This window comes from Pseudocitrobacter sp. CD920760 (genome assembly GCF_057782505.1).
Map to the genome: position 1 here is coordinate 1 of NZ_CM173490.1, position 230686 is coordinate 230686.

193 protein-coding genes, 13 tRNA genes, 6 rRNA genes, 1 pseudogene, 1 riboswitch and 1 other annotated feature (1 of these 215 cut by a window edge) are annotated in these 230686 nt (G+C 54.3%); of the genes and pseudogenes, 136 read left to right on the forward strand and 77 right to left on the reverse strand.

All coding sequences use genetic code 11. The features are described from left to right. The 4 genes from dnaA to gyrB are packed head-to-tail and all read left to right on the forward strand — an operon-like array spanning window position 1 to window position 6019. A complete protein-coding gene (gene dnaA, locus AC1MKH_RS00005; RefSeq protein ID WP_041686133.1) occupies window positions 1–1398 on the forward strand; it encodes a chromosomal replication initiator protein DnaA in 1398 nt (465 codons plus the stop codon). A 4-nt stretch (window positions 1399–1402) separates the two neighbouring features. After that, window positions 1403–2503 (forward strand): DNA polymerase III subunit beta, encoded by a 1101-nt coding sequence (dnaN, locus tag AC1MKH_RS00010; RefSeq protein ID WP_108476261.1) that lies wholly within the window; start codon window positions 1403–1405, stop codon window positions 2501–2503. Continuing rightward, entirely contained in the window at window positions 2503–3576 is a 1074-nt protein-coding gene (gene recF, locus AC1MKH_RS00015) for a DNA replication/repair protein RecF (protein WP_276222825.1), read from the forward strand. Before dnaN ends, recF begins: the two co-directional genes overlap by 1 nt. Window positions 3577–3604: 28 nt before the next feature. After that, entirely contained in the window at window positions 3605–6019 is a 2415-nt protein-coding gene (gene gyrB, locus AC1MKH_RS00020) for a DNA topoisomerase (ATP-hydrolyzing) subunit B (RefSeq protein ID WP_276222827.1), read from the forward strand. Between the two features lie 141 nt (window positions 6020–6160). Here the strand turns inward: gyrB and AC1MKH_RS00025 are convergent, their stop codons facing one another. Further along, window positions 6161–6784, reverse strand: a complete 624-nt coding sequence (locus AC1MKH_RS00025; RefSeq protein ID WP_276222829.1) for a YidX family protein — start codon at window positions 6782–6784, stop codon at window positions 6161–6163. A 154-nt stretch (window positions 6785–6938) separates the two neighbouring features. Between AC1MKH_RS00025 and AC1MKH_RS00030 the strand changes: the two genes are divergently transcribed. Beyond that, window positions 6939–7340: a YidB family protein gene (locus AC1MKH_RS00030; RefSeq protein ID WP_276222831.1), complete on the forward strand. Its 402-nt coding sequence runs from the start codon at window positions 6939–6941 to the stop codon at window positions 7338–7340. A 121-nt stretch (window positions 7341–7461) separates the two neighbouring features. Continuing rightward, the gene (yidA, locus tag AC1MKH_RS00035; RefSeq protein WP_015343933.1) at window positions 7462–8274 is read left to right on the forward strand and encodes a sugar-phosphatase; all 813 of its coding nucleotides are present in this window, start codon (window positions 7462–7464) and stop codon (window positions 8272–8274) included. Here yidA and AC1MKH_RS00040 read toward each other — a convergent pair. Continuing rightward, window positions 8271–9332, reverse strand: a complete 1062-nt coding sequence (locus AC1MKH_RS00040) for an FAD-binding protein (protein WP_276222833.1) — start codon at window positions 9330–9332, stop codon at window positions 8271–8273. The two genes, yidA and AC1MKH_RS00040, sit on opposite strands and share 4 nt — an antisense overlap. 100 nt (window positions 9333–9432) lie before the next feature. Here AC1MKH_RS00040 and AC1MKH_RS00045 point away from each other — a divergent pair, with 100 nt between their 5' ends. Beyond that, window positions 9433–10659 carry a YidR family protein gene (locus AC1MKH_RS00045; RefSeq protein ID WP_276222835.1) on the forward strand — a complete coding sequence of 409 codons (1227 nt, stop codon included), beginning with the start codon at window positions 9433–9435 and terminating at the stop codon, window positions 10657–10659. Between the two features lies 1 nt (window position 10660). Here AC1MKH_RS00045 and AC1MKH_RS00050 read toward each other — a convergent pair whose 3' ends face one another. Then, entirely contained in the window at window positions 10661–10993 is a 333-nt protein-coding gene (locus tag AC1MKH_RS00050) for a YceK/YidQ family lipoprotein (RefSeq protein ID WP_015343936.1), read from the reverse strand. A gap of 244 nt (window positions 10994–11237) precedes the next feature. Further along, window positions 11238–11312 (forward strand) — a sequence feature (ROSE (Repression Of Heat Shock gene Expression) occurs in the 5'-region of heat shock genes and acts as an RNA thermometer to modulate expression.). Between AC1MKH_RS00050 and ibpA the strand changes: the two genes are divergently transcribed. From ibpA to AC1MKH_RS00065, 3 genes are all read left to right on the forward strand, one after another. Further along, window positions 11306–11719 carry a small heat shock chaperone IbpA gene (gene ibpA, locus AC1MKH_RS00055; protein ID WP_015343937.1) on the forward strand — a complete coding sequence of 138 codons (414 nt, stop codon included), beginning with the start codon at window positions 11306–11308 and terminating at the stop codon, window positions 11717–11719. (Overlaps the previous feature by 7 nt.) Before the next feature lie 111 nt (window positions 11720–11830). Further along, entirely contained in the window at window positions 11831–12259 is a 429-nt protein-coding gene (ibpB, locus tag AC1MKH_RS00060; RefSeq protein ID WP_276222841.1) for a small heat shock chaperone IbpB, read from the forward strand. Window positions 12260–12481: 222 nt separating this feature from the next. After that, entirely contained in the window at window positions 12482–14143 is a 1662-nt protein-coding gene (locus tag AC1MKH_RS00065) for a putative transporter (protein ID WP_276222843.1), read from the forward strand. On the opposite strand, the gene AC1MKH_RS00070 is transcribed toward AC1MKH_RS00065, so the two are convergent. Then, the gene (locus AC1MKH_RS00070) at window positions 14111–14860 is read right to left on the reverse strand and encodes a GntR family transcriptional regulator (protein ID WP_276222845.1); all 750 of its coding nucleotides are present in this window, start codon (window positions 14858–14860) and stop codon (window positions 14111–14113) included. The genes AC1MKH_RS00065 and AC1MKH_RS00070 overlap by 33 nt on opposite strands. Before the next feature lie 298 nt (window positions 14861–15158). Between AC1MKH_RS00070 and AC1MKH_RS00075 the strand changes: the two genes are divergently transcribed. Beyond that, window positions 15159–16781 carry an alpha-glucoside-specific PTS transporter subunit IIBC gene (locus AC1MKH_RS00075; RefSeq protein WP_276222847.1) on the forward strand — a complete coding sequence of 541 codons (1623 nt, stop codon included), beginning with the start codon at window positions 15159–15161 and terminating at the stop codon, window positions 16779–16781. Then, entirely contained in the window at window positions 16778–18100 is a 1323-nt protein-coding gene (locus tag AC1MKH_RS00080) for a 6-phospho-alpha-glucosidase (RefSeq protein WP_015343942.1), read from the forward strand. The genes AC1MKH_RS00075 and AC1MKH_RS00080 overlap by 4 nt, the downstream gene beginning before the upstream one ends. Here the strand turns inward: AC1MKH_RS00080 and AC1MKH_RS00085 are convergent. Continuing rightward, a complete protein-coding gene (locus AC1MKH_RS00085; RefSeq protein ID WP_276222851.1) occupies window positions 18097–18990 on the reverse strand; it encodes a helix-turn-helix transcriptional regulator in 894 nt (297 codons plus the stop codon). The two genes, AC1MKH_RS00080 and AC1MKH_RS00085, sit on opposite strands and share 4 nt — an antisense overlap. A gap of 165 nt (window positions 18991–19155) precedes the next feature. Between AC1MKH_RS00085 and AC1MKH_RS00090 the strand changes: the two genes are divergently transcribed. The 6 genes from AC1MKH_RS00090 (at window position 19156) to AC1MKH_RS00115 (ending at window position 25119) form a co-directional block, all read left to right on the forward strand. Further along, a complete protein-coding gene (locus AC1MKH_RS00090) occupies window positions 19156–20856 on the forward strand; it encodes a solute:sodium symporter family transporter (RefSeq protein ID WP_276222853.1) in 1701 nt (566 codons plus the stop codon). Continuing rightward, a complete protein-coding gene (locus AC1MKH_RS00095; RefSeq protein ID WP_276222855.1) occupies window positions 20853–22346 on the forward strand; it encodes a sulfatase-like hydrolase/transferase in 1494 nt (497 codons plus the stop codon). The genes AC1MKH_RS00090 and AC1MKH_RS00095 overlap by 4 nt, the downstream gene beginning before the upstream one ends. Before the next feature lie 32 nt (window positions 22347–22378). After that, the gene (locus AC1MKH_RS00100; protein WP_276222858.1) at window positions 22379–22726 is read left to right on the forward strand and encodes a YidH family protein; all 348 of its coding nucleotides are present in this window, start codon (window positions 22379–22381) and stop codon (window positions 22724–22726) included. Further along, window positions 22716–23078: a DUF202 domain-containing protein gene (locus AC1MKH_RS00105; RefSeq protein ID WP_276222861.1), complete on the forward strand. Its 363-nt coding sequence runs from the start codon at window positions 22716–22718 to the stop codon at window positions 23076–23078. The genes AC1MKH_RS00100 and AC1MKH_RS00105 overlap by 11 nt, the downstream gene beginning before the upstream one ends. Next, window positions 23075–24193: an anaerobic sulfatase maturase gene (locus tag AC1MKH_RS00110; RefSeq protein WP_276222862.1), complete on the forward strand. Its 1119-nt coding sequence runs from the start codon at window positions 23075–23077 to the stop codon at window positions 24191–24193. The genes AC1MKH_RS00105 and AC1MKH_RS00110 overlap by 4 nt, the downstream gene beginning before the upstream one ends. Window positions 24194–24306: 113 nt before the next feature. After that, window positions 24307–25119, forward strand: a complete 813-nt coding sequence (locus AC1MKH_RS00115; RefSeq protein ID WP_276222864.1) for a helix-turn-helix domain-containing protein — start codon at window positions 24307–24309, stop codon at window positions 25117–25119. Here the strand turns inward: AC1MKH_RS00115 and dsdA are convergent. Together dsdA and dsdX are read right to left on the reverse strand one after the other, a co-directional pair. Next, entirely contained in the window at window positions 25116–26438 is a 1323-nt protein-coding gene (dsdA, locus tag AC1MKH_RS00120) for a D-serine ammonia-lyase (protein WP_276222866.1), read from the reverse strand. The genes AC1MKH_RS00115 and dsdA overlap by 4 nt on opposite strands. Before the next feature lie 17 nt (window positions 26439–26455). Further along, window positions 26456–27793, reverse strand: a complete 1338-nt coding sequence (dsdX, locus tag AC1MKH_RS00125; RefSeq protein ID WP_276222868.1) for a D-serine transporter DsdX — start codon at window positions 27791–27793, stop codon at window positions 26456–26458. A gap of 228 nt (window positions 27794–28021) precedes the next feature. Here dsdX and dsdC point away from each other — a divergent pair, with 228 nt between their 5' ends. Both dsdC and AC1MKH_RS00135 read left to right on the forward strand, forming a co-directional pair. Beyond that, window positions 28022–28960, forward strand: a complete 939-nt coding sequence (gene dsdC / locus AC1MKH_RS00130) for a DNA-binding transcriptional regulator DsdC (protein WP_276222870.1) — start codon at window positions 28022–28024, stop codon at window positions 28958–28960. Between the two features lie 70 nt (window positions 28961–29030). After that, a complete protein-coding gene (locus tag AC1MKH_RS00135; RefSeq protein ID WP_276222873.1) occupies window positions 29031–29765 on the forward strand; it encodes a hypothetical protein in 735 nt (244 codons plus the stop codon). A gap of 80 nt (window positions 29766–29845) precedes the next feature. Here AC1MKH_RS00135 and emrD read toward each other — a convergent pair whose 3' ends face one another. Beyond that, window positions 29846–31030, reverse strand: a complete 1185-nt coding sequence (emrD, locus tag AC1MKH_RS00140; protein WP_327622001.1) for a multidrug efflux MFS transporter EmrD — start codon at window positions 31028–31030, stop codon at window positions 29846–29848. 293 nt (window positions 31031–31323) lie between these two features. On the opposite strand from emrD, the gene ivbL reads away from it, so the two are divergent. The 5 genes from ivbL (at window position 31324) to nepI (ending at window position 35344) form a co-directional block, all read left to right on the forward strand. Next, complete coding sequence (gene ivbL, locus AC1MKH_RS00145; protein WP_276222893.1) at window positions 31324–31422, forward strand: ilvB operon leader peptide IvbL; 99 nt, start codon at window positions 31324–31326, stop codon at window positions 31420–31422. A 108-nt stretch (window positions 31423–31530) separates the two neighbouring features. Beyond that, window positions 31531–33219 carry an acetolactate synthase large subunit gene (gene ilvB / locus AC1MKH_RS00150; protein ID WP_276222877.1) on the forward strand — a complete coding sequence of 563 codons (1689 nt, stop codon included), beginning with the start codon at window positions 31531–31533 and terminating at the stop codon, window positions 33217–33219. A 3-nt stretch (window positions 33220–33222) separates the two neighbouring features. Beyond that, window positions 33223–33513, forward strand: a complete 291-nt coding sequence (gene ilvN / locus AC1MKH_RS00155; RefSeq protein WP_015343952.1) for an acetolactate synthase small subunit — start codon at window positions 33223–33225, stop codon at window positions 33511–33513. 69 nt (window positions 33514–33582) lie between these two features. Then, window positions 33583–34035, forward strand: coding sequence for a DUF1198 family protein (locus tag AC1MKH_RS00160; RefSeq protein ID WP_231825782.1), 453 nt, complete (start codon window positions 33583–33585; stop codon window positions 34033–34035). Window positions 34036–34159: 124 nt separating this feature from the next. Beyond that, window positions 34160–35344: a purine ribonucleoside efflux pump NepI gene (gene nepI / locus AC1MKH_RS00165; protein WP_276222881.1), complete on the forward strand. Its 1185-nt coding sequence runs from the start codon at window positions 34160–34162 to the stop codon at window positions 35342–35344. Window positions 35345–35394: 50 nt separating this feature from the next. Here nepI and AC1MKH_RS00170 read toward each other — a convergent pair whose 3' ends face one another. From AC1MKH_RS00170 to AC1MKH_RS00190, 5 genes are all read right to left on the reverse strand, one after another. Then, complete coding sequence (locus AC1MKH_RS00170) at window positions 35395–35694, reverse strand: YicS family protein (protein ID WP_149463756.1); 300 nt, start codon at window positions 35692–35694, stop codon at window positions 35395–35397. A gap of 64 nt (window positions 35695–35758) precedes the next feature. Further along, entirely contained in the window at window positions 35759–36670 is a 912-nt protein-coding gene (locus AC1MKH_RS00175; protein WP_041686136.1) for a carboxylate/amino acid/amine transporter, read from the reverse strand. 87 nt (window positions 36671–36757) lie between these two features. Beyond that, window positions 36758–38191 (reverse strand): PTS N-acetylmuramic acid transporter subunit IIBC, encoded by a 1434-nt coding sequence (murP, locus tag AC1MKH_RS00180; protein ID WP_276222883.1) that lies wholly within the window; start codon window positions 38189–38191, stop codon window positions 36758–36760. Window positions 38192–38213: 22 nt separating this feature from the next. Continuing rightward, a complete protein-coding gene (gene murQ, locus AC1MKH_RS00185) occupies window positions 38214–39116 on the reverse strand; it encodes an N-acetylmuramic acid 6-phosphate etherase (RefSeq protein ID WP_276222886.1) in 903 nt (300 codons plus the stop codon). Window positions 39117–39275: 159 nt separating this feature from the next. Beyond that, window positions 39276–40430, reverse strand: a complete 1155-nt coding sequence (locus tag AC1MKH_RS00190) for a multidrug effflux MFS transporter (protein ID WP_276222888.1) — start codon at window positions 40428–40430, stop codon at window positions 39276–39278. Window positions 40431–40576: 146 nt separating this feature from the next. Here AC1MKH_RS00190 and AC1MKH_RS00195 point away from each other — a divergent pair, with 146 nt between their 5' ends. Beyond that, window positions 40577–41716, forward strand: a complete 1140-nt coding sequence (locus AC1MKH_RS00195; protein ID WP_442961959.1) for an IS481 family transposase — start codon at window positions 40577–40579, stop codon at window positions 41714–41716. A gap of 107 nt (window positions 41717–41823) precedes the next feature. Here AC1MKH_RS00195 and AC1MKH_RS00200 read toward each other — a convergent pair whose 3' ends face one another. From AC1MKH_RS00200 to AC1MKH_RS00220, 5 genes are all read right to left on the reverse strand, one after another. Beyond that, the gene (locus AC1MKH_RS00200; RefSeq protein ID WP_276223575.1) at window positions 41824–43206 is read right to left on the reverse strand and encodes an efflux transporter outer membrane subunit; all 1383 of its coding nucleotides are present in this window, start codon (window positions 43204–43206) and stop codon (window positions 41824–41826) included. 3 nt (window positions 43207–43209) lie between these two features. After that, complete coding sequence (locus tag AC1MKH_RS00205; RefSeq protein ID WP_276223574.1) at window positions 43210–46314, reverse strand: efflux RND transporter permease subunit; 3105 nt, start codon at window positions 46312–46314, stop codon at window positions 43210–43212. Further along, on the reverse strand, window positions 46314–47435 hold the full coding sequence (locus AC1MKH_RS00210; protein ID WP_276223572.1) for an efflux RND transporter periplasmic adaptor subunit: 1122 nt from the start codon (window positions 47433–47435) through the stop codon (window positions 46314–46316). Before AC1MKH_RS00210 ends, AC1MKH_RS00205 begins: the two co-directional genes overlap by 1 nt. Before the next feature lie 134 nt (window positions 47436–47569). Then, entirely contained in the window at window positions 47570–48139 is a 570-nt protein-coding gene (locus AC1MKH_RS00215) for a TetR/AcrR family transcriptional regulator (RefSeq protein ID WP_276223569.1), read from the reverse strand. Between the two features lie 372 nt (window positions 48140–48511). Further along, on the reverse strand, window positions 48512–50026 hold the full coding sequence (locus tag AC1MKH_RS00220) for an MDR family MFS transporter (protein ID WP_276223567.1): 1515 nt from the start codon (window positions 50024–50026) through the stop codon (window positions 48512–48514). Between the two features lie 79 nt (window positions 50027–50105). On the opposite strand from AC1MKH_RS00220, the gene AC1MKH_RS00225 reads away from it, so the two are divergent. Then, window positions 50106–50762 (forward strand): TetR/AcrR family transcriptional regulator, encoded by a 657-nt coding sequence (locus AC1MKH_RS00225; protein WP_276223566.1) that lies wholly within the window; start codon window positions 50106–50108, stop codon window positions 50760–50762. A 50-nt stretch (window positions 50763–50812) separates the two neighbouring features. Here AC1MKH_RS00225 and AC1MKH_RS00230 read toward each other — a convergent pair whose 3' ends face one another. Continuing rightward, on the reverse strand, window positions 50813–51085 hold the full coding sequence (locus AC1MKH_RS00230) for a hypothetical protein (protein WP_276223564.1): 273 nt from the start codon (window positions 51083–51085) through the stop codon (window positions 50813–50815). A 278-nt stretch (window positions 51086–51363) separates the two neighbouring features. Between AC1MKH_RS00230 and AC1MKH_RS00235 the strand changes: the two genes are divergently transcribed. After that, entirely contained in the window at window positions 51364–51576 is a 213-nt protein-coding gene (locus AC1MKH_RS00235; RefSeq protein ID WP_113859088.1) for a YdgH/BhsA/McbA family protein, read from the forward strand. A 69-nt stretch (window positions 51577–51645) separates the two neighbouring features. Then, on the forward strand, window positions 51646–52746 hold the full coding sequence (locus tag AC1MKH_RS00240) for an alkene reductase (RefSeq protein WP_276223577.1): 1101 nt from the start codon (window positions 51646–51648) through the stop codon (window positions 52744–52746). A gap of 210 nt (window positions 52747–52956) precedes the next feature. Here AC1MKH_RS00240 and cfa read toward each other — a convergent pair whose 3' ends face one another. The 11 genes from cfa to priA form a co-directional block, all read right to left on the reverse strand. Next, window positions 52957–54099: a cyclopropane fatty acyl phospholipid synthase gene (gene cfa, locus AC1MKH_RS00245; protein ID WP_276223562.1), complete on the reverse strand. Its 1143-nt coding sequence runs from the start codon at window positions 54097–54099 to the stop codon at window positions 52957–52959. 184 nt (window positions 54100–54283) lie between these two features. After that, window positions 54284–55600: an OprD family outer membrane porin gene (locus AC1MKH_RS00250; protein WP_276223559.1), complete on the reverse strand. Its 1317-nt coding sequence runs from the start codon at window positions 55598–55600 to the stop codon at window positions 54284–54286. Window positions 55601–55982: 382 nt separating this feature from the next. After that, a complete protein-coding gene (locus AC1MKH_RS00255) occupies window positions 55983–57179 on the reverse strand; it encodes a porin (protein WP_276223556.1) in 1197 nt (398 codons plus the stop codon). Between the two features lie 599 nt (window positions 57180–57778). Then, window positions 57779–58498, reverse strand: coding sequence for a hypothetical protein (locus AC1MKH_RS00260; RefSeq protein WP_276223554.1), 720 nt, complete (start codon window positions 58496–58498; stop codon window positions 57779–57781). A 60-nt stretch (window positions 58499–58558) separates the two neighbouring features. Beyond that, window positions 58559–59044 (reverse strand): ribonuclease E activity regulator RraA, encoded by a 486-nt coding sequence (gene rraA, locus AC1MKH_RS00265; RefSeq protein ID WP_015966507.1) that lies wholly within the window; start codon window positions 59042–59044, stop codon window positions 58559–58561. 92 nt (window positions 59045–59136) lie between these two features. Further along, window positions 59137–60057, reverse strand: a complete 921-nt coding sequence (menA, locus tag AC1MKH_RS00270) for a 1,4-dihydroxy-2-naphthoate polyprenyltransferase (RefSeq protein ID WP_276223552.1) — start codon at window positions 60055–60057, stop codon at window positions 59137–59139. 70 nt (window positions 60058–60127) lie between these two features. Then, window positions 60128–61459 carry an ATP-dependent protease ATPase subunit HslU gene (hslU, locus tag AC1MKH_RS00275; protein ID WP_015966505.1) on the reverse strand — a complete coding sequence of 444 codons (1332 nt, stop codon included), beginning with the start codon at window positions 61457–61459 and terminating at the stop codon, window positions 60128–60130. 9 nt (window positions 61460–61468) lie between these two features. After that, window positions 61469–61999 carry an ATP-dependent protease subunit HslV gene (hslV, locus tag AC1MKH_RS00280; protein WP_015966504.1) on the reverse strand — a complete coding sequence of 177 codons (531 nt, stop codon included), beginning with the start codon at window positions 61997–61999 and terminating at the stop codon, window positions 61469–61471. Window positions 62000–62089: 90 nt separating this feature from the next. Then, window positions 62090–63085 carry a cell division protein FtsN gene (ftsN, locus tag AC1MKH_RS00285; RefSeq protein ID WP_276223548.1) on the reverse strand — a complete coding sequence of 332 codons (996 nt, stop codon included), beginning with the start codon at window positions 63083–63085 and terminating at the stop codon, window positions 62090–62092. A 99-nt stretch (window positions 63086–63184) separates the two neighbouring features. Then, the gene (cytR, locus tag AC1MKH_RS00290; RefSeq protein ID WP_015966502.1) at window positions 63185–64207 is read right to left on the reverse strand and encodes a DNA-binding transcriptional regulator CytR; all 1023 of its coding nucleotides are present in this window, start codon (window positions 64205–64207) and stop codon (window positions 63185–63187) included. A 149-nt stretch (window positions 64208–64356) separates the two neighbouring features. Beyond that, window positions 64357–66552 carry a primosomal protein N' gene (gene priA, locus AC1MKH_RS00295; RefSeq protein ID WP_276223545.1) on the reverse strand — a complete coding sequence of 732 codons (2196 nt, stop codon included), beginning with the start codon at window positions 66550–66552 and terminating at the stop codon, window positions 64357–64359. 212 nt (window positions 66553–66764) lie between these two features. On the opposite strand from priA, the gene rpmE reads away from it, so the two are divergent. Beyond that, window positions 66765–66977, forward strand: a complete 213-nt coding sequence (gene rpmE / locus AC1MKH_RS00300; protein WP_015966500.1) for a 50S ribosomal protein L31 — start codon at window positions 66765–66767, stop codon at window positions 66975–66977. A gap of 305 nt (window positions 66978–67282) precedes the next feature. Beyond that, window positions 67283–68704, forward strand: coding sequence for an MFS transporter (locus AC1MKH_RS00305; protein WP_276223541.1), 1422 nt, complete (start codon window positions 67283–67285; stop codon window positions 68702–68704). Between the two features lie 311 nt (window positions 68705–69015). Here AC1MKH_RS00305 and AC1MKH_RS00310 read toward each other — a convergent pair whose 3' ends face one another. After that, a complete protein-coding gene (locus tag AC1MKH_RS00310) occupies window positions 69016–69624 on the reverse strand; it encodes a YiiX family permuted papain-like enzyme (protein WP_276223539.1) in 609 nt (202 codons plus the stop codon). 65 nt (window positions 69625–69689) lie between these two features. After that, window positions 69690–70007 carry a met regulon transcriptional regulator MetJ gene (gene metJ, locus AC1MKH_RS00315; RefSeq protein WP_015966498.1) on the reverse strand — a complete coding sequence of 106 codons (318 nt, stop codon included), beginning with the start codon at window positions 70005–70007 and terminating at the stop codon, window positions 69690–69692. 264 nt (window positions 70008–70271) lie between these two features. On the opposite strand from metJ, the gene metB reads away from it, so the two are divergent. Both metB and AC1MKH_RS00325 read left to right on the forward strand, forming a co-directional pair. After that, window positions 70272–71432 carry a cystathionine gamma-synthase gene (gene metB / locus AC1MKH_RS00320; protein ID WP_108476311.1) on the forward strand — a complete coding sequence of 387 codons (1161 nt, stop codon included), beginning with the start codon at window positions 70272–70274 and terminating at the stop codon, window positions 71430–71432. A 2-nt stretch (window positions 71433–71434) separates the two neighbouring features. After that, a complete protein-coding gene (locus AC1MKH_RS00325; RefSeq protein WP_276223535.1) occupies window positions 71435–73867 on the forward strand; it encodes a bifunctional aspartate kinase/homoserine dehydrogenase II in 2433 nt (810 codons plus the stop codon). 87 nt (window positions 73868–73954) lie between these two features. On the opposite strand, the gene AC1MKH_RS00330 is transcribed toward AC1MKH_RS00325, so the two are convergent. Continuing rightward, the gene (locus AC1MKH_RS00330) at window positions 73955–74329 is read right to left on the reverse strand and encodes a carboxymuconolactone decarboxylase family protein (protein WP_276223533.1); all 375 of its coding nucleotides are present in this window, start codon (window positions 74327–74329) and stop codon (window positions 73955–73957) included. 89 nt (window positions 74330–74418) lie between these two features. On the opposite strand from AC1MKH_RS00330, the gene AC1MKH_RS00335 reads away from it, so the two are divergent. The 5 genes and pseudogenes from AC1MKH_RS00335 (at window position 74419) to AC1MKH_RS00355 (ending at window position 80010) form a co-directional block, all read left to right on the forward strand. Then, window positions 74419–75327 (forward strand): LysR family transcriptional regulator, encoded by a 909-nt coding sequence (locus AC1MKH_RS00335; RefSeq protein ID WP_276223531.1) that lies wholly within the window; start codon window positions 74419–74421, stop codon window positions 75325–75327. A gap of 157 nt (window positions 75328–75484) precedes the next feature. After that, window positions 75485–76375: a methylenetetrahydrofolate reductase gene (gene metF / locus AC1MKH_RS00340; protein WP_149464213.1), complete on the forward strand. Its 891-nt coding sequence runs from the start codon at window positions 75485–75487 to the stop codon at window positions 76373–76375. A gap of 164 nt (window positions 76376–76539) precedes the next feature. Then, window positions 76540–78719, forward strand: a pseudogene (katG, locus tag AC1MKH_RS00345) (catalase/peroxidase HPI). A 100-nt stretch (window positions 78720–78819) separates the two neighbouring features. Further along, window positions 78820–79725, forward strand: coding sequence for a DMT family transporter (locus AC1MKH_RS00350; RefSeq protein ID WP_276223525.1), 906 nt, complete (start codon window positions 78820–78822; stop codon window positions 79723–79725). A 15-nt stretch (window positions 79726–79740) separates the two neighbouring features. Then, window positions 79741–80010, forward strand: coding sequence for a hypothetical protein (locus tag AC1MKH_RS00355; RefSeq protein WP_276223523.1), 270 nt, complete (start codon window positions 79741–79743; stop codon window positions 80008–80010). A 314-nt stretch (window positions 80011–80324) separates the two neighbouring features. Here AC1MKH_RS00355 and AC1MKH_RS00360 read toward each other — a convergent pair whose 3' ends face one another. From AC1MKH_RS00360 to ptsP, 4 genes are all read right to left on the reverse strand, one after another. Further along, window positions 80325–80939 (reverse strand): DUF1287 domain-containing protein, encoded by a 615-nt coding sequence (locus AC1MKH_RS00360; protein ID WP_276223521.1) that lies wholly within the window; start codon window positions 80937–80939, stop codon window positions 80325–80327. Window positions 80940–81137: 198 nt separating this feature from the next. Further along, on the reverse strand, window positions 81138–82241 hold the full coding sequence (gene gldA / locus AC1MKH_RS00365) for a bifunctional L-1,2-propanediol dehydrogenase/glycerol dehydrogenase (RefSeq protein ID WP_276223518.1): 1104 nt from the start codon (window positions 82239–82241) through the stop codon (window positions 81138–81140). Between the two features lie 12 nt (window positions 82242–82253). Beyond that, window positions 82254–82916 (reverse strand): fructose-6-phosphate aldolase, encoded by a 663-nt coding sequence (gene fsa, locus AC1MKH_RS00370; protein ID WP_276223516.1) that lies wholly within the window; start codon window positions 82914–82916, stop codon window positions 82254–82256. An 11-nt stretch (window positions 82917–82927) separates the two neighbouring features. After that, on the reverse strand, window positions 82928–85429 hold the full coding sequence (gene ptsP / locus AC1MKH_RS00375) for a phosphoenolpyruvate--protein phosphotransferase (protein ID WP_276223514.1): 2502 nt from the start codon (window positions 85427–85429) through the stop codon (window positions 82928–82930). Window positions 85430–85737: 308 nt separating this feature from the next. On the opposite strand from ptsP, the gene AC1MKH_RS00380 reads away from it, so the two are divergent. The 3 genes from AC1MKH_RS00380 to AC1MKH_RS00390 all read left to right on the forward strand — a co-directional run bounded on the left by AC1MKH_RS00380 (window position 85738) and on the right by AC1MKH_RS00390 (window position 87576). Continuing rightward, window positions 85738–86817, forward strand: coding sequence for a PTS fructose transporter subunit EIIC (locus AC1MKH_RS00380; protein WP_276223512.1), 1080 nt, complete (start codon window positions 85738–85740; stop codon window positions 86815–86817). Between the two features lie 17 nt (window positions 86818–86834). Further along, window positions 86835–87155, forward strand: a complete 321-nt coding sequence (locus AC1MKH_RS00385) for a PTS fructose-like transporter subunit IIB (protein WP_276223510.1) — start codon at window positions 86835–86837, stop codon at window positions 87153–87155. Between the two features lie 64 nt (window positions 87156–87219). Further along, window positions 87220–87576: a PTS fructose-like transporter subunit IIB gene (locus AC1MKH_RS00390; RefSeq protein WP_015966486.1), complete on the forward strand. Its 357-nt coding sequence runs from the start codon at window positions 87220–87222 to the stop codon at window positions 87574–87576. Here the strand turns inward: AC1MKH_RS00390 and AC1MKH_RS00395 are convergent. The 4 genes from AC1MKH_RS00395 to argE form a co-directional block, all read right to left on the reverse strand. Then, complete coding sequence (locus AC1MKH_RS00395; protein ID WP_276223507.1) at window positions 87563–88414, reverse strand: helix-turn-helix transcriptional regulator; 852 nt, start codon at window positions 88412–88414, stop codon at window positions 87563–87565. The two genes, AC1MKH_RS00390 and AC1MKH_RS00395, sit on opposite strands and share 14 nt — an antisense overlap. Window positions 88415–88614: 200 nt before the next feature. Further along, complete coding sequence (locus AC1MKH_RS00400) at window positions 88615–90348, reverse strand: phosphoethanolamine transferase CptA (RefSeq protein WP_276223505.1); 1734 nt, start codon at window positions 90346–90348, stop codon at window positions 88615–88617. 224 nt (window positions 90349–90572) lie between these two features. Then, window positions 90573–93224 (reverse strand): phosphoenolpyruvate carboxylase, encoded by a 2652-nt coding sequence (gene ppc / locus AC1MKH_RS00405; protein WP_276223503.1) that lies wholly within the window; start codon window positions 93222–93224, stop codon window positions 90573–90575. Between the two features lie 301 nt (window positions 93225–93525). Further along, window positions 93526–94677 carry an acetylornithine deacetylase gene (gene argE / locus AC1MKH_RS00410; protein ID WP_276223500.1) on the reverse strand — a complete coding sequence of 384 codons (1152 nt, stop codon included), beginning with the start codon at window positions 94675–94677 and terminating at the stop codon, window positions 93526–93528. 181 nt (window positions 94678–94858) lie between these two features. Here argE and argC point away from each other — a divergent pair, with 181 nt between their 5' ends. From argC to argH, 3 genes are all read left to right on the forward strand, one after another. Further along, entirely contained in the window at window positions 94859–95863 is a 1005-nt protein-coding gene (gene argC / locus AC1MKH_RS00415) for an N-acetyl-gamma-glutamyl-phosphate reductase (protein WP_149464200.1), read from the forward strand. A 12-nt stretch (window positions 95864–95875) separates the two neighbouring features. After that, a complete protein-coding gene (gene argB, locus AC1MKH_RS00420; protein WP_015966480.1) occupies window positions 95876–96649 on the forward strand; it encodes an acetylglutamate kinase in 774 nt (257 codons plus the stop codon). A gap of 102 nt (window positions 96650–96751) precedes the next feature. Beyond that, on the forward strand, window positions 96752–98125 hold the full coding sequence (gene argH / locus AC1MKH_RS00425; protein ID WP_276223495.1) for an argininosuccinate lyase: 1374 nt from the start codon (window positions 96752–96754) through the stop codon (window positions 98123–98125). Window positions 98126–98195: 70 nt separating this feature from the next. Here argH and AC1MKH_RS00430 read toward each other — a convergent pair whose 3' ends face one another. Both AC1MKH_RS00430 and AC1MKH_RS00435 read right to left on the reverse strand, forming a co-directional pair. Beyond that, the gene (locus tag AC1MKH_RS00430; RefSeq protein WP_276223492.1) at window positions 98196–99818 is read right to left on the reverse strand and encodes a glycoside hydrolase family 43 protein; all 1623 of its coding nucleotides are present in this window, start codon (window positions 99816–99818) and stop codon (window positions 98196–98198) included. A 153-nt stretch (window positions 99819–99971) separates the two neighbouring features. Beyond that, on the reverse strand, window positions 99972–101318 hold the full coding sequence (locus AC1MKH_RS00435) for a glycoside-pentoside-hexuronide (GPH):cation symporter (RefSeq protein WP_276223490.1): 1347 nt from the start codon (window positions 101316–101318) through the stop codon (window positions 99972–99974). Window positions 101319–101848: 530 nt separating this feature from the next. Between AC1MKH_RS00435 and oxyR the strand changes: the two genes are divergently transcribed. Further along, a complete protein-coding gene (gene oxyR, locus AC1MKH_RS00440) occupies window positions 101849–102769 on the forward strand; it encodes a DNA-binding transcriptional regulator OxyR (protein ID WP_015966478.1) in 921 nt (306 codons plus the stop codon). Here oxyR and sthA read toward each other — a convergent pair. After that, window positions 102752–104152: a Si-specific NAD(P)(+) transhydrogenase gene (gene sthA / locus AC1MKH_RS00445; protein WP_149464197.1), complete on the reverse strand. Its 1401-nt coding sequence runs from the start codon at window positions 104150–104152 to the stop codon at window positions 102752–102754. The genes oxyR and sthA overlap by 18 nt on opposite strands. A gap of 197 nt (window positions 104153–104349) precedes the next feature. On the opposite strand from sthA, the gene fabR reads away from it, so the two are divergent. Both fabR and AC1MKH_RS00455 read left to right on the forward strand, forming a co-directional pair. Beyond that, window positions 104350–104985, forward strand: a complete 636-nt coding sequence (gene fabR / locus AC1MKH_RS00450) for an HTH-type transcriptional repressor FabR (protein ID WP_015966476.1) — start codon at window positions 104350–104352, stop codon at window positions 104983–104985. Window positions 104986–105000: 15 nt separating this feature from the next. Then, complete coding sequence (locus AC1MKH_RS00455; RefSeq protein ID WP_015966475.1) at window positions 105001–105360, forward strand: YijD family membrane protein; 360 nt, start codon at window positions 105001–105003, stop codon at window positions 105358–105360. Between the two features lie 55 nt (window positions 105361–105415). On the opposite strand, the gene trmA is transcribed toward AC1MKH_RS00455, so the two are convergent. Then, entirely contained in the window at window positions 105416–106516 is a 1101-nt protein-coding gene (gene trmA / locus AC1MKH_RS00460; protein ID WP_276223482.1) for a tRNA (uridine(54)-C5)-methyltransferase TrmA, read from the reverse strand. 114 nt (window positions 106517–106630) lie between these two features. Then, window positions 106631–106812: riboswitch (cobalamin riboswitch) on the forward strand. Between the two features lie 66 nt (window positions 106813–106878). Between trmA and btuB the strand changes: the two genes are divergently transcribed. From btuB to AC1MKH_RS00505, 9 genes are all read left to right on the forward strand, one after another. Then, a complete protein-coding gene (btuB, locus tag AC1MKH_RS00465; protein ID WP_276223480.1) occupies window positions 106879–108747 on the forward strand; it encodes a TonB-dependent vitamin B12 receptor BtuB in 1869 nt (622 codons plus the stop codon). Beyond that, window positions 108692–109543, forward strand: coding sequence for a glutamate racemase (gene murI, locus AC1MKH_RS00470; protein WP_015966472.1), 852 nt, complete (start codon window positions 108692–108694; stop codon window positions 109541–109543). Before btuB ends, murI begins: the two co-directional genes overlap by 56 nt. Before the next feature lie 374 nt (window positions 109544–109917). After that, window positions 109918–111459 (forward strand): 16S ribosomal RNA (locus tag AC1MKH_RS00475). Window positions 111460–111529: 70 nt separating this feature from the next. Then, window positions 111530–111606, forward strand: a tRNA-Ile gene (locus tag AC1MKH_RS00480). A 103-nt stretch (window positions 111607–111709) separates the two neighbouring features. After that, window positions 111710–111785, forward strand: a tRNA-Ala gene (locus AC1MKH_RS00485). Between the two features lie 176 nt (window positions 111786–111961). Continuing rightward, window positions 111962–114868, forward strand: a 23S ribosomal RNA gene (locus tag AC1MKH_RS00490). Window positions 114869–114964: 96 nt separating this feature from the next. After that, window positions 114965–115080, forward strand: a 5S ribosomal RNA gene (gene rrf, locus AC1MKH_RS00495). The 16S, 23S and 5S rRNA genes sit together here with 4 tRNA genes alongside, the layout of an rRNA operon. A gap of 54 nt (window positions 115081–115134) precedes the next feature. Next, window positions 115135–115211, forward strand: a tRNA-Asp gene (locus AC1MKH_RS00500). Between the two features lie 54 nt (window positions 115212–115265). Continuing rightward, window positions 115266–115341: transfer RNA gene (locus tag AC1MKH_RS00505), tRNA-Trp, on the forward strand. A gap of 92 nt (window positions 115342–115433) precedes the next feature. On the opposite strand, the gene hdfR is transcribed toward AC1MKH_RS00505, so the two are convergent. Continuing rightward, on the reverse strand, window positions 115434–116267 hold the full coding sequence (gene hdfR, locus AC1MKH_RS00510; RefSeq protein ID WP_276223167.1) for an HTH-type transcriptional regulator HdfR: 834 nt from the start codon (window positions 116265–116267) through the stop codon (window positions 115434–115436). Window positions 116268–116373: 106 nt separating this feature from the next. Between hdfR and AC1MKH_RS00515 the strand changes: the two genes are divergently transcribed. Then, window positions 116374–116712, forward strand: a complete 339-nt coding sequence (locus tag AC1MKH_RS00515; protein ID WP_015966470.1) for a MaoP family protein — start codon at window positions 116374–116376, stop codon at window positions 116710–116712. 25 nt (window positions 116713–116737) lie between these two features. Here the strand turns inward: AC1MKH_RS00515 and AC1MKH_RS00520 are convergent, their stop codons facing one another. Next, entirely contained in the window at window positions 116738–118258 is a 1521-nt protein-coding gene (locus AC1MKH_RS00520) for a YifB family Mg chelatase-like AAA ATPase (protein WP_276223165.1), read from the reverse strand. Between the two features lie 351 nt (window positions 118259–118609). Here AC1MKH_RS00520 and ilvL point away from each other — a divergent pair, with 351 nt between their 5' ends. The 6 genes from ilvL (at window position 118610) to ilvA (ending at window position 125161) form a co-directional block, all read left to right on the forward strand. Continuing rightward, the gene (gene ilvL / locus AC1MKH_RS00525; RefSeq protein WP_015966468.1) at window positions 118610–118708 is read left to right on the forward strand and encodes an ilv operon leader peptide; all 99 of its coding nucleotides are present in this window, start codon (window positions 118610–118612) and stop codon (window positions 118706–118708) included. Between the two features lie 139 nt (window positions 118709–118847). Beyond that, on the forward strand, window positions 118848–120494 hold the full coding sequence (gene ilvG / locus AC1MKH_RS00530; protein WP_276223162.1) for an acetolactate synthase 2 catalytic subunit: 1647 nt from the start codon (window positions 118848–118850) through the stop codon (window positions 120492–120494). Further along, window positions 120491–120754 carry an acetolactate synthase 2 small subunit gene (ilvM, locus tag AC1MKH_RS00535; protein ID WP_015966466.1) on the forward strand — a complete coding sequence of 88 codons (264 nt, stop codon included), beginning with the start codon at window positions 120491–120493 and terminating at the stop codon, window positions 120752–120754. Before ilvG ends, ilvM begins: the two co-directional genes overlap by 4 nt. Window positions 120755–120771: 17 nt before the next feature. Beyond that, window positions 120772–121701 carry a branched-chain amino acid transaminase gene (locus AC1MKH_RS00540; protein WP_015966465.1) on the forward strand — a complete coding sequence of 310 codons (930 nt, stop codon included), beginning with the start codon at window positions 120772–120774 and terminating at the stop codon, window positions 121699–121701. 62 nt (window positions 121702–121763) lie between these two features. Continuing rightward, on the forward strand, window positions 121764–123614 hold the full coding sequence (ilvD, locus tag AC1MKH_RS00545; protein WP_276223160.1) for a dihydroxy-acid dehydratase: 1851 nt from the start codon (window positions 121764–121766) through the stop codon (window positions 123612–123614). Between the two features lie 2 nt (window positions 123615–123616). Then, window positions 123617–125161, forward strand: a complete 1545-nt coding sequence (gene ilvA / locus AC1MKH_RS00550; RefSeq protein WP_044867235.1) for a threonine ammonia-lyase, biosynthetic — start codon at window positions 123617–123619, stop codon at window positions 125159–125161. Here ilvA and ilvY read toward each other — a convergent pair. Continuing rightward, entirely contained in the window at window positions 125158–126048 is an 891-nt protein-coding gene (gene ilvY, locus AC1MKH_RS00555; protein ID WP_276223158.1) for an HTH-type transcriptional activator IlvY, read from the reverse strand. The genes ilvA and ilvY overlap by 4 nt on opposite strands. 151 nt (window positions 126049–126199) lie before the next feature. On the opposite strand from ilvY, the gene ilvC reads away from it, so the two are divergent. Continuing rightward, a complete protein-coding gene (gene ilvC / locus AC1MKH_RS00560; protein WP_276223156.1) occupies window positions 126200–127675 on the forward strand; it encodes a ketol-acid reductoisomerase in 1476 nt (491 codons plus the stop codon). A gap of 120 nt (window positions 127676–127795) precedes the next feature. Here ilvC and ppiC (AC1MKH_RS00565) read toward each other — a convergent pair whose 3' ends face one another. After that, window positions 127796–128077, reverse strand: a complete 282-nt coding sequence (ppiC, locus tag AC1MKH_RS00565) for a peptidylprolyl isomerase PpiC (RefSeq protein ID WP_015966460.1) — start codon at window positions 128075–128077, stop codon at window positions 127796–127798. Between the two features lie 49 nt (window positions 128078–128126). Next, a complete protein-coding gene (gene ppiC, locus AC1MKH_RS00570) occupies window positions 128127–128408 on the reverse strand; it encodes a peptidylprolyl isomerase PpiC (protein ID WP_276223154.1) in 282 nt (93 codons plus the stop codon). 101 nt (window positions 128409–128509) lie between these two features. On the opposite strand from ppiC (AC1MKH_RS00570), the gene AC1MKH_RS00575 reads away from it, so the two are divergent. Together AC1MKH_RS00575 and rep are read left to right on the forward strand one after the other, a co-directional pair. After that, complete coding sequence (locus tag AC1MKH_RS00575) at window positions 128510–129196, forward strand: DUF7822 domain-containing protein (protein ID WP_276223152.1); 687 nt, start codon at window positions 128510–128512, stop codon at window positions 129194–129196. Window positions 129197–129301: 105 nt separating this feature from the next. Next, the gene (gene rep, locus AC1MKH_RS00580; RefSeq protein WP_276223150.1) at window positions 129302–131323 is read left to right on the forward strand and encodes a DNA helicase Rep; all 2022 of its coding nucleotides are present in this window, start codon (window positions 129302–129304) and stop codon (window positions 131321–131323) included. A gap of 95 nt (window positions 131324–131418) precedes the next feature. Here the strand turns inward: rep and gppA are convergent, their stop codons facing one another. Together gppA and rhlB are read right to left on the reverse strand one after the other, a co-directional pair. Further along, window positions 131419–132903 carry a guanosine-5'-triphosphate,3'-diphosphate diphosphatase gene (gppA, locus tag AC1MKH_RS00585; protein ID WP_276223148.1) on the reverse strand — a complete coding sequence of 495 codons (1485 nt, stop codon included), beginning with the start codon at window positions 132901–132903 and terminating at the stop codon, window positions 131419–131421. 6 nt (window positions 132904–132909) lie between these two features. Further along, window positions 132910–134175: an ATP-dependent RNA helicase RhlB gene (gene rhlB, locus AC1MKH_RS00590; protein WP_015966456.1), complete on the reverse strand. Its 1266-nt coding sequence runs from the start codon at window positions 134173–134175 to the stop codon at window positions 132910–132912. A 142-nt stretch (window positions 134176–134317) separates the two neighbouring features. Between rhlB and trxA the strand changes: the two genes are divergently transcribed. From trxA to AC1MKH_RS00685, 19 genes are all read left to right on the forward strand, one after another. Continuing rightward, a complete protein-coding gene (gene trxA, locus AC1MKH_RS00595; protein WP_004386384.1) occupies window positions 134318–134647 on the forward strand; it encodes a thioredoxin TrxA in 330 nt (109 codons plus the stop codon). 331 nt (window positions 134648–134978) lie between these two features. Next, window positions 134979–136238 (forward strand): transcription termination factor Rho, encoded by a 1260-nt coding sequence (gene rho, locus AC1MKH_RS00600; RefSeq protein WP_001054528.1) that lies wholly within the window; start codon window positions 134979–134981, stop codon window positions 136236–136238. Between the two features lie 237 nt (window positions 136239–136475). Further along, window positions 136476–137579: a UDP-N-acetylglucosamine--undecaprenyl-phosphate N-acetylglucosaminephosphotransferase gene (gene wecA, locus AC1MKH_RS00605; RefSeq protein WP_231825733.1), complete on the forward strand. Its 1104-nt coding sequence runs from the start codon at window positions 136476–136478 to the stop codon at window positions 137577–137579. A 13-nt stretch (window positions 137580–137592) separates the two neighbouring features. Then, window positions 137593–138639, forward strand: a complete 1047-nt coding sequence (wzzE, locus tag AC1MKH_RS00610) for an ECA polysaccharide chain length modulation protein (RefSeq protein ID WP_231825732.1) — start codon at window positions 137593–137595, stop codon at window positions 138637–138639. Between the two features lie 57 nt (window positions 138640–138696). Continuing rightward, window positions 138697–139827: a non-hydrolyzing UDP-N-acetylglucosamine 2-epimerase gene (gene wecB / locus AC1MKH_RS00615; RefSeq protein WP_276223143.1), complete on the forward strand. Its 1131-nt coding sequence runs from the start codon at window positions 138697–138699 to the stop codon at window positions 139825–139827. Further along, on the forward strand, window positions 139824–141086 hold the full coding sequence (wecC, locus tag AC1MKH_RS00620; protein WP_276223141.1) for a UDP-N-acetyl-D-mannosamine dehydrogenase: 1263 nt from the start codon (window positions 139824–139826) through the stop codon (window positions 141084–141086). Before wecB ends, wecC begins: the two co-directional genes overlap by 4 nt. Continuing rightward, complete coding sequence (gene rffG, locus AC1MKH_RS00625) at window positions 141083–142150, forward strand: dTDP-glucose 4,6-dehydratase (protein ID WP_276223139.1); 1068 nt, start codon at window positions 141083–141085, stop codon at window positions 142148–142150. The genes wecC and rffG overlap by 4 nt, the downstream gene beginning before the upstream one ends. A 17-nt stretch (window positions 142151–142167) precedes the next feature. After that, a complete protein-coding gene (gene rfbA / locus AC1MKH_RS00630; protein ID WP_276223137.1) occupies window positions 142168–143049 on the forward strand; it encodes a glucose-1-phosphate thymidylyltransferase RfbA in 882 nt (293 codons plus the stop codon). After that, complete coding sequence (gene rffC / locus AC1MKH_RS00635; protein ID WP_276223135.1) at window positions 143027–143701, forward strand: dTDP-4-amino-4,6-dideoxy-D-galactose acyltransferase; 675 nt, start codon at window positions 143027–143029, stop codon at window positions 143699–143701. Before rfbA ends, rffC begins: the two co-directional genes overlap by 23 nt. 4 nt (window positions 143702–143705) lie before the next feature. Next, the gene (gene rffA / locus AC1MKH_RS00640; protein WP_276223133.1) at window positions 143706–144836 is read left to right on the forward strand and encodes a dTDP-4-amino-4,6-dideoxygalactose transaminase; all 1131 of its coding nucleotides are present in this window, start codon (window positions 143706–143708) and stop codon (window positions 144834–144836) included. Window position 144837: 1 nt separating this feature from the next. Then, window positions 144838–146088: a lipid III flippase WzxE gene (gene wzxE, locus AC1MKH_RS00645; protein WP_276223132.1), complete on the forward strand. Its 1251-nt coding sequence runs from the start codon at window positions 144838–144840 to the stop codon at window positions 146086–146088. Then, on the forward strand, window positions 146085–147164 hold the full coding sequence (locus AC1MKH_RS00650) for a TDP-N-acetylfucosamine:lipid II N-acetylfucosaminyltransferase (RefSeq protein WP_276223130.1): 1080 nt from the start codon (window positions 146085–146087) through the stop codon (window positions 147162–147164). Before wzxE ends, AC1MKH_RS00650 begins: the two co-directional genes overlap by 4 nt. Further along, entirely contained in the window at window positions 147161–148501 is a 1341-nt protein-coding gene (gene wzyE / locus AC1MKH_RS00655) for an ECA oligosaccharide polymerase (protein ID WP_276223127.1), read from the forward strand. Before AC1MKH_RS00650 ends, wzyE begins: the two co-directional genes overlap by 4 nt. An 11-nt stretch (window positions 148502–148512) precedes the next feature. Then, entirely contained in the window at window positions 148513–149253 is a 741-nt protein-coding gene (gene wecG / locus AC1MKH_RS00660) for a lipopolysaccharide N-acetylmannosaminouronosyltransferase (RefSeq protein ID WP_276223125.1), read from the forward strand. A gap of 215 nt (window positions 149254–149468) precedes the next feature. After that, a complete protein-coding gene (gene thrP, locus AC1MKH_RS00665; RefSeq protein WP_276223123.1) occupies window positions 149469–150854 on the forward strand; it encodes a bifunctional threonine/serine APC transporter ThrP in 1386 nt (461 codons plus the stop codon). A gap of 102 nt (window positions 150855–150956) precedes the next feature. Further along, a tRNA-Arg gene (locus tag AC1MKH_RS00670) sits at window positions 150957–151033 on the forward strand. Window positions 151034–151089: 56 nt separating this feature from the next. Further along, window positions 151090–151165 (forward strand) — tRNA-His (locus AC1MKH_RS00675). A 21-nt stretch (window positions 151166–151186) separates the two neighbouring features. Then, a tRNA-Leu gene (locus AC1MKH_RS00680) sits at window positions 151187–151273 on the forward strand. 41 nt (window positions 151274–151314) lie between these two features. Then, window positions 151315–151391, forward strand: a tRNA-Pro gene (locus AC1MKH_RS00685). Window positions 151392–151813: 422 nt separating this feature from the next. Here AC1MKH_RS00685 and hemY read toward each other — a convergent pair. The 4 genes from hemY to hemC are packed head-to-tail and all read right to left on the reverse strand — an operon-like array spanning window position 151814 to window position 155893. Further along, on the reverse strand, window positions 151814–153010 hold the full coding sequence (hemY, locus tag AC1MKH_RS00690) for a protoheme IX biogenesis protein HemY (RefSeq protein ID WP_276223121.1): 1197 nt from the start codon (window positions 153008–153010) through the stop codon (window positions 151814–151816). A 2-nt stretch (window positions 153011–153012) separates the two neighbouring features. Continuing rightward, entirely contained in the window at window positions 153013–154194 is a 1182-nt protein-coding gene (gene hemX, locus AC1MKH_RS00695; protein WP_276223119.1) for a uroporphyrinogen-III C-methyltransferase, read from the reverse strand. Window positions 154195–154214: 20 nt separating this feature from the next. After that, entirely contained in the window at window positions 154215–154955 is a 741-nt protein-coding gene (gene hemD, locus AC1MKH_RS00700; RefSeq protein WP_276223117.1) for a uroporphyrinogen-III synthase, read from the reverse strand. Then, the gene (hemC, locus tag AC1MKH_RS00705; protein WP_276223115.1) at window positions 154952–155893 is read right to left on the reverse strand and encodes a hydroxymethylbilane synthase; all 942 of its coding nucleotides are present in this window, start codon (window positions 155891–155893) and stop codon (window positions 154952–154954) included. The genes hemD and hemC overlap by 4 nt, the downstream gene beginning before the upstream one ends. Window positions 155894–156253: 360 nt before the next feature. Here hemC and cyaA point away from each other — a divergent pair, with 360 nt between their 5' ends. Then, the gene (gene cyaA, locus AC1MKH_RS00710) at window positions 156254–158800 is read left to right on the forward strand and encodes a class I adenylate cyclase (protein WP_276223113.1); all 2547 of its coding nucleotides are present in this window, start codon (window positions 156254–156256) and stop codon (window positions 158798–158800) included. Window positions 158801–158861: 61 nt separating this feature from the next. Here cyaA and cyaY read toward each other — a convergent pair whose 3' ends face one another. Together cyaY and AC1MKH_RS00720 are read right to left on the reverse strand one after the other, a co-directional pair. Then, window positions 158862–159182: an iron donor protein CyaY gene (gene cyaY, locus AC1MKH_RS00715; protein ID WP_276223111.1), complete on the reverse strand. Its 321-nt coding sequence runs from the start codon at window positions 159180–159182 to the stop codon at window positions 158862–158864. 82 nt (window positions 159183–159264) lie between these two features. Next, window positions 159265–159690 (reverse strand): hypothetical protein, encoded by a 426-nt coding sequence (locus AC1MKH_RS00720; RefSeq protein WP_327622003.1) that lies wholly within the window; start codon window positions 159688–159690, stop codon window positions 159265–159267. Window positions 159691–159971: 281 nt separating this feature from the next. Between AC1MKH_RS00720 and lptM the strand changes: the two genes are divergently transcribed. The 8 genes from lptM (at window position 159972) to corA (ending at window position 166967) form a co-directional block, all read left to right on the forward strand. Then, window positions 159972–160175 carry an LPS translocon maturation chaperone LptM gene (lptM, locus tag AC1MKH_RS00725; RefSeq protein ID WP_015966433.1) on the forward strand — a complete coding sequence of 68 codons (204 nt, stop codon included), beginning with the start codon at window positions 159972–159974 and terminating at the stop codon, window positions 160173–160175. A gap of 35 nt (window positions 160176–160210) precedes the next feature. Further along, window positions 160211–161035, forward strand: coding sequence for a diaminopimelate epimerase (gene dapF / locus AC1MKH_RS00730; RefSeq protein ID WP_015966432.1), 825 nt, complete (start codon window positions 160211–160213; stop codon window positions 161033–161035). Next, entirely contained in the window at window positions 161032–161739 is a 708-nt protein-coding gene (locus tag AC1MKH_RS00735) for a DUF484 domain-containing protein (protein ID WP_015966431.1), read from the forward strand. The genes dapF and AC1MKH_RS00735 overlap by 4 nt, the downstream gene beginning before the upstream one ends. Further along, window positions 161736–162638, forward strand: a complete 903-nt coding sequence (xerC, locus tag AC1MKH_RS00740) for a tyrosine recombinase XerC (RefSeq protein WP_276223104.1) — start codon at window positions 161736–161738, stop codon at window positions 162636–162638. Before AC1MKH_RS00735 ends, xerC begins: the two co-directional genes overlap by 4 nt. Continuing rightward, the gene (yigB, locus tag AC1MKH_RS00745; RefSeq protein ID WP_276223101.1) at window positions 162638–163354 is read left to right on the forward strand and encodes a 5-amino-6-(5-phospho-D-ribitylamino)uracil phosphatase YigB; all 717 of its coding nucleotides are present in this window, start codon (window positions 162638–162640) and stop codon (window positions 163352–163354) included. Before xerC ends, yigB begins: the two co-directional genes overlap by 1 nt. Before the next feature lie 141 nt (window positions 163355–163495). After that, window positions 163496–165658 carry a DNA helicase II gene (gene uvrD / locus AC1MKH_RS00750; RefSeq protein ID WP_015966428.1) on the forward strand — a complete coding sequence of 721 codons (2163 nt, stop codon included), beginning with the start codon at window positions 163496–163498 and terminating at the stop codon, window positions 165656–165658. 148 nt (window positions 165659–165806) lie between these two features. Beyond that, a complete protein-coding gene (ysgD, locus tag AC1MKH_RS00755; protein WP_350435819.1) occupies window positions 165807–165863 on the forward strand; it encodes a YsgD/CorL family protein in 57 nt (18 codons plus the stop codon). Window positions 165864–166016: 153 nt separating this feature from the next. Next, a complete protein-coding gene (gene corA, locus AC1MKH_RS00760) occupies window positions 166017–166967 on the forward strand; it encodes a magnesium/cobalt transporter CorA (protein WP_015966427.1) in 951 nt (316 codons plus the stop codon). A gap of 102 nt (window positions 166968–167069) precedes the next feature. Here corA and rarD read toward each other — a convergent pair whose 3' ends face one another. Both rarD and yigI read right to left on the reverse strand, forming a co-directional pair. Next, window positions 167070–167963, reverse strand: a complete 894-nt coding sequence (gene rarD, locus AC1MKH_RS00765) for an EamA family transporter RarD (RefSeq protein WP_276223097.1) — start codon at window positions 167961–167963, stop codon at window positions 167070–167072. A gap of 50 nt (window positions 167964–168013) precedes the next feature. After that, complete coding sequence (gene yigI / locus AC1MKH_RS00770) at window positions 168014–168481, reverse strand: acyl-CoA thioesterase YigI (RefSeq protein ID WP_149464887.1); 468 nt, start codon at window positions 168479–168481, stop codon at window positions 168014–168016. A 161-nt stretch (window positions 168482–168642) separates the two neighbouring features. Between yigI and pldA the strand changes: the two genes are divergently transcribed. From pldA to rhtC, 3 genes are all read left to right on the forward strand, one after another. Next, window positions 168643–169509, forward strand: coding sequence for a phospholipase A (gene pldA / locus AC1MKH_RS00775; protein ID WP_015966424.1), 867 nt, complete (start codon window positions 168643–168645; stop codon window positions 169507–169509). A 119-nt stretch (window positions 169510–169628) separates the two neighbouring features. Continuing rightward, entirely contained in the window at window positions 169629–171458 is a 1830-nt protein-coding gene (recQ, locus tag AC1MKH_RS00780) for an ATP-dependent DNA helicase RecQ (protein ID WP_276223094.1), read from the forward strand. A gap of 60 nt (window positions 171459–171518) precedes the next feature. Next, the gene (gene rhtC / locus AC1MKH_RS00785) at window positions 171519–172139 is read left to right on the forward strand and encodes a threonine export protein RhtC (RefSeq protein WP_015966422.1); all 621 of its coding nucleotides are present in this window, start codon (window positions 171519–171521) and stop codon (window positions 172137–172139) included. Window positions 172140–172180: 41 nt separating this feature from the next. Here rhtC and AC1MKH_RS00790 read toward each other — a convergent pair whose 3' ends face one another. After that, complete coding sequence (locus tag AC1MKH_RS00790; protein ID WP_276223092.1) at window positions 172181–173065, reverse strand: Rpn family recombination-promoting nuclease/putative transposase; 885 nt, start codon at window positions 173063–173065, stop codon at window positions 172181–172183. A 157-nt stretch (window positions 173066–173222) separates the two neighbouring features. Further along, complete coding sequence (rhtB, locus tag AC1MKH_RS00795) at window positions 173223–173843, reverse strand: homoserine/homoserine lactone efflux protein (protein WP_276223090.1); 621 nt, start codon at window positions 173841–173843, stop codon at window positions 173223–173225. A 110-nt stretch (window positions 173844–173953) separates the two neighbouring features. Here rhtB and pldB point away from each other — a divergent pair, with 110 nt between their 5' ends. The 3 genes from pldB (at window position 173954) to bioP (ending at window position 176773) form a co-directional block, all read left to right on the forward strand. Then, entirely contained in the window at window positions 173954–174946 is a 993-nt protein-coding gene (pldB, locus tag AC1MKH_RS00800; protein ID WP_276223088.1) for a lysophospholipase L2, read from the forward strand. A gap of 41 nt (window positions 174947–174987) precedes the next feature. Next, complete coding sequence (gene yigL, locus AC1MKH_RS00805) at window positions 174988–175788, forward strand: sugar/pyridoxal phosphate phosphatase YigL (RefSeq protein WP_276223086.1); 801 nt, start codon at window positions 174988–174990, stop codon at window positions 175786–175788. 85 nt (window positions 175789–175873) lie between these two features. After that, window positions 175874–176773, forward strand: coding sequence for a biotin transporter (gene bioP / locus AC1MKH_RS00810; protein WP_276223084.1), 900 nt, complete (start codon window positions 175874–175876; stop codon window positions 176771–176773). Here bioP and metR read toward each other — a convergent pair. Continuing rightward, window positions 176661–177614, reverse strand: a complete 954-nt coding sequence (metR, locus tag AC1MKH_RS00815) for an HTH-type transcriptional regulator MetR (protein ID WP_015966416.1) — start codon at window positions 177612–177614, stop codon at window positions 176661–176663. The genes bioP and metR overlap by 113 nt on opposite strands. Window positions 177615–177731: 117 nt before the next feature. Between metR and metE the strand changes: the two genes are divergently transcribed. After that, a complete protein-coding gene (metE, locus tag AC1MKH_RS00820; protein ID WP_276223081.1) occupies window positions 177732–179993 on the forward strand; it encodes a 5-methyltetrahydropteroyltriglutamate--homocysteine S-methyltransferase in 2262 nt (753 codons plus the stop codon). A gap of 43 nt (window positions 179994–180036) precedes the next feature. On the opposite strand, the gene AC1MKH_RS00825 is transcribed toward metE, so the two are convergent. Continuing rightward, a complete protein-coding gene (locus AC1MKH_RS00825) occupies window positions 180037–180846 on the reverse strand; it encodes a dienelactone hydrolase family protein (protein ID WP_276223079.1) in 810 nt (269 codons plus the stop codon). Between the two features lie 261 nt (window positions 180847–181107). Between AC1MKH_RS00825 and udp the strand changes: the two genes are divergently transcribed. The 9 genes from udp (at window position 181108) to tatD (ending at window position 188997) form a co-directional block, all read left to right on the forward strand. Continuing rightward, window positions 181108–181869: a uridine phosphorylase gene (gene udp / locus AC1MKH_RS00830; RefSeq protein ID WP_276223077.1), complete on the forward strand. Its 762-nt coding sequence runs from the start codon at window positions 181108–181110 to the stop codon at window positions 181867–181869. 137 nt (window positions 181870–182006) lie between these two features. Continuing rightward, window positions 182007–183416: a DNA recombination protein RmuC gene (rmuC, locus tag AC1MKH_RS00835; protein WP_276223076.1), complete on the forward strand. Its 1410-nt coding sequence runs from the start codon at window positions 182007–182009 to the stop codon at window positions 183414–183416. Window positions 183417–183511: 95 nt separating this feature from the next. Continuing rightward, window positions 183512–184267 carry a bifunctional demethylmenaquinone methyltransferase/2-methoxy-6-polyprenyl-1,4-benzoquinol methylase UbiE gene (gene ubiE, locus AC1MKH_RS00840; protein ID WP_015966411.1) on the forward strand — a complete coding sequence of 252 codons (756 nt, stop codon included), beginning with the start codon at window positions 183512–183514 and terminating at the stop codon, window positions 184265–184267. Window positions 184268–184279: 12 nt separating this feature from the next. After that, entirely contained in the window at window positions 184280–184885 is a 606-nt protein-coding gene (gene ubiJ / locus AC1MKH_RS00845) for a ubiquinone biosynthesis protein UbiJ (RefSeq protein ID WP_276223073.1), read from the forward strand. Next, a complete protein-coding gene (gene ubiB / locus AC1MKH_RS00850; protein WP_231825699.1) occupies window positions 184882–186522 on the forward strand; it encodes a ubiquinone biosynthesis regulatory protein kinase UbiB in 1641 nt (546 codons plus the stop codon). Before ubiJ ends, ubiB begins: the two co-directional genes overlap by 4 nt. Window positions 186523–186601: 79 nt before the next feature. Then, entirely contained in the window at window positions 186602–186856 is a 255-nt protein-coding gene (gene tatA / locus AC1MKH_RS00855) for a Sec-independent protein translocase subunit TatA (protein ID WP_015966408.1), read from the forward strand. A 3-nt stretch (window positions 186857–186859) separates the two neighbouring features. Continuing rightward, the gene (gene tatB / locus AC1MKH_RS00860) at window positions 186860–187396 is read left to right on the forward strand and encodes a Sec-independent protein translocase protein TatB (RefSeq protein WP_015966407.1); all 537 of its coding nucleotides are present in this window, start codon (window positions 186860–186862) and stop codon (window positions 187394–187396) included. A gap of 2 nt (window positions 187397–187398) precedes the next feature. After that, a complete protein-coding gene (gene tatC, locus AC1MKH_RS00865; protein WP_015966406.1) occupies window positions 187399–188175 on the forward strand; it encodes a Sec-independent protein translocase subunit TatC in 777 nt (258 codons plus the stop codon). 39 nt (window positions 188176–188214) lie between these two features. Further along, window positions 188215–188997 carry a 3'-5' ssDNA/RNA exonuclease TatD gene (tatD, locus tag AC1MKH_RS00870; RefSeq protein ID WP_276223068.1) on the forward strand — a complete coding sequence of 261 codons (783 nt, stop codon included), beginning with the start codon at window positions 188215–188217 and terminating at the stop codon, window positions 188995–188997. Here the strand turns inward: tatD and rfaH are convergent. Further along, window positions 188994–189491 (reverse strand): transcription/translation regulatory transformer protein RfaH, encoded by a 498-nt coding sequence (gene rfaH, locus AC1MKH_RS00875; RefSeq protein ID WP_276223066.1) that lies wholly within the window; start codon window positions 189489–189491, stop codon window positions 188994–188996. The genes tatD and rfaH overlap by 4 nt on opposite strands. A 175-nt stretch (window positions 189492–189666) precedes the next feature. Between rfaH and ubiD the strand changes: the two genes are divergently transcribed. Then, entirely contained in the window at window positions 189667–191151 is a 1485-nt protein-coding gene (gene ubiD / locus AC1MKH_RS00880; RefSeq protein ID WP_015966403.1) for a 4-hydroxy-3-polyprenylbenzoate decarboxylase, read from the forward strand. 85 nt (window positions 191152–191236) lie between these two features. Continuing rightward, window positions 191237–191938, forward strand: a complete 702-nt coding sequence (gene fre / locus AC1MKH_RS00885; RefSeq protein WP_276223064.1) for an NAD(P)H-flavin reductase — start codon at window positions 191237–191239, stop codon at window positions 191936–191938. 95 nt (window positions 191939–192033) lie between these two features. On the opposite strand, the gene fadA is transcribed toward fre, so the two are convergent. Together fadA and fadB are read right to left on the reverse strand one after the other, a co-directional pair. Further along, complete coding sequence (fadA, locus tag AC1MKH_RS00890) at window positions 192034–193197, reverse strand: acetyl-CoA C-acyltransferase FadA (protein ID WP_231825696.1); 1164 nt, start codon at window positions 193195–193197, stop codon at window positions 192034–192036. 9 nt (window positions 193198–193206) lie between these two features. Next, window positions 193207–195396, reverse strand: a complete 2190-nt coding sequence (gene fadB, locus AC1MKH_RS00895; RefSeq protein ID WP_276223062.1) for a fatty acid oxidation complex subunit alpha FadB — start codon at window positions 195394–195396, stop codon at window positions 193207–193209. Between the two features lie 190 nt (window positions 195397–195586). Between fadB and pepQ the strand changes: the two genes are divergently transcribed. The 10 genes from pepQ to birA all read left to right on the forward strand — a co-directional run bounded on the left by pepQ (window position 195587) and on the right by birA (window position 207179). After that, entirely contained in the window at window positions 195587–196918 is a 1332-nt protein-coding gene (gene pepQ, locus AC1MKH_RS00900; protein WP_276223059.1) for a Xaa-Pro dipeptidase, read from the forward strand. Beyond that, window positions 196918–197532, forward strand: a complete 615-nt coding sequence (locus AC1MKH_RS00905) for an IMPACT family protein (RefSeq protein WP_276223057.1) — start codon at window positions 196918–196920, stop codon at window positions 197530–197532. Before pepQ ends, AC1MKH_RS00905 begins: the two co-directional genes overlap by 1 nt. 38 nt (window positions 197533–197570) lie before the next feature. Continuing rightward, the gene (trkH, locus tag AC1MKH_RS00910) at window positions 197571–199022 is read left to right on the forward strand and encodes a Trk system potassium transporter TrkH (protein WP_276223055.1); all 1452 of its coding nucleotides are present in this window, start codon (window positions 197571–197573) and stop codon (window positions 199020–199022) included. Window positions 199023–199034: 12 nt separating this feature from the next. Further along, a complete protein-coding gene (gene hemG / locus AC1MKH_RS00915; RefSeq protein ID WP_253899081.1) occupies window positions 199035–199568 on the forward strand; it encodes a menaquinone-dependent protoporphyrinogen IX dehydrogenase in 534 nt (177 codons plus the stop codon). A gap of 387 nt (window positions 199569–199955) precedes the next feature. Continuing rightward, window positions 199956–201497 (forward strand): 16S ribosomal RNA (locus AC1MKH_RS00920). An 85-nt stretch (window positions 201498–201582) separates the two neighbouring features. Next, window positions 201583–201658 (forward strand) — tRNA-Glu (locus tag AC1MKH_RS00925). A 191-nt stretch (window positions 201659–201849) separates the two neighbouring features. Then, a 23S ribosomal RNA gene (locus tag AC1MKH_RS00930) occupies window positions 201850–204756 on the forward strand. Between the two features lie 96 nt (window positions 204757–204852). Continuing rightward, window positions 204853–204968, forward strand: a 5S ribosomal RNA gene (rrf, locus tag AC1MKH_RS00935). Window positions 204969–205191: 223 nt separating this feature from the next. Further along, the gene (gene murB / locus AC1MKH_RS00940) at window positions 205192–206220 is read left to right on the forward strand and encodes a UDP-N-acetylmuramate dehydrogenase (RefSeq protein ID WP_276224774.1); all 1029 of its coding nucleotides are present in this window, start codon (window positions 205192–205194) and stop codon (window positions 206218–206220) included. Then, window positions 206217–207179 carry a bifunctional biotin--[acetyl-CoA-carboxylase] ligase/biotin operon repressor BirA gene (gene birA, locus AC1MKH_RS00945; protein WP_276224773.1) on the forward strand — a complete coding sequence of 321 codons (963 nt, stop codon included), beginning with the start codon at window positions 206217–206219 and terminating at the stop codon, window positions 207177–207179. Before murB ends, birA begins: the two co-directional genes overlap by 4 nt. Before the next feature lie 39 nt (window positions 207180–207218). Here the strand turns inward: birA and coaA are convergent, their stop codons facing one another. Continuing rightward, a complete protein-coding gene (gene coaA / locus AC1MKH_RS00950; RefSeq protein WP_041686545.1) occupies window positions 207219–208169 on the reverse strand; it encodes a type I pantothenate kinase in 951 nt (316 codons plus the stop codon). A 386-nt stretch (window positions 208170–208555) separates the two neighbouring features. Here coaA and AC1MKH_RS00955 point away from each other — a divergent pair. The 14 genes from AC1MKH_RS00955 to dcuB all read left to right on the forward strand — a co-directional run bounded on the left by AC1MKH_RS00955 (window position 208556) and on the right by dcuB (window position 224241). After that, window positions 208556–208631 (forward strand) — tRNA-Thr (locus tag AC1MKH_RS00955). Between the two features lie 10 nt (window positions 208632–208641). Next, window positions 208642–208726: transfer RNA gene (locus AC1MKH_RS00960), tRNA-Tyr, on the forward strand. Window positions 208727–208836: 110 nt separating this feature from the next. After that, window positions 208837–208911, forward strand: a tRNA-Gly gene (locus AC1MKH_RS00965). Window positions 208912–208916: 5 nt separating this feature from the next. Beyond that, window positions 208917–208992: transfer RNA gene (locus AC1MKH_RS00970), tRNA-Thr, on the forward strand. A 118-nt stretch (window positions 208993–209110) separates the two neighbouring features. Continuing rightward, a complete protein-coding gene (tuf, locus tag AC1MKH_RS00975; protein WP_003031109.1) occupies window positions 209111–210295 on the forward strand; it encodes an elongation factor Tu in 1185 nt (394 codons plus the stop codon). Window positions 210296–210517: 222 nt separating this feature from the next. Then, window positions 210518–210901 carry a preprotein translocase subunit SecE gene (gene secE, locus AC1MKH_RS00980; protein WP_003862342.1) on the forward strand — a complete coding sequence of 128 codons (384 nt, stop codon included), beginning with the start codon at window positions 210518–210520 and terminating at the stop codon, window positions 210899–210901. A gap of 1 nt (window position 210902) precedes the next feature. After that, window positions 210903–211448: a transcription termination/antitermination protein NusG gene (nusG, locus tag AC1MKH_RS00985; protein ID WP_003862341.1), complete on the forward strand. Its 546-nt coding sequence runs from the start codon at window positions 210903–210905 to the stop codon at window positions 211446–211448. A 155-nt stretch (window positions 211449–211603) separates the two neighbouring features. Further along, the gene (rplK, locus tag AC1MKH_RS00990) at window positions 211604–212032 is read left to right on the forward strand and encodes a 50S ribosomal protein L11 (protein ID WP_015966392.1); all 429 of its coding nucleotides are present in this window, start codon (window positions 211604–211606) and stop codon (window positions 212030–212032) included. A gap of 3 nt (window positions 212033–212035) precedes the next feature. Then, window positions 212036–212740 (forward strand): 50S ribosomal protein L1, encoded by a 705-nt coding sequence (gene rplA, locus AC1MKH_RS00995; RefSeq protein WP_276224678.1) that lies wholly within the window; start codon window positions 212036–212038, stop codon window positions 212738–212740. Window positions 212741–213040: 300 nt separating this feature from the next. Then, entirely contained in the window at window positions 213041–213538 is a 498-nt protein-coding gene (gene rplJ / locus AC1MKH_RS01000) for a 50S ribosomal protein L10 (protein WP_002438625.1), read from the forward strand. 66 nt (window positions 213539–213604) lie between these two features. Beyond that, window positions 213605–213970 carry a 50S ribosomal protein L7/L12 gene (gene rplL / locus AC1MKH_RS01005; RefSeq protein ID WP_006176746.1) on the forward strand — a complete coding sequence of 122 codons (366 nt, stop codon included), beginning with the start codon at window positions 213605–213607 and terminating at the stop codon, window positions 213968–213970. A 320-nt stretch (window positions 213971–214290) separates the two neighbouring features. Continuing rightward, window positions 214291–218319, forward strand: a complete 4029-nt coding sequence (gene rpoB, locus AC1MKH_RS01010; protein ID WP_327622015.1) for a DNA-directed RNA polymerase subunit beta — start codon at window positions 214291–214293, stop codon at window positions 218317–218319. 76 nt (window positions 218320–218395) lie between these two features. Continuing rightward, window positions 218396–222619 carry a DNA-directed RNA polymerase subunit beta' gene (gene rpoC / locus AC1MKH_RS01015; RefSeq protein ID WP_276224680.1) on the forward strand — a complete coding sequence of 1408 codons (4224 nt, stop codon included), beginning with the start codon at window positions 218396–218398 and terminating at the stop codon, window positions 222617–222619. Between the two features lie 281 nt (window positions 222620–222900). Next, window positions 222901–224241, forward strand: coding sequence for an anaerobic C4-dicarboxylate transporter DcuB (gene dcuB, locus AC1MKH_RS01020; RefSeq protein ID WP_015966387.1), 1341 nt, complete (start codon window positions 222901–222903; stop codon window positions 224239–224241). Window positions 224242–224284: 43 nt separating this feature from the next. On the opposite strand, the gene AC1MKH_RS01025 is transcribed toward dcuB, so the two are convergent. From AC1MKH_RS01025 to thiC, 9 genes are all read right to left on the reverse strand, one after another. Then, entirely contained in the window at window positions 224285–224593 is a 309-nt protein-coding gene (locus AC1MKH_RS01025) for a PTS lactose/cellobiose transporter subunit IIA (RefSeq protein ID WP_015966386.1), read from the reverse strand. A 6-nt stretch (window positions 224594–224599) separates the two neighbouring features. Continuing rightward, window positions 224600–224905, reverse strand: a complete 306-nt coding sequence (locus AC1MKH_RS01030; RefSeq protein WP_108477138.1) for a PTS sugar transporter subunit IIB — start codon at window positions 224903–224905, stop codon at window positions 224600–224602. A 181-nt stretch (window positions 224906–225086) separates the two neighbouring features. Continuing rightward, window positions 225087–226628: a sensor domain-containing diguanylate cyclase gene (locus tag AC1MKH_RS01035; protein ID WP_276224681.1), complete on the reverse strand. Its 1542-nt coding sequence runs from the start codon at window positions 226626–226628 to the stop codon at window positions 225087–225089. A 304-nt stretch (window positions 226629–226932) separates the two neighbouring features. Next, window positions 226933–228063: a 2-iminoacetate synthase ThiH gene (gene thiH / locus AC1MKH_RS01040; RefSeq protein WP_276224682.1), complete on the reverse strand. Its 1131-nt coding sequence runs from the start codon at window positions 228061–228063 to the stop codon at window positions 226933–226935. After that, complete coding sequence (thiG, locus tag AC1MKH_RS01045; protein WP_276224683.1) at window positions 228060–228830, reverse strand: thiazole synthase; 771 nt, start codon at window positions 228828–228830, stop codon at window positions 228060–228062. Before thiG ends, thiH begins: the two co-directional genes overlap by 4 nt. Before the next feature lies 1 nt (window position 228831). Further along, entirely contained in the window at window positions 228832–229032 is a 201-nt protein-coding gene (gene thiS, locus AC1MKH_RS01050; RefSeq protein WP_276224684.1) for a sulfur carrier protein ThiS, read from the reverse strand. Continuing rightward, complete coding sequence (locus AC1MKH_RS01055) at window positions 229016–229768, reverse strand: HesA/MoeB/ThiF family protein (protein WP_276224685.1); 753 nt, start codon at window positions 229766–229768, stop codon at window positions 229016–229018. The genes thiS and AC1MKH_RS01055 overlap by 17 nt, the downstream gene beginning before the upstream one ends. Then, window positions 229761–230396, reverse strand: a complete 636-nt coding sequence (thiE, locus tag AC1MKH_RS01060; RefSeq protein ID WP_276224686.1) for a thiamine phosphate synthase — start codon at window positions 230394–230396, stop codon at window positions 229761–229763. Before thiE ends, AC1MKH_RS01055 begins: the two co-directional genes overlap by 8 nt. After that, on the reverse strand, window positions 230396–230686 hold the 3' portion of the coding sequence (gene thiC / locus AC1MKH_RS01065) for a phosphomethylpyrimidine synthase ThiC (protein ID WP_276224687.1). The gene runs 1605 nt beyond the window's last position; 291 of the gene's 1896 nt are visible here — the last part of the coding sequence; its start codon lies beyond the right edge, outside the window — the gene reads right to left on this strand; it ends in the stop codon at window positions 230396–230398. The genes thiE and thiC overlap by 1 nt, the downstream gene beginning before the upstream one ends.

The following is a 230686-nucleotide window of genomic DNA, read 5'->3' on the forward strand; positions in this document are numbered from 1 at the left end:
GTGTCACTTTCGCTTTGGCAGCAGTGTCTTGCCCGATTGCAGGATGAGTTACCAGCCACAGAATTCAGCATGTGGATCCGCCCGTTGCAGGCGGAACTGAGCGATAACACGCTGGCCCTGTACGCGCCAAATCGTTTTGTGCTTGATTGGGTAAGAGATAAATACCTGAACAATATCAACGGGCTGCTGAATGATTTCTGCGGTTCTGACGCCCCACAGCTGCGCTTTGAAGTGGGCACCAAACCGGTCACCCATACCCTCAAAGAGACGGCAAACGTCGCGATCCCAGCACAGGCCGCGCAGGTGCATACGCCACGTGCCGTGCCCGCACCGCGTCAGGGTTGGGATAACGTACCGGCCCCGGCTGAGCCTTCTTACCGCTCCAACGTCAACGTAAAACACACCTTCGATAACTTCGTTGAAGGTAAGTCGAACCAGCTGGCTCGCGCGGCGGCGCGTCAGGTGGCGGACAACCCTGGCGGCGCGTATAACCCGCTGTTTTTATACGGTGGAACGGGCCTCGGTAAAACGCACTTATTACATGCGGTCGGTAACGGCATCATCGCGCGTAAACCGAATGCCAAAGTGGTGTACATGCACTCCGAGCGTTTTGTGCAGGACATGGTAAAAGCCCTGCAAAACAACGCCATTGAAGAGTTCAAACGCTACTATCGCTCTGTCGATGCGCTGCTTATCGATGACATCCAGTTCTTTGCCAATAAAGAACGATCCCAGGAAGAGTTTTTCCACACCTTTAACGCCCTGCTGGAAGGTAATCAGCAGATCATCCTGACGTCGGATCGCTATCCAAAAGAGATCAACGGCGTGGAAGATCGTCTGAAATCCCGCTTCGGCTGGGGCCTGACGGTGGCGATTGAGCCGCCGGAACTGGAAACCCGCGTTGCCATTCTGATGAAAAAAGCCGACGAGAACGACATTCGTCTGCCGGGTGAGGTGGCGTTCTTTATTGCCAAGCGTCTACGCTCTAACGTGCGTGAGCTGGAAGGGGCATTGAATCGCGTGATTGCCAACGCCAACTTTACGGGCCGGGCGATCACTATCGACTTCGTTCGCGAAGCGTTGCGCGATTTGCTCGCGTTACAGGAAAAACTGGTCACTATCGACAATATTCAGAAGACGGTGGCCGAGTACTACAAGATTAAGGTGGCGGATTTGCTCTCCAAACGGCGTTCCCGTTCGGTGGCGCGTCCGCGTCAAATGGCGATGGCGCTGGCTAAAGAGCTGACCAACCACAGTCTGCCAGAAATTGGCGACGCATTTGGTGGTCGTGACCATACTACCGTGCTTCATGCCTGCCGCAAGATTGAGCAGTTGCGTGAAGAGAGCCACGATATCAAAGAAGATTTTTCAAATTTAATCAGAACATTATCGTCGTGACGCTATGAAATTTACCGTAGAACGTGAACATTTATTAAAACCGTTACAACAGGTGAGTGGCCCGTTAGGTGGCCGCCCGACGCTGCCTATTCTCGGAAACCTGTTGTTGCAGGTCGCTGACGGTACGCTGTCATTGACCGGTACCGATTTAGAAATGGAGATGGTCGCTCGCGTGGCGCTGGTACAGACGCACGAACCCGGCGCAACCACCGTCCCGGCGCGTAAATTCTTCGATATCTGCCGTGGTCTGCCAGAAGGCGCCGAGATCGCCGTGCAGCTGGAAGGCGACCGTATGCTGGTCCGTTCTGGCCGTAGCCGCTTCTCGCTTTCCACGCTGCCTGCCGCAGATTTCCCGAATCTGGACGACTGGCAGAGCGAGGTGGAATTCACTCTGCCACAGGCGACCATGAAACGTCTGATTGAAGCGACCCAGTTCTCGATGGCGCATCAGGATGTTCGCTATTACTTAAACGGCATGCTGTTCGAAACCGAAGGTGAAGAGCTGCGTACCGTGGCGACCGATGGCCACCGTCTGGCGGTATGCTCTATGCCGGTCGGCGAATCGCTGCCGAATCATTCGGTGATCGTGCCGCGTAAAGGCGTGATTGAACTGATGCGTATGCTCGACGGCGGTGATAACCCGCTGCGCGTACAAATTGGCAGTAATAACATCCGCGCGCATGTCGGCGATTTTATCTTCACTTCTAAGCTGGTTGATGGCCGTTTCCCGGATTATCGTCGCGTATTGCCGAAGAACCCGGACAAACATCTGGATGCCGGCTGCGATATTCTCAAGCAGGCATTTGCCCGTGCGGCCATTCTTTCCAACGAAAAATTCCGCGGCGTGCGTCTGTTTGTCAGCGAAAATCAGCTGAAAATCACCGCCAACAACCCGGAACAGGAAGAAGCGGAAGAGATTCTGGACGTCAACTATTCCGGTACCGAGATGGAAATTGGCTTTAACGTCAGTTACGTCCTCGACGTGCTGAATGCCCTGAAATGTGAAAACGTACGTATTTTGCTGACGGACTCTGTTTCCAGCGTTCAGATTGAAGATGCCGCATCACAGTCGGCTGCCTATGTTGTCATGCCAATGAGACTGTAATGTCGCTCACCCGCTTGTTGATCCGCGACTTTCGCAACATCGAAAGCGCGGATCTCGCCTTATCTCCCGGCTTTAACTTCCTGGTTGGCGCAAACGGCAGTGGCAAAACCAGCGTGCTGGAAGCCATCTATACGCTCGGCCATGGCCGGGCGTTTCGCAGTTTGCAGATTGGTCGCGTGATTCGCCATGAACAGGACGCGTTCGTGCTGCACGGGCGTTTGCAGGGCGAAGAGCGCGAAACCACCATCGGCCTCACCAAAGATAAGCTGGGCGACAGTAAAGTACGCATCGACGGCACCGACGGTCACAAAGTTGCCGAACTGGCGCTGCTGATGCCGATGCAGCTCATCACGCCCGAGGGGTTTACTTTACTCAACGGCGGCCCCAAATACAGAAGAGCATTCCTTGATTGGGGATGCTTCCACAACGAAGCCGGGTTCTTTACCGCCTGGAGCAACCTCAAGCGCCTGCTGAAGCAGCGCAATGCCGCACTGCGCCAGGTCAGCCGCTATGAACAGCTGCGCCCCTGGGATAAAGAATTGATTCCCCTGGCGGAACAAATCAGCCGCTGGCGTGCCGAATACAGCACCGGTATCGCCGAGGATATGGCGGATACCTGCAAACAGTTTTTACCGGAGTTCTCCCTCACCTTCTCATTCCAGCGTGGCTGGGAAAAAGAGACGGATTATGCCGAGGTGCTGGAGCGGAACTTCGAGCGTGACAGAATGTTGACCTACACCGCGCACGGCCCGCATAAAGCGGACTTTCGCATACGCGCCGACGGCGCGCCGGTGGAAGATACGCTGTCGCGCGGGCAGCTTAAGCTGCTGATGTGCGCACTGCGCCTGGCACAAGGCGAGTTCCTGACCCGTGAAAGCGGTCGGCGCTGCCTGTACCTGATAGATGATTTTGCCTCTGAACTTGATGACGCGCATCGCGGGCTGCTGGCCAGCCGCTTAAAAGCGACGCAGTCACAGGTTTTTGTCAGTGCGATCAGCGCTGAACACGTTATGGACATGTCGGATGAAAATTCGAAGATGTTTACCGTGGAAAAGGGTAAAATAACGGATTAACCCAAGTTTAAATGAGCGAGAAACGTTGATGTCGAATTCTTATGACTCCTCCAGTATCAAAGTCCTGAAAGGGCTGGATGCGGTGCGTAAGCGCCCGGGTATGTATATCGGCGACACGGATGACGGCACCGGTCTGCACCACATGGTATTCGAGGTTGTGGATAACGCTATCGACGAAGCGCTCGCAGGGTACTGTAAAGACATCGTTGTCACCATCCATAGCGATAACTCCGTATCCGTACAGGATGATGGCCGTGGTATCCCAACCGGCATTCACCCGGAAGAGGGCGTGTCCGCCGCCGAAGTTATCATGACCGTACTGCACGCAGGCGGTAAATTCGATGATAACTCCTATAAAGTTTCCGGCGGCCTGCACGGCGTAGGCGTTTCCGTGGTTAACGCCCTGTCGCAGAAACTGGAACTGGTTATCCAGCGCGATAACAAAGTTCACCGTCAGATTTACGCGCACGGCGTGCCGCAGGCTCCGCTGGCCGTGACCGGCGATACCGAAAAAACCGGTACCATGGTCCGTTTCTGGCCGAGCCATGAAACCTTTACCAACGTCACCGAATTTGAGTATGACATCCTGGCGAAACGCCTGCGTGAACTGTCATTCCTTAACTCCGGCGTGTCTATTCGCCTGAAAGACAAGCGTGACGGCAAAGAAGACCACTTCCACTACGAAGGCGGCATCAAGGCGTTTGTTGAATATCTCAACAAAAACAAAACGCCAATTCACCCGAATATCTTCTATTTCTCCACCGAAAAAGACGGTATCGGCGTGGAAGTTGCGCTGCAGTGGAACGACGGCTTCCAGGAAAACATCTACTGCTTCACCAACAACATTCCGCAGCGCGACGGCGGTACGCACCTGGCAGGCTTCCGTGCGGCGATGACCCGTACCCTGAACGCCTACATGGACAAAGAAGGCTACAGCAAAAAAGCTAAAGTCAGCGCCACCGGTGACGATGCGCGTGAAGGCCTGATTGCGGTAGTCTCCGTAAAAGTCCCTGATCCGAAATTCTCCTCTCAGACCAAAGATAAACTGGTTTCTTCTGAGGTGAAATCGGCGGTTGAACAGCAGATGAACGAACTGCTGAGCGAATACCTGCTGGAAAATCCGTCTGACGCGAAAATCGTGGTCGGCAAAATTATCGACGCCGCGCGTGCGCGTGAAGCGGCACGCCGTGCTCGTGAAATGACCCGTCGTAAAGGCGCGCTCGACTTAGCAGGCCTGCCGGGCAAACTGGCCGACTGCCAGGAACGCGACCCGGCTCACTCCGAACTGTACCTTGTGGAAGGGGACTCTGCGGGCGGCTCTGCAAAACAGGGGCGTAACCGTAAGAACCAGGCGATTCTGCCGCTGAAAGGTAAAATCCTCAACGTTGAGAAGGCGCGCTTCGACAAGATGCTCTCTTCTCAGGAAGTTGCCACGCTGATTACCGCATTGGGCTGCGGTATTGGCCGTGACGAATACAACCCGGATAAACTGCGCTATCACAGCATCATCATCATGACCGATGCGGACGTCGATGGTTCGCACATCCGTACCCTGCTGCTGACCTTCTTCTACCGTCAGATGCCGGAAATTGTTGAACGTGGCCACGTCTACATCGCGCAGCCGCCGCTCTACAAAGTGAAGAAAGGCAAGCAGGAACAGTACATCAAAGATGATGAAGCGATGGATCAGTACCAGCTTACCATTGCTCTGGATGGCGCAACGCTGCACACCACCGAGGGCGCGCCAGCCCTGTCGGGCGAAGCGCTGGAAAAACTGGTTTCTGAATACAACGCCACGCAGAAAATGATTGGCCGTATGGAGCGTCGCTTCCCGAAAGCGCTGCTGAAAGAGCTGGTTTATCAGCCGACGCTGACTGAAGACGATCTGTCGAATGAACAGACCGTCACCCGTTGGGTGAATGCGCTGGTTACCGAGCTGAACGAAAACGAACAGCACGGCAGCCTGTGGAAGTTTGATGTTCGCCATAACAGCGAACAGAACCACTTCGAACCGATCATTCGCGTGCGTACGCACGGTGTGGATACCGATTACCCGCTGGATCACGAGTTCGTGGTTGGGCCGGAATATCGCCGTATCTGCACGCTGGGCGAGAAACTGCGCGGTCTGGTGGAAGAAGATGCCTTTATCGAACGTGGTGAACGCCGTCAGCCGGTTGCCAGCTTCGAGCAGGCGCTGGAGTGGCTGGTGAAAGAGTCTCGTCGAGGACTGGCGATTCAGCGCTATAAAGGTCTGGGCGAGATGAACCCGGAACAGCTGTGGGAAACCACCATGGACCCGGAAAGCCGCCGCATGCTGCGCGTTACCGTGAAAGATGCGATTGCTGCCGACCAGCTGTTCACCACCCTGATGGGTGATGCCGTTGAACCGCGTCGCGCGTTTATCGAAGAGAACGCCCTGAAAGCGGCGAATATCGATATCTAAACCGTTGGCAAATGCCCGGTGGCGCTGCGCTTACCGGGCCTACAAAAGATTATTTGTAGGCCGGATAAGGTGTTTACGCTGCCATCCGGCAAAACAATGCCAGCACAAAACGCCTGAATTTATTCAGGCGTTTTTTTTCGTCTACTGATGCAAGTTCGAAATCACAAACGGCAGCGCAAGTAGCTGTAGCGGGGAGGTGACGATATCGACAGCGACGGATAGTGGGTAGAACGCCTTGCTGTAAGCAGTACCCTCCTCTCTGATTTCGAAGGTAAAGGGCTTATCAATGCGCTCGATTCGGTCACTCGCGTTTTTGGCAATAACATCATTCCTTGAAAGGTAAAAACTTAAATCAAAGGCCCTGATGTTTTGTCCCTTTTGAATATCAGGTGCAAACGTTTGTACCTTCTTCAATTGCTGTTCATCGAACGAGCCCACGTCATAGAACAAGTCGGCACCGTAGTTCTGATTATAAAAAATCGTGATCGCGTTTTGCGGTGAGTTCATATAACGCTTATCAAATTCGGGGTTATCCATAGCTTTTGCTAGTCGACCACGGATGTTACTGACTGGATAGTTCGATTTTTCCCCCGCGAAAAGCCACTTACCGCTCTTTTCATCTTTAATGATACCGATGATTTTATCCGTTGTGACAACCTGCCCTTCCTGGTGAACATCATCAACATGCTCCTCAAGCATCATGGTCGCGCATCCACTGAGCGATATAACAGTAGGTAAGATTAAGATAAAAAGTCGTTTTTTCATCGAACGTTCCTTGTTCTGGCAAATGTGATTTGGCGGGAGTTTACGCCAGCTAACGCCAAAAGCTTTGATGTTTTGTGGGACTGAAAAAGACGACTTCAGCCCACACTGACCTATACTTCTCTCATCATGTATTCACCACTAAAAGGAGTGGAAGATGGGGCTTTTTGATGAAGTTGTCGGCTCGTTTCTTAACGGCGACGCCGGGAAGTATCAGGCTATCCTGAACTGGGTGAACGAGCAGGGCGGCATTCAGGCATTGCTGCAAAAACTGCAAAACGGTGGGTTGGGTGACATTCTGTCCACGTGGATTAGCAATCAGCACAGCAACCAGCCGGTGAGTGGCGATCAGCTTGAATCGGCATTGGGCACGCCGGCGGTCTCCGATCTCGGCCAAAAACTGGGCATCGATACCGGTTCTGCGTCGAATATGCTGGCGGAATATCTGCCGAAAGTCATTGATGCGCTCTCGCCGCAGGGCGAAGTTGACCCGCAGGCGCATAACGATTTACTCAGCGCAGGAATGGATCTGCTGAAAAGCGGCAAACTTTTCGGCTAACTACGCTACAAAAGGGGAGCACGCCAGGCACGTTGCATCCCCGTTTTAACCCGTCACGGCTGCTGTTTTTTGAGCGGAATCGCGTTAGCATGAGGAAGGACTCATCTAACCTGGGGTATTCATGGCTATCAAACTTATTGCAATCGACATGGACGGAACCTTGCTGTTGCCGGACCATACTATCTCTCCTGCAGTCAAAAAGGCGATCGCCGACGCGCGTGCGCGTGGCGTTAACGTGGTGCTGACCACGGGTCGCCCATACGCAGGAGTGCATAGCTATCTGAAAGAGCTGCACATGGAACAGCCGGGCGATTACTGCATCACCTACAACGGTGCGCTGGTGCAGAAAGCGGGTGATGGCAGCACGGTGGCGCAAACCGCACTGGGCTATGACGACTATCGTTATCTGGAACAGCTCGCGCGCGAAGTGGGCTCGCACTTCCACGCCCTCGATCGCAATACGCTTTATACCGCCAACCGCGACATCAGCTATTACACGGTGCATGAATCCTACGTTGCCACAATCCCGCTGGTCTTCTGCGAAGCCGATAAAATGGACCCGGCGACGCAGTTCCTGAAAGTGATGATGATTGATGAGCCTGCCATCCTGGATAAAGCGATTGCCAAAATTCCGGCGGAAGTGAAAGAGAAGTACACCGTGCTGAAAAGTGCGCCGTACTTCCTCGAAATCCTCGATAAACGCGTCAATAAAGGCACTGGCGTGAAATCACTGGCCGATGCGCTGGGCATTAAAGCGGAAGAGATCATGGCGATTGGCGATCAGGAAAACGACATCGCAATGATCGAATTCGCAGGCGTCGGCGTGGCGATGGATAACGCCATTCCGTCGGTGAAAGAGGCGGCGAACTTCGTCACTAAATCCAACCTTGAAGATGGCGTGGCGTACGCCATTGAAAAGTTTGCGCTAAATTAATTACGCACGCGAATATCGCTGATACGGCTGCGCATAATGGCTTTTCGCAGGCGCGGCTGTGTCAGTATTCTGGCTTTCATAATTTTTCCCAGCAGTTTCAGGCGCAGGCTGAGCGTCGCGCGCGTATAAGCGCGGTTAGCGTCTTCACATTGCCGCTGTAGAATCTGGCTGAGCAACTCCGCGCTATCCAGCGCATAACTGATCCCTTCCAGCGAACTGGCGCTGATAAACCCTGCCGCTTCACCAATCAGAAACGCGTTCTCTTTACCGCAAACAAAATCCTGCCAGCACGACGGAAACAGTACGGTGCACTTCTCGCTTTTTACCGGCTCGCCAAAATGAAACGCAAAATCTGCCATCTTTGTTTTCAGCGCCTCAAAGCGTGTCTGGCCGTCTTTCATTGGGTACGCGCCGCCAAAGATAAAATAGCCGTCTTTACTGATGCTCCATGAATAGCAGTCCGTCACCGCGTTATCAAAAATGCAGGAGTAAAACGGCACAGCATGCGCTTCGGCGAACCACTGCTGTATCGCAACGTATTTGCGAATCTGGTGTTTGGGATAAAGATGACGGCGCACCAGTGAATTCGCGCCGTCGGCACCTACCAGCCAGCGGGCTGTGATGTGTTGTTCCTCGCCGCTAACCTGAAACAGTACGTGCCACAATTCACCTTCGCGCCATACCTTTCGGCACAGCGTCTCGTGATGAACGGTCACCACGTCGGGAATTAATGATTTCATCCATAAATCAAATGCATGGCGATTAATGTTGATATAGCTTCGCTGGTAATTGCGGGTCAACCCGGCGGCAACATCGACCGTTTTGACGCTGAATATCTGTGGGTTGGCGATAACCTCAATGGGGAGGGTAATTCCGTCGCGAATAAACGCCCGTTGCGCATCCGGCGCTAACAGTCCACCGCAGGGTTTGCTGAAGCCTTCCGTGCCGCACTGACACTTTTTATCCAGCGCGATGACGCGCATTTTCCCTGCGAGTTTCCGCGCCAGCGCAGATCCAGCCGGGCCGAGGCCGATAATCGCTACGTCAAAATGTTCCATCTTTTTGCTCATCAAAGTTGAGATGGCGATACGCTAATGCCTGAAAGTGAACTCTGTGTGAAGTATGATGACGGAAATTGTCTTGCATCAGGACTGCACCATGAAACAGGTCACCTTCGCTTCTCGCCATCATCAGCTCACCAACATCAATACCTGGACGCCAGACAGTCAGTGGCTGGTGTTTGATGTGCGTCCTTCGGGGGCCTCATTTACCGGTGAGACTATCGAACGCGTGAATATTCGTACCGGCGAGCTCGACGTTATTTACCGCGCTACCCAGGGTGCGCACGTCGGCGTGGTGACCGTTCATCCTCTGCAAGAGAAATATGTGTTTATCCACGGCCCGGAAAAACCGGATGCTGACTGGCACTATGACTTCCATCATCGCCGGGGCGTGGTGACTGAGTGCGGTGAAACCCGCAACCTTGATGCGATGGATATCACTGCGCCTTACACGCCTGGCGCGCTGCGTGGCGGGAGCCACGTGCATGTGTTTAGCCCTAACGGTGAGAATGTCAGCTTTACCTATAACGACCACGTGATGCACGAATACAACCCGGCGCATGACCTGCGCAACGTCGGCGTTGCCGTCCCGTTTGGCCCGGTGGAGGTCACCGCTCAGCATCCGCGTGAATACAGCGGTAGCCACTGGTGCGTATTAGTGAGTAAAACCACGCCCGCGCCGCAGCCGGGCAGCGACGAGATCAATCGCGCCTATGAAGAGGGCTGGGTGGGGAATGAGACGCTGGCGTTTATCGGCGATACGCTGTCGGAGAAGGGCGAGAAAGTGCCGGAGCTGTTTATTGTCGAACTGCCTAAAACCGCGCAGGGCTGGAAACAGGCGGGCGATGCGCCGCTGGCCGGAACGGAAACCACGCTGCCTGCGCCACCCGCAGGTGTGGTACAGCGCCGCTTAACCTTCACGCATCAACGGGCGTATCCGGGGCTGGTCAACGCGCCGCGCCACTGGGTGCGCAGCAACCCGCAGGGCACGGAAATCGCGGTGCTGATGCGCGATGAAAACGGTGTGGTTCAGCTGTGGCTGATATCGCCAGAAGGCGGGGAGCCGCGCCAGCTTACCCATGTTGAAAGTGATATTCAGTCGGCGTTTAACTGGCATCCGTCGGGGAATGCGCTGGGCTTTGTGCTGGAAAATAGAATCGCGATAGCCGACGCGATGAGCGGAAGCGTGCGCTTTTTGACAACCGATCACGGTAACCCGCCGTCTGCGGATGCCGTCGTTTTCTCACCCGATGGCAATGACATTGCCTGGATGGAAGAGACGGCGGGCTTCCGTCAGCTGTGGGTAACCGAAACCGGCCTCTGAATTACGGCGAAGGCATCGGCGCTGGCGGAATAACAGAGTTTGTCGCCAGCGTCTCCTGCTCACTCTTCTCTACGCGTGAACGCACGGAGCTATCGGTGCGGAACATGTCCCACGGCAGCAGCAGGGTATCCATCACCGCAGTAAATGGCATGTCGAGTGCCACCAGCGATTTGGTGCCCCAGTTGCTGTCATCATCACCGAGCATGGTCGCGCTTGCTCGCGTACCCGGATATGTTCCCTCTTTGCCACCCGTATGCGACATCACGCTTGAGCAGCCGCCTACTAACATCATCCCACTGAACAGAGCCAGCTTAAGCAGATTATTTTTTATCATGATTTAATCATCGTATCGGAGCCGGGAGGGCTCATCTGTACGGGTTATAGCCACCCGTAGCGAAAATGGATAGTCCTGGCTTCCCGCTCTGTGGCGGTTGTCGCACTTTAACCAATAGTGCTCTACCCCAGTCTATGCCTTCAGCACGAAAGTGCAAAAAAAGTAAGACCCGCGCCCTTGAAAATCGTTCCTCAGAACACATTTTAAGAGTGTAGCCCAATGAGGAGCACGCCTGATGGGTGCTTCGGGTATCACCGCCTGTCCATGATGGAAGGCCGTAAAAATTCTCGCTGATTTCAGGAGCTATTGATTATGCGTAACTTTGATTTATCCCCGCTATACCGTTCTGCTATTGGTTTTGACCGCCTGTTCAATCTGTTAGAAAACAATCAAACCCAGAGTAACGGCGGCTACCCTCCGTACAACGTTGAGCTGGTAGACGAAAACCACTACCGCATTGCGATTGCCGTTGCCGGTTTTGCTGAAAGCGAGCTGGAAATCACCGCCCAGGACAACATGCTGGTGGTGAAAGGCGCTCATGCGGCTGAGCAGAAAGAGCGTACCTATCTCTATCAGGGGATCGCCGAGCGCAACTTTGAACGCAAGTTCCAGTTAGCGGAAAACATCCACGTGCGTGGCGCAAACCTGGTGAATGGTCTGCTCTATATCGAGCTGGAGCGCGTGATTCCTGAAGCGAATAAACCGCGCCGCATCGAAATCAACTAATTCAGTGAGCCGCTACGGCGGCTCAAATTACCCAGGCTTGCCGTCAGGGAGCCTAATGCGAATCTTCATGATTCGCAGGACTTCACTCGCTTCTTAGAAGGAGAATGTATTATGCGTAACTACGATTTATCCCCACTGCTGCGTCAATGGATCGGTTTTGACAAAATGGCTAACGCGTTGCAAAACGCCGGTGAAAGCCAGAGCTTCCCGCCCTATAACATTGAAAAAAGCGACGATAACCACTATCGCATAACCCTCGCGCTGGCCGGTTTCCGTCAGGAAGATCTGGATATTCAACTGGAAGGCACGCGCCTGACCGTGAAAGGCACGCCGCAGCAGCAGGAAAAAGAGACCAAATGGTTGCATCAGGGTCTGGTCACCCAGGCGTTCAGCCTGAGCTTCACGCTGGCTGAAAATATGGAAGTGGCGGGCGCAACCTTCACGAATGGCTTGTTGCATATCGATTTAACCCGCAACGTGCCGGAAGAAATCGCCCCGCAGCGTATCGCCATCAGCGAGCGCCCGGCGTTGAACAGCTAGCAATGTATTGAATTTGCATGATTTTGTAGGCCGGATAAGGCGTTCACGCCGCATCCGGCAACAACAACGCGCACTTTGTCAGCAATCTAAAGCCTCGTCTTAAGACGGGGCTTTTTTGTGCCTGCTAAAAATCCAAAGTAATTGTGCGCAAATCCCCATACAACCCTCGGCATTTCTGCGAGAATCCCCACTACAGGTAATGTTATTCACAGGGAAAATTGTATGAGTGATATAGCAATGACCGTCAGTGTGCTTGCTCTGGTTGCCGTCGTCGGCCTCTGGATAGGCAACGTCAAGATCCGCGGGATTGGCCTCGGTATTGGTGGCGTGCTGTTTGGCGGGATAATCGTAGGACACTTTGTCGAAATGGCAGGCGTCGAGCTTAGCGGCCCGATGCTGCACTTTATTCAGGAATTCGGCCTGATCCTCTTCGTCTACACCATCGGGATTCAGGTGGGGCCAGGATTCTTTGCCTCATTACGCGTCTCCGGGCTTAGGCTTAATCTCTTCGCCATATTGATTGTGCTGCTGGGCGGCGTGGTCACGACGCTGCTGCATAAAATCTTCGCTATTCCGCTGCCGGTGGTGCTGGGGATATTCTCCGGCGCGGTCACCAACACGCCAGCGCTGGGCGCGGGTCAGCAAATTCTGCGCGATCTTGGCGTACCGTTTGATGTGGTCGATCAAATGGGCATGAGCTACGCGATGGCTTATCCTTTCGGCATCTGCGGTATTCTCCTCACCATGTGGCTGCTGCGCCTGTTCTTCCGCATTAATGTCGAGAAAGAAGCCCGACGTTTTGATAAACAAGTGGGTAACAATCACGAAAATCTGCAAACCATCAACATTTGCGTCGAAAACCCAAACCTGCACAGCATGGCGATTCAGGATGTCCCCATTCTGAACAGCGACAAAATTATCTGCTCGCGGCTGAAACGCGGTGACATCTTGATGGTGCCATCGCCCGCTACGCTCATTGAGCAGGGTGATTTGCTGCATCTGGTGGGCCGACGAGCCGATCTGCACGATGCCCAACTGGTGATCGGTAAAGAGGTTGAAACGTCGCTCTCCACGCGCGGTACGGACATGAAAGTAGAGCGCATCGTGGTCACCAACGAGAAGGTGCTCGGCAAGCGAATCCGCGATTTGCACTACAAACAGCGCTATGACGTGGTTATCTCGCGCCTGAACCGTGCGGGCGTGGAACTGGTTGCCAGCAGCCATGCGACGCTGCAATTTGGTGACATCCTCAATCTGGTGGGGCGCCCGGCGGCAATCGATGCCGTGGCGGCTGAACTGGGCAACGCGCAGCAAAAACTGCAACAGGTGCAAATGCTTCCGGTCTTTATCGGTATCGGCCTTGGCGTACTGTTGGGTTCTGTGCCGTTGTTTATTCCCGGCTTCCCGGTGGCGTTAAAACTGGGCCTCGCCGGTGGGCCGCTGATTATGGCGCTGATCCTCGGACGTATCGGTAGCATTGGGAAGCTGTACTGGTTTATGCCGCCGAGCGCCAACCTGGCGCTGCGTGAGCTGGGTATTGTGCTGTTTTTATCGGTGGTTGGCCTGAAATCGGGCGGCGAATTTGTCGATACCCTGGTGCACGGCGACGGTCTGAGCTGGATTGGCTATGGCATCTTCATTACCGCGATACCGCTCATTACCGTGGGTATTCTGGCGCGTATTTTTGCGCGCATGAATTACCTGACGCTGTGCGGCATGCTGGCAGGCTCAATGACGGACCCGCCCGCACTGGCCTTCGCCAACAACCTGCACGCGACCAGCGGCGCGGCTGCGCTCTCTTATGCCACCGTGTATCCGCTGGTGATGTTCCTGCGCATCATTACCCCGCAGCTACTGGCGGTGCTGTTCTGGGGAATGGGTTAACGGGCTATTATCGGTGTGGACGCGCCGTAAATGGTAGTCCACCTGATATTCACTGGCATTACGGAACATCACCGAATAATTAAGGAACTCGCCGCTGTCGCTGTAGGAAAGAGAGGTAATACGCAGCAGCGGCGTCTGTTCCGGCACATTCATCGACTGCGCCAGCTGCCTGTCCGCCAGTACGGGCGTCAGGCTTTCATAGTTACCGCTGATGGTTATTCCGCACTCCTTCTCGATGTAATCAAACTTTGACCCCTCCAGATGCCCCAGCGAGAGCGTACGAAACAGTTTCACCGGCATGTAGCTGTCTTCCAGCATTAACGGTTTCCCGTCTACATACCGCACGCGGCGTGAAAAGTAGATCCGCTCATTGATCTGGATGCGCAGCTGGCTGGCGATGGCAGGCGGCGCAGGCATCACTTCAAACACCAGGACCTTGCTCACCACCTCTTTCCCCTGCTGGCGCAGCACCTCCGCTAGCCCGGTGAGGTTGGTGGTCTCATGATGAACATCTTTGCGCGCCACGTAGGTCCCGCTGCCGTGGCGACGGACGACCAGCCCCCATGCAATCAGCATATCCACCGCTTTGCGAATGGTCATGCGTGCAACGCCAAATTCCTGGGCGAGAATTTTCTCGGCCGGAAGCGGGCTTCCCACACTGTAATCGGAGGAGTTGAGCCGTAAACGCAGTTTGTCAGCGATAGATTTGTAGATCACCAGTAGACCTCTGTTTTAGGGTAAGCGGTAAGAATCGAACCTCTGTTTCTAATTATTAATTCATACATATCATTAAGATAAACCGTGTTCTCTCGGTGAATCTTTGCGTGCAAATTCATGTTGTCTATTTTTCTACGAAAAAGTAGACAACATCAGCGCAATTAAAACCATGAATGGGATCACGAATCGAACCGGCGCGACATGTTGTCTGCCCGGCAAATTCCTATTCTCGAAGCAGGCTGATAGAGAAGATAAATAAAGCCACTCACCCTACAAGTTGTTAAATGAGGATTACCAAATGCTCAGTCAAATACAACGCTTTGGCGGCGCCATGTTTACCCCGGTATTGCTGTTTCCTTTTGCCGGGATCGTGGTGGGTATCGCCATTATGTTGCGTAACCCGATGTTTGTCGGCGAAGCGCTCACGGCTCCCGATAATTTATTTGCTCAGATTGTTCATATTATTGAAGAAGGTGGCTGGACCGTATTTCGCAACATGCCGCTTATTTTCGCCGTTGGCTTACCGATTGGCCTGGCAAAGCAGGCGCAGGGCCGAGCCTGTCTGGCGGTGCTGGTGAGTTTCCTCACCTGGAACTACTTTATTAACGCGATGGGAATGACCTGGGGCCACTTTTTTGGCGTCGATTTTTCCGTCGATCCTACCGCCGGTAGTGGCCTGACAATGATCGCCGGAATAAAAACGCTCGACACCAGTATTATTGGCGCGATCGTTATTTCCGGTATCGTTACTGCGCTGCATAACCGTTATTTTGATAAACCCCTGCCGGTATTTCTCGGTATTTTCCAGGGAACATCGTTTGTGGTGATTGTCGCTTTCCTGGCGATGATCCCCTGCGCCTGGTTAACCCTGCTCGGCTGGCCCAAAGTGCAATTAGGCATTGAATCACTGCAGGCATTTTTACGCTCTGCCGGGGCGCTGGGGGTATGGGTTTATATCTTCCTGGAACGTATTTTGATTCCGACCGGTTTACACCACTTTGTCTATGGCCCGTTCATCTTTGGCCCGGCGGTGGTTGAAAGCGGCATTCAGGTTTACTGGGCGCAGCATTTACAGGAATTCAGCCAGAGCACCGAACCGCTGAAAGCACTGTTCCCGGAAGGCGGTTTCGCCCTGCACGGCAACTCGAAGGTCTTTGGCTCCGTTGGCATTGCGCTGGCGCTCTACTTCACCGCCGCGCCGGAAAACCGCGTCAAAGTCGCTGGTTTGCTGATTCCCGCCACGCTGACGGCGATGCTGGTTGGCATCACCGAACCGCTGGAGTTCACTTTCCTGTTTATCTCGCCGCTTCTGTTCGCCGTACACGCCGTGCTGGCCGCAACGATGGCGACGGTGATGTATATGTGCGGTGTCGTCGGCAACTTCGGAGGTGGCCTTTTGGATCAGTTCCTGCCGCAAAACTGGATACCGATGTTCCACAACCATGCGTCGATGATGTTTATCCAGATTGGCGTTGGCGTGTGCTTTACCGCGCTCTACTTCGTCATCTTCCGCACCCTGATTCTGCGCTTCAACCTGAAAACGCCGGGCCGCGAAGAAAGCGAAATCAAACTCTACAGCAAAGCCGATTACCAGGCTGCACGCGGCAAAACCAGCGCCGCAGGCGCACCTGACACCAAACTGGGTCAGGCCGCCGGATTCCTGCAAGCGTTGGGCGGCGCGGCAAATATTGAAAGTATCAATAACTGCGCCACCCGACTGCGCATAGCCCTGAAAGACATGGCGCATACGCAAAGTGACGAGATCTTTAAAGCGCTGGGCGCACACGGCGTCGTGCGCCGTGGCAACGGAATTCAGGTGATTGTCGGCCTGCATGTCCCCCAGGTTCGCGACCAGCTTGAAACCCTAATGAAAGAATCTTTCCCGACCGAACAATCCACCATGACGGAGGCAGTATCATGAAAAAATTCTCAGTTGTTATCGCAGGCGGCGGCAGCACATTTACTCCCGGTATCGTCCTGATGTTGCTGGCAAACCAGGATCGTTTCCCTCTGCGTTCACTGAAATTTTACGACAACGACGGGGCGCGTCAGGAAGTGATCGCCGAGGCCTGTAAAATCGTTCTCAAAGAGCAGGCGCCGGATATCGAATTCAGCTACACCACCGATCCAGAAGCGGCCTTTACCGATGTTGATTTTGTGATGGCGCATATCCGCGTTGGCAAATACCCGATGCGTGAAAAAGATGAAAAAATCCCGCTGCGCCACGGCGTTCTGGGTCAGGAAACCTGCGGACCGGGTGGGATTGCCTACGGCATGCGCTCCATCGGCGGCGTGCTGGAGCTGGTGGATTACATGGAAAAATATTCGCCGAACGCCTGGATGCTGAACTATTCCAACCCGGCGGCAATTGTGGCGGAAGCGACCCGTCGTCTGCGTCCGAACGCCAAAATTCTCAACATTTGCGATATGCCGATCGGTATTGAAGGGCGCATGGCGCAAATCGTGGGCCTGCAAGACCGCAAACAGATGCGCGTACGCTACTACGGCCTGAACCACTTCGGCTGGTGGACCTCCATTGAGGATCTGCAAGGTAACGATTTGATGCCGAAATTACGCGAATATGTGGCAAAACACGGCTATGTACCGCCTTCTAACGATCCACATACGGAAGCCAGCTGGAACGATACCTTTGCCAAGGCGAAAGATGTGCAGGCCCTCGACCCGCAAACCCTGCCCAACACTTACCTGAAATATTACCTGTTCCCGGACTACGTGGTGGCCCACTCCAACCCGGAACGCACGCGCGCTAATGAGGTGATGGACCACCGCGAGAAACACGTCTTCAGCGCCTGCCGGGCAATTATTGAAGCGGGTAACTCATCCGCAGGTGAGCTGGAGATCGATGAACATGCGTCTTACATCGTCGATCTGGCGGCGGCGATTGCCTTCAATACCCAGGAGCGCATGCTGTTGATTGTGCCGAACAATGGCGCCATTCCTAACTTTGATGCTGATGCGATGGTCGAAATTCCGTGCCTGGTGGGCCACAACGGGCCAGAGCCGCTGACGGTTGGTGAAATCCCGCACTTCCAGAAAGGGATGATGGGCCAGCAGGTGATGGTCGAAAAACTGGTGGTGGATGCCTGGGAAGAACGCTCATACCAGAAACTGTGGCAGGCGATTACGCTGTCGAAAACGGTGCCGAGCGCGTCGGTGGCGAAGGCGATTCTTGATGATTTGGTTGAGGCGAATAGGGAGTATTGGCCGGAATTGAATTAACCGCCAGGGGCAGCGTCCTGTGGGCGCTGCCCCTGATGTTTTAACACCGCCGAAGGAGCGTAGCCAAATTTCTGTTTAAATGCTTTGCTGAAATGAAAAGCATCAAAAAAGCTCAGCATATCTGCCACATTACCTACCGTATTTCCCTCCTGCTTTAATAATGACAGTGCGAGATCCAGCCTGGCATCCAGATAATACTCATTAGGTGTTTTGCCAGTGTAACGAAGAAAAAGACGGCGCAGCCACGCCTCACTACAGGGGATAAATCGTGCCATTTCGGTAACCGTCCAGCGCTTTTGTGGGCTGGCATGCAACGCGGTAATTAACTTCTCGACCTGATTTCGCTGCGGATCTTTTTTCTCATTCTGGGAAATAAGATAAATCCACTGGTATATAATTTTCGTGAGATAAGCAACGGCGAGATTATGTTGCATGGCATTATCGCTGGTAATTAAATCAGAGACCTCTTTTAATTCAGCACTAAAGATTTCTCCGTTATAAATAATACCTTTCTGTAATATCGGAATTTCCATTACGCTGGTGGGGATAAACTCCATCCAGTACTGTTCCCAGAGTAAACCATCACAGTGATAGGATTGGATGTCTGTAGGCTTCAAAAAGATAATGCAGTTGCCATTGAGTGTGATCAGATCGTTGTTTTTAAGCAAGATTTTACCGCAGCCCTGTACCGTGTAGACGGCCACCCATGAGTTCGCGATCAGCGGTTTTTTCTTATCGCGTGGCCAAAATACCTGATAACGTTCATCGGCAAAGGTATGCCAAAGAGAGAGCAACGAAATTCCGCTAGAGATCACATTTTCGTTAATCAGTAGCGGAATATTAAAAGTGGTTTCGTTTTTTACATGCGAAATACTCTTTTTTCCATTCATTTTAATTACTCGTCGGAGAATTATGCCTGCAACCTGACACAAACGTTATCAGAAAACGGTGATGCCAGGGAAGCGACGTATTTATTTTGAAAAATCTATGCCTGTAGACCGGTGGTATTCAGATATTACAGCCGCCGGGGTTAGATTATGATTCAGGGCTAAAAAATGAATATTCAGCAAATTGTGAGCTTTATCGGATTTACGTTGTTGGTTGCCGTGATTACCTGGTGGAAAGTCCGCAAAGCGGATACCGGTTCCCAGCAGGGATATTTTCTGGCTGGTCGCTCGCTCAAAGCACCGGTGATTGCCGCTTCTTTGATGCTCACCAATCTGTCGACCGAGCAACTGGTGGGGCTCTCCGGCCAGGCCTACAAAAGCGGGATGTCGGTGATGGGGTGGGAAGTCACCTCGGCGGTGACATTAATCTTTCTCGCGCTAATCTTCCTGCCGCGCTATCTGCAACGTGGCATTGCCACGATCCCCGATTTTCTTGAAGAGCGATACGACAAAACGACCCGCATAATTATCGATTTTTGCTTTCTCATCGCTACCGGAATCTGCTTCTTACCCATCATTTTGTACTCGGGGGCGTTAGCGTTTAATAGCATGTTCCATGTCACCGAAACGTTCGGTATTTCACATGGCGCCGCCATCTGGATATTGGTTACGGTGCTGGGGGTATCCGGCATTTTATATGCGGTTGTTGGGGGTATGCGCGCGATAGCCGTCGCGGATGTCATTAACGGTATCGGTCTGGTCATCGGCGGCTTATTGGTACCCTTTTTTGGTCTGGTGGTGATGGGGGAGGGAAGCTTTACTGCGGGTCTTAGCAAACTCACTACCGATCATAGCGAAATGCTTAACTCTGTCGGCAGCAACTCTGACCCTCTACCTATCGGGGCTGCATTCACCGGTCTGATTCTGGTGAATACGTTCTACTGGTGCACGAATCAAGGTATCGTTCAGCGCACACTGGCGTCAAAAAGTTTGGCGGAAGGGCAAAAGGGCGCGCTCCTGACTGCGGTGCTGAAAATGCTTGATCCGCTGATTCTGGTGCTACCTGGCGTTATTGCATTTCATCTCTTTCAGGATTTGCCAAAAGCCGATATGGCTTATCCGGCTCTGGTTAACAGGGTTATGCCGTTACCGCTTATTGGATTCTTCAGCGCGGTGTTATTTGGTGCCATTATCAGCGCGTTTTGTGGCTTTCTGAATAGCGCATCAACGCTCTTTAGTATGGGGATCTATCGTCGAATTATTAATGAGCAAGCGACACCAGACAGGCTTGTTGTGGTTGGACGACGTTTTGGTTTTATTGTGGCCGTAGTCTCTATTTTGGTTGCGCCGTGGATAGCGAATGCCCCGCAGGGGTTATACAGCTGGATGAAACAGCTCAACGGAATTTATAACGTTCCGTTAGTCACCATCATCATCATGGGTTTTTTCTTCCCTCGCATTCCTGCGCTCGCAGCGAAGGTGGCGATGGGATTGGGAATAGTCAGCTATATCACCATCAACTATCTGGTGAAATTCGAATTCCATTTTCTCTATGTGCTGGCCTGCACCTTCTGTATCAACGTTGTCGTCATGCTGATTATTGGCGCAATTAAACCACGTGCGACGCCGTTTAAGTTTCACGACGCTTTTGCGGTGGACATGAAACCGTGGAAAAACGTGAAGATCGCCTCTCTTGGCGTTTTGTTCGCGATGATTGGCGTCTATACCGGCCTTGCCCAATTTGGCGGATACCCGACTCGCTGGATTGCCATCATCAGCTACTGCATTACCGCACTGGTCGTTATCTACCTGATTTTTGACAGCTTACGTAGCCGTAAAACAGCCTCTTACGCGAAGGATTCCCTATGAAACGCCCAAATTTTCTCTTCATCATGACGGACACCCAGGCCACCAACATGGTGGGCTGCTATAGCGGGAAGGCGCTCAACACGCAGCATATCGACCAACTCGCCCGCGAAGGATTACGCTTTAACTCTGCATATACCTGTTCGCCCGTATGCACGCCCGCACGCGCCGGGCTGTTTACCGGTATTTATGCCAACCAGTCCGGGCCGTGGACGAACAATGTCGCACCGGGAAAAAATATCTCTACCATGGGGCGCTATTTCCAGGATGCGGGCTACCACACCTGTTACATCGGCAAGTGGCATCTTGATGGACACGACTACTTCGGTACCGGCGTATGCCCGTCAGAGTGGGATCCGCAATACTGGTATGACGGCGCTAACTACCTGGCGGAGCTGACGGATGAGGAGATTGGCCTGTGGCGGAATGGCCTGAATAGCGTTGAAGATTTGCAGAATCACCAGATTGACGAAACCTTCACCTGGGCCCATCGCATCAGCAACCGGGCGGTAGATTTTCTGCAACAACCGCAACGGGACGATGAGCCATTTTTGATGGTGGTCTCCTATGATGAACCGCATCATCCTTTCACCTGCCCGGTTGAGTATCTGGAAAAGTATCAGGATTTCTATTACGACCTTGGGCCCAAAGCCCATGACGACCTCGCGAATAAACCCGAGCACCATCGCCTGTGGGCTGAGGCAATGCCTTCCCCGGTCGATAACAGCGGGTTGTATCATCATCCGATGTACTTTGCCTGCAATGATTTTGTCGATGATCAGATTGGTCGAGTTATCAACGCATTAACCCCTGAACAGCGCGAAAATACGTGGGTGATTTACACTTCCGATCACGGTGAAATGATGGGGGCGCATAAACTGATCAGTAAAGGGGCAGCGATGTACGATGACATCACGCGCATTCCACTGATTATCCGCGCCCCTCAAGGGGGGGCTGCACAGGTGGATACCCCAGTTAGCCATATCGACCTGTTGCCTACAATGATGGCGCTGGCGGGTATTGATAAGCCAGATATTCTACTTGGAGAAAATATACTTAAGGTGGATTCTCCACGCGGTGTGATGGTGGAGTTTAACCGTTATGAAATAGAACACGACAGTTTTGGCGGGTTTATTCCGGTACGCTGTTGGGTAGCGGATCGCTTTAAATTGGTGCTTAATCTTTTCACCAGTGACGAATTGTACGATCGTGTGAATGATCCGGACGAACTTAACAACTTGATTAACGTCGCTGAATTCGCCGCGATACGCGATAAAATGCACGATGATTTACTGGATTATATGGATAAAATCCGCGATCCGTTCCGTACTTATCAGTGGAGCCTGCGCCCCTGGCGCAACGATGCGACGCCGCGCTGGATGGGGGCATTTCGCCCGCGCCCGGAAGACGGCTATTCACCGGTGGTGCGAGATTACGACACTGGGCTGCCAACACAGGGCGTCAAAGTGGAAGAGAAAAAGCAGAAGTTTTGATGACCGATTAAGCCCAACGACAAGGAGCCACAATGAAAATTTCCCGCCTCGGAGAAGCCCCGGATTACCGTTTCTCGCTGGCGAATGAACGCACTTTTCTGGCGTGGATTCGTACCGCTCTGGGGTTTCTGGCAGCGGGTGTCGGGCTTGATCAACTCGCTCCTGACTTCGCAACGCCGGTCATTCGTGAGCTGCTGGCGCTTTTGCTGTGCGTGTTCGCGGGTGGGCTGGCGATTTACGGTTACCTGCGTTGGCTGCGTAATGAAAAAGCGATGCGGCTGAAGGAGGACCTGCCTTACACCCATAGCTTACTGATTATCAGCGTGATTTTAATGGTTGTTGCCGCCATTGTGATGGGCCTTGTGCTTTATGCCGGCTAACCGTAAAGCGCGCAGGGAGAGTGATCCAGGTCTGCAGCCTGAGCGTACCTCGCTTGCCTGGTTTCGTACCCTACTTGGTTACGCTGCACTGATGCTGCTAGCGATTAAACATAACTGGCATCAGGCAGGGATTTTGTTCTGGATCTCAATTGCGGTACTGGCAATAGCCGCACCGGTGCTTTGGCGATATACTCGAAATCGCATTTTAATGGACGTTGCGCAAAATGATTTTGCGCAACCCCGCGTGGTGCGCGATAAGTTTTTTATCGCGCTTGCGGTTCTCTCACTGGCGTTGCTGTTTGCGGTAACGCATCTGCGTCAGGTGGGGTTATTGATAAAGGATTATCTATGACAGGCTGTCAGGTCATGGTCAAACCGGCCAGTTCCCGTTGTAATCTGCGTTGCAGATACTGCTTCTATATTGAAAAACCACAACAATGCGTAATGGATGACGACACGCTTGAGGCGTTTATTCGTCAACATATCGACGCGCAGCCGGGCGATGAAGTGCTGTTTGCCTGGCAGGGTGGCGAACCTACGCTCTGCGGGCTGGATTATTTTAAACGTGTTGCCGCGCTTCAGCAGCGCTACGCAAATGGCAAGCGCATTGCTAATGCCTTCCAGACCAACGGTATTCTGCTTAACGATGCGTGGTGTCAGTTTTTCCGCGAGCATAACTGGCTGGTAGGAATTTCTATCGATGGTCCCGCGCCGTTGCATGATGCACTTCGGGTTAGCAATAGCGGCAAGCCCACTCATCACAAAGTTGTCGATGCTATCCATCTTTTGACCACACATCGCGTTGAATTCAACCTGCTGGTGGTCGTCAATAACCTTAATAGTCAGCATCCGCAGGCGCTTTATCGCTACTTACGTACACTCGGCACGCCGTTTATCCAGTTCATCCCACTGGTTGAGCAGGGTGAAAACGGTCAGTTAAGCGCAGAATCGTTGACCGCAGAAAGCTGGGGAACCTTCCTGACGCGTGTCTTTTCCGTCTGGGTGAGAGAAGATATCGGCCGCGTTTACGTGCAACTTTTCGATTCCACGCTGGGGGTCTGGTGTGGCTATCCTTCCCAAATGTGTGCGCAAAGTGAGCGCTGTGGCCACGCTTTTGCGTTGGAATCTAATGGCGATCTTTATCAGTGCGATCACTATGTCTATCCGGCGTATCGGCTGGGCAATATTCACGAGCAACCGCTGAAGGTGCTAAACGCACAGCCAGAGGTCGCGGCTTTTGGCGCAAACAAACAGCACGCGCTGACGGAGACTTGCCGACAATGCCCTGTGCTGCGCTTGTGTCAGGGTGATTGCCCAAAACATCGTCTGAATGCAGGCAAAAGCGCCCTGTGCGAAGGCTATCGCCACTTCTTCACCCATTCCGCGCCGCATATGAAAGCGATGCGCGATCTGCTGAAGCACCACCGTTCACCCGTTGAGCTGATGATGATGCTCCAGCAAAGCTAAAACTTCTTTTGCCTGCCATTTGGGTGATGCAAGTGGCAGGCATATAAAGGTTTTTACACTTGCGATGTGGTAAGAGTGTTATCTCGAGCGAGACGCAATCAGCAGGAACGCCTATGCCACTCGTATTGCCCCGTGATACCCATTTTCTCCACCCACTGGAAAGCGTGGTGTTCCACTTCTGGCACCCGGAGAAAAGCATCAGCCACGAACATACCCATGAATACTTTGAGCTTTTTCTGGTTAACGGCGGCAGTGGCATTCATGTGATTAACGAAAAACCCTACCTGCTTACGCGGGGAACGCTTTGCTATCTGAATCGCCAGGATTACCACCTGTTTGAAGAGATGAAAGATCTCAGCCAGTGCAATCTGCTCTATCTGGGGCGCGATCGGTTCAACGTGATTAAGAATATCGATCACCTTTTACCGCAGCCGGAAGAGAGCAGCGTCTGGCAAATCGACAGCCAGATTATGCAGCAGGTTTATGCGCGTTTATCAGCGCATCAGGAATCGGCGTTTACCGATAAATGGCTGTCAGAGAGTCATAAGGAGATGATTTTTCTGGAAGTGCTGCACACTCTCAATCAGTGGCGTTATAAAACGCAGGATTTTCATTCCAGCGACGATCGTATCAGCCAGATTTTGATTCGTCTCAACGGCCAGTGGCGGGAGCCGCTAGACCTTGAAGCCTTATGCCGGGAATTTGGCATGGCGAAGCGAACGTTGCAGCGGGGGGTCAGTGATTACACGGGCGTCTCGCCGCAGCAATATCTCGCCCGTGTTCGGTTATTGCAGTCTCGCTATCAGCTACGATTTACCACTGACTCGGTAAACGACATTGCCGTTCGCTGTGGCTTTGGCGACGTTAGCTACTTTTCTCGCGCTTTTCGTCGCCAGTTTGGCATATCACCGAACCAATGTCGTTAACGCCCTTTCGCCAGATACTGCGCCATCTCTTCTTCCGGCACCATGCCGCCGCCCGTCGCCCATACCAGATGGGTGGCGTGGCTAAGTTGTTCGGTACTGAAACCGTGCATCTGCTGATACGCGGTGGACGCGCAAACGCGCTGCGGCCCGGCCATACCTGCCAGTGCTGAAGGCTCCAGACGAATATTTTCTTCCTGCGCCAGCCAGCCCAGCATGTCATACATTGTCTGATCGTCGAGCGTATAAAGCCCGTCGAGCAGGCGTTCCATCGCGCGGCCTACAAAGCCGGATGCGCGGCCTACCGCCAGCCCGTCTGCCGCCGTCAGGTTATCAATGCCGATATCCTGAACGGAAAGCGCATCGTGCAGGCCGGTGTACACGCCCAATAGCATGCACGGCGAGTGAGTTGGCTCAGCAAAGAAGCAGTGAACGTTATCGCCAAAAGCCAACTTCAGGCCAAATGCCACGCCGCCAGGGCCGCCGCCCACGCCGCACGGCAGATAAACAAACAGCGGATGATCGGCATCGACCACACGCCCCTGCTGGGCAAACTGCGCTTTCAGGCGCTGCCCGGCGACGGCATAGCCAAGGAATAAGGTGCGGGAGTTTTCATCGTCGATAAAGAAGCAGTTCGGGTCTGACTCCGCCGCTTTGCGCCCCTGTTCGACCGCCACGCCGTAATCTTCTTCGTACTCGACCACCGTTACGCCGTGGCTGCGCAGCTTCGCTTTTTTCCAGGCGCGGGCGTCGGCGGACATATGCACGGTAACCTTAAAACCGATGCAGGCGCTCATGATACCAATCGACAACCCCAGATTCCCGGTTGAGCCCACCGCGATGCTGTACTGGCTGAAGAACTGTTTGAACTCAGGCGAGAGCAGCACGCTGTAGTCATCTTCGGTGCTCAGCAGGCCCGCTTCCAGCGCCAGTTTCTCGGCGTGGGTCAGCACTTCATAGATGCCGCCACGGGCTTTAATCGAACCGGAAATCGGCAGATGGCTGTCTTTCTTAAGCAGGAGTTCACCGCTAATTTTCTGGCCGAATTGCTGTTCCAGCCGCTGCTGCATGGCCGGAATTGCCACCACGTCAGATTCAATAATTCCGCCGGTTGCGGCCGTTTCTGGAAACGCTTTTGCCAGGTACGGCGCAAAACGCGTCAAACGATCGTGTGCTGCCTTAACGTCTTGTTCCGTCAGGCCAACATAGGGTAAACCTTCCGCAAGAGAAGTGGTGCCGGGGTTAAACCAGGTAGTCTCTTTGAGCGCGACCAGGTCGTCCACTAAAGGATATTGAGCGATGAGTTTTTGAATGTTTTCCATAGTACGTCTCTTTGCGCTTAGATGATAAAGGAAAGCAGGAATGTGCATGCCAGTGCAACGACGGAGGCAATAAATGTCGCCGTTGTATAGTATTTGAACGTTTCGTTAAGGGTCGCGCCGCAATACTGTTTCACCAGCCAGAAGAGGGAATCGGTGACGATCGTGCAGCCAATTGCGCCAGAACCAATAGCAATGGCGATGATCTCCGGGCTTACGTTTGGGTAAAGCGGCAGCATCGGGGCGACAATCGCCGTTGCACCCATCATCGCTACCGTGGCGGAACCAACCGCCGCATGCAGAATCAACGCCACCAGCCATGCCAGCAGAATCGGGTGCATATGCATGTTGGAGAGGATCAGCGCCAGCGTATCTGCCAGGCCGCTGCTTTTCAGAATCGCGTTGAACGCACCGCCCGCACCGATAATCAGCAGAATGTTGGCGATGGAACCAAAACCGTTCTCCGTATGGGTCAGCAGGGTGCTCATGCCAATGTGCTGACGCAGGCCAAGGATGTAATAAGCCACAAACACGGCGATAAACATGGCGGTTATCGGGTTGCCGATAAACTCCAGCAGCGTGTAAAGCGTACTGCCTTTCGCCATATTGAGCTCGGCGATGGTTTTCACCAGCATCAGGCCAATCGGCAGGAGAACCGTAAACAACGTTGCGCCAAGCGACGGCAGCGTTTTTTCATCGCGTACTTCAAGGTCTGAAAACTCGGCGGGTACCGCCTTAAAGGGCAGGCGATGACCGAGGAATTTCAGGTATAGCGGGCCGCCGATAAGTGAGGCCATTAGCCCGACCAGCAGGCCGTAGACGATAACCGTACCCAGATCCGCGCCCAGTTTATTGGCCACAAACAGCGCAGCCGGGTGCGGTGGCACAACGCAGTGAACGGCCATCAATGCAGTACACAGCGGAATCGCCAGCTTTAACAACGACGTATTGGTTTTTTTGGCGATGGAAAACGCCAGTGGGATCAGCAGCACGACGCCCACTTCCACAAACAACGTAATCCCACAAATCAGCCCCACCAGCACCATAATGACGTCAGCAGATAGCCAGCGGCAGCGCTGAAGCGTCAGCCCAATGCGCTCTGCCGCACCGGAGACTTCCATCATTTTGCCCAGAATGGTGCCCAGGCCGATAACGGCGGCCAGGAAGCCCAGCGTACCGCCAATCCCGCTTTCCACGGCATTAACCATATCCAGCGGGCCCATGCCCATCATCGCGCCCACAAAGAAGCTGGCTAACAGCAGCGCCAGAAACGGGTGGAATTTAAACTTCACGATGGTCAAAACGATCAACACGATGCTTATCAGCAGCGTGCTCACAACCCAGATTTGAGAGTGCATATCTCACCTTGCCCTGTGATTAACCTGCCCCTATTGGACAGAAAATGGGCATAGCCTGACAAACGATGTATTTGACCTTTCACATGAGCCAGATTGAATCAAAGTGGTGAGTTATGTCGAATAATGAGGGTAAATTGCGAGATGGTTCACTCTGATTCATCATTACGCTGATTTTTGCAGCATATTTTTTTACACTGATAAGCATTATTTGGGTTTGATGAGGTGGTTATGGATCCCTTGCGCGATGTGCGAAATCGGCTGCTGAACGGCTGGCAGTTATCGAAGCTCTACACTTTTGAGGTTGCGGCGAGGCATCAATCTTTTGCGCTGGCGGCGGATGAACTCTCGCTGAGCCCCAGCGCTGTCAGCCATCGTATTAATCAGCTGGAAGAGGAGTTGGGCATCCAGCTGTTTGTCCGCTCGCATCGTAAAGTAGAGCTGACGCACGAAGGAAAGCGGGTGTTCTGGGCGCTGAAATCGTCGCTCGATACCCTCAACCAGGAAATTCTGGACATCAAAAACCAGGAGCTCTCCGGCACGCTGACGGTTTATTCGCGTCCGTCCATTGCTCAGTGCTGGCTGGTACCCGCGTTGGGTGATTTCACCCGCCGCTATCCAGCAATTTCGCTGACTATGCTAACCGGGAATGACAACGTTAATTTACAGCGGGCGGGCATCGACCTGGCGATTTACTTCGACGATGCGCCATCGACGCAGCTCACGCATCATTTTTTGATGGATGAAGAAATTTTGCCGGTGTGCAGCCCCGATTACGCGCGGCGTTTTGATCTGCATGGACGGCTGGTGAATCTGCCGCACTGCACATTGCTGCACGACAGGCAGGCGTGGAGCAACGACTCGGGCACCGATGAATGGCACAGCTGGGCGCAGCATTTTGCAGTGAATCTGCCGACATCATCGGGCATTGGCTTCGATCGTTCAGATTTAGCGGTGATTGCCGCGATGAATCATATTGGCGTGGCAATGGGGCGCAAAAGGCTGGTACAAAAACGCCTCGACAGCGGGGAGCTGGTGGCTCCCTTCGGCGACATAGCGCTGAAATGTCATCAGCACTATTACGTCACTACGCTGCCTGGCCGTCAGTGGCCGAAAATCGAGGCGTTTATTGGTTGGTTGCAGGAGCAGGCGGCTTACACCGGTTGCTGATGAAAAGGAACATCTGGCGCAATTGTCATGCCAGATTGCATTTTGGGATTGATATTTGATGGGGAAAAACATGAAGCCCCGGTTTTTAGGCAATTTAAGGGATTTATTCACGGCGATGCAGAGGGATGGTGTGGGTGCGGCTAACTTTCCTGATGATTTTGAAGTTGCCACTATTGAGCAAATTCATCATGCCGTCACGCCTGTCGCGCAAGCAATGCTGGAACCCAGGGGGTTTAAGGAACAAAAGCCACTCTGTTGGTTACGCAGTGAGGATATACCCATTCGCCAGGTATTCCGACTGTTACAGTGGAAAGGCGGCACTATTGCGCCATCCTGGGGATTATCGTTGGATTTTGTCCCGCATGTTTCCACTCATGCCGTGAAATGGCACAGGACTGAAAAATCAGCTGGGTTTGATGTAATTCATGATGCAAATGACCGTGCGCTGGAAATGTCGTTCCATTATGGTACGAAAGACATAATCGAACGTGCTCCAGAGGTATTACGCCAGGCATTAGCACGAGCGGATATTTTCTGGCATAGCGTACGAACCATTGATGAGCTTCCCGGTGCGTTTGCGGCGCTGAAGCAGGAAAATGGTGTCCACTTCTACAGGCGAACGCAGCACGCCCTTGCCTGTGCTTTTTCGCTGGCGAAAAATGGGCAGCGGGAAGCAGGGATAAAAGAGTTAGAGATATTTATCGCACAACAGGAGCCATTTATTTCTCCAGCCAGCACGGACGCGATTAAAAAACGGCTATGGGATTTATTCGATGCGGCCTGTGAACAGGGGGGCAATTCTTAGTAGGCCGGATAAGGCGTTTACGCCGCCATCCGGCAATGCACACCGGCGCGGCGTTATAGCAGGTTACTTACAGAGGCGGCTTACACCGGCTGCTGATGTTGATGAAAGCGTGAAGCCAGCGGCAGCCAGCAGAGGAAAATCAGCAGGCCCATCAGTGTCATCAGCAGGCCAAGGCTGGCCTGACCCGTCTGTGGCATCATCGCGGAAAGCCATGCCAGCACGCCGGAACCAATGTTCTGCAAGCCACCGACCAGCGCGCCTGCGGTACCGGCGAGGAACGGGAAGGGTTCCATCGCACCGCTGGTCGCCAACGGAAAGAGCATCCCCGCGCCGAAGAAGAACAGTGCGGCGGGCACCAGCAGCGTCCAGACGGTCATCACGCCGAACAGGCCCGGTATCCACATCATCAGCCCGGCGACCAGGCAACTCATGACCGACTGCCACATTAGCGTAGAGAAACGTTTATTCGGACGCCCGGCGAACCATGCGCCAAAGAATGCCGCCGGGATCGGCAGAATAAACAGAATGCTCACCACCATGCTGTTCAGACCAAGCACCGCGCCCATCAGTACGCCGGAGCAGGCTTCAAACACCGCAATGCCTGCGAGGCCACCAATCAGCATCAGCAAATAGCAGTTGAATGCGCTGCTGCCAAATAGCGTTTTATAGTTGCTGATAAGACGCGTTTTCGGCGCACCGGTCGGGCGCGTTTCCGGCATCCAGCGCGCCATGCTGAAGGTAACAATCACGCACAGGGTCAGCAGGAAGCCGTAGCATGCACGCCAGCTCCAGGCGGTATCAAGCAGCCCGCCAATCAGCGGTGCGAGCAGTGGGCTCACCAGAATACCCATATTCAACAGGCTGTTAGCGTGGCGAAGCTGGCTGCCCTCGTACAGATCGCGCGGCAGGGTGCGCGCCATTACGCCGCCCACGCCTGTACCCATTCCCTGTAACGCGCTGGCGGCAATCAGCACCGTCAGGTCGTGGGTGGACATGGCGATAACCGTCGCCAGCATGAAAATCGACATCCCGACGAGGATCACCGGGCGGCGACCTACGCGGTCAGATAGTGGGCCATAGAAAAGTTGCGAAACGCCATAGGTCAGCAGATAGGCGGCCATGACGCTTTGCACCGCGCCCTCGCGAACGTTGAGATCGCGTGCCATATCAGCAATTGCAGGAATATATATGGTTTGCGCCATCTGTCCGACGGCAACCAGCAACACCAGCATCAGTAAGATAGTGACGTTTCTTTGGCTTTTCATTTCTCTGATATTTTATAAAAAAAGAAAATATAAGAATAAGCTGCTGCTTATTACCCTTAATGCGGGTGGAATCTACCATATCAAGATGACAATTTAACCATCAGATATGTGAATGATTTGTAGCAGCCAGGCAGGATTTATAGACGGTGACGGCAACTAATCTTGCCAGTCTCAGCATGACTCTGGAGTGTGATCGCGCAGACATTTTCGCGCAGATGAATTTTTTTCCGTTGCCAGCGCCCACGACCTGTGTTTGTATAAATTCAATTGATGAATTGATAAACAGGTCCCTAATGACTCCTTTCATGATGACGTCGACCCTACTAAAAACCGCGCTACCAGCCGCGGTGGTCGTCGTGCGTGTGGTGGTGGTCGTCGGCAATGCGCCGTAGGGTCCGGAACAACACACGATTCCAAAACCCCGCCGGCGCAAACCGGGCGGGGTTTTTCGTTTAAGGACCCCTCCCCGGAAAGTCGGCTCAGAATAAAAGGACTGGAGCATGGCAAGTTCGGGCACAACATCACAGACCAGACGCTTTACCGGCGCAGAATTGATAGTCCATTTACTGGAACGTCAGGGGATCACCATGGTCACCGGCATCCCCGGTGGCACCGTGCTGCCCCTGTACGATGCATTAAGCCAAAGCAAAAAAATTCGCCATATTCTGGCGCGTCACGAGCAGGGCGCCGGGTTTATCGCGCAGGGTATGGCGCGTACGGCGGGGAAACCTGCGGTGTGCATGGCCTGTAGCGGCCCCGGCGCCACCAACCTGGTGACCGCCATCGCCGACGCGCGTCTCGACTCGATTCCGTTAGTTTGCATCACCGGCCAGGTGGCCTCCTCGTTAATCGGCACCGACGCGTTCCAGGAAGTCGATACCTACGGCATTTCTATCCCCATCACCAAACATAACTATTTAGTCCGCAACATCACGGAGTTACCGCAGGTTATTGCGGACGCTTTCCGCATTGCGCAGTCTGGCCGTCCGGGCCCGGTGTGGATAGACATTCCTAAGGATGTTCAGACCGCTGAAATCGAACTGAATGAACTGCCGGAGCCCGGCGACCGCGCGCCAACGCCTGAATTCAGCGCTGAGAGCGTGCGTGAAGCCGCCGCGATGATCAACGCCGCGCAGCGTCCGGTACTGTATCTGGGGGGCGGCGTCATTAACGCGCCGGAGCGCGTACGCGAGCTGGCCGAGAAAGCAAATTTACCGACCACCATGACTCTGATGGCGTTAGGTATGCTGCCGAAAGCGCATCCGCTGTCGTTAGGCATGCTGGGGATGCACGGCGCGCGCAGCACCAACTTTATTTTACAACAGTCTGATTTACTGGTTGTTTTAGGGGCGCGTTTTGATGACCGGGCGACGGGTAAAGTGGCTGAGTTCTGCCCGAATGCGAAGATCATTCACGTTGATATCGACCGCGCCGAGCTGGGGAAAATCAAGCAAGCCCACGTGGCGATTCAGGCCGATGTCGATGATGTTCTGGCGCAACTGTTACCGCAGATTGACGCGCAGCCGCGTAACGCATGGCGTGAAAAAGTGGCTGAACTGCAACAGGAATTCCCGTGTGCGATCCCGCAGGAAACGGACCCATTAAGCCATTATGGTCTGATCAACGCCGTTGCCGCCTGCGTGAACGACGACGCGATTATCGCCACCGACGTGGGCCAGCACCAGATGTGGACTGCCCAGGCGTACCCGCTCAATCGCCCGCGTCAGTGGCTGACTTCCGGCGGCCTTGGCACGATGGGCTTCGGCTTGCCTGCGGCGGTTGGCGCAGCGCTGGCGAACCCGGATCGCAAAGTGTTGTGCTTCTCGGGTGATGGCAGTTTGATGATGAATATTCAGGAGATGGCGACGGCGGCGGAAAATCAGCTGGATGTGAAAATCATTCTGATGAATAACGAAGCGCTGGGCCTGGTGCATCAACAACAGAGCCTGTTCTACAAACAGGGCGTGTTCGCGGCGACCTATCCGGGCATGATCAACTTTATGCAAATTGCCGCCGGTTTTGGCCTGGCGACCTGCGACTTAAACAGCGAAACCGACCCGCAGGGCGCGCTGCAGGCCATTATCAATCAACCGGGCCCGGCGCTGATCCACGTGCGTATCGACCCGCAGGAAAAAGTGTATCCGATGGTACCGCCGGGTGCGGCCAATACTGAAATGGTGGGGGAATAAACCATGCAAAACACAGCACACGATAACGTCATTCTCGAACTCACCGTTCGCAACCACCCCGGCGTCATGACCCACGTCTGCGGCCTGTTTGCCCGCCGCGCGTTTAACGTCGAAGGCATCCTTTGCCTACCGATTCAGGACAGCGATCAAAGCCATATCTGGCTACTGGTCAACGATGACCAGCGGCTGGAGCAGATGATGAGCCAGATAGACAAGCTGGAGGACGTGGTGAAAGTGCAGCGCAACCAGTCTGACCCGACGATGTTTAATAAGATTGCGGTGTTTTTTCAGTAAGTAACCTGGCAGTCGACAGCGCTGAAATTCTCTTTATGATGTCGGGGTTGAACGACATTGAGAGGGCGCATGATCTGGATAATGCTGGCGACGCTGGTGGTGGTTTTTGTGGTGGGTTTCCGGGTGATGACATCCGGCCCGCGCCGGGCGATTCGTCGTTTGAGTGAACGTATGGGCATTACGCCAATGCCCATAGAATCGATGATCGATCAACTGGGGAAGGAACCCGGCAACGAGTACCTGCACTATCTTGAGCGTCCGAATGAAGCGCATTTACAAAATGCCGCGCAGGTACTGCTGATTTGGCAGGTGTTTATCGTCGACAGCAGCGAAGAGAGCATGCACCGCTGGCATCGCCTGCTGCAAAAATCGCGTCTTGCGGCGCCGATTACCGATGCGCAGGTACGGCTGGCGCTGGGGTTTATGCGTGAGCTGGAGCCTGATGCGGGCGAATTGAATGCGTTTCAGAATCGCTACAACGCCCTGTTCCATGATGAAGATGGGGTACGTTGGTTGCATTGATGCGCCGCGAGAGGTTAAGTGAGTGCGGTTTTCTCCCTCTCTAGTTGTCAAAACGTTAAATACGTCACACTCAGGATGTTACACTGCGCGACTTTCCCGCATAAAAACTAACGCCTGGTGACCTATGACCGAACCGCTTTCCTCCCCACAGCCCAAAGACACCGTAACCCGACCGAACTGGTCGGCGGTTTTTGCCGTGGCCTTTTGCGTCGCCTGCCTGATTACCGTTGAGTTTTTGCCCGTCAGCCTGCTGACGCCGATGGCGCAGGATCTGGGTATCTCTGAAGGCCTGGCGGGGCAGTCGGTCACCATGACCGCGTTTGTGGCGATGTTCTCCAGCCTGTTTATCACTCACGTCATTGGCCGCACCGATCGCCGCTACGTGGTGGTGATGTTTGCGGTGTTACTCACGCTCTCCTGCCTGCTGGTATCGTTCGCCAATAGCTTTGCGCTGTTGCTGCTGGGGCGCGCTTGCCTCGGCCTGGCGCTGGGTGGGTTCTGGGCGATGTCGGCGTCGTTGACCATTCGGCTGGTGCCGATGCGCGTGGTGCCCAAAGCGCTGTCGGTCATTTTTGGCGCGGTATCGATAGCCCTGGTGATCGCCGCGCCGCTTGGCAGTTTTCTCGGTGGAATCATTGGCTGGCGCAATGTGTTTAACGGTGCGGCAATCATGGGCGCGCTGTGTATTCTGTGGGTGATTAAAGCGCTGCCCTCGCTGCCTGGCGAAGCGGCGCACCAGCAGCAGAACATGTTCAGCCTGATGAAGCGCCCCGGCGTACTGGCGGGAATGAGCGCCATCTTCCTGGTGTTCGTTGGTCAGTTCTCTTTCTTCACTTATATTCGCCCGGTTTATACCACGCTGGCAGGCTTTAGCGTGGATGGCCTGACGCTGGTGCTGTTGAGCTTTGGGATTGCCAGCTTTGTCGGCACCTCGCTTTCATCCGCTATTCTGAAACGTTCGGTAAAAGGCACGCTGGCCTGTGCGCCCTTCGTGCTGACGCTCAGCGCGCTGGCGCTGATATTCTGGGGGAGCTCGCCCGTTGTTGCGTCTGCGGTGGCGATTATCTGGGGATTTGCGTTTGCGATGATTCCGGTTGGCTGGTCGACGTGGATCACCCGCTCGCTCTCCGATCAGGCAGAGAAAGCGGGATCTATTCAGGTGGCGGTGATCCAGTTCGCCAACACCTGCGGTGCGGCGCTGGGCGGCGTTGCGCTGGACCATTTCGGCGTGCTGTCGCCGCTGGCGATTTCCGCCTGCCTGATGCTGCTGACGGCCACGCTGGTGGCGACGAAGGTGAAAGTGAGTTAATGAATATTGCCGGATGACGCTGCGCGTATCCGGCCATCATTTACGGGAAATCACTCCGCTTTCGGACACTGTACCTGTTTCACTGCGGCGCCATAGCGTTCCGCATCATTGCGTTCCAGCGCCAGCGTCGCTTCCCGCACGCGCAGACGATTCTCTTCCGTCGCCAGCACCAGATTCGCAAATTGATCGTCCGACACCGCGCCCGCCGGGGCGCAGTTTTTCTTCACGTCCTCAATCACCTGCCGCTTTTGCTGCTCAAACTTAAGTCCTTCCATCGGCGACTCGGCATACGCCGCGCCGGAGGCAGCCAGACAGGCCGCCAGAGAAAACAGCACCGGAATCATTTTCATGCTCATATCCTTATAGGGAATTCATTCCCCTTAACTATATGTGCAGCTGGCGATTCTGGACAATTTAGTGACGCTCTACCGGCGTACTGCGACGGCGGGAATCCAGCGAAATCAGGATAACCGAGGAGAGGATCAGCAGCGTGCCCAGCCAGTCCGGCAGGGTGAAGGTGATACCGAGCAGCAACAGTGACAGGAACGCGCTGCTCAGCGGTTCGGCGCAGCTCAAAATGCTGGCGCGTGGGCCGCCAATCATCTGCGCACCTTTCAGATACAGGCTAAAGGTCAGCGAGGTGCCAATCACCACCAGATAAAAGAACGCCAGCACCACGTTGCCGGAAAGCGTGAAGCTCTCGCCCTGGCCTGCGTAGAACGGCAGCAGCACCGCGCCACCGATGAGCATACTCCAGCCGACAATCGGTAGCGTGCCATAACGCGCAATCAGCTGTGACGGATAGGTGGTGTAGAACGCCGCCGTAAAGGCCGAGACAATCCCCCAGAACAGCGCGCCGCCGGAGATAGAAAGTGATGTCGGGTTACCGTGGGTGACCAGCAAAAACGTACCGATTAATGAGGTGCCGATAGCGGCAAACACCAGCATACCGGGGCGAGATTTACGCACCAGCGAGAACCACGCCACGATGATTGTCGGGGCCAGAAATTGCAATACCGTCGCGGTGGCAGCGTTGGATTTCTCAATGGTCATCAGAAACGACAGCTGTACCGTCAGGGCGCCCACCAGAGTGAAGAACAGCAGGCTGAGCGCGTCTTTGCGGTTTTTCATAATGCGGAAGATGCGGTCGCCATGTACGAAAGAGAGTGTCAGCAGAATCAGCCCCGCGAATAGCAGGCGCGTCATAGTTAAAAACTGCGAGGACATCTGGCTTTGTTCCATGATGTACTGCGCGCATACCCCTGAACTTCCCCACAGCACGGCGGCGATAAGGACGTTCATCATCCCTCTTCTGGTGGAACCCATGTTGTTGTGATCTCGTCTTAATTTTTATCAGACGAGAATCATAGCACGCAGAAATAGAAGCCCCCAGCACAGGCCGGGGGTGGGGGATTAACTGAGATCGACGTTTTTACTGCCGAACAACCAGGTGAGCAGGAAGCCACAGAAGTAGGCTACCGCAAGGCCCGCGGCGTAAACCGCCATCCCGGCGTAGATACCGCTGTTGGAGGTCATTAACGGCAGCGCCACCAGGCCCGACGGGCCGAATACGGTGTTCAGGCCGACGGGCAGGCCCATCCACGCGACCAGGCCGATAAAGAAGCCGCCGCACGCGCCGCCAAAACAGGCGGTGATAAACGGTTTCATGCGCGGCAGCGTGACGCCGTAGATCAGCGGTTCGCCGACGCCCAGCAGACCGGGAATGATCGCCCCTTTAATCTGCGTACGCAGCAGCGCGCCATGCTTCGCGCGGAAGTAAAGCGCCAGCGCCGCGCCGACCTGACCTGCGCCCGCCATCGACAAAATGGTGAACAAGGAGTTGAAGCCCTGTGCATCCATCAGCGCGAAGTAGACCGGCACGAAACCCTGATGCACGCCAAACATAACCGCCAGCAGGAACAGCCCGGCCAGCACCGCAGAGCCGAACGGGTTGCCGTTGAGATGCAGGAACAGCCAGGACATGCCGGTGAACAGGTAACCGCCGAGCGGCATAATCACCACAAAGGTGACCGCGCCCATAATCAGCAGCGTAATGGCGGAGGTGAGGATCATATCAAGGTTGGCGGGCATGATGCTGCGTACCCGTCTTTCCACCCATGCGCCCAGAATCGCCGCGATCAGCACGCCGATGATGTTACCGCGCGGATCGATATCGTGACCGAAGAACTGCGTGATGCCGGAATAAAACCCAACCGTTGCTTCCGGGTTATAGCCCAGCACAAACAGCGAGGCGATAATCGCGCCGTTTACGCCCGATCCGCCGAACGCTTTTTGCGTGTTGTAGCCAATGAGGATACTCAGGAAGGTGAACATCCCCTTGCTGAAGACCTTCATATAACCAATCACTTCCACCAGCGTGGCGTTCGGATGGGCGCTTTTCAGCACGAACATCTGTTCCGCCAGCGTGGCGAAGCCAAGCAGCAGGCCCACGGCAATAAAGCCAGGGATTAACGGGGTAAAAATGGTGGCGAACTTCGCCAAAAACTTCTGAATTCCGCTGGTTTGTTTCTCTTTCAGTGCTTTTTTCTTTTCGCTGGCGACGTCAGCCAGTGAAGGTTCGGCCGTGGGCGAATCTTCCAGCAGCGCGTTCATCATTTCGGCGGCCGTCTGCGCTTTGCCGGGGCCGAGGATAATCTGGAACTGCTCTTCGCTGACCACCACGCCCAGCACGCCTTCCACCTGGCGGATGTTGGCGATATCGGCCTGTTGTTCATTACGCAGGGATAAGCGCAGTCGGGTCATACAGTTCCCGGCCTGAACGACGTTTCCGGCTCCCCCCACCAGGGAGAGGAGACGGGCTATCATCTCTTTATTTATTTTCGCCATTCAATTTGTTCTCCAGGACGGTTTAGCCTTGCTGTAACGCCTTGCGGATATAGCCGTTATTTTCTGCGAGCAGGGTGGTGGCCTCGTCAGCATTCAGGTTTGCCAGCACCATCACGATGGCGGTTTTACAGTGGCGATGACAGGCGTTAAGCGCATTGACGGCGGCTTCGCGGTCACACTCGGTCGCTTCCATCACGATGGACACCTGACGCTCAATCAGCTTGGCGTTAGTGGCTTCCACATCGACCATCAGGTTGCTGTAGACCTTGCCGCTGCGAATCATCGCGCCGGTGGTAATCATGTTCAGCACCAGTTTCTGTGCGGTACCTGCTTTCAGGCGGGTTGAGCCGGTCACCACTTCCGGGCCCACAACCGGGGTAATGGCGATATCGGCCAGTTGTGCCATTTCGCCGTGCGGGTTGCAGGTAATGGTTGCGACCAGAGCGCCCACGCTTTTGGCGTAGTTCATCGCGCCAATGACGTACGGCGTACGCCCGCTGGCGGCGATACCGACCAGCACATCATTTGCCGTGAAATTCAGCGCTTTCAGGTCTTCCGCGCCCTGAGCAACGTTATCTTCAGAGTTCTCAACGGCACTGAGAATCGCTTTATGCCCGCCAGCAATCAGGCCAACGACCTGTTCCGGGCGGGTGCCGAACGTCGGTGGGCACTCGCTGGCATCAAGAATACCGAGGCGACCAGAGGTGCCTGCGCCGCTGTAAATCAGACGACCGCCTTTCTGGAATGCCGCTGCAACCGCGTCAACCAGTTGGGCAATCTGCGGCAGATAAGGCGTGATTGCGTGAGCAACCAGCTGATCTTCGCGGTTGATCACCGCCAGCATCTCTTCGGTGGAGAGGGTGTCAATATTGGTACTGTTGGCGTTGCGGCGCTCAGTCAGCAGTTTGCTCAGGTCGATACTCATAGTGGCCTCGTCTTCGTCAGTGGCGGTCAGTATAAGGAATTTTTTATTCCTTTCGTGTGAAGGGTATCACGATTAAAGCCTGGCGAATAAGAGGGAATGCAGATGGGTAGTGACTTACTGCGGTAATAAATTTGGAATATTTTATTACCGCAGTGAATTTTATCGGACTTTGCTGAGCGAGAAGAAGAGGGCGATAGCGTAGGAAATTGCCATGGCGAGACTCATTTTGAGCATGGTTTCGCCACCCAGGCCGGCCAGCGGCGCGGCGATGCCGCCGCAGACGAACATCAGCGTACCCATCAGCGCAGATGCTGTACCAGACTGCTCGCTGCTGACTGCGCTCATCGCTTCAGAGCCGGATACCGTGCTGATCCCACTCATAAACGAGACGGTAAAGAACAGGCCAACCAGCGCCGGAATAGCAAGATGCAGCCAGGCCAGCAGCAGCGTGATGCCCGCGCAGGCGACCGCCAGCAGCAAGCCACGACGCAACAGCACTTCGGCGGCCACGCGGTGAGAAAGCTTCGAGAAAATCAGCGCGGCGATAATCAGGCCAATGCCGTTCAGGCCGAACAGCAGGCTGAACTGCATCGCGCTCATGCCGTACTCGCTCTGAATCACAAACGAGGAAGAGCCGATATATGAAAACAGCCCGGCCATCATAAAGGCCTGAATCAGGCAGTAGCGCAGGAAGCGGCGGTTTTTCAGCAGCGGCGTATTACGCGTTTCCTGGCTGGTGACGGCGCTTTTCGCGGGCAGCGTTTCAGGCAGCACCGCCAGGCTTAACAGCAGCAGAAGCACGCCGATCCCCGCCATACACCAGAAAAGAGTGCGCCAGTCGAAAGCGGTGATGATATAGCCACCAAGCACCGGCGAGAGCACAGGCGCAATACCGTTGACGGTCATCAGCAGGGCGAAAAATTGCGTCAGCATCGCGCCCTGATAGCGGTCACGGGCGATAGATCGCGACAGCACGGAACCGCCCGCGCCGGCGAAACCCTGTAAGAAACGCCAGCCAATCAGCAGGTGAATATCCTGGGTCATCGCACACATCGCGGAAGAGAAGATAAACAGCAGCAACGACAGCGCCAGCGGTTTTTTGCGGCCAATATGGTCGCTTAGCGGGCCGAAGAACAGCTGGCCGAGGCCGAGACCGATTAACGCGGCCGTTAAAGAAAGCTGCGTTTGCGTGCCGGTCGCACGAAGCTGGTCGGTGATTTCCGGCAGTGCGGGAAGGTAAAAGTCAGTACAGAGTGGGCCGATGGCGGTCAGCAGACCCAGCGTCAGCACCCATGAGGGGGCGATGCGCGACATAGAAGCTCCTTTTTATGATTGTGGGGGCGGTTTCACCCCTCACCCTAGCCCTCTCCCTGTACAGTCCGGGGACATAGTGAACACTTGTTCGGGGACATGGTAGACACTTACAACTAAGGCATAAGAACCCGTTTATGGAGTCGCTTATGCCCTGGGATGCGAGAGATACCATGTCATTACGTTCCGAGTTTGTTCTGTTCGCCTCGCAAGAGGGGGCGAACATCCGTTCCCTCTGCCGTCACTACGGCATTTCTCCCGCCACTGGCTACAAGTGGCTTCGCCGCTGGGCTGAGGAAGGCACATCCGGTCTTCTGGACCGTCCCCGAACGCCTCATTATTCTCCCAACCGCTCGCCCGACGACATCACTGACCTGCTGCGCATCGCCCATGCCCGTCATGAGCGCTGGGGCGCCCGCAAGATAAAGCGCTGGCTCGAAGACCAGGGACACCGTATGCCCGCCTTCAGCACCGTCCATAACCTGATGGCCCGTCACGGTCTGCTACCGGGCACGGCTCCGGGCATTCCGGCCACAGGGCGCTTCGAACATGACGCGCCGAACCGGCTCTGGCAGATGGATTTTAAGGGTCACTTCCCCTTCGGCGGGGGCCGCTGCCATCCGCTCACCCTGCTGGATGACCACTCCCGTTTCTCCCTGTGTCTGGCACCCTGCACCGATGAACGCCGTGAGACCGTGCAGCAGCAGCTGGTCAGCGTGTTTGAACGCTACGGGCTGCCAGACCGGATGACGATGGACAACGGCTCGCCGTGGGGCGACACCGGTACCTGGACGGCACTTGAGTTGTGGCTGATGCGCCAGGGCATCCGGGTGGGGCATTCCCGGCCATATCATCCGCAGACACAGGGCAAGCTGGAACGTTTTCACCGCAGCCTGAAGGCGGAAGTGCTGCAGGGTAAATGGTTCACAGACAGCGGTGAGCTGCAGCGTGCTTTCGACCACTGGCGTACGGTGTATAACCTTGAACGGCCCCATGAAGCACTGGGTATGGCCGTTCCGGCCTCGCGGTATCAGCCGTCTGTGCGGCAGTACAGCGACAGCATTACGCCACCGGAATATGATGAAGGGGTGATGGTGAGGAAGGTCGATATCAGCGGGAAGCTGAGCATAAAAGGTATCAGTCTGAAGGCAGGCAACGCGTTCAGGGGAGAGCGGGTCGGGCTGAAGGAGACGCAGGAGGATGGCTGCTATGAAGTGTGGTGGTACAGTACAAAAGTGGGGGTGATCGACCTGAAGAAAAAGTCGATCACCATGGGTAAAGGATGTTAAAAAGTGTTCACCATGTCCCCGAACACCTGTCTACCATGTCCCCGGACCGTACACTCCCAAAGGGAGAGGGGACCGATTGTGCACGGTGCTGCCTTTCGCCCTCTCCCTCAGGGAGAGGGCGGGGTGAGGGTGGCCCCACCGCCCAGCGATTGCCACAATGTAATGCGGTTATCCAGCTCGGTCTGTTGCAGCGCAATCAACGACTGCTGCGCCGACCACAACGTACGCTGTGCGGTCAGCACCGTCAGGTAATCGCTGCTCCCGGCCTGATAACGCTTCATCGCGATATCCAGCGTCTGCTGTTCAGCAGCGACATACTGGCGCTGGGCGTCCAGCTCTTCACTCAGCGTCTGACGACGCGCCAGCGCATCGGCGACATCTTTAAACGCGCTCTGAATCGTTTTTTCATAAGTCGCAATCAGCCCTTTTTTCTCCGCCTCCGCATAGCGAAGCTGCGCCATATTGCTGCCGCCGGTAAACAGCGGCAGGGTGATGGACGGCGCAAATGACCACACCTTCATGCCATGGCTGAACAGCGACGAGAGCGAATCGCTGCCTACGCCCGCGCTGGCGGTCAGGGAAATTGTCGGGAAGAAGTTCGCGCGCGCCGCACCGATATTGGCGTTAGCGCTCAGCAGGTTGTGCTCCGCTTCCTGAATATCCGGGCGGTTGAGCAGCACCGAGGAGGACACGCCCGCCGGTACCAGCGTAATGGTGTTGTCGCCTAAACTTTCCAGCGTGCCCGGCAGCAGCGAGTCGGGCACCGTTTGCCCGGCCAGCAGGTTGATGGCGTTTTTATCCTGCATCACCAGCGTCTGATAGCTGGCAACGCTGGCGCGCGCCTGCTGATACACGCTCATCGCCGAACTGACATCCGTCGCGGCGGCGGTGCCGACTTCCATCTGCCGTTTCACTATCTTCAGCGAATCCGCCGCGCTGTTCATCGTCTGCTGCGCCAGCGCCAGATTACTGTTATCGGCGGCAAGCGTTACCCACGCGGTGGTGAGTTCGGAGATCATCGTCAGACGCGTGTTCTGCGCGGTGTATTCGCTGGCAAGCCAGGTTTCCCGCGCGGCGCGAGAAAGGCTCTGGTTGCGGCCAAACAGATCCAGCTCGAAGCTGGACACTGCGCCATCCGCCTGCGTAGACGTTGCCACGCCGTTCGCCAGCGTACGGCTACGGCTGCCGCTTAACTCGGCATCCACCGTCGGAAACAGCGAGGCGCGCGTTTCGCCATACTGAGCACGCGCGGCATCGATATCGGCAATCGCTTTTTGTACATCGCGGTTGCTGTTCAGTGCCATGCTCACCACTTTGTTCAGGCGGGCATCTTTCACTACCTGCTGCCAGTTACCGATCACCGCCGTCGCCTGGCCCTGCGTGCCCGGCAGCGTTGCCGGAACGGGCGCGTCGGGGCGTTGATAGTTTGGATCGAGTGACACACAGCCGACGCTCAGGAAGGCAATAAATAAAACAGAGAGACGAAACATAACTTACCCCTGACGGCGTTTACCGGTGAACAGGCTCTTCACCAGCACAAAGAATAATGGAACGAAGAAAATTGCCAGCAGCGTCGCCGTCAGCGTACCGCCGATAATCCCGGTACCAATGGCGATGCGGCTGTTCGCGCCTGCGCCTGTGGCAATCGCCAGCGGCGTTACCCCGGCGACAAACGCCAGCGAGGTCATGATGATCGGACGTAAACGCGTCTGCGCCGCACGCAGGGCCGCACGAGAAAGCGAGTAGCCTTCGGCTACGGCGGCTTCGGCAAATTCAACAATCAGAATGGCGTTCTTCGATGACAGGCCAATCGTGGTGAGCAGCGCCACCTGGAAGTAAACGTCGTTACTTAAGCCGCGCATCCATGCCGCCAGCGCCGCACCCAGCAGGCCGAGTGGGATAACCATGATGACCGAAATCGGCACCGACCAGCTCTCATACAGCGCCGCCAGGCACAGGAACACCACCAGAATGGAGATGGCGTACAGGCTTAGCGCCTGACCACTGGCCAGTTTTTCCTGTAATGACAACCCACTCCACGCCCAGGTCGAGCCTGCTGGCAGATTGTTGGCGAGCGTTTCCATGGTGGTCATCGCGGTACCCGAACTGGAACCGGTGGCGTTTTCACCCTGAATTTCATAGGCGGCTGCGCCGTTGTAACGCACCAGACTTTCCGGGCCGTACTCCCAGCGGGTGGTGGCGAAAGCGGAGAACGGCGTCATGCTGTCATCGCTGCCGCGCACAAACCATTTACTGAGATCCGACGGCGCCGAGCGGGAATCGCTATCGCCCTGGATATAGACCTTTTTCACGCGCCCACGGTCGATAAAGTCATTCACATACGTGCCGCCCCAGGCGCTGGAAAGCGTCGAGGTGACATCGCTTAAAGACAGGCCCAGCGACACCGCTTTGTTGTTGTCGATATCTACCTGCAACTGCGGCGTTTGTGGCATATCGTTAGCGCGAACGGCGTGTAGCGTGGTGTCCTGGTTGGCTTTGCCAATCAGTTCATCGCGCATTTTCAGCAGTTCAGCACGATCGGTACCGCCGCTCGCCATCAGTTCGAAGGTAAAGCCGTTACTCTGACCGAGACCATCGACCGACGGCGGCGTCATAGCGAACAGCGTTGCATCACGAATGGCACCGAGCTCTTTGGTGGCGCGCAGGGCAATCGCCTGAGCGGTATTTTCCGCGCCCTTACGATCGGACCAGTTTTTCAGCGAAACGAAGGCCATCCCGGCGTTCTGTCCGCTGCCGCTGAAGCTAAAACCGTTCACGGTGAAGATAACGTTGGTGTTGTCTTTTTCGTTGTTGAGGAACCAGTCGGTGACCTGCTTACTCACTTCAGCGGTACGTGAATTGGTTGCGCCCGCAGGCAGCGTGTACTGCACCATGATCTCGCCCTGGTCCTCGGTCGGCAGGAAGCTGCCGGGCAGTTTCCACATCGCCAGCGCCATACCGCCGCAGATCGCCAGATACACCACCATCACCAGCCCGGAGCGGCCTAGCGTGTTGAGCACTTTGTGTTTGTATTTGCGTTCGGTCGAACCATAGAAGCGGTTAAATGCCCCGAAGAAGCCTTTTTTATGTGGCGGAGTGTGGCGCAAAATCGAGCCGCACAGCGCAGGCGTTAAGGTCAATGCCACTACCACCGAGAGCATCATCGCCGAAATAATGGTGACCGAGAACTGACGGTAAATCACCCCGGTCGAGCCGCCAAAGAAGGCCATTGGCAGGAATACCGCCGAGAGCACCAGCGCGATCGCAATCAGCGCCCCGGAGATTTCACCCATCGATTTTTCCGTGGCTTCGCGGGCGGGCAGCCCTTCGTCGCGCATTATTCGCTCGACGTTTTCCACCACCACAATGGCGTCATCCACCAGAAGCCCGATGGCGAGCACCATCGCAAACAGCGTTAAGGTGTTGATGGAGTAGCCGAACAGCGCCAGTACGCCAAAGGTACCGAGCAGCACAACGGGCACTGCCAGCGCCGGAATCAGCGTCGCGCGGATGTTTTGCAGGAACAGATACATCACGCAGACCACGAGGATAATCGCCTCGAACAGCGTCTGCACCACGTCTTCAACGGAGATTTTAATAAATTCAGTGCTGTCTTTCGGATACGCCACGTCATAGCCCTGCGGCATATTACGTTTGTATTCGTTAATTTTGTCTTTCACCAGCGTGGCGGTGCTCAGGGCGTTTGCGCCAGGTGCCAGCATTACCGCCATCCCGGCTGCCGGGTGACCGTTCAGTTTGGCGATAGCGGTGTAATCTTCACTGCCCATCTCCACGCGCGCCACGTCGCCGATGCGCACCACCGCGCCGTTAGACTGGCTTTTTACGATAATATTTTTGAACTGTTCGACCGTTTGCAGACGCGACTGCGCGCGCACGGTGGCGGTCAGCTGTTGGGTATCTGGTGACGGTAATGCACCGATTTTACCGGCGGAAACCTGCACGTTCTGCGCTTCAATCGCCGTTTGTACATCTGATGGCATCAGCGAGTAGGACGCCAGCTTCGCCGGGTCCATCCAGATGCGCATCGCGTATTCCGCACCGAACACTTGCAGGCTACCGACACCGTCGAGACGGGCCATCGGGTCCTGCATATTACTCACCAGCCAGTCGGCGATATCCGAACTGCTGGCTTTATCGGTTTTATCGTAAACGCCCATAATGAGCAGGAAGTTGCTCTGGGATTTCACCACCGTCACGCCGGCCTGCTGAACTTCGCTTGGCAGGCGCGATTCGGCCTGCTGCACTTTGTTCTGTACCTGCACCTGCGCGGTATCCGGGTCGGTACCTTGTTCGAAGGTCACGGTAATGCTCACCGAACCGTCAGAGCTGCTGGTGGAAGTGAAATAGAGCAGATTATCGAGCCCGGTAAGCTGCTGTTCGATAACCTGCGTTACGCTGTTTTCCAGCGTTTGTGCCGATGCCCCGGTATAGGTGGCAGAGATTTTAATCGACGGCGGCGCAACATCCGGGTACTGCGCAACCGGCAGCGTTTTGATAGCCAGCATCCCGGCCAGCATGATCAGAATAGAGATAACCCAGGCAAAAACCGGGCGACGCACGAAGAAACGGGCAAACATCAGGCGTTTCCTCCGGTGGACTGCACTTCAACGGGTTTCACCTGCTGGCCTGCGACCACTTTTGCCGAGCCTTCAACAATCAGTTTATCGCCCGCTTTCAGGCCCGTTAGCACCAGCCATTTGTCGCCGTAGGTATCGCCGGTTTCCAGCTCACGTTGTTCAACTTTGTTATCCGCGCTGACCACCAGCGCCGTGGCAACGCCTTTCGCATCGCGCGTGACGCCTTGCTGTGGCGCAAGGATCGCATCGTTCATGATCCCTTCATCAACTTTGGCGCGCACAAACATCCCCGGCAGAAGCTGCTGTTTCGGGTTCGGGAACACGGCGCGCAGGGTGACGGAACCGGTCGATTCATCCACCGCCACTTCGGTGAGTGCCAGGCGGCCTTTCTCGCTGTAGGTTGAGCCATCTTCCAGAATCAGCGCCACGTTCATGGTGTCGCTGTTGGTGGCAAGTGATTGTTTGCGCAGGCGTAGCAGGTCGACGCTTGAGCGGGTGAGGTCAACGTACATGGTATCGAGGCCGCGAATGGTCGCCAGCGCGGTGGTTTGCTCGGCGGAAACCAGCGCGCCTGGCGTCACGGAAGAAATACCGATGCGCCCGGCAATCGGCGCGGTGATGGTGGTCCAGTTCAGGTTGATGCGCGCGCTCTCCAGCGCCGCTTTTTTTGACTCAACGCTGGCTTTGTCCTGCGCGCAGGTTGATGCCGCATCGTCTGCATCCTGGCGCGATACGCCGTTCTCTTTCACCAGCTGCGCGTAACGCTGGGCTTTCGAGCAATCGGCGGTGACCAGCGCCTGCGCCTGTTTCAGCGCGGCGGCGGCTTCGTTATAGGCCACGCGGAAGCTGTCCGGCTCAATCTGATACAGCGCCTGCCCGGCTTTGACGTTGTCGCCTTCATTAAAAAGCCGTTTCTGGATAATGCCGGTGACCTGTGGACGCACTTCCGCGCTCATCGCCGCAGTTGTGCGCCCGGTCAGTTCGCTGACCACCGAAACGGGTTGACTTTTTAATGTTACGACACCCACTTCCTGCTCCGGACGTTGGGGCGCTGATGTTTGCGCATTATCGCATCCGCTCAGGAGAAATAATGCGGCAAGTGTGGTTGTGATGTATTTCATCTTTATTCTCAAGGTGAATGACGTCCTCCCCGCAAATAGATTGCGAGGATTTAAGGGTGAACGAATCCGCATCGCCGGTCGCCCGGAAATGACAAAAAAGGGGAATTAACTCCCCCGTTATTTACAGGATTAAATTACTTAGCAGTGATAAGCATATTTATAATTTCCTGATAGATTTTTTCTAACGCCTCGGGTGACACTTTTTGCGGCGTTAAACGGCGGTAGATGGAGCCTTCCATCATGACAGCGATCACTTCCACACAGCAGCGCACGCGTTCCGGGCTGAGGTGAGGGTGTTCTTTTTGCAGATGGGCGCAGGCATTGTTGAACATGCGTTCATCGGCCTCCGCCAGCCAGGCGGCGACCTGTGGGTTGCGCGTGGCTTCCGCCGACATCTCGAGCATTAAGGCATCGTCATCCTCGCTCAGTGTAAAGCGGCAGGCAAGCAGATGTGGCATCAGTTTTGTCTGGGTTTTGCCTTCCATCTCGGCGATGCGGTAGTCGATGATTCGGCGGATCATCTCTTCGATAATGGCGTCTTTATTGGCGAAGTAGCGGTAGATTTGCCCGACACTGAGCTTCGCTTCCGCGGCGATTTGCGACATGCTGGCCGCGTGGAAACCACTGTTGCGAAAGCAGCGGCGTGCGGCGGCAATGATGTCGTCTTGCCGTGCTTTCTGTCGGGCTTCCAGTTTGCTGGTCATGCATTTCTCCGCGTTTTGAAACAGTGAGAACGATCGTTCTCATTTTGGCTCATTATACGTCGATGATGACCAATGGAAAGTATTTTCTGGCGCTGTTTTTTTTCTTTCTGTTTCGTACAAAAAATAATGGAGGAAAAAAGGAGATTTTGTGAAATTAACGGGGGCAGGAATAAAAATAATGGAGAAAATATGGGTTGTGTAATTAAAAAAGTTATTACATAGGTAGGTCATCAAAAGAATATTAATTGGGTGCGGGAGTTTCCCTCACCCTAACCCTCTCCCACAGGAGAGGGAACCGATCGCATGCGTGTTAATGTTCTGCGCTGGTTTTCTCCCTCTCCCGGTGGGAGAGGGCCGGGGTGAGGGCGCTCACTACTCATGCCGCGTTTTCAACGGCGCTTCCTTCAGCAACCACGACAGCACAAACGCCAGCACCATAATGCACGCTGCCATAATAAAGGCCGCGTGGATGGCCGAGCCAAAGGCATCCAGATAATCCGTACGCACCGCATCGGGTAGATGATGGATGGTGGCGGGATTCATATCGCGCGGCACTTCCGCGCCTTCTGGCAGCAGACGCGTCAGGTTTGACTGCAACACGGAAGTAAACACCGCGCCAAACAGCGCCACGCCGATAGAACCGCCAATCGAACGGAACAGGGTCACGCCGGAAGTGGCCACGCCGTACAGATTCGGCGCAACGGTGTTCTGCACTGCCAGCACCAGTACCTGCATCACCAGCCCTAATCCCATTCCCAGCACGCCGGTAAAGAGATAAAGATGCCAGGTTGGCGAGGTGATCGTAATGCGCGTCAGCAACACCATGCCCACAGTGCCCAGCAGCGTGCCGAGAATCGGGAACAGGCGATATTTCCCGGTGCGGCTAATAATCCGCCCGCTGATGATCGAGGTCAGCAGCAGCCCGCCCATCAGCGGAATCAACTGCAAGCCCGCCTGCGTCGGCGTCGCCTCTTTGACCACCTGCAAATAGAGCGGCAAAAACGTCACCGAGCCAAACAGCGACATCCCGATGATAAAACCAATCATGCTGCACAGCAGGAAACTGCGGTTGCGGAATAACGACAGAGGGATGATAGGCTCCCACGCCAGCCGCTCTTCATAGATAAATCCGGCAATGCCCACCAGGCCAAAGGCGAGAATGCACCATAGCTGCGGGTCGCTCCATGGGCGAACGGTGCCGCCTTCAGTGGTGAACAGAATGATGCATACCAGTGCCATGGTCAGATAAATCGCGCCAAGCCAGTCTATCTCATGCTGGTTACGTTTGGTGTTGGCATGGAAGACCGCGCCGATCACCAAAAGGGCGAACAGCCCCAACGGAATGTTGATATAGAAAATCCAGCGCCATGACGCGTGCTGAACGATAAAGCCGCCAATCAACGGGCCAATCACCGTCGCCAGGCCGAACACGCCGCCAAACAGCCCCTGATAGCGGCCACGCTCAGCAGGCGGAATGACATCCGCCACCGCCGCCATACTGATCACCATCAGTCCGCCGCCGCCGAGCCCTTGCAGGGCGCGCATCAGCACCAGCTGCGTCATGTTCTGCGCGACACCGCACAGAGCCGAGCCCAGTAAAAACAGGACGATAGCGATTTGCAAAACCCGCTTACGGCCAAACAGATCGCCAAATTTTCCGTACAATGGCACCACAATGGTGGAGGTCAGAATATATGCCGTGACCACCCAGGAGAGCTTATCCAGCCCGCCCAGTTCGCCAACGATGGTGGGAAGCGCGGTCGAGACAATCGTCTGATCGAGCGCGGAGAGCAGCATCACCAGCAGCAATGCGCTGAACAGCAGGCGGATAGAAGGCGCGCCCGCGTGTGATGATGACGTTTTTTGAGTCACGGTATCGGACTCCATAGTGTGCTCACTTGAAATTAATTAACTGTATAATTAATATTTATGGAAGATGCTTCACTGGTCAAGAGATCGCTCCCTTATGACGGCACAAAAAGACAACTCAAAACTCCTAAAAACACGTAAGCCGGGCCGCCCGCGCGGCAGTAAACCGAGCGGCGATAACCGCGAGCATCTGCTCGATATCGCGCTGCGGCTCTTTTCGCAGCAGGGTATTGGTCATACTTCATTGAACGCGATTGCCCGCGAGGCTGGCGTGACACCCGCCATGCTGCATTACTATTTCAATTCGCGCGAACAGCTGCTGGACGTGGTGATTGAAGAACGTTTCTTACCGTTGAGAAGTGAGATCACAGCGATTTTTGCCGCGCATCCAGAAGACCCGGTTACCGCGCTGACCGAGATGGTCAAAACGCTGGCAGAACTTGCCGCGCGCTACGAGTGGTTTGCACCATTATGGATGCAGGAGGTGATTGGGGAAATGCCGGTGCTGCGCCAGCATCTTAACGCGCGCTTTGGCGAGGATCGCTATCAGCAAACGCTGGCCTCCGTGAAACGCTGGCAGCAGGAAGGGAAATTAAACCCACATTTGACGGCGGAATTACTGTTTACGTCTTTATTAAGTTTGGTTTTAGTGCCATTTTCCCGAATGCGTAACGATGAAAGACTTGCCTCATTAACGACAGAAACAATCATTAGCAATGCATTAGCATTAATGCGTCAGGGAATAAATAATTAAGCGATTATTCTTTGATTCTTATTAATAGTGGTATTTTTACAGCGCTTTAATTAATAGCTGTAAATCACCACTTCCCGCATCGGGCGAGCACCATGAGGTGTGATGTCTCTGACCGTAGAGACGACCGGCACCTCGCCTTCTGCGGCGCAGCGCTGTGCCTGCATGCGGTAAATCGCATCGTCGACGCACTTGCTGGTTGATGTTATAGATGCCCCATAAATCTCACCGGAAAAACGCACGTTGCTGCCCGCGTGTGCCGGGGTAATTAAAGCTGAAAAAAAGAATGAAACTGCAAGCAGCATGACGCCAGATAAGTTTTTCATTTGGTTATTACTCGTTATTGAAAAGAGCGCGAATAATATGCCTATTCCTTAAAGTTACAATATTTCTGGTTATTTTCTTTAATTACATAACCTGGCAATGTGAATAAAACGCATACAGAACCTACCTTTGCGCTGATGAAAGGTAATTCCAGTGGTTTGTGAACAAAATCGCAATAGTCTATTGCCGAAATGACCGTTTATCCCGCCTGCCCCCCGCCGTATTCTTGTCGCCATCGAGTTGCCGAACGCAACGTTATGCCGAATACAGGATACCCATTATGAAAACCCTCACTCAGATTGCAGCTGCTTCTCTTCTCTCCGTTATGGCTTTTGGCGCATCTGCGCAAAGCGTAACGGCAACCGCCTCTACCCTCGATTCTGCTGAAGCGGCGATTGCGCAGAAAGCGAAAGAGATGAATGCCTCTCAGTACAAAATCACCAGCGCCCACATGGGCAACCGCGTCACCATGAGCGCTGAACTCTACAAATAAGCGTGCGGCAAGACGGTTTTCCAAAAAACATGAGAACCGCCTGTTTATTACCCTCACCAGGAGATGATGATGTTATTTGAAAACTATGCACTGAATGCCGTCGCGCTGAAAAACCGAATTGTTATGCCACCGATGACCCGCTCACGTGCCGGAGCGGGCGATGTCGCCACCGATATGATGGCGGAATATTACGCACAGCGCGCCAGCGCCGGGCTCATTATTAGCGAAGGTACGCAGATCAGCCAGCAGGGCCAGGGTTATGCCTGGACGCCGGGAATGTACACCGAATCACAGATTGCAGGGTGGAAAAAGGTCACCGATGCCGTGCATCAGGCGGGCGGTAAAATCTTTGCGCAGCTGTGGCACGTTGGCCGCGTTTCGCATACCACGCTTCAGCCGGGCCACGCCGCACCGGTTTCTTCATCTGCTATTCAGGCCGAAGGCGTGAAGGTGTTTGTGGATGTAAAAGGCTGCGGCCCGGAGAGCGGCGTGGGCGAGATGCTGCAACATACGATGCCGCGTGCGCTGACTTCTGAAGAGATCCCCGCTATCGTCAATGACTATGCGCAGGCTGCGCGTAACGCGATTGCCGCAGGTTTCGATGGTATCGAACTGCATGGCGCGAACGGTTATCTCATCAACCAGTTTATTGATTCGCAGGCTAACCTGCGCGATGACCAATACGGCGGCGCACTGCAAAATCGTCTGCGCTTTATGAAAGAGGTGGTTACTGCCGTTTCGAACGCGATTGGCAAAGAACGCGTCGGTATTCGCCTGGCGCCATTGACCACCCTGATGGGTTCTCGCGACGATACGCCGGAAGCAACCTATCTGGCGGCGGCCAGCGTGCTGAACGATCTCGGCATTGCCTATATCCATATTGCCGAAGCGGACTGGGAAGATGCGCCGGTGATGCCAGCGGCTTTTAAAGAAGCGCTGCGTCTGATATTCCGTGGCACGCTGATTTATTCCGGTAAATACACCAAAGCGCGTGCGGAAGAGGCGCTGCAAAACGGCTGGGCGGATTTGATTGGTTTTGGTCGTCCGTTTATCGCCAACCCGGATTTGCCGTATCGTTTACAAAACGATCTGCCCCTGAACCAGCCAGTGAAAGAGCAGTTCTTTGGCGGCGGAAAAGCGGGATATATCGATTATCCGCAAGCGAAATAAAACAGGCTGCCGGGTTTCGCATCGTGCGGGCCCGGCACTGTGCGTTACCAGAACTTAACGGCCAGGCTCAAAATAAAGACAAAGCCGACAATGGCAACCGTCCAGCAAAACGCCAACATATGGGCTTCATGTTTTTGTTGTTTTAATACTGCTTCGTTTTCCATTTTTCTTTTCCTTGCTCACATCGTGTAGGGGCAGAGGCGCCCCAAATTACCGTGGGACGTTAATCCCTCCCGGTACTCCGTGCGTCAGAACCACCTGCCAGAGCTGAATGTTTCTGGCCCTGAAGGCACCGGCGCAGGCTTTCAGGTAGTAGGTGAACATCCGTTTGAAACGTGCTGAATAGACATCTTCTAATTGGCCCCATGAATCCTGGAATCGCTGTTCCCAGGCCATCAGGGTTTTATCGTAGTCAGAGCCAAAATTGTGCAGGTCTTCAATCACAAAGAAGGGCTCACAGGCGGAAGAAAGTTGTGAAACCGACGGCAGGCAGCCGTTCGGGAAGATGTATTTATCGATCCACGGGTCAACGTTGAGGTCGCTTTGATTGGAACCGATAGTGTGCAGCAGGAAGATGCCGTCTTCCGCCAGGTTTTTATTGGCCACGGTGAAGTAAGTTTTGTAGTTTTTCGGCCCGACGTGTTCAAACATCCCCACCGAGACAATGCGGTCAAATTTGCTGTCGAGGTCGCGATAGTCCTGCAACAGAATTTCCACATCCAGCCCGGCGCAGCGCTGCTGTGCGAGCTTTTGCTGTTCAGCCGAGATGGTGACGCCGGTGACCTTCACGCCGTAGTTTTCCGCCGCATAAGCCGCCAGCCCGCCCCAGCCGCAGCCGATATCCAGCAGCGTCATACCTTTTTGCAGATTGAGTTTGCGGCAGATAAGCTCCAGCTTGTTTTGCTGTGCTTCAAGCAGATTGCTGGCGTCACGCCAGTAGCCACACGAGTACTGCATGTACGGGTCGAGCATCAGCGTGAAGAGGTCGTTGCCGAGGTCGTAGTGTTCTTTCCCGACAATCCACGCCCGCTTTTTTGATTGCAGGTTGATTATCTTCGCGCTCACCACGTGCATTAAATCTTTCAGGTTGTGCTTAATCTGCGACTCAATATCGATTTTCAGCAGGCGGGAGATAAACTCATCGAGCTGTTCGCACTCCCACCAGCCATCCATATAGCTCTCGCCCAGGCCGAGAGAGCCCTGCTGAAGAACGCGTTTGTAGAAGTGTTTGTTTTTAACCTGAATGTCGAAAGGACGTTTGCCGTTGATTTCAATGTCTGCGCGTTGCAGTAAGTCACGGCAGATGCGATACCACTGATTGCCGCCATCGGGCATGATTAGTTTTTTGTTCATCGTTTGTGCGCCTGAGCGAGAATCTATTTGTCATACAAATGTGCTAAGGGCAGGTTATACCCATGATGAATATTCGTAAAGTGAATCTCATCAATGGAAGGGATGCGGAAATGGAATGGGGAAGGGAGCACGCTGATGCCCTCACCCCGGCCCTCTCCCACAGGGAGAGGGGGAAAAGCGGGAATCAGAAGTCGTACTGCAACGTCAAACGGTTCTGCCAGAAGTCTTTCTCATACAGCGGTGAAGTCTGCACGCCGACAAAATCGCTCAGGCTCAGGCCTTTCAGCGCACCCTGGAAGTTCCAGATAAAGTAAACCAGATACTCGGACTGGCGCAGGCTGCCGGTATTCACCGTCGGCGTCAGGTCCATCCACGAATAGCGTGCACCCAGCGTCAGGTTCTCGTTAGCGTTCCAGTTCACGTTAGTGGCATATGCGTCACCGCTGCCCAGATCCTGAGTGCTGGTGAAGTACGGCTGCGCGAAATACGGGCCCGATGAACTGTTATGCGCATACGGCGTTACCAGTGAACCATAGCCGTAGCTGTTGCCGCTGGAGGCGATATGGTCATAACCCGCCGCCCAGGAGAGCGCTGGCGTGAAGTTCAGCGACAGTTGCGCGCCGTAAGAGCGGTTATCCACTTCGCCCGCCAGCGCTTTTCCTTCACTGGTGCCGCGAATGTATTGCAGCGCCACATCCGGCGTGAACAGCGCCTGCTGCCACTGGAGATGACCTTCGGTATAGAAGATGTTGGAGAAATCCGCGTAGCTTTCGTACCACATCTGGCCGGTCAGCTTTTTGTCATCCCACATCATGTGGCGACCCGCGCCAACGGCCCACATGCCATCGGTCTCTTCAGTAACTTCGGTATACGCGGTGGTGCGTTTCACCTGATCGCTGCCCCAGCCTTTATAACGCCAGATTTTGGTCGCGCGCAGGAAGTCGTCACCGCTGCCGTACTGCATATCCAGCGCCTGATAAAGAATCGGGGTAATACGCCAGTCATAGTCGCCGACAAACGGCAGGTCCAGACGCTGGTTCCCGCCGGTGATGCGGAAATCGCCATAGCGCCAGTTGAGATACGCTTCGCCAATATTGGTCTGGTTTTCGCCGATGTCGCTGATCACGCGTTCTTCCGGCGGATGGTTAATGCCGCGCAGGAACAGACCGCTTACACCCACATTGAAGCCGTACATCGGGGCTGTTTCGTACTTCAGGAAGCCGCCGTAGCTGATGGTGTCCTGGTTAAAACCTTTGGCGAAATAGGCGTTGTGGGTGGTGTAGTAAAGAGATCGAACGCTGCCGCTAACTTTACCGCAGCTGAATACATCGCTCAGGCTGCTGACGTTGCCGTTGGCGTCGAAACACTCGCTGTCGGACTTAAAGGAGAGAGCCGCTTCTGCGCTGGCGGGAAGCGCCAGGGCCGCAAGCGTGACCAGGGCGGTGAGACCACCGGTTAATCGTGATGGTTTAACTGCACCTGCTGCCCGACACATCTTCATGCTAATACCTTGTAAACAGAGATAAAAAAAGAAAAAGTGTGCGAATATCGCCTCCGCTATGTCGCCACTCTCGCGGGTGGAGAGACCCCTGATAGACGCACTAAACGTATGGGCGGTTTCGCACAGGGCTGCGATTATCTTCATCGGAAGGGGTGTGATCCAGATCTAAACGCAAACGTTTGCTTTCTTTTTGCAGGCATTGATGCTGAATCAGTGATTTAAATTGAATTATTTATGATGCTAATTATTAATGGACGGATATTTAAACTGCATATTGATTGGATGAATGGTAGATAGTACTTATTTTGCTGTTTTGCTTAAACCGCACCGATTGGATAGTTTTCAGGCGCTTCCCGCGCAATAACGCGCGGGAAATCGGTCATCAAAAATAGTAGCCGATATTGACGTTGGTGCGGAAATACCATTTTCCGCTGCCTTCCGACTGTGTGCTGGTCCAGCCCGTGGCGTTAAGCGCACCGCCCCACGGATTAACATTTTTCGCCCAGCTCAGGTCGACCCAGAACATCACCGGTAGCGCGAAGACCTGCACCCCGACGGTGTTCATCTGGGAGTTACTCCAGTCGCTTTTGTCTTTCCATAACACGCTGTAATCGTTATAGAACCGTAGTTTTGATACCGCGCCCCATTTGACGTCCACATCACGGGCCACGTTGAGCGACGCGGTGGTGGCTTTTGCCGGGATTAAATACGACGGCGTCAGGCCGTTGCCACCCATCAGAATGGTATCGTCGCTGACGCCCGCCGGATTTTTCGGATCGTACTGGTAACGGATCACCTGTGAGGAGAGCTGCCACGGTCCGTTTTGCACGGTTCCGTGCAGGCCCGCCGCCCAGAAAGTGCCGTCATCATTGGTCTCGCGATTGTGCAATCGCGCCAGCGCCAGCGATCCGCCCAGCTCATTATTCCAGCCCCCGCCGTGGAATGTTCGCGCCAGCCGCACGTTCACCTGATCGCGTTTCTCATTACGCTGCTGATGCTGGCTGGGATAATTGGTATTTTTTAAGCGGTCATAATCCCCGACATCTGGCGCATAGCGCAGGTTCTCAGGCTCCATCCACGGGAAATAAGCCACATCCAGCGACCAGTTATTATCGTGATATTGGTAATTTACCCCGCTACCGGCATTGACGCCGAACCCTAAATAAAAGGGAATGCCGTATGACCAGCCAAATTGTGGATACGGCTCCAGGCCAAAAGGCTTGCCGGGAATACCGAGCTGCACGCTATTATTCTGATCTAACCGATACCCCACATAGGCGCGGTCAATCGCATATTTATGGTGATCCTGGAACCAGAATCCGGCATCAAAGAAATAGTTATTATAAAAACCACTGCTGTCGATACGGAATGTATCAAAACGCAAATGCGGCGGATCGCGGTAATTACTACCTTTCCAGTCTTCATAGCGATAATTTGCCCGCAACGCCCCGCCAATATCTAACCCGGCGCTGCTGTCCGCACTGCGCCAGCCAATATGCGGGAAGGGCTTACCGCCTTCCGCCAGCGCGGATGCGGCGGTGCATGCGCCCAGCAGCAGCGCGAAAAATTGTTTACGCATAGCTCACCTCTTATTTCATATTCAATATGCAATAGCTCGCCGCCGCGGATAAAATCAGCGAGAATTAATTGATGTCGTTTCGCCAGTGAAACGAATATTATTTTTTATGAATTTGTTTCAAATATGAAACTCAGTTTATTATTTGATATAAAGAAAATCGCACGTGAAAGGTAGGCCGTCAAGGCATAAAACTTGAGCTATAACGCAATATTATTAAATGATTGAATATCGATTGGTATTTTTTAGAGGGAGGAGGGTATGTCTCAAATATGAAACAAAAGAATTTATTGGCGGCTAAGTGGAGCCCTATCCGCCATGTAATGACTAGATAAGTAGGCTATTCCCAAGGATGATGATGAGCACAAAGAGTGTCTAGTTAAGCCGCTTAAATAGCATACGCCTTCCTTTCTGCTTTTTAAAAGCCGATATAATGATGGCGATGAGGAGAGGGAATATAAACAAACCGAATATAACGTAGGTTAAGTATTCACTTTGGGTTCCTGCATCAGGATAAGGCTTTAACAGAATATACTCACCTTTGAGTGCATTAATAAAAAATAGAATCGCGAACAATGGTAGTGATAAAACGTAACACATACTTAATCCTTAATGGCCTTTGCAGACTGCATAATTCCCATGATTTCATCATAATACTCATCAGCATATTTCTGATCGATAACCGCCGCCACCTGGATAAAATGGGTATTATCAAATAGCGTCATCAAAATAGACCGTTTTTCATCGCCATCATCGGTTGTGGCGATATAGTCCTGATAGGCGCAGCGGAAGCCGTCAACCTGACAGGGAAAAAGCGTAAACACATCCGCCTGATAGCTACTCTTGAAGCGAATCTGCTGTGATGTGAGTAATTCATCAAAGTTATGAACATTACTTGAATCCTGCATGCTGGATATCACGGAGATCCCGGCATGAGCATTTTTCATTACCACCGTCATACGGTAGCCATGAGGCGTGGTCACCACCGTTTTCCACTCGTTACTCGGGAACGTCAGCGTGATGGGCGCATTCGGTGCGGTGTACTCCCAGCTAAAAAATTGCCAGAAGTGTGTGGCGCAGCTGAACAGGAGTATTATCCCCATCACCCAGCTTGTACCGGCAATAATTTGCGGCTGCGCCGTTTTACGAAATATTACGCAGAATGCAGCCGCCACAAGGCAAGCGGTACCTAACGGATAAAAAAAGACGAGATTAACATAGGAGATAATATTACCAGCGTCGTCCGTGATCAGGTTTTTCCATTGCAGATGCTTGATAATAATAACTGAAATATATAAAACGCCTAAAACTATAAATCGCATATATACATCCGTGTATAAAAAAAGGGGAAATAAATTTCCCCTATATCATATGCGAATTATTTACTCGATATCCAGCGGATCTTCAGAAAGGATAATGCCGGTGTTATCAGCATAGAGATGGTCGCCGGAGAAGAAAGTTACGCCGCCGAAATTGACGCGCACGTCGCTTTCACCAATGCCTTCGCCAGCTGCGCCAACCGGAATGGCGGCAATGGCCTGGATGCCGATATCCAGCTCTTCAAGGTCATCAACCTGACGCACGGCACCGTAAACCACAATGCCTTCCCACTCGTTCTGGGTGGCGATACGCGCCAGTTCCGCATCAATCAGCGCGCGGCGTACAGAACCGCCGCCGTCAACCAGCAGAATGCGGCCACGGCCATTCTGTTCGAGCAGATCATACAGCAACCCGTTATCCTCGAAACATTTCACGGTGGTGATTTGCCCACCAAACGACAACCGCCCGCCAAAGTTGGAGAACAGGGGTTCCACGACGTTGACATCTTCCTGGTAGATGTCGCAAAGCTCGGAAGTATCGTATTTCATAGGATTAACACTCAGTTGCTGCGAGTGATTTCAGTATATCGCGCTCTGTGCACTGTTGGCAAAATCATCAATTGTTAATTGATATTTGTCAGTTAACCCAGTGCCTTGCTCAGGATAATACCAACGATAAACAGGACGTTAGTGAGCAGCGCGCCTTTGACCGTGCGTTCAAGCATCGGGCGCATTGCGACCGGCTCACGCTGCGTCATGACGTAGCGCGCCTGTTTGAACAGCAGCGGCGTGGCGAGAATAAACAGCCAGCCCCATACGTTTTGCAGCGAAATCAGGTTAAACAGTGCCAGACACACCAGAGTGCCGCCAAGCAGGCAAGCGTGATAGCGACGTGCGCCCACCGGGCCTAAACGTACCGCAAGCGTGTTTTTGCCGTTTTCGCGATCGCTGTCGATATCGCGCAGGTTATTGATATTCAATACCGCCGTTGCCAGCAGCCCGCACGCCGTGGCGGGAAGAATCAGCGTGGCGCTCAGCATATGCGCCTGCAAATACCAACTTCCGATAACGCTCAGCCAGCCGAAGAAAATGAGTACAGAAATATCACCCAGACCGATATATCCGTAAGGGCGAGTGCCCACGGTATAGGTGATTGCGGCGACAATTGAAAGCAACCCCAGTACCAGGAAACCGATAAAGTCACCGATGTTTTGATACGCCGCAAACAGCAGCCCCAGACCGGAAAGACAAATGAGCGCCACGGTAATCATCAGCGCGCGTTTCATTTGCGACTGGGTGATGGCACCTTTTTGCATGCCGCGTAGCGGCCCGATGCGATCGGGTTTATCACTGCCCTTCACCGCATCGCCATAATCGTTCGCGAGGTTAGAGAGGATTTGCAGCAGGCCCGCAGTAACCAGCGACAGCACAGCCACAGTTGCATCGAAGTGCCCTTGCCACCAGGCGAGCGTAATGCCCACAAGGATAGAGGCGAAGGCCAGAGGTAACGTTTTAGGGCGCAGGCTTTCAAGCCAGGCCTGGGTGCGGCTGATTTCAGTCATAGTGATTTTTTGCCAATAAAAATGGGGCTTTTCAGCCCCATCAACAGTGATGAATATGCATTGAACGCGATTATAGGATAAAACGGCTCAGATCTTCATCTGCAACCAGCGCATCCAGGTGTTTGCTCACGTATTCCGCATCAATTGTGATGCTTTGACCATTTAAATCACTGGCGTCATAGGAAATATCTTCCATTAAACGCTCCAGAACCGTGTGCAGACGACGCGCACCGATATTCTCGGTGGTTTCGTTAACCTGCCATGCGGCTTCGGCAATACGCTTGATACCGGATTCGGTGAACTCAATGTTCACGCCTTCGGTCGCCATCAGCGCTTTGTACTGAACGGTAACGGACGCATTTGGTTCGGTCAGGATGCGTTCGAAGTCGCTGGTGGTCAGCGCCTGAAGCTCAACGCGAATCGGCAGACGGCCCTGCAGTTCCGGGATCAGGTCAGACGGTTTTGCCACCTGGAATGCACCGGAGGCAATAAACAGAATGTGATCTGTTTTCACCATACCGTGCTTGGTGGACACGGTGCAGCCTTCAACCAGCGGCAGCAGGTCACGCTGTACGCCTTCGCGGGAAACGTCCGGACCGGAGGATTCGCCGCGCTTACAGATTTTGTCGATTTCGTCGATGAACACGATACCGTGCTGCTCAACCGCGTCGATAGCGTCTTGTTTCAGCTCTTCCGGATTAACCAGTTTCGCCGCTTCTTCTTCAATCAACAGCTTCATCGCATCTTTGATTTTCAGCTTACGCGGTTTCTGCTTCTGCCCGCCGAGGTTCTGGAACATCGACTGCAGCTGGCTGGTCATTTCTTCCATTCCCGGAGGCGCCATGATTTCAACGCCCATCGGTGCAGCAGCGAGATCGATCTCAATTTCTTTGTCGTCCAGCTGGCCTTCACGCAGTTTTTTGCGGAATGCCTGACGCGCGGCAGACGGTTCAGCCTGCTGCTCCGCCTGGCCCCAGTTGTTTTTGGCCGGTGGGATCAGCACGTCGAGGATACGCTCTTCGGCCATCTCTTCCGCGCGGAAACGGTTCTTTTCGATGGACTGCACGCGCACCATTTTGATGGCGGAATCGGTCAGATCGCGGATGATGGAATCCACTTCTTTACCCACATAGCCCACTTCGGTGAACTTGGTCGCTTCAACTTTGATGAATGGCGCGTTAGCCAGCTTGGCCAGACGACGCGCGATTTCGGTTTTACCGACACCGGTCGGGCCGATCATCAGAATGTTTTTCGGGGTTACTTCGTGACGCAGCTCTTCATCAAGCTGCATACGACGCCAGCGGTTACGTAAGGCGATCGCAACGGAGCGTTTGGCCGCGTCCTGACCAATAATGTGTTTGTTCAGTTCGCTGACAATTTCGCGTGGGGTCATTTCAGACATGGTCAATCCTTACGCTTTAGACGGTAATTCTTCAATGGTGTGGAAGTGGTTGGTGTAAATGCAGATATCGCCTGCAATATCCAACGCTTTCTCAGCAATATCGCGCGCGCCCAGTTCGGTGTTTTCCAGCAGGGCACGGGCTGCGGCCTGGGCGTATGGACCACCAGAACCGATAGCAATCAGGTCATTTTCCGGCTGAACGACGTCGCCGTTCCCGGTAATGATGAGGGATGCGGTTTCATCCGCGACGGCAAGCAGGGCTTCCAGCTTGCGCAGCATACGGTCGGTACGCCAGTCTTTCGCCAGCTCAACGGCGGCTTTCACCAGGTGGCCCTGGTGCATCTCCAGCTTACGTTCGAACAGCTCGAACAGGGTGAAGGCATCAGCGGTGCCGCCAGCGAAACCGGCAATTACTTTGTCGTTGTACAGGCGACGGACTTTCTTCACGTTGCCTTTCATCACGGTATTGCCAAGCGTAGCCTGTCCATCACCGGCGATTACGACGTGGCCGTTACGGCGAACACTTACTATTGTTGTCACGAGCAGACCCCTTGTTGCAAATACGGAATAGGGGCCCCGCAAGCTTTGCGGGGCAGAATGTCATTATAGATGGGGGGTATTTCGGGGGTTTCAACCCCCGGAAGCGAGTCTTATGCAGTTTCCGTGACCGGCCATTTTCAGGCGGTTGAGGGTGCTGTCGGCATTATCTTTGCCTTTGATAGGCCCGATGACGACGCGGTTCCAGCCATTATTGGTGGTGATACGCGAATCAAACCCTTCGAACGCCAGCTGTGCACGCACGGTTTCGGCCTGCTCCGCGCCTTTAAACGAACCGCACTGTACCATCCAGCGGCGCTCGTCTTTTTTCTCGGTTGCCTTAGGCGGCGTGGTTTCACGCGTCACTGGCGCGGCGGCCTGCTGTTTAGGCGCAGACGTCGTGGTGTGCGCAGGCGTTTGCAGCAGATCCTGATACGGCTGCTGGTTAGACGCGGCCGCTTTCGGCTGCTGCGTCTGACGCGGCGGCTGTTGTGTGGTTTGCGCCTGGCGTGCCGGTTGTTGAGTCTGCTGTTGCGCGCGCGGCTGCTGCACTGGCTGCGTTTGCGCCCATTGTTGCTGCTGTTGCGCTTGCTGAGCCTGCTGCGCTAAACGCTGACGTTGCAGCGTTTGTTGACGCTGTTCCGGCGTTTGCTCGTTCCACGGCACTTCCGTCAGCTGCGTCGGCTGCTGGCGCATATCGGCCTGCATTTGCGCAAGCAGCTGGCGCTGTTCGTCGGTCAACTGGTTCGGGTTCATGACTTCCCCGCCCGCAGACGGTTCCGTTGGCGCACGCACGCCTGGCTGGCGGCTTTCCAGTTCTTTAATGTAGCGCCAGCGTTCTTCCGGTTTTGGCGGTAGACCATTCCCTGTCATCTGACGGCTTTGCAGCGTTTCAGAATCTTCTTTTTTATGATGGGTAATAAAGTACAAACCACCGATAAAGGCGACGACCACCGCGGCGGCAATGGCCACCATCGCCGGTGATACCGCCGGGAAGCTACTTTGATTTTTCCGCGAACTCCGTGAGGTGCTCTTTTTGCGCCGCGAAGGAGCCTGTTGGCTGCGGCGTACATAATCTCGTTGTGCCACTATCGTTTCGCTGTATTTATTCGTTCGTGAACCCGACATGTTACTTAAGCGACGAGGCTTTGACCAGACAAGCAAGTCCTAAAGCCCCACACTTTTATGTCATATTTTTTGTGTGCTGCCGCGAATGACCAGTTCACAGTCCAGAAGACGCGAGCCGCTGTCGACATATTGCCCACTTAGCTGATTCAGCAACAACAGCATCGCTTCCCGGCCAATGTCGAAACGCGGCTGAGAAACGGTCGTGAGCGGTGGGTCGCAGAACTCCGCCAGCGAGATGTTATCAAAGCCGATAATCGACAGATCGTCCGGGATTTTCAGACCGTGACGTTTGGCGCAGGAAAACGCGCCGAGTGCCATGATATCGCTATGGCAGAACACGGCGGTCGGCGGTTGCGGCAGCGCCAGAAGCTGCTCAAGCGCCTTAGCGCCCGCTTCGTAGGTAAAGTTGCCGCGCGTAATGTACGCCGGATCTACCGTGATACCGCTGCGGCGCAGGGCCTGCACGTACCCCTGTAAGCGGTAGTGGCACAGCGGCATCTCTTCTGGCCCGGCGATACACGCAATGCGTTTATGACCCAGCTCGTGCAGGTAGTTAACGGCATTGAACGCGGCGGTGAGGTTATCGATGTGCACTGTCGGCAGCCCCAGCTCCGGGGCGAATTCGTTGGCCATCACCATCGGCGGCAGATTGCGCTGCTCTTCAATGCTGGCATCAAATGGCAGCTGTGAACCGAGCAGTAACATACCGTCGATCTGCTTGGTGATGATTAAGTCGATGAAGGTTTTTTCCTGCTGATTCTGATGCGCGCAGTCGCCTATCAGCACCAGATAACCCTGCGAGGCAGCGGTGACTTCGATACCGCGGATCACTTCGCTGAAGAAGGGATCGCAGATATCCGGCACGATGACCAGAATGGTCCGGGATTCATTGCGTTTCATGTTACGCCCCTGCGCCTGCGGGAGGTAACCGACTTCCAGTGCGGCCTGCTCAACGCGAGTTCTCGTTGCCTGTGAGACCTTCTCGGGGTTCATTAATGCGCGTGATACGGTTGCCGTAGAGACTTTCGCCTGCATAGCAACGTCTTTCATGGTTGCGGCCACAACCGGTTTTTTAGCCTTCACCTGATTTCTCCTCGCTGACTGGCGCAGACACGTCCCCTGTGTCTGACATCAGACACACTTTTATCAGATAGTTAATCCGATCTGTTACAGAATTTTCATAAAAAGTGTGACGATTGTTAGATTCCTCGATCTTGCTCGCAACCTGAGAATTAACCTTCAATCGGGTCAACGTCGAGGACCCACTTCACTTTGCGCGCTTCCGGCAGCGTATTGATGAGGACCAGCGCGCCGTTGACGATATGTTGCAGGCGCACGCGGGAAGGGTGTTGCAGCAAGATTTGCCAGCGATAACGCCCGCCGCGTTTCGGCGCGAGGGCCGGAACCGGGCCGAGAACCCACAGTTTGTCATCCGCCAGCGGGCTGGCCTGCAGCAGATTACGCAACTGTTGCAGGAACACTGGCGCCTGCTGATTGTTGTGATCTTCCGCGCGAATCAGCACGTGGCTGGTCCACGGTGGAAGCTGCATGGTCTGGCGCTCGGCCAGCGCCTGCTCGGCAAAGGCGTCGTAGCCTTTATACAGCAGCGTTTGCAGCAACGGGTGATCCGGATGGTGCGTTTGTAAAACCACTTCGCCCTGTTTACCTGCACGGCCTGCGCGCCCGGAAACCTGGGTGTAAAGTTGGGCAAAACGTTCCGCTGAGCGGAAGTCTGCCGAGAAAAGCGCGCCATCAACATCGAGCAGGGCAACCAGGGTGACGTCCGGGAAGTGGTGGCCTTTTGCCAGCATCTGAGTGCCAATCAGAATACGTGCGCCGCCGCGATGCACTTCCGCCAGATATTGTTCAAGTGCGCCTTTGCGGCTGGTGGTATCGCGGTCGATACGGGAAAGCGGTACGCCGGGGAAGAGCGGGGCCAGCACCTGCTCCAGTTGCTCGGTTCCCAGCCCAACTGGCACCAGATGTGTTGAACCGCAGGAAGGGCATTGGCGCGGGATCGGGCGCTGGCTGTCGCAATGGTGACAACGCAAATGATGCTGCGACTGGTGCAGCGTGTAGTAGCTGTCGCAGCGTGGGCATTCGGCTATCCATCCGCAGTCGTGGCATAGCAATGTGGGCGCGAAACCGCGGCGATTGAGGAACAGAATCACCTGATTATCCGCCTGCAAATGCTGGCGCATGCGGTTGATGAGCGCCGGAGAAAGCCCCGCCTGCAACTGCTGCCCTTTTAAATCAAGCACGTGCTGCGTAGCTGGCCGCGCATTCCCGGCGCGACGCGTCAGGCGCAGCATGTGATATTTATGCTGGCGCACGTTGAGCAGCGTTTCCAGCGCAGGCGTCGCCGAGCCGAGAATTATCGGAATTTGCTCGCTGTGCGCGCGCCAGACAGCGAGGTCGCGGGCATGATAGCGCCAGCCTTCCTGCTGTTTATAAGAGCTGTCGTGCTCTTCATCGATAACAATCACACCAAGATTTTTAAATGGTGTAAACAAGGAAGAACGCGTGCCGATAACGATCGCCGCCTCGCCGCTTTTAGCTTTCAGCCAGGCGTTCAGGCGCTCGCTGTCGTTAAGCCCGGAGTGCAGCACTTCCACGGGCGCGTTAAAACGTTCACGAAAGCGGGCGATAGTCTGCGGCGTTAGGCCAATTTCTGGCACCATCACCAGCGCCTGTTTCCCCTGCGCCAGCACGTTTTCCAGCACGCTGAGATACACTTCGGTTTTACCGGAACCCGTCACCCCCGCCAGCAGCCACGCAGAGAAGCGGTCAGATGCGCTATGGATCGCGCCCACGGCGGTAGCCTGTTCGGTATTCAGACGCAGTCGTTCGCCAATGGCGGAGTAGCCTTCGCGCCAGTCGTTCAGAGCGGGGGCTTCGCTCGCCAGCTCGCTTAAACCTTTGCTGCGCAGCGACTGCAACGCCGCTTCGGTAAATTCCAGTTCCGCGACCTGATGACGCCAGATTTTCCCCTGACGCAGCGCGGCCAGCGCCTGTTGCTGTTTTGGTGAGCGCTTCAGACTATTGATATCCACCGCCTGGCCCTGCTCGGTGGCAAACCAGTACCACAGCGGCGCATGGCTGGCCGGTTTCCCCTGACGCAGCAGAATCGGCAGCGCGTGGAACAGCACATCGCCAATCGGGTGATGATAGTAATCCGCCGCCCACAGCAACAGTCGCCACACCGAGGTGGTGAACACCGGTTCGCTGTCGAGCACTTCAATGACCGGTTTCAGCTCATCCAGCGGCAGTTCGCTTTTTTCGCTGACTGACACCACCATGCCAACGCGCTCCTGTTTGCCGAACGGCACGCGAACGCGACATCCCGCTTTGGCGCTGAGGCCTTCAGGCAGCAGATAGTCAAACGTACGCGGTAGCGGAACGGGCAGGGCGACGTGGGCAACAGGCATTTTTTCTTCCTGGACTTGAAAAGTGGCGGGTTAGTATACACATTGTATTCAGGTGAAGAACGGATCAGTTTGCATACCCTGCTCAGATTCTGTATGATCCGCCGCCTTTGATGCAGAAAAAATGCGTCGAAAGCCGAGAAGTTTACTATCAACATCGCGTGGTGTCTGGCGTTAGGGCTGGAAGAGCGACGCGGCCTTAACTGAGGTTTCCCATGAAAAAAGGTATTCACCCGAATTACGTAGAAATTACTGCAACTTGTTCTTGCGGTAATGTTATCAAGACTCACTCCACTGCGGGTCATGATCTGAACCTGGACGTTTGTGGCGCATGCCACCCGTTCTACACTGGTAAGCAGCGTGACGTTGCTACCGGTGGCCGTGTTGACCGCTTCAACAAGCGTTTCAGCATCCCGGGCAGCAAATAAGTTTTGCTTCTCCGAAAAAGGCGCCGAAAGGCGCCTTTTTTGTATCTGTAAGAAATGTAATTGACAAATTCTATTACTATCTTGAATGTATATAAAATGCAAAAAATAAAACCATGTTTTATTTTTATGTGCAATGTGTCATTTTAGTGATCGTTATCTTCTCGATCTTTTGTTTTTTGCCATTTTATATTCACAGGTGGCAAAAAACAGAAGGTGTCGCCACTTCCCCTGAAACTAAAATTGCCAGCGTAATTAAATCATCTCTAAATATATTTTCGTGAATAATATGTCTAAGGAGTGACATCATGCCTGGCAATGAATATATTACGAAAAACAGCAGTGTGGCGATCAGACCTTTTGGATTCAGAGATAAAATCGGGTATTTATGCGGTGACCTGGGAACCTGTTTTATTCTTGGGTTGGTCAATAGCTTTTTAATGATTTACTACACCAACGTACTGGGCGTTTCCGGTGTGATTGTCGGTTCGCTTTATTTTATCACCAAACTCTTCGATGCATTTGTTGATGTTACCGTTGGGCGCTTATGTGATACCTCGAAACTGACGGCAACCGGGCGTTTTAATCCGTGGGTGCGAAGGATGAAGTACCCTTTCTGCATTATTTCGGTGGTGCTTTTTCTGCCGTTTGTGCATGATTTTTCGTATACAGCGAAAATTATTTATATCTGCTGTTCCTATTTTATTTATGGTTCGTTGTTATCGACCGTCAGTATTCCTTACGGCGCGATGTCAGCGGCTATTACCTCCAACCCGGACGAACGTGTTTCGCTTTCAACGTATCGCAGTATTGGTTCAGCGATCGGCGGCGGGACAACCGGTTTCTTTATTCCAATTCTGATGTATACCACCCTGGTTGACGGAAGCCAGGTGATTTCCGGTCAGCACTTTTTTTGGATTTCAATTGGCTGCGCCACGCTGGGTTTTATCTTTTTAACGCTCACCTGCCAGCTCACTACAGAACGGGTGCGGGTAGAGAAAAAAGAGAGCATGCCGGTCTCCGTTTTACTGAAAGGTTTGCTGCGTAATAAAGCGCTGATAGTTTTGGTGGTGGTAGATTTACTGATTGTGATTAATCAGGGGCTTTCCGGCACTAACATGACCTATCTGTTTAATGACTATTTCCACAATAAAGAAGCGATGTCCGTCGCCCTGTTGTTTACCTTCGGCTCGCTGGTGCTGCTGGCACCGTCGGCGTCCTGGCTGACAAAACGGTTTGGTAAAAAAGAGGCCAGCGTCGGCGCGCTGCTGTTTGCGGTGGCGATGTACCTGATCATGTATTTTATTCACATCACCGATGCGAAAGTGTACCTGGTATTCCTTTTCCTCGCGACGCTGGGGGCCGGGCTGTTCAACCTGATGATTTGGGCATTTATGACCGATGTCTGTGACTACCATCAGTATGTGACCGGCGATCGTGAAGATGGCACCGTTTATGGCGTGAACTTCTTCGCCCGTAAAGTGGGTCAGGCGTTCGCGGGGGCGATTGGCGGCTTTATGCTGGCGATTATCGGTTATCAGTCTTCATCGACCGGCGGCGCGGTGCAAACCAGCGTGGTACAGGAAAATATCTACACTATGGCCAACCTGTTACCGGCGTTATGCTTGTTTCTGGCGGCAGTGATTTTGATTTACTTCTATCCGCTGAACCGAAAACAGACGCTAAAAATGGAAGAAACGCTGAATAAACTCAATGGGATCAGTAAGTAATCCGGAGTAAGTCATGTCGGGCGCGGAGTTGCTTGTCGGGTGGCGCTTCGCTTACCCGACCTACGGGTTGCGGGTTACTTGTCGGGTGGCGCTGCGCTTACCTGGCCTACGGGGTGCGGAGTTGCTTGTCGGGTGGCGCTGCGCTTACCCGACCTACGGGGTGCGGAGTTGCTTGTCGGGTGGCGCTGCGCTTACCCGGCCTACGGGTTGCGGGTTGCTTGTCGGGTGGCGCTGCGCTTACCCGACCTACAGATTGCAGAATTTGTAGGCCTGATAAGCGCAGCGCCATCAGGCATTTTCTTCAGCGTGCACTACCACGAAAATAACGGCCACTTTTTATCAACCGTTTCCAGCCCCGGCGCATCAAACACGGCCTGCGGGGAGATAACGGTTTCATTGAGCGGCACATTCTTGCCGTAGCGTTCTTTCAGTTTGGCCTGCACCGTCGGATTACTGAGATCGAAATCCTTCAGTTTTTGCAGCTTACCCAATTTCATTCCCAGCGCTTTGTCATACACCTTCCACACCACTTCAGAGCAGTACTGGCGGTCATCGCTCCAGGAAAAGGCCAGATCGTAAGGTTTACCGAGATAGCGCTTCGCGGTTTGTGCCAGCTTCTGTTTTTGCTGAGCCGATAACCCGCCGTCCACACGACGCACGATATATTTCCCGTCTTTTCCGTGCCTTATCCATTTTTGCAGCGGCGTATAGATAACCGGACCAACGGCCTCGAAGACATACGGTTTTTTCTCGCGGATAACAATCATGCCGGTGTGACTATAGTCAGAATGGGTGGCCAACTGAATGGCTTTACTTTGTGAAGATTGAGAAATTTGAAAGATGATGTCGCCGGTTTGCGGCTCCCAGGCATAAGCCGGATAAGCCAAAACCAGGCCGAATGCCAGTAAACAGGGTTTCATGGCACAACCTCCGTGTCATCACATTAAAAAGCGCGGCTCGTACTCCGTGAGCCGCGCTCCCTGAATCAGTACTCCCACGTCTCCGGGTCGATACCCAGTTCACGCATAATCACCTTCGCCTCTTCCGGGATTTCATCGCTGCGCTCTTTACGCAGGTCTTCATCGTTAGGCAGCGGTTGCCCGGTGAATGCATGCAGGAACGCTTCACACAGCAGTTCGCTGTTGGTGGCGTGACGCAGGTTGTTCACCTGACGACGCGTGCGTTCATCGGTGAGGATTTTTAACACCTTCAGAGGAATGGAAACCGTAATTTTTTTTACTTGCTCACTCTTCTTACCGTGCTCAGCGTATGGGCTGATATATTCGCCGCTCCATTCAGCCATGAGATACCTTAATCCTCTTTATCATTAATAAAAGGTCGAGCTTCGGCCCTGACCATAATCGCGCATAGTTTACCGTAGTGACGCGGCCCTGACACGATATGAGCCGCCGCAGTTGTGCGCTAATGCATATAATTTTAACGGCTATTCGTCTTTTGCTCAATCTATACGCAAAGAAGTTTAGATGTCCAGATGTATTGACGTCTATTGTGACAATGTTTACTCTGGTGCCTGACATTTCACCGATTAAGTCAGGAACGAATCACAATGACCCGTAAACAAGCCACCATCGCAGTGCGCAGCGGTTTAAATGACGACGAACAGTATGGCTGCGTTGTCCCGCCGATTCATCTCTCCAGTACCTATAATTTCACCGGTTTTAATGAGCCGCGCGCTCATGACTATTCTCGTCGCGGCAACCCAACGCGTGATGTGGTGCAGCGGGCGCTGGCCGAGCTGGAAGGTGGCGCGGGTGCGGTAATGACCAATACGGGCATGTCGGCGATTCATCTGGTGACAACCGTGTTCCTGAAGCCGGGCGATCTGTTAGTTGCCCCGCACGACTGCTATGGCGGCAGCTATCGTCTGTTTGACAGCCTGGCAAAACGCGGCTGTTATCGCGTGAAGTTCGTTGATCAAGGTAACGAACAGGCGCTGCGCGCGGCGCTGGAAGAAAAACCGAAGCTGGTGCTGGTCGAAAGTCCGAGTAATCCGCTGTTACGCGTGGTGGATATTGCGAAAATATGTGGGCTGGCGCGTGAAGTCGGCGCGGTCAGCGTGGTGGATAACACCTTCTTAAGCCCGGCGCTGCAAAATCCGCTGGCATTGGGCGCGGATCTGGTGTTGCATTCCTGTACTAAATATCTGAACGGCCACTCTGATGTGGTTGCCGGGGTGGTGATTGCCAAAGATCCGGAAATCGTCACCGAACTGGCCTGGTGGGCGAACAATATCGGCGTGACCGGTAGCGCATTCGACAGCTATTTACTGCTGCGCGGTTTGCGTACACTGTCGCCGCGCATGGAAGTGGCGCAACGCAATGCCTACGCGATTGTCGACTTCCTGAAAAACCAGCCGCTGGTGAAAAAACTGTATCATCCTTCTTTGCCGGAAAATCAGGGGCACGAGATTGCCGCTCGCCAGCAGAAAGGGTTTGGCGCGATGCTCAGCTTTGAGCTGGACGGCGATGAGCAGACGCTGCGCCGTTTCCTGAGCGGGCTGTCGCTGTTTACGCTGGCGGAATCGTTGGGTGGGGTTGAGAGCTTAATCTCCCACGCCGCTACGATGACCCACGCGGGCATGGCGCCGGAAGCGCGCGCCGCCGCCGGGATTTCTGAGACGCTGTTGCGTATCTCAACCGGTATTGAAGATAGTGAAGACTTAATTGCCGATCTGGAAAATGGCTTCCGGGTTGCAGCCGAGGGATAAAAATGAGTGTGATTGCGCAGGCAGGGACGAACGAACGTCAACTGCATAAATTTGGTGGGAGTAGTCTGGCAGATGTGAAGTGTTACCTGCGTGTTGCCGGGATTATGGCAGAGTATTCTCATCCCGGCGATATGATGGTCGTTTCCGCAGCCGGTAGCACCACTAACCAGTTGATTAGTTGGCTGAAACTCAGCCAGAGCGATCGTCTCTCTGCGCATCAGGTTCAACAGACGCTGCGTCGTTATCAGTCTGATCTGATTAGCGGTCTGCTGCCCGCTGAGATTGCCGATGGCTTGATTAGCGCATTTATTCATGACCTCGAACGTTTAGCCGTATTGCTGGATGGAGGTGTCACCGATGCCGTGTATGCGGAAGTGGTGGGGCACGGTGAAGTGTGGTCAGCTCGTCTGATGGCGGCCGTGTTGCAACAGCAGGGTCTGGAAGCCGCCTGGCTCGACGCGCGTGAGTTTTTACGTGCCGAGCGCTCCGCCCAGCCGCAGGTGGATGAAGGTTTATCTTACCCGCTGCTGCAACAGTTAATGGCGCAGCATCCGGGTAAACGTCTGGTAGTGACCGGGTTTATCAGCCGCAACAACGCGGGTGAAACCGTCCTGCTGGGGCGTAACGGTTCTGACTATTCCGCGACGCAAATCGGTGCGCTGGCGGGCGTTTCCCGCGTGACCATCTGGAGTGATGTCGCCGGGGTATACAGCGCCGATCCGCGTAAAGTGAAAGATGCCTGCCTGCTGCCGCTGCTGCGTCTCGATGAGGCCAGCGAACTGGCGCGTCTTGCCGCGCCAGTACTGCACGCGCGTACCTTACAGCCGGTTTCCGGCAGCGATATCGACCTGCAACTGCGCTGTAGCTATACGCCGGATCAAGGCTCCACGCGTATTGAACGCGTGCTGGCCTCCGGTACGGGCGCGCGTATTGTCACCAGCCATGACGATGTCTGCCTGATTGAATTCCGCGTCCCGGCAAGCCAGGACTTTAAGCTGGCGCATAAAGATATTGACCAATTACTGAAGCGTGCGGGTATTCGTCCGCTGGCTGTTGGTGTTCATACGGATCGCCAACTGCTGCAATTCTGCTACACCTCGGAAGTGGCGGATAGCGCACTAAAAATTCTTGATGAAGCAGGATTGCCGGGCGAGCTGCGTTTACGTCAGGGCCTGGCGCTGGTCGCGATTGTCGGGGCGGGCGTCAGCCGTAACCCGCTGCACTGCCACCGTTTCTGGCAGCAACTGAAAGGCCAGCCGGTCGAATTTACCTGGCAATCGGAAGAGGGTATCAGCCTGGTGGCCGTGCTGCGTACCGGCCCAACCGAAAGCCTGATTCAGGGCCTGCATCAATCTGTCTTCCGCGCTGAAAAACGCATCGGCCTGGTGCTGTTCGGCAAGGGCAACATCGGTTCTCGCTGGCTGGAGCTCTTCGCGCGCGAGCAAAGTACGCTCTCGGCGCGTACCGGGTTTGAATTCACGCTGGCAGGCGTGGTGGACAGTCGCCGCAGCCTGCTGAGTTATGAAGGGCTGGACGCCAGCCGCGCGCTGGCATTCTTCGAAGATGAAGCGGTCGAACAGGACGAAGAGTCCCTGTTCCTGTGGATGCGCGCGCACCCGTATGATGATTTGGTGGTGCTGGATGTCACTGCCAGCCCACAGCTGGCGGATCAGTATCTCGATTTCGCCAGCCACGGTTTCCATGTTATCAGCGCCAACAAACTGGCCGGAGCAAGCAGCAGCCACAACTATCGCCAAATCCACGATGCGTTCGAAAAAACCGGGCGTCACTGGTTATATAACGCCACCGTCGGCGCGGGCCTGCCGGTAAACCATACCGTGCGCGACCTGATCGACAGCGGCGACAGCATTCTGTCCATCAGCGGGATTTTCTCCGGCACGCTTTCGTGGCTGTTCCTGCAGTTCGACGGCACCGTGCCGTTCACCGAACTGGTGGATCAAGCCTGGCAGCAGGGCTTAACGGAACCCGACCCGCGTGACGACCTTTCCGGGAAAGACGTGATGCGTAAGCTGGTGATTCTGGCGCGTGAGGCAGGCTACGATATCGAACCGGATCAGGTTCGCGTGGAGTCGCTGGTGCCGTCGCACTGTGAAGATGGCTCGATCGATCACTTCTTTGAAAACGGTGATGAGCTGAACGATCAGATGCTGCAACGCTTTGAAGCTGCGCAGGAAATGGGCCTGGTGCTGCGCTACGTGGCGCGTTTCGACGCCAACGGCAAAGCGCGCGTCGGTGTGGAAGCGGTGCGTCCGGAACACCCGCTGGCGGCACTGCTGCCGTGCGATAACGTCTTTGCCATCGAAAGCCGCTGGTATCGCGACAACCCGCTGGTGATCCGTGGGCCAGGCGCGGGGCGCGATGTCACCGCCGGGGCGATTCAGTCGGATATTAACCGGTTGGCGCAGTTGTTGTAATAATCCATTTGTCGGACGGCGGCTACGTCTTATCCGACCTATACAAAACGTAGGCCGGATAAGATGCGTGAGCATCGCCATCCGGCGTTACGGCTGATGGGTAAAGACCTCTTTTGCCGCAAACAAGCCATTCAGCGCCGCCGGGAAACCGGCGTAAACCGCCATCTGCATGATCACTTCAGTAATTTCTTCCTGCGTTAACCCAACATGAAGCGCCGCCGCAATATGCACTTTCAACTGTGGCGATGCGTTTCCTAATGCAGTTAAAGCAGCGACGGTGGCGATTTCACGACTGCGTAAATCCAGACCGGGGCGGGAATAGATATCACCGAACGGAAATTCGATCAGGTAACGGGCAAAGTCTGGAGCGATATCTTTCAGGCTTTCGACGACAGCATTGCCTCCTTTACCATCCACTTTTTGCAGCATGTCCTGGCCGGTAATAAAACGTTCTGAATGCATGGGGAAATCCTCGTTTATCTTAGGTGTGACGGGAGAATAGTCCGCCAGATGCTGTTTGGATAATACCGTTTCCGTGATACCTTTTCGGTATGACAAACACCCCCATTCATTCTCTCGATATTCGCCTGCTACGCTACTTTGCCGTGGTGGCGGAAGAGAACAACATGAGCCGGGCCGCTCAACGACTCTTTATGTCGCAACCGCCGCTCAGCCGTCATATTCGCCAGCTTGAGGAGCGTCTGGGGGTAACGCTGTTTGTCCGTCATACCCGAGGGCTAACGTTGACGGAGGAAGGGGCACGCGTGCTGGAGATCGTTCGTCCGCTGCTGGCGTTGCAGGAGAAAACCTATGCTGCGCTCGATAAACTTGCGCTGGCAAATGGCCCATTACTGCGTATTGGGCTAACCACGGCGTTTGAGCAGGGGGTTTTTACGGCGTTAGAAACCCGGCTACGTGCGCGGGTTGATACGCTACGTATCGCGCGGCACAGTTCTCTTGAACTGGTACGTCAGGTGCAACGAGGAAAACTGGATGCGGCGCTGGTGGCACTGCCGCTTGAGATCGGTGGATTATCTGTTGTACCGCTTGGTTGGCAAGAACCGCTGATTGCCGCTTTGCCCGCTATCTGGCCAGAGGCAGAATCTGCTTCGATCTCTTTATCCTCTTTAAGTTCTCGCCCTTTATTCTGGTTCAAGCGAGAGCGTAACCCGGCTTTTTTTGATTACACTCGTCAACGTTTCCAGCATGCCGGTTATGTGCCATCCTGCATCGAAGAGCCTCTCGAACATGATGTTCTGCTCGCCAGAATCGCAAATGGAGATGGCTTAAGCCTGCTTCCGGCATCTTTCGCCGCCATTCAGCGGCAGGGTGTTGTTTTTCGTCCATTATCAGACAATAGTCTGCGAGTCAGCGCAGGCGTCGTGGTGTTGCCTGAAAAGCAGCCGAAACTTGAGTGGTTGATAACTCTTTTAAAGAATCAGTTCACAGCACCGGAGTAAGATGAATTTTTTTCATCTTGCCTGAATATTCCTCACCGTTTGCGCGGATCTTTCTATTGACCTTCCCCCATTTTTCCTTCATCTTTACATCTAGACGTCTAAACGTATAGCAGTTCACAACACAACAAATAATGACACGCGATTGATGAGGTAAGGTATGAGCTTTTTTCACGCCAACCAGCGGGAAGCCCTGAATCAGAGTCTGGCAGAAGTCCAGGGGCATATTAACGTTTCGTTCGAATTTTTCCCGCCGCGCACCAGTGAAATGGAGCAAACCTTGTGGAACTCTATCGATCGTCTGAGCAGCCTCAAGCCAAAATTCGTTTCCGTCACCTATGGCGCAAACTCCGGCGAGCGTGACCGCACGCACAGCATCATTAAAGGCATCAAAGATCGTACCGGCCTTGAGGCCGCGCCGCACCTGACCTGCATTGATGCCAGCCGTGATGAACTGCGCGCCATCGCCCAGGACTACTGGAACAACGGCATTCGCCATATCGTCGCCCTGCGCGGTGACCTGCCGCCAGGCAGCGGCAAGCCGGATATGTATGCGGCGGACCTGGTTGGCTTGCTGAAAGAAGTGGGCGATTTTGATATCTCCGTTGCCGCTTATCCGGAAGTGCATCCGGAGGCGAAAAGCGCGCAGGCGGATCTGCTCAACCTGAAACGTAAAGTCGATGCCGGGGCCAATCGTGCGATCACCCAATTCTTCTTCGACGTGGAAAGCTACCTGCGTTTTCGTGACCGCTGCGTTTCTGCGGGTATCGATGTTGAAATTATTCCGGGCATCCTGCCGGTCTCTAACTTTAAACAGGCGAAGAAATTTGCCGACATGACCAATGTGCGTATCCCGCACTGGATGTCTACAATGTTTGAAGGGCTGGACGATGACGCGGAGACGCGCAAGCTGGTGGGCGCATCCATCGCCATGGACATGGTAAAGATTTTAAGTCGGGAAGGGGTAAAAGATTTTCATTTTTATACACTTAACCGCGCTGAGATGAGCTACGCCATTTGCCATACGCTGGGTGTCAGACCTACCTTATAGTCGAAAAAGCCCTCGCATGAGGGCTTTTTTACATCTACTTTGATCTACATCCCTGCAACCAAAAATATAAAAGTTTCCAACTATCGAATCTGTGGATTATTTCAATTATAACTTATCTCTGATGCTGTATATCGTAACGGTAACATTGTAGAGGGAGCATATTGATGAGTACGTCAGACGATATCGAGAACAAAACGTCCGCAGGTAAGTGCCCTTTCCATCAGGGCGGTCACGATCAGAGCGCTGGTGCAGGGACGACCAGTAAAGACTGGTGGCCAAAACAACTTCGCGTGGACCTTCTGAATCAACATTCCAACCGTTCTAACCCGCTTGGGGAAGACTTCGATTACCGCAAAGAATTCAGCAAACTGGATTATTCTGCGCTGAAAGGTGACCTGCGCGCGCTGCTGAGTGAATCGCAGCCGTGGTGGCCTGCCGACTGGGGTAGCTATGCCGGTTTGTTTATCCGCATGGCGTGGCATGGCGCAGGTACCTATCGTTCTATTGACGGACGTGGCGGTGCGGGCCGTGGTCAGCAACGTTTTGCGCCGCTGAACTCCTGGCCAGATAACGTAAGCCTCGATAAAGCGCGTCGCCTGTTGTGGCCAATCAAGCAGAAATATGGCCAGAAAATTTCCTGGGCTGACCTGTTCATCCTTGCGGGCAACGTGGCGCTGGAAAACTCCGGCTTCCGTACTTTCGGTTTTGGTGCCGGTCGTGAAGACGTCTGGGAACCGGACCTCGACGTAAACTGGGGTGACGAAAAAGCCTGGCTGGCTCACCGTGACCCGGAAGAGCTGGCGAAACGTCCGTTAGCGGCCACTGAAATGGGCTTGATCTACGTGAACCCGGAAGGCCCGAACGCCAGCGGTGAACCGCTTTCTGCGGCGGCGGCAATTCGTGCGACCTTTGGCAACATGGGGATGGACGACGAAGAGACCGTGGCGCTGATTGCCGGTGGTCACACTCTTGGTAAAACCCACGGCGCTGGCCCGGCAACCCACGTTGGCCCGGACCCGGAAGCCGCACCGATTGAAAACCAGGGCCTCGGCTGGAAGAGCGATTTCGGCACTGGCGTTGGTAAAGATGCGATTACCTCAGGTCTTGAAGTGGTGTGGACGCAGACACCAACCCAGTGGAGCAACTACTTCTTCGAGAACCTGTTCAAATACGAGTGGGTTCAGACGCGCAGCCCGGCTGGCGCAATTCAGTTCGAAGCCGTTGATGCGCCTGAAATTATACCTGACCCGTTCGACCCGTCGAAAAAACGTAAGCCGACCATGCTGGTCACCGACCTGACGCTGCGTTTTGATCCGGACTTCGAAAAAATCTGCCGTCGTTTCCTGAACGATCCGCAGGCGTTTAACGAAGCATTCGCCCGTGCATGGTACAAACTGACCCACCGTGATATGGGGCCGAAAGCGCGCTATATCGGGCCGGAAGTACCGAAAGAAGACCTGATCTGGCAGGACCCGCTGCCGCAGCCGACTTACCATCCGACGGAAGAAGACATTCTGAGCCTGAAAGCAGAAATCGCTGCTTCTGGTCTCTCGGTGAGTGAACTGGTTTCCGTTGCGTGGGCCTCCGCGTCTACCTTCCGTGGTGGTGATAAACGCGGTGGTGCCAACGGTGCTCGTCTGGCGCTGAATCCGCAGCGTGGCTGGGCGGTGAACGCGACTGCAGCTCGCGTGCTGCCTGCACTGGAGAAAATCCAGCGTGCATCCGGCAAGGCGTCACTGGCGGATATCATCGTCCTGGCAGGCGTTGTGGGTGTTGAGAAAGCAGCGAGCGCTGCGGGCGTCAGCATTCATGTTCCGTTCACGCCGGGCCGTGTAGATGCGCGTCAGGATCAGACCGACATCGAGATGTTCGAGCTGCTCAAACCGATCGCCGATGGTTTCCGTAACTATCGCGGCGAACCGGGCGCGGCAACCACTGAATCTCTGCTGATCGACAAAGCTCAGCAGCTGACCCTGACCGCGCCGGAACTGACGGTGCTGGTGGGCGGTATGCGCGTTCTGGGCGCGAACTTCGACGGCAGCAAGCATGGCGTCTTTACTGACCGTCGGGCGTGCTCAGCAATGATTTCTTCGCAAATCTGCTGGATATGCGCACCGAATGGAAAGCCACCGACGACACCAGCGAGCTGTTCGAGGGCCGCGACCGTCTGAACGGCGAAGTGAAATACACCGCCACCCGCGCGGATCTGGTATTTGGCTCTCACGCGGTACTGCGCGCGCTGGCCGAAGTGTACGCCAGCAGCGATGCTCACGTGAAGTTTGTTAAAGACTTCGTGGCAGCATGGGTGAAAGTGATGGAACTGGACCGTTTCGACCTGCAATAATCTCAGCACTTAATCCGTCAGCGATTGCTTTGCAGCAGTCGCTGACGTTTTTTTTGAGGCGTATAGTGCACGTAGAAAACGTCACTCTACGGGATTCATCATGTCTGCCTCAGGAAAGAGCAACCCCCTGGCCATTAGTGGCCTCATCGTACTGACCCTCATCTGGAGTTACAGCTGGATTTTCATGAAGCAGGTCACGGGCTACGTTGGCGCGTTCGACTTCACTGCTTTGCGCTGTATTTTCGGCACCCTCGTTTTATTCCTTGTCTTGCTGGTACGTGGTCGCGGCCTGCGCCCGACGCCGTTTAAATTTACCTTCGCTATCGCCTTACTTCAGACCTGCGGCATGATCGGCCTCGCTCAATGGGCGCTGGTGAGCGGCGGCGCGGGGAAGGTCGCCATCCTCACCTATACCATGCCGTTCTGGGTGGTGATCCTCGCTGCGCTGTTGCTGGGCGAGCGTTTGCGACGCCTGCAATATGCCGCCATCGGCATTGCCGCGATAGGCCTGGTGCTGGTGATGCAGCCGTGGCAGCTTGATTTTGGTGCCATGAAAAGCGCGTTGCTGGCGATTCTTTCCGGCGTAAGCTGGGGAGCGAGCGCTATCGTCGCCAAGCGGATGTATACCCGTCATCCGGGGATTGATCTGCTGTCGTTGACCGCCTGGCAAATGTTGTATGCCGCGCTGGTGATGAGCCTTGTGGCCTGGCTGGTGCCGCAACCCGAAATCGACTGGCAGCCTATCGTTTTCTGGGCGCTGGCCTATAGCGCAATACTGGCGACCGCGCTCGCCTGGAGCCTGTGGCTGTTTGTGCTGAAAAACTTGCCTGCCAGTATCGCCAGCCTGAGCACCCTGGCTGTTCCCGTTTGCGGCGTACTGTTTTCCTGGTGGCTGCTTGGCGAGAATCCAGGCCCGGTCGAAGGTGCGGGGATAGTGCTAATTATCCTGGCGCTGGCGGTGGTGAGCAGGAAGAAGCGTGATGTGACTGTCATCAAAAAAGAATGATGGGGGAGGCGGAAAATGGAGTTAGATCTCGATTTACTTGAAGCTGTCGTGATAAAAGCCCTACGTGAAGTAAAGCAAAATGGCGCGATAATGCTGGATGCCGATTATTACTGGGATATTCCGGCTGAGTCCGTACACAACGTATATGAACCGCCTGCTAACTTTACCATCGGGCAGTTGTCGGAAGATTATTTGATGATTGCCAATGCACTTGAAGGTGGTTTCACGGTCAGGCAAGACTTAAAAAAAGTGGCCACTTTGCTGCGGTACATTGCTGAAAGATAATTTTATTATCGATTTGAAATGGAGATTCATTCATGGTGACTATTCGTTGTGAAAATATTATTATATTAATGCATATTATGTGTGGGCTGCTATGAAATTCTTTAGAACTATTATCGATCTTTCTTTGGGTGTTGCGTTGGGATTGTTAGCCGTATTTATTGCGTATTTGTTTGTTTTATATGGACCCATTCACAATGCTTCCGCATTGGTGGTCGCGTTCATTCTATTTATCGTTCTCGATGTTGTGTTTTATTCATTGCGCGGAAGAATTATGCGTAAATTATTCAAATCACATCCGCATTAAATAGAGAGTATCATTGATGCATGTAATACCGATAATGCCCCACAATCCGCCAGCTAAATAACACATTCTCTTCCTGCGCGCCCGCGCCGATGTTATGCACAACCAGCGGTGTGCCGTCGTATGCGTGGTTCAGAGAAACCACGCCAATATGTGCGAGGCCGTTACTCAATCGCCACGAGACAACGTCGCCCGGCTGATAGTCGCTGTATTTATCGCTAACAGGTAAGGCTTTATCGTGGCGCTGAAACCAGGTTTCCAGATTGGGTACGCGGCGATGGTCGATGTTGCTGTCCGGGCGTTTCAGCTTCCAGTTTTGCGGATAGGCCGCAAAATCCGCCAGCATGTCTTCATGCAATAATTTCTGCAAATTAACCTGTTGAGTACGTAACGCGCGTATCACTACGTCGGCGCAGACGCCGCGTTCTAGCGGGATATCGCCGTTGGGGTATGTCAGCCGAACATAGGCCGCGTCGTAATACAGCGTTTTGCCAACTTGTTGTGCTGCGCCCTGAGCGATAGCGGCATTAGTTTGCGCCTGTACAGTGATGGGTTTGGTATCAAGAGGTGGCGAATGGTGAATAAAAATAGCGGCAAAAAGAGTGATAAACGCCAGCAGGAGTTTCATTCGCATCGTCCGTGAAATGTGTCTGGCGATTTGACCTTCAGAAGAAGAAATGGTGCGTGACAGAAAAGGTTCGTTTCAGGACATGCGCAAAGAATCGCCCGGTGGCGCTGCGCTTACCGGGCCTATAGTCAGATGTTTGTAGGTCGGGTAAGCGTAGCGCCACCCGACGAACAACGGTCAATCAGGCCTTACCAGCCGTTATTCCCACTCATGCAGAAAACGCTGACCGTACTGGTCGGCAACCAGCAGCGCGGCGTAAACGCGGTCCGGGTCGGCGCCGCCAGGCATATTGTGGATAGTTTCGCCTTCCGCGCAGGACGCTTCAGCAACCTTACGCATTTTCGCCGGGATATCCTCTTTGATATCCAGTTGCGCGAGGGTTATCGGCAGTCCGACGGAGTGGCACAGGGCGGCGACGGTTTCAATCTCTTCTACCGGCGCGTTCTCGAAGACCAGTTGCGTCAGCGTACCGAACGCCACTTTCTCGCCGTGATAATAATGATGTGCATCCGGAATGGCCGTCAGACCGTTGTGGATAGCGTGCGCAGCCGCCAGGCCGCCGCTTTCAAAGCCGACGCCGCTCAGGTAGGTGTTGGCTTCAATCACGCGATCCAGCGCCGGGGTAACAACGTGTTGCTCTGCCGCCAGCATCGCTTTCTCGCCTTCTTCAATCAGCACGTTGTAGCATAGTTCAGCCACCGCCAGCGCGGCCTGAGTGCATTTACCGCCTGCCATGGTGGTGGCACCGCTGCGCGAACAGGCGCGGGCTTCAAACCAGGTGGCCAGCGCATCGCCGATACCGGCGGCCAGCAGACGAGCCGGTGCGCCCGCGACGATTTTGGTATCGACAATGACCACGTTCGGGTTGTGCGGCAGCATCAGGTAACGGTCGAATTCACCGTCATCGGTGTAGATGACAGACAGCGCACTGCACGGCGCATCGGTAGATGCGATGGTCGGCGCGATGGCGACCGGAAGCGACATAAAGTGCGCCAGCGCTTTGGCGGTATCGAGCGTTTTGCCGCCGCCGATGCCCAGCACGGCGCCACACTGCGCTTTTTCGGCTACGCCGCGTAAGCGATCGATTTCGTTTTGTGAACATTCGCCGCCAAACGGAGCGATTTCCAGCGCCAGGCCCGCATCACGGAAACTCTTTTCCAGCGCGGCCTGAGCGAAGCCTAAGACAAATTTGTCACCGACAACCAGCCAGCGTTCCGCCATTGGTTTCAGGTAGTCGCCCAGACGGGTGATGACATCGGCGCCCTGGATGTATTTACCAGGTGATTGAATAATGCGATCCATACTCTATTTCCCTCACAGGTTGATATGACCAAATGCGTTATTCCAGTCCTGCTCAAACTTCTCTATTGCCGACTCTACCGCAGGGGTGTTGATCATTTGTTGCGCTACATCTAAAGGAAGGGTAATTGCTTCACATCCAACGAGTAAGCAATCCAGCGCCTGACGAGGTGTTTTAAAGCTCGCTGCCAGTACTGTGCTGTTGGGGGCATGCCGTTCCAGCAACGTTTGCAGTTCCTGCACCATGCCAATGCCGTCGCCACCCTGGGCATCGACGCGGTTAACATAGGGCGCAACATATTTGGCGCCTGCCAGCGCCGCCAGTAACCCTTGCGATGCGCTGTATACGGCGGTGCCGAGTGTTGGAATGCCTTCTTTTTTCAGCAACTTGATAGCCGCGAGACCTTCAGCAGTGACCGGGATTTTCACCACAATGCCGGGAACGGCGTTGCTCAGGCGTTTCGCTTCCGCCACCATACCCGCCGCATCACGGCTCATGGTCTGGGCGAACAGAATGCCTTCCGGGCCGACGGCTTTTTGCAGGCGTGGCAGCACATCCCAGATGGATTGTTTGCTGGCGGCGACAATGCTGGGATTGGTGGTCACACCCGCCAGCGGGAAAATGCGCGCCAGACGTTCAACTTCCACGACATTTGCGGTATCCAGATACAGTTCCATGATTCGTCCTCTTACAGTTCCAGTTCGTGTTGCAGCAGGCTGGCGATGGCGTCGGCAGATGCCGCGTTCACCAGCGCGTTACGGAATTCTTCATGCATAATGCGGCGCGCCAGGCGGGAGAAAATCCGCATGTGCTGGTCGCCCGCGGCGTGTTTGTTGAGCGTCAGCATAATGATGAACTGTGCGTCTTCATCGCCCCAACGTACCGGTGCGTTCAGGCGCGCGACGCTAATGGTCGATTGCTCAATATGTTCTGATTTGCTGTGCGGAATGGCGAAGCTGAAGCCCAGCCCGGTCGAAAACACCGCTTCGCGCGCCCAGAGGTCGGCTTCCAGCTTGCGCGGGTAACGGCAGCGCCCGGCCAGCAGCAGGTTATCGGTCATGCCTTTGATCACTTCTTCTTTGCTCTGCCAGTCGTTATCCAGCGAGATACAGGAGGTGGCGATCAGCGGCGCGTCCTGCTGGCTCATGCGGAACTGCGCCAGCAGATGCTCCACTTCCAGCGAGGTGCGGCAGGCCATCGCCTGATTCAGCAACTGGCGGCAGGCACGGCTGTCGAGCTGTGCGAGGCGCGATTTGGTCGCCGGAATCGACGGTGCGCTCATGCTCAGTTCGTCCAGCCCCAGGCCAACCAGCAGCGGCAGCACGGAACCTTTTGCGCCCAGTTCGCCGCACAGGCCAATCCATTTCCCCTGGCGATGCACCGCCTGTACCGCGTAATCGAGTGCGCGCAGGAACGCCGGGTTCAGGCTGTTGTAATGACGGGTAACTTTGGCGTTATCGCGGTCTACCGCCAGCAGATACTGGGTTAAATCGTTGCTGCCGATGCTGAAGAAGTCGATCTCTTCGCAGCACTGATCGATGATGAACATCACCGAGGGCACTTCCAGCATAATGCCCAGCGGAATACGCTCATCGAACGGAATATGTTCATTACGCAGTTGTTGTTTGGCTTCCGCCAGCTTCTCTTTGACCCATAAGATCTCTTCCATCGAGGAGATCATCGGGATCATGATTTTCAGCTTGCCGTGCGCCGAGGCGCGCAGGATCGAACGCAACTGGGTGGTGAACAGCGCCGCATACTCTTCATAAATACGCACCGCGCGATAGCCGAGGAACGGGTTGTTTTCTGCCGGAATATTGAGGTAATCCACCGGCTTATCGCCGCCAATATCCATTGTGCGCACGATAATGCTGCGGCCATTGGCGGAACTCAGCGCCTGGCAGAAAATGTTATACAGCTCGTCCTCGCCCGGTGCGCAGGCGCGGTCCATATAGAGCATTTCGGTGCGGAACAGACCGACGCCTTCCGCGCCGTTGCCGAAGGCGGCCTGCGCTTCTACCGAATGGGCGATGTTAGCGGCCACTTCAATGCGTAAACCATCGGCGGTTCGCGCTTCCTGGTTCAGCCAGACGCTCTGCTGCTGGCGCAGTTGTTCCTGTAGCCACGCTTCCTGCTGGTAATAGCGCGTCACGGCGGCATCTGGCGCAACGACTACCGCACCCGCGTTGCCGTCGAGATAAATGTGCTGCCCCTGCCAGGCGTTGAGGGCGTCAATATCCACGCCGACCAGCGTTGGGATATTAAAAGAACGCGCCAGAATCACCGTGTGTGAGGTGGTGCCGCCGCTTTGCAGCAGCAAACCTTTGAGCAGGGTTTTGTCCAGTTCGAGAAACTGGCTTGGGGTGAGTTCTTCCGCCATGCAAATGGTCGGCTGCGTCAGTTTTCCGGGGGCCGGGAAACGTTGTTCACCATAAATTTGCTGTAACAGTTGATAGCCGACGTCACGCACGTCCAGCGCACGTTCCTGTAAATAGCTGCTGCTGGAGCGGGCGAACTCATCGCAGAAATGGTTGGCGCTGCGAACAATCGCTTCGGCACAGCTCAGGCCATCGTTCACTCCAGCCAGCAGATGCTGGCGCAGGGAGGTGTCGGTGGCGAGCGAACGATGGGCTTCCAGAATCGCGCTGGCAGTGGTGTCGCTGTCCAGCAGATGCAGTTCCAGCATTTTTGTCAGCCGTGCCAGGCCGCTGTCCAGCGCCTGTTGCTCCTCTTCCACGCTGCGTGAGGCAGGCAAATCGCCCAGACGATTTAAATCGAGCGAGGCAAGACGCGTTAAAACGCCACCTGCGCTACCGCTACAGACGGGCTGCGCGCGAAACAGCGTTGGATTGAGATGGGTGAGCGATTCCGGCAGCGGCGCTTGTTCAACCGTGGCTGCCTGCGCCAGCGGCGCGTCGCACAGAGGAAATTCTTCGCTTATCCAGCGGGAGAGATGCTGCCAGGCGGCCTGTTCATCCTCGCCGGTAATCAGCAACTGGCAGGCATCGTTCACCAGGGTATCGGTGCCGATCAGCGCCAGCGCGCTTTTGGCGTTACCTTTACGGTCGGTGCGCAGGTTGTGCCATTCAATGGTGCTGGTAAATTTATTGCACTGCGTTTCGACGTGGCTGGCGGGGCGTGCATGGACGCCATTAGGTAATTCACAGACAAACTCTACAACCTGAGCCATCACTTCATCTCCCAAATCATTCGATATAGGGAACAGGATGGAGGGTTGAGCGCGGCCCCGCTATCTGACAAATCTGTCAAAAACTGGATAAATGTAATATCCGGCGTAAAGTGAGAGATCCTTCACAAGTTCCCATCTGGTGGGCTATAGAGATGGCACCAGAACTTTTGAGACCGATCGCATTTTTCTGATGCGATCACAAATATCCAGTAAATGCCCCTTTTATCCACTGTCTGTCACTTCGTCAATTGCCTATCGTTTCCACAACCTCGTTATGGATATGGGCGCGTAACGCCCGGGAGCAACTGATGAAAGAGTTGGTGCAGATTCTAAAAAACACCCGTCAGCATTTAATGACCGGTGTGTCGCACATGATCCCGTTTGTGGTGGCGGGTGGGATCCTGCTGGCGGTTTCCGTCATGTTATACGGCAAGGGCGCGGTGCCGGATGCCGCCACCGATCCAAACCTCAAAAAGCTGTTTGATATTGGCGTGGCCGGCCTGACGTTAATGGTGCCGTTTCTGGCGGCGTACATCGGTTACTCCATCGCCGAACGTTCAGCGCTGGCACCGTGTGCGATTGGCGCGTGGGTGGGCAACAGCTTTGGCGCAGGCTTCTTCGGCGCGTTAATCGCCGGGATTATCGGCGGGATTGTGGTCTATTACCTGAAAAAGATCCCGGTGCATAAAGTGCTGCGCTCGGTGATGCCGATCTTCGTGATCCCGATTATCGGTACGCTGATCACCGCAGGCATCATGATGTGGGGGCTGGGTGAACCGGTCGGCGCATTGACGGCCAGTTTGACCCAATGGTTGCAAGGTATGCAGCAGGGCAGCATCGTCGTACTGGCGGTCATTATGGCGCTGATGCTGGCGTTTGATATGGGTGGCCCGGTGAACAAAGTGGCCTACGCGTTCATGCTGATCTGCGTATCGCAGGGCGTGTATACGGTAGTGGCGATTGCCGCCGTCGGGATATGCGTACCACCGCTGGGGCTGGGCCTCGCGACGCTGATTAATCGTAAAAACTTCAGTAGCGAAGAGCGCGAAGCGGGCAAAGCGGCGCTGGTGATGGGCTGCGTGGGCGTGACGGAAGGGGCGATTCCTTTTGCGGCCGCTGACCCGCTGCGCGTGATCCCGTCCATTATGATCGGCTCCGTTTGTGGTGCAGTGACGGCAGCGCTGATGGGCGCACAGTGCTACGCCGGGTGGGGCGGGCTGATTGTTCTGCCGGTGGTGGAAGGCAAGCTCGGCTACATCGTGGCGATTGCCGTTGGCGCGGTCGTGACGGCGGTGTGCGTGAATCTCCTGAAAAGTCTGGCACGTAAAAATGCGAAACCGGTCGCGGAAAAAGAAGACGACCTGGATCTGGATTTCGAAATTAACTGATTGAAGAGGTAACTATTATGACCATGATTATCGCGGTAACCGCTTGTCCGTCTGGCGTCGCACATACTTATATGGCGGCGGAAGCGCTGGAAAGCGCGGCAAAAGCCAAGGGCTGGGACGTGAAGGTTGAAACGCAGGGTTCCATTGGCCTCGAAAATGAACTGACGGCAAGCGATGTTGCGGCGGCGGATATCGTGATTCTGACCAAAGATATCGGTATCAAGTTTGAAGAGCGTTTTGCCGGGAAAACTATCGTGCGGGTTAATATCAGCGATGCCGTAAAACGCGCCGACGCGATTATGGGCAAAATTGAAGCGCATCTCGCACAAACGGCGTAAGCGCGAATACCGGGCTGGCGGGGAGACCCGCCAGCATGCATGAAACCCGAAGCAGGAGAAGACGATGACGGTATCCCCCGGTAGACGATTAGTCGCAGTCACCGCCTGCGTGAGCGGTGTGGCGCATACCTATATGGCCGCTGAACGCCTGGAAAAACTGTGCCAGCAGGAAAAATGGAGCATCAAGATCGAAACCCAGGGCGCGCTGGGGATTGAAAATGCGCTTACCGCAGAGGATATTCAGCGCGCTGATGCGGTGCTGTTGATCACCGATATCGAGCTGAGCGGGGCAGAACGTTTTACTCAATGTCGCTATGTGCAGTCCGGTATTTATGCGTTTCTGCGCGAGCCGCAGAAAGCGATGAGCGCAGTGCGTAAGCTTATCTCCGCGCCGCAGCACACGCACATTATTCTGACGTAGTTTTCTTTTCCGTGAGCTGACTGTGGTACTGGCGACGGTATTCTGACGGCGAGCGTTCGGTATTTTTGCGAAACAAGCGGCAGAAGTAGTTACTGTCGACAAAGCCGCAGGCGTGCGCAATCTCTTTTACCTTCAGGTCGTAACCCTTCAGCAGCATTCTGGCGTGTTCCAGCCGCGTATGATTCAGATATTCGTTAAACCCCACCGCACCGGTTTTCTGAAACAGGTGTGAAAGATAGTTGGGCGAGATATAAAACGCCTGAGCCACCGATTCACGAGTGAGCGGCGAGGCGTAATGTTCGTCGATATAGTCACGAATGGCGTCGAAAAGTGCCTGACTGCGCGAAGCAGTTTGGATTTGGCTGCCCAGCAGGTCGCAGCAGTGGCTCAACAGGCTGGCGACAATCAACCGCGCGGTGTGTTGTTCCTGCGGCTGCATCTGCATTTCATGCAGCGTTTGCAGCAGAAACGAACCGATACGTGGCCCACGCCGGGCAACGTGCTGGCGATTGAGACTGTGCGAATGGCTGCCGTCCCAGTGCACCAGGCTAAAGCCGAGCTGCTGCTTACCGAACAGAATGCTGAGGGTGGTTACCGGCGTTTGCCATTGCGGGAAGTTCCAGCCGCCTGCGGGTACAAACAGGACATCATGATGCTGCATGCGCGTGGCCGCTCCTGCATCGCTAAACTCGCCCTCCAGCACAATTTCCAGACGTGGGAAATCGACCTGATACGCCAGTTCAGGCGCCGGGCTGGTGGTGCTGGCAAAGTGAATTTTTTGCAGTTCAGACGGCGTATTGATTAGCCGGGTGAGCAGTTGCGTGATGTCGTGATGCATAGCGATCCCTTCTCTGTTGCATTGCTCGCAACATTAACGGGATGCGAAAAAAAAGGCCACTCCTGAATGAAGTGGCCTCAAAGATTGCAGACAACGTGCGCTTTGTTTTGCCGGATACGGCGTAAACGCCTTATCCGGCCTACATTCAATAAATTGCAGAAAACCTGTAGGCCTGATAAGCGGAGCACATCAGGCAATTCTTACTGATTACCCTGGAGTTCTCCGTAAGGCAGTGAATCGTAATCTTTTAAGCCGTTTTTCTTGTACGGGTTGCCAATCCAGCGCGTCATAGGCGTGAACTGCGGGCTGGTGATGGAACGCGTCGCGTCATAACCGTCATAACTCAGCCCTGCTAAGTCGGACCAGGTATGGATCAGCTCCGAGCTGCTGTACTTGCGGTTAACGTCCTGCGAGAAATCACGCGGATGCGCAGCCTGCCATTTTTCAGACGTCCACAGCATAAACGGTACGGTATACATGTGACGCGTCGGTGCCAGTTCGTTGCGCCCCTGAATGTTATGCGGCGGCGTGTCGTAAACCTCTTCACCATGATCGGAGAAGTAGAGCAGGAATCCGTTCGGGTCCGTTGCTTTGTACTCGTTGATCAGGCTGGCGACAACGTGGTCGTTGTACAGGTTCGCGTTATCGTAGGCGTTGTATTCGTCCTGCTGTTCCTGCGATAAACCGGCAGGCAGATTGTCGGTTTTGCCGTCAAACTTGCCCCATTTCTCCGGGTAGCGATACTCATACTTGATATGCGTACCCAGCAGGTGAACGATGATCAATTTCTTCGGCGCCGGGTCAGCCATCACTTCTTTAAAAGGGTCCAGCACGTTGGTGTCGTATTCGCGCGCGCTCTGCGTACGCTGCTGGTTCATATAGAACTGTTTGTCCGTTTGCTTCGAGAACACCGTCAGCATGGTGTTACGTTCGGTCATCGTCTGCTGGTTAGTTATCCAGAACGTTTTGTACCCGGCCTGTTTCATCATGTTCATCAATGACGGTTTGGTCAGATAGAGGTCCGGATTTTTCTCGTTCGCAAAGGTCAGCGCCTGTTGCAGGATTTCGATGGTATAAGGGCGAGACGTCACGACGTCGTTGAAGACGGTCAGGTTCTTATCGCTCTTATGCAGGGCATCCAGTTCCGGCGTGGTTTCACGCGGGTAGCCATACAGGCTCATACGGCCACGTTGGGTCGATTCCCCAATCACCAGCACCAGCGTGCGCGGCGCATCGCCGGAGCTGTCTTTTAAATTCGCCAGTGGCGGTAATGCGTTGTTCGCGCTTAACAGCTTGTTCAGGCTGGTTAATTGCTGGCGATATTGATAGTAGCCGGTAATAAACTGCCACGGTGCGGCGGGCTCCATACGGGAGGCCATACCGTTCAGCGTTTTTTCCAGCGGTTTATCACCGACAACGCTTCCAGCCACGATAGGATTAAGAATTAACCCATACAGTAGCGCAAAAGAAACCAGCCAGCGGCTGAGGTGTGGGATATAGACAGGCTTCAGTCTCGACCACAGGAAAATCGCCACCGCGGTATACGCCACCGCCGTCAGCACAATCTTCAGGCTGAAATACTGGCTCATGTATTCGCTGGCTTCATTAGCGTTCGATTCGAACATAATGAACAGCACGCTTTGCGAGAATTCTTGCCCATAGATAACGAAGTAGCACAGCGTCGCCAGCGAGGCGGCCCACAGCACTATCCCAATAACGGCAGCAATAATGCGCGTTTTACTCGGGAACAGAAAAATGGGGATCAGCCACAGCGAGCTGAATAAGAGAGAGTCACGAAATCCGTTCGTACCGCTATAGCCCGTTAAAAGAATAATGGCCTGTAGCAGGGTTGAGAAAAACCAAAAGTAGAGCAGCGCCCAACCAAGGGCCTTCCAGCTAAACTTAGTTTCAGCCGGGGTAGTAGTGGAGAGCATAAATTAAGCCTGTCAGAATTCGTGGCGCCAACCGTAACAATATTTTATTAAGTGAACCTTAAGGTGCACTCCAGCCGTTATTGTTGCAGCAGTAAAAAATCACGTCGAGCACATTGATAGACAGAGCAAATATGAAAAGGTTTTGCGGCGAAATCAAAAAAATAAATGCGCTTAACTCGGTGTGAGCCAGCGCACTTATTTCATTGAGACTTAACTTAAATTGATTAGCCGGTGTTACGCATACCTGCCGCAACGCCTGCGATGGTGACCATTAGCGCCTGTTCAACGTTAGGATCCGGCTCTTTGCCTTCTTCTTCCGCCAGACGAGAACGGTGCAGCAGTTCGGCCTGGAGTACGTTCAGCGGGTCGGTATAGATGTTACGCAGCTGGATTGACTCGGCAATCCACGGCAGGTCGGCCATAAGATGTGCGTCATTGGCGATTGCCAGTACCACTTTGATATCGGCTTCCAGCAAGGTGCGAAGTTCTTCACCCAGACCCCACAGCTCTTTTTTCACCAGGCGCTGATCGTAATATTCCGCCAGCCACAGGTCCGCTTTGGCGAATACCATTTCCAGCATCCCCAGACGCGTGGAGAAGAACGGCCAGTCGCGGCACATGGCTTCGAGCTGGCTCTGTTTGCCATCTTCCACCACTTTTTGCAGCGCTGCACCCGCGCCCAGCCAGGCGGGAAGCATCAGGCGGTTCTGCGTCCAGGCGAAGATCCACGGAATGGCGCGCAGGGATTCCACACCGCCGGTCGGGCGACGTTTTGCCGGGCGCGAACCGAGCGGCAGTTTGCCCAGCTCCTGTTCCGGCGTCGCGGAGCGGAAGTAAGGCACGAAATCTTTGTTTTCACGCACGTAGCCGCGATACATCTCGCAGGAGATATCGGACAGCTCGTCCATAATGCCGCGCCACTCTTCTTTCGGCTCCGGCGGCGGTAACAGGTTCGCTTCCAGAATCGCACTGGTATACAGCGACAGGCTGCTGACGGTGACTTCCGGCAGGCCGTATTTGAAGCGAATCATCTCGCCCTGTTCGGTCACGCGCAGGCCGCCTTTCAGGCTTCCCGGCGGTTGAGAAAGCAGTGCCGCATGGGCTGGCGCGCCGCCACGGCCAATGGAGCCGCCACGACCGTGGAACAGAGTCAGTTCGATACCGGCTTTTTCGCAGGTTTTGATCAGCGCGTCCTGTGCCTGGTACTGCGCCCAGGAGGCGGCCATCACGCCCGCATCTTTCGCGGAGTCGGAATAGCCAATCATCACCATCTGTTTGCCCTGAATAAAGCCGCGATACCAGTCGATATTCAGCAACTGCGTCATGACATCGTTCGAGTTGTTCAGGTCATCAAGCGTTTCAAAGAGCGGCGCAACCGGCAGAGCAAAAGTAATGCCCGCTTCTTTCAGCAGAAGATGCACGGCCAGTACGTCGGACGGCGTTTTCGCCATCGAGATGACATAGGCGGCGACCGAGCCAACCGGCGCATCGACAATCGCTTTACAGGTATTAAGGACTTCGCGCGTTTCGTTGCTCGGCTCCCAGCTACGCGGCAGCAGCGGGCGCTTGGAATTCAGTTCACGAATCAGGAACGCCTGTTTGTCGGCTTCGGACCAGCTTTCGTAGTCGCCGATGCCCAGGTAGCGGGTCAGCTCGCCGAGCGCTTCAGTGTGGCGAGTGCTCTCCTGACGGACGTCAATACGTACCAGCGGCACGCCGAAACACTTCACGCGGCGCAGGGTGTCGAGCAGTTCGCCGTTGGCGATAATGCCCATTCCGCAGGCTTGCAGGGATTTATAGCAGGCGTAAAGCGGGTCCCACAGCTGTTCGTTCTGGCTGATTAAGCCTGCCGGTTTTGGCAGACGCTGGCCTTTCAGGCGTGCTTCCAGCCAGGACTGGGTCGCCATTAACTGGCTGCGAATGTTTTTCAGCAGATAGCGGTACGGCTCCTGCGAACCTTCTTCGCCCACCAGGGCACGCAGCTCGTCGGTGCACTCGACCATCGACAGTTCGGAGATCAGCAGCTGAATATCTTTCAGGAACAGATCGGTCGCTTTCCAGCGGCTCAGCAGCAGGACGTGACGCGTGATTTCGGCGGTGACGTTCGGGTTGCCGTCACGGTCGCCGCCCATCCAGGAAGTAAAGCGAACGGGGACGAAATCGACCGGCAGGCGGTAGTTCAGGTTCTCTTCAAGCTGTTCGTTAAGCTCGCGGAGATAATTTGGCACGCCTTCCCACAGGCTGTTTTCCACCACGGCGAAGCCCCATTTGGCTTCATCCACCGGGCTTGGGCGGTGCTTACGAATTTCGTCCGTATGCCACGACTGAGCAATCAGCTGGCGCAGGCGGCGCATCAGCTGGTGACGTTCATAATCGGCGATATCTTTGTTATCCAGCTGCTTCAGGCAGCCGTTGATTTCGCCCATTTTATGGATAAGCGTGCGGCGCGTGATTTCGGTCGGGTGCGCGGTCAGGACCAGCTCCAGCGACAGTGATTCGACGGCTTTTTTAATGGTGGCTTCGGTGAGATTGGGTTGGTCTTTGAGTTTACGCAGCGTACGTGCAATCACTTCCGGGTTGCTCGCGCCTTCGCCTTTTGGCGAGATGCTGTGATACTGCTCGGCGGTATTCGCCAGGTTCAGAAACTGGCTGAAGGCACGCGCCACTGGCAGCAGTTCATCATTGGAGAGGTTTTGCAGCGTTGTCAGCAGTTCCTGACGGTTGGCTTCATTGCCAGCGCGGGAGGATTTCGACAACTTACGGATAGTTTCTACACGGTCAAGAATGTTCTCACCAAGCGCATCCTTGATGGTATCGCCTAGCACTTTACCGAGCATACTGACATTACTACGCAACGCGGAATATTGTTCGTTCATGTTAACCCAGACACCCCATCTCATTTTATTTTGTTATACCCCAGGCTTCGGAACGCAAAGCCAGGATAAGCAACCTCCTTTATAAAGCCACGTAAAAACCCCCACGTCAATTGCTGCGAAATCGCTTCAGCAATCGAGTAAATAGCGGCAATTTACGAAATTTAATTCGCATCGTGTCAGATAAGTAATGCTTATGGAAATGTGCGCGCGGATGCCCTCACCCCGGCCCTCTCCCACAGGGAGAGGGAGAAAATCGGGTCCCCTCTCCCTTGAGGGAGAGGGTTAGGGTGAGGGGGGCATATCAATGCCAGCAGAAGTGATGCACAACCTGGGTAATCAATTCACGCGTCGGCTTGATAAACCGCGTTTCCAGATATTCATCCGGTTGGTGGGCCTGGTTGATAGAGCCCGGTCCGAGTACCAGCGTTGGGCACAGGGTCTGGATAAACGGCGCTTCGGTACAGTAGTTCACGACTTCGGTTTGTGCACCGAGCAGTTTTTCCACCACCTGAACCAACTGGTGGTCCGGCGGGCATTCGTAGCCCGGGATCGGCGGGTGCAGTTCGGAGACAGTCAACCGGCCAGGCCACTGGGCGCTTACCGGTTCCAGTGCTTCATCCAGCAACCCGTTGAGATCGTTCAGCGTCATACCCGGCAGCGGGCGAATATCCATATGCAGTTCGCAGCAGGCACAGATGCGGTTTGACGCATCGCCACCGTGAATGGCGCCGAGGTTGAGGGTTGGGTAAGGCACGGTAAACGCCTCGTAGTGATAGCGCTCTTTCAGTGAGTCACGCAACTGCATCACGCGGCCAATCGCGTCGTGCATAATTTCAATCGCGTTGACGCCGCGCGCCGGGTCGCTGGAGTGGCCCGATTGCCCCATCACGCGAATGGCGCTGGAGATATGGCCTTTGTGCGCACGTACAGGCTGCAATGACGTTGGCTCACCGATGATGGCGCAGTCCGGACGCAGGGCGGTGGTTTCGGCAAAGTAGCGCGCGCCTGCCATGCTGGTCTCTTCATCGGCGGTCGCCAGAATATAGAGCGGCTTTTTCAGCGTTGTCACGTCCACATCGCGCAGGGCATCGAGAATAAAGGCGAAGAAGCCTTTCATGTCGGCGGTGCCCAGACCGTAGAGCTTGTTTTCATGCTCGGTCAGGGTGAAGGGATCGCGCGTCCAGCGGCCATCGTCAAACGGTACGGTATCGGTGTGACCGGCAAGCAACAGGCCGCCTGCGCCGTTTCCGGTGCTGGCCAGCATATTGAATTTATTGCGCGTGCCGGGAACCGGCTGGATTTCGACGTTAAAGCCTAACGAGGCAAACCAATCGCCCAGCAGAGTGATTAAAGACGCATTACTTTGATCAAGCGCTTCTTCGGTCGCGCTGATGGAAGGTGTGGCGATCAATGCACGGTAAATCTCGATAAATGGCGGTAAATTGTTTTTCATTGTTGACACACCTCAGGTCGTGATAGTATCAATATTCATGCAGTATTTGTGAATAAAAATACAATATCGTTGAGCGTAAGAAAACCCTTAAACCGTAGGGTAAAAGGCAAAAGACGCTCAACAGGGTGAGGAAGATAAGCATTCTTCCCAGGCATATGACGTAAGAAGGTGAACCGCCCCGATGTTGAATACGCTGATTGTAGGTGCCAGTGGCTATGCTGGCGCAGAGCTTGTGACCTATGTAAATCGCCATCCGCATATGAACATAACCGCTTTGACGGTCTCAGCGCAAAGCAATGATGCAGGAAAGTTAATCTCTGACCTGCATCCGCAGCTGAAGGGCATTGTGGATTTGCCGTTGCAGCCGATGTCGGATATCAGTGAATTCAGCGCCGGTGTGGATGTGGTTTTCCTCGCCACCGCGCACGAAGTCAGCCACGATCTGGCCCCGCAGTTTCTGGCCGCCGGTTGCGTGGTGTTTGACCTCTCCGGGGCGTTTCGCGTGAACAACGCGCCTTTCTACGAAAAATATTACGGCTTCACCCATCAGCATCCTGAATTACTTGAGCAGGCGGTGTATGGCCTCGCCGAGTGGTGCGGCGACGCGCTGAAAGAGACCAACCTGATCGCCGTGCCGGGTTGCTACCCGACGGCGGCACAGCTCTCGCTTAAACCGCTGATTGATGCCGATCTGCTGGATCTCACCCAGTGGCCGGTGATCGACGCCACCAGTGGCGTGAGCGGCGCCGGGCGTAAAGCGGCGCTCTCTAACAGCTTCTGCGAAGTGAGCCTGCAACCGTATGGCGTTTTTAACCATCGCCATCACCCGGAAATTTCAACCCACCTGGGGGCGCAGGTGATTTTTACCCCGCACCTGGGTAACTTTAAACGTGGCATCCTCGAAACCATCACCTGCCGCCTGAAACCGGGCGTGAATGCAGACCAGGTGGCGGCGACCTTCCAGCAGGCATATGCCCACAAACCGCTGGTGCGTCTCTATGACAAAGGCGTTCCGGCGCTGAAAAACGTGGTCGGTTTACCGTTCTGCGATATCGGTTTTGCCGTGCAGGACCAGCACCTGATTGTGGTGGCCGCGGAAGATAACCTGTTAAAAGGCGCCGCGGCGCAAGCCATCCAGTGCGCCAATATCCGTTTCGGTTTCGCCGAGACGCAGTCTCTTCTTTAAGGTGTGATGACGATGAATCCATTAATTATCAAATTAGGCGGCGTGTTGCTGGATAGCGAAGAGGCGCTGGAGCGTCTGTTTACCGCACTGGTGAATTATCGTGAGTCACATCAGCGCCCGTTAGTGATTGTGCACGGCGGCGGCTGCGTGGTGGATGAACTGATGAAACAGCTCAATCTGCCGGTGAAAAAGAAGAACGGCCTGCGCGTGACGCCTGCCGATCAGATTGACATTATCACCGGCGCACTGGCGGGTACGGCCAACAAAACGCTGCTGGCGTGGGCGAAGAAACATGATATCGCCTCTGTTGGCCTGTTCCTGGGCGACGGCGATAGCGTCAAGGTGACGAAACTCGATGAAGAACTGGGCCATGTCGGCCTGGCGATGCCGGGTTCGCCAAAACTCATTAACCTGCTGCTGGACGGCGGCTTCCTGCCGGTTGTCAGTTCAATTGGCGTGACGGCCGAAGGCGAACTGATGAACGTCAATGCGGATCAGGCGGCGACGGCGCTGGCGGCGACGCTGGGCGCGGATCTTATTCTGCTTTCTGATGTGAGCGGCATTCTCGACGGGAAAGGCCAGCGTATCGCAGAGATGACGGCGGAAAAAGCAGAGCAACTGATCGAGCAGGGCATTATTACCGATGGCATGATTGTGAAAGTGAATGCGGCGCTGGATGCCGCTCGCACGCTGGGTCGCCCGGTGGATATCGCATCATGGCGTCATGCGGAGCAACTCCCGGCGCTGTTTAATGGCACGCCGATTGGCACGCGGATTCTGGCGTAACACTCTTTTGCCCGATGGCGGCTACGCCTTATCGGGCCTACATGGTTGGCCCGATAAGCGAAGCGCTATCCGGCATTGAAATTCAAAATAAGGAACAGATTTATGGCACTTTGGGGCGGGCGTTTTACTCAGGCAGCGGATCAACGGTTCAAACAGTTCAACGACTCTTTGCGCTTCGACTATCGCCTGGCGGAACAGGATATTACTGGCTCTGTTGCCTGGTCTAAAGCGTTGGTCACGGTCGGTGTGCTGACGGCTGAAGAGCAATTGCAGCTGGAAGAGGCGCTGAACGTGCTGCTGGAAGAGGTTCGTGCAAACCCGCAGCAAATTCTGCAAAGCGATGCCGAAGACATTCATAGCTGGGTGGAAGGCAAGCTTATCGATAAAGTCGGCCAGTTGGGCAAAAAACTGCATACCGGGCGCAGCCGTAACGACCAGGTGGCGACTGACCTGAAACTGTGGTGCAAAGATACCGTCGCGGAACTGCTGTCGGCTAACCGTCAGTTGCAGAGCGCGCTGGTGGAAACCGCGCAGCAGAATCAGGATGCAGTAATGCCGGGTTACACCCACCTGCAACGTGCGCAGCCGGTGACTTTTGCTCACTGGTGTCTGGCCTATGTTGAGATGCTGGCGCGTGATGAAAGCCGCCTGCAGGATGCGGTAAAACGCCTCGACGTTAGCCCGCTGGGTAGCGGTGCGCTGGCCGGTACGGCATACGAAATTGACCGTGAACAACTGGCTGGCTGGCTGGGTTTTGCCTCTGCGACCCGCAACAGCCTGGACAGCGTTTCTGACCGCGACCACGTGCTGGAACTGCTGTCCAATGCCTCTATCGGCATGGTGCACTTGTCGCGCTTTGCTGAAGATTTGATCTTCTTTAACTCCGGGGAAGCGAATTTCGTCGAACTGTCTGACCGCGTGACCTCAGGTTCTTCCCTGATGCCGCAGAAGAAAAACCCGGATGCGCTGGAGCTGATTCGCGGTAAATGTGGCCGCGTGCAGGGCGCGCTGACCGGCATGATGATGACGCTGAAAGGTCTGCCGCTGGCGTATAACAAAGATATGCAGGAAGACAAAGAGGGCCTGTTCGACGCACTCGACACCTGGCTGGATTGTCTGCATATGGCGGCGCTGGTGCTGGACGGTATTCAGGTGAAACGCCCGCGTTGCCAGGAAGCGGCGCAGCAGGGTTACGCCAACGCGACAGAACTGGCGGATTATCTGGTCGCCAAAGGCGTGCCGTTCCGTGAAGCGCACCACATCGTGGGCGAAACAGTGGTTGAAGCCATTAAACAGGGCAAACCGCTGGAAGCGCTGGCGCTGGCCGATCTGCAAAAATTCAGCAGCGTGATCGGCGATGACGTGTATCCGATTCTGTCGCTGCAGTCTTGTCTGGATAAACGTGCGGCGAAAGGCGGTGTGTCACCGAAGCAGGTGGCGCAGGCGATTAGCGATGCGAAACAGCGTTTGATTTAACGCCGTGTGGGTAGAGCCAGCAGATTGCTGGCTCTGAGCCGTTGTGTGCGAGTATATGTATCTCTCTGCGCTAGGCGGGTGTATCAAGTGGTTGGTAATTGAAATAAGCAAAGTCAGAGAAACAAGATTGGTGGCTGATATCTTCACAGTGCAACCCGACGAAGGCTCCAGTGAAGAACCCTTTCCCGATATTGTAATCATCTGAAAGTTTCCAGGATTCCAGCGACAGTGGAATGTCGATCCACTCCATGTTATCGAGAGTATAGCTATAAATGTAATTCAGACCATCAACTCTGACGCGTAAACCTATTTCTTCCACCTGTTCGGGGACTTCAATTCCAGGCTCCCATAGAAGGTATTTTGCCTCGCCTTTATCTACTTGTATAATTTTGATCACGCGCTGACCTGAATAATTCATCGTAATGCAGCAGTAAGACCAGCATTGCGTACTGTAATAGCAAGTCAATCCAGCCGATTGCTGATAATGCAGTGGTCGGAAGGTGATGCGGGTCTCGGCAACAAAGTGAAAATCTTTCCAGCGCATCGCGACGGTCGATTGAAGAAAAGTGGAAACAAGTGAATCGTTGCCATACAAGCGCAGAAAGCCTGGTCTTGCCGTTAAGCTTCCCATTTCTTCACTAAACGGAACACGCAATGTCTGGAGTTCTTCCGGGAGTTTTGGTGCGTAAAAGTCATAGTGAATAGGCTGTGCCATAGGTGTGGGATAATCGGATACGCCTTCCGGCGGTGGTAATGTAAGGGAGGGGTGTTTATCCGCCACCCATGGCCATCCATCATGCCATTCAACACGAGCAATTGCCGTTTCGCGGCCAAGTGGACAGTAGCCTCGGACTTCACTGGTGAGTAACGCCATTTCGGGACGTTTTAGTGGGCGGGCAGTAAGGTACGCGATATACCATTCGTTGTCGCCATAACATACCAGCGATGCATGTCCGGCTTTTTGCAAAGGAAAGCGCGGAATATCCCAGGCAGATAAAATATAGCGTTCAGGGTGAAGTTCGTAGGGGCCATCGATATTTTTTGCTCGTGCAACAGTCACAGCATGCGCATATCGCGTCCCACCCTCTGCAGTAAAGAGGTAGTAATAACCGTCCTTGTAATAAATATGCGGCGCTTCGGTGTATTTTAGGTCTGTTCCTTCGAAAATAGTTTTCCAGTTTGACGCAAGCTGCTGACGATCGTGAAAATACTCCTGCAATACAATGGTGTTGTACGGGTTGCTATGGTGCTGCGGTCCCCATAGCCGATATGTCAGGTATTTTTTGCCATCTTGAGCATGATAGAGTGAAGGGTCGATGCCTCCTGCACCTAACAGGATTGGTTCGCTCCATGGCCCCTCAATACTTTCTGCCGTAATTAAATAATTGTAACCCGTTTTCCATGGTGCGTTAACCACTTTGATATTTGTGAATACGATCCAGAAACGTCCATCATGCCAGGTAATATCTGGGGCCCAGATACCGCCAGAATCTGGATTGCCGAACATTTGCAAAGAGGTTGCATCGTTGAGGGCATAACCACAAAATTCCCAGCTCATTAGATCTCGTGAGTGATAAATCCGAATCCCAGGAAACCACTCAAAGGTTGACGTTATGATATAGTAATCATCATCCCGCCGGCATATGCAGGGGTCTGGATGAAAACCTTTTAGTATAGGGTTGGTAATCGGCATTTGATGTTCCTTATTGTTATATATGTCTCATTTTCAAACCAGCCTCTACGCTGGCGATATGTATTTACTCGGATCAATTAATTTATTAAGTTCAACGGAATTCACTTGCTTGTCACTTTGAGTTTTCCTTATTTATTCCGTGTATAAATAACGTTAACTTATTTGCTGTTTCTGACGTTTTAACTTTAAGTTACTGGCAATGTCATTCACTGTCTTAGAATCAAGTTTGTAAATAAACAGTAAGGCAATTTGTAGTGCTGAAAAAACCGATGGAATGATACAGAAGATAGCTTTAACCATTAATGATACTGATTGATCTTGTATCACAACGCCTGGTTGATAATGTGCAAAATGTAGTGACCATCCAAGTAATGCGCCTCCAACAGCTAACCCCATTTTTATACCAAAAAGATATGTTGAAAAAATAAGGCCATCTAAACGATGTCCACTACGATACTCTTCATAGTCAACAACATCTGATGCCATTAACCACTGTAATGGATTTGTTAGATTATAGAAAAACATGAATAACATATTAAGGAAGAAGATAATTTCAATGTTGCTATTGGGTGTTAAGAATACAACTATATTAAGAATAATGTAGACTAAGACGGTTAACTTGCAGCTACTGATACGGTCATATTTGCCTAATAGTTTTGCTGACATCAATGAACCAAGCATTGCAGCAAGGCTACCATAGAAAACGAATTCTGGTGCCAATTCTGGGCGATCCATAACATATTTTACAAAATACATCATCGCGCCGACACGAATGGTGTTTGCCGCGTTTCCTACGATCTTGAATAATATGACAATACGCCATTGTGTGTTTTGGAAGAGCACTTTAATGTCTTCTCTGACATTTGAATGACTACCGCTATTGAGTTTTATATTTTCCTTCGTGAGGGTAAAGCAAAGTAGGAAGCATAGTACACCAAGCCCACCTAAAATAGCCATGGCACTGAAATAACCTTGTGCTTCATTTCCTTTACCAAGTATTTTTACTAATGGTAACGCGATACCGGAAACGATAAGCGCCGCGATAGCGGCCATAAAAAAGCGCCATGATTGTAATGAATGGCGCTCTGACGGCTCAGACGTAATGGTTGCGGGCATTGAGCAGTATGGAACATTGACGGCTGTATACACGAGTGTCAAAGCAATATATGTTGCTGTCGCATATATTACTCTCCCTGTATAACTCCAGTCTGGCGTGTAGAATGTCGCAGCTAAAATAATCCCGAATGGCACCGCACACCAGAGTATATATGGGCGGAACTGTCCATGACGAGTGCGAGTTCTATCAACAATCATTCCCATTAATGGATCAGTGATCGCGTCCAATAGTCTGGATACTAAGAATATTGTTCCCATTGCTGCAGCGGAAATGCCAAAAACATCAGTGTAGAAGTATGCCAGAAAAAGCATTGTCGGCTTTAAAACAAGATTTGATGCAGTATCGCCAAGGCCATAGCCTATTTTTTCTTTAAAGGTAAGCATAGATTTCTCCTGCTTTATATAGGGAAATTTACTATAGGCAGTTCAATCTTTTTCTGTCTTTTAATATATTTTGTTTCTGAGTTATGAAAAAAAATAAGTGTAATGATGATCACATTTATTGTTGATATTTTACGGAAATATAAAATAACAATGTTATTGTTTTATAATATAATTGGTGCAGATAAACATAAAGGTTGTGTTCTTTTTGGGCATTTAAACATATACCTGTCAGCAGAATTAGAATACACGAGAACTCATTATAATTACATCGCCGTAATGAACTTATGAACCATAGAGGTATTGTATTTCGTTATAAAAAAATGCGGACCTGAGGGTCCGCAAAAGTTCACGTTGGCTTTAGTTATTTCGAGTTTGAGAGAAACTCTGCGAAACATCACGGTGACTTCAAGGGTTAAGGAGGTACCGCTCCGTTTCTGTGTTGCATTATTGAACAGAAAGCTTGATAGGGATAATCGTTCATTGCTATTCTATCTATCGCCGCGAACTATCGTGGCAATGGAGGATGAATAATGAATATTCGTGATCTTGAATACCTGGTCGCGTTAGCCGAACACCGACATTTCCGTCGGGCGGCAGACTCGTGCCACGTCAGTCAGCCAACGCTGAGTGGGCAAATCCGCAAGCTGGAAGATGAGCTGGGCGTGATGTTGCTGGAACGCACCAGCCGTAAAGTGCTTTTCACCCAGGCAGGCTTGCTGCTGGTGGATCAGGCGCGCACGGTGCTGCGTGAGGTCAAAGTGCTCAAGGAAATGGCAAGCCAGCAGGGAGAGACCATGTCTGGTCCGCTGCATATCGGTTTGATTCCGACGGTCGGCCCGTACCTGCTGCCGCACATTATCCCAATGCTTCACCAGACTTTCCCAAAACTCGAAATGTACCTGCATGAAGCGCAAACGCATCAACTGCTGGCACAGCTCGACAGCGGTAAACTGGATTGCGCCATTCTGGCGCTGGTGAAAGAGAGCGAGGCGTTTATCGAAGTGCCTCTGTTTGATGAGCCAATGATGCTGGCGATCTATGAAGATCATCCGTGGGCCGAGCGCGATCGCGTGCCGATGTCCGATCTGGCGGGTGAGAAGCTGCTGATGCTGGAAGATGGTCACTGTCTGCGTGACCAGGCGCTGGGCTTCTGTTTTGAAGCGGGCGCTGATGAAGATACGCATTTCCGGGCAACCAGCCTCGAAACGCTGCGTAATATGGTGGCGGCAGGCAGCGGCATTACGCTGTTGCCGGCGCTGGCTGTGCCGAAGGAGCGTCGCCGCGATGGCGTTGTCTACCTGCCGTGCATTAAACCAGAACCTCGCCGCACCGTGGGCCTTGTTTATCGTCCGGGATCACCCCTGCGCAGTCGCTATGAGCAACTGGCAGAGGCTATCCGTGGAGCGATGGAAGGTCACTTCGACGAGAAAGCGTTACCAAAGGCGGTTTAAGCCATTAAGCGCCGCTACCCGATAGGCTTCGGCCATGGTCGGGTAGTTAAAGGTGGTGTTAACAAAGTACTCGATGGTGTTACCGCCGCCTTTTTGCTCCATGATCGCCTGGCCGATGTGAATAATCTCCGCCGCGCGTTCGCCAAAGCAGTGAATACCCAGAATCTCTTTCGTCTCCCGGTGGAACAGAATTTTCAGCGTTCCCACGTTCATGCCGACAATCTGCGCGCGCGCCAGGTGTTTAAACTGCGCCCGACCCACTTCATACGGCACTTTCATCGCCGTCAGTTGCTGTTCGGTTTTACCCACAGAACTGATTTCCGGAATGGTGTAAATCCCGGTTGGAATGTCTTCCACCAGGTGCGCCGTCGCTTCGCCTTTTACCATCGCGTGCGCGGCAATGCGGCCCTGATCGTAAGCGGCTGAGGCCAGGCTTGGATAGCCAATGACGTCGCCCACCGCGTAAATGTGCGGCAGCGCGGTCTGGTACATGCTGTTCACTTTTAACTGACCACGGCTGTCACATTGCAGGCCGATGTTTTCCAGCGCCAGTGAATCGGTATTCCCGGTGCGCCCGTTGGCGAACAGCAGACAGTCGGCTTTCAGTTTCTTGCCGGATTTCAGGTGCATGATGACGCCGTCGTCCAGACCTTCAATTTTCTCGTACTCTTCGTTGTGGCGAATCACCACACCGCTGTTCCAGAAATGATAAGAAAGCGAGTCCGACATCTCCTGGTCAAGGAACGCCAGCAGACGGTCGCGGGTGTTGATCAGATCTACTTTGACGTCCATTCCACGGAAAATGGAGGCGTACTCACAGCCAATCACCCCTGCGCCGTAGATAATGACGTGGCGTGGTTCGTGATGCAGGCTGAGGATCGAGTCGCTGTCGTAAATGCGTGGGTGGCTGAAATCAACATCGGCAGGGCGGTAGGGGCGCGAGCCGCAGGCGATGACGAATTTTTCCGCCGTCAGGGTTTCGACCGAGCCGTCCGGGCACTCCAGCGCCAGCGTGTGTTCGTCAACGAAATGCGCGTTGCCCTGCAAAATTTCGCAGTGATTACGCTCATAAAAGCCCTGACGCATGCGAGTCTGCTGATTAATCACGCTGTCAGCATGGTTCAGAATGTCGGCGAAAGAGGAACGGAGAAGTCGGGTGTGGTCGCTGTAAAGGGGGTTCTGGTTGAATTCAATAATACGGCTAACGGCATGACGAAGTGCTTTTGAGGGGATGGTGCCCCAGTGGGTACATCCGCCGCCGACATTATGATAACGCTCAATAACGGCGACACGCGCTCCCTGTTTCACCAGACCCATAGCAGCGCCTTCGCCGCCGGGGCCGGAACCAATTACTATTGCATCATAATCGTAGGAATTTGGCATGGTAAGGCTTACCTGTTCTTATACATAAAAGCAACAGAATCATAACATCTTCACCGGGATAACCCAATTATCATTGTGCTTTTTTCATGCAAAAGAGCATAAATCGCCCGTAAACAATCATTCACAAAGCAGTGTAAGTCGATTAGTTTTAATCTCTGGTATAGTGCCAACAAGGCATTTGGAAGGATTCAATCATCGTGATGGGCGTTAGAGCGCAACAAAAAGAAAAAACCAGGCGTTCGCTGGTGGAAGCAGCATTTAGTCAACTGAGTGCTGAGCGAAGCTTTGCCAGCCTGAGTCTGCGTGAAGTGGCTCGCGAAGCGGGCATTGCGCCAACCTCCTTTTACCGACATTTCCGTGATGTCGATGAACTAGGGCTGACGATGGTGGACGAAAGCGGCCTGATGCTGCGTCAGTTGATGCGCCAGGCGCGTCAGCGTATCGCTAAAGGCGGCAGCGTGATCCGCACCTCCGTATCGACATTTATGGAGTTCATTGGCAATAACCCGAACGCTTTTCGCCTGCTTTTGCGCGAACGTTCCGGCACGTCTGCGGCGTTTCGTGCTGCGGTTGCGCGCGAAATTCAGCACTTCATTGCGGAACTTGCCGACTATCTGGAAATCGAAAACCATATGCCGCGCGCGTTTACCGAAGCGCAGGCGGAAGCGATGGTGACGATTGTCTTTAGCGCAGGCGCGGAAGCGTTAGATGTCACGCCGGAACAGCGACGCCAGCTGGAAGAGCGGCTGGTGCTGCAATTGCGCATGATCTCGAAAGGTGCGTATTACTGGTATCGTCGCGAACAGGAAAAAACGACACATCATTCCGAATAAGGTGGAAGACGAGCAATGAAACAGTCAGGACAAGATAAAGGAACGCTGTTGCTGGCGCTGATCGCTGGCTTATCAATTAACGGAACTTTTGCGGCGCTGTTTAGCTCCATTGTGCCGTTCTCTGTATTCCCGATTATTGCGCTGGTGCTGACGGTGTACTGTCTGCATCAGCGGTATCAGAATCGCACGATGCCGGTGGGTTTGCCTGGCCTGGCGGCGGCCTGCTTTATTTTGGGCGTGCTGTTATACAGCACCGTGGTGCGCGCGGAATATCCGGATATCGGCTCTAACTTCCTGCCAGCGGTGCTGTCGGTGATTCTGGTGTTCTGGATTGGCGTGAAAATGCGTAATCGGAAGCACGAGATTTCTGAATAGCGCAATGCTGTATGCCGGATAAGGCCCTGACGCCGCATCCGGCAATACAAAGAGTCTATTTCTTCGTCAGCAGAACGCCGCACTCCATATGGTGCGTATACGGGAACTGATCAAACAGTGCCAGGCGCTCCACATTATGCGTCTGGCCTAATGTTTCAAGATTCTGACACAGCGTTTCCGGGTTGCAGGAGATATACAGAATACGCGGGTACGCCTGCACCATTTTCTCGGTTTCGCTATCCAGCCCGCTGCGCGGCGGATCGACAAAAATCGTTTCACACTGATAGCTTTTTAAATCAATTCCCTGCAAGCGGTTGAATTCCCGCACACCGTTCATCGCCTGGGTAAACTCTTCCGCCGACATGCGAATAATCTGCACATTATCAATGTGGTTCGCCGCAATGTTGTATTGCGCGGCGGCGACGGACGGCTTGGCGATTTCGGTTGCCAGCACGCGGTCAAAGTTGCGCGCCAGCGCCAGCGAGAAGTTGCCGTTCCCGCAGTAGAGTTCCAGCAAATCACCGGTTGAGTTTTCCGTGGCGTTGAGCGCCCACTCCAGCATCTGCACGTTCATTGCCGCGTTCGGCTGGGTGAAGCTGTTTTCCACCTGGCGGTAGATCATCTCTTTCCCGGCTACCGGCAGACGCTCGTCGATATAGTCCTGATCCAGCGCGATTTTCGTTTTCGTCGCGCGACCGATGATATGCACATTCAGGTTCTGCGCACGTAATGCATCGCGCAGCGCCTCCGCTTCCACACGCCATGCGTCGTCGAGCTTCTTATGGTACAGCAGAGAGACGATCGCCTGATTGCTTTGCGTAGACAGATAATCAATCTGGAACAGTTTGTGGCGCAGCGCGTGGTTATTACGCACGCCGTCCAGCATGGCGGTCATCAGCGTATTGATGAGCTCGCTGGCTGCCGGGAAGGAATCGACGCGAATGCGGCTTTTGGTCTGCTGATCGAAAATGATGTGGTACAGGTCGTCCCCATCATGCCAGATGCGAAATTCCGCACGCATGCGGTAATGACTGACTGGCGAGCGAAACACCTCCGGAACCGGCGCGTTGAACGGGGCCATCATCGTTTGCAGACGGACCACTTTCTCGGCCAGCTGCGCTTCGTATTGCTCGGTAGGAAGGTGTTCGGGGGTCATGATGCATCCTGAATAATAAAAGTACGCGGGGATTGTAGGGCCTGCTCAGGGGATGTCCAGCGATTGATGTTTTCCTAAATCGTGATGGCAGTCTGGACATCTATATGTAACTAAATGTAGCATCCGGGTTCCGGTCCTGTGAGTTAAAAGGGAATCCAGTGAAAATCTGGGGCTGACGCGCAGCGGTAAGGAGTGGTGGGATGAACGCATTTTGCAGACACTGCCTGAAAAGGTGGGAAGTCTTCATCCGGTAAACGCCCCCGAGCCCGAAGACCTGCCGGGTGACGTCGCACTGGGTTTTCATCATCGCGGGCTATCGATGAAACCGGCGGCATCCTTTTTCTATTGTGGATGCTTTAACAATGATTAAAAAAACTTCGCTGATGACGGCGTTATCCGTCTCGGCTTTTTCCGTTTGGGCGCAGGACAGCACTTCAGACACTCTCGTCGTAACCGCCAGCCGTTTCCAGCAACCGGTTAATACCGTCCTCGCACCGATGGATGTCGTCACCCGAGATGACATCGACCGCTGGCAGGCCAAAAATCTTAATGACGTCATGCGTCGCCTGCCGGGTGTGGATATCGCGCAATATGGTGGGATGGGGCAGAGTTCTTCGCTCTTTATCCGCGGTACTGAGACCAAGCAGGTTTTGGTGCTGGTCGATGGCATTCCGATGACCCGCCCCGGTATCTCAAATAACCCGGACCTGAACCAGATCCCGCTTTCGTTAGTTCAGCGCGTGGAGTACATCCGTGGGCCGCGCTCGGCGATTTATGGTTCCGGCGCGATGGGCGGGGTTATCAACATCATTACCCACTCTGACGAGGAACAATCGAAAATTTCCGCCAGCATGGGCTCTAAAGGCTATCAACAATACGATGGCACGTTGCGTCAGCGTTTTGGCGACACGGTAGCGACGGTGGCGGGTTCTTATGAAACCACCAAAGGGTTTGATGTGCAGCCGGGCTCGACCTGGAGCCACGACAACGACCGCGATGGCTTCCGCAATAAGACCTTCTGGGGTAGCCTGGAGCATAAATTCAACGATAGCTTCGATGGCTTCTTCCGGGGCCACAGCTATACCAATAATGTCGATTACGACCTGGGAAGCCCGCCGTACTCGCCTGCGTACAGCGCTGATGAAGAGCAGCTTTATAACCAGACCTGGGATACCGGCCTGCGATTCCATTCCGGAATCTACTCTTCTGAGCTTATCGCCAGCTATCAGAAGGTGAAGGACTATAACTACAGCAGTATTTATGGTCGTTATAAAGACGGCACGACGCTTGACCGCATGACCCAGCGCAATCTCCAGTGGGGGAACAACCTGATTGTCGGGCATGGTTCGGTAAGCGCCGGGGTAGACTGGCAGCAGCAGCGTTTGACCTCGTCGGATACGGCGATATCCGATACCTATAAGCGCGACAATACCGGGCTTTATCTTACCGGCCAGCAGCAATTTGGCGACGTGACGCTGGAAGCCTCTGGCCGTGAAGATCACGATGAGCAGTTTGGCTGGCACGGAACGTGGCAAACGGCGGCGGGCTGGCAGTTCGTTGAGAACTATAAAGTGACGTTATCGTATGGTACCGGCTTCCTGGCACCATCGTTAGGTCAGCAGTTTGGTTCTACACGCTTTGGTATCAGTTCGAATCCGGATCTGAAACCGGAAGAGTCAAAACAGTGGGAAGCCGGTCTGGAAGGTCTGACGGGGCCGCTGGACTGGCGTTTGTCAGCATATCACTACAAGATCTCTAACCTGATTACCTACTATTCCGACCCGGTTACCTATGACGGCGAGTACGCCAATATCAACTCGGCGACCATTAAAGGTGTGGAGTGGACCGGCAGTTTTGATACGGGGATCTTTAATCACCGCGTGACGCTGCAATATATGGACCCGCGTAACGACGAGAATGATGAAGTGCTGGCACGCCGCTCTAAGCGTCAGGCGAAATATCAACTCGACTGGACAATGTTTGATGTGGACATGGATGTGTCGTGGCAGTACTACGGTCGTCGCTACGATAACAACACGTCACAATACAACCCGAAACAGCAGGTTTTACCGAGCTACAGCACGGTTGATATTTCCGCGTCATATCCAGTCACCTCACAGCTCACAGTTCGTGGTAAAATAGCCAACCTGTTCGATAAAGATTACGAGACAGTTTATGGCTACCAAACTGCAGGACGGGAATACACCTTGTCTGGCAGCTACACCTTCTGAACCACGGCCTACCGTACTGGTGTTTGACTCCGGTGTCGGTGGGCTGTCGGTCTATGATGAGGTCCGTCAACTTCTGCCGGACCTTCATTACATCTACACCTTCGATAACGTTGCCTTCCCTTATGGGGAGAAAAGCGAAGAGTTTATTGTTGAGCGCGTGGTTGAGATTGTGACCGCCGTCCAGCAACGTTACCCGCTCTCCCTGGCGATTATCGCCTGTAACACCGCAAGCACAGTTTCTTTACCCGCCCTGCGCGAGAAGTTTGGCTTCCCGGTGGTCGGTGTGGTGCCGGCCATTAAGCCGGCGGCGCGTTTATCGGCGAACCGTATTGTCGGCTTACTGGCAACGCGTGGCACGGTGAAGCGTCCTTATACGCATGAGCTCATCGCCCGTTTTGCCAATGAATGCAAAATCGAAATGCTGGGTTCGGCCGAACTGGTGGAGCTGGCGGAAGCGAAATTGCATGGCGATCCCGTTTCGCTGGATGAGCTGCGTCGAATTCTGCGCCCGTGGCTGCGGATGCAGGAGCCGCCGGATACGGTTGTGCTTGGCTGCACACATTTCCCGCTGCTGCGCGATGAACTGCTGCAGGTGCTTCCGGAAGGCACGCGGATGATCGATTCCGGCGCGGCGATTGCGCGTCGAACGGCCTGGCTGCTGGAACATGAAGCGCCAGATGCGAAATCGACGGAAGAGAATAAAGCATTTTGCATGGCGTTGACGGCGGAGACTGTACGACTTTTACCCGTTTTACAGCGCTACGGCTTCGAAACGCTTGAAAAACTGCCAGTTTAAGGCGGTTTTGCTCAAAAAAGAGACGGTTGAAAAGTTTTTTTTAAACAGGGGTTGTCAACGTCTCAGAACTCCCTATAATGCGCCTCCACTGACACGGAACAACGGCACGCAAGCCGCCGGGTCAGCGAGGTTCTTAAGAGAACTTCAGCAGAGAAAAGTGAAATAAAACTTGACTCTGTAGCGGGATGGCTTAATATGCACACCCCGCGCCGCTGAGAAAAAGCGAAGCGGCACTGCTCTTTAACAATTTATCAGACAATCTGTGTGGGCACTCAATGATACGGATTCTTAACGTCGCAAGACGATAAATGAATACCAAGTCTCTGAGTGAACACGTAATTCATTACGAAGTTTAATTCACGAGCATCAAACTTAAATTGAAGAGTTTGATCATGGCTCAGATTGAACGCTGGCGGCAGGCCTAACACATGCAAGTCGAACGGTAACAGGAATCAGCTTGCTGATTCGCTGACGAGTGGCGGACGGGTGAGTAATGTCTGGGAAACTGCCTGATGGAGGGGGATAACTACTGGAAACGGTAGCTAATACCGCATAACGTCGCAAGACCAAAGAGGGGGACCTTCGGGCCTCTTGCCATCGGATGTGCCCAGATGGGATTAGCTAGTAGGTGGGGTAACGGCTCACCTAGGCGACGATCCCTAGCTGGTCTGAGAGGATGACCAGCCACACTGGAACTGAGACACGGTCCAGACTCCTACGGGAGGCAGCAGTGGGGAATATTGCACAATGGGCGCAAGCCTGATGCAGCCATGCCGCGTGTATGAAGAAGGCCTTCGGGTTGTAAAGTACTTTCAGCGAGGAGGAAGGTGTTGAGGTTAATAACCTCAGCAATTGACGTTACTCGCAGAAGAAGCACCGGCTAACTCCGTGCCAGCAGCCGCGGTAATACGGAGGGTGCAAGCGTTAATCGGAATTACTGGGCGTAAAGCGCACGCAGGCGGTTTGTTAAGTCAGATGTGAAATCCCCGGGCTCAACCTGGGAACTGCATTTGAAACTGGCAAGCTTGAGTCTCGTAGAGGGGGGTAGAATTCCAGGTGTAGCGGTGAAATGCGTAGAGATCTGGAGGAATACCGGTGGCGAAGGCGGCCCCCTGGACGAAGACTGACGCTCAGGTGCGAAAGCGTGGGGAGCAAACAGGATTAGATACCCTGGTAGTCCACGCTGTAAACGATGTCGACTTGGAGGTTGTGCCCTTGAGGCGTGGCTTCCGGAGCTAACGCGTTAAGTCGACCGCCTGGGGAGTACGGCCGCAAGGTTAAAACTCAAATGAATTGACGGGGGCCCGCACAAGCGGTGGAGCATGTGGTTTAATTCGATGCAACGCGAAGAACCTTACCTACTCTTGACATCCACGGAACTTTTCAGAGATGAATTGGTGCCTTCGGGAACCGTGAGACAGGTGCTGCATGGCTGTCGTCAGCTCGTGTTGTGAAATGTTGGGTTAAGTCCCGCAACGAGCGCAACCCTTATCCTTTGTTGCCAGCGGTTCGGCCGGGAACTCAAAGGAGACTGCCAGTGATAAACTGGAGGAAGGTGGGGATGACGTCAAGTCATCATGGCCCTTACGAGTAGGGCTACACACGTGCTACAATGGCATATACAAAGAGAAGCGACCTCGCGAGAGCAAGCGGACCTCATAAAGTATGTCGTAGTCCGGATTGGAGTCTGCAACTCGACTCCATGAAGTCGGAATCGCTAGTAATCGTAGATCAGAATGCTACGGTGAATACGTTCCCGGGCCTTGTACACACCGCCCGTCACACCATGGGAGTGGGTTGCAAAAGAAGTAGGTAGCTTAACCTTCGGGAGGGCGCTTACCACTTTGTGATTCATGACTGGGGTGAAGTCGTAACAAGGTAACCGTAGGGGAACCTGCGGTTGGATCACCTCCTTACCTTAAAGAACCGTTCCTTGAAGTGTCCACACAGATTGTCTGATGAAAATTAGCAGTAAAAAATCTCTGCAGGCTTGTAGCTCAGGTGGTTAGAGCGCACCCCTGATAAGGGTGAGGTCGGTGGTTCAAGTCCACTCAGGCCTACCAAATTTCTGCTGATGCTGCGTTGCGGCGACACTCACATACTTCAGTATGCTTCGTGTCACCACGCCTTGCCTCAACAGAAATTACGGTCAGAGATAAAAACGATGGGGCTATAGCTCAGCTGGGAGAGCGCCTGCTTTGCACGCAGGAGGTCTGCGGTTCGATCCCGCATAGCTCCACCATCTTTACTGCAAAAAACAAGAAAACTTCAGAGTACACTGAATAAGTGTGCTGCGAAGTTTTGCTCTTTAAAAATCTGGATCAAGCTGAAAATTGAAACGACACACTTTTAAGTGTGTTCGAGTCTCTCAAATTTTCGCAACACGATGGTGTTTTACGAAACATCTTCGGGTTGTGAGGTTAAGCGACTAAGCGTACACGGTGGATGCCCTGGCAGTCAGAGGCGATGAAGGACGTGCTAATCTGCGATAAGCGTCGGTAAGGTGATATGAACCGTTATAACCGGCGATTTCCGAATGGGGAAACCCAGTGCAATTCGTTGCACTATCGTTAAGTGAATACATAGCTTAACGAAGCGAACCGGGGGAACTGAAACATCTAAGTACCCCGAGGAAAAGAAATCAACCGAGATTCCCCCAGTAGCGGCGAGCGAACGGGGAGCAGCCCAGAGTCTGAATCAGCATGTGTGTTAGTGGAAGCGTCTGGAAAGTCGCACGATACAGGGTGAAAGTCCCGTACACCAAAATGCATATGTTGTGAACTCGAAGAGTAGGGCGGGACACGTGGTATCCTGTCTGAATATGGGGGGACCATCCTCCAAGGCTAAATACTCCTGACTGACCGATAGTGAACCAGTACCGTGAGGGAAAGGCGAAAAGAACCCCGGCGAGGGGAGTGAAAAAGAACCTGAAACCGTGTACGTACAAGCAGTGGGAGCCTCTTTATGGGGTGACTGCGTACCTTTTGTATAATGGGTCAGCGACTTATATTCTGTAGCAAGGTTAACCGAATAGGGGAGCCGAAGGGAAACCGAGTCTTAACTGGGCGTTAAGTTGCAGGGTATAGACCCGAAACCCGGTGATCTAGCCATGGGCAGGTTGAAGGTTGGGTAACACTAACTGGAGGACCGAACCGACTAATGTTGAAAAATTAGCGGATGACTTGTGGCTGGGGGTGAAAGGCCAATCAAACCGGGAGATAGCTGGTTCTCCCCGAAAGCTATTTAGGTAGCGCCTCGTGAACTCATCTTCGGGGGTAGAGCACTGTTTCGGCTAGGGGGTCATCCCGACTTACCAACCCGATGCAAACTACGAATACCGAAGAATGTTATCACGGGAGACACACGGCGGGTGCTAACGTCCGTCGTGAAGAGGGAAACAACCCAGACCGCCAGCTAAGGTCCCAAAGTCACAGTTAAGTGGGAAACGATGTGGGAAGGCTCAGACAGCCAGGATGTTGGCTTAGAAGCAGCCATCATTTAAAGAAAGCGTAATAGCTCACTGGTCGAGTCGGCCTGCGCGGAAGATGTAACGGGGCTAAACTGTGCACCGAAGCTGCGGCAGCGACACTATGTGTTGTTGGGTAGGGGAGCGTTCTGTAAGCCGTTGAAGGTGTGTCGTGAGGCATGCTGGAGGTATCAGAAGTGCGAATGCTGACATAAGTAACGATAAAGCGGGTGAAAAGCCCGCTCGCCGGAAGACCAAGGGTTCCTGTCCAACGTTAATCGGGGCAGGGTGAGTCGACCCCTAAGGCGAGGCCGAAAGGCGTAGTCGATGGGAAACAGGTTAATATTCCTGTACTTGGTGTTACTGCGAAGGGGGGACGGAGAAGGCTATGTTGGCCGGGCGACGGTTGTCCCGGTTTAAGCGTGTAGGTGGGAAGTTTAGGTAAATCCGGACTTCTGTTAACACTGAGACGTGATGACGAGGCACTACGGTGCTGAAGTAACAAATGCCCTGCTTCCAGGAAAAGCCTCTAAGCATCAGGTAACATTGAATCGTACCCCAAACCGACACAGGTGGTCAGGTAGAGAATACCAAGGCGCTTGAGAGAACTCGGGTGAAGGAACTAGGCAAAATGGTGCCGTAACTTCGGGAGAAGGCACGCTGATATGTAGGTGAAGCGGTTTACCCGTGGAGCTGAAATCAGTCGAAGATACCAGCTGGCTGCAACTGTTTATTAAAAACACAGCACTGTGCAAACACGAAAGTGGACGTATACGGTGTGACGCCTGCCCGGTGCCGGAAGGTTAATTGATGGGGTTAGCGGCAACGCGAAGCTCTTGATCGAAGCCCCGGTAAACGGCGGCCGTAACTATAACGGTCCTAAGGTAGCGAAATTCCTTGTCGGGTAAGTTCCGACCTGCACGAATGGCGTAATGATGGCCAGGCTGTCTCCACCCGAGACTCAGTGAAATTGAACTCGCTGTGAAGATGCAGTGTACCCGCGGCAAGACGGAAAGACCCCGTGAACCTTTACTATAGCTTGACACTGAACATTGAGCCTTGATGTGTAGGATAGGTGGGAGGCTTTGAAGTGTGGACGCCAGTCTGCATGGAGCCAACCTTGAAATACCACCCTTTAATGTTTGATGTTCTAACGTAGACCCGTGATCCGGGTTGCGGACAGTGTCTGGTGGGTAGTTTGACTGGGGCGGTCTCCTCCCAAAGAGTAACGGAGGAGCACGAAGGTTAGCTAATCCTGGTCGGACATCAGGAGGTTAGTGCAATGGCATAAGCTAGCTTGACTGCGAGCGTGACGGCGCGAGCAGGTGCGAAAGCAGGTCATAGTGATCCGGTGGTTCTGAATGGAAGGGCCATCGCTCAACGGATAAAAGGTACTCCGGGGATAACAGGCTGATACCGCCCAAGAGTTCATATCGACGGCGGTGTTTGGCACCTCGATGTCGGCTCATCACATCCTGGGGCTGAAGTAGGTCCCAAGGGTATGGCTGTTCGCCATTTAAAGTGGTACGCGAGCTGGGTTTAGAACGTCGTGAGACAGTTCGGTCCCTATCTGCCGTGGGCGCTGGAGAATTGAGGGGGGCTGCTCCTAGTACGAGAGGACCGGAGTGGACGCATCACTGGTGTTCGGGTTGTCATGCCAATGGCATTGCCCGGTAGCTACATGCGGAAGAGATAAGTGCTGAAAGCATCTAAGCACGAAACTTGCCCCGAGATGAGTTCTCCCTGACTCCTTGAGAGTCCTGAAGGAACGTTGAAGACTACGACGTTGATAGGCTGGGTGTGTAAGTGCAGCGATGCATTGAGCTAACCAGTACTAATGAACCGTGAGGCTTAACCTTACAACGCCGAAGATGTTTTGGCGAAGAGACATCGATAAGTAAGCTTGATAACAGATTAAATTAACCGGCGTAAGCGGGTTAATACAACAGAATTTGCCTGGCGGCACTAGCGCGGTGGTCCCACCTGACCCCATGCCGAACTCAGAAGTGAAACGCCGTAGCGCCGATGGTAGTGTGGGGTCTCCCCATGCGAGAGTAGGGAACTGCCAGGCATCAAATTGCAGTAAACCGGGATGAAAATCCGGGTAGTGACAAAGAAATTCGGTGGAGCGGTAGTTCAGTCGGTTAGAATACCTGCCTGTCACGCAGGGGGTCGCGGGTTCGAGTCCCGTCCGTTCCGCCACTTATTAAAAAAATTAAGCCTGCTACATTAGCAGGCTTAATGATAAGAAAATTTAGGGGCGTAGCTCAGTTGGTAGAGCACCGGTCTCCAAAACCGGGTGTCGCGAGTTCGAGTCTCTCCGCCCCTGCCATATATAATCCTTTGCTTATGCAAAGGATTTTTTTTTGCCTGAAATTCAGCGAAGTGACATCTCGCGATCCCACTCCTTCCCTTAAAATACCCCTAAATCAAAACGTTATTTTTCAGGATATCGCGAATTTGCGCCTGTTTATCGCTGTTCTGTAACCAGATGGCATATAACGGACGAGAAAGCGTCGCGCTATCCGCAACCGTATGTAGCCCACCTTTCTCTTTCGCCCACGCGGTAGGTAGCCAGGTGCAGCCTTTCAGCGGCTCCAGCTGCTGTCTTGCCAAATCAGCTGAACTGGTGGTCAATAGCGGAACGTCGTCGTGCGCGATCAGGCCAGCCTCATGTTGCTGAAAATCCGGGCCCCATTCCAGACGCAGATAGTTGAGCTCTGCTTTCTCACTGGAGGGCGATGCGCAGTAAAGTGCGAGTGTGAAGTTTCCCAATAACTGGCTGCTAAATTCATCCATTTTGGGGGCTTCTGTCGTGATTAGCAGATCAAGCTGCCGCTCATGGAGCTGCTTCACCAGCGACTGACGCTGCGCAATTCGCGCCTCAAACTGAAGATTATCAAATGATTGATAGAGCCTGCCGAGCCAGCCATTCAACATGCATTCCCACAGCGAGGCGCTGGCTCCGATGGAGAATTCATTATGCCGCGAGGTATGGGCGACCTCTTTCCGCGCCGCCTGCCAGGTATTCATCAGCGTTTCCGCGTAGGGCAGCAGTTTTTCGCCAGCGGCGGTCAGACGGATATTGTTGCGATGTCGGGTGAAGAGATTGACCCCCAACTGGTTTTCCAACTGACGGATGCGAAAACTTACCGCAGATTGCGTCAAATAGAGGGCTTCCGCAGCGCGCCCGAAGTGACGAGTTCTGCTCACTTCGAGGAAAGTTTTTAGCAATTCCGTATCCACAGCTTTCTCCACAAAATTATTTGTCGTTATGATTTAAATCTTTTGTTTTACACTCTGTCAAGCGTAACTAATACTCCGCGCCATAAATAGCTCGGCCAAAGAATTAGGAGCGTGTAGGATGGCGGAAAGCTTTACGACGACTAATCGTTTTTTCGACAATAAAAATTATCCACGCGGGTTCTCTCGCCATGGTGATTTCACCATCAAAGAGGCTCAACTGCTTGAACGTTGTGGCTATGCCTTTAACGAACTCGATCTCGGCAAACGTGAACCGTCTACCGATGAAGAGAAGCAGTTTGTTGCGGTGTGCCGTGGCGAACGTGAGCCAGCGACCGAAGCTGAACGCGTATGGAATAAGTATGTGACGCGCATTAAGCGTCCTAAGCGTTTTCACACGCTGTCTGGCGGGAAGCCGCAGGTGGAAGGCGCTGAAGACTACACTGAAAGCGACGACTAACAAGAAAGGGGCTTCGGCCCCTTTTTTAATGCAACAGCTTTTGCAGATGAATCAGTACCCGGTCAATACCCCGATAACTCAGCGCCTCCTGGAGATGATGACGCGCAATAGCGTCCACCCCTTCCAGATCGGCAATAGTGCGCGACACCTTTAACAAGCGCTGCCAGGCGCGTATCGATAACCCCAGCGTGGTGAGCGTTTGCTCCAGCCATAGCGCATCCTCATCACACAACGCACAGAAGCGACGAATATCACTACTGCCAAGTCTGGCGTTGAGCTGCCCCTGCCGATGATACTGACGCGTCTGGGATTCAATGACGCGAGCCTGTACTGTCTGGCTGTTTTCTTCCCCCTGACGCGCCTGACTCAATATTCCTGGCGGCGGTAACGGTATCTCAAGGGAAAGATCAAAGCGGTCCAGAAACGGACCCGATAAACGCCCCAGATAACGTAGCGTTTGCTCTGGCGTACAGCGATTGTGATTTCCCTGATAATGCCCGGTTGGGCTGGGGTTCATTGCTGCAATCAATTGAAAACGCGCCGGATAGGTAATTTTCGCCCTTGTTCGCGAAATGTGAATCTGCCCTGACTCAATGGGTTCGCGCAAGGCATCCAGCACCCGACGTTCAAATTCCGGAAGTTCATCGAGAAACAGCACGCCGTTATGCGCCAGCGAGATCTCGCCAGGCCCCGGAATTGACCCGCCGCCCACCATGGCGGTTAACGATGCGCTGTGATGTGGAGAACGGAAAGGGCGCTGACGCCACTGTTTCTGCACGCTACTGGCATTCTCCAGGCTGACAATTGCCGCCGTTTCCAGCGCTTCCCGATCGTTAAGCGGAGGTAGCAGCCCGCGCAGACGCGAGGCGAGCATCGTTTTGCCGGTACCTGGTGGGCCAATAAGCAAAAGATTGTGGCCACCCGCAGCGGTAACTTCCAGCGCCCGTTTTCCCTGCTGCTGGCCGATGACGTCGCTCAAATCTTCGCATATCAGGTGCACCGGCGTCGTATCAGGCTGCGCCGTGCGTAATGCGTGATTTCCTTCAAGAAAGGCGCAGACCTCCTGCAAATGATTCGCGATATAGCATTCACTGCCGCCCAATAAGCCAACCTGCGCAGCATCATCTTCAGCCACCACAATCTGCCTACCGGCTTTACTCGCTTCAATTGCCGCTGAAATTGCACCGGGAATGCCGCGTAGGGCGCCTGTAAGCGCAAGTTCGCCCACAAACTCGTATTGACCCAGCTTCTGTGGATTGAGCTGCTCAGAGGCCGCCAGAAGCGCGAGAGCGATAGGTAAATCATATCGGCCTCCCTCCTTTGGCAGGTCGGCCGGTGCCAGATTGATCGTAATTTTTTTAGCCGGGTATTCATAACCGCTGTTGATAATTGCGCTACGAACGCGGTCGCGCGCTTCCTTTACGGTGGTCTCCGGCAGGCCAACCATGGTGAGGCCAGGCAACCCCTGGCTGATGTGAACTTCAACGGTAATGAGCGGGGCGGTAACGCCAAGCGCCGCGCGCGTGTAGACAACGGATAGTGACATAATGCCTCCTGATGTGCGGCATTATGCGCGTCATTGTGATGCAAATAACCGTCGAGTTTTTGATTTTACGGCGAGGATTCCGGCATATCGCTGCTGTTTCATGGTATTTCAATAATATTCGAGTGTTTCTCGCATTTTTCGCCGTCTGGGCATTCCTGAAGGTGCAACAGTAGTGAAAATGCCCAACAGGTGAAAAAAATTCAATTCATAATTTTTTCATATAAAACAAATGTCTTGTGCAAAATTCGCAGCATGATGAATATCACAGTAATAAAAAAAACTTGTGCTGTTCTTAACGTCTGTGGTAACTCTGTAGGCATTCCTTCGAACAAGATGCAAGAATAGACAAAAATGAAAGCCCTTCTACGAGTGATTAGCCTGGTCGTGATTAGCGTGGTGGTGATTATTATCCCACCGTGCGGGGCTGCACTTGGACGAGGAAAGGCTTAGAAATCAAGCCTTAACGAACTAAGACCCCCGCACCGAAAGGTCCGGGGGTTTTTTTATGACTTAAAAACAATAGCGAGGAGCAGATTATGAGTTGTAGCACAAAATCCTGTTTCTCCCGATCTACGGCGGGGAACTAACTATGAATGGGGCACAGTGGGTAGTACATGCGTTGCGGGCACAAGGAGTCGAGACAGTTTTCGGTTATCCGGGTGGCGCAATTATGCCGGTTTACGATGCATTGTATGACGGCGGCGTGGAGCACCTGTTGTGCCGACACGAGCAGGGCGCGGCGATGGCGGCAATTGGTTATGCGCGTGCCACCGGTAAAACGGGTGTCTGCATCGCAACCTCTGGTCCTGGTGCAACCAACCTGATAACCGGCCTCGCTGATGCACTGCTGGACTCTGTTCCGGTTGTGGCGATCACCGGCCAGGTGGCTTCTCCGTTCATCGGAACGGATGCGTTTCAGGAAGTGGACGTCCTCGGTTTATCACTCTCCTGCACCAAACACAGTTTCCTGGTGCAGTCGCTGGAAGAGCTGCCGCGCGTGATGGCAGAAGCATTCCAGGTGGCAAACTCAGGCCGTCCGGGCCCCGTTCTGGTTGATATTCCGAAAGATATTCAGGTGGCGCAGGGCGATCTGGAACCCCATTTTTCCACCGTCGCCAGCGAAGATACGTTCCCGCACGCCGATGTTGATGTCGCTCGTCAGATGCTGGCGCAGGCAAAAAAACCGATGCTGTATGTGGGCGGCGGCGTCGGGATGGCGCAGGCGGTTCCCGCGTTACGTGAATTTATCGCCGTCACTCAGATGCCTGCGACTTGCACACTGAAAGGCCTTGGTGCGGTTGATGCTGATTATCCGTATTACCTCGGCATGCTGGGGATGCACGGCACCAAAGCCGCGAACCTGGCGGTGCAGGAGAGTGACCTGCTGATCGCCGTTGGCGCGCGCTTTGACGACCGCGTGACCGGCAAGCTGAATACCTTCGCACCGCACGCCAAAGTGATCCACATGGATATCGACCCGGCGGAAATGAACAAGCTTCGTCAGGCACACGTTGCACTGCAGGGCGACCTGAATGCATTACTGCCCGAGTTGCAACAGTCGCTGTCGATTGATGCGTGGCGTCAGCACAATGCAGAACTGCGCGCGGAACACGCGTGGCGTTACGATCATCCGGGCGAGGCTATCTATGCGCCGTTGCTGCTCAAACAGCTTTCCGATCGTAAGCCTGCTGACAGCGTTGTCACCACCGACGTGGGTCAGCACCAGATGTGGTCCGCACAACACATGACCTACACCCGCCCGGAAAACTTCATCACCTCCAGCGGATTAGGCACCATGGGCTTCGGCCTGCCGGCGGCGGTTGGCGCGCAGGTTGCCCGCCCGAACGACACGGTCATCTGCATCTCCGGGGACGGCTCGTTCATGATGAACGTACAAGAGCTGGGCACCGTGAAGCGTAAACAGCTGCCGTTGAAAATCGTCCTGCTGGATAACCAGCGTTTAGGCATGGTTCGCCAGTGGCAGCAGTTGTTCTTCCAGGAGCGCTACAGCGAAACCACGCTCACCGATAACCCTGATTTTCTCACTCTGGCCAGCGCCTTCGGCATCCCTGGCCAGCACATCACCCGTAAAGACCAGGTTGAAGCGGCACTCGACACCCTGCTGGCAAGCGAAGGCCCGTACCTGCTTCATGTCTCAATAGACGAACTTGAGAACGTCTGGCCATTGGTACCGCCCGGTGCCAGTAATGCAGAAATGCTGGAGAAATTATCATGATGCAACATCAGCTCGCCGTGCAGGCTCGCTTCAACCCAGAAACGCTGGAACGTGTGTTACGCGTCGTTCGCCATCGCGGTTTTCAAATCTGCGCCATGAATATGGAAGCGGCCTCCGATGCACAGAATATAAATATCGAATTGACCGTTGCCAGTCCCCGCCCGGTCGAATTACTGTTTAGTCAGTTAAGTAAACTGGTGGACGTTGCTTCTGTCGCCGTCCATCAGTGCCAGACAACATCACAACAAATTAGCGCCTGAGCGCAAAAGGAAGAAAAATGACGACGAAAAAAGCTGATTACATTTGGTTCAACGGTGAGATGGTTCCATGGGGTGAAGCGAAAGTTCACGTGATGTCCCATGCGCTGCACTACGGTACTTCCGTCTTCGAAGGTATCCGTTGCTACGATTCTCACAAAGGGCCAGTGGTGTTCCGCCATCGCGAACACATGCAGCGTCTGCATGACTCAGCCAAAATCTATCGCTTCCCGGTCTCTCAGAGCGTTGATGAATTAATGGAAGCCTGCCGCGCGGTGATCCGCAAAAACAATCTGACCAGCGCCTATATTCGTCCGCTGGTCTTCGTGGGCGACGTCGGTATGGGGGTGAATCCGCCGGATGGCTACAAAACTGACGTGATTATCGCTGCGTTCCCATGGGGCGCGTACCTGGGCGCAGAAGCGCTGGATCAGGGGATTGATGCGATGGTCTCTTCCTGGAATCGCGTTGCGCCGAACACCATCCCGACGGCGGCAAAAGCCGGTGGTAACTACCTCTCTTCCCTGCTGGTTGGCAGCGAAGCGCGTCGCCACGGTTACCAGGAGGGCATCGCGCTGGACGTGAACGGCTATATCTCTGAAGGTGCGGGCGAAAACCTGTTTGAAGTGAAAGATGGCATCCTGTTTACACCGCCGTTCACCTCTTCCGCGCTGCCGGGCATCACCCGTGACGCCATCATCAAACTGGCGAAAGATCTCGATATTGAAGTTCGCGAACAGGTGCTGTCGCGCGAATCCCTGTACCTGGCGGATGAAGTCTTTATGTCCGGTACGGCGGCAGAAATCACGCCAGTACGTAGCGTCGACGGCATCCAGGTAGGCGCAGGCCGCTGTGGCCCGGTCACCAAGCGTATTCAGCAAGCATTCTTTGGCCTCTTCACCGGTGAAACCGAGGATAAATGGGGCTGGTTGGATCAGGTTAATCACTAACAAAGAAAGGGGACGGCACGCACCGTCCCTTTTATTAGACAGACACTGGGAGTAAATAAAGCATGCCTAAGTATCGTTCCGCTACCACCACCCATGGCCGCAATATGGCGGGTGCCCGCGCACTGTGGCGCGCCACCGGGATGACCGACGCCGATTTCGGTAAGCCGATTATCGCGGTTGTAAACTCGTTTACCCAGTTCGTGCCGGGCCATGTGCACCTGCGCGACCTCGGTAAACTGGTTGCTGAACAGATTGAAGCGGCAGGCGGCGTAGCCAAAGAGTTCAACACCATTGCGGTGGATGACGGTATCGCCATGGGCCACGGGGGCATGCTTTATTCACTGCCGTCTCGCGAACTGATCGCCGACTCCGTTGAGTATATGGTGAACGCCCACTGCGCCGACGCCATGGTCTGTATCTCTAACTGCGACAAAATCACCCCGGGGATGCTGATGGCCTCCCTGCGCCTGAATATTCCGGTGATCTTTGTTTCCGGCGGCCCGATGGAAGCCGGAAAAACCAAGCTGTCCGATCAGATAATCAAACTCGATCTGGTGGATGCGATGATCCAGGGCGCAGACCCGAAAGTCTCTGACTCGCAGAGCGATCAGGTTGAACGTTCCGCCTGCCCGACCTGCGGTTCCTGCTCCGGGATGTTCACCGCTAACTCGATGAACTGCCTGACCGAAGCGCTGGGCCTGTCGCAGCCGGGTAACGGCTCGCTGCTGGCAACCCACGCGGACCGTAAGCAGCTGTTCCTCAATGCCGGTACGCGCATTGTTGAGCTGACTAAACGCTATTACGAGCAGGATGATGCCTCTGCGCTGCCGCGTAACATTGCCAGCAAAGCGGCGTTTGAAAACGCCATGACGCTGGATATCGCGATGGGCGGCTCTACCAACACGGTACTCCACCTGCTGGCGGCGGCGCAGGAAGCGGAAATCGACTTCACCATGAGTGATATCGATAAGCTCTCCCGTAAGGTTCCGCAGCTGTGTAAAGTCGCGCCGAGTACGCAGAAGTACCATATGGAAGATGTTCACCGTGCGGGTGGTGTACTGGGGATTCTGGGCGAGTTGGATCGTGCTAACTTACTGAATCGCGATGTGAAAAACGTGCTGGGCCTGACCTTGCCACAAACCCTTGAGCAATACGACATCGTCGTGACTCAGGATGATGCGGTGAAAAATATGTTCCGTGCCGGCCCGGCGGGTATCCGTACCACCCAGGCGTTCTCGCAGGATTGCCGTTGGGATTCTCTCGATGACGACCGCGCCAATGGCTGCATTCGCTCGCTGGAGCACGCGTACAGCAAAGACGGCGGCCTGGCGGTACTCTACGGTAACTTTGCGGAAAACGGCTGCATCGTGAAAACCGCGGGCGTCGATGACAGTATCCTCAAATTCACCGGCCCGGCGAAAGTGTACGAAAGCCAGGATGACGCGGTTGAAGCGATCCTCGGCGGTAAAGTCGTCGCGGGTGATGTCGTGGTGATCCGCTACGAAGGTCCGAAAGGTGGCCCTGGCATGCAGGAAATGCTCTATCCGACCACCTTCCTGAAGTCGATGGGCCTTGGCAAAGCCTGTGCGTTGATCACCGACGGTCGTTTCTCTGGCGGCACTTCCGGCCTTTCCATCGGCCACGTTTCACCGGAAGCGGCAAGCGGCGGCAATATCGCGATCATTGAAGATGGCGACCTGATCGAAATCGACATTCCGAATCGCGGCATTCAGTTGCAACTGAGCGACCAGGAAATTGCCGCGCGTCGTGAAGCGCAGGAAGCCCGTGGTGACCAGGCCTGGACGCCGAAAAACCGTGAACGCCAGGTTTCCTTTGCCCTGCGTGCCTACGCCAGCCTGGCGACCAGCGCCGACAAAGGCGCGGTGCGCGATAAATCGAAACTGGGGGGTTAATGATGGCTGACTCGCAACCCCTGTCCGGCGCCCCGGAAGGCGCCGAATATTTAAGAGCGGTGCTACGCGCGCCGGTCTACGAAGCGGCGCAGGTCACGCCGCTACAGAAAATGGAAAAACTGTCGTCGCGTCTTGATAACGTGATTCTGGTGAAGCGCGAAGACCGCCAGCCGGTGCACAGCTTTAAGCTGCGTGGCGCATACGCCATGATGGCGGGCCTGACGGAAGAACAGAAAGCGCACGGCGTGATCACCGCCTCGGCGGGTAACCACGCGCAGGGCGTGGCGTTTTCTTCTGCGCGGTTAGGTGTGAAGGCGCTGATCGTCATGCCAACCGCCACCGCTGACATCAAAGTTGATGCGGTACGCGGCTTCGGCGGCGAAGTGCTGCTTCATGGTGCGAACTTCGATGAAGCAAAAGCCAAAGCGATTGAATTGTCTCAGCAGCAGGGCTTCACCTGGGTGCCGCCGTTCGATCATCCGATGGTGATCGCCGGGCAAGGCACGCTGGCGCTGGAACTGCTCCAGCAGGATGCCCATCTTGATCGCGTATTTGTACCGGTCGGCGGCGGCGGCCTGGCGGCGGGTGTGGCGGTGCTGATCAAACAGCTGATGCCGCAAATCAAAGTGATCGCCGTGGAAGCGGAAGACTCCGCCTGCCTGAAAGCGGCGCTGGATGCGGGTCATCCGGTTGATCTGCCGCGCGTAGGGCTGTTCGCCGAAGGTGTTGCGGTAAAACGCATCGGCGATGAAACTTTCCGTTTGTGCCAGGAGTATCTCGACGACATCATCACCGTCGATAGTGATGCGATCTGTGCGGCGATGAAGGATTTATTCGAAGATGTGCGCGCGGTGGCGGAGCCGTCTGGCGCGCTGGCGCTGGCAGGAATGAAAAAATATATCGCCCAGCACAACATTCGCGGCGAACGACTGGCGCATGTGCTTTCGGGGGCGAACGTCAATTTCCACGGCCTGCGCTACGTCTCGGAACGCTGCGAACTGGGCGAACAGCGTGAAGCGCTTCTGGCGGTAACCATCCCGGAAGAAAAAGGCAGCTTCCTGAAGTTCTGCCAGCTGCTTGGTGGGCGCTCGGTCACCGAGTTCAACTACCGTTTTGCCGATGCCAAAAACGCCTGCATCTTTGTCGGCGTGCGCTTAAGCCGCGGCCTTGAGGAGCGCAAAGAAATTTTGCAGATGCTCAACGATGGCGGCTACAGCGTGGTCGATCTCTCCGACGACGAAATGGCGAAGCTACACGTGCGCTATATGGTCGGCGGGCGTCCATCGCATCCGTTGCAGGAACGCCTCTACAGCTTCGAATTCCCTGAATCACCGGGCGCGCTGTTGCGCTTCCTCAACACGCTGGGTACGCACTGGAATATTTCTTTGTTCCACTATCGTAGTCATGGCACTGATTACGGGCGCGTACTGGCGGCCTTCGAGCTTGGCGACCATGAACCTGATTTCGAAACCCGGCTGAATGAGCTGGGCTACGATTGCCACGACGAAACCAATAACCCGGCGTTCAGGTTCTTTTTGGCGGGTTAGTGGCTGGGTAAAATCTTCCAGAACGCCTCAATCAGCGGCTCATGCAGCCGCTTTTTTTGTGCACAAACGCCCAGCTCAAACGGCGTTTTCTCATCGCTACGCTCCAGAATCATCACGCGGTTGCGCACGGGTTCCGGGCTGTTTTCCAGCACCACTTCTGGCAACAGCGCCACGCCACAGCCGAGCGCCACCATCGAAACCATCGCTTCATGCCCGCCAACCGTGGCGTAAATCATCGGGTTGCTGATTTTGTTGCGTCGGAACCACAGTTCAATGCGGCGGCGCACCGGCCCCTGATCGGCCATGATGAACGGTATTGTTGACCAGTCCGGTTGCTCTACCGAAACTTGATTGCGCACCGGGCAGGGCAGCGCGGGTGCAATCAGCACCACCGCGAGGTTCTCCAGCATCGAAAACGCCACCGCGCCTGGCAGAGTCTCCGGTTTCCCGGCAATCGCCAAATCTGCTTCGCCAGTGACGACCTTTTCCATCGCATCCGCCGCATCACCGGTGGTGAGTTTGATCTCCACCGACGGGTGTTCCGCGCGGAATCTGTCAAGAATCGGCGGAAGATGGCTGTAAGCGGCGGTCACCGAGCAGAAAATATGTAACTCGCCAGAGAGCGATGGCCCTTGCTGGTCGATGGTGTGGCGCAACTGCTGGTACTGCAACAACGTTTGCTGGGCGAAAACACGCAGCTCTTCGCCCGCTTCGGTCAGCGTCACCGTACGGTTATCGCGCACAAATAATGCCTGACCGAGATCGTCTTCCAGCCGCTGAATCTGACGCGAAAGCGTGGACGGGCTAACGTGCATCGCCCGCGCACTACGGCCAAAATGACGGCTTTCCGCCAGATGCAGGAAGGTTTTCAGATCGCGTAAATCCACAGGCTCAGCCCTCGATTTTGACGTTGCAGAAATTGCAATGTGACGTTGTGAATATATCAATTTCCGCAATAAATTTCCTGTTGTAATGTGGTGACATTCTCGCTCAACAGCGAACCGAACAATAAGAAGCACAACATCACGAGGAATCACCATGGCTAACTACTTCAATACACTGAATCTGCGCCAGCAGCTGGCACAGTTGGGCAAATGTCGCTTTATGGGCCGCGACGAATTCGCTGACGGCGCGAGCTACCTTCAGGGTAAAAAAGTGGTCATCGTCGGTTGTGGCGCACAGGGTCTGAACCAGGGCCTGAACATGCGTGATTCTGGTCTGGACATCTCCTATGCCCTGCGTAAAGAAGCGATCGCTGAGAAGCGCGCATCCTGGCGTAAAGCGACTGACAACGGTTTCAAAGTTGGCACTTACGAAGAACTGATCCCGCAGGCGGATCTGGTGGTTAACCTGACGCCGGACAAGCAGCACTCCGACGTGGTGTGTTCCGTACAGCCGCTGATGAAAGACGGCGCGGCGCTGGGTTACTCTCACGGTTTTAACATCGTAGAAGTGGGCGAGCAAATCCGTAAAGACATCACCGTAGTGATGGTGGCGCCGAAATGCCCAGGCACTGAAGTGCGTGAAGAGTACAAACGTGGATTCGGCGTACCGACGCTGATTGCCGTTCACCCGGAAAACGATCCGAAAGGCGAAGGCATGGCGATCGCTAAAGCATGGGCGGCAGCAACCGGTGGTCACCGTGCGGGCGTGCTGGAATCTTCCTTCGTTGCGGAAGTGAAATCTGACCTGATGGGTGAGCAAACCATCCTGTGCGGTATGTTGCAGGCTGGCTCTCTGCTGTGCTTCGACAAGCTGGTGGAAGAAGGCACCGATCCGGCATATGCCGAAAAACTGATTCAGTTCGGCTGGGAAACCATCACCGAAGCGCTGAAACAGGGCGGCATCACCCTGATGATGGACCGTCTCTCTAACCCGGCGAAACTGCGTGCTTACGCGCTGTCAGAACAGCTGAAAGAGATTATGGCACCGCTGTTCCAGAAACATATGGATGACATCATCTCCGGCGAATTCTCTTCCGGCATGATGGCTGACTGGGCCAACGACGATAAGAAACTGCTGACCTGGCGTGAAGAGACTGGCAAAACCGCGTTCGAAACCGCGCCGCAGTATGAAGGCAAAATCGGCGAGCAGGAGTACTTCGATAAAGGCGTACTGATGATCGCGATGGTAAAAGCAGGCGTTGAGCTGGCGTTCGAAACCATGGTTGATTCCGGTATTATCGAAGAGTCTGCTTACTATGAATCACTGCACGAACTGCCGCTGATTGCTAACACCATCGCCCGTAAGCGTCTGTATGAAATGAACGTGGTTATCTCTGATACCGCCGAGTACGGTAACTACCTGTTCTCTTACGCTTGTGTGCCGCTGCTGAAATCGTTCATGACGGAAATTCAGCCAGGCGATCTGGGTAAAGCGATTGCCGAAGGTGCTGTTGATAACGCGCAACTGCGTGATGTGAACGAAGCGATTCGTGGTCATGCGATTGAGAAAGTCGGCCAGAAACTGCGTGGCTATATGACGGATATGAAACGTATTGCGGTTGCAGGATAACTGCGCGCTGATGCCCTCACCCCGGCCCTCTCCCACAGGGAGAGGGTGAAAACCGCACACATTTAACTATTTGCACCATCCGTTCCCTCTCCCTGCGGGAGAGGGTTAGGGTGAGGGGCATTAGTTACGGTACAGCACCTTAATGATGTGATAGCCGAACTGGGTGTGCAGCGGGCCAGTCGGCTCCAGCACCGGGCAAGAGAACACCACTTTATCGAACGCCGGAACCATCTGACCCTGACGGAATTCACCTAAATCCCCACCGCGTTTGCCTGACGGACAGGTAGAGTGCTTCTTCGCCAGCTTTCCGAAATCGGCGCCGTTTTTAAGTTGTTCCAGAAGATCCAGAGCCAGTTTTTCTTCTTTAACAAGGATATGCAGTGCTGCTGCTGTTTTTGCCATGATATGCGCCTTCGAAAGGGGTCAATAAGGCTGGCGATTTTAGCACGCGTTATCGGCGATATAACACCTTGATGATGTGATAGCCAAATTTGGTTTTCACCGGCCCGTAAGGTTTCAACAATGGGCAACTGAAGACGGCGTCATCGAACGCTTTCACCATCATGCCCTGTTTGAATTCGCCTAAATCGCCGCCGTTGCGCCCGGACGGGCAGCTCGAATAGCGTTTTGCCAGATGATCAAAGCTGACGCCGCGATCCAGTTTGGCGAGGATCTCCAGGGCGAGTTTTTCGGTTTTGACCAGGATGTGCAGGGCTGCGGCGCTCTTTGCCATGGTGGCCTCGTATAGAATTTGTGATCCCTGATTTATACAACAATAATACAAAGAGAGTATGCTTATTATTTCGTGTTGAAATTATTCGCAAGGAGTTAGCGATGGCCAACCGTGCCTACCTGTATAGCCTGAGTAACCGCCCCACCTCTTATTTCGATCGTCCTGAAAGTGTATCAAGTCTGTCTGAGTGGGGTTATCTTGTTCCTCTTTCCTATCGCATTCTGATGTCAGGCGATCCTCAACTTTGCGCTTCACTCATTTCTGACGGTTTCGACGATGAGCCTGCTGGGGAAAAAACGAAGCTGCATGCCATCTGTAGTGATTTTGAGATTGGCTTCGCAAGGTTAAAGAAATTTTTTATCGTTCTGAAGGCTGCTATTCCTGCCGCCGAAGCATCTTATCTCTCTGAAGAAATTACCGAAGCACTGGATTTCCTGGAATCTCACCGTAATAAGTATCTGTTACTCGAGACTATTGAGCTGGATATGATGACGGAAAGCAGTGAGGAGGAACTTGAACAAAGAGTTAAGGATGAGCTATCCAATTGTTTTATGGCTGGAATTGCGGTGCAGGCGCTTTCTGATAATATTGCTGAAGCGGTTGAACAGATGCGTCACGCGGGTGAGTTATCTGCTGGTCTGGCGATGGTTCCTTTCAGTCTGCTCCAACTGAATAAAAATTATGATCGTAGTGACGATGGATACCCTGCCGGTGTAGGTTACTGGAGCGAGCATTTATACTTTGGTCTCTGGAATCGAGCTGAATTTGAAGCGTCTCTTCAGGATTAATATTTGATGTAACCCCGCGGCCACGTAGCCGCGGTTACCGGTCGACACTCCCAGCCCACTTTCTGCTACAATCCTCCCCCCGTTCGAAGATTGAGCAATATTTCTATGCGTTTAAACCCCGGCCAACAACAAGCTGTCGAATTCGTTACCGGCCCCTGCCTGGTGCTGGCGGGCGCGGGTTCCGGTAAGACTCGCGTGATCACCAATAAAATCGCCCACCTGATCCATCAATGCGGTTATCAGGCGCGACACATCGCTGCGGTCACTTTTACCAATAAGGCGGCGCGCGAGATGAAAGAGCGTGTCGCGCAGACGCTGGGGCGCAAAGAGGCGCGCGGCCTGATGATCTCGACGTTCCATACCCTGGGGCTGGATATCATCAAACGCGAATACGCCGCATTGGGAATGAAATCCAACTTCTCTCTCTTTGACGATACGGATCAGGTCGCCCTGCTGAAGGATCTCACCGAAGGGTTGATCGAAGACGATAAAGTGCAGCTGCAACAGCTGATCTCGACGATCTCCAACTGGAAAAACGATCTGAAATCACCCGCGCAGGCGGCGGCTGGCGCGAAAGGCGAGCGGGACCGTATTTTTGCCCACTGCTATGGCCTGTACGACGCGCATATGAAAGCGTGCAACGTGCTCGACTTCGATGATCTGATTTTACTGCCGACGCTGCTGCTGCAACGTAATGAAGAGGTGCGCGAGCGCTGGCAGAACAAGATTCGCTATTTGCTGGTGGACGAATATCAGGATACCAACACCAGCCAGTATGAACTGGTGAAGCTGCTGGTGGGGCAACGGGCGCGTTTTACTGTGGTAGGTGACGATGACCAGTCGATTTACTCCTGGCGCGGCGCGCGTCCGCAAAACCTGGTACTGCTGAGTGAGGATTTCCCTGCTCTTCAGGTGATTAAGCTTGAGCAGAACTACCGTTCCTCCGGACGCATCCTGAAAGCGGCGAATATCCTGATCGCCAATAACCCGCACGTCTTTGAAAAACGCCTGTTCTCTGAGCTGGGTTATGGGAAAGAGCTCAAAGTGCTGAGTGCCAACAATGAAGAGCATGAAGCCGAGCGCGTAACCGGCGAGCTGATCGCCCATCACTTCGTGAACAAAACGCAGTATAAGGATTACGCCATCCTTTATCGCGGCAACCACCAGTCGCGGGTGTTCGAAAAATTCCTGATGCAGAACCGCATCCCGTACAAAATTTCCGGCGGCACGTCGTTTTTCTCACGTCCGGAAATTAAAGATCTGCTGGCGTATCTGCGCGTGCTGACCAACCCGGACGACGACAGCGCGTTCCTGCGTATCGTCAACACGCCGAAGCGTGAAATCGGCGCGGCAACAATGCAAAAGCTGGGTGAGTGGGCGATGACCCGCAACAAAAGCCTGTTTGCCGCCAGCTTTGATATGGGCCTGACGCAGACGCTCACCGGGCGCGGGTACGAATCCTTAACCCGTTTCACTCAGTGGTTAGGTGAAGTGCAGCGTCTATCCGAACGTGAACCTATCGCGGCGGTGCGCGACCTTATCCACGGCATTGATTATGAGTCCTGGCTGTTTGAAACCTCCGCCAGCCCGAAAGCCGCCGAAATGCGCATGAAAAACGTCAACACGCTGTTTGGCTGGATGACGGAGATGCTGGAAGGCAGTGAAATCGACGAACCGATGACTCTGACGCAGGTGGTCACCCGCTTTACGCTGCGCGATATGATGGAGCGCGGGGAAAGCGAGGAAGAGCTGGATCAGGTGCAACTGATGACCCTGCACGCGTCAAAAGGCCTGGAATTCCCGTATGTGTTCCTGGTCGGGATGGAAGAGGGGTTATTGCCGCACCAGAGCAGCATCGATGAAGATAACGTTGATGAAGAGCGCCGTCTGGCCTACGTGGGTATTACCCGCGCGCAGAAGGAGTTGATCTTTACCCTGTGCAAAGAGCGTCGTCAGTATGGTGAACTGGTGCGCCCGGAGCCGAGCCGCTTTTTACTGGAACTTCCGCAGGATGATTTACAGTGGGAGCAGGAACGTAAAGTGGTCAGCGCGGAAGAGCGAATGCAGAAAGGGCAGAGCCATCTGGCGAATCTGAAAGCGATGATGGCGGCAAAACGCGGTCAATAAAACAGTGCCGGGGAGCAGCCTCGCCTTACCCGGCCTGATATAGCAAAAATTCTCTGTAGGTCGGATAAGCGAAGCGCCATCCGACACCAGCTTTTTTACTCTACAATCAATGGCCAGTGCACATAGCTCTGCCACTGACACTCCTGATCGACAATCTCTTTACCCAGCGGATGATGTTCCAGCCAGCCCGCAGGTAGTCTCAGCGTCAACGTCTCTTCATTAGCTGTAATCGTGATTTGCGGCAAAAGGTCGTCGCGGCGGCGGTTGGCAAAGATAATCGCCAGGCGCAGCAGACGACACAGATGCTCGGCCACGCGTGGCGGCACGGCATTTTGCTGATGCAGCGACGAGAGATCGATAGCGTTGGTTTGGTTGAGCAGCAGCGTCGCCAGCAGTTTTTTCTGCGCGGGCGTAAAGCCTGGCAAATCAAGATTACGTACCAGATACGCCGCATGTGCTGGCGCTTGTTTGAAATCGACGCTCAAACCAATTTCATGAAGATGACATGCACTTAGCAGCAGTTCACGGCTTAATGGCTCAATATCCCACTGTTTTTCGATCTGATCGGCAAAGTGAGATGCCAGCTGTGACACGCGCGCCGCCTGTTCGGTATCGACAATAAACCGGCGCTGTACGTTACGCAGCGTGCGGCTGCGGATGTCTTCGTCCACCGCCAGATGCAGCATGCCGTAAACCAGGCCTTCGCGCAGAGCGCCACCGGCCAGCGTCATACACTGGATATTCAGCTCAGTGAAAATGGCGATTAAAATCGCCAGACCGCTCGGGAACACTAACGCGCGTTCCAGCGTCAGACCTTCGATTTCCAGCTCTTCCAGACGTCCGCACTGAATCGCGCGCTGTTTTAACTGCTGAAGTTTGGCAAGCGTTATGCGCTCGTCCATCCCCTGCGCCATCATGATTTCCTGCAACGCCTGTACCGTACCAGACGCCCCCACGCACACTTTCCAGCCGTGCGTACGCAGCTCATCAGCGACCGGACGCAGCACATCGCGCGCGGCTTTTTCTGCTTCGTCGAAGTTTTCCTGCGCCAGATTACGATCGGTAAAGAAACGCTCAAGCCAGGTGACGCAGCCCATCGACAGGCTGAACAGCGAGGTGGTTTGCGCACCTTTGCCCGTGACCAGCTCGGTACTGGCACCGCCGATATCCACGACCAGACGACGATCGTCGCCGCCTGTCGTGTGTGCGACACCCTGATAAATCAGGCGCGCTTCTTCTTCACCGCGAATCACCTGCACCGGGCAGCCAAGAATCTCCTGCGCTTTATCGAGGAAGTCTTGTGCATTAACGGCCAGACGAAGCGTTGCGGTTGCGACGACGCGAATTTGCGGTTGGGGAATATCCTGTAAACGTTCGGCAAACAGGCGCAGGCATTGCCACCCGCGCTCCATCGCTTCCGCCGACAGAATATTATCGCTGCTGAGGCCAGCAGCCAGACGGACTTTGCGCTTGATGCGCGTCAGCGTCTGAATACTTCCAGCCACCTCACGAACAACCAGCATATGGAAACTATTGGAACCAAGGTCTATAGCTGCATACAGCGAGGTGGAGCTGGGCATATTCTTTTAACCTGAACGACGACGATTACGCGGCGCACCGGAACGGCGCGGACCATTGCCCTGACGCACGCGCGTCAGACGTAACGGTTTCGGCAGATCGGTTAACAGCGCATCGGGGTTGTACTTACTGACCGGAATGGAGTGACCGATATAGGTCTCAATCGCCGGTAGGTTCAGCGCATACTCTTCACAGGCGAGGCTGATGGAGTGACCGCGTGCGCCCGCGCGACCGGTACGGCCAATGCGGTGAACGTAGTCTTCGCAGTCGTCCGGAAGATCGTAGTTAAAGACGTGCGTAACGGCAGGAATATGCAGGCCGCGCGCAGCAACGTCGGTCGCAACCAGAATATCGAGGTCGCCACGGGTAAATTCTTCGAGAATACGCAGACGTTTTTTCTGCGCCACGTCGCCGGTCAGCAGACCTACGCGATGGCCATCTGCCGCCAGGCTACCCCAGATATCTTCACAACGGTGCTTGGTGTTGGCGAAGATAATGGTGCGATCTGGCCACTCTTCTTCTAACAGCGTTTGCAGCAAACGCATTTTTTCTTCGTTAGAAGGATAGAAGAGCTCTTCTTTAATACGGTGGCCCGTTTTCTGCTCAGGCTCGACTTCAACGTATTCGGCGTTGTTCATCTGTTCGAACGCCAGTTCGCGAACACGGTAAGAAAGGGTGGCAGAGAACAGCATGTTCAGGCGCTGGTTTGCTGGTGGCATACGACGGAACAGCCAGCGGATATCTTTAATGAAGCCCAGATCGTACATGCGATCGGCTTCATCCAGCACAACAACCTGAATTGCCGCGAGGTTAATATGGTTTTGCTTCGCGTAGTCGATCAGACGGCCGGTGGTGCCGATAAGAATATCGACGCCGCTTTCCAGCACTTTCAGCTGTTTATCGTAGCCGTCGCCGCCGTAGGCCAGCCCCAGTTTCAGGCCCGTTGCCTGAGCCAGCGGCTCGGCATCGGCGTGAATCTGCACGGCGAGCTCACGCGTCGGCGCCATGATCAGCGCGCGCGGTTGGTTCACCTGGCGGTCAGCAATTGCCGGGTGAGAAAGAAGATAATGAAACGTCGACGTCAGAAACGCCATCGTTTTCCCGGTACCGGTTTGCGCCTGCCCGGCAACGTCACGGCCCGCCAGCGTCAGCGGGAGTGCGAGTGCCTGAATGGGCGTACAATTATGAAACCCTTTAGTTTCAAGGGCTTCAATCACCTTCGGGTGCAGGGCGAAGTCGGAAAACTTCTGTTCTGTTAAATGTGTTTTGCTCATAGTGTGGTAGAATATCAGCTTACTATTGCATTAAGAAAGCGTATCCGGTGAAATAACGTCAACCTTTGTTGGCGAAAGTAGAATCAACACGCCGTTGATTAATGCTACACAACACATCAGGCTTATTCCTGTGGAGTTATATATGAGCGATAAAATTATTCACCTGACTGACGACAGTTTTGACACGGACGTACTCAAAGCTGACGGGCTGACACTCGTCGATTTCTGGGCAGAGTGGTGTGGTCCGTGCAAAATGATCGCCCCGATTCTGGATGAAATCGCTGACGAGTATCAGGGTAAACTGACCGTTGCTAAACTGAACATCGATCAGAACCCGGGCACCGCGCCGAAGTATGGCATTCGTGGTATCCCAACCCTGCTGCTGTTCAAAAACGGCGAAGTGGCTGCAACCAAAGTGGGCGCACTGTCCAAAGGTCAGCTGAAAGAGTTCCTCGACGCTAACCTGGCGTAAGAGATCCTTATACGGGCGTGCAGTGGTCCTAAAATAGCCAGGACTCTGGACGCCCGGCTTCAGTCGTGCTAAGTTAACTTTGACTTCGTTTTAAACATATCTTTGTTTGAATCTTGTTCGACCCGATACTTCCCGTTGGTACAACGCGTGAAGTTGACAGATTCCTGGCTTGTCACTCTTTCCGTCTTGTCGTTTCAGCTCTGTGTACGCTCTTGTTACCAGACCGCGAACAGACATGAGTTGATGGCCGTAAACAGGCATGGATGACCCTGCCATACCATTCACAACATTAAGTTCGAGTATTACCCCGAGTTTAAGAACCCACACCATTATGAATCTTACCGAATTAAAGAATACGCCGGTTTCTGAGCTGATCACTCTCGGCGAAAATATGGGGCTGGAAAACCAGGCTCGTATGCGCAAGCAGGACATTATTTTTGCCATCCTGAAGCAGCACGCAAAGAGTGGCGAAGATATCTTTGGTGATGGCGTACTGGAGATATTGCAGGATGGATTTGGTTTCCTCCGCTCTGCAGACAGCTCCTACCTCGCCGGTCCTGATGACATCTACGTTTCCCCCAGCCAAATCCGCCGTTTCAACCTCCGCACAGGTGATACCATCTCTGGTAAGATTCGTCCTCCTAAAGAGGGTGAGCGTTACTTTGCGCTGTTGAAAGTTAACGAAGTTAACTACGATAAGCCGGAAAACTCGCGCAACAAGATCCTGTTCGAGAACTTGACCCCGCTGCACGCAAACTCTCGTCTGCGTATGGAACGTGGTAACGGTTCTACCGAAGACTTAACCGCACGTGTACTGGATCTGGCCTCGCCAATTGGCCGTGGTCAGCGTGGTCTGATTGTGGCACCGCCGAAAGCGGGTAAAACTATGCTGCTGCAGAACATCGCGCAGAGCATCGCCTACAACCACCCAGACTGCGTACTGATGGTACTGCTGATTGACGAACGTCCGGAAGAAGTGACCGAGATGCAGCGTCTGGTAAAAGGTGAAGTTGTCGCTTCTACCTTTGATGAACCGGCATCTCGCCACGTTCAGGTTGCGGAAATGGTTATCGAGAAGGCGAAACGCCTGGTTGAGCACAAGAAAGACGTTATCATTCTGCTCGACTCCATCACCCGTCTGGCGCGTGCCTACAACACCGTCGTTCCGGCTTCCGGTAAAGTGTTGACCGGTGGTGTGGACGCCAACGCCCTGCATCGTCCGAAACGCTTCTTCGGTGCGGCGCGTAACGTGGAAGAGGGCGGCAGCCTGACCATCATCGCAACGGCGCTGATCGATACCGGTTCCAAAATGGACGAAGTTATCTACGAAGAGTTTAAAGGTACAGGTAACATGGAACTGCACCTCTCTCGTAAGATTGCTGAAAAACGCGTCTTCCCGGCTATCGACTACAACCGTTCCGGTACCCGTAAAGAAGAGCTGCTCACCACTCAGGAAGAGCTGCAGAAAATGTGGATCCTGCGCAAAATCATTCACCCGATGGGCGAAATCGATGCGATGGAATTCCTCATCAATAAACTGGCGATGACCAAAACCAACGACGACTTCTTCGACATGATGAAACGTTCGTAAACATCGTTGAGTAGAAAAACGCCACGCTTTGCGTGGCGTTTTTGTTTTGCAGTTCCATACTGTCAATTAATAACAAATTTATCACTGATAGTTATCCTTTACGGCGACAGGATTGCTTTGTTCGTAGAATTGGTTGTAAATCAGTCGATTTTCGGCAAATCTCATCCGACTTCCTCTTCTGATGAAGGCCTATCGTGGGTATACTTTCGCTATTAATATTCTCTGCGAGTATATATTGTGAGTTTGCTGACCGTCGGTGCTGATCTGATCAGTATTTTCTTGTTCACGACCCTGTTCCTCTTTTTTGCGCGCAAAGCAGCGAAAAAAGTGGGTTTGGTGGACAAACCTAACTACCGTAAGCGTCACCAGGGATTAATTCCGCTGGTTGGCGGGATTTCTGTGTACGCAGGGATCTGCTTCACCTTCGGTATCGTGGATTACTACATCCCTCACGCTGAACTCTACCTGGCCTGTGCCGGCGTTCTGGTCTTTATCGGCGCGCTGGATGACCGCTTTGACATCAGTGTCAAAATCCGCGCCACGATTCAGGCGCTGATCGGCATCGTGATGATGGTGGTGGGCAAACTCTATCTTAGCAGCCTGGGCTATATCTTTGGTTCCTGGGAGCTGGTGTTGGGGCCGTTCGGTTTCTTCCTGACGCTGTTCGCCGTGTGGGCCGCCATCAACGCCTTTAATATGGTGGATGGTATTGATGGCCTGCTGGGCGGGCTTTCCTGCGTCTCCTTTGCGGCGATGGGACTGATTCTGTGGTTTGACGGACAGACCAGCCTGGCGATGTGGTGCTTTGCGATGATCGCCGCCATTCTGCCGTACATCATGCTCAACCTCGGTATCCTTGGCCGCCGTTATAAAGTCTTTATGGGGGATGCGGGCAGTACGCTTATCGGCTTTACCGTTATCTGGATCCTGCTGGAAACCACGCAGGGTCAGCGTCACCCGATTAGTCCGGTTACGGCCTTGTGGATTATTGCGATTCCGTTGATGGACATGGTTGCCATCATGTATCGTCGTCTGCGCAAAGGGATGAGCCCATTCTCTCCAGACCGCCAGCACATTCATCACCTGATCATGCGCGCCGGTTTTACTTCCCGTCAGGCATTTGTCCTAATTACGCTTGCCGCTGCGCTTCTGGCCTCCATTGGTGTGGCCGCGGAGTATACTCACATCGTGCCGGAATGGGCCATGCTGATATTATTTTTGGCTGCTTTTTTCCTGTATGGTTACTGCATCAAAAGAGCGTGGAAAGTGGCGCGTTTTATCAAACGCGTGAAGCGCAGAATGCGCCGCAACAGTGGCAAAACACAAAACTTAACCAAGTAATACTGGGGATGTAATGACTCAACCATTACCGAAAGCGCCGCTGCAAGGTGCTGAGAATGAACTGGATATTCGCGGTCTGTTTCGCGCGTTGTGGTCGGGAAAACGTTGGATTATTGGCTTTGCGGTTCTGTTTGCCGTCATCGTCCTGATTTATACCTTTTTTGCCCGTCAGGAGTGGAGCGCTACGGCGATCACCGATCGCCCAACGGTAAACATGCTGGGCGGCTACTATTCCCAACAGCAATTCCTGCGTAATCTTGATGCGAAGGCGAGTCCGGCAGGCACTATCCAGCCTTCGGTAATGGATGAGGCGTATAAAGAGTTCATCATGCAACTCGCCTCATGGGATACGCGTCGCGATTTCTGGTCGCAGACCGATTACTACAAGCAGCGCATGGTGGGGAATTCTCGCGCCGATGCGGCGTTGCTTGATGATCTTATCAACGACATTCAGTTTATGCCGGGCGACGTGCTTAAAAGCGTGAGCGACAGCGTGAAGCTGACGGCGGAAACCGCGCCGGACGCCAACAACCTGTTGCGCCAGTACGTGGCATTCGCCAGCCAGCGAGCGGCGGGTCATCTTAACGATGAGCTCAAAGGTGCCTGGGCGGCGCGCACTATCCAAATGAAAGCGCAGGTCAAACGCCAGGAAGAAGTGGCGCAGACCATCTTTAAGCGCCGCATCCATAGTGTAGAATCTGCGCTGAAAGTCGCGGAGCAACACAATATTTCCCGCAGCGAAACGGACGTTCCCGCCGAGGAACTCCCGGATTCCGAACTGTTCATGCTGGGCCGCCCGATGTTGCAGGCGCGTCTGGAAAACCTTCAGGCCAGCGGGCCGACCTACGATCTGGATTACGATCAGGGTCGCGCCATGCTCAACACGCTCAATGTTGGCCCAACACTCGACCCGCGCTTTCAGACATATCGTTATTTGCGTACGCCAGAAGAACCTGTAAAACGCACCAGCCCACGCCGCGCATTCCTGATGGCGATGTGGGGTATCGTAGGTGCGCTGGTCGGTGCGGGTGTTGCGCTGACGCGTCGTCGCGTCCAGTAACTGCATCGTCATAATGAAGGGCGATGGGCCTGTCTCATCCAATCGAAGAGAATCGATGTGAAAGTACTGACTGTATTTGGTACGCGTCCGGAGGCGATCAAGATGGCGCCTCTGGTTCATGCGCTGGCAAGAGATCCTCATTTTGAGGCCAAAGTCTGTGTCACCGCACAGCATCGTGAGATGCTCGATCAGGTGCTAAATCTCTTCTCTATCGTCCCTGATTACGACCTCAATATTATGAGTCCGGGTCAGGGGCTGACGGAAATTACCTGCCGAATCCTGGAAGGATTAAAGCCGGTTCTGGAATCATTCAAACCGGACGTCGTGCTGGTGCACGGCGACACCACGACCACCGCTGCCGCGAGTCTGGCCGCTTTCTATCAACGTATTCCGGTCGGTCACGTCGAAGCCGGGCTGCGAACCGGTAATCTCTACTCTCCGTGGCCGGAAGAAGCCAACCGCACCCTGACCGGGCACCTGGCCATGTATCACTTCGCGCCCACGGAAACGTCGCGCCAGAATCTGCTGAAAGAGAACATTGCTGACACGCGTATTTTTGTCACCGGCAACACGGTCATCGATGCGCTGTTTTGGGTGCGCGATCGCGTGCTGAGCAACCAAACGCTGCGCAATGAGTTGTCACAGCGCTATCCTTTCTTAGCCAACGGTAAAAAGATGATTCTGGTTACCGGCCATCGCCGCGAAAGTTTTGGCCGTGGATTTGAACATATCTGCCATGCGCTGGCTGAAATCGCCGCCACCCACCCGGACGTGCAAATTGTCTACCCGGTGCACCTCAACCCGAACGTCAGCGAGCCGGTAAACCGCATTCTGGGCCATGTGGAAAACGTCATTCTGATTGAGCCGCAGGATTACCTGCCTTTCGTCTGGCTGATGAATCACGCCTGGCTTATCCTCACCGATTCCGGCGGTATTCAGGAAGAAGCGCCGTCGTTGGGTAAACCGGTACTGGTGATGCGTGACGCCACCGAACGCCCGGAAGCGATTGATGCCGGCACGGTACGTCTGGTGGGCACCGACAGCCGTCGAATTGTCGAAGAAGTGTCGCGCTTGCTGCACGATGAAAACGAATATCAGGCGATGAGCCGCGCACACAACCCGTACGGTGACGGCCAGGCATGCGAACGTATCTTATCAGCCCTTAAAAATAATCAGGTAACGCTATGAGTTTCTCTACCATCTCGGTAATTGGTCTTGGCTATATTGGCCTCCCTACTGCGGCGGCCTTTGCTTCCCGGCAAAAAGAGGTCATCGGCGTGGATATCAACCAACACGCGGTTGATACGATTAACCGTGGCGAAATTCATATCGTTGAGCCAGACCTCGACAAAGTTGTGAAGACGGCGGTAAGCGCAGGCCATCTGCGCGCAACCACCACCCCGGTAGAAGCGGATGCCTATCTGATTGCCGTGCCGACACCGTTTAAAGGCGATCATGAGCCGGATATGGTCTTTGTTGAAGCGGCGGCGAAGTCGATTGCGCCGGTGCTGAAAAAAGGCGCGCTGGTGATACTTGAGTCAACCTCGCCGGTGGGCGCAACGGAGCAAATGGCTGCCTGGCTGGCTGATTTGCGCCCGGATCTTACCTTCCCGCAGCAGGCAGGCGAGCAGGCGGATATCAACATCGCCTACTGCCCGGAGCGCGTATTGCCGGGGCAGGTGATGGTCGAGCTCATCAAAAATGACCGCGTGATTGGTGGTATGACGCCGGTGTGCTCCGCGCGCGCCAGCGAACTGTACAACATTTTCCTCGAAGGCGAATGCGTGGTGACCAACGCCCGCACGGCGGAGATGTGCAAGTTGACGGAAAACAGCTTCCGCGACGTTAACATCGCCTTTGCCAACGAACTTTCGCTGATTTGCGCCGATCAGGAGATCAACGTCTGGGAACTGATTCGCCTGGCGAACCGTCACCCGCGCGTAAACATCCTGCAACCGGGCCCGGGTGTGGGCGGACACTGCATTGCCGTCGACCCGTGGTTTATCGTGGCGCAGAATCCGCAGCAGGCGCGTCTGATTCGCACCGCCCGCGAAGTAAACGATCACAAACCATTCTGGGTGATTGGCCAGGTCAAAGCCAACGTGGCGGATTGCCTCGCGGCGACCAACAAACGCGCCAGCGAACTGAAAATTGCCTGCTTCGGGCTGGCATTTAAACCAAACATTGATGACCTGCGTGAAAGCCCGGCAATGGAAATCGCCGAACTGATTGCCCAATGGCACGCCGGTGAAACGCTGGTCGTCGAACCGAACATTCATCAGTTGCCGAAAAAACTCGACGGGCTGTGTACGCTGGTTTCCACCGCTGACGCGCTGGCTCAGGCCGACGTGATCGTCATGCTGGTCGATCACAATGAATTTAAAGCCATCGCCGCCGAGAACGTGACTCAGCCCTTTATCGTTGATGCGAAAGGGGTGTGGCGTTGAAACGGATTCTGGTCACCGGTGGGGCTGGGTTTATTGGTTCAGCGGTCGTTCGTCACATCATCGAACAGACGGCGGATGCCGTCGTGGTTGTTGATAAACTGACCTATGCGGGAAATCTGGCGTCGCTGGCCCCCGTCGCCAATAGTGCGCGTTTTGCATTCGAACAGGTCGATATCTGTGACAGCGCGGCGCTTACGCGCGTCTTTGACGAATACCAGCCGGATGCGGTGATGCATCTGGCGGCGGAAAGCCACGTCGATCGCTCTATTGACGGCCCGGCCGCTTTTATCGAAACCAATATCGTGGGTACTTATACATTGCTGGAAGCGGCGAGAAGCTACTGGAGTACGCTGGCTGATGACGAAAAATCAGTGTTTCGCTTCCATCATATCTCGACCGACGAAGTGTATGGCGATCTGCATTCCGCGGAGGATTTCTTTACCGAAACCACGCCGTACGCGCCCAGCAGCCCTTATTCCGCGTCGAAGGCAAGCAGCGACCATCTGGTTCGCGCATGGCTGCGTACCTATGGCCTGCCGACGCTGATCACCAACTGTTCCAACAACTATGGCCCGTATCACTTCCCGGAAAAACTGATCCCGTTAATGATCCTCAACGCGTTGGCGGGGAAACCGCTACCTGTGTACGGCAATGGTCAGCAGATCCGCGACTGGCTGTATGTGGATGACCATGCGCGAGCGCTTTATCGGGTGGCGACGGAGGGCGTCGTAGGCGAAACCTACAATATCGGCGGCCATAACGAGCGTAAAAACCTTGAGGTGGTCGAGACTATTTGCGCTCTGCTCGAAGAACTGGTGCCGCAGAAACCGCAGGGCGTTGCATACTATCGCGATCTCATCACCTATGTTGCCGACCGTCCGGGGCACGACCTGCGTTATGCAATCGACGCGTCGAAAATCGAACGTGAACTGGGCTGGGTGCCTGAAGAGACATTCGAGAGCGGAATGCGCAAAACCGTGCAATGGTATCTTGCCAACGAAACCTGGTGGAAACAGGTGCAGGACGGCAGCTATCAGGGCGAACGTTTAGGTCTGAAGGGTTAACCCGGAGGAGAAAACGGATGAAAGGTATTATTCTGGCTGGCGGGTCTGGTACTCGCCTGCACCCTATTACGCGCGGCGTATCGAAACAGCTACTGCCTGTTTATGATAAGCCGATGATCTACTATCCGCTGTCAGTGTTGATGCTGGCGGGGATCCGCGACATTCTGATTATTACCACGCCTGAGGATAAAGGCTACTTCCAGCGCCTGCTGGGCGACGGCAGCGAATTCGGTATTCATCTCGAATATGCAGAACAACCGAGCCCGGATGGGCTGGCGCAGGCGTTTATCATTGGCGAAACGTTCCTCAATGGCGAACCTTCTTGCCTGGTGCTGGGCGATAACATCTTCTTCGGCCAGGGCTTTAGCCCGAAATTACGCAGCGTCGCTATGCGCACCGAAGGCGCAACGGTCTTTGGCTATCAGGTGATGGACCCGGAACGTTTTGGTGTGGTGGAGTTTGACGACAACTTCCGCGCGATTTCGCTGGAAGAAAAACCGAAGCAGCCAAAATCCAACTGGGCGGTAACCGGCCTCTATTTCTACGACAGTAACGTAGTGGAGTATGCGAAACGGGTAAAACCGTCTGAGCGCGGTGAGCTGGAGATTACCTCAATCAACCAGATGTACCTGGAAGAAGGGAAACTCACCGTTGAGCTGCTGGGGCGTGGCTTTGCCTGGCTTGATACCGGCACGCACGACAGCCTGATTGAAGCGAGTATGTTCGTGCAGACGGTAGAAAAACGACAGGGATTCAAAATTGCCTGTCTGGAAGAGATCGCCTGGCGCAACGGCTGGCTGGATGACGAAGGCGTTAAGCGCGCCGCCGCTCAGCTCGCCAAAACAGGCTACGGCCAATATCTGCTGGAGCTGCTCCGTGCCCGTCCGCGCCAGTATTGAACCGCTGAACTGGGAAAACCAGTTCTTCGGCATTAACAGCGCGAAGGTTTGTTTTGACGAACAGGCCGCGCCGATGACGCCTGAAGCGCTGAACGGCTGGTCACGCGTGCAGGCGAAAATTGCCGCCCATCAGACGGACCAACTGGATGCGTTGCAACAGCTGGGTTTTCAACTGGTGGAAGGTGAGGTGGATTTGGCGCTGCCGGTTAAAGCCGTTGTCCATTCATCTGCCGAAGTGGCGAAGGTTGACGATATTCCGCAACTCCGCCAGCTTGCCGCGCAGGCATTCGCGCAAAGCCGTTTTCGCGTGCCGTGGTATGCCATCGACGCCAGTGGGCGCTTTTACGCGCAGTGGATTGAAAATGCCGTAAAAGGTACATTCGACGATCAATGCCTGGTTTTTCGCCACGATGACGGCACGATCCGTGCATTTGTTTCTCTGCGTGAAGTGAACGGCAGCGAAGCGCGTATTGGCCTGTTGGCCGGGCGCGGCGCGGGGGCAGAATTAATGCAGGCGGCACTGTGCTGGGCGCAGACGCGCGGCCTGTCGACGCTGCGGGTTGCGACGCAAATCGGCAATACCGCAGCACTGAAACGCTACATTCAAAGCGGGGCGAACATTGTCAGCACCGCATACTGGTTATACAGGTGACACCATGATTCCATTTAACGCCCCGCCGGTGGTGGGAACCGAACTCGACTATATGCAATCCGCGATGGGCAGCGGCAAACTGTGTGGCGATGGGGGGTTTACCCGTCGCTGCCAGCAGTGGATGGAGCAGCATTTTGGTAGCGCGAAAGTGCTGCTGACGCCGTCCTGCACCGCATCGCTGGAGATGGCGGCGCTGCTGCTGGATATTCAGCCGGGCGATGAAGTGATCATGCCCAGCTACACCTTCGTTTCCACCGCCAACGCGTTTGTCCTGCGCGGAGCCAAAATCGTCTTTGTGGATGTGCGTAAAGACACCATGAACATCGACGAAACGCTGATTGAAGCGGCGATCACCGACAAAACCCGCGCGATTGTACCGGTGCATTATGCGGGTGTGGCCTGTGAAATGGACACCATTATGGCCATCGCGAAAAAGCATAATCTGTTTGTGGTGGAAGACGCCGCGCAGGGCGTGATGTCGACCTACAAAGGCCGCGCGCTGGGTTCTATCGGCCACATTGGCTGCTTTAGCTTCCATGAAACCAAAAACTACACCGCAGGCGGGGAAGGCGGCGCGACGTTAATCAACGATAAAGCGCTGGTGGAACGTGCGGAGATCATCCGCGAGAAAGGCACCAACCGCAGCCAGTTTTTCCGTGGCCTGGTGGATAAATACACCTGGCGCGATATCGGCTCCAGCTACCTGATGTCGGATTTGCAGGCGGCGTATCTGTGGGCACAGCTGGAAGCGGCGGAACGCATTAACCAACAGCGCCTGGCGCTGTGGCAAACCTATTACGACGCGCTGCAACCACTGGCGAAAGCCGGGCGTATTGAGCTGCCGTCGGTACCGGAAAACTGCGGCCACAATGCGCACATGTTCTACATCAAGCTGCGCGATAACGACGATCGCAGCAAGCTCATCGCCTTCCTCAAAGAAGCAGAAATTCTGGCGGTCTTCCATTACATTCCGCTGCATGCTTGTCCGGCAGGCGAGAAGTTTGGTGAATTCCATGGGGAAGATCGTTTCACCACCCAGGAAAGCGAGCGTTTGCTCCGTCTGCCGCTGTTCTACAATCTGGCGGCGGTCAATCAGCGTACGGTGATCAATACGCTGCTGAATTACTTCGCCTGATATGTCGCTGGCTAAAGCTTCCGTGTGGACCGCCGCGTCCACGCTGGTAAAAATTGGCGTCGGCCTGCTGGTGGTTAAACTGCTGGCGGTGTCATTCGGGCCGTCGGGCGTGGGGCAGGCGGGCAACTTCCGTCAGATGGTTACCGTACTTGGCGTGCTGGCGGGCGCAGGGATTTTTAACGGCGTCACGAAATTTGTTGCCCAACATCATGACGACCCGGCGCAGCTGCGTAAAGTGGTTGGTACCTCGTCGGCGATGGTGCTGGGTTTTTCCACGTTGCTCGCCATCGTTTTCCTGCTGGCTGCCGCACCTATCAGCCAGGGCCTATTTGGTCACACGGATTATCAGGGGCTGGTGCGTCTGGTTGCGCTGGTGCAGATGGGCATCGCGTGGGCGAACCTGCTACTGGCATTGATGAAAGGCTTTCGCGATGCGGCGGGCAATGCGCTTTCGCTGATTGCCGGGAGCGTTATCGGCGTCGTGGCCTATTACGCGTGTTATCGCTTTGGCGGCTATCAGGGCGCGCTGCTTGGCCTGGCGCTGGTGCCGGCGCTGATTGTTATTCCGGCGGCGGTCATGTTGACGCATCGCGCTACCCTTCCGTGGAGATATCTGAAGCCGCAGTGGGATAAGTGGCTTGCCGGGCAATTAGGTAAATTCACCCTGATGGCGCTCATCACCTCGGTCACGCTCCCCGTGGCGTATGTGATGATGCGAAACCTGATGGCGGCGCATTACAGCTGGGATGAAGTGGGGATCTGGCAAGGGGTGAGCAGTATCTCCGACGCCTATCTGCAATTTATTACCGCGTCTTTTAGCGTCTATCTGCTGCCCACGTTATCGCGCTTAACGGGCAAATCGGAGATCACCCGCGAAATTCTTCGCTCGCTGAAGTTTGTCTTACCCGCTGTTGCGGCGGCGAGCTTTACCGTCTGGTTGTTGCGCGATTTTGCTATCTGGCTGCTCTTCTCCGCGAAGTTTGCCGCCATGCGCGATCTTTTCGCGTGGCAGCTGGTGGGCGATGTGCTGAAAGTCGGCGCTTATGTATTTGGTTATCTGGTGATTGCCAAAGCGTCGCTGCGCCTGTATATCCTTGCGGAAATCAGCCAGTTCACGTTACTTACCGCGTTTTCACACTGGTTGATCCCGGCGCACGGTGCGTTGGGCGCGGCACAAGCCTATATGGCAACCTACATTGTTTATTTCGCCCTTTGTTGCGGCGCGTTTTTAATCTGGCGTAAACGGCTATGACAGCACTGATACATGTACTGGGATCGGATATCCCTCACCACAACCAGACCGTACTGCGTTTCTTTGCCGAAGAACTGGCGAGCGTAAGTGAACATGCGCGTCGGTTTATGGTGGTGAGTCGCGACGAAAGCCTTGCGGCGGCATTTCCCGCCCTGGCCATCGAGTGTTACCCCGATAAAGCGACGCTGGCGAAAGCGGTAGTGGCGCGGGCGAAAGCGTCACGCGCGCAGCATTTCTTTTTCCACGGTCAGTTCAATACTGGCCTGTGGCTGGCGCTGCTGAGCGGCGGTATCAAACCCGCACAGGTTAGCTGGCACATCTGGGGAGCGGATCTCTACGAGGTCTCTCAGGGGCTGAAGTTCCGTCTGTTCTATCCGTTACGCCGCATGGCGCAAGGGCGGGTGGGGCGCGTGTTCGCTACGCGCGGCGATCTCAGCTATTTTTCCCGTTTGCACCCACGCGTGCCCAGCGAGCTGCTCTACTTCCCGACGCGCATGGACCCGGCGTTAAACACGCTGGCGTCGGATGCGCCGCGTAGCGGGAAACTCACCATTCTGGTGGGGAACTCTGGCGATCGCAGTAACGAGCATGTCGCCGCGTTAAAGGCGGTTCATCAGCAGTTTGGCGACACGGTCACGGTGATTGTGCCGATGGGATATCCGGCCAATAACGACGCGTACATTAACGAAGTTCGCGCCGCTGGCCTGGCGCTGTTCAGCGAAGAAAATCTGCAAATCCTCAGCGAAAAGCTGGAATTTAACGACTATCTGGCGTTATTACGCCGCTGCGACCTGGGCTATTTCATTTTTGCCCGCCAGCAGGGCATTGGCACGCTGTGTCTGTTGATCCAGGCGGGTGTACCCTGCGTGCTCAACCGGCAGAATCCCTTCTGGCAGGATATGACCGAGCAGCACATCCCGGTGCTGTTTACCGAAGATGCGCTGGATGAAGCGGTCGTGCGCGAAGCCCAGCGCCAGCTGGCGCTGGTCGATAAAAGCGCGATCGCTTTCTTCCGCCCGAACTATCTTGAGCCCTGGCATCGTGCCCTGCGTTTAGCCGCTGGAGAGCCGACATGACGGAAATGCAATTCACCGGTCTGTTTGTCGTCTGGCTGCTGTCATCGCTGTTTATCGGCACGCTCACGTGGTTTGAATTCCGCCGGGTGCGTTTTAACTTCAACGTTTTCTTCTCGTTGCTGTTTTTACTGACGTTCTTCTTCGGCTTCCCGCTCACCTGCACGCTGGTGTTCCGCTTTGACGTTGGCGTTGCGCCCCCGGAAGTTCTGCTGCAAACGCTGCTGGCCTCGGTCTGTTTCTACGCCGTGTACTACGTCAGTTACAAAACCCGTCTGCGTCCGGCGGCGTCCCGCGCACCGCGCAGGCCGCTGTTTACCATGAACCGGGTGGAAACTAATCTGACATGGGTCCTGCTGATGGGGCTGGCGTTGCTGACGGTCGGCATCTTCTTTATGCATAACGGCTTCCTGCTGTTCAAGCTGCGTTCTTATAGCCAGATTTTTTCCAGCGAAGTTTCCGGCGTGGCACTGAAGCGTTTCTTCTACTTCTTTATCCCGGCGATGCTGGTGGTTTACTTCCTGCGCCCTGGCTGGAAAGCGTGGATCTTCTTCCTGCTAAGCACCGTGGCATTTGGTTTACTGACTTACGCCATCGTCGGCGGCACGCGCGCGAACATTATTATCGCCTTCGCCATCTTCCTGTTTATTGGCATTATTCGCGGCTGGATCTCTCTGTGGATGCTGGCGGCGGCGGGCGTGATGGGGATTGTCGGCATGTTCTGGCTGGCGCTGAAGCGCTATGGCATGAACGTGAGCGGCGATGAAGCGTTCTACACGTTCCTTTATCTGACGCGTGATACCTTCTCGCCGTGGGAAAACCTGGCGCTGTTGTTGCAGAACTACGACAAAATTGATTTCCAGGGGCTGGCGCCGATTGCGCGCGACTTCTATGTTTTCATCCCGACCTGGCTTTGGCCTGATCGCCCTGGCATTGTGCTTAATACCGCTAACTACTTCACCTGGGAAGTCCTGAATAACCACTCCGGGCTGGCGATTTCGCCGACGCTGATTGGTTCGCTGGTGGTGATGGGCGGCGTTTGGTTTATCCCGCTGGGTGCGGTCGTGGTCGGGCTTATCATTAAGTGGTTCGACTGGCTCTACATGCTCGGCAATGAAGAGACCAACCGCTATAAAGCCGCCATTCTTCACAGTTTCTGTTTTGGCGCTATCTTCAATATGATTGTGTTGGCAAGGGAAGGGCTGGATTCATTCGTTTCGCGCGTGGTCTTTTTCCTGGTTGTTTTCGGCCTCTGTTTACTGGTGGCAAAATTGTTGTACTGGCTGTTTGAAAGTGCGGGGCTGGTTCACCAGCGATTTAAACAGTTTAAGCATGTTTGAAAAGGATACTCATGACTGATTCACATACCGCGCCAACCTACGAGCTGCGCGGTCTGAAGCTTGTCGGCTGGCGCAACATGCAGCATGCGCTGGACTTTCTGTATGCCGATGGGCAGCTCAAAAGCGGCACGCTGGTAGCGATTAACGCCGAGAAGATGCTAACGGCGGAAGATAACGCCGAAGTTCGCGCGCTGATTAACGCGGCGGAATATAAATATGCCGATGGCATTAGCGTGGTGCGCTCGGTACGCAAAAAATACCCGCAGGCGGACGTGTCGCGCGTGGCTGGCGCCGATCTCTGGGAAGCCTTGATGGAACGCGCGGGCAGAGAAGGTACGCCGGTCTTTCTGGTGGGCGGCAAACCGGAAGTGATGGCTCAGACGGAAGCGAAGCTGCGTCAGCAGTGGAATGTAAATCTGGTCGGCACGCAGGACGGCTACTTTAAACCGGAACAACGGCAGGCGCTGTTTGAGCGCATTCGCGACAGCGGGGCGAAAATCGTCACTGTTGCCATGGGCTCGCCTAAGCAGGAGATCCTGATGCGCGACTGTCGCGAAATCTATCCGGATGCGCTCTATATGGGCGTGGGCGGCACCTACGATGTCTTTACCGGCCACGTGAAGCGCGCGCCGAAGTTCTGGCAGAATCTGGGGCTGGAGTGGCTTTACCGCCTGCTTTCACAGCCAAGCCGCATTACCCGCCAGCTTCGCCTGCTGCGCTATCTGCGCTGGCACTACACCAATCAGCTGTAATCCCTTCCTGAAAATGTGAATGGTTGCGCAATATTTGCGCGATTCATTCACATATTTAATACTTTATTTGCCATTTATCAAAAATTGTTAAACCATTCGCCCCCTTGATGGAAAATCCGTCTGTTTTTTGATATCCCCCTACCTGTAAGCGTTATGCGTTTTACACATAAAAATAACCGGCAATGACCGGAAATCATGCAAACACAAGAGGATTTATGGCAGAGAAAAAACCGGAGCTCCAGCGCGGTCTGGAAGCCCGTCACATCGAATTAATCGCCCTTGGCGGCACCATTGGTGTCGGCCTGTTTATGGGCGCCGCAAGCACGCTGAAGTGGGCAGGTCCGTCCGTACTGCTGGCCTATATTCTGGCTGGCGTATTTGTCTTCTTCATCATGCGATCAATGGGTGAAATGCTGTTTATCGAGCCGGTCACCGGGTCGTTCGCTGTTTACGCACACCGCTATATGAGCCCGTTCTTTGGTTATCTCACGGCCTGGTCCTACTGGTTTATGTGGATGGCAGTGGGGATCTCGGAAATTACCGCTATTGGCGTCTACGTACAGTTCTGGTTCCCGGATATGGCGCAGTGGATCCCGGCGCTGATTGCTGTCGGGCTGGTGGCGCTGGCGAACCTGGCGGCGGTGCGTCTGTACGGCGAAATCGAATTCTGGTTCGCGATGATCAAAGTCACCACCATCATTGTAATGATTGTGATTGGCCTCGGCGTGATCTTCTTCGGCTTCGGTAACGGTGGCCATTCGATTGGTTTTGAAAACCTGACGGCACACGGCGGCTTCTTTGCGGGCGGCTGGAAAGGCTTCCTGACGGCGCTCTGTATCGTGGTCGCCTCGTATCAGGGCGTTGAATTGATCGGTATGACAGCGGGTGAAGCGAAAAACCCGCAGGTCACACTGCGCAGTGCGGTAGGTAAAGTGCTGTGGCGCATCCTGATTTTCTATGTTGGCGCTATCTTTGTCATTGTCACCATCTTCCCGTGGAATGAAATCGGCACCAATGGCAGCCCGTTTGTTCTGACCTTCGCCAAGATTGGTATTACCGCGGCGGCGGGGATTATTAACTTTGTGGTGCTGACGGCGGCGCTCTCAGGCTGTAACAGCGGGATGTATAGCTGTGGGCGTATGCTCTACGCGCTGGCGAAGAACCGTCAGCTTCCGGCGGCGATGGCGAAAGTATCGCGCAGCGGTGTTCCGGCGGCGGGCGTGGCGCTTTCTATTGTGATTCTGCTGATTGGCTCCTGCCTCAACTACATTATTCCTAATCCGCAGCGCGTGTTCGTTTACGTGTATAGCGCCAGCGTCCTGCCGGGGATGGTACCGTGGTTTGTCATTCTGATTAGCCAGATTCGCTTCCGTCGTGCGCACAAAGAAGCGATTGCCAGCCATCCGTTCCGCTCGTTGCTCTTCCCGTGGGCCAACTATTTAACGATGGCGTTCCTGGTTTGTGTGCTGATCGGCATGGGAATCAACGAAGATACGCGCATGTCGCTATTTGTCGGCATTCTCTTTTTGGCGCTTGTCACGCTGGTTTATAAAGTTTTTGGCCTGAATCGGGGCGTAGATCTGCAAAAAGTGGAGAAATAAGCGACAAAACGCACAAACCCTGAGCAAACGATAATTTTCTTTAAAAAGGCACTAGACAGCGGGGTAGGAAGTCCGTAATATCCGACCCCGCAACGGCGCTAAGCGCCCGTAGCTCAGCTGGATAGAGCGCTGCCCTCCGGAGGCAGAGGTCTCAGGTTCGAATCCTGTCGGGCGCACCACTTACCCGGTGCTGGAGCTGCGGTGGTTTTGATAACCGCGTAAAAGATTTGCAGTGGTGGCTATAGCTCAGTTGGTAGAGCCCTGGATTGTGATTCCAGTTGTCGTGGGTTCGAATCCCATTAGCCACCCCATTATTTAAAAGTTGTGACAATGCGAAGGTGGCGGAATTGGTAGACGCGCTAGCTTCAGGTGTTAGTGTTCTTACGGACGTGGGGGTTCAAGTCCCCCCCCTCGCACCACGACTTTAAAGATTGAACTAAAAATTCAAAAAGCAGTATTTCGGCGAGTAGCGCAGCTTGGTAGCGCAACTGGTTTGGGACCAGTGGGTCGGAGGTTCGAATCCTCTCTCGCCGACCAATTTTGAACCCCGCTTCGGCGGGGTTTTTTGTTTTCTGCGCCTCTGTACTTCCCTCGTTTTCCTTCAATACCCTGATTACTATGATGTAAATCTGCCTGCTGACAGTTTGAGCAGAAAATTCCCAATCCTTAATAAAGTAGATGTCTTTGTGTCAAAGTGTGTGCAATAATGCGCGCCGTAGATGCTCATTCCATCTCTTATGCTCGCCTTCTGGCCTCATAAACTCAGGAATGACGCAGAGCCGTTTACGGTGCTTATCGTCCGATGACAGATGTCGCTCAGGCCTCATCAGACACCATGGACATAACGTTGAGTGAAGCACCCATTGTTGTCATAAAGACCTGTTTTAACGCCTGCTCCTGTGAGCAGGCGTTTTTTTATGGATAAAAAAAGGGGGCCGGATGGCCCCCTGAAGCAATGATTATTGCGGCGGGTTATTTTGCAACGTCAGCATCAACCCATCGCGGCGCATGGCCGCTGCCTCTTCCGGTTTTTTCAGACGGTCAAGCGTGTCGGCAAGCCAGGCATAGTCGAAGGCATCGGGACGCTGTTTAAGCGCGGCGCGGAATGCAATGCTGGCTTCCTGCCACTCGCCGTGTTTCATCAGCGACTGGCCCAGCGTACTCCACAGCAGCGGACGATCGCCGACGCTCTTGATCTGCTGGCGCAGTATTTTTTCCAGCTGTTCCGGGTTATTGGTATGCAGGCGAGGAATCAGCATCACCAGGCGGTCGTCATACTGACGTTTCAGCCCGTCGATGATGATCTGCTGCGCGGTATCATGATCGTCACACTCAATTAAGTGCTCCGCCATGGCCACCTGAAGCGGCACTTCGTGGCGAGTTTTACGGCTCTGATTTTTCCACCAGTTCCGCAACCCTTCGCTTCCTTCGTCAGCACGCGCTTTATCCATTAAGCCAATCCACGCCTGTTGCTCCAGCGCCGCGCGATGAGCTTCATCGCCCACGTTCGCTTTCGCCATCGACGGGATGATGTCCAGCAGCGAGCTCCATGCGCCGGTACGGATGTAAGCCTGCTCGGCGAGACGAAGGACTTCCGGATGACGCGGCGTGATTTCCAGTAACTTATCGACGCCGTGGCGAGCGGCGTGATCTTCATTACGCGCCAGCTGTAAACGCACGCGGGTGATTTCGACCGGAATCAAATCGTTGCCGGCATTCTCTTCCGCGCGTTGCAGATGCTGGTTGGCCCGCGCTTCATCACCGCGCTGTTGAGCGGCCTCGGCGGCAAGCAGATAGTTAACCACCGGCTGTTCTGCGTGATCGGCATTTTTCGCCATCAGCTTCTCAACCTGCTGATAATCACCTTCTGCCAGTTTGAGCAGCGCCTGTTCCGTTTGCTTACGCGCGCGGCGACGTTTGCGGCCCACGAACCAGCCGCGCGTATGCGCACCGGTGCGGAAAATGCGGCGCAGCACCCATTCGAGGGCAAACAGCACCACCATGATAAGGATCATGATGATCACTAACCCGGTGACGCTGGTTTCTACGTTGTAGTTATCCGTTTGGATCAGGACGTAACCCTGGTGCCCGGCGATCATCGGGCCGACGACGATCCCGGCGATCAACAGTGCGAAGAGTAATAAGACTTTCAACATAATTACTCTCCTTGAGGCGCGGCAGGGGCGGGCGCGGGCGTTTCAGCCGGTGCGGCCGCAGCGGGCTGCGCCATCAGATTACGCACGCGCGTCTGCATCAGTTTTTCCAGAATCGGCTGGCTTAGCAGTGTTTCCGGCACGTTCATGGTGATGCTCTGCTGGCTGAGTTTGTCCACATCATCGAGGAAGCTTTTGGTGGTGGCATCGTCGGTGTCGTAGTAGGCGCGAACCCACGTCGAGACGTTATCCAGCGCCTGTTTGTAAGTCTCTTCCTGATGACGCGGTACAGCCTGTGCTGCAACCAACAGACGCGAGCGAATGTTTTCGCGCAGGTAAACGTCCTGATTGGGCGCTAACAGCGGCACGGCGGTTTCATCACGACGACGGATGGTGATAAAGCTGTCCATAAAGTTCTGCCAGCTTTTTTGCAGATTTACCCGCCACTCGCCAATTGAGCTGGAGAGCTCATCGCTATCGGAATCCATCGGGGAATCATCGGTGTTGTTATCCGCCAGACGCAGGTTATCCACCTGATTCGCCAGCTGATTCACTTTCAGGATGATGCCATCGTAGTCCACCTGAGAAACCGCGCCCAGGCTGGCGATATCTTCGGTGATGGCGCGACGGGCGCTAATCAGGCTTGGGTCGTTCATGTCGGCCAGACTGGCGTCGGCGCTTTTCAGCAGCGCGGCGGCGGTGGTGACATCCTGATCGCTCCACAGCTTGCGGCCAGCCAGCTTCACGAGGAAGTCGGACTGTGCCAGCAGCCAGGTTTTCGCATCGGTACCGGAGATGGCCGCTACCTTTTGCTGCACTTCATCCAGTTGCTTCGCCAGCGTATCGCGTTGGTTCTGCGCCTCGGCAAGCTGTGCGGCCTGCTGTTTCAGCAGAGTGTCGAATTGCGTTTTCTGGTCGTCCTGCGCTTTTTGCAGCGCGACGAGTTGATTTGCCAGCGTGTCATTGGCAGTGGTTTGATTTACGGCCTGCTGTTTTCCCCAGCCATACAGCCCCACGCCCGCCGCCAGCGCAATAGCGATCGCCACGGCGCTCAGCACCAGGCTGGTTTTCGCGCCGCCGGTTTTCTTTTCGGCGTCAGTGGGTTTTTGTGCTTCTGGCTGTGGCGTGGTCTCCACGGCCTCCCTGGTCTCTTCAACCACGGCGGAGTTTTCTTTTTGATCCGTCATTATGGCTTCCAGTTTTGAAGTTATTGTAGTGCGCGCAGCAGCGCATCGTTGTCAGCGCTATCGGCAACCTGAATTTCCTGCCAGCCCAGCTCCCGGGCCAGTTGTGCAAGACGCTCACTGACAACCAGCAAACGGCAGCGCAGCAGCCAGTGCTCGCGATACCATTGCGGAATGAGTGCCCAAAGTTGGTGTAACATTTCCCCGCTGGTGACGACGAGAGTCGACACCTCACGTTTCTGCCAGCGCATGGCTTCTTCCGCGCCATCATAATGGACAGCGCTGCGTTGATAACATTCACAGAATGTGACTTCAGCGCCGCGTGCGGCCAGCGTTTCGCCTAACAACTCACGCCCGCCATTGCCACGTAAGATGAGCGCTTTCTTACCCGCAATATTTTGTAATTCAGGTAATTGTAGCAAGACTTCGCTGATTTCCCGATCCAAAGGATACCGCACCTGGCAGCCGCTCACCTGATGCAACGCCAGCGCGGTGCTGCGCCCAATGGCGAAACAGGCCGCCTGCTGCGGCCAGTGCTGGCCCTGTTGCTGCAATTGAGACTGGGCAAATGACACAGCGTGCGGTGATAACGCGAAGAGCAAATCGTCAGAGCTTAGGGCGTTCAGTGCGGGAGAGAGGCGCGCAAGTTCGCGACCGGGGGTGATTTCAATCAGCGGAAAGCTCCAGGCCACTCGCCCCAGTGCGCGCAAACGGCTCACTAATTCTTCTCCTTTTGGAGACGGGCGGGTGACCAGGATACTCATTCGGGCTTCTCTCCGTTGTAGACGGCGGTGAGGATCTCGCGCGCACCGTTGTTCAACAGTTCCTCAGCGAGCTCAACGCCCATGCGTTCAGCGTCTTCCGGCTTGCCGCGTCGTTCGCCGCGCACCATCTGTGAACCATCCGGCGCGCCAACCAGCGCACGTAGCCACAGTTCGCCGTCAGTCAGTTCGGCGTAGCTGCCAATCGGCACCTGACAGCCGCCTTCCAGACGCGTGTTCATGGCGCGTTCCGCCAGTACGCGGGTGGCGGTTGGCGCATCGTTAAGCGGTGCCAGCAGCGTACGCGTAACGTCATCATCCAGGCGACATTCGATGCCGACGGCGCCCTGGCCGACAGCCGGTAATGATTGCTCAGGCGGCATCGCCTGTCGAATGCGATCGTCAAGTTTCAGACGTTTCAGACCGGCGACGGCCAGAATAATGGCGTCGTAATCGCCGTTATCCAGTTTTCCAAGACGCGTGCCGACGTTACCGCGCAGCGAACGAATCTCTAAATCGGGACGATATTCCGCAATCTGGCACTGGCGACGCAGGCTGGAGGTGCCGACGATGCTGCCTGCCGGTAAATCGTCCAGCGAGGCATAGTGGTTAGAGACGAATGCATCGCGCGGATCTTCACGCTCGCAAATGGTCACCAGCCCCAGGCCTTCAGGGAAATCGACGGGAACATCTTTCATGGAGTGAACGGCGATATCGGCCCGGTTTTCCAGCAATGCCAGCTCAAGCTCTTTTACAAAGAGCCCTTTACCGCCCACTTTTGCCAGCGGGGTATCAAGGATCACATCGCCGCGCGTCACCAGCGGCACGAGTTCAACCGTCAGCCCTGGATGACAGGCCATCAGGCGGTCTTTAACATAGTGTGCCTGCCAAAGTGCAAGAGGACTTTGGCGTGTGGCAATTCTCAAAACTTTGTCTAACATGCTTGTTACCGTCATTGTCGTCCACGGCCCATCCTAACATTGTTGCTTTAATGATGTTAGTTTTCACGGTGTTTGCGCAATGTCTGGGTTGCCCGTATTTTCTGGAAGTTTCCAATATAGACCTAAACGTATTGTGGAATTTACAGATAACAAACGGTGCTACACTTGTATGTAGTGCAACTTTCTTTACGGTCAACCAGCAAGGTGTTAAATTGATCACGTTTTAAACCATTTGTTCGTCCGCACCACCATAATCATAAGGACGGGCGACAAAGGCCACGATTCTTGTTGAAATTCTAAAAACCTCCGTACTTCCCTTCACGGGCGCTACGCCAGGTTTTGAACATCAGGCGATATGTCTTGTACCTCTATATTGAGACACTGAAACAGAGACTGGATGCCATCAATCAACTGCGTGTGGATCGCGCGCTTGCTGCCATGGGGCCTGCTTTCCAACAGGTTTACAGTCTGCTGCCGACATTATTACATTATCATCACCCACTGATGCCGGGTTACCTCGACGGTAACGTTCCCAAAGGCATTTGCCTCTACACGCCTGATGAAACCCAACGCCACTACCTCGACGAACTTGAACTGCACCGTGGTATGCCGCCGCAGGCCTCGCCAAAAGGCGAGCTGCCGATAACCGGCGTCTACTCAATGGGCAGCACCTCGTCCGTTGGGCAAAGCTGCTCTTCTGACCTCGATATCTGGGTTTGTCACCAGTCCTGGCTCGATAACGACGAACGTCAACTTCTGCAACGCAAATGCAGCCTGCTGGAAAGCTGGGCCGCTTCGCTGGGCGTGGAAGTCAGCTTCTTCCTGATCGACGAAAACCGCTTCCGTCATAACGAAAGCGGCAGCCTGGGCGGCGAAGACTGCGGCTCCACGCAGCACATCTTGCTGCTGGATGAATTTTATCGCACTGCCGTGCGCCTCGCGGGGAAACGTATTCTGTGGAATATGGTGCCGTGCGAAGAAGAAGAGCATTACGACGACTACGTCATGACGCTCTACGCGCAGGGCGTGCTGACGCCGAACGAGTGGCTCGACCTTGGCGGGTTGAGTTCGCTGTCGGCGGAAGAGTACTTTGGCGCCAGCCTGTGGCAGCTGTATAAGAGTATCGACTCACCGTACAAAGCGGTGCTGAAAACCCTGCTGCTGGAAGCCTACTCCTGGGAATATCCCAATACGCGCCTGCTGGCGAAAGATATCAAACAGCGCCTGCACGATGGCGAGATTGTTTCATTTGGTCTCGACTCCTACTGCATGATGCTGGAACGCGTTACTGACTATCTCAAAGCGATTGACGATGATACGCGTCTTGACCTTGTACGCCGCTGCTTCTATCTGAAAGTGTGCGAAAAGCTGAGCCGCGAACGCGCGTGCGTCGGCTGGCGTCGTGAAGTGGTCAGCCAACTGGTGAAAGAGTGGGGCTGGGACGAAGCGCGTCTCGCCATGCTGGATAACCGGGCAAACTGGAAAATCGATCAGGTGCGCGAAGCGCACAACGAATTGCTCGACGCGATGATGCAGAGCTACCGTAACCTGATTCGTTTCGCGCGTCGCAACAACCTGAGCGTCTCCGCCAGCCCGCAGGATATCGGGGTACTGACCCGTAAACTGTACGCGGCGTTTGAAGCGCTGCCGGGCAAAGTGACGCTGGTGAACCCGCAGATTTCACCGGATCTTTCCGAGCCGAACCTGACCTTCATCCACGTGCCGCCGGGCCGTGCCAACCGTACCGGTTGGTATCTCTACAACCGCGCGCCGAATATGGAATCGATTGTCAGCCATCAGCCGCTGGAATATAACCGCTATCTTAATAAGCTGGTGGCATGGGCCTGGTTTAACGGCCTGCTGACCTCACGCACCCGCCTGTTTATTAAGGGCAACGGTATTGTCGACCTGGCAAAATTGCAGGAGATGGTGGCGGATGTTTCCCATCATTTCCCATTACGCCTGCCTGCGCCGACACCAAAAGCGCTTTACAGCCCGTGTGAAATTCGCCATCTGGCGATTATCGTCAACCTGGAATATGACCCGACGGCGGCTTTCCGCAATCAGGTCGTCCATTTCGACTTCCGTAAGCTCGATGTCTTCAGCTTTGGCGAAGAACAAAACTGCCTCGTCGGCAGCGTTGACCTGCTGTATCGCAACTCGTGGAACGAGGTGCGTACGCTGCACTTCAACGGCGAGCAGGCGATGATTGAAGCGCTGAAAACGATTCTCGGCAAAATGCACCAGGACGCCGCTCCGCCGGATAGCGTGGAAGTGTTCTGCTATAGCCAACATTTACGCGGCCTGATTCGTACCCGTGTCCAGCAGCTGGTTTCGGAATGTATCGACCTGCGCCTTTCCAGCACGCGCCAGGAAACCGGGCGCTTCAAAGCGCTGCGCGTCTCCGGCCAAACCTGGGGCCTGTTCTTCGAACGTCTGAACGTCTCGGTGCAGAAGCTGGAAAACGCCATCGAGTTCTATGGCGCTATCTCGCACAACAAACTACATGGTTTGTCGGTGCAGGTGGAAACCAACCACGTCAAACTGCCGCAGGTGGTGGATGGCTTTGCCAGCGAAGGGATCATTCAGTTCTTCTTTGAAGATTCCGGCGAAGAGCAGGGCTTTAACATCTATATTCTGGATGAAACCAACCGCGCGGAAGTGTATCACCACTGTGAAGGCAGCAAAGAGGAGCTGGTGCGCGACGTTAGCCGCTTCTACTCGTCTTCGCACGATCGCTTTACCTACGGCTCAAGCTTTATCAACTTCAACCTGCCGCAGTTCTACCAGATTGTGAAAGTTGATGGCCGCGCGCAGGTTATTCCTTACCGCAGCCAGGAGATTGGCACGATCCCGCCGAGTAATCAGGATAACGACGCGCCGTTATTGCAGCAGTATTTTTCGTAAGTATTGCGCGCCGTTGGTTACGGTAGGCCGGATAAGGCGAAGCCGCATCCGGCAATAAAACTCAGCGGAAACTCACCGCTTCACCCGCCTGATGCGTCGCCGCCTGCTCCAGTAAATCCCAGAAGGTTTCGCCGCTGCGATCGCAAATCCACTCATCGCCTTTCAGGTCAAAATGGTAGCCGCCCTGCTTGGTCGCCAGCCACACCTGATGCAGCGGCTCCTGACGGTTGATAATGATTTTGCTGCCGTTCTCAAAACTGATGGTCAGCACGCCGCCGTTGATTTCGCAGTCGATATCGCTGTCGCCATCCCAGTCGTCCAGACGCTCTTCAATGGTCATCCACAGGGTGTCGGCAAGGCGATGAAATTCACTGTCGTTCATTGTAGTTTCCTGTTTTTAAGTGATGGCGGCAGTATAAGTTGTTTCGTCTAACAGTGAAATCAACATGGTTCGGCTATAAAACTTAACCTTCATACCTCGTCCCATTCCAACGCAAGATTGCATCCTCGTCGCATAACAGGTTGTGTACGCCATGATTCTTTTCTTTCATCAGGCTAATTTTGCTACAAAAATAGTCAATGTTAATTTTGGAGTTATCCGGGGTCATAATACTGCAAGCCATAGTCGGTGCGTCACTCGCGGTATATCCACAATCATCTTTCCCGCAGGCAGCGGGAGGCGTGGAAGGTGAATACGTGCAGTTAAGCGTTTCGGAAATGCCATCATCGTTAATGTCGAGGGGACGGCTAATCTCATCGCTGTCAGTGCCTAATGTGGTTGCATCCAGGATGATGTTTGGTTTTTGTATCTCGCTTGTGGCCGCGTAATTGAAGCTGCTTGCGGCCATGATGCTTAGAGCTATGCCAATCCGTAAGGCTATTTTTTGCATTCCATTTCCTTCTTTAATAATCATCATGAGCGGTGGAAAATGCTCTGTGCCAGTTTGTCCTTCCGGCCAAAGGAAAATGCGCGTCACGGGACTGCTAGCCAATCCTGGCGAGTCATCTTCCCCACAAAACCCCAAGTAAACCCTATTCCCCAACCTGAATACGTTACAATCATGACAATCCGCTGCTTTTCGGATTCCATAAAGAGATGCTAAACGCTTGCTTTTACGCCTTCTCCTGCGATGATAGAAAGCAGAAAGTCTTGAACTACAGGTACCCTGGAATGAAGAACATTTTCCGACCGCTGGCCGTGTTGGCTGTGCTGTTTAGCCTTACCGGTTGCGGCCTTAAAGGCCCGCTCTATTTCCCACCGGCTGATAAAACGGCGCCAACGCCGACTAAACCCGTGGATAGCCAGATCCAAACGGATTCGCCGGATCGTAACGATCGCGGTGACGACGGCGGCCCGACGCAAGTCAACTATTGATATCACCGTTCTGTTCCGCGTAACTGGAGTAGATAATGCAGTTCTCTAAAATGCATGGCCTTGGCAACGATTTTATGGTCGTCGACGCGGTGACGCAGAATGTGTTTTTCTCGCCGGAATTGATTCGTCGTCTGGCGGACAGGCATCTGGGCGTCGGCTTCGACCAACTGCTGGTCGTCGAGCCGCCTTACGATCCCGATCTCGATTTCCACTATCGCATCTTTAATGCCGACGGCAGCGAAGTGTCGCAATGTGGCAACGGGGCGCGCTGCTTTGCGCGTTTCGTGCGTCTGAAAGGCCTGACCAATAAACGTGATATTCGCGTCAGCACCGCCAACGGGCGTATGGTATTAAGTGTGACAGATGACGATCTGGTTCGCGTGAATATGGGCGAGCCGAACTTCGAACCTTCGCAGGTGCCGTTCCGCGCCAACAAAGCGGAAAAGACCTATATTATGCGAGCGGCCGAGCAGACAGTATTGTGCGGCGTGGTCTCAATGGGTAACCCGCACTGCGTGATTCAGGTCGATGATGTTGAAACGGCGGCGGTTGAGTCGCTGGGCCCGGTGATGGAAAGCCACGATCGCTTTCCGGAACGCGCCAACATCGGTTTTATGCAGGTGGTTAAACGCGATCACATCCGTTTGCGCGTCTATGAGCGCGGCGCGGGTGAGACGCAGGCTTGCGGCAGCGGCGCTTGTGCGGCGGTGGCTGTGGGTATCCAGCAGGGGCTACTGGACGAAGAGGTTCGCGTGGAGTTACCGGGCGGACGTCTGGATATCGCCTGGAGAGGCCCGGGTCAACCGTTGTATATGACTGGCCCGGCGGCACACGTCTATGACGGATTTATTCACTTATGAAACAAGTCGGGGAAGAACAGCAGGAAGCATTAAGCGCGCTCGACGATCGCGCCGTCGTGGATTATCTGTTGCAACATCCTGAATTCTTTATACGTAATGCCGCGGTCGTGGAACAGATGCGTGTTCCACACCCGGTGCGCGGTACGGTGTCGCTGGTTGAGTGGCACATGGCGCGCGCGCGTAATCATATTCATACGCTTGAAGAGAACATGTCGCTGCTGATGGAGCAGGCCACGGCCAACGAAGGGCTGTTCTACCGTTTGCTGCATCTGCAAAATCGCCTGGCGAGCGCGGAAAGTCTCGACGATTTGCTGTTGCGCTTTCACCGCTGGGCGCGCGATCTGGGCCTTGCGGGCGCATCAATACGTCTCTTTGCCGATCGCTGGCGTTTGGGCGCGCCGTCGAAATACACCCAACTGGTGCTGTCGCGCCAGGCGTTTGAACCGCTGCGTATTCAGCGTCTTGGTCAGGAGCGCCACTATCTGGGCACGCTGAACGGCCCTGAGCTGCTGGTGGTGCTGCCGGAAGCGAAAGCCGTTGGGTCGGTGGCGATGTCGATGATGGGCAGCGACGCTGACCTCGGCGTGATTCTGTTTACCAGCCGCGATGCGCATCACTATGAAGCCGGGCAGGGTACGCAGCTTCTGCAGGAAGTGGCGCTGATGCTGCCAGGTCTGCTGGAGCGCTGGATTGAGCGCGCATGAATGACGAACTTCTCTCTGCGGCAGTAACGCGTTTTCTGCGTTATCTGGGCGTCGAGCGCCAGCTTAGCCCGATTACGCTTCTCAATTATCAGCGTCAGCTTGATGCCATCATTGAACTGGCCCAGCAGATGAGCCTGAAGCGCTGGCAACAATGTGATGCTGCCATGGTGCGCAGCTTTGCCACCCGCAGCCGCCGAAAAGGGCTGGGGGCGGCCAGCCTGGCGTTACGCTTGTCGGCGTTGCGCAGCTTTTTTGACTGGATGGTGAGCCAGGGCGAGCTGCCCGCGAATCCGGCAAAAGGGATCTCCGCGCCAAAAGCCCCGCGCCATCTGCCGAAAAATATCGACGTTGATGACGTCAATCGCCTGCTGGATATCGATATTAACGATCCGCTGGCGGTACGCGACCGCGCGATGCTGGAAGTGATGTACGGCGCCGGTCTGCGTCTTTCTGAACTGGTGAACCTGGATATCAAACATCTCGACCTCGACACCGGGGAAGTGTGGGTGATGGGCAAAGGCAGCAAAGAGCGCCGCCTGCCCATTGGCCGCAACGCGGTGGCGTGGATTGAGCATTGGCTCGATTTACGTGGGCTGTTTGGTAGCGACGATGACGCGCTGTTTCTTTCCAAACTGGGGAAACGTATCTCGGCGCGTAACGTCCAAAAGCGGTTTGCCGAGTGGGGTATCAAGCAGGGCCTGAACAGTCACGTGCATCCGCACAAACTGCGTCACTCATTTGCGACCCACATGCTGGAGTCGAGCGGCGATCTGCGCGGTGTGCAGGAGCTGTTGGGGCACGCCAATCTCTCGACCACCCAAATCTATACCCATCTTGATTTTCAACACCTCGCCTCGGTGTACGATGCCGCGCATCCACGCGCTAAACGGGGGAAATAATGCGTTTTTACCGACCACTGGGCCACATCGCCGCACTGACGTTTGACCTGGACGACACCCTGTACGACAACCATCCGGTGATTGATCGCACCCAGCAGGAATCGCTGGCATTTGTGCGCAGCTATCATCCGGCACTGCGCCATTTCGAAAACCGCGATTTACAGCAACTACGCGACGCGCTGCGCAAAGCGGAGCCGGAAATTTATCACGATGTCACCGAATGGCGTCGCCGCGCACTGGAACTGGGCATGCTCAACGCGGGCTTAACCGCGCAGGAAGCGGCGATTGGCGCAAATGCGGCGATGGCCAATTTCGCGCAATGGCGCAGCCGAATTGATGTTCCGCAGGAAACGCACGATACGCTGGCAAAGCTTGCGGAAAAATGGCCGCTGGTGGCGATCACCAATGGTAATGCCCAGCCGGAGCTGTTTGGCCTGAACGATTATTTTAAGTTTGTGCTGCGCGCCGGGCCGGATGGGCGCTCGAAGCCGTTTGCCGATATGTATCATCTGGCCGCTGAAAAGCTGGATGTGCCGCTTAGCGCCATTCTGCATGTGGGCGATGACCTGACGACGGACGTCGCGGGCGCGATTCGCAGCGGGTTACAGGCATGCTGGATCAAACCGCAAGATGCAGACCTGATGCAGGTGGCTGATAGCCGTTTACTGCCGCATATCGAAATTTCCCGGTTGGCATCGCTGACCTCGCTGATATAATCCTCAATAGTTCTGTATAAAATTCCAGGGGTTTTGGCGGATGGCGCTACGCTTATCCGCCCTACGGTAACGTAGGCCCGGTAAGCGAAGCGCCACCGGGCATTTCGCAGTTTATCTATTCTTAACGCGGCGGTGCCATCAATGGACGTTTCTTACCTGCTCGACAGCCTTAATGACAAACAGCGCGAAGCCGTCGCCGCTTCGCGCACCAACATGCTGGTGCTGGCTGGGGCGGGCAGTGGTAAGACGCGCGTACTGGTTCACCGTATCGCCTGGCTGATGACCGTGGAAAACTGCTCGCCGTATTCCATTATGGCGGTAACGTTTACCAACAAAGCGGCGGCGGAGATGCGTCACCGTATCGGGCAACTGATGGGCACTACGCAGGGCGGCATGTGGGTCGGCACCTTCCACGGGCTGGCGCACCGCTTACTGCGCGCGCACCACCTGGACGCCAATCTGCCGCAGGATTTTCAAATCCTTGATAGCGAAGACCAACTGCGCCTGCTGAAACGTCTGATCAAAGCGATGAACCTCGACGAGAAGCAGTGGCCGCCGCGTCAGGCGATGTGGTACATCAACAGCCAGAAAGACGAAGGGCTGCGTCCGCACCACATTCAAAGCTACGGCAACCCGGTTGAACAAACCTGGCAGAAAGTTTATCAGGCTTATCAGGAAGCGTGCGACCGCGCAGGGCTGGTGGATTTCGCCGAACTGCTGCTGCGCGCGCATGAACTGTGGCTTAACAAGCCGCACATTCTTCAGCACTATCGCGAGCGCTTCACAAATATCCTGGTGGACGAATTCCAGGATACCAACAACATTCAATACGCTTGGATCCGCCTGCTGGCGGGCGACACCGGTAAAGTAATGATTGTGGGCGATGACGACCAGTCAATCTACGGCTGGCGTGGCGCGCAGGTGGAAAATATCCAGCGCTTCCTCAACGATTTCCCCGGTGCCGAAACTATCCGTCTGGAGCAGAACTACCGTTCTACCAGCAATATTCTGAGCGCGGCGAACGCCCTGATTGAGAACAATAACGGTCGTCTCGGTAAAAAACTGTGGACCGACGGTGCCGACGGCGAACCTATCTCGCTCTATTGCGCCTTCAACGAACTCGACGAAGCGCGTTTTGTGGTCAACCGTATCAAAACCTGGCAGGACAACGGCGGCGCGCTGGATCAGTGCGCCATTCTCTATCGCAGCAACGCCCAGTCGCGCGTGCTGGAAGAGGCGTTACTGCAGGCGAGCATGCCGTACCGTATTTACGGCGGTATGCGCTTCTTCGAACGTCAGGAAATCAAAGATGCGCTCTCATATCTGCGCCTGATTGCCAACCGCAACGACGACGCGGCGTTTGAGCGCGTGGTGAACACGCCGACGCGCGGCATCGGCGATCGCACGCTGGATGTGGTGCGCCAGACCTCGCGCGATCGTCAGCTTACGCTGTGGCAGTCGTGCCGCGAGCTGTTGCAGGAAAAAGCGCTGGCAGGACGCGCGGCGAGCGCATTGCAGCGCTTTATGGAACTGATTGACGCGCTGGCCCAGGAAACGGCGGATATGCCGCTGCACGTGCAGACAGACCGCGTGGTGAAAGACTCCGGCCTGCGCATGATGTACGAGCAGGAAAAGGGCGAGAAGGGACAGACGCGAATCGAAAACTTAGACGAACTGGTGACGGCGACGCGCCAGTTCGCGTACAACGAAGAAGACGAAGATTTAATGCCGTTGCAGGCGTTTCTGTCTCATGCCGCGCTGGAAGCGGGCGAAGGGCAGGCGGACACCTGGCAGGACGCGGTGCAGCTGATGACGCTGCACTCGGCGAAAGGGCTGGAATTCCCGCAGGTGTTTATCGTCGGCATGGAAGAGGGCATGTTCCCGAGCCAGATGTCGCTGGAAGAAGGCGGGCGTCTGGAAGAGGAGCGCCGTCTGGCCTACGTTGGCGTGACGCGTGCGATGCAGAAACTGACGCTGACCTACGCCGAAACGCGCCGCTTGTACGGTAAAGAGGTCTATCACCGTCCGTCGCGCTTTATCGGCGAGCTGCCGGAGAACTGCGTGGAAGAGGTACGCCTGCGCGCCACCGTCAGCCGCCCGGTAAGCCATCAGCGCATGGGGACGCCAATTTCCGAAAATGACACCGGTTATAAACTCGGCCAGCGCGTGCGCCACGCTAAGTTTGGCGAAGGTACTATCGTCAATCTTGAAGGCAGCGGCGAGCACAGCCGCTTGCAGGTCGCGTTCCAGGGGCAGGGGATCAAATGGCTGGTTGCGGCATACGCCAAGCTGGAAACAGTCTAACTGTCCGAAAAGTATCGTTATTTTCTGAGAGTCTGCTAGCCTTACAGTGAATGAGGTAAATCTTACCATTTAGCATTCCGTTGCGTGTTGACGCGGTTTTTTTGCTGGCGTAACATGCGCGCACGATTACGCTAAGAGGACAAATGCCTTGGACACACCCAGTAGATGCTGGCTCACTCTCCTGTCATTCAGGAACAACTCCTAAGGCTATCCTCTTATGCTGATAGCCTTAGCGGTTGTCGGCGACTCGTGTCATTTCCCCGTCGCAATGAGTCAGGCTGTTTAATGGTCTGAAACCCAATTTGTTTCTGTGTGCCCACCGGCTGTCCGATAATTTTTTGCATTGGGAGTCCCGGTCATGCTGAGCGCATTTCAACTGGAAAAAAATCGTTTAACGCGTCTTGAAGCGGACGAAATCAGCCATCTCGCCAGCTCGGTGTGGGTTGATTTAGTCGAACCCGACGATGAAGAACGAAACCGTGTGCAAAAGGAATTGGGCCAGAACCTGGCCACGCGCCCTGAACTGGAAGACATCGAAGCATCCGCGCGTTTCTTTGAAGACGAAGACGGTTTGCACATCCACTCCTTCTTCTTCTATGAAGATGCAGACGATCACGCAGGTAACTCCACCGTGGCGTTCACCATCCGCGAAGGGCGACTCTTCACCCTGCGCGAACGTGAGCTACCGGCGTTTCGTCTTTATCGCATGCGTGCCCGTAACCAGTCGATGGTTGACGGGAATGCTTATGAGCTGCTGCTCGATCTCTTTGAAACTAAGATTGAACAGCTGGCGGATGAAATTGAAAACATCTACAGCGATCTGGAAAAACTCAGCCGCGTCATCATGGAAGGTCATCAGGGCGATGAATATGACGAGGCGCTTTCCACGCTGGCAGAACTGGAAGATATCGGCTGGAAGGTGCGTTTGTGTCTGATGGATACCCAGCGCGCGCTTAACTTTCTGGTGCGTAAAGCGCGTTTACCGGCGGTGCAGCTGGAGCAGGCGCGTGAAATTCTGCGAGATATCGAATCCCTGCTGCCGCACAACGAATCACTGTTCCAGAAGGTCAACTTCCTGATGCAGGCGGCGATGGGCTTTATTAACATCGAGCAGAACCGCATCATTAAGATCTTCTCGGTGGTTTCCGTGGTCTTCCTGCCGCCGACGCTGGTGGCCTCCAGCTATGGGATGAACTTCGAGTTTATGCCGGAGCTGAAGTGGAGCTTCGGCTACCCAGGCGCGATTATCTTTATGATGCTCGCCGGGCTGGCGCCATATCTGTACTTTAAACGGAAGAACTGGCTGTAAGTTCGTTGCCTGATGGCGCTGCGCTTATCAGGCCTACTTCCCCGTTCAAACATAACGCCAAAACCCAGGCCGGATAAGGCGAAGCCGCCATCCGGCACACGGTTATCCCCGACGTCCCCGCCGCTGCGTATACACCGCATCCATAATAAAGATTGCCAGTGCCACCCAGATAAAGGCAAATGTCACCATTTTATCGGCACCCGGCGTTTCACCGTAGAAGGTCACCGCCAGGATAAACATCAGGGTTGGGCCGATATACTGGAAGAAGCCCAGCGTTGATAAGCGTAAACGGGTTGCCGCACCGGTGAAACAGAGCAACGGAATCGTCGTCACCACGCCTGCGGCAATCAGCAGCAGATTCAGCGACAAACTGTTGCTGCCCATATGGCTGGTCGCGCTGTCGGCAATGCCAAACAGATAAATGGCCGCGACCGGCAGCAGCCACAGGGTTTCAAATAGCATGCCGGTTTGCGCATCGACAGCGATTTTTTTGCGCACCAGGCCATAGAAGGCGAAGCTGAATGCCAGTCCGAGCGCGATAATCGGCAGTGAGCCGAACGTCCAGAGCTGTACCAGCACGCCGCAGGCAGCGAGGGCCACAGCCAGCCACTGCATCCGGCGGAAGCGCTCACCGAGGAACAGCATCCCCAGTAGAATATTCACCAGCGGGTTAATAAAGTAACCCAGGCTCGCTTCCAGCATATGGTGATTGTTCACCGACCAGATAAACAGCAGCCAGTTACCGCCAATCAGCAGTGCAGAGATCGCCAGCATGAAGATTTTCTTCGGCGTTTGCAGCAGCGCTTTCACCATAGACCACTGACGGCTGATGCTGATGAGCGCCACCATGAAGAAGAAGGACCAGATCACGCGGTGCGTCAGAATCTCATCGGCAGGCACATAGTAGATAAGTTTGAAGTACGCCGGAGCGATACCCCAAATAAAATAGGCGGCGAGGGCGAGAAGCACGCCCTGCCGCGTCTGTTTGGCATCCATCGGAGTCATCCGTTACAAAAAAGTAAACTGATTTTACCCGATTTTACTGTTTATCCCACCATATATGTGGCGGTCGCGCTGGCGATGTGGACCTGCTCTTCGTTGTGCAGCTCCACGCGCGCGACGGCGACTTTGTTGCCTGCGCGCAGCAGGGTGCTGGTGGCGGTGAAGCGGTTGCCGCGCCCCGGCCGTAAATAATCAACGCGTAAATCGATGGTTCCCATCCGTGAGAGACGCTGACGCAGCTCTTCTTCGTTGATGGTGTCGTGGCGCGTCAATGTACTGCCGACGCAGACCAGGCCTGCCGCGACATCCAGCGCTGAAGCGATCACACCGCCGTGCAGAATACTTTGCGCCCAGTTACCCACCATCATCGGCTGGTTATTAAAGTTGAGTTTGGCGAAGTCTTTTTCATAACGTTCCAGCTCCAGGCCAAGCGCCCGGTTGAACGGCATGTGATAAACAAAGATTTCACCGACCAGCTTCAGCGCGGCATCGGCAGTGAGTTCAGAAGACATAACAACCCTTTCATTCGTTAACGAAATGTTGATTTTATGCCTATGAAATGTTGTTTTCTACATTAGGAATGGATTACTGAGCATTAAATGCTTAAGTATGTAAAATGAATGACATTCAAGCATTCACTATATGAATTTATTTGTTCAGGAGAACATGACTGATGCAGCTCACCCGGAGTTGGTTATTGGCGGCAGTGCTGCCTGTTTCAGCGTTCGCGCAGGAAGCGACAATTAAATCGGTTCACGACACGCCTGCTGTAAAAGGCAGTATCATGGCTAACCTGCTGCAGGAACATGATAATCCCTTCACGCTTTATCCTTATGAAAGCAACTACTTGCTTTACACCTGGACCAGCGATCTCAATAAAGAAGCGATCAGTTCCTACGATTGGGCCGAGCACGCGCGCAAAGATGAAGTGAAGTTTCAGCTCAGCCTGGCCTTCCCGTTATGGCGCGGCATTCTGGGTGATAACTCGGTGCTGGGCGCATCGTATACCCAGCGTTCCTGGTGGCAGTTGTCGAACAGTGGTGAATCTTCGCCGTTTCGCGAAACCAACTATGAACCGCAGCTGTTCCTGGGTTTCGCCACCGATTATTCATGGGAAGGCTGGACGCTGCGCGACGTGGAATTTGGTTTCAACCATGATTCAAATGGTCGCTCAGACCCCACGTCTCGTAGCTGGAACCGTCTCTATACGCGCCTGATGGCGCAAAATGGCAACTGGCTGGTCGAGGTGAAACCCTGGTATGTGGTGGGGAACTCCAACGATAACCCGGATATCACCAAATATATGGGCTACTATCGTCTGAAAGTCGGTTACCAACTGGGTGACGCGGTACTGAGTGCGCAGGGCCAGTATAACTGGAACACCGGTTACGGCGGCGCGGAAGTGGGCGTCAGCTATCCTATCAGCAAGCACGTTCGCCTTTATACCCAGGTTTATAGCGGCTACGGCGAATCGCTGATTGACTACAATTTCAATCAAACGCGTGTGGGCGTGGGTGTCATGCTTAACGATCTGTTTTAACGCGGGCTTTCCCATGATGTTGCGAGCATGGCCGAAGGAATTCGTCTAAAACGTTGCAGTTTAGAACGCAGGCGCTGAAAATAGCGCCTGTTTTTATTTTTTCGGTAAACGGAGTCAATGTGGCACAGGCGGAAGTATTGAATCAGGAATCGCTGGCTAAACAGGTTTTGCAGGAAACCTTTGGCTACCAGCAGTTCCGCCCGGGCCAGGAAAACATTATTGATACCGTGCTGGAAGGGCGCGATTGCCTGGTGGTTATGCCGACAGGCGGCGGCAAGTCGCTCTGTTATCAAATCCCGGCGCTGGTGCTGAATGGCCTGACGGTGGTGGTATCGCCGCTGATCTCGCTGATGAAAGACCAGGTCGATCAGCTTACCGCCAACGGCGTGGCGGCGGCCTGCATCAACTCAACGCAGAGCCGCGAGCAGCAGCAGGAAGTGATGGCGGGCTGTCGTAGCGGGCAGATTCGCCTGCTCTACATCGCTCCGGAACGCCTGATGCTGGATAACTTCCTGGAGCATCTCGCCCACTGGAATCCGGTGATGCTGGCGGTCGATGAAGCGCACTGTATTTCGCAATGGGGCCATGATTTCCGCCCGGAATATGCGGCATTAGGCCAGCTGCGTCAGCGCTTCCCGGCGCTGCCGTTTATGGCGCTTACCGCCACGGCTGACGACACGACGCGTCGCGACATTGTTCGCCTGCTGGGGCTGAACGACCCGCTTATTCAAATCAGCAGTTTCGACCGCCCCAACATTCGCTACATGCTGATGGAGAAGTTCAAGCCGCTCGATCAACTGATGCGTTACGTGCAGGAGCAACGCGGCAAGTCCGGCATTATCTACTGTAACAGCCGCGCGAAGGTGGAAGACACCGCCGCACGCCTGCAAAGCCGGGGTATTAGCGCCGGCGCGTATCACGCCGGGCTGGATAACGCCGTGCGGGCAGAGGTGCAGGAAAAATTCCAGCGTGATGACCTGCAAATCGTGGTTGCCACTGTGGCGTTCGGGATGGGCATCAACAAACCCAACGTGCGCTTTGTCGTGCACTTCGACATTCCGCGTAATATTGAATCCTACTATCAGGAAACGGGCCGCGCCGGGCGCGATGGCCTGCCTGCGGAAGCGATGCTGTTTTACGATCCGGCGGATATGGCATGGCTGCGCCGTTGCCTTGAAGAGAAACCCGCCGGGCCACTACAGGATATCGAACGGCATAAGCTCAACGCGATGGGCGCGTTTGCCGAGGCGCAAACCTGCCGCCGTTTGGTGTTGCTGAACTATTTTGGCGAAGGGCGTCAGGAGCCGTGCGGTAACTGCGATATCTGCCTCGACCCGCCAAAGCAGTACGATGGGTTGAACGACGCACAGATCGCGCTCTCGACGATTTATCGGGTGAATCAACGCTTCGGGATGGGGTACGTGGTGGAAGTGATTCGCGGCGCCAACAACCAGCGTATTCGCGAGTTTGGCCACGATAAACTCAAGGTCTACGGCATGGGGCGTGAAAAGAGTCATGAGCATTGGGTGAGCGTGATTCGCCAGTTGATTCATATGGGCTTTGCGATGCAGAACATCGCCCAGCACTCCGCCTTACAGCTCACCGACGCCGCGCGGCCCATTGTTCGTGGTGAGATGCCGCTGATGCTGGCGGTACCGCGCATTGTCGCCCTGAAACCGCGCGTGATGCAGAAAGCCGCAGTGGGCAATTATGACCGTAAACTGTTTTCCAAACTGCGCAAGCTGCGTAAAGCCATCGCCGATGAAGAGAACATTCCGCCTTACGTGGTCTTCAACGATGCGACGCTGATTGAAATGGCAGAGCAGATGCCGGTTTCCGCCAGCGAAATGCTTAGCGTCAACGGCGTGGGGATGCGTAAACTGGAGCGCTTTGGTAAAGAGTTTATGGCGTTGATCCGCGCACATGTGGATGGCGACGATGATGAGTAGTCAACTGCAATAAAAAGTGCCAATATGGTTACTCACTGAATTATTCCCCGCGAGTACGTTATGTTAACTCTGTTTCTGACAGTGGCGCTGGTGCACATCATTGCGTTGATGAGCCCGGGCCCGGACTTCTTTTTCGTGTCGCAGACCGCGATCAGTCGCTCCCGCAAAGAAGCGATGATGGGCGTACTCGGCATTACCTGTGGCGTGATGGTCTGGGCGGGCGTGGCGCTGCTTGGTCTTAACCTGATCATCGAAAAAATGGCGTGGCTGCACACCATTATTATGGTCGGTGGTGGCCTGTACCTGTGCTGGATGGGTTACCAGATGCTGCGCGGTGCGCTGAAAAAAGAGAATCACGCCGCACCGGAACCGCAGGTTGAGCTGGCGAAAAGTGGCCGCAGCTTTATGAAAGGGCTGCTGACCAACCTGGCGAACCCGAAAGCGATTATCTATTTTGGCTCTGTGTTTTCACTGTTCGTTGGCGACAATGTCGGTGCAGACGCACGCTGGGGGATTTTCCTGATGATTATCCTCGAAACCCTCGCCTGGTTTACCGTGGTGGCGAGCCTGTTCGCGCTGCCGACCATGCGTCGTGGCTACCAGAAAGCCGCGAAGTGGATCGACGGCTTTGCTGGTACGCTGTTCGCGGGCTTCGGCATTCATTTGATTATTTCGCGCTAACCCATTGACCCACTCCGAACCTATCGGGGTGGGTTACCGCCTTAGTGCTGAAGCTGCTTAAGGTCATCCTGCGAAAGGCCAGTCATTTCCATGATGGTCTGAAAATCAAACCCGCGTTGCAGCATGGTTTTCGCGACGTCGAGAAGGGCTATTTGTTTGCCCTGTCGCATTCCATCACTCAATAATTTTTCCGCCAGAGTCATCAGTTCTTCTCCATGTTGCGGCACGCGCTGTGCCAGCCCATACAGTAATGTTTGAACGTCTTTTTCTTCACCTGCCAGCATCATGTATTTTACCAGGGTGCGGATTTGTTGTCCGCTCATCTGCTCTAACGTCAATAGCTGCGCCAGTTTATCCAGCAACGTTGCCATGTCGCGCTGGCGGATATGCTTCTGAACCAGCGTCAGAGCCGCCATGCTGCGGTGCTGCATGATTTCCTCATCGGGGATCAGGGTGATGTCGACCAGGGGAAATGCGTGAAAATAGAGCTCGCGCGCGGTGTCCGGATCCGGAAAAGCATCGAGCCAGTTCATTGACCAGGGGTAAGGGCTGCGCTTGCCCTGATAAAACAGAATCGGGATCACCAGCGGCAGGGTTTTGTTCCCGGCTTCCAGATGACGCTGCATGGTGGCAATGGCATAGCGAAGCAAACGAAAGGCCATATTCTCATCCGGTGAACTTTGGTGCTCAATCAAAACATACACATACCCGTTTCCCTTACTGGTTTCCAGCGAATAGAGCACGTCGTTGTAATACTGGCGGAGATTCTCTTCTACAAAACTGCTGGCTTCCAGATGGAGCGTGTCGAGGCGGCAGAGGTTTACCAGCGCAGGGGGCAGGTGAATTTCCATAAAGTCGCGCGCCGTTTCTGGCCGGGATAAGAATGCTTTAAAGACTGCATCATGAGGAGTGGTTGCATCCGCCATTTTTCATCATCCATGTGTGAAATTTGGCGGCATTCTGGCACTGAGATGAGCGCGGTAACAGCGCGAAAATAAAGTTTCAGCGCAGGTTCCGAGCTTCCTCGAATGCGGGTGTTAACGTCTTTTCCCGTTCACTAAAATTTGCGGGCACGCTTCCATTTCACGCATGCCTCGCCGATGCCAGCAGCGCGCCAACCAGCATAAACAACGAACCAAAGACTTTGTTCAGCGCCATCATCTGGCGTGGGCCTTTAATCCAGCTCGCGATTCGCTGGGCGAGGGTGGCATAGCCAATCATCACAATAATATCGACCACAATGGTGGTGATGCCGAGCACCACATACTGCATCACCTGCGGTTGATGGGGCACGATAAACTGCGGGAACAGCGCCGCCAAAAAGACGATGCTTTTCGGGTTGGTCAGATTCACAAACACCGCGCGTCGATAGAGTTTTGAGCGTGACTGCGATTGCGCGAGGGTGTTGAGGTCAATTGCCCCCGCAGCGCGCCATTGCTGGATGCCGAGCCAGATAAGATAGGCTGCGCCCGCCCATTTCAGCACTTCGAAAGCGAGCACGGAACGGGAGAACAGCGTCCCCAGTCCAACGCCAACCAGCACGATATGAATCGCGAGCCCGGTCTGTAATCCGGCTATGGAGGCGACCGCGCCGCGATAGCCGTGGCTAATGGATGTGGTCATGGTATTGATCGCGCCGGACCCCGGCGAAAGGCTGAGAATTATGGATGTCAGCAGGTAGGCGAACCACCACTCAAAGGTCATGAGAATCTCCCTGGTTATCTGTTTTTTATGCCACAATACGCTATTGTATGAGTGTTGTGTCAGGCCTCACAAAAAAACGATTTTCAGCGGTTAGCAGGGGTGGAAGCCCGATGTTTCAGCAGCAAAAGGACTGGGAAACAAGAGAAAACGCGTTTGCCGCGTTTGCGATGGGGCCGCTGACGGATTTCTGGCGTCAGCGCGAAGAAGCGGAATTTCGCGGCGTGGATAACGTTGCGGTGCGCTTCGTGCGTTTTTGCTCTGCGCATCACGATCGCGTGGTGGTCATTTGCCCAGGCCGTATCGAAAGCTACGTGAAGTATGCCGAACTGGCCTACGACCTCTTCCACAGTGGGTTTGATGTATTAATTATCGACCACCGTGGGCAGGGGCGTTCAGGCCGAATGCTGTCGGATACCCATCGCGGTCATGTGGTAAAATTCAGCGACTACGTTGACGATCTGGCGGCATTCTGGGAACAGGAGGTCGCGCCCGGTCATTGGCGTAAGCGGTTTATTCTCGCGCATTCGATGGGCGGCGCGATAGCCACGCTTTTTTTGCAGCGTTATCCGCATCAGTGTGACGCACTCGCGCTTTGTGCGCCGATGTTCGGTATTATCATGCGCCTGCCGGAATGGATGATCCGTCATATTCTCGATTGGGCTGAGGGCCATCAGCGTCTACGGGAAGGGTATGCCATTGGCACCGGGCGCTGGCGAGCGCTGCCGTTTAGCCTTAACGTTCTGACGCACAGCCGTCAGCGTTATCGGCGTAACCTGCGCTTTTATGCCGATGAGCCGCGTCTGCGCGTGGGCGGTCCCACCTATCACTGGGTTCGCGAGGGGATTATTGCCGGTGAGCAAATCATTGCCGGTGCGCCCCACGATACGCTACCGACGCTTATCATTCAGGCGGAAGAAGAGCGTGTGGTGGATAACCGCATGCATGACCGTTATTGTGAACTTCGCTCCATGGCGGGGCATCCCTGTGAAGGGGGTAAACCGCTTGTCATACAGGGCGCGTACCATGAGATCCTTTTTGAAAAGGACGCCATGCGCTCGGTCGCACTCAATGCTATCGTCGATTTTTTCTATCGACACACTTAAACCGGCATTTATGCCGCCAGGCTTAAAGGTAGAATTCTCTTATGTACCAGGTTGTTGCATCTGATTTAGATGGCACGCTCCTCGCTCCCGACCACCGCTTAACGCCGTATGCGAAAGAGACGCTGAAATTATTGACCCAAAAAGGGCTTAATTTTGTGTTCGCGACGGGGCGTCATCATATCGACGTAGGGCAGATCCGCGATAATCTCGGGATTGAGGCCTATATGATCACCTCTAACGGCGCGCGCGTGCACGATACTGACGGCAATCTGCTGTTTGCTCACAATCTCGATCGCGATATTGCCGCCGATCTCTTTGGCGTAATGCACAGCAGCCCCGATATCATCACCAACGTTTATCGCGACGACGAGTGGTTTATGAACCGCCATCGTCCGGAAGAGATGCGTTTTTTCAAAGAGGCCGTGTTCAACTATCAGCTTTTTGAGCCAGGCCTGCTGGAGCCGGAAGGCGTCAGCAAAGTCTTCTTCACCAGCAGTAACCATGAAGTCTTACTGCCGCTGGAGCAGGCGATTAACGCGCGCTGGGGCGATCGCGTGAATGTGAGTTTCTCCACGCTCACCTGTCTGGAAGTGATGGCAGGCGGGGTCTCCAAAGGTCATGCGTTGGAAGCGGTTGCCAAAAAGCTGGGTTATAGCCTGAAAGACTGTATCGCGTTTGGCGACGGGATGAACGATGCCGAAATGCTGTCGATGGCGGGTAAAGGCTGCATCATGGCCGGGGCGCATCAGCGTCTGAAAGATCTGCATCCGGAACTGGAAGTGATTGGCTCAAACGCGGATGACGCGGTGCCGCACTACCTGCGTAAGCTCTATCTTGATTAAAAAATGACGACTGAGTATTTATTGCTCAGTCGTCAACCGTTCTCTTCGCTACAATGCGTGTTCATCTTCCTGAGAGACATTCATTGTGGCGCTACTCATTATCACCACTATTCTGTGGGCCTTCTCTTTTAGCTTTTACGGTGAGTACCTTGCCGGTCACGTTGACAGCTATTTTGCCGTACTGGTGCGCGTTGGTCTGGCAGCACTCGTATTTCTGCCGTTTCTGCGTACCCGTGGCAACAGCCTGAAAACGGTCGGCTTGTATATGCTGGTGGGCGCGATGCAGCTTGGCGTGATGTATATGCTCAGCTTCCGCGCGTATCTCTACCTGACGGTGTCCGAACTGTTGCTGTTTACCGTGTTGACGCCGCTCTATATCACCCTGATTTATGACCTGATGAGCAAGCGTCGCCTGCGCTGGGGCTATGCGTTCAGCGCGTTGCTGGCGGTGATTGGCGCCGGGATTATCCGTTACGATCAGGTGACGGACCATTTCTGGACCGGCCTGCTGCTGGTGCAACTCTCCAATATCACCTTTGCGATTGGCATGGTGGGTTACAAACGTCTGATGGAAACCCGCCCAATGCCGCAGCATAACGCGTTTGCGTGGTTCTATCTTGGCGCGTTTTTGGTGGCGATTGTGGCGTGGTCGCTGCTGGGCAACACCCAGAAGATGCCGGAGACCACGCTGCAATGGAGCATTCTGGTCTTTCTTGGCGTGGTGGCTTCCGGGATTGGTTACTTCATGTGGAACTACGGCGCGACCCAGGTGGATGCCGGAACGCTGGGCATTATGAACAATATGCACGTGCCGGCGGGGCTATTGGTTAACCTGGCTATCTGGCATCAACAGCCGCACTGGCCGACATTCATTACAGGCGCGCTGGTGATCCTGGCGTCGCTGTGGGTACATCGAAAGTGGGTCGCTCCGCGCTCTTCACGAACGGAAGATGATCGCACGCGTGGTTCCGCGCTGAACGAATAAACGCCTCCGTGACCGGCTGACGCTGCTCGCCATCGCGTACGGCGGCGTACAGTCGGCTCCACAAGCCTTCACCCAGGGTTTTGGTGACCACCAGACCCTGGCGTTCGAAACTCTCTACCACCCAATGCGGCAGCGCGGCAATCCCCATGCGGGCGGCAACCATCTGAATCAACAATAACGTGTTATCGACGCTTTTCAGCGATGGGCTGATGCCCGCCGGCTGCAGGAAGTGACGCCAGATATCCAGGCGCGAGCGCTGCACCGGATAAATCAGCAGCGTTTCGCTGGCGAGATCTTCCGGTGTAATGCGCGTTTTTGCCGCCAGTGGATGGTCAGGCGCGATAACCAGACGCACCTCATAATCAAACATCGGCGAATAGTGCAGCCCGCTGCGCGGCAGAATATCGGAGGTCATGACCAGATCCAGCTCGCCCTGCTGAAGTGCGGGTTGTGGGTCAAACGTGACGCCGGATTTAAAATCCATCTCAACCTGCGGCCAGTTTTTATGGAAGTTTTCCAGTGCAGGCGTCAGCCATTGAATGCAGCTATGACACTCAATGGCAATGCGCAGACGCGTTTGCTGCGGCTCGTTGCAGGCCTGAAGCGCCTGACTGATTTGCGGCAGCACCTGGTTTGCCAACTGGAGCAGGATCTCGCCCTGCGGCGTAAAGCGCAGCGGCTGGCTCTTACGTACAAATAGCCGAAAGCCAAGGCGCTGTTCCAGATCGCTGAACTGGTGGGAAAGGGCGGATTGGGTCTGATGCAGCGTGGCCGCCGCAGCGGCGAGCGACCCGCAGTTCCGCAACGCTTGTAGCGTCTTCAGATGTTTAACTTCGATCATGAAAGTCCTTCACTTCGGCATGAACAATTTGCGCTTGAGGAATATACAGTAACCGCCAATTATGGATGTGTAAACATCTGGACGTCTAAATCATGAAAATTCCATAAGGGGCATACCATGACAATTCTCAATCACACCCTCGGTTTCCCTCGCGTTGGCCTGCGCCGCGAGCTGAAAAAAGCGCAAGAAAGCTACTGGGCGGGGAATTCGACTCAGGAAGAACTGCTGTCGGTTGGGCGTGAACTGCGCGCGCGTCACTGGGAGCAGCAGAAACAGGCCGGTATCGACCTGCTGCCGGTGGGCGATTTTGCCTGGTACGACCATGTTCTGACGACCAGCCTGATGCTGGGCAACGTTCCGGCTCGTCATCAGAACAGCGATGGATCGGTGGATATCGACACCCTGTTCCGTATTGGCCGTGGGCGTGCCCCCACCGGCGAACCAGCGGCGGCAGCGGAAATGACCAAATGGTTTAATACCAACTATCACTACATGGTGCCGGAGTTCGTCAAAGGCCAGCAGTTCAAACTGATCTGGACACAGCTGCTGGAGGAAGTGGATGAAGCGCTGGCGTTGGGCCACCAGGTGAAGCCCGTTCTGCTGGGGCCGGTGACCTATCTGTGGTTGGGTAAGGTCAAAGGCGAGGCATTTGACCGTCTGAACCTGCTCAAAGATATTCTGCCGGTTTATCAGCATGTGCTGAGTGCGCTGGCAAAACGCGGTATTGAGTGGGTACAGATTGATGAACCGGCGCTGGTGCTGGAACTGCCGCAGGCGTGGCGGGAAGCTTATCAATCCGCCTATGACGCTCTTCAGGGGCAGGTGAAATTGCTGCTGACGACTTACTTTGAAGGCGTCACACCTAACCTGGATACCCTTACTGCTCTGCCGATCCAGGGCCTGCATGTTGACCTGGTTCATGGCAAAGATGATGTTGCCGAACTGCATAAGCGCTTGCCTGCCGACTGGCTGCTCTCCGCCGGGTTGATTAACGGACGTAACGTCTGGCGCGCCGATCTTACGGAAAAATATACACAAATTCGCGAGATCGTCGGCAAACGCTCACTGTGGGTGGCATCGTCCTGCTCGCTGCTGCACAGCCCGATCGATCTGAGCGTGGAAACGCGTCTGGATGCGGAGGTGAAAAGCTGGTTTGCCTTCGCTCTGCAAAAATGTGAAGAACTGGCGCTGTTGCGCGATGCGCTCAATAGCGGTGATACGTCTGCGCTGGCAGCGTGGAGCGCCCCGATTCAGGCGCGTCGTCACTCAACCCGCGTTCATAATGCGGCGGTAGCAAAACGTCTGGCGGCCATTACCGCGCAGGATAGCCAGCGTGCAAATGCTTATGACGTGCGAGCGCAAGCCCAGCGTGCGCGTTTTAACCTGCCTGCCTGGCCGACCACCACGATTGGTTCCTTCCCGCAAACCACGGAAATTCGCACCCTGCGCCTGGATTTCAAAAAGGGTAATCTTGATGCCAACAACTACCGCACGGGCATTGCGGAACAGATTAAACAGGCCATTGTGGAGCAGGAACGTTTAGGGCTTGATGTGCTGGTCCACGGCGAAGCTGAGCGTAATGACATGGTGGAATACTTTGGCGAACATCTGGACGGTTTTGTCTTTACGCAAAACGGCTGGGTGCAGAGCTACGGTTCCCGCTGTGTGAAACCGCCGATTGTTATTGGTGACGTCAGCCGCCCGGCTCCGATCACCGTGGAGTGGGCGAAATACGCGCAGTCGCTGACCGACAAGCCAGTGAAAGGGATGCTCACGGGGCCGGTGACGATTCTCTGCTGGTCCTTCCCGCGTGAAGACGTGAGCCGTGAAACCATCGCCAAACAGATTGCGCTGGCGCTGCGTGATGAAGTGGCGGACCTGGAAGCCGCTGGAATTGGCATCATCCAGATTGACGAACCGGCACTGCGCGAAGGCTTACCGCTGCGCCGCAGCGACTGGGACGCGTATCTCCAGTGGGGCGTGGAAGCCTTCCGTATCAACGCCGCCGTGGCGAAAGATGACACGCAAATCCACACGCATATGTGTTACTGCGAGTTCAACGACATCATGGATTCGATTGCGGCGCTGGATGCAGACGTCATCACTATCGAAACCTCGCGTTCCGATATGGAGTTGCTGGAATCATTTGAAGAGTTTGATTACCCGAACGAAATCGGGCCTGGCGTGTATGACATTCATTCACCGAACGTGCCGAGCGTGGAGTGGATTGAAGCGCTGCTGAAGAAAGCCGAACAGCGCATCCCGGCGGAACGCCTGTGGGTCAACCCGGACTGTGGCCTGAAAACCCGCGGCTGGCCAGAGACCCGCGCGGCGCTGGCGAACATGGTGCGGGCGGCGCAGAATTTGCGTAAGGGGTAAAGTGTACTGGCCCGGTAAGCGAACGCATTACCGGGCAAAATCCTTATTTTTTCCCACCATACTGCTTAAACCACTCCAGCATGCGCTGCCAGCCATCTTTCGCCGATTCTTCATGATAACTTGGACGATAATCCGCATTAAACGCATGCCCGGCGTCCGGGTAAACAATAATATCCGCTTTGGCATTGGCGGCGCGCAGTGCGTGACGCATGGTTTCCACGGTATCAACCGGAATGCCAGTATCCTGACCGCCGTATAAACCCAGTACCGGTGCATTGAGATCGACGGCGATATCGACAGGATGTTTCGGTGAATTCAGTGATTTATCGCCCAGCAATTTTCCATACCACGCGACGGCGGCTTTTAACTGCGGGTTATGTGCAGCATACAGCCAGGCGATGCGGCCCCCCCAGCAGAAGCCGGTGATCATCAGGCGACTGGCATCCCCACCATTGCGTGATGCCCAGTTGGCAACGTGGTCAAGATCGGCCAGCACCTGTGCGTCAGGTACTTTCGTGACCAGGTTATTAAAGAGGGTCGGGATATCGGCATAGTCGTTCGGATCGCCCTGACGGAAATAGAGCTCCGGCGCGATGGCCAGATAGCCTTCTAAGGCCAGTCGGCGACAAACATCGCGGATGTGTTCATGGACGCCAAAAATCTCCTGCACTACGATTACCACCGGAAGTGGGCCATCGCTGTGCTTTGGACGCGCGTGATACGCGGGTAGCTGATCGCCCTGAGAGGGGATCGATGTTTCGCCAGCGGTAATTTCGGCCTCTGGTGTGCGAACAGCTGTTGTTGCGTGAGGTGATGCGGCAGGTGCAAACCCAGGTTGGTTGTTGGTGGTCATGGCATTCTCCGTACCTTTAAATGAGCCTTTAGCGCTTCTGTGATGTTCTTTAATATAGATAAATCACAGTGCCTGAATACGGGCGATTTTTGTGCAACCCCAGAAGATATAACTTGTTAATGTGATGTAAATCACTTTCCTGATGGAATCTTATGCAAGATTTTTAATTCTTGGTGATGGTGGTCACGAAATATTGTCATGGTCTTCTGTAAAGTGGCTTTTTGCTTCTTCTGACAAAACCGATCCACAGAGGAGTTTTCTATGTCTAAGTCTGATGTTTTTCATCTCGGCCTCACTAAAAACGATTTACAAGGGGCTACGCTGGCTATCGTCCCTGGCGATCCAGAGCGTGTGGAAAAGATCGCCGCGCTGATGGAAAAGCCGGTCAAACTGGCATCACATCGCGAATTTACCTCCTGGCATGCTGAGCTTGATGGCAAGCCGGTGATTGTGTGCTCTACCGGTATCGGCGGCCCGTCTACTTCTATTGCCGTTGAAGAGCTGGCGCAGCTGGGCATCCGCACTTTCCTGCGCGTCGGTACCACCGGGGCGATTCAGCCGCATATCAACGTAGGCGACGTGCTGGTCACCACCGCATCCGTTCGTCTGGACGGTGCGAGTCTGCACTTTGCGCCGATGGAATATCCGGCTGTGGCTGATTTCGACTGCACCACCGCGCTGGTTGCGGCGGCCAAAGAGATTGGCGCGACCACGCACGTTGGCGTAACCGCGTCCTCCGACACCTTCTATCCGGGTCAGGAACGCTACGATACCTTCTCTGGCCGCGTGGTTAGCCGCTTCAAAGGCTCCATGGAAGAGTGGCAGTCGATGGGCGTGATGAACTACGAGATGGAATCCGCGACGCTGCTGACCATGTGTTCCAGCCAGGGGCTGCGCGCAGGGATGGTCGCGGGCGTGATTGTGAACCGTACTCAGCAGGAGATCCCGAACGCTGAGACGATGAAACAAACCGAAAGCCACGCGGTGAAAATCGTTGTGGAAGCGGCACGCCGCCTGCTGTAATCCTTCTTCTCTTCTTAAAGGCCGACACGTTCGGCCTTTTTCAATTTGCGTACCTCCTCGCAGGAAAAACCTTTCCAACTGGACATCTATACAGCACAATTCTATTTTTGCCGTAAGTCGTTCATGCAGGGGGCATTGTGGATATCGCCATTCTTATTTATTTTCTGGTTGCACTGGCGGGCGTTGCGCTGGGTTGGCTGGCCGCGAGCTATCGCGTCGCGCAGCAGCGGGCGGAACAGCTGGCCGAAGAGCGTGATATCTACGGCGAGCTGAGCGCTGCGAAGCAACAGCTGGCGCAGAACGCGCACTGGCGCGAGGAGTGCGAGCTGCTGAATAATGAACTGCGTAGCCTGCGTGAAATCAATACCTCGCTGGAAGCCGATTTGCGTGAAGTGACCACGCGGCTGGAAGCCACGCAGCATCATGCGGAAGACAAAATTCGCCAGATGATCAACAGCGAGCAGCGCCTGAGCGAGCAGTTCGAAAACCTGGCCAACCGTATCTTTGAACACAGCAATCGTCGGGTGGATGAGCAAAACCGTCAAAGCCTCAACAGTTTACTTACCCCGTTGCGCGAGCAGCTTGACGGCTTTCGCCGCCAGGTGCAGGACAGTTTTGGCCAGGAAGCAAAAGAGCGCCACACGCTGGCCCATGAAATTCGTAACCTGCAACAGCTGAATGAACAGATGACGCGTGAAGCCGTCAACCTGACGCGCGCGTTAAAAGGCGACAATAAAACTCAGGGCAACTGGGGCGAAGTGGTGCTGACGCGCGTGCTGGAAGCCTCTGGCCTGCGTGAAGGTTACGAATACGAAACTCAGGTTAGTATCGAAACCGATACCCGCGCCCGCATGCAGCCGGACGTCATCGTTCGCCTGCCACAGGGAAAAGATGTGGTGGTCGATGCCAAAATGACGCTGGTGGCTTATGAACGCTACTTCAATGCCGAAGATGACGTCACCCGCGAGCTGGCATTGCAGGAGCACATCGCCGCTGTGCGAAACCATATTCGCCTGCTGGGGCGCAAAGATTATCAGCAGCTTCCGGGGCTGCGAACGCTGGACTACGTCCTGATGTTTATCCCTGTTGAACCTGCCTTTTTGCTGGCATTAGACCGACAGCCCGAACTGATCAATGAAGCTTTAAAAAATAACATTATGCTGGTAAGTCCTACCACTTTGTTGGTAGCGCTACGCACCATTGCTAATCTCTGGCGCTATGAACACCAGAGCCGCAATGCGCAGCAAATCGCCGAGCGGGCCAGCCGTCTGTACGACAAAATGCGCCTGTTTATTGATGATATGTCCGCTATCGGGCAGAGCCTGGATAAAGCGCAGGACAACTATCGTCAGGCGATGAAGAAACTCTCTTCCGGGCGCGGGAATCTGCTGGCGCAAACGGAAGCTTTCCGTCACCTCGGTGTCGAGGTGAAACGCGAGATTAATCCGGATTTAGTCGAGCAGGCTACGGCGCAGGATGATGAGTTTCGTTTACGGCAAGGGACTGATTCTGACGATGATGATCCTCTGGCCGTGGAAAACGGTTAACCCCGTTTGAGGGAGTGTGGCGGGGTTGAATCGTAGGGCAATTGCGCCCAATCTGTTACACTCCATGAACATTTTCTTTATAAGCAGGCTTAGAGATGGCTGAGGAATCACAAGACACGACGCACTTTGGCTTTAAGACAATCGCCAAATCCCAGAAGGAAGACATGGTCGCTCACGTTTTCCACTCTGTGGCCGCAAAATACGATGTGATGAACGACTTAATGTCGTTTGGTATTCACCGTTTATGGAAGCGTTTTACCATTGACTGTAGCGGCGTACGTCGTGGGCAAACCGTCCTCGATTTGGCAGGCGGTACGGGCGATTTAACGGCGAAATTCTCCCGCATGGTGGGTGAAACCGGTCGCGTCGTGTTGGCTGATATCAACGACTCTATGCTGAAAATGGGGCGCGAAAAGCTGCGCAACCACGGTGTTATCGGCAACGTGGAATATGTGCAGGCGAACGCCGAAGCGCTGCCGTTCCCGGATAACACCTTCGACTGCATTACTATCTCTTTCGGTCTGCGTAACGTCACCGACAAAGAGAAAGCGCTGCGTTCGATGTATCGCGTACTGAAACCCGGTGGCCGCCTGCTGGTGCTTGAGTTCTCAAAACCGATTATCGAACCGCTGAGCAAAGCCTACGATGCTTACTCCTTCCATATCCTGCCGCGCATTGGTGAAATGGTAGCGAATGATGCAGAAAGCTACCGCTATCTGGCGGAATCCATCCGTATGCACCCCGATCAGGAAACCCTGAAAGCGATGATGCAGGATGCCGGGATGGACAGCGTTGAGTACTTCAACCTGACGGCAGGCATCGTAGCGCTGCATCGCGGTTATAAGTTCTGACAGGAGGGCCTGATGCCTTTAAAACCCTTAGTGACTGCCGGCGTCGAAACGGCACTGAATACTTTTCTGTGGCGTGAGCGGGCGCTTAAGCCTGCCCGGCAACGTCTGGTGGGAAAAGTGCTGCGCGTTGAACTCAAAGAGTTCACGTCGCCGCTGGTGCTGGTGTTTAGCGAGCGGCAGGTCGATGTGCTGGGGGCGTGGGAAGGCGAGGCCGACTGTACTGTCGCGACGCGTATCGGCGTACTGCCGCAACTGCGTAATCGTCAGCAACTGACGGCGCTCATCCGCAACGGTGACCTGGAAGTGCAGGGCGACATCCAGGTCGTGCAAAACCTTGTCGCACTGGCCGACCTGGCCGAGTTTGACCCGGCAGAACTGCTGGCACCCTATACCGGCGATATCGCCGCTGAAGGCGTCAGTAAAGTTCTGCGCGGCGGCGCGAAGTTCCTGCAGCAAGGTCTGGCTCGCCAACAGCATTACGTGGCGGAGGCCGTCACCGAAGAGTGGCGGCTGGCACCCGGCGCGCTGGAATTAGCCTGGTTCGCTGAAGAGACAATGGCCGTGGAACGCGCCGTTGAAGCGCTGACGAAGCGGCTGGAAAAACTGGAGGGGAAATGACGCCAGGAGAATTACGGCGCCTGTATTTTATCATCCACACCTTTTTGAGTTACGGGCTTGATGAGCTCATTCCCAAAATGCGCATCACTCTGCCGCTGCGAATCTGGCGTCGGATGCTGTTCTGGATGCCAAATCGCCACAAAGACCGCCCGCTGGGTGAACGCATGCGTCTGGCATTGCAGGAGCTGGGCCCGGTCTGGATCAAACTCGGCCAGATGCTCTCTACCCGCCGCGATCTCTTCCCGCCGCATATTGCCGACCAGCTCAGTATGTTGCAGGACCGCGTTGCGCCGTTTGACGGCTTACAGGCGCAAAAGCTGATGGAAAAAGCGATGGGGGATATCCCTATCGAAAGCTGGTTTGACGATTTCGATATTAACCCGCTGGCATCCGCGTCGATTGCCCAGGTGCATACCGCGCGCCTGAAAGAGAACGGCAAAGAGGTGGTGATCAAGGTCATCCGCCCGGACATCCTGCCGGTTATCAAAGCGGACATGAAACTTATCTACCGTCTGGCGCGTTGGGTTCCTCGCCTGCTGCCGGATGGTCGTCGCCTGCGCCCGGTTGAAGTGGTGCGCGACTATGAAAAAACGCTGATTGATGAGCTGAATTTGCTGCGCGAAGCGGCGAACGCCATTCAGTTGCGGCGCAATTTCGAAGACAGCCCGATGCTCTATGTGCCGGAAGTGTACTCCGACTATTGCAGCGAAAACATGATGGTGATGGAGCGCATTTACGGTATTCCGGTGTCAGACACCGAAGCGTTACTGAAGCAAAACACCAACATGAAACTGCTGGCCGAGCGTGGCGTGCAGGTCTTCTTCACCCAGGTATTCCGCGACAGCTTTTTCCATGCGGACATGCACCCGGGCAATATTTTCGTCAGCTACGAGCACCCGGAAGATCCGCAATATATCGGCATCGACTGCGGGATTGTCGGCTCGCTGAACAAAGAAGATAAGCGCTATCTGGCGGAGAACTTCATCGCCTTCTTTAACCGCGACTATCGCAAAGTGGCCGAGCTGCACGTTGATTCTGGCTGGGTACCGCCGGACACCAACGTCGAAGATTTCGAGTTCGCGATTCGTACCGTGTGTGAACCTATCTTCGAGAAACCGCTGGCGGAAATTTCCTTCGGGCATGTGTTGCTAAACTTATTCAACACCGCGCGCCGTTTCAACATGGAAGTTCAGCCACAGCTGGTGCTGCTGCAAAAAACGCTGCTTTATGTGGAAGGCGTCGGGCGACAGCTCTATCCGCAGCTCGATTTATGGCAAACGGCGAAGCCGTTCCTTGAATCCTGGCTGAAAGATCAGATAGGCATTCCGGCGCTGGTTCGCGCGCTGAAAGCAAAAGCGCCGTTCTGGATCGAAAAAATGCCTGAATTACCGGAACTGGTGTACGACAGTTTGCGCCAGAGCAAACATTTACAGAGCAGTTTGGATAAGCTTGCCGGCGACATCACCGTGCATCGTACCCGTCAGGGTCAGTCACGGTATCTCTTTGGTATAGGTGCTGTTTTATTATTGAGCGGTACACTACTGCTAATAAATCGCCCGGAATGGGGCTTCATGCCCGCGTGGCTCATGGGCGCGGGGCTGGTGGTATGGTTCGCCGGCTGGCGTAAAACGCGCTGAATTTTGCATCGCTATCACGAGGGCGCATAACGTATAATGCGTCAATGGTTATTTCATCATCTATCACAGAGGAAGATGTATGGGTGGTATTAGTATTTGGCAGTTGCTGATTATCGTCGTTATCGTGGTTCTGCTTTTCGGGACTAAAAAGCTGAGCTCACTGGGGTCTGATTTGGGCGCGTCCATCAAGGGCTTTAAGAAAGCCATGGGTGATGAAGACGACAAGAAAGACAAGTCGACTCAGGATGCGGATTTCACTGCAAAATCAATCACTGACAAGCAGGAAGACGCCAAAAAAGACGAAGCGAAACGCCACGACAACGAGCAGGTGTAATTCGTGTTTGATATTGGTTTCAGTGAACTGCTGCTGGTATTCGTGATTGGCCTTGTTGTATTGGGGCCAAAACGTCTGCCGGTCGCGGTTAAAACGGTTGTTGGCTGGATTCGCGCGCTGCGCTCGCTGGCGACAACGGTGCAAAACGAGCTGACCCAGGAGCTTAAACTTCAGGAATTTCAGGACAGCCTGAAAAAAGTGGAGAAAGCGAGCCTGGATACCCTATCGCCAGAGCTGAAGGCGTCGATGGACGAGCTGCGTGAAGCGGCGGAATCCATGAAGCGCTCTTACTCCGTTCACGATCCTGAAAAGGCGAGTGATGAAGCCAACACTATCCATAATCCGATAGTGAAGGACAGCGAGGAGCAGCGCGCCGGGGTTACCCCGTCGACGGCCGAACATCAGGCCAGTACCGACGAGCAGGTTCCATCCCCCGCTGAAACCCACACGCCAGAAGCGGCGGCGGTTAGCGACTCTGAAAAAGAGAAAAAAACCGCTTCCGTTCCTGATTCATCCCCTGCATCAAGTGATAAATCGTAAACATGGGCGTAGAAGATACTCAACCGCTGGTGTCGCACCTGATTGAACTGCGTAAGCGTCTGCTTAACAGCATCATGGCGGTGTTCATCATTTTTCTGGCGTTAGTCTATTTCGCCAACGATATCTATCAACTGGTCTCTGCGCCGCTGATCCGGCAGATGCCCGTTGGGGCGACGATGATTGCGACCGATGTCGCGTCACCGTTCTTTACCCCCATCAAGCTGACCTTCATGGTGTCGATTATCCTGTCGGCGCCGGTGATTCTTTATCAGGTGTGGGCCTTTGTTGCGCCTGCGCTGTATAAGCATGAACGCCGCCTGGTGGTGCCGCTGCTGGTTTCCAGTACGCTGCTGTTCTATACCGGTATGGCTTTTGCCTATTTCGTGGTGTTCCCTCTGGCTTTCGGCTTCCTGACGCATGCCGCGCCTGCGGGCGTGCTGGTCTCGACCGATATCAAGAGCTACCTCGATTTTGTGATGTCGTTGTTCATCGCTTTCGGGGTCTCCTTCGAAGTACCGGTGGCGATTGTGCTGCTTTGCTGGGTGGGCGTGACCACCCCGGAAGACTTGCGCAAAAAACGTCCGTACGTACTGGTTGGCGCATTTGTGGTTGGCATGCTGCTGACCCCGCCGGATGTTTTCTCGCAAACGCTGTTGGCGATACCGATGTACTGTTTGTTTGAGGTTGGCGTCTTCTTCGCCCGCTTCTATACCGGCAAGCGAGCGACGCGTGACGAAGACGCGGAAGCCGAAGCTGAAGCCGATAAAAACGAAGAATAAAATCACCGCCCGTCAGGGCGGTTTTTGTATGGAGCCGAGATGTTTGATATTGGCGTAAACCTTACCAGCTCGCAGTTTTCCCACGATCGTGACGATGTTATCGCCCGCGCTCAGGCCGCAGGCGTCAGCGGGATGCTGCTGACCGGAACCAATCGACATGAGAGCGAAGAAGCGCAACAGCTCGCACAGCGGTTTGCCGGGTGCTGGTCTACTGCGGGTGTGCATCCGCACGATAGTAGCAGCTGGAACACGGAGGTGGATGCGAGCATCCGTAAACTGGCGCAGCAGCCGGAAGTGGTGGCGATTGGCGAATGCGGGCTGGACTTCAACCGCAATTTCTCCACCCCAGCAGAGCAGGAGGCGGCGTTTAGCGCGCAGCTGGCACTGGCGGCGGAGCTGTCGATGCCGGTCTTTATGCACTGTCGCGATGCCCACGCGCGTTTTCTGGACTTGCTCGACCCGTGGCTGGATAAGCTGCCTGGCGGGGTTTTACACTGCTTCACCGGTACGCGCGAAGAGATGCAGGCCTGCGTCGATCGCGGCCTGTATATCGGCATTACCGGCTGGGTTTGCGATGAGCGTCGCGGGCTGGAACTGCGTGAGTTGCTGCCATTTATTCCGGCAGAGCGATTGATGATTGAAACGGATGCGCCTTATTTGCTGCCGCGCGACCTGTCGCCAAAACCGAAATCACGACGTAACGAGCCCGCCTTCGTGACGCACATCCTGACGCAAATTGCCCACTGGCGCGGCGAAGAGGCGCAGTGGCTGGCGTCCGTCACTGACAATAACGTTAAGACACTGTTTAATATTACGTTTTAGTTGCTGTCGGTTTTGCGAAAGTCGGTGTTCTTCACGCTTTGCATGACCTGCTTGTTGAGCAGATTGAGCAGCAACATTGAGCGGGCTTCGCCGTCAGGCTCAGAGAAAATCGCCTGCAAGCCTTCAAACGCGCCCTCGGTGATCACCACGCTGTCGCCGGGGAACGGTGTGCTGGGGTCGGTAACGCCTTCGGGTTTATACACCGAAAGCTGATGAATAACGCTGGAAGGAACCGTCGCCGGATGCATACCAAAACGCACAAAATGGCTGACGCCACGGGTCGCATTAATGGTAGTGGTATGAATCACTTCCGGGTCAAACTCAACAAAAAGGTAGTTGGGGAAAAGCGGTTCACTGACTGAAGTACGCTTACCGCGTACGATTTTCTCCAGGGTGATCATCGGCGTCAGGCAACTCACCGCCTGCCGTTCGAGATGTTCCTGAGCGCGCTGAAGTTGACCGCGTTTGCAGTACAGTAAATACCAGGCTTGCATAATGACTCGTTTCCACAATGTAGCGTGCAAGCATATCAAAAGAGTGATGCGATCGCGATTATAACTGATAGTGATAAGTCGAGCGTATTGGTTCACGTGATTTTAACAAAAATACAGCATCACAGCCGCATTCGCCGTATAATGAGGCGCTTACCAGGAGGCCATTAATTTCCCCATGAAATACCACGATCTACGCGACTTTCTGACATTGCTGGAGCAACAGGGTGAACTGAAACGTATTACGTTACCTGTTGACCCTCACCTGGAAATCACCGAAATTGCCGATCGCACCCTGCGTGCTGGCGGCCCGGCGTTACTGTTTGAGAACCCAACGGGTTACGACATGCCGGTGCTGTGTAACCTGTTCGGTACGCCAAAGCGCGTGGCGATGGGGATGGGGCAGGAAGATGTCAGCGCACTGCGCGAAGTGGGGAAACTGCTGGCTTTTCTGAAGGAGCCTGAACCGCCGAAAGGGTTCCGCGATCTCTTCGATAAACTCCCTCATTTCAAGCAAGTGCTTAACATGCCGACTAAGCGTCTGCGTGGCGCGCCGTGCCAGCAAAAAATCATCTCCGGTGATGACGTCGATTTATCGCGTATTCCGGTGATGACCTGCTGGCCGGAAGATGCGGCACCGTTAATCACCTGGGGGCTGACGGTAACGCGCGGCCCGCACAAAGAGCGACAGAACCTGGGTATCTATCGCCAACAGGTGATCGGCAAAAACAAACTGATTATGCGCTGGCTGTCGCATCGCGGCGGCGCGCTCGATTTTCAGGAGTGGTGCGCGGCGCATCCGGGCGAGCGATTCCCGGTATCCGTGGCGCTGGGTGCCGATCCTGCGACGATTCTCGGCGCGGTCACGCCGGTGCCGGATACGCTGTCGGAATACGCGTTCGCGGGTTTGTTGCGCGGCACCAAAACCGAAGTGGTGAAGTGCGTTTCCAACGACCTGGAAGTGCCTGCCAGCGCGGAAATCGTGCTGGAAGGGTATATCGAAATCGGTGAGATGGCACCGGAAGGCCCATATGGCGACCACACCGGTTACTACAACGAAGTGGATAACTTCCCGGTGTTTACCGTCACGCATATTACCCAGCGCGATGATGCTATTTATCACTCGACCTACACCGGACGTCCGCCTGATGAGCCGGCGGTGCTGGGTGTGGCGTTAAACGAAGTCTTCGTACCGATTCTGCAAAAGCAGTTCCCCGAAATCGTCGATTTCTATCTGCCGCCGGAAGGGTGTTCTTACCGTCTGGCGGTTGTTACGATGAAAAAACAGTACGCCGGGCACGCGAAACGGGTGATGATGGGCGTATGGTCGTTTTTACGCCAGTTTATGTACACCAAGTTTGTTATCGTCTGCGATGACGATGTGAATGCGCGTGACTGGAATGATGTTATCTGGGCGATTACCACCCGTATGGACCCCGCGCGGGACACGGTTCTGGTGGAAAACACGCCGATAGATTATCTGGATTTTGCCTCGCCGGTTTCCGGTCTGGGGTCAAAAATGGGGCTGGATGCCACCAATAAATGGCCAGGAGAAACCCAACGTGAATGGGGGCGTCCGATCAAAAAAGATCCGGCGGTCACGGCGCGTATCGACGCTATCTGGGATGAGCTGGCCATTTTTAGCGACAGCAAACGCGATTAACGCGGCTGTTCTGCCTGTTCAGGCACTAACGATTGGGGCAGTATTCAGACCCTGAAATGACTATAAGATCCGACAGAGGGAGCGCATGACAATTTTAAGCTGTAAAGTGACCTCGGTAGATGCCATCACCGACACTGTATATCGCGTCCGTTTAGTACCCGAAGCCCCATTCTCGTTCCAGGCGGGTCAGTATTTAATGGTCGTGATGGATGAGCGTGATAAACGCCCGTTCTCCATGGCCTCCACGCCGGATCAGCAGGACTATATCGAACTGCATATTGGCGCATCGGAGCTTAATCTGTACGCGATGGCGGTTATGGATCGCATTCTGAAGGATCGCGAAATTGTCGTTGATATTCCTCATGGTGAAGCCTGGCTGCGCGACGATGAAGAACGTCCGCTGATTTTAATCGCGGGCGGTACTGGCTTCTCCTACGTGCGCTCCATTCTGCTGACTGCGCTGAAGCGTAACCCTAACCGTGATGTCACCATTTACTGGGGCGGTCGTGAAGAGAAACATCTGTATGACCTTGCCGAGCTGGAAGCGTTAACGGTTAATCATCCGAAGCTGAATGTTATTCCGGTTGTTGAGCAGCCCGATAATGAGTGGCGTGGCCGCTCCGGTACCGTGCTGACGGCAGTATTGCAGGATTACGGTACGCTGGCGGAGCACGATATCTATATTGCGGGCCGTTTCGAAATGGCGAAAATCGCCCGTGACCTGTTCTGCAACGAACGTCAGGCGCGTGAAGACCGCCTGTTTGGCGATGCGTTTGCGTTTATTTAAGCAATAAAAAACCCGCCCCTGACAGGCGGGAAGAACGGCAACTAATCTTTTAATTTATCGGCCGGGGGCGCTATGCTTGCCCGGCCGACTTGCACTTATACGCGTTCAAATACGGTCGCAATCCCCTGACCTAACCCGATACACATTGTCGCCAGGCCGAACTGGGCGTCTTTGCGTTCCATCAGGTTCAGCAGCGTGGTACTGATACGCGCACCTGAACATCCCAACGGATGACCCAGGGCGATCGCCCCGCCGTTGAGGTTGATCTTCTCGTCGATCTGTTCTGTCAGCCCCAGATCTTTAATACATGGCAAGATCTGCGCGGCAAACGCTTCGTTCATTTCAAACAGGTCGATATCGCTTACCGACAGGCCCGCTTTTTTCAGCGCCAGCTTAGAAGCCGGAACCGGGCCATAACCCATGATAGACGGATCGCAGCCGACAACCGCCATTGAGCGAATGCGCGCGCGTGGCGTGAAGCCCAGTTCGCGGGCGCGACTTTCGCTCATGACCAGCATGGCGGAAGCGCCATCGGAAAGCGCGGAAGAGGAACCAGCGGTAACCGTGCCGGTTACCGGGTCGAATGCCGGTTTCAGCGTTGCGAGCGCTTCAACGGTGGTTTCCGGTCGAATCACTTCATCGTAGTTAAACTGTTTCAGAACGCCGTCGGCGTCGTGGCCACCGGTCGGGACGATCTCATTTTTGAACGCGCCGGACTGGGTTGCGGCCCAGGCACGCGCGTGAGAGCGGGCGGCAAAGGCGTCCTGCATCTCACGGCTGATGCCGTGCATCCGCGCCAGCATTTCGGCGGTTAAACCCATCATGCCCGCCGCTTTGGCGACGTTACGGCTTAAACCTGGGTGGAAATCGACGCCGTGGCTCATCGGCACGTGACCCATATGTTCAACACCGCCGATAAGGCAGGCGTGCGCATCGCCGGTCATGATCATACGTGCGGCGTCGTGCAACGCCTGCATCGATGAACCACACAGGCGGTTAACAGTGTTTGCAGGCACCGAGTGCGGTACTTCCGCCAACAGGGCGGCGTTACGCGCAATGTTAAAACCCTGCTCCAGCGTCTGCTGCACGCAGCCCCAGTAAATATCATCAAGAGACGCCGCTTCCAGCGCCGGGTTGCGCGCCAGCAGGCTACGCATCAGATGCGCCGAGAGATCTTCCGCGCGCACATGACGGAATGCGCCGCCTTTTGAACGGCCCATCGGGGTACGAATTGCATCGACAATGACAACCTGTTCCATTGTGACTCCTTAAGCCGTTTTCAGTGCGCCAACCGGACGGGCGGGCTCCACTGCGGGATAATACGGTTGGTTATGACGCGCTTTATTGCGTAGACCTTCCGGCACGTCATACAACGGGCCGAGGTGCTGATACTGCTGCGCCATATCGAGATATTTCGCGCTACCCAGCGTATCCAGCCAGCGGAATGCGCCGCCGTGGAACGGAGGGAAGCCCAGGCCGTAGACCAGTGCCATGTCCGCTTCTGCCGGGCTGGCAATGATGCCCTCTTCCAGGCAGCGCACCACTTCGTTGACCATCGGGATCATCATGCGGGCGATGATCTCTTCGTCGCTGAAGTCGCGCTTCGGCTGGGAAACATCGGCCAGCAGGCTGTCGGTTTGTGCGTCTTCTTCTTTTTTCGGTTTGCCTTTGCTGTCTTCTTTATAGCGCCAGAAGCCAAGGCCATTTTTCTGCCCGAAGCGGCTGGCATCAAACAGGGCGTCGATCGCGTCGCGATAATCTTTCTGCATGCGCTGCGGGAAACCTGCTGCCATCACCGCCTGGGCGTGATGTGCGGTGTCGATACCGACCACGTCCAGCAGATAAGCCGGGCCCATCGGCCAGCCGAACTGTTTCTCCATTACTTTGTCGACTTTGCGGAAATCCGCGCCGTCGCGCAGCAGCTGGCTGAAACCGGCGAAGTAGGGGAACAGCACGCGGTTAACGAAGAAGCCGGGGCAGTCGTTGACCACAATCGGCGTTTTGCCCATCTGGCTGGCCCAGGAAACCACTTTGGCGATGGTTTGCTCGCTGGTCTTTTTACCGCGAATGATTTCAACCAGCGGCATGCGGTGCACCGGGTTGAAGAAGTGCATGCCGCAGAAGTTTTCCGGGCGTTCCAGCGCGTCGGCCAGTTCGCCGATCGGGATTGTTGAAGTGTTGGAGGCCAGCACAGCATCCGGGCGGACTTTTTGCTCGGTTTCCGCCAGCACTGCTTTTTTCACCTTCGGATTTTCAACAACCGCTTCCACAACGACGTCTACACGGTCGAACCCGGCGTAATCCAGTGTGGGCTGGATGGTGGAAATGACGCCTGCCAGTTTCAGACCATCAATTTTGCCGCGCTCCAGCTGCTTATTGAGCAGTTTGCTGGCTTCCGTCATGCCAAGCGTCAGCGATTTCTCATTGATATCTTTCATGATCACCGGCACGCCTTTCCAGGCCGACTGATACGCGATGCCGCCGCCCATAATGCCTGCGCCCAGAACCGCCGCGTGCTTCGGCGCATCGGTGGTTTTGGCGAGTTTTTTCGCCAGACCTTTTACATATTGATCGTTAAGGAAGATGCCAACCAGCGCGCGCGCTTCGTTGGTGTGCGCCAGCGGGACAAAGCTTTGGTTTTCCAGCTTCAGCGCGTCATCGCGCCCCAGACGGGCAGCGGCTTCAATGGTTTTCACCGCCGTAATCGGCGCCGGATAGTGTTTACCCGCCGTCTGCATCACCATGCCTTTGGCGATAGTGAAGCTCATGGTGGCTTCCACTTTACTGAGCTTCAGCGGTTCCAGTTTCGGACGACGCTTCGCGCGCCAGTCGAGATCGCCGTTTATCGCCTGGCGCAATACGGCCAGCGCACCGTCGATCAGTTTCTCGTGTTTAACAACGCCATCCACCAGACCGATTTTCAGCGCGTGTTCAGCACCAACATCTTTCCCGGCAGCGATAATTTCCAGCGCGCTGTCCGCGCCCAAAAGGCGAGGCATACGCACGGAACCGCCAAATCCGGGCATGATCCCCAGTTTGGTTTCCGGCAGGCCGATGCGCAGGTCTGGCGTGGCTAAACGGTAATCGGTCGCCAGTACGCATTCGCAGCCACCGCCCAGCGCGTAGCCGTTAACGGCGGCGATGGTTGGAACCGGTAAATCTTCCAGACGGTTGAAGACGCTGTTGGCGAAATGCAGCCATTCGCTGAGTTGCTCTTCCGGCACCAGGAACAGCGAGAGGAATTCGGTAATATCTGCGCCGACGATAAACGCCGCTTTTTCAGAGCGCAGCAGCAGCCCTTTCAGCTCTTTTTGTTTTTCGAGGACATCGAGCGCGTGCCCGAGGCTGGCTACGGTCGCCGTATCTAATTTATTCACCGAGCCGGGGGCATCGAACACCAGTTCGGCAATGCCATCTTCCAGCCAGTTGAGGTACAGGGTATCGCCTTTGTAGAGCATGTCAGTCTCCTGAATCCAGCAGTGTAATCTGGTCGTACCAGATGAGGCTGAGTGTGGTTTTTATGTTAATAAAATGCAAATTACTCTTTAAATATTTGCTGGGGAGATCACGACTGGTGGAGATCACGCAGGTTCGGCGAGGTGTGCTAAGATGCGAAAACTTGAGGGCAAAAATGTACAAGGACTAAAAATGGAATCACTGGCTGCACTCTACAAAAATCATATCGCTACCCTGCAGGAACGTGCGCGTAACGCGCTGGACCGCTTCAAGCTGGATGCGCTGTTAATTCATTCCGGCGAACTGATGAATGTGTTCCTCGATGACCACGCGTATCCGTTCAAGGTTAACCCGCAGTTTAAAGCCTGGGTGCCCGTGACGCAGGTGCCAAACTGCTGGCTGCTGGTGGATGGCGTCAACAAACCGAAGCTGTGGTTCTACCTGCCGGTCGATTACTGGCACAACGTTGAGCCGTTGCCGACCTCCTTCTGGACCGAGGAAGTTGAGGTGATTGCGCTGCCGAAAGCAGACGGCATTGCCAGCCAGCTGCCAGCGGCTCGTGGAAATATTGGCTATATCGGTCCGGTTCCGGAGCGCGCGATTGGCCTGGGCATTGCTGCCGATAAGATCAACCCGAAAGGCGTGATTGATTACCTGCACTACTATCGTTCTTATAAAACGGATTACGAACTGGCCTGTATGCGCGAAGCGCAGAAAACAGCGGTCAACGGCCATCGCGCAGCGGAAGAAGCTTTCCGTTCCGGGATGAGCGAGTTCGACATCAATCAGGCGTACCTGACGGCGACCGGCCATCGCGATACCGATGTACCGTATGGCAACATCGTGGCACTGAATGAACACGCCTCTGTATTGCACTACACCAAACTGGATCACCGCGTGCCGTCTGAAGTGCGTAGCTTCCTGCTGGACGCTGGCGCGGAATATAACGGTTATGCCGCTGATCTCACCCGCACCTGGGCGGCGCACAGCGACAATGATTTCGCCCATCTGATCAAAGACGTGAATGACGAGCAGCTGGCGCTGATCGCCACCATGAAAGCGGGTGTCAGCTACGTGGATTACCATATCCAGTTCCATCAGCGCATCGCAAAAATCCTGCGTAAACATCAAATCCTCACCGATATGAGCGAAGAGGCGATGGTTGAAAATGACCTGACCGGGCCATTTATGCCGCACGGTATTGGTCACCCGTTGGGATTACAGGTTCATGATGTCGCGGGCTTTATGCAGGATGACACCGGCACGCACCTGGCAGCGCCGTCGAAATATCCGTACCTGCGCTGCACCCGCGTGTTGCAACCGCGCATGGTGCTGACCATCGAACCGGGCATTTACTTCATTGAATCTCTGCTGGCGCCGTGGCGTGAAGGGCAGTTCAGCAAGCACTTCAACTGGCAGAAAATTGAAGCACTGAAACCGTTCGGCGGGATTCGCATCGAAGATAACGTCGTGATCCACGAAAATAACGTTGAGAACATGACGCGCGATCTGAAACTGGCGTAATGGAAAGTTGGCCGATACCGGCGTCGCCGGTCACGTTTACTGAAGAGATTAAAAAGAGCCGTTTCATCACCCTGCTGGCGCATACCGACGGGGTGGAGGCGGCGAAAGCGTTTGTTGAGTCGGTGAGGGCGGAACATCCTGATGCCCGTCACCACTGTGTCGCCTGGGTTGCCGGGCGGCCAGATGACTCACAGCAGCTTGGCTTTTCAGATGATGGTGAACCGGCGGGAACGGCGGGTAAGCCCATGCTGGCGCAGCTTATGGGAAGCGGCGTCGGCGAAATTACCGCCGTGGTGGTTCGCTACTACGGCGGCGTGCTGTTGGGAACGGGCGGCCTGGTGAAAGCCTATGGCGGCGGTGTCCAGCAGGCGCTAAATCAACTCACAACACAAATCAAAACGCCATTAACCGAATATACTCTGTTGTGTGAATACGGTCAGTTGTCGGGGATAGAAACGCTGCTGGGGCAATTCTCTGGCGTGATTGTGGCCAGTGACTATCAGGCATCGGTACAGCTACGCGTGGCGCTTCCGCAAGCGAAAGTGGATGCTTTTACAGCAAAACTGGCTGATTTTAGTCGTGGTTCATTGCAATTGTTAGCGATTGAAGAATAATCCCCCTCCTTACTTTTATACCAAAGGAAGCGCCAGAGATGCATTTTCGTGCCATAACCCGAATCGTCGGACTTCTGGTCATCTTGTTTTCGGGAACCATGATCCTTCCCGGCCTGGTGGCATTGATTTACCGCGATGGCGCCGGGCGGGCATTTACCCAAACCTTTTTTGTCGCGCTGGTGATTGGATCGTTACTGTGGTGGCCGAACCGCCGCGAGAAGGGCGAACTCAAATCGCGCGAAGGGTTTTTGATTGTGGTCCTGTTCTGGACCGTACTGGGCAGCGTGGGTGCGCTTCCCTTTATCTTCTCTGAGCAGCCAAACCTCACGATAACTGATGCTTTTTTTGAATCCTTTTCCGGGCTGACAACGACCGGCGCGACGACGCTGGTGGGCCTCGATTCACTTCCGCATGCGATTCTCTTTTATCGACAGATGCTGCAATGGTTCGGCGGTATGGGGATCATTGTGTTAGCCGTGGCGATTCTGCCTATCCTCGGCGTCGGGGGGATGCAGCTTTATCGTGCCGAGATGCCGGGGCCGTTGAAAGATAACAAGATGCGGCCGCGTATTGCGGAAACGGCAAAAACCCTGTGGCTCATCTATGTATTGCTGACCGTCGCCTGTGCGCTGGCGCTGTGGTTTGCGGGTATGCCGGCGTTCGACGCCATCGGTCACAGCTTCGCGACTATCGCGATTGGCGGTTTTTCGACGCATGATGCCAGCGTGGGCTACTTCGACAGCCCAACGATTAACACCATTATTGCTATCTTCTTACTGATCTCCGGGTGTAACTACGGTCTGCACTTCTCGTTACTGAGCGGGCGGAGCCTGAAGGTTTACTGGCGCGATCCGGAATTCCGGATGTTTATTGGCGTTCAGTTGACGCTGGTCTTTATCTGTACGCTGGTGCTCTATTTCCATAACGTTTACAGCTCTGCGCTGACGACGCTAAACCAGGCCTTCTTCCAGGTGGTGTCGATGGCGACGACGGCGGGCTTTACGACGGACAGCATCGCTCGCTGGCCGCTCTTCCTGCCGGTGCTGTTACTCTGCTCGGCGTTTATCGGCGGTTGCGCCGGGTCGACGGGCGGTGGTCTGAAGGTGATTCGTATCCTGCTGCTGTTCAAGCAGGGGAACCGCGAACTAAAACGTCTGGTGCATCCGAATGCGGTGTATAGCATCAAGCTGGGCAACCGTGCGCTGCCGGAACGTATTCTCGAAGCGGTATGGGGATTCTTCTCTGCGTATGCGCTGGTGTTCATTATCAGTATGCTGGCGATTATCGCGACCGGCGTGGATGACTTCTCCGCGTTTGCCTCGGTAGTGGCAACGCTGAATAACCTGGGGCCAGGGCTTGGCGTGGTGGCGGATAACTTTGCCAGCATGAACCCGGTGGCGAAGTGGATCCTGATTGCGAACATGCTGTTTGGTCGTCTGGAAGTCTTTACGCTGCTGGTGTTGTTTACCCCAACCTTCTGGCGCGAATAAGTGGAGCTTGCGTTGAAAACATTAATTCTCTTCTCTACCCGTGATGGTCAGACGCGTGAAATTGCCGCGTACCTCTCTTCCGAGCTCAAAGAGCTGGGTATTGATTCCGAGCTGGTGAATCTGAATCGCACTCAGGACGTTGAGTGGGAACAGTATGACCGCGTTGTGGTGGGAGCGTCGATTCGCTATGGGCACTTCCATTCAGCGGTCGATCGTTTTGTGAAAAAGCATGCCGCGCAGATGCAGGCATTACCGAGCGCTTTCTTCTCGGTGAACCTGGTGGCGCGTAAACCCGAGAAGCGCTCGCCGCAGACCAATAACTACACGCGTAAGTTTCTGCTTGCCTCTCCATGGCAGCCGGATGCCTGCGCCGTTTTTGCCGGGGCGCTGCGTTACCCGCGTTATCGCTGGTATGACCGCTTTATGATCCGCCTGATTATGAAGATGACGGGCGGCGAAACGGATACCCGTAAAGAAGTGGTTTATACGGACTGGCAGCAGGTAGCCCATTTCGCCCGCGAAATTGCGCATATTCCGCGCAAATAGCGCACGAATGTAGCGCATTGCCTGGAAAATGAGCGAACGAAAAGTTTTTTGTATTTTATGCTTGCGAGATCTCAATTACTCCCTATAATGCGCCTCCACTGACACGGAACAACGGCCTCTAAGCCGCCGGGTTAGCAGGCTTCCTTCGGGAACGCCGCCAGAGAAAAGCGAAAATAAGCGCTTGACTCTGAAGGAGGAAAGCGTAATATGCGCACCTCGCAACGGTGAGCTTCACGCCGCGTTGCACTGCTCTTTAACAATTTATCAGACAATCTGTGTGGGCACTCAATGATACGGATTCTTAACGTCGCAAGACGATAAATGAATACCAAGTCTCTGAGTGAACACGTAATTCATTACGAAGTTTAATTCACGAGCATCAAACTTAAATTGAAGAGTTTGATCATGGCTCAGATTGAACGCTGGCGGCAGGCCTAACACATGCAAGTCGAACGGTAACAGGAATCAGCTTGCTGATTCGCTGACGAGTGGCGGACGGGTGAGTAATGTCTGGGAAACTGCCTGATGGAGGGGGATAACTACTGGAAACGGTAGCTAATACCGCATAACGTCGCAAGACCAAAGAGGGGGACCTTCGGGCCTCTTGCCATCGGATGTGCCCAGATGGGATTAGCTAGTAGGTGGGGTAACGGCTCACCTAGGCGACGATCCCTAGCTGGTCTGAGAGGATGACCAGCCACACTGGAACTGAGACACGGTCCAGACTCCTACGGGAGGCAGCAGTGGGGAATATTGCACAATGGGCGCAAGCCTGATGCAGCCATGCCGCGTGTATGAAGAAGGCCTTCGGGTTGTAAAGTACTTTCAGCGAGGAGGAAGGTGTTGAGGTTAATAACCTCAGCAATTGACGTTACTCGCAGAAGAAGCACCGGCTAACTCCGTGCCAGCAGCCGCGGTAATACGGAGGGTGCAAGCGTTAATCGGAATTACTGGGCGTAAAGCGCACGCAGGCGGTTTGTTAAGTCAGATGTGAAATCCCCGGGCTCAACCTGGGAACTGCATTTGAAACTGGCAAGCTTGAGTCTCGTAGAGGGGGGTAGAATTCCAGGTGTAGCGGTGAAATGCGTAGAGATCTGGAGGAATACCGGTGGCGAAGGCGGCCCCCTGGACGAAGACTGACGCTCAGGTGCGAAAGCGTGGGGAGCAAACAGGATTAGATACCCTGGTAGTCCACGCTGTAAACGATGTCGACTTGGAGGTTGTGCCCTTGAGGCGTGGCTTCCGGAGCTAACGCGTTAAGTCGACCGCCTGGGGAGTACGGCCGCAAGGTTAAAACTCAAATGAATTGACGGGGGCCCGCACAAGCGGTGGAGCATGTGGTTTAATTCGATGCAACGCGAAGAACCTTACCTACTCTTGACATCCACGGAACTTTTCAGAGATGAATTGGTGCCTTCGGGAACCGTGAGACAGGTGCTGCATGGCTGTCGTCAGCTCGTGTTGTGAAATGTTGGGTTAAGTCCCGCAACGAGCGCAACCCTTATCCTTTGTTGCCAGCGGTTCGGCCGGGAACTCAAAGGAGACTGCCAGTGATAAACTGGAGGAAGGTGGGGATGACGTCAAGTCATCATGGCCCTTACGAGTAGGGCTACACACGTGCTACAATGGCATATACAAAGAGAAGCGACCTCGCGAGAGCAAGCGGACCTCATAAAGTATGTCGTAGTCCGGATTGGAGTCTGCAACTCGACTCCATGAAGTCGGAATCGCTAGTAATCGTAGATCAGAATGCTACGGTGAATACGTTCCCGGGCCTTGTACACACCGCCCGTCACACCATGGGAGTGGGTTGCAAAAGAAGTAGGTAGCTTAACCTTCGGGAGGGCGCTTACCACTTTGTGATTCATGACTGGGGTGAAGTCGTAACAAGGTAACCGTAGGGGAACCTGCGGTTGGATCACCTCCTTACCTTAAAGAACCGTTCCTTGAAGTGTCCACACAGATTGTCTGATGAAAAGTAAATAGCAAGGCGTCTTGCGATTGAGACTTCAGTGTCCCCTTCGTCTAGAGGCCCAGGACACCGCCCTTTCACGGCGGTAACAGGGGTTCGAATCCCCTAGGGGACGCCACTTGCTGGTATGTGTGAGTGAAAGTCGCCGACCTTAATATCTCAAAACAGACTGTTAAGTCTTGTTTGAGATATTTGCTCTTTAAAAATCTGGATCAAGCTGAAAATTGAAACGACACACTTTTAAGTGTGTTCGAGTCTCTCAAATTTTCGCAACACGGTGGTGTTTTACGAAACATCTTCGGGTTGTGAGGTTAAGCGACTAAGCGTACACGGTGGATGCCCTGGCAGTCAGAGGCGATGAAGGACGTGCTAATCTGCGATAAGCGTCGGTAAGGTGATATGAACCGTTATAACCGGCGATTTCCGAATGGGGAAACCCAGTGTGATTCGTCACACTATCATTACGTGAATACATAGCGTAATGAAGCGAACCGGGGGAACTGAAACATCTAAGTACCCCGAGGAAAAGAAATCAACCGAGATTCCCCCAGTAGCGGCGAGCGAACGGGGAGCAGCCCAGAGTCTGAATCAGCATGTGTGTTAGTGGAAGCGTCTGGAAAGTCGCACGATACAGGGTGAAAGTCCCGTACACCAAAATGCATATGTTGTGAACTCGAAGAGTAGGGCGGGACACGTGGTATCCTGTCTGAATATGGGGGGACCATCCTCCAAGGCTAAATACTCCTGACTGACCGATAGTGAACCAGTACCGTGAGGGAAAGGCGAAAAGAACCCCGGCGAGGGGAGTGAAAAAGAACCTGAAACCGTGTACGTACAAGCAGTGGGAGCCTCTTTATGGGGTGACTGCGTACCTTTTGTATAATGGGTCAGCGACTTATATTCTGTAGCAAGGTTAACCGAATAGGGGAGCCGAAGGGAAACCGAGTCTTAACTGGGCGTTAAGTTGCAGGGTATAGACCCGAAACCCGGTGATCTAGCCATGGGCAGGTTGAAGGTTGGGTAACACTAACTGGAGGACCGAACCGACTAATGTTGAAAAATTAGCGGATGACTTGTGGCTGGGGGTGAAAGGCCAATCAAACCGGGAGATAGCTGGTTCTCCCCGAAAGCTATTTAGGTAGCGCCTCGTGAACTCATCTTCGGGGGTAGAGCACTGTTTCGGCTAGGGGGTCATCCCGACTTACCAACCCGATGCAAACTACGAATACCGAAGAATGTTATCACGGGAGACACACGGCGGGTGCTAACGTCCGTCGTGAAGAGGGAAACAACCCAGACCGCCAGCTAAGGTCCCAAAGTCACAGTTAAGTGGGAAACGATGTGGGAAGGCTCAGACAGCCAGGATGTTGGCTTAGAAGCAGCCATCATTTAAAGAAAGCGTAATAGCTCACTGGTCGAGTCGGCCTGCGCGGAAGATGTAACGGGGCTAAACTGTGCACCGAAGCTGCGGCAGCGACACTATGTGTTGTTGGGTAGGGGAGCGTTCTGTAAGCCGTTGAAGGTGTGTCGTGAGGCATGCTGGAGGTATCAGAAGTGCGAATGCTGACATAAGTAACGATAAAGCGGGTGAAAAGCCCGCTCGCCGGAAGACCAAGGGTTCCTGTCCAACGTTAATCGGGGCAGGGTGAGTCGACCCCTAAGGCGAGGCCGAAAGGCGTAGTCGATGGGAAACAGGTTAATATTCCTGTACTTGGTGTTACTGCGAAGGGGGGACGGAGAAGGCTATGTTGGCCGGGCGACGGTTGTCCCGGTTTAAGCGTGTAGGTGGGAAGTTTAGGTAAATCCGGACTTCTGTTAACACTGAGACGTGATGACGAGGCACTACGGTGCTGAAGTAACAAATGCCCTGCTTCCAGGAAAAGCCTCTAAGCATCAGGTAACATTGAATCGTACCCCAAACCGACACAGGTGGTCAGGTAGAGAATACCAAGGCGCTTGAGAGAACTCGGGTGAAGGAACTAGGCAAAATGGTGCCGTAACTTCGGGAGAAGGCACGCTGATATGTAGGTGAAGCGGTTTACCCGTGGAGCTGAAATCAGTCGAAGATACCAGCTGGCTGCAACTGTTTATTAAAAACACAGCACTGTGCAAACACGAAAGTGGACGTATACGGTGTGACGCCTGCCCGGTGCCGGAAGGTTAATTGATGGGGTTAGCGGCAACGCGAAGCTCTTGATCGAAGCCCCGGTAAACGGCGGCCGTAACTATAACGGTCCTAAGGTAGCGAAATTCCTTGTCGGGTAAGTTCCGACCTGCACGAATGGCGTAATGATGGCCAGGCTGTCTCCACCCGAGACTCAGTGAAATTGAACTCGCTGTGAAGATGCAGTGTACCCGCGGCAAGACGGAAAGACCCCGTGAACCTTTACTATAGCTTGACACTGAACATTGAGCCTTGATGTGTAGGATAGGTGGGAGGCTTTGAAGTGTGGACGCCAGTCTGCATGGAGCCAACCTTGAAATACCACCCTTTAATGTTTGATGTTCTAACGTAGACCCGTGATCCGGGTTGCGGACAGTGTCTGGTGGGTAGTTTGACTGGGGCGGTCTCCTCCCAAAGAGTAACGGAGGAGCACGAAGGTTAGCTAATCCTGGTCGGACATCAGGAGGTTAGTGCAATGGCATAAGCTAGCTTGACTGCGAGCGTGACGGCGCGAGCAGGTGCGAAAGCAGGTCATAGTGATCCGGTGGTTCTGAATGGAAGGGCCATCGCTCAACGGATAAAAGGTACTCCGGGGATAACAGGCTGATACCGCCCAAGAGTTCATATCGACGGCGGTGTTTGGCACCTCGATGTCGGCTCATCACATCCTGGGGCTGAAGTAGGTCCCAAGGGTATGGCTGTTCGCCATTTAAAGTGGTACGCGAGCTGGGTTTAGAACGTCGTGAGACAGTTCGGTCCCTATCTGCCGTGGGCGCTGGAGAATTGAGGGGGGCTGCTCCTAGTACGAGAGGACCGGAGTGGACGCATCACTGGTGTTCGGGTTGTCATGCCAATGGCATTGCCCGGTAGCTACATGCGGAAGAGATAAGTGCTGAAAGCATCTAAGCACGAAACTTGCCCCGAGATGAGTTCTCCCTGACTCCTTGAGAGTCCTGAAGGAACGTTGAAGACTACGACGTTGATAGGCTGGGTGTGTAAGTGCAGCGATGCATTGAGCTAACCAGTACTAATGAACCGTGAGGCTTAACCTTACAACGCCGAAGATGTTTTGGCGAAGAGACATCGATAAGTAAGCTTGATAACAGATTAAATTAACCGGCGTAAGCGGGTTAATACAACAGAATTTGCCTGGCGGCACTAGCGCGGTGGTCCCACCTGACCCCATGCCGAACTCAGAAGTGAAACGCCGTAGCGCCGATGGTAGTGTGGGGTCTCCCCATGCGAGAGTAGGGAACTGCCAGGCATCAAATAAGCAGAAGGCCATCCGGAAGGATGGCCTTTTTGCGTTAGTGCGGAAAAAACCTGCCGGATGGCGGCTGCGCCTTATCCGGCCTACAAAAGAATAACCCCCACCGAATGGCACGAACCCGTAGGCCCGGTAAGCGCAAGCGCCAACGGGCGATACCACGCGCACAATCCCCTCATATACGGTAAACTAGCGACGTTTTTGCATCAGGAAAGCAGCTATGAACCATTCCCTAAAACCCTGGAACACCTTCGGCATTGATCATCATGCGAAGCACATTGTATGCGCGGAAAACGAACAACAACTACTGAGCGCCTGGCAGCATGCGACCGCAGAAAGTCTGCCAGTTCTTATTCTGGGTGAAGGAAGCAACGTTCTCTTCCTGGAAGATTTCGCCGGAACCGTCATCGTTAACCGGATTAAAGGTATCGATGTCACCGAGTCGGCAGATGCCTGGCATCTTTATGTCGGGGCGGGTGAAAACTGGCATCAATTGGTTAGTTATACGCTGGATAACAACATGCCGGGTCTGGAAAACTTAGCGTTGATCCCTGGCTGTGCCGGTTCATCACCCATTCAAAATATCGGAGCCTATGGCGTCGAGCTTCAACAGGTCTGTGAATTTGTTGACTGTGTCGAACTGGCGACCGGTAAACACCTGCGTTTATCGGCAGCAGAATGTCGCTTTGGCTATCGCGATAGCATCTTTAAACATGAGTATCAGGACAAATTCGCTATTCTGGCCGTGGGTTTCCGCCTGGCGAAAGCATGGAAGCCCGTGCTGACGTATGGCGATCTGACGCGTTTAGATCCGCAGACCGTTACGCCGCGTGACGTTTTTGATTCCGTATGCCATATGCGAATGACGAAACTCCCGGACCCTAAAGTCAACGGCAACGCAGGAAGCTTCTTTAAGAACCCGGTCGTTGATCGCGAGCACGCCGATGCGCTGCTGGCTTTATTCCCCAATGCGCCGCATTACCCGCAGCGTGATGGAACTGTGAAACTGGCGGCGGGCTGGCTTATCGACCAGTGTCAGTTGAAAGGCTATATTCACGGTGGTGCGGCGGTACATCAACAGCAGGCGCTGGTTCTCATCAATCAGGGTAATGCGACCAGTAATGATGTGGTTGGCCTGGCCCACCATGTTCGGGCGCAGGTTGGCGAGAAATTTAATGTCTGGCTGGAGCCTGAAGTGCGATTTATGGGGCCAACGGGCGAAGTGAACGCGGTAGAGGTCATTGCATGAAAGACAACACGGTACCCTTAACGCTGATAGCCATCCTTTCCGACGGTGAATTCCATTCCGGCGAACAGTTGGGCGAAAAACTGGGCATGAGCCGCGCGGCGATTAACAAACATATCCAGACCTTGCGTGATTGGGGCGTGGATGTTTTCACTGTTCCCGGCAAAGGTTACAGCCTGCCAGAGCCTATCCAGTTACTGGAAGAAGAACGCATTCGTCAGCAAATTGAATATGGCAACGTGGCGGTCTTACCGGTTATTGATTCCACTAACCAGTATCTGCTCGATCGTATTCACGACCTGCATTCCGGTGATGCCTGCGTGGCAGAGTATCAAACCGCAGGGCGTGGCCGCCGTGGTCGTAAATGGTTCTCTCCATTCGGAGCGAATCTCTACCTTTCGATGTACTGGCGGCTGGAGCAGGGGCCTGCGGCGGCAATTGGTTTGAGTCTGGTGATTGGCATTGTCATGGCCGAAGTATTGCAAAGCCTGGGCGCCGATCAGGTACGTGTAAAATGGCCGAATGATCTGTACCTTAATGACCGTAAACTCGCCGGGATCCTGGTGGAATTAACCGGAAAAACGGGTGATGCAGCGCAAATTGTCATTGGCGCGGGGATTAACCTCGTGATGCGTAATGTCGAAAATGATGTCATCAATCAAGGCTGGATCAACCTTCAGGAAGCGGGGATCTCCATCGATCGCAACACGCTTGCCGTCCGCCTGATTAAAGAGTTGCGTGATTCGCTACGTCTGTTTGAGCAGGAAGGGCTGACACCGTATCTGACACGCTGGAAAAGACTCGATAACTTTATTGATCGCCCGGTGAAGTTAATTATCGGCGACAAAGAGATCTTCGGTGTATCACGTGGTATTGATTCGCAAGGCGCATTATTACTTGAGCAGGATGGAGTGATTAAGCCCTGGGTCGGCGGCGAAATTTCGTTGCGTAGCGCAGAATGAAAAAAAAGGGAGCCTCGGCTCCCTTTTCTATAAAAGTATTTATTTTCTCAGGCGGACCTGCTCAACCGAGTGATTTGCGCTTTTCGTCAAAATCAGGCTCGCGCGCTCGCGCGTAGGCAAGATGTTTTCCTTAAGATTCACAAGGTTAATCTCATTCCATAAATTAGTCGCTACGTTTATCGCTTCATCTTTTGAAAGCTGTGCATAGTTATGGAAATAAGAATCCGGATCGGTAAATGCACCTTCGCGGAATTTCAGGAAGCGGTTGATATACCACGATTGAAGTAGTTTTTCCGGCGCATCAACATATATTGAGAAGTCGACGAAATCGGAAACAAATACATGATGTGGATCGTGTGGATAATCCATCCCGCTTTGTAGAACATTTAATCCTTCAAGAATTAAAATATCCGGATGCGTTACCGTTTTATCGCCGTCCGGGATGACATCATAAATCAGATGCGAATAGACAGGCGCCGTCACGTCAGGCACGCCGGATTTAAGGTCTGAAACGAATTTCACCAGGCGATGCATATCATAAGATTGCGGGAAGCCTTTCTTCTTCATCAGCCCACGCTCTTTCAGCACCTCATTAGGGTGCAGGAAGCCATCGGTGGTAATCAGCTCTACACGGCGATGCTCAGGCCAGCGGCTCAGTAACGCCTGCAAAACGCGCGCGGTGGTGCTTTTCCCCACGGCGACGCTGCCGGCGATACTAATGATATAAGGAATACGTTGCCCGTTGGTGCCCAGGAACTGTTCCAGCACAGCCTGGCGACGCAGGTTAGAGCTGATATAGAAGTTGAGCAAACGCGATAAAGGCAAATAGATCTCGGCGACCTCTTCCAGCGACAGATCTTCGTTGATACCTTTCAACCGTTTGATTTCCCCTTCAGTCAGGGTCATCGGCACGGAATCACGAAGTGCAGCCCACTGGCTACGATTAAACTGTAGGTAAGGTGTCATTAACGTTTGCTCTTTTTTTCTCATAAGCATGTTCTGACCGCCGCCTTAACGAACACACGACGCATCAACATTCAGTTAATCAGGACAATGGGCAGGAGGTTAACACCAGATGGAAGAGAATAAGAAGAAAAAATCTAAATGAGTGGCGCTTTCGTGCACAAACGCAACACATCACGACTCCCTTCCGAAGCGTTATTAACACACCCTTGAGGGGCTGATACCCGTTAAGGCAGATAACACGGTAAAACGCCCATTGTGCGGCGCGTCAAAAATGTCCATTTTCTGCTCTCATATTCGCCACCTTGCCGTGTTTTTACGCAGTTGCGCACAAAATATGAGCAAGAGAACATTTTATGCAAATTTTTAGTTGCATGCAGGCGCAGGTCTCCCTAGAATGCGCGCTACTTGATGCCGACTTAGCTCAGTAGGTAGAGCAACTGACTTGTAATCAGTAGGTCACCAGTTCGATTCCGGTAGTCGGCACCATCAAGTGCCTGGTGGGGTTCCCGAGCGGCCAAAGGGAGCAGACTGTAAATCTGCCGTCATCGACTTCGAAGGTTCGAATCCTTCCCCCACCACCATCTTCGGTTACGCGAAAGCGCAGCCAGAGTCGGAAGCTGTATCCACCGGCTCAAACAGGAGAGTGTTCTTCTCCTTAAACAGAAAGAACTGGGTAGCCGAGTTTCAGGATGCGGGCATCGTATAATGGCTATTACCTCAGCCTTCCAAGCTGATGATGCGGGTTCGATTCCCGCTGCCCGCTCCAGACGTGCTGATATGGCTCAGTTGGTAGAGCGCACCCTTGGTAAGGGTGAGGTCCCCAGTTCGACTCTGGGTATCAGCACCACTTCACTTCTCCTTCCCGTTTCTCTCTGTTTACTTTTAAATGCATTCAACAAGTCGGGCGTGTTGCCTGGTTGATGTGGTGATATCACCGATTTATCCGTGTCTTAGAGGGACAATCGATGTCTAAAGAAAAGTTTGAACGTACAAAACCGCACGTTAACGTCGGTACTATCGGCCACGTTGACCATGGTAAAACAACGCTGACCGCTGCCATCACTACCGTACTGGCTAAAACCTACGGCGGTGCTGCTCGCGCATTCGATCAGATCGATAACGCGCCGGAAGAAAAAGCTCGTGGTATCACCATCAACACTTCCCACGTTGAATATGACACCCCGACTCGCCACTACGCGCACGTAGACTGCCCAGGCCACGCCGACTATGTTAAAAACATGATCACCGGTGCTGCGCAGATGGACGGCGCGATCCTGGTTGTTGCTGCGACTGACGGCCCGATGCCGCAGACTCGTGAGCACATCCTGCTGGGTCGTCAGGTAGGCGTTCCGTACATCATCGTGTTCCTGAACAAATGCGACATGGTTGATGACGAAGAGCTGCTGGAACTGGTAGAAATGGAAGTTCGTGAACTTCTGTCTCAGTACGACTTCCCGGGCGACGACACTCCGATCGTTCGTGGTTCTGCTCTGAAAGCGCTGGAAGGCGAAGCAGAGTGGGAAGCGAAAATCATCGAACTGGCTGGCTTCCTGGATTCTTACATCCCGGAACCAGAACGTGCTATCGACAAGCCGTTCCTGCTGCCGATCGAAGACGTATTCTCCATCTCCGGTCGTGGTACCGTTGTTACCGGTCGTGTAGAACGCGGTATCATCAAAGTTGGTGAAGAAGTTGAAATCGTTGGTATCAAAGAGACTGCTAAGTCTACCTGTACTGGCGTTGAAATGTTCCGCAAACTGCTGGACGAAGGTCGTGCTGGTGAGAACGTTGGTGTTCTGCTGCGTGGTATCAAACGTGAAGAAATCGAACGTGGTCAGGTACTGGCTAAGCCGGGTTCTATCAAGCCGCACACCAAATTCGAATCTGAAGTTTATATCCTGTCCAAAGATGAAGGCGGCCGTCATACTCCGTTCTTCAAAGGCTACCGTCCGCAGTTCTACTTCCGTACTACTGACGTGACTGGTACCATCGAACTGCCGGAAGGCGTAGAGATGGTAATGCCGGGCGACAACATCAAAATGGTTGTTACCCTGATCCACCCGATCGCGATGGACGACGGTCTGCGTTTCGCAATCCGTGAAGGCGGCCGTACCGTTGGCGCGGGCGTTGTTGCCAAAGTAATGAGCTAATTGCTGATAACATTTGACGCAATGCGCAATAAAAGGGCATCATTTGATGCCCTTTTTGTACGCTTTCGAAGCAGAACCTGGCTCATCAGTGATTTTATTTGTCATAATCATTGCTGAGACAGGCTCTGAAGAGGGCGTTGAGTCCGAAACTTACTTTCGGTTTGGATCGCCTCGCACCCGCGGGGTGAAAATGTTTGTAGAATTCTTCTGACAGGTTGGTTTATGAGTGCGAATACCGAAGCTCAAGGGAGCGGGCGCGGCCTGGAAGCGATGAAGTGGGTTGTGGTTGCGGTGCTGCTGATTGTGGCTATCGTCGGCAACTATCTTTATCGTGACATGATGCTGCCATTGCGCGCGCTGGCCGTAGTAATTCTTATTGCTGCAGCGGGTGGTGTCGCGCTGTTAACGACAAAAGGAAAAGCGACCGTTGCGTTTGCACGTGAAGCGCGTACTGAAGTTCGCAAGGTTATCTGGCCGACTCGCCAGGAAACACTGCATACTACGCTTATTGTTGCTGCGGTTACCGCGGTAATGTCGCTGATCCTGTGGGGACTGGATGGTATTCTGGTTCGCCTGGTCTCTTTTATCACTGGCCTGAGGTTCTAAGATGTCTGAAGCACCTAAAAAGCGCTGGTACGTCGTTCAGGCGTTTTCCGGTTTTGAAGGCCGCGTAGCCACTTCGCTGCGTGAGCACATCAAATTACACAACATGGAAGAGCTGTTTGGCGAAGTCATGGTCCCGACTGAAGAAGTCGTTGAGATCCGTGGCGGCCAGCGTCGCAAAAGCGAGCGCAAATTCTTCCCGGGTTACGTTCTGGTCCAGATGGTCATGAACGATGCGAGCTGGCACCTTGTGCGTAGCGTGCCGCGCGTAATGGGCTTCATCGGCGGTACTTCTGACCGTCCGGCGCCGATCAGCGACAAAGAAGTTGATGCGATTATGAACCGCCTGCAGCAGGTTGGTGATAAGCCGCGTCCGAAAACGCTGTTCGAACCGGGTGAGATGGTTCGCGTTAACGACGGTCCGTTTGCCGACTTTAACGGTGTCGTTGAAGAAGTGGATTACGAGAAGTCTCGCCTGAAAGTTTCTGTTTCTATCTTCGGTCGTGCGACTCCGGTAGAACTGGACTTCGCGCAGGTAGAAAAAGCGTAACGCAGCGATCAAAAAAGCAGCGATTTAATCGTTGCATGGGGCGCGAAATTGGCATACAATTTCGCGCCTTTTGTTTTTACGGGCACAGCCCGTAAAACGATATTTATCACGGGGAGCCTCATTGAGGCGCTATTACCCACTTAGAGGAAATTGCAATGGCTAAGAAAGTACAAGCCTACGTTAAGCTGCAGGTTGCAGCTGGTATGGCAAACCCGAGTCCGCCGGTTGGTCCAGCACTGGGTCAGCAGGGTGTGAACATCATGGAATTCTGCAAAGCGTTCAACGCAAAAACTGATTCCATCGAAAAAGGTCTGCCGATTCCGGTTGTTATCACCGTTTACGCTGACCGTTCTTTCACCTTCATCACCAAGACTCCGCCGGCAGCAGTTCTGCTGAAAAAAGCGGCTGGTATTAAGTCTGGTTCCGGTAAGCCGAACAAAGAGAAAGTTGGTAAAATTTCTCGCGCTCAGCTGCAGGAAATCGCGCAGACCAAAGCTGCCGACATGACTGGCGCCGACATTGAAGCGATGACTCGCTCCATTGAAGGTACTGCACGTTCCATGGGCCTGGTAGTGGAGGATTAAGAAATGGCTAAACTGACCAAGCGTATGCGCGTGATCCGTGAAAAAGTTGATGCAACTAAACAGTACGACATCAACGAAGCTATTGCTCTGCTGAAAGAGCTGGCCACTGCTAAATTCAACGAAAGCGTTGACGTTGCTGTTAACCTCGGCATCGACGCTCGTAAATCTGACCAGAACGTACGTGGTGCAACTGTACTGCCGCACGGTACTGGCCGTTCCGTTCGCGTTGCCGTATTTACCCAGGGCGCAAACGCTGAAGCTGCTAAAGCTGCAGGCGCTGAACTGGTAGGTATGGAAGATCTGGCTGACCAGATCAAAAAAGGCGAAATGAACTTCGACGTTGTTATTGCTTCCCCGGATGCAATGCGCGTTGTTGGCCAGCTGGGTCAGGTTCTGGGCCCGCGCGGCCTGATGCCAAACCCGAAAGTTGGTACTGTAACGCCTAACGTTGCTGAAGCGGTTAAGAACGCTAAAGCAGGTCAGGTTCGTTATCGTAACGACAAAAACGGCATCATCCACACCACCATCGGTAAAGTGGACTTTGACGCTGACAAACTGAAAGAAAACCTGGAATCTCTGCTGGTTGCGCTGAAAAAAGCAAAACCGACTCAGGCGAAAGGCGTGTACATCAAGAAAGTTAGCATCTCCACCACCATGGGTGCAGGTGTTGCAGTTGACCAGGCTGGCCTGAGCGCTGCTGCAAACTAATGCCTTTACGTGGGCGGTGATTTTGTCTACAATCTTACCCCCACGTTTGCTAACAATTAATTGTTAGCGGCTAAAAGATTTGGTCGTTGGAGCCTGGCCTATCCAGGCCTCCGTCGAAGACCGCAGGAGTTTCGCAAGAAACTTAATCCCCTGCGTAGACGGTGACAGAACGCTAAGATTATTTTTTAAAGTACTCTTTGGCTTGTTTCTGCTCACCGTATTTAAGACGCTCTCTCCATTTTGGAGGAGTGAAGTGAGTTCCAGGGCATGAGCCCTGGCAAACATCCAGGAGCAAAGCTAATGGCTTTAAATCTTCAAGACAAACAAGCGATTGTTGCTGAAGTCAGCGAAGTAGCCAAAGGCGCGCTGTCTGCAGTAGTTGCGGATTCCCGCGGCGTAACTGTAGACAAAATGACCGAACTGCGTAAAGCAGGTCGCGAAGCCGGCGTATACATGCGTGTTGTTCGTAACACCCTGCTGCGTCGTGTTGTTGAGGGTACTCAGTTTGAGTGCCTGAAAGACGCGTTCGTTGGTCCGACCCTGATTGCATACTCTATGGAACACCCGGGCGCTGCTGCTCGTCTGTTCAAAGAGTTCGCGAAAGCGAATGCAAAATTTGAGGTCAAAGCTGCAGCCTTTGAAGGTGAGTTGATCCCGGCATCGCAAATCGATCGCCTGGCAACCCTGCCGACCTACGAAGAAGCAATTGCACGCCTGATGGCAACCATGAAAGAAGCTTCGGCTGGCAAACTGGTTCGCACTCTGGCTGCTGTTCGCGATGCGAAAGAAGCTGCTTAATCGCAGTTATCTTTATCAAGTATTCGCTTACGTATAAACTTATTCTGATTTTCAGGAACAATTTAAATGTCTATCACTAAAGATCAAATCATTGAAGCAGTTGCCGCTATGTCCGTAATGGACGTTGTAGAACTGATCTCTGCAATGGAAGAAAAATTCGGTGTTTCCGCTGCTGCTGCTGTAGCTGTAGCTGCTGGCCCGGCTGAAGCTGCTGAAGAAAAAACTGAATTCGACGTAATTCTGAAAGCTGCTGGCGCTAACAAAGTTGCTGTAATCAAAGCAGTACGTGGCGCAACTGGCCTGGGTCTGAAAGAAGCAAAAGACCTGGTTGAATCTGCTCCGGCCGCTCTGAAAGAAGGCGTGAGCAAAGACGACGCAGAAGCACTGAAAAAATCCCTGGAAGAAGCTGGCGCTGAAGTTGAAGTTAAATAAGCCAACCTTTCCGGTTGCAGCCTGAGCAATTAGGCTGATGGCTGGTGACTTTTTAGTCACCAGCCTTTTTGCGCTGTAAGGCGCCAGTAGCGTTTCACACTGTTTGACTACTGGTTGTCCTGACAATGCTTGTTTCTATCGACGACTTAATATACTGCGACAGGGTGCTCGCTCTGTGTAAATCGCAACGAAATGATTTAAGCGTGATAGCAACAAGCATTGCGGAAAGTGTTCCATTTTCCGGTCAACAAAATAGTGTTGCACAAACTGCCATTCAATTGGGCAGATGGGTCGACTTGTCAGCGAGCTGAGGAACCCTAATGGTTTACTCCTATACCGAGAAAAAACGTATTCGTAAGGATTTTGGTAAACGTCCACAAGTACTGGATGTGCCTTATCTCCTTTCTATCCAGCTTGACTCGTTTCAGAAGTTCATCGAGCAAGATCCTGAAGGGCAGTATGGTCTGGAAGCAGCCTTCCGTTCCGTATTCCCGATTCAGAGCTACAGCGGTAATTCCGAGCTGCAATACGTCAGCTACCGCCTTGGCGAACCGGTGTTTGACGTCCAGGAATGTCAGATCCGTGGCGTGACCTATTCCGCACCGCTGCGCGTAAAACTGCGTCTGGTGATCTACGAGCGCGAAGCGCCGGAAGGCACCGTAAAAGACATTAAAGAACAAGAAGTCTACATGGGTGAAATTCCGCTCATGACTGACAACGGTACCTTTGTTATCAACGGTACTGAGCGTGTTATCGTTTCTCAGCTGCACCGTAGTCCGGGCGTCTTCTTTGACTCCGACAAAGGGAAAACCCACTCTTCGGGTAAAGTGCTGTATAACGCGCGCATCATTCCTTACCGTGGTTCCTGGCTGGACTTCGAATTCGATCCGAAGGACAACCTGTTCGTACGTATTGACCGTCGCCGTAAACTGCCTGCGACCATCATTCTGCGTGCGCTGAACTACACCACTGAGCAGATCCTTGACCTGTTCTTTGAGAAAGTTGTTTTCGAAATTCGCGACAACAAGCTGCAGATGGAACTGGTGCCGGAACGCCTGCGTGGTGAAACCGCATCCTTTGACATCGAAGCTAACGGCAAAGTGTACGTTGAAAAAGGCCGCCGTATTACTGCGCGCCACATTCGCCAGCTGGAAAAAGACGATATCAAACATATCGAAGTTCCGGTTGAGTACATTGCTGGTAAAGTTGCGTCTAAAGACTACGTTGACGAATCGACTGGCGAGCTGATCTGCCCGGCTAACATGGAGCTGAGCCTGGATCTGCTGGCTAAGCTGAGCCAGTCTGGCCACAAACGTATCGAAACGCTGTTCACCAACGATCTGGACCACGGTCCGTACATCTCTGAGACTGTACGCGTTGACCCAACCAACGATCGTCTGAGCGCGCTGGTAGAAATCTACCGCATGATGCGCCCGGGTGAGCCGCCGACTCGTGAAGCAGCTGAAAGCCTGTTTGAGAACCTGTTCTTCTCCGAAGACCGCTATGACCTGTCTGCGGTTGGTCGTATGAAGTTCAACCGTTCTCTGCTGCGCGACGAAATCGAAGGTTCCGGTATCCTGAGCAAAGAAGACATCATCGAAGTGATGAAAAAGCTCATCGATATCCGTAACGGTAAAGGCGAAGTCGATGATATCGACCACCTCGGCAACCGTCGTATCCGTTCCGTTGGTGAAATGGCGGAAAACCAGTTCCGCGTTGGCCTGGTACGTGTAGAGCGTGCGGTGAAAGAGCGTCTGTCTCTGGGCGATCTCGATACCCTGATGCCTCAGGATATGATCAACGCCAAACCGATTTCTGCAGCAGTGAAAGAGTTCTTCGGTTCCAGCCAGCTGTCTCAGTTTATGGACCAGAACAACCCGCTGTCTGAGATTACGCACAAACGTCGTATCTCCGCACTCGGCCCAGGCGGTCTGACCCGTGAACGCGCAGGCTTTGAAGTTCGAGACGTACACCCGACTCACTACGGTCGCGTATGTCCAATCGAAACGCCTGAAGGTCCGAACATCGGTCTGATCAACTCCCTGTCCGTGTACGCACAGACTAACGAATATGGCTTCCTCGAGACGCCGTATCGTAAAGTGACCGACGGTGTGGTAACTGATGAAATTCATTACCTGTCTGCTATCGAAGAAGGCAACTACGTTATTGCTCAGGCGAACTCCAACCTGGACGATGAAGGCCACTTCGTAGAAGACCTGGTAACCTGCCGTAGCAAAGGCGAATCCAGCTTGTTCAGCCGTGACCAGGTTGACTACATGGACGTATCCACCCAACAGGTGGTATCCGTCGGTGCGTCCCTGATCCCGTTCCTGGAACACGATGACGCCAACCGTGCATTGATGGGTGCGAACATGCAACGTCAGGCGGTTCCGACCCTGCGCTCTGATAAGCCGCTGGTTGGTACCGGTATGGAACGTGCTGTTGCCGTTGACTCCGGTGTTACTGCAGTTGCTAAGCGTGGCGGTACCGTTCAGTACGTGGATGCTTCCCGTATCGTTATCAAAGTTAACGAAGACGAGATGTACCCGGGCGAAGCAGGTATCGACATCTATAACCTGACCAAATACACCCGTTCTAACCAGAACACCTGTATCAACCAGATGCCTTGCGTATCTCTGGGTGAGCCGGTTGATCGTGGTGATGTGCTGGCTGATGGCCCGTCCACCGACCTCGGTGAACTGGCGCTGGGTCAGAACATGCGCGTGGCATTCATGCCATGGAACGGTTACAACTTCGAAGACTCCATCCTCGTATCCGAGCGTGTTGTTCAGGAAGACCGTTTCACTACCATCCACATTCAGGAACTGGCATGTGTGTCCCGTGACACCAAGCTGGGGCCGGAAGAGATCACCGCCGACATCCCGAACGTGGGTGAAGCTGCGCTCTCCAAACTGGATGAATCCGGTATCGTATATATTGGTGCAGAAGTGACCGGTGGCGACATTCTGGTTGGTAAGGTAACGCCGAAAGGTGAAACCCAGCTGACCCCAGAAGAGAAGCTGCTGCGTGCGATCTTCGGTGAGAAAGCGTCTGACGTTAAAGACTCTTCTCTGCGCGTGCCGAACAGCGTGTCTGGTACCGTTATCGACGTTCAGGTCTTTACCCGCGATGGCGTGGAAAAAGACAAACGTGCGCTGGAAATCGAAGAAATGCAGCTCAAACAGGCGAAGAAAGACCTGTCTGAAGAACTGCAGATCCTCGAAGCTGGCCTGTTTAGCCGTATTTACGCTGTGCTGGTTGCCGGTGGCGTTGAAGCTGAGAAGCTCGACAAACTGCCTCGCGATCGCTGGCTGGAACTCGGCCTGACCGACGAAGAGAAACAAAATCAGCTGGAACAGCTGGCTGAGCAGTATGACGAACTGAAACACGAGTTCGAGAAAAAACTCGAAGCGAAACGCCGCAAAATCACCCAAGGCGACGATCTGGCACCGGGCGTGCTGAAAATCGTCAAGGTATACCTGGCCGTTAAACGCCGTATCCAGCCTGGTGACAAAATGGCAGGTCGTCACGGTAACAAGGGTGTAATTTCTAAGATCAACCCGATCGAAGATATGCCGCACGATGCTAACGGTACGCCGGTAGATATCGTACTGAACCCGCTGGGCGTACCGTCTCGTATGAACATCGGTCAGATCCTCGAAACCCACCTGGGTATGGCTGCGAAAGGTATCGGCGATAAGATCAACGCCATGCTGAAACAGCAGCAGGAAGTCGCGAAACTGCGCGAATTCATCCAGCGTGCGTACGATCTGGGCGCCGACGTTCGTCAGAAAGTTGACCTGAACACCTTCAGCGATGAAGAAGTTCTGCGTCTGGCTGAGAACCTGAAAAAAGGTATGCCGATCGCAACGCCGGTCTTCGACGGTGCGAAAGAGTCTGAAATCAAAGAGCTGTTGCAGCTGGGTGGCCTGCCGACTTCCGGTCAGATCACACTGTTCGACGGCCGTACGGGTGAGCAGTTCGAGCGTCAGGTAACCGTCGGTTACATGTACATGCTGAAACTGAACCACCTGGTTGACGACAAGATGCATGCGCGTTCTACCGGTTCTTACAGCCTGGTTACTCAGCAGCCGCTGGGTGGTAAGGCGCAGTTCGGTGGTCAGCGCTTCGGGGAGATGGAAGTGTGGGCGCTGGAAGCATATGGCGCGGCATACACCCTGCAGGAAATGCTCACCGTTAAGTCTGATGACGTGAATGGCCGTACTAAGATGTATAAAAACATCGTAGACGGTAACCATCAGATGGAACCGGGCATGCCGGAATCCTTCAACGTACTGTTGAAAGAGATCCGTTCGCTGGGTATCAACATCGAGCTGGAAGACGAGTAACTCTCGCTCAAACAGGTCACTGGTGCTGGCGTAACAGCCAGCACCAGATTGTGCTAACTCCGACGGGAGCAAATCCGTGAAAGATTTATTAAAGTTTCTGAAAGCGCAGACTAAAACCGAAGAGTTTGATGCGATCAAAATTGCTCTGGCATCGCCAGACATGATCCGTTCATGGTCTTTCGGTGAAGTTAAAAAGCCGGAAACCATTAACTACCGTACGTTCAAACCTGAGCGTGACGGCCTTTTCTGCGCCCGTATCTTTGGGCCGGTAAAAGACTACGAGTGCCTGTGCGGTAAGTACAAGCGCCTGAAACACCGTGGTGTGATCTGTGAGAAGTGCGGCGTTGAAGTGACCCAGACTAAAGTACGCCGTGAGCGTATGGGCCACATTGAGCTGGCGTCTCCGACTGCGCACATCTGGTTCCTGAAATCTCTGCCGTCCCGTATCGGCCTGCTGCTGGATATGCCGCTGCGTGATATCGAACGTGTTCTGTACTTCGAATCCTATGTGGTTATCGAAGGCGGTATGACGAACCTGGAACGTAACCAGATTCTGACCGAAGAACAGTATCTGGACGCGCTGGAAGAGTTCGGTGACGAATTCGACGCGAAGATGGGTGCGGAAGCTATTCAGGCCCTGCTGAAAAGCATGGATCTGGAGCAAGAGTGTGAAACTCTGCGTGAAGAGCTGAACGAAACCAACTCCGAAACCAAGCGTAAAAAGCTGACCAAGCGTATCAAACTGCTGGAAGCGTTCGTTCAGTCTGGTAACAAACCAGAGTGGATGATCCTGACCGTTCTGCCGGTACTGCCGCCAGATCTGCGTCCGCTGGTTCCGCTGGATGGTGGTCGTTTCGCGACGTCTGACCTGAACGATCTGTATCGTCGCGTCATTAACCGTAACAACCGTCTGAAACGTCTGCTGGATCTGGCTGCGCCGGACATCATCGTACGCAACGAAAAACGTATGCTGCAGGAAGCGGTCGACGCCCTGCTGGATAACGGTCGTCGCGGTCGTGCGATCACCGGTTCTAACAAACGTCCTCTGAAATCTTTGGCCGACATGATCAAAGGTAAACAGGGTCGTTTCCGTCAGAACCTGCTCGGTAAGCGTGTTGACTACTCCGGTCGTTCTGTAATCACCGTAGGTCCATACCTGCGTCTGCATCAGTGCGGTCTGCCGAAGAAAATGGCACTGGAGCTGTTCAAACCGTTCATCTACGGCAAGCTGGAACTGCGTGGCCTCGCCACCACCATCAAAGCCGCTAAGAAAATGGTTGAGCGCGAAGAAGCTGTCGTTTGGGATATCCTGGACGAAGTTATCCGCGAACACCCGGTTATGCTGAACCGTGCACCAACTCTGCACCGTTTGGGTATCCAGGCGTTTGAACCGGTTCTGATCGAAGGTAAAGCTATTCAGCTTCATCCGCTGGTTTGTGCGGCATACAACGCCGACTTCGATGGTGACCAGATGGCTGTTCACGTACCGCTGACGCTGGAAGCCCAGCTGGAAGCGCGTGCGCTGATGATGTCTACCAACAACATCCTGTCCCCTGCGAACGGCGAGCCAATCATCGTTCCGTCTCAGGACGTTGTATTGGGTCTGTACTACATGACCCGTGACTGTGTTAACGCCAAAGGCGAAGGCATGGTGCTGACTGGCCCGAAAGAAGCTGAGCGTATTTATCGCGCTGGCCTGGCCTCTCTGCATGCGCGCGTTAAAGTGCGTATCACCGAATACGAAAAAGATGAAAACGGCGAGTTTGTTGCTAAAACCAGCCTGAAAGACACGACCGTTGGCCGTGCCATTCTGTGGATGATCGTACCTAAAGGTCTGCCGTTCACTATCGTGAACCAGGCTCTGGGTAAGAAAGCGATCTCCAAAATGCTGAACACCTGCTACCGTATTCTGGGCCTGAAACCGACCGTTATTTTTGCGGACCAGACGATGTACACCGGCTTTGCTTATGCAGCGCGTTCAGGTGCATCCGTTGGTATCGATGACATGGTCATCCCGGAGAAAAAATACGAGATCATCAGCGAAGCGGAAGCTGAAGTTGCTGAGATCCAGGAACAGTTCCAGTCTGGTCTGGTTACCGCGGGCGAACGCTACAACAAAGTTATCGATATTTGGGCTGCGGCGAACGATCGTGTATCCAAAGCGATGATGGATAACCTGCAAACCGAAACCGTGATTAACCGTGACGGCGTAGAAGAGCAGCAGGTTTCCTTCAACAGCATCTACATGATGGCCGACTCCGGTGCGCGTGGTTCTGCAGCACAGATTCGTCAGCTGGCAGGTATGCGTGGTCTGATGGCGAAGCCGGATGGCTCCATCATCGAAACGCCAATCACCGCGAACTTCCGTGAAGGTCTGAACGTACTCCAGTACTTCATCTCGACCCACGGTGCTCGTAAAGGTCTGGCGGATACCGCACTGAAAACAGCGAACTCCGGTTATCTGACCCGTCGTCTGGTTGACGTGGCGCAGGATCTGGTTGTTACCGAAGACGATTGTGGCACGCTGGAAGGCATCACCATGACCCCGGTTATCGAGGGTGGTGACGTTAAAGAGCCGCTGCGCGATCGCGTACTGGGTCGTGTAACCGCTGAAGACGTTCTGAAGCCGGGTACGGCGGACATTCTTGTTCCACGCAACACGCTGCTGCACGAGCACTGGTGTGACCTGCTGGAAGAGAACTCCGTTGACTCCGTCAAAGTTCGTTCCGTCGTATCCTGTGACACCGACTTTGGTGTATGTGCGCACTGCTACGGTCGTGACCTGGCGCGTGGCCACATCATCAACAAAGGTGAAGCTATCGGCGTTATCGCGGCACAGTCCATCGGTGAGCCGGGTACACAGCTGACCATGCGTACGTTCCACATCGGTGGTGCGGCATCGCGTGCGGCTGCTGAATCCAGCATCCAGGTGAAAAACAAAGGTAGCATCCGTCTGAGCAATGCGAAGTCGGTTGTGAACTCCAGCGGTAAACTGGTTATCACCTCGCGTAACACCGAACTGAAACTGATCGACGAATTCGGCCGTACCAAAGAAAGCTATAAAGTGCCTTACGGCTCTGTTATGGCGAAAGGTGATGGCGAACAGGTTGCTGGCGGCGAAACCGTTGCAAACTGGGATCCGCACACCATGCCGGTTATCACCGAAGTAAGCGGCTTTATTCGCTTCACTGACATGATCGACGGCCAGACCATTACGCGTCAAACTGACGAACTGACCGGTCTGTCTTCTCTGGTAGTTCTGGATTCCGCAGAACGTACCGCGGGTGGTAAAGATCTGCGTCCGGCGCTGAAAATTGTTGATGCGAACGGTAACGACGTTCTGATCCCAGGTACCGATATGCCTGCTCAGTACTTCCTGCCGGGCAAAGCGATTGTTCAGCTGGAAGATGGCATTCAGATCAGTTCTGGTGACACCCTGGCCCGTGTTCCGCAGGAATCCGGCGGTACCAAGGATATCACCGGTGGTCTGCCACGCGTTGCGGATCTGTTCGAAGCACGTCGTCCGAAAGAGCCGGCAATCCTGGCAGAAATCAGCGGCATCATTTCCTTCGGTAAAGAAACCAAAGGGAAACGTCGTCTGGTTATCACCCCGGTAGACGGTAGCGATCCGTACGAAGAGATGATTCCGAAATGGCGTCAGCTCAACGTGTTCGAAGGTGAACGTGTAGAACGTGGTGACGTAGTTTCCGACGGTCCGGAAGCGCCGCACGACATCCTGCGTCTTCGTGGCGTACACGCGGTAACGCGTTATATCACCAACGAAGTTCAGGACGTATACCGTCTGCAAGGCGTTAAGATTAACGATAAACACATTGAAGTTATCGTTCGTCAGATGCTGCGCAAAGCCACCATCGAAAACGCAGGTAGCTCCGACTTCCTGGAAGGCGAACAGGTTGAATACTCTCGCGTCAAGATCGCTAACCGCGAACTGGAAGCGAACGGTAAAGTTGCGGCGACATTCTCCCGCGACCTGCTGGGTATCACCAAAGCGTCTCTGGCAACCGAGTCCTTCATCTCTGCGGCATCGTTCCAGGAGACAACTCGTGTCCTGACCGAAGCAGCCGTTGCGGGTAAACGCGACGAACTGCGTGGCCTGAAAGAGAACGTTATCGTAGGTCGTCTGATCCCGGCCGGTACCGGTTATGCGTACCACCAGGATCGTATTCGCCGCCGTGCAGCAGGTGAAGCTCCTGCTACTCAGCAGGTGAGTGCGGAAGAAGCGTCTGCCAGCCTGGCAGAACTGCTGAACGCAGGCCTGGGCGGTACCGATAACGAGTAATCGTTAAGGTAGCGCTTAAAAAGCCAGTCGGGTTTCCCGGCTGGCTTTTTTTATATCTGTAAAAAATCAATGGCTAAAAATTCTACGCATATCAAAAAACCACATTTATAAAGTGGATATAGTCGAAGCACCATAGCAATCAAATGAATGACTTATAGAACCGGCACAGCACCGTCGGACGGGGTTTATTTGCCCTGAAAAAGGCAAAGGAGGAAATCCAAACAACAAAAATCAGCGCTCGACAAAATAGCGGATATTAACGGACAGGATTTGGGGGATGCATGGAATTTGCTATACAACTTATTATCATCTTAATTTGTTTGTTCTACGGCGCGAGAAAGGGCGGTATTGCGCTGGGGCTTTTGGGCGGTATCGGGCTGGTTATTCTGGTCTTTGTTTTTCATCTTCAGCCGGGTAAACCGCCTGTCGATGTGATGCTGGTGATTATTGCCGTGGTGGCCGCATCGGCAACGCTTCAGGCTTCCGGCGGCTTAGATGTGATGCTGCAAATTGCCGAAAAACTTCTGCGACGTAACCCGAAATATGTCTCCATCGTCGCACCTTTCGTGACCTGTACACTGACCATTCTCTGCGGTACCGGGCATGTCGTGTATACCATTTTGCCGATTATTTACGATGTGGCGATCAAAAATAATATCCGGCCGGAACGTCCTATGGCGGCGAGTTCTATCGGCGCGCAGATGGGCATTATTGCCAGCCCGGTCTCGGTTGCCGTGGTGTCATTAGTGGCGATGCTTGGTAATTTCACCTTCAACGGCAAGCATCTCGAATTCCTCGATCTCTTATCCATTACTATTCCCTCGACGCTACTCGGCATCCTGGCGATTGGTATTTTCAGCTGGTTCCGCGGGAAGGATTTAGATAAAGACCAGACCTTCCAGGAATTTATTGCCGTACCGGAAAACCGTCACTATGTGTATGGTGATACGGCGACGCTTTTGGATAAAAAACTCCCCACCAGTAACTGGGTGGCGATGTGGATCTTCCTGGCATCCATTGCGGTAGTGGCACTGCTGGGGGCATTTTCAGAACTGCGTCCGGCCTTTGATGGTAAGCCATTGTCGATGGTGCTGGTCATCCAGATGTTTATGCTGCTTTCCGGCGCGCTGATCATCATCATCACCAAAACTAACCCGGCGTCGATTTCCAAAAACGAAGTGTTCCGTTCGGGCATGATTGCGATTGTTGCGGTGTACGGCATCGCCTGGATGGCGGAAACCATGTTCGGCGCGCACATGTCTGAAATTAAAGGCGTGTTAGGCGAAATGGTGAAGGAGTATCCGTGGGCCTATGCGATTGTACTGCTGCTGGTCTCGAAATTCGTGAACTCACAGGCGGCAGCGTTGGCGGCGATCGTTCCGGTTGCGCTGGCGATTGGCGTGGATCCCGCGTATATCGTGGCATCAGCGCCTGCCTGCTACGGTTACTATATTCTGCCAACCTATCCCAGCGACCTGGCGGCAATTCAGTTTGACCGTTCAGGCACCACGCACATTGGTCGCTTCGTGATTAACCACAGCTTTATTCTGCCGGGCTTGATTGGCGTGAGTGTCTCGTGCGTATTCGGCTGGGTATTCGCCGGGCTGTACGGTTTTCTGTAATAAAAAAGCAGGTGCCTTACGGCACCTGCTTTACTGCGTTTGATTACGCGGTACGACGATAGAGTTCAATCATATCCGTCGCTAAATCCTGAATTACCATCGCGTTCATCAAATGGTCCTGAGAGTGAACGGTAATCAGGTTTACCGGTAATTTACCGGTGCCTTCATCCAGACCAATAAGCTGGGTCTGAATGGTGTGTGCATGCTTCACGTAGTCGTGTGACTCCGCCATCGCTTTTTCTGAACCGGTGAAATCGCCTTTACGCGCCAGCTGTAACGCGGTTAATGCAGCACTACGCGCAGCGCCAGCGTTCACCAGCAGCTCCATAATGGTAGTTTCCAAATCTTCCATGCCAGCTTACTCCATCAGTTTGAGGGCTTTTTCCAGAACGGCATCACCTTTCATCATGCCGTAATCCATCATGTCGATAACCGCGACTTTTTTGCCCAGCGGATCGGCCTGCGCCTGCAGCTTAGCTTGCTCATACTTGACCTGTGGGCCAAGCAGGATGATGTCGGCTTCATTGAGATTGTCTTTAAACTCCGCGACCGGCACGGCCTTGATGGAAACCTCAATACCTTTCTTCTGAGCTGCGTCTTTCATACGTTGAACCAGCATACTGGTGGACATACCTGCAGCACAGCATAAAACGATGTTCTTCATAATTCGCCCTCATGTTCCTTGATGTCACATCTTTATCGCGGGAGAGGGGGTTCAACAACTGCTTTGCGGCGATTGTGTGTAAGCCATCACAAAGAAAGGCTGAAAAAACTGAAACCGGTTACATTTTTGCTGGTGGTGTAAAAAAAGCCCACGACGGTGGGCTCATTGAGTGGAAGGGAAATCAGGCCACGGTCGTGCGCAAAATCCGGTTTTTCCCTTGCTGTTTTGCTTTATAAAGCGCTTCATCAACGCTAACAATCAGTTGCTCCAGCGATTCCATATTCCATTCGCCCAGTCCGCCGCTGAAGGTCACGCTGAGCCCCTCTTCACGCCACGTGCGTTGCGCGACTTTCTCACGCCAGTTTTCCAGCAGGGTACGGGCAGAATCGATATACGTTGCCGGAAAAATAACGGCGAACTCCTCACCGCCATAGCGATAAATCGATATCTCATGCGGTTGCAGAATTTGTATCCCTTCGCGCGCGACGTTACGCAGCACGATATCGCCGTTCAGGTGACCCCAGGTATCATTGATCGACTTGAAGTTATCGATATCTACCAGCGCTAATGCGAACGGCTGGTGATCGTTCATCAGCGCGGCGATATCGCTGTCGAAGGCGCGACGGTTTTTACAGCCGGTCAGGGCATCAATTGTGGCCTGGCGGACGTAGGCAATTTCGCGTTCTTTATTGGTTTCAATGGCTTTGCTTAACATCGCTTCCAGCCGGGGCGCGCGGTTAACGTCGCCCGTTTTAATGGCATTGATGATATTCATCAGCACGGTGCGCGAGGCGTGGCGTAAATAGAGGGCAAAGACGATGATGACAAAGGCGGCGACGGCAAATCCCCAGGCCACAATAACCGTTTCATGGTGGGCGAGGTCGGCGAGCGTATGGTCGGACACTTTATAAATGACGAACCAGTCGGGATTGGTGAACGAGTAATAGTAGAGCCAGGTTTTGCTCTTGCCGTCGTGTATTTCCCCTTCCGCATTGGTCATTTGGTCCATCAGCGTTTCAGGCACCATATTACTGAACAGGCGGGTGGTATCCGGGTGAAGCACGGCCTTGCCATCGCGGTTAACCACAAAAAATTCCCCGCTGACCGGTGATTGCATTTGTCGCAGGGTATAACTCATTGACGGCAAATCCAGGTGAAATGCCAGCGTTCCTTTCAATTTCCCATCCGGAGAAACGACAGGCTTGGCCATAGTAATGGTGGTTTCGCGGGTAAAGTAGTCCGTATAAGGCTGCGTATAGCGCGCAAATAACCCAGAGTCACCCTGCGCCCGGAACCAGGGACGCGTTGTGGCATTGAACTCCTCGCTGTCGGATGTCGCCATAACCTGCGGGACGCGCAAATAATTCCCATGAGGGTCGGCGACAGAGATGGACGTTACCGTTGGCATCAGCGCCAGCAGGTGCATCATGAGCTCAGTGCCTTTCTCCGGATCGCGATTAACGACGTTATCCAGCTGTTCATTGTTCGATAAAAAGGTCGTCGCGCGGCTTAAAATATAATCATCTTCGCGCAGGATAGATTCCATGTAATTCACCGCCATGTTGTGGGTGAAGTTACGGTTGATATGGTGGTAATCCTCAATGATATCTTTACGCTGATTGAGCATCACGAGGGTGGCAATGACCAGGAAGCTCAAAAGGATACCCGCGAAACTGATGATTATCGGCGTGGTAAACGACAGTTTCCTGCTATGAGTACTCATAACGTTTTCTTCGTTCCAGAAGGTGAATGGCAAAAGTATAAGGGGCCAGGGGGTGTTGTGCGGCGATATATAAAAGTTATGCTTTCCTTATTGTTTATAGGGTAATCAAATCAGAGACGCAAAAATAGTTGCCGATTATCTTAAAAGCGAAGCGGAGGCAGGGCGGTAGAGGAAGGAAGAGCCGCCCTGGTCAACATCCTGCTGACGAGGGCTAGCGTATTCCGCCACGTGCTTTTCAACAACGCGCAATGTGCTGCGCTGCGAGTCTCTTCGCAAACAACATCATGCGCTTACATCACTCTCCTCAGGGTTGCGAGGCGCGTCCCAGCCAGCCGTCCCAGTCTTTCCATACTGGCTGTAAACCACGCTCGCGCAGGGCATCTGCCACCGCTTCCGGCCTGCGAGCGTCGTGCGGGGAAAATTGTTCCAGTTCAGGGTGATCGTCGGCATAACCGCCGGGCTGCGTTTTTGAGAACGCGCTAACGTTGTTGATTGCCAGGGGGATCACGTTGTCGCGAAACCAGGGCGATTCGCGGGTGGAGAGCGACAGCTCAATTTCCGGTGAGAAAAGGCGAAACGCGCAAATTACCTGTACCAGCTGCTTTTCATCCATCAGGGACGCGGGTTCTACGCCGCCTGCACACGGACGCAGGCGGGGAAAGGAGACAGAGTAGCGGCTTTGCCAGTAGTGGTGCTGAAGCCACAACAAATGCTCAGCCACCATAAAGCAATCCACCCGCCAGCTGTCCGACAGGCCAATCAGCGCGCCGAGGCCGATTTTATCAATCCCTGCCTGGCCCAGGCGGTCCGGCGTATCCAGCCGCCAGAAGAAATCCTGCTTTTTGCCTTTCAGATGATGATGGGCGTACTGCGCCTCGTGGTAGGTCTCCTGATACACCATCACCCCATCCAGCCCCAGCGTTTTCAGCTCAGCATACTCTTCGGTAGAGAGCGGCTGTACTTCCATTTGAAGCGAGGAAAACTGGCTGCGGATGGCGGGAAGATGGCGGCGAAAATAGTCCATCCCGACTTTACTCTGATGCTCGCCGGTCACCAGCAGCAGGTGCTCGAAATTCATGGCGCGGATGGCGGCACATTCGCGGGCGATTTCAGTTTCGTCCAGCGTCTTACGCTTGATGCGATTACTCATGGAGAAACCACAGTAAGTGCAGTCGTTGGCGCACAGGTTCGAAAGATACAGCGGTACGTAAAAACTCACGGTGTTGCCGAAGCGCTGACGGGTGAGTCGCTGCGCGCGCTGCGCCAGCGGTTCAAGATAATCGGCGGCGGCGGGAGAGAGCAGCGCCATCATATCGTCGCGCGTCAGATGACTGGCGGCCAGCGCGCGCTCAACGTCGGCCGCGGTTTTACTGCTGATTTTCAGGCGCAGATCGTCCCAGTTGAGCTCGCGCCAGCGATCGCTAAAGGCGCTCATACACTGGCCTCCAGAAAACCGGTTAACGGGCTGGTGGCGACGGCGTGCGTGCGGCGTGCGCCCGGTACTGCCTGGCGTGCCAGAATACCGGCATCGACTGCCATACGAAACGCGTGTGCCATCATTACCGGATCATCGGCGACGGCAATGGCGGTATTCACCAGCACCGCGTCGGCACCCATCTCCAGCGCCTGCGCGGCGTGGCTCGGCACGCCAATGCCCGCATCAACCACTACCGGAACATTCGCCTGAGCGATGATAATCTCTAACATCGCGCGGGTTTCCAGCCCCTGATTCGAACCAATCGGCGCACCCAGCGGCATCACGGCGGCGCATCCAGCTTCTTCAAGACGCTTACACAATACCGGATCTGCGCCGCAGTACGGCAGCACCACAAAACCGTCTTTCACCAGCAGTTCAGCGGCTTTCAGGGTTTCGATCGGGTCGGGCAACAGCCAGCGTGCGTCAGGGTGAATTTCCAGCTTCAGCCAGTTTGTGCCCAGCGCTTCGCGGGCTAACTGCGCGGCGAATACCGCTTCTTCCGCCGTTTTCGCGCCGGAGGTATTTGGCAACAGCGTGACGCCCGCCTCGCGAAGCGGTTCCAGAATGGCATCGTTATTCTGACGTAAATCGACGCGCTTCATCGCCAGCGTGACAAGCTGACTGCCCGATGCGCGAATGGCATCGACCATCACCTTCGATGATGCGAATTTTCCGGTACCCGTAAATAAGTGAGAATCAAAGATTTTATCGGCAATGCGTAACATGTCAGCCCCCGGCTATAACCTGAAAAAGCAGGATCTGATCGCCGTCCTGCACAATGTGATGTTCCCAACGCTCGCGCGGCAGGATTTGCTGATTGAGCGCCAGCGCGACGCCCGGCTTTAACTGTTCCAGTTGGGTGAGCAGGGCGCTGACGGAGAGCCCCTCCGCACACTGCATGGATTCGTCATTAAACTGAATCTGCATGACGGCCTCCACAAACCGGGCAGCCCGCCGCGCGATGCAGCGCCAGGTTTCGCCACTGGTGGGCGCGTGCGTCAAACAGACGCAAGGTATTGCTGGTGGGCATACCGCTTAACAGCTTGATGGCTTCCAGTGCCTGCAATGTACCCATTACGCCCACGACCGGGCCGACCACGCCTGCCGTGCGGCAGTTGCGTTCCGGTTCGGCGTCATCGGGCCACAGACAGCGGTAACAGCCTTGCGTCCACGGCGGTGTCAGTACCATCATCTGCCCACCGAACCCCACCGCGCTGGCCGTAATCAGCGGCGTGTTCAGCGCCACGCAGGCCGCGTTGATCGCCTGGCGCGTCGCCATGTTATCGGTGCAATCAAGCACCAGATCCGCGTCGTGCACCGCCTGCTTTAGCGCATCGCCCGCCAGCCGTTGGGCGATCGTTGTGAGAGTGATATCCGGGTTTAACGCCGCCAGTCGCGCGCGCGTTGCCTCTGCTTTTGAGCGCGCGATGTCGGGCGTGGTAAAGGCAATCTGACGATGCAGATTACTCAGATGCACCTCGTCATCGTCGGCAAGCACCAGCGTGCCGACGCCCGCACCGGCAAGATACAGCGCCGCAGGCGCGCCTAAGCCGCCGAGCCCGACGATAAGCACCCGGCTGGCGAGCAGTTTTTGCTGGCCCTCCACGGCGATATCCTCCAGTAACATCTGGCGACTGTAGCGCATGAAATCGCGATCATTCATCGCCCACTCCCGCCAGCGCCAGCAGTTTCGCGGTGGCATCGCGCCAGTCTGCGGCTTGCGTAATCGCGCTCACGACGGCGATGCTGCCAACGCCCGTCGCCAGCACTGCCGGCGCACGTTCAAGGCTAATTCCGCCAATGGCGACGGTGGGGTAATCGTCCAGGCGTTTAATATGCGCGGCGAGCTGTTCCAGCCCCTGCGGCGCGGAGGGCATCTGCTTGGTTTGCGTTGGGAACACGTGACCCAGCGCGATGTACGAAGGCTGCGCCGCCAGCGCCACGTCAATTTCCATATCATCGTGAGTCGATACGCCAAGCCGTAAGTTGGCCGCGCGAATCGCGTCGAGATCGGTGGTTTCCAGATCTTCCTGCCCCAGATGCACGCCATAAGCCTGGTGTTTAATCGCCAGGCGCCAGTAGTCGTTGATAAACAGACGCGCGTTATAGCGACGGCCGAGATCTATCGCGGCAACCACATCGGCCTCGACCTCGTCGTCGTGTTTGTCCTTAATGCGTAACTGAATGGTGCGTACGCCCGCTTCCAGCAAACGTGCGATCCACTCCACGCTATCAACAACCGGGTAGAGGCCCAAACGGAAAGGAACCGGGGGAAAATGAGGCTGGTACATTATAAATTCTCCTGAGGGATATAGAGTTCGCCACCCCGGGCGCGGAACTGACCAGACATCTCGTTCATCCCGGTCTCTGCGGCCTGTTTTGCCGCGTAATCGCGAACTTCCTGGGTGATTTTCATTGAGCAGAATTTGGGGCCGCACATCGAGCAGAAATGGGCAACTTTGCCCGATTCCTGCGGCAGTGTTTCATCGTGATAGGCGCGAGCGGTGAAGGGGTCGAGCGCCAGGTTAAACTGATCTTCCCAGCGGAATTCAAAGCGTGCTTTCGACATGGCGTTATCGCG

Bases quoted from the DNA above. Each gene is read 5' to 3' on its own strand.
- dnaN (WP_108476261.1), top strand. From the start codon at position 1,403: ATGAAATTTACCGTAGAACGTGAACATTTATTAAAACCGTTACAACAG.
- recF (WP_276222825.1), top strand. From the start codon at position 2,503: ATGTCGCTCACCCGCTTGTTGATCCGCGACTTTCGCAACATCGAAAGC.
- gyrB (WP_276222827.1), top strand. From the start codon at position 3,605: ATGTCGAATTCTTATGACTCCTCCAGTATCAAAGTCCTGAAAGGGCTG.
- AC1MKH_RS00025 (WP_276222829.1), bottom strand. From the start codon at position 6,784: ATGAAAAAACGACTTTTTATCTTAATCTTACCTACTGTTATATCGCTC.
- AC1MKH_RS00030 (WP_276222831.1), top strand. From the start codon at position 6,939: ATGGGGCTTTTTGATGAAGTTGTCGGCTCGTTTCTTAACGGCGACGCC.
- yidA (WP_015343933.1), top strand. From the start codon at position 7,462: ATGGCTATCAAACTTATTGCAATCGACATGGACGGAACCTTGCTGTTG.
- AC1MKH_RS00040 (WP_276222833.1), bottom strand. From the start codon at position 9,332: ATGGAACATTTTGACGTAGCGATTATCGGCCTCGGCCCGGCTGGATCT.
- AC1MKH_RS00045 (WP_276222835.1), top strand. From the start codon at position 9,433: ATGAAACAGGTCACCTTCGCTTCTCGCCATCATCAGCTCACCAACATC.
- AC1MKH_RS00050 (WP_015343936.1), bottom strand. From the start codon at position 10,993: ATGATAAAAAATAATCTGCTTAAGCTGGCTCTGTTCAGTGGGATGATG.
- ibpA (WP_015343937.1), top strand. From the start codon at position 11,306: ATGCGTAACTTTGATTTATCCCCGCTATACCGTTCTGCTATTGGTTTT.
- ibpB (WP_276222841.1), top strand. From the start codon at position 11,831: ATGCGTAACTACGATTTATCCCCACTGCTGCGTCAATGGATCGGTTTT.
- AC1MKH_RS00065 (WP_276222843.1), top strand. From the start codon at position 12,482: ATGAGTGATATAGCAATGACCGTCAGTGTGCTTGCTCTGGTTGCCGTC.
- AC1MKH_RS00075 (WP_276222847.1), top strand. From the start codon at position 15,159: ATGCTCAGTCAAATACAACGCTTTGGCGGCGCCATGTTTACCCCGGTA.
- AC1MKH_RS00080 (WP_015343942.1), top strand. From the start codon at position 16,778: ATGAAAAAATTCTCAGTTGTTATCGCAGGCGGCGGCAGCACATTTACT.
- AC1MKH_RS00085 (WP_276222851.1), bottom strand. From the start codon at position 18,990: ATGAATGGAAAAAAGAGTATTTCGCATGTAAAAAACGAAACCACTTTT.
- AC1MKH_RS00090 (WP_276222853.1), top strand. From the start codon at position 19,156: ATGAATATTCAGCAAATTGTGAGCTTTATCGGATTTACGTTGTTGGTT.
- AC1MKH_RS00095 (WP_276222855.1), top strand. From the start codon at position 20,853: ATGAAACGCCCAAATTTTCTCTTCATCATGACGGACACCCAGGCCACC.
- AC1MKH_RS00100 (WP_276222858.1), top strand. From the start codon at position 22,379: ATGAAAATTTCCCGCCTCGGAGAAGCCCCGGATTACCGTTTCTCGCTG.
- AC1MKH_RS00105 (WP_276222861.1), top strand. From the start codon at position 22,716: ATGCCGGCTAACCGTAAAGCGCGCAGGGAGAGTGATCCAGGTCTGCAG.
- AC1MKH_RS00110 (WP_276222862.1), top strand. From the start codon at position 23,075: ATGACAGGCTGTCAGGTCATGGTCAAACCGGCCAGTTCCCGTTGTAAT.
- AC1MKH_RS00115 (WP_276222864.1), top strand. From the start codon at position 24,307: ATGCCACTCGTATTGCCCCGTGATACCCATTTTCTCCACCCACTGGAA.
- dsdA (WP_276222866.1), bottom strand. From the start codon at position 26,438: ATGGAAAACATTCAAAAACTCATCGCTCAATATCCTTTAGTGGACGAC.
- dsdX (WP_276222868.1), bottom strand. From the start codon at position 27,793: ATGCACTCTCAAATCTGGGTTGTGAGCACGCTGCTGATAAGCATCGTG.
- dsdC (WP_276222870.1), top strand. From the start codon at position 28,022: ATGGATCCCTTGCGCGATGTGCGAAATCGGCTGCTGAACGGCTGGCAG.
- AC1MKH_RS00135 (WP_276222873.1), top strand. From the start codon at position 29,031: ATGAAGCCCCGGTTTTTAGGCAATTTAAGGGATTTATTCACGGCGATG.
- emrD (WP_327622001.1), bottom strand. From the start codon at position 31,030: ATGAAAAGCCAAAGAAACGTCACTATCTTACTGATGCTGGTGTTGCTG.
- ivbL (WP_276222893.1), top strand. From the start codon at position 31,324: ATGACTCCTTTCATGATGACGTCGACCCTACTAAAAACCGCGCTACCA.
- ilvB (WP_276222877.1), top strand. From the start codon at position 31,531: ATGGCAAGTTCGGGCACAACATCACAGACCAGACGCTTTACCGGCGCA.
- ilvN (WP_015343952.1), top strand. From the start codon at position 33,223: ATGCAAAACACAGCACACGATAACGTCATTCTCGAACTCACCGTTCGC.
- AC1MKH_RS00160 (WP_231825782.1), top strand. From the start codon at position 33,583: ATGATCTGGATAATGCTGGCGACGCTGGTGGTGGTTTTTGTGGTGGGT.
- nepI (WP_276222881.1), top strand. From the start codon at position 34,160: ATGACCGAACCGCTTTCCTCCCCACAGCCCAAAGACACCGTAACCCGA.
- AC1MKH_RS00170 (WP_149463756.1), bottom strand. From the start codon at position 35,694: ATGAAAATGATTCCGGTGCTGTTTTCTCTGGCGGCCTGTCTGGCTGCC.
- AC1MKH_RS00175 (WP_041686136.1), bottom strand. From the start codon at position 36,670: ATGGGTTCCACCAGAAGAGGGATGATGAACGTCCTTATCGCCGCCGTG.
- murP (WP_276222883.1), bottom strand. From the start codon at position 38,191: ATGGCGAAAATAAATAAAGAGATGATAGCCCGTCTCCTCTCCCTGGTG.
- murQ (WP_276222886.1), bottom strand. From the start codon at position 39,116: ATGAGTATCGACCTGAGCAAACTGCTGACTGAGCGCCGCAACGCCAAC.
- AC1MKH_RS00190 (WP_276222888.1), bottom strand. From the start codon at position 40,430: ATGTCGCGCATCGCCCCCTCATGGGTGCTGACGCTGGGTCTGCTGACC.
- AC1MKH_RS00195 (WP_442961959.1), top strand. From the start codon at position 40,577: ATGCCCTGGGATGCGAGAGATACCATGTCATTACGTTCCGAGTTTGTT.
- AC1MKH_RS00200 (WP_276223575.1), bottom strand. From the start codon at position 43,206: ATGTTTCGTCTCTCTGTTTTATTTATTGCCTTCCTGAGCGTCGGCTGT.
- AC1MKH_RS00205 (WP_276223574.1), bottom strand. From the start codon at position 46,314: ATGTTTGCCCGTTTCTTCGTGCGTCGCCCGGTTTTTGCCTGGGTTATC.
- AC1MKH_RS00210 (WP_276223572.1), bottom strand. From the start codon at position 47,435: ATGAAATACATCACAACCACACTTGCCGCATTATTTCTCCTGAGCGGA.
- AC1MKH_RS00215 (WP_276223569.1), bottom strand. From the start codon at position 48,139: ATGACCAGCAAACTGGAAGCCCGACAGAAAGCACGGCAAGACGACATC.
- AC1MKH_RS00220 (WP_276223567.1), bottom strand. From the start codon at position 50,026: ATGGAGTCCGATACCGTGACTCAAAAAACGTCATCATCACACGCGGGC.
- AC1MKH_RS00225 (WP_276223566.1), top strand. From the start codon at position 50,106: ATGACGGCACAAAAAGACAACTCAAAACTCCTAAAAACACGTAAGCCG.
- AC1MKH_RS00230 (WP_276223564.1), bottom strand. From the start codon at position 51,085: ATGAAAAACTTATCTGGCGTCATGCTGCTTGCAGTTTCATTCTTTTTT.
- AC1MKH_RS00235 (WP_113859088.1), top strand. From the start codon at position 51,364: ATGAAAACCCTCACTCAGATTGCAGCTGCTTCTCTTCTCTCCGTTATG.
- AC1MKH_RS00240 (WP_276223577.1), top strand. From the start codon at position 51,646: ATGTTATTTGAAAACTATGCACTGAATGCCGTCGCGCTGAAAAACCGA.
- cfa (WP_276223562.1), bottom strand. From the start codon at position 54,099: ATGAACAAAAAACTAATCATGCCCGATGGCGGCAATCAGTGGTATCGC.
- AC1MKH_RS00250 (WP_276223559.1), bottom strand. From the start codon at position 55,600: ATGAAGATGTGTCGGGCAGCAGGTGCAGTTAAACCATCACGATTAACC.
- AC1MKH_RS00255 (WP_276223556.1), bottom strand. From the start codon at position 57,179: ATGCGTAAACAATTTTTCGCGCTGCTGCTGGGCGCATGCACCGCCGCA.
- AC1MKH_RS00260 (WP_276223554.1), bottom strand. From the start codon at position 58,498: ATGCGATTTATAGTTTTAGGCGTTTTATATATTTCAGTTATTATTATC.
- rraA (WP_015966507.1), bottom strand. From the start codon at position 59,044: ATGAAATACGATACTTCCGAGCTTTGCGACATCTACCAGGAAGATGTC.
- menA (WP_276223552.1), bottom strand. From the start codon at position 60,057: ATGACTGAAATCAGCCGCACCCAGGCCTGGCTTGAAAGCCTGCGCCCT.
- hslU (WP_015966505.1), bottom strand. From the start codon at position 61,459: ATGTCTGAAATGACCCCACGCGAAATTGTCAGCGAACTGAACAAACAC.
- priA (WP_276223545.1), bottom strand. From the start codon at position 66,552: ATGCCTGTTGCCCACGTCGCCCTGCCCGTTCCGCTACCGCGTACGTTT.
- rpmE (WP_015966500.1), top strand. From the start codon at position 66,765: ATGAAAAAAGGTATTCACCCGAATTACGTAGAAATTACTGCAACTTGT.
- AC1MKH_RS00305 (WP_276223541.1), top strand. From the start codon at position 67,283: ATGCCTGGCAATGAATATATTACGAAAAACAGCAGTGTGGCGATCAGA.
- AC1MKH_RS00310 (WP_276223539.1), bottom strand. From the start codon at position 69,624: ATGAAACCCTGTTTACTGGCATTCGGCCTGGTTTTGGCTTATCCGGCT.
- metJ (WP_015966498.1), bottom strand. From the start codon at position 70,007: ATGGCTGAATGGAGCGGCGAATATATCAGCCCATACGCTGAGCACGGT.
- metB (WP_108476311.1), top strand. From the start codon at position 70,272: ATGACCCGTAAACAAGCCACCATCGCAGTGCGCAGCGGTTTAAATGAC.
- AC1MKH_RS00325 (WP_276223535.1), top strand. From the start codon at position 71,435: ATGAGTGTGATTGCGCAGGCAGGGACGAACGAACGTCAACTGCATAAA.
- AC1MKH_RS00330 (WP_276223533.1), bottom strand. From the start codon at position 74,329: ATGCATTCAGAACGTTTTATTACCGGCCAGGACATGCTGCAAAAAGTG.
- AC1MKH_RS00335 (WP_276223531.1), top strand. From the start codon at position 74,419: ATGACAAACACCCCCATTCATTCTCTCGATATTCGCCTGCTACGCTAC.
- metF (WP_149464213.1), top strand. From the start codon at position 75,485: ATGAGCTTTTTTCACGCCAACCAGCGGGAAGCCCTGAATCAGAGTCTG.
- AC1MKH_RS00350 (WP_276223525.1), top strand. From the start codon at position 78,820: ATGTCTGCCTCAGGAAAGAGCAACCCCCTGGCCATTAGTGGCCTCATC.
- AC1MKH_RS00355 (WP_276223523.1), top strand. From the start codon at position 79,741: ATGGAGTTAGATCTCGATTTACTTGAAGCTGTCGTGATAAAAGCCCTA.
- AC1MKH_RS00360 (WP_276223521.1), bottom strand. From the start codon at position 80,939: ATGAAACTCCTGCTGGCGTTTATCACTCTTTTTGCCGCTATTTTTATT.
- gldA (WP_276223518.1), bottom strand. From the start codon at position 82,241: ATGGATCGCATTATTCAATCACCTGGTAAATACATCCAGGGCGCCGAT.
- fsa (WP_276223516.1), bottom strand. From the start codon at position 82,916: ATGGAACTGTATCTGGATACCGCAAATGTCGTGGAAGTTGAACGTCTG.
- ptsP (WP_276223514.1), bottom strand. From the start codon at position 85,429: ATGGCTCAGGTTGTAGAGTTTGTCTGTGAATTACCTAATGGCGTCCAT.
- AC1MKH_RS00380 (WP_276223512.1), top strand. From the start codon at position 85,738: ATGAAAGAGTTGGTGCAGATTCTAAAAAACACCCGTCAGCATTTAATG.
- AC1MKH_RS00385 (WP_276223510.1), top strand. From the start codon at position 86,835: ATGACCATGATTATCGCGGTAACCGCTTGTCCGTCTGGCGTCGCACAT.
- AC1MKH_RS00390 (WP_015966486.1), top strand. From the start codon at position 87,220: ATGACGGTATCCCCCGGTAGACGATTAGTCGCAGTCACCGCCTGCGTG.
- AC1MKH_RS00395 (WP_276223507.1), bottom strand. From the start codon at position 88,414: ATGCATCACGACATCACGCAACTGCTCACCCGGCTAATCAATACGCCG.
- AC1MKH_RS00400 (WP_276223505.1), bottom strand. From the start codon at position 90,348: ATGCTCTCCACTACTACCCCGGCTGAAACTAAGTTTAGCTGGAAGGCC.
- ppc (WP_276223503.1), bottom strand. From the start codon at position 93,224: ATGAACGAACAATATTCCGCGTTGCGTAGTAATGTCAGTATGCTCGGT.
- argE (WP_276223500.1), bottom strand. From the start codon at position 94,677: ATGAAAAACAATTTACCGCCATTTATCGAGATTTACCGTGCATTGATC.
- argC (WP_149464200.1), top strand. From the start codon at position 94,859: ATGTTGAATACGCTGATTGTAGGTGCCAGTGGCTATGCTGGCGCAGAG.
- argB (WP_015966480.1), top strand. From the start codon at position 95,876: ATGAATCCATTAATTATCAAATTAGGCGGCGTGTTGCTGGATAGCGAA.
- argH (WP_276223495.1), top strand. From the start codon at position 96,752: ATGGCACTTTGGGGCGGGCGTTTTACTCAGGCAGCGGATCAACGGTTC.
- AC1MKH_RS00430 (WP_276223492.1), bottom strand. From the start codon at position 99,818: ATGCCGATTACCAACCCTATACTAAAAGGTTTTCATCCAGACCCCTGC.
- AC1MKH_RS00435 (WP_276223490.1), bottom strand. From the start codon at position 101,318: ATGCTTACCTTTAAAGAAAAAATAGGCTATGGCCTTGGCGATACTGCA.
- oxyR (WP_015966478.1), top strand. From the start codon at position 101,849: ATGAATATTCGTGATCTTGAATACCTGGTCGCGTTAGCCGAACACCGA.
- sthA (WP_149464197.1), bottom strand. From the start codon at position 104,152: ATGCCAAATTCCTACGATTATGATGCAATAGTAATTGGTTCCGGCCCC.
- AC1MKH_RS00455 (WP_015966475.1), top strand. From the start codon at position 105,001: ATGAAACAGTCAGGACAAGATAAAGGAACGCTGTTGCTGGCGCTGATC.
- trmA (WP_276223482.1), bottom strand. From the start codon at position 106,516: ATGACCCCCGAACACCTTCCTACCGAGCAATACGAAGCGCAGCTGGCC.
- btuB (WP_276223480.1), top strand. From the start codon at position 106,879: ATGATTAAAAAAACTTCGCTGATGACGGCGTTATCCGTCTCGGCTTTT.
- murI (WP_015966472.1), top strand. From the start codon at position 108,692: ATGGCTACCAAACTGCAGGACGGGAATACACCTTGTCTGGCAGCTACA.
- AC1MKH_RS00515 (WP_015966470.1), top strand. From the start codon at position 116,374: ATGGCGGAAAGCTTTACGACGACTAATCGTTTTTTCGACAATAAAAAT.
- AC1MKH_RS00520 (WP_276223165.1), bottom strand. From the start codon at position 118,258: ATGTCACTATCCGTTGTCTACACGCGCGCGGCGCTTGGCGTTACCGCC.
- ilvL (WP_015966468.1), top strand. From the start codon at position 118,610: ATGAAAGCCCTTCTACGAGTGATTAGCCTGGTCGTGATTAGCGTGGTG.
- ilvG (WP_276223162.1), top strand. From the start codon at position 118,848: ATGAATGGGGCACAGTGGGTAGTACATGCGTTGCGGGCACAAGGAGTC.
- ilvM (WP_015966466.1), top strand. From the start codon at position 120,491: ATGATGCAACATCAGCTCGCCGTGCAGGCTCGCTTCAACCCAGAAACG.
- AC1MKH_RS00540 (WP_015966465.1), top strand. From the start codon at position 120,772: ATGACGACGAAAAAAGCTGATTACATTTGGTTCAACGGTGAGATGGTT.
- ilvD (WP_276223160.1), top strand. From the start codon at position 121,764: ATGCCTAAGTATCGTTCCGCTACCACCACCCATGGCCGCAATATGGCG.
- ilvA (WP_044867235.1), top strand. From the start codon at position 123,617: ATGGCTGACTCGCAACCCCTGTCCGGCGCCCCGGAAGGCGCCGAATAT.
- ilvC (WP_276223156.1), top strand. From the start codon at position 126,200: ATGGCTAACTACTTCAATACACTGAATCTGCGCCAGCAGCTGGCACAG.
- ppiC (WP_015966460.1), bottom strand. From the start codon at position 128,077: ATGGCAAAAACAGCAGCAGCACTGCATATCCTTGTTAAAGAAGAAAAA.
- ppiC (WP_276223154.1), bottom strand. From the start codon at position 128,408: ATGGCAAAGAGCGCCGCAGCCCTGCACATCCTGGTCAAAACCGAAAAA.
- AC1MKH_RS00575 (WP_276223152.1), top strand. From the start codon at position 128,510: ATGGCCAACCGTGCCTACCTGTATAGCCTGAGTAACCGCCCCACCTCT.
- rep (WP_276223150.1), top strand. From the start codon at position 129,302: ATGCGTTTAAACCCCGGCCAACAACAAGCTGTCGAATTCGTTACCGGC.
- gppA (WP_276223148.1), bottom strand. From the start codon at position 132,903: ATGCCCAGCTCCACCTCGCTGTATGCAGCTATAGACCTTGGTTCCAAT.
- rhlB (WP_015966456.1), bottom strand. From the start codon at position 134,175: ATGAGCAAAACACATTTAACAGAACAGAAGTTTTCCGACTTCGCCCTG.
- trxA (WP_004386384.1), top strand. From the start codon at position 134,318: ATGAGCGATAAAATTATTCACCTGACTGACGACAGTTTTGACACGGAC.
- rho (WP_001054528.1), top strand. From the start codon at position 134,979: ATGAATCTTACCGAATTAAAGAATACGCCGGTTTCTGAGCTGATCACT.
- wzzE (WP_231825732.1), top strand. From the start codon at position 137,593: ATGACTCAACCATTACCGAAAGCGCCGCTGCAAGGTGCTGAGAATGAA.
- wecC (WP_276223141.1), top strand. From the start codon at position 139,824: ATGAGTTTCTCTACCATCTCGGTAATTGGTCTTGGCTATATTGGCCTC.
- rfbA (WP_276223137.1), top strand. From the start codon at position 142,168: ATGAAAGGTATTATTCTGGCTGGCGGGTCTGGTACTCGCCTGCACCCT.
- rffA (WP_276223133.1), top strand. From the start codon at position 143,706: ATGATTCCATTTAACGCCCCGCCGGTGGTGGGAACCGAACTCGACTAT.
- wzxE (WP_276223132.1), top strand. From the start codon at position 144,838: ATGTCGCTGGCTAAAGCTTCCGTGTGGACCGCCGCGTCCACGCTGGTA.
- AC1MKH_RS00650 (WP_276223130.1), top strand. From the start codon at position 146,085: ATGACAGCACTGATACATGTACTGGGATCGGATATCCCTCACCACAAC.
- wzyE (WP_276223127.1), top strand. From the start codon at position 147,161: ATGACGGAAATGCAATTCACCGGTCTGTTTGTCGTCTGGCTGCTGTCA.
- wecG (WP_276223125.1), top strand. From the start codon at position 148,513: ATGACTGATTCACATACCGCGCCAACCTACGAGCTGCGCGGTCTGAAG.
- thrP (WP_276223123.1), top strand. From the start codon at position 149,469: ATGGCAGAGAAAAAACCGGAGCTCCAGCGCGGTCTGGAAGCCCGTCAC.
- hemY (WP_276223121.1), bottom strand. From the start codon at position 153,010: ATGTTGAAAGTCTTATTACTCTTCGCACTGTTGATCGCCGGGATCGTC.
- hemX (WP_276223119.1), bottom strand. From the start codon at position 154,194: ATGACGGATCAAAAAGAAAACTCCGCCGTGGTTGAAGAGACCAGGGAG.
- hemD (WP_276223117.1), bottom strand. From the start codon at position 154,955: ATGAGTATCCTGGTCACCCGCCCGTCTCCAAAAGGAGAAGAATTAGTG.
- hemC (WP_276223115.1), bottom strand. From the start codon at position 155,893: ATGTTAGACAAAGTTTTGAGAATTGCCACACGCCAAAGTCCTCTTGCA.
- cyaY (WP_276223111.1), bottom strand. From the start codon at position 159,182: ATGAACGACAGTGAATTTCATCGCCTTGCCGACACCCTGTGGATGACC.
- AC1MKH_RS00720 (WP_327622003.1), bottom strand. From the start codon at position 159,690: ATGCAAAAAATAGCCTTACGGATTGGCATAGCTCTAAGCATCATGGCC.
- lptM (WP_015966433.1), top strand. From the start codon at position 159,972: ATGAAGAACATTTTCCGACCGCTGGCCGTGTTGGCTGTGCTGTTTAGC.
- dapF (WP_015966432.1), top strand. From the start codon at position 160,211: ATGCAGTTCTCTAAAATGCATGGCCTTGGCAACGATTTTATGGTCGTC.
- AC1MKH_RS00735 (WP_015966431.1), top strand. From the start codon at position 161,032: ATGAAACAAGTCGGGGAAGAACAGCAGGAAGCATTAAGCGCGCTCGAC.
- xerC (WP_276223104.1), top strand. From the start codon at position 161,736: ATGAATGACGAACTTCTCTCTGCGGCAGTAACGCGTTTTCTGCGTTAT.
- yigB (WP_276223101.1), top strand. From the start codon at position 162,638: ATGCGTTTTTACCGACCACTGGGCCACATCGCCGCACTGACGTTTGAC.
- uvrD (WP_015966428.1), top strand. From the start codon at position 163,496: ATGGACGTTTCTTACCTGCTCGACAGCCTTAATGACAAACAGCGCGAA.
- corA (WP_015966427.1), top strand. From the start codon at position 166,017: ATGCTGAGCGCATTTCAACTGGAAAAAAATCGTTTAACGCGTCTTGAA.
- rarD (WP_276223097.1), bottom strand. From the start codon at position 167,963: ATGGATGCCAAACAGACGCGGCAGGGCGTGCTTCTCGCCCTCGCCGCC.
- yigI (WP_149464887.1), bottom strand. From the start codon at position 168,481: ATGTCTTCTGAACTCACTGCCGATGCCGCGCTGAAGCTGGTCGGTGAA.
- pldA (WP_015966424.1), top strand. From the start codon at position 168,643: ATGCAGCTCACCCGGAGTTGGTTATTGGCGGCAGTGCTGCCTGTTTCA.
- rhtC (WP_015966422.1), top strand. From the start codon at position 171,519: ATGTTAACTCTGTTTCTGACAGTGGCGCTGGTGCACATCATTGCGTTG.
- AC1MKH_RS00790 (WP_276223092.1), bottom strand. From the start codon at position 173,065: ATGGCGGATGCAACCACTCCTCATGATGCAGTCTTTAAAGCATTCTTA.
- rhtB (WP_276223090.1), bottom strand. From the start codon at position 173,843: ATGACCTTTGAGTGGTGGTTCGCCTACCTGCTGACATCCATAATTCTC.
- pldB (WP_276223088.1), top strand. From the start codon at position 173,954: ATGTTTCAGCAGCAAAAGGACTGGGAAACAAGAGAAAACGCGTTTGCC.
- yigL (WP_276223086.1), top strand. From the start codon at position 174,988: ATGTACCAGGTTGTTGCATCTGATTTAGATGGCACGCTCCTCGCTCCC.
- metR (WP_015966416.1), bottom strand. From the start codon at position 177,614: ATGATCGAAGTTAAACATCTGAAGACGCTACAAGCGTTGCGGAACTGC.
- metE (WP_276223081.1), top strand. From the start codon at position 177,732: ATGACAATTCTCAATCACACCCTCGGTTTCCCTCGCGTTGGCCTGCGC.
- AC1MKH_RS00825 (WP_276223079.1), bottom strand. From the start codon at position 180,846: ATGACCACCAACAACCAACCTGGGTTTGCACCTGCCGCATCACCTCAC.
- udp (WP_276223077.1), top strand. From the start codon at position 181,108: ATGTCTAAGTCTGATGTTTTTCATCTCGGCCTCACTAAAAACGATTTA.
- ubiE (WP_015966411.1), top strand. From the start codon at position 183,512: ATGGCTGAGGAATCACAAGACACGACGCACTTTGGCTTTAAGACAATC.
- ubiJ (WP_276223073.1), top strand. From the start codon at position 184,280: ATGCCTTTAAAACCCTTAGTGACTGCCGGCGTCGAAACGGCACTGAAT.
- ubiB (WP_231825699.1), top strand. From the start codon at position 184,882: ATGACGCCAGGAGAATTACGGCGCCTGTATTTTATCATCCACACCTTT.
- tatA (WP_015966408.1), top strand. From the start codon at position 186,602: ATGGGTGGTATTAGTATTTGGCAGTTGCTGATTATCGTCGTTATCGTG.
- tatC (WP_015966406.1), top strand. From the start codon at position 187,399: ATGGGCGTAGAAGATACTCAACCGCTGGTGTCGCACCTGATTGAACTG.
- tatD (WP_276223068.1), top strand. From the start codon at position 188,215: ATGTTTGATATTGGCGTAAACCTTACCAGCTCGCAGTTTTCCCACGAT.
- rfaH (WP_276223066.1), bottom strand. From the start codon at position 189,491: ATGCAAGCCTGGTATTTACTGTACTGCAAACGCGGTCAACTTCAGCGC.
- ubiD (WP_015966403.1), top strand. From the start codon at position 189,667: ATGAAATACCACGATCTACGCGACTTTCTGACATTGCTGGAGCAACAG.
- fre (WP_276223064.1), top strand. From the start codon at position 191,237: ATGACAATTTTAAGCTGTAAAGTGACCTCGGTAGATGCCATCACCGAC.
- fadA (WP_231825696.1), bottom strand. From the start codon at position 193,197: ATGGAACAGGTTGTCATTGTCGATGCAATTCGTACCCCGATGGGCCGT.
- fadB (WP_276223062.1), bottom strand. From the start codon at position 195,396: ATGCTCTACAAAGGCGATACCCTGTACCTCAACTGGCTGGAAGATGGC.
- pepQ (WP_276223059.1), top strand. From the start codon at position 195,587: ATGGAATCACTGGCTGCACTCTACAAAAATCATATCGCTACCCTGCAG.
- AC1MKH_RS00905 (WP_276223057.1), top strand. From the start codon at position 196,918: ATGGAAAGTTGGCCGATACCGGCGTCGCCGGTCACGTTTACTGAAGAG.
- trkH (WP_276223055.1), top strand. From the start codon at position 197,571: ATGCATTTTCGTGCCATAACCCGAATCGTCGGACTTCTGGTCATCTTG.
- murB (WP_276224774.1), top strand. From the start codon at position 205,192: ATGAACCATTCCCTAAAACCCTGGAACACCTTCGGCATTGATCATCAT.
- birA (WP_276224773.1), top strand. From the start codon at position 206,217: ATGAAAGACAACACGGTACCCTTAACGCTGATAGCCATCCTTTCCGAC.
- coaA (WP_041686545.1), bottom strand. From the start codon at position 208,169: ATGAGAAAAAAAGAGCAAACGTTAATGACACCTTACCTACAGTTTAAT.
- tuf (WP_003031109.1), top strand. From the start codon at position 209,111: ATGTCTAAAGAAAAGTTTGAACGTACAAAACCGCACGTTAACGTCGGT.
- secE (WP_003862342.1), top strand. From the start codon at position 210,518: ATGAGTGCGAATACCGAAGCTCAAGGGAGCGGGCGCGGCCTGGAAGCG.
- nusG (WP_003862341.1), top strand. From the start codon at position 210,903: ATGTCTGAAGCACCTAAAAAGCGCTGGTACGTCGTTCAGGCGTTTTCC.
- rplK (WP_015966392.1), top strand. From the start codon at position 211,604: ATGGCTAAGAAAGTACAAGCCTACGTTAAGCTGCAGGTTGCAGCTGGT.
- rplA (WP_276224678.1), top strand. From the start codon at position 212,036: ATGGCTAAACTGACCAAGCGTATGCGCGTGATCCGTGAAAAAGTTGAT.
- rplJ (WP_002438625.1), top strand. From the start codon at position 213,041: ATGGCTTTAAATCTTCAAGACAAACAAGCGATTGTTGCTGAAGTCAGC.
- rplL (WP_006176746.1), top strand. From the start codon at position 213,605: ATGTCTATCACTAAAGATCAAATCATTGAAGCAGTTGCCGCTATGTCC.
- rpoB (WP_327622015.1), top strand. From the start codon at position 214,291: ATGGTTTACTCCTATACCGAGAAAAAACGTATTCGTAAGGATTTTGGT.
- dcuB (WP_015966387.1), top strand. From the start codon at position 222,901: ATGGAATTTGCTATACAACTTATTATCATCTTAATTTGTTTGTTCTAC.
- AC1MKH_RS01025 (WP_015966386.1), bottom strand. From the start codon at position 224,593: ATGGAAGATTTGGAAACTACCATTATGGAGCTGCTGGTGAACGCTGGC.
- AC1MKH_RS01030 (WP_108477138.1), bottom strand. From the start codon at position 224,905: ATGAAGAACATCGTTTTATGCTGTGCTGCAGGTATGTCCACCAGTATG.
- AC1MKH_RS01035 (WP_276224681.1), bottom strand. From the start codon at position 226,628: ATGAGTACTCATAGCAGGAAACTGTCGTTTACCACGCCGATAATCATC.
- thiH (WP_276224682.1), bottom strand. From the start codon at position 228,063: ATGAGCGCCTTTAGCGATCGCTGGCGCGAGCTCAACTGGGACGATCTG.
- thiG (WP_276224683.1), bottom strand. From the start codon at position 228,830: ATGTTACGCATTGCCGATAAAATCTTTGATTCTCACTTATTTACGGGT.
- thiS (WP_276224684.1), bottom strand. From the start codon at position 229,032: ATGCAGATTCAGTTTAATGACGAATCCATGCAGTGTGCGGAGGGGCTC.
- AC1MKH_RS01055 (WP_276224685.1), bottom strand. From the start codon at position 229,768: ATGAATGATCGCGATTTCATGCGCTACAGTCGCCAGATGTTACTGGAG.
- thiE (WP_276224686.1), bottom strand. From the start codon at position 230,396: ATGTACCAGCCTCATTTTCCCCCGGTTCCTTTCCGTTTGGGCCTCTAC.